Raw genomic sequence first — 226,502 nt, forward strand, 5'->3', positions numbered from 1 at the left:
TGGGGCTGCGTTGAGGGGGCGTGAATGAAGGGAATCGCGAGACCTTTGTGTCAAAGGTACGAGCGGCCGAAGGCGAAATCAGCATGCGGGCTCCTTCTGGCAAACCGGCCTGAGTGCGCGAGGTGCTTCGCGACATGTAATGAGCAGCAAAACTGCAAGTTCCCTCCAATGCATGCCGTTTCTACGGTCGGCATTTACTTTTCTTTCGGAAAATGTGCCGACAACCTTTCCTAACGCACAACAGCGGCCCGATATCCCATTGCGACGGTAGTTTGATTTCCGGGCGGTAGTTTTGGCCCTTTCCTTTTCCCCGACCTTCAAACTCTCGGGCGAGCAGATTTGCGCCATGGACCTTCGCCCCTGCAAGTTATGGTTGAAGCCAAAAAGTAGGTTGGAAATCAATTTAAGGTACTTGCATTGGGTTGTTATACAACTATTAACTATCAAAGGTTAGCGATGCATATCCCCAGTGTAGAATCAGAAATGCACATGCCGAGAATAGACGCTAAGATAGGTGAAGTAGTTGATCTATTTTGTGGAGTCGGGGCGTTAAGTCACGGCCTAAAGAAGGCCGGCTTCGATATTAAAGCGGGCTATGACACTGACCGCAGATGTAAATACGCATTTGAGAAAAATAATAACTCAAAGTTTTATGCGCGTGATGTTGCCAAGCTGACAGCTGACGAAATTAGGGGGCATTTTTCCGGCACAGCCCCGTCAGTCTTGGCAGGCTGTGCGCCATGTCAGCCGTTTTCAACTTATAAGCAACGTTATGACGAAGATCCAAGGTGGGACCTGGTAAATTCCTTCGCGCTCTTGGCGGCCGAAGTGCAATCGGATTTCGTCACGATGGAGAACGTACCGTCATTGCTTAAGTATAAAGACGGCGCGGTCTTTAATGGGTTCAAGAAGATTCTGATCGCAGCGGGATATAATATTAAGTGGACCGTCGCGAAATGCGAAGAGTTTGGGGTGCCGCAAAGAAGAAGAAGACTAGTAGTGCTGGCAGCGAAAAACAACATCCCGAACGACCTGGCTCCAACTCATGATCGACCTGTCTCAGTTTACGAGGCAATTAATAATCTTCCTGCGATTGCTGCGGGAGAATCCAGTCCAAATGATAGATTGCACACAGCCGCCTCTCTCTCCGACTTGAATATTGAGCGGATTAGAGCGTCCAAACCGGGCGGGACTTGGCGCGATTGGCCTTTTCACCTTCGCGCTAAATGCCATCAGAAGTCCACCGGTAAGACATATCCGGGCGTCTACGCCCGAATGTCTTGGAACGAGCCTTCACCGACTATGACAACGCAATGTTATGGTTACGGAAACGGTCGATTTGGTCATCCCGAACAGGATCGAGCTATTTCACTTCGCGAAGCAGCGCTTATCCAGACCTTCCCGGAAAACTATGAATTTCTCCCAGAAAATAGAGCGATTTCATTCAGCGAAGTTGGGCGCTGGATTGGGAATGCCGTACCGGTCGCGCTCGCTGAGGCGGTAGGACGATCAATCTCGGCATCCATCACGGAGGGGAACGATGCCAAGCAACGACGAACATAAGCCATTTCGGTTTGAGATTTCTCTTAGTGTTTTAAACCACCTGGGAAGAAATCTGTATCGAAACTTTATTACGGTGCTTGGCGAAGCGGTGTCCAACTCGTGGGATGCGGATGCGAAAAACGTTTGGATCAATATCGATCGTGCAAGAAGCACCTTTTCGATCAAAGACGATGGCGTTGGAATGGACTACGAGGATTTTCAGGAGAAGTTCCTTAAGATAGGATATTCCAAGCGGAAGGACGGGCTAAGGGCTACAGAACGAGATAGGCCGTTTATTGGAGCGAAGGGAATCGGTAAACTCGCATTGCTGTCTTGTGCTCAGCGAGTTTCAATCTATTCAAAGACGGAGGGGCAAGACTATGTCGGTGGTGTCATTGACAATAGTGGTCTTGACGCGGCTATCAAAAGTGACAATACAGCCGACCAATACTCTCTTGAAGAGCTTGATCTGGATAAAATTGCCAAGCTCGCGAAGGAGCATGAGCACGGGACAATAATCGTCTTCGATGGTCTAAAAGACAGTCTCAAAAGCTCGTCACAGCATCTGAGAAAAATGCTCGCGCTAAGTTTCAAGTTTGCGCTGATTGATGAGGAGTTCACGCTTTACGTGGATGGCGACCCGGTCACCGAAAAGGATTTGCAAGGGCTCGCCGACGCTACTGAATTCTTGTGGAGTATTAACGGCTACGAAGATCCTTTCACTACGTCACTGGTGAAATTGAAGGCTGAGAAGATAGAAGTTACTACGGCGCTAAGTGTGACCGGATTCATAGCTACCGTGGAAAAGCCCTCGAAGCTAAAAATAACGGGGACTGAAGAACGCGCGACCATAGACTTATTTGTTAATGGACGACTGCGGGAAAAGAACGTTATTAGACACATTCCGACCCAAAGAATTGTCGAAAATTACTTGTACGGCCAGATACACTTCGACATGCTTGACCGAGACGGAGTGGACCCTTTCACGAGTAGTCGCGAGGGTATCGTAGAAGATGATGCTCAATTTCGAGCGCTTATGGACTACTTAAAACGGGAGCTAATGCCTGCGGTAATAGATCAATGGGATTCACTTCGTCTTGACCGTGGCGACGAAGGCGACGATGAAAATCCCCGTAAATCGAGGAAAGAGCGAAAAGCTAGAGATCTTTACGCGCTTTCAAAGGAGGACTACCAGCCTGAATCCGGCAGAGAGAATAAGGATCAGGTAGAAGAATGGCTTCAAGATCTTCAGTCGGACGCGGCATTTAATATTCAAGCCTACGTCGATTGTTTTCTGTCGGAGAACTTGATTAGAAAGTATATAAATGATCGAGGTATTTTTTTACAGACAAGTGTTTCGAATTTAGCTGCGCAGTGGAAGCAACGGGAGGACGAGGCCAAGGGAAAGGCGAATATCAGCTTTTCTATTAGAAAAGCTGATAGCGAATTATTTTATTTGGATATGGATTCTCTTGCTGTTACTGCGGAAGGTTCGAAAACTACAAACGGCAATCCATCTCTTTGGACCGATGCCATAAGATATAAGCCGACCAGAAATGCCGTAGGCCATACAGGTTTGCTTTCTCAAACAGCGAAGAGTGATTTGAACATCACTCATGAGAATATCAAGGCGAGAATTCGCAAACTTCTTTCCGCAAAAAAGCCATGACGTGCGATGATGGTGCTAACGTTCTCGGGATTTTTGAATTGGTTGAAACAATCTGGAATCCGGTCTGCTAAACGTAAGTTTCCGAGATGAAGCATAGGGAATATCTGACAGCGTTAATATAGATGACAGATTTTAAGCGCTCAGTTCTTATGTCTAGAGTTCGCCAGAAAGACACAGGGCCTGAGCTAGTCTTGCGGAAGTATCTTCATGCAGCGGGCTTAAGGTATGTGCTGCATAATCGAAGTCTTCCAGGCACTCCCGATCTAATTTTCCCTAGATTTAAGGCCGTGATTTTCGTTCATGGATGCTTCTGGCATGCACATGGCTGCAGGCGTGCGACAATTCCTGCATCAAGGCAGGATTTTTGGACTTCCAAGTTTCTGAGGAACAAGTTCCGCGACGTTGAGGATATTAACAGCCTTCAGAATTTAGGTTGGAGAGTATGTATAGTTTGGGAGTGCGCATTAAAAGGAAAATCGAAGGTTAATCCTGATTTACTTGTATCGGATATTGTCGGTTGGCTAAAGCAAGACGTTAGGTTTTTACAGGTTGAAGGGCGCCGATCTCATTGATTATCGAAGGCGCGGATTAGGATTTCTCACTGAAATCCAGGAGTCGACCAGTAATATTTAACGCCCCGGCCGCCCGGTCTTACCCTTCGTCCGCCCCTTGCGCTTCTGCTCGCCCGGATCCTCGTAGCTCCCGACACCCGTCTTGCCGCGCACCAGCGGCCGCACATCGTCGCGCTCCCGCTGGCCTTCCAGCAGCGGCGAAAACCGGTTCGTACCCTTGGCGGCATCCGGCTTTTCCGGCACATGCCCGGTCACCGGCTTCTCCGTCCGCCCCACTGTCATCTCATCCAGCGTATTCCTGCGGAAGAGGCTCTTGCTGTCAGCGGGGGTGGTGGGGTCGTGGCCCATTTCGTCGAGGTGCGGTTTGGCGAAGTAGGAGGGTGTGGCCCCCTCGTCCGCCCTGGCGGGCACCTTCTCCCCGGCGGGGAGAAGGGACTCGCGGGTCGCTTTGGCGTTTCGTCTGATGCCTTCCATCGATTTGGCTTCCTCGCGCGCCAGCGGGTCGTCCATGGCGGCGAGTTCCACCGCCTTGAGGCGTTTGATTTCGTCGCGCAGGCGGGCGGCCTTTTCGAAGTCGAGGTCGGCGGCGGCGTCGCGCATGCTCTTTTCCAGCGCGTTGAGATGGGCCTGCAGGTTGTTGCCCACGAGGTTGCCGCCATCGGCAAAACCCTTGCCGGAGGCGCCGGAGATATCGGCGCGGACGTGGTCGCGCTCGTAGACCGAGTCGAGGATATCGGAGATTTTGGCCTTGACGCTTTCGGGCGTGATGCCGTGCTCCGTGTTATAGGCCATCTGCTTTTCGCGGCGGCGGGCCGTCTCGTCCATGGCGCGCTGCATGGAGCCGGTGATGTTGTCGGCGTAGAGGATGACCTTGCCGTCGACGTTTCGCGCCGCGCGGCCGATCGTCTGGATCAGCGAGGTTTCGGAGCGCAGGAAGCCTTCCTTGTCGGCATCGAGAATGGCGACGAAGCCGCATTCCGGGATATCCAGGCCCTCGCGCAGCAGGTTGATGCCGACGAGCACGTCGAAGGCACCGAGGCGAAGATCGCGGATGATCTCGATGCGCTCCAGCGTGTCGATATCGGAGTGCATGTAGCGCACGCGCACGCCCTGTTCATGCAGATATTCGGTGAGGTCCTCGGCCATGCGCTTGGTCAGCACGGTGCAGAGGGTGCGATAGCCCTTGGCGGCCGTCTCGCGGATTTCGCCGAGCACGTCGTCCACCTGGCTGCGGGCGGAGCGCACTTCGACGGGCGGATCGATGAGGCCGGTGGGGCGGATGACCTGTTCGGCGAAGACGCCGCCAGCCTGTTCCATTTCCCAGCCGCCGGGGGTCGCCGAGACGGCGATCGTATCCGGGCGCATGGCGTCCCATTCCTCGAAGCGCAGCGGGCGGTTATCCATGCAGGAGGGCAGGCGGAAGCCGTATTCGGCCAGCGTCGCCTTGCGCCGGAAGTCGCCCCGGTACATGCCGCCGATCTGCGGGATGGTGACATGGCTTTCGTCGATGAAGACGATGGCGTTATCAGGGACATATTCGAACAGCGTCGGCGGCGGGTCGCCGGGGTCGCGGCCGGTGAGATAGCGCGAATAGTTCTCGATGCCCTGGCAGGAGCCGGTGGCTTCCAGCATCTCGATATCGTAGCGGGTGCGCTGCTCCAGGCGCTGTGCCTCGAGCAGGCGGCCGGCCTTTTCCAGCTCCGCCAGCCGGCCCTTCAGCTCTTCCTTGATGGATTTGATCGCGGCGTTCAGCGTCGGGCGCGGCGTGACATAGTGCGAGTTGGCGTAGATTTTTACCGATTTCAGGTCGCCGGTCTTCTGGCCGGTCAGCGGGTCGAATTCGGTGATGGCGTCGATCTCGTCGCCGAACATGGAGATGCGCCAGGCGGCATCCTCAAGGTGGGCCGGGAAGATTTCGATCGTGTCGCCGCGCACGCGGAAGGAGCCGCGCGTGAAATCCATGTCGCGGCGCTTGTATTGCTGGGCCACGAGATCGGCCAGCAGCTGGCGCTGGTCCAGCCGGTCGCCGACATTCATCTGGAAGGTCATCGCCGTATAGGTTTCGACCGAGCCGATACCGTAGATGCAGGAGACGGAGGCGACGATGATGCAATCGTCGCGTTCGAGCAGCGAGCGCGTCGCCGAGTGGCGCATGCGGTCGATCTGCTCGTTGATGGAGCTTTCCTTCTCGATATAGGTGTCGGAGCGCGGCACATAGGCTTCCGGCTGGTAATAATCGTAGTAGGAAACGAAATATTCCACCGCATTGTCGGGGAAGAAATTCTTGAATTCGGAATAAAGCTGGGCGGCCAGCGTCTTGTTCGGCGCCAGGATGAGGGCCGGACGCTGCGTTTCCTCGATCACCTTGGCCATGGTGAAGGTCTTGCCCGAACCGGTGACGCCGAGCAGGACCTGGCTGCGCTCGCCGGTCTCCAGCCCGCCCACGAGATCGCGGATCGCCGTCGGCTGGTCGCCGGCCGGCTGGTATTCGGAGTTCATGCGGATGGTGATGCCGCCTTCGGATTTATCCGGCCGGGCAGGGCGGTGCGGCGTCCAGATCTTGCCGTTCTTGTGCAGCGGGTTGCCGCTCTCGATCAGCTTCGACAGCGCTTCGACCGTGGCGGTGACGCCGCCTTGCGCCAGATTACCGGCATCCTCGAGCGAGATATCGAGACCGGCGACCGGGTTCAGGCCGGCGGCCGCGCGCGTCTTCGGGTCGCTGGACCCGCCGATGGAGACGCCGCGCGCCGTCTTGCTCACCGTCGCCTTCTTGTTGACGCTCACAGCTTCGGTGTGCTTGCGCGCCTCGTTCTCCACCTTCTTGCGGTGCTTGCCCGCCTTGGAGGCGATTTCGCGCTGGCTTTCGATGCCGGCGGACTCCGCATCCGCCTCGAGCTGCTTCACCCAGTCTGCCACCGAGCCGGACAGGGGAGCGCCTTCGAAAGACGATTGGGGGGCTTCCTCGAAGCCGGTCGAGGCGGGAGATTTCTTCGGAGATTTTGCCATGGGCGGAATATGGCGGGAGTCACCGCGAATTGGAAGGGGTGGAGAGTACAAAAGGGAAACGAATGAATCGTTCGGATTTTTGGATAATTGGGGGCGTCTCCTAAGGGCGCCAAGCTTGCTTTGGACACTGGCGCCGACCCCAACCTCCCTCATTCCTGTGCTTGTCACAGCAATCCAGCAGCCGCGTGTCCACGCGGCGGAAGAATCTTATAATCCATGGCCTTTGAAGAAACGCTTTATGCTCGTTGGTTTTTAAGGAGTCCTCTCGGCTTGCGGACGCAAGCCGGCTGGATTCCTGTGACATGCACAGGAATGAGGGAGGTTGGGGTTGGCGCCGGTGCTCAAAGCGAAGTCGTCGCGCCTACAGCTTCACCGATGGTTCCCGCGCCCAGACGCGCAGCTTGCCGAGTTCGGCCGCGAAGGCCTTTGCATCATTGGCCGAGGCGAGTTCGATCGTGCCTTCATCGAGGTCTTCCACGCCGGCCTTCTTCATCAGGGCGAGGGCCGCAGCCGTGTATGCGATGAACTTGCAATGGGCGAAGGCATCGGCAAGGAAATCGCGGGCGGCGGCTTCCTTGATGAGGTCGGCTAGCGCCTCCTCACCGGGAAGAACGGCGACGGCATCGTAGAGCACGGAGGGGCCGCCATCGATCATCTGCTGCGCCTCGAGGAAGGAGCCGTCGGACAGCGTCACGCCGCCCACTTTCGGAGCGATGACCTCGACAAGGCCCAGTTCCCCGGTGATGGCGGTGCTGACAGCCTTCACCAGCGCCGCATCCGAACCATCGGTGACCAGCAGACCGAGCTTGCGGCCCTCGAAGCGCTTCGGCCCGCGCTCGATAATGCTGAGAGCCGGTGAGGGCGGCAGATCCTGCCGGGTCGGCATGGCGGCATCGGCCGGCCTGGGCATCTCTGCGATGCCGAGCGCAGCAGCCACCTTTTTCGCCAGCGTCTCGTCGATATTGATGAGATGGGAGATCATCCGCTCGCGGATGACGGGCGTTTCCACCTTGCTGAGTTCGAAGGTCAGGGCCATGGCGATGTGGCGCTGCTCCGGCGGCGTCTGGCTGATGAAGAACTGGCGGGCCTGGCTGTAGTGATCGGCGAAGCTTTCGGGGCGCAGGCGCACCTTCTGACCGTCCTCCTCCGAAGCGAAGCTGCGAAAGCCGGTGTCCGGCGCTTCGCGCGGCCCCAGTCCCCAGGAGTTCGGTTCGTAATTGGCGCGGCCGGCTGGATTGCGCATCGCCATATGCCCGTCCTGCTGAAAATGATGGAAGGGACACTTCGGCGCGTTGATCGGCAGATGCGTGAAGTTCGGGCTGCCGAGGCGCTTGAGCTGGGTGTCGAGGTAGGAGAAGTTGCGTCCCTGAAGCAGCGGATCGTTGGAAAAATCGATCCCGGGCGGCACGTTCTGCGTCATGAAGGCAACCTGCTCGGTCTCGGCGAAGAAGTTCTCCGGCATACGGTCCAGCACCAGGCGGCCGATGGGCTGCACGGGCAGGACTTCCTCGGGAATGATCTTTGTCGGGTCGAGCACGTCGAAATCGAACTCGTCTGCGAAATTCTGATCGAAGAGCTGAACGCAAAGCTCCCATTCCGGGAAGCTGCCGGACTGGATGGATTGCCAGAGATCGCGGCGGTGGAAATCCGGATCGGCGCCGTTGATCTTGACGGCTTCATTCCAGACGACGGACTGCAGCCCGAGCTTGGGCTTCCAGTGGAACTTGACGAAGGTGGACTGGCCGTCGGCATTGACGAAGCGGAAGGTATGGACCCCGAAGCCTTCCATGAAACGGAAGGAGCGCGGGATGGCGCGGTCGGACATGACCCACATGATCATGTGCATGCTTTCCGGCGTCAGCGAGATGAAATCCCAGAAATTGTCATGGGCCGACTGGGCCTGCGGAAAGGCGCGGTCGGGCTCCGGTTTGACGGAGTGGATGATGTCGGGAAACTTGATGGCATCCTGGATGAAGAAGACGGGGATGTTGTTGCCGACGAGATCCCAATTGCCTTCCTTCGTATAGATCTTCACAGCGAAGCCGCGCACGTCGCGCGCGAGGTCGAAGGAGCCCTTGCTGCCCGCCACGGTGGAGAAGCGCACGAAGGCAGGCGTCTTCTCGCCGGGCCGCTGGAAGAGATCGGCCCTCGTGTATTTCGACAGGGATTCGTAGGTCTCGAAGAAGCCATGCGCGCCGTAACCGCGGGCATGGACCACGCGTTCGGGAATGCGCTCATGGTCGAAGTGGAAGATCTTTTCACGGAAATGAAAATCCTCCACGAGGGCCGGCCCGCGGGCTCCGACCCTCAGCGTGTTCTGATCGTCGGAGACGGGGGCGCCCTGAGCCGTGGTCAGGATGTCGGCGCCATCTGCCGCGGTCTGGTGAAGTTCGCCGCCATTGCCCCTGTGAAGCTGCTGGTCGTGAATGGTTACGCCATCAGGCGCGGCCGTTTTGGCGGTCTTGCGTGCCATGAGTTCCTCCCGTTGCTGGACGGGACTCAATGCCCCCGGCTGCTGATGGTTCCCGTCCGCAAGGGCCTGAATGTCACGGTTGCGCAAGCATGGTCTCGGCGATCATGCCGAGCGCTGATCCGCCGGCCCTTCCGCGCGCGCCAGGTTCAACGCGCTGTTGATCAATCCGATATGGCTGAAGGCCTGGGGGAAATTGCCGAGCATGCGCTTTGCGGCGGGATCGTATTCTTCCGCCAGCAGCCCGACATCGTTGCAGATCGAAAGCAGCCGCTCGAAGAGGGTGAGCGCATCGTCGCGCCGTCCGATCATGTAGTAGGCATCGACGAGCCAGAAGCTGCAGGCGAGGAAAGCGCCTTCGCCCGGCGGCAGGCCGTCATCCACCTCCTGCGTCTCGTAGCGCAGCAGCAGGCCGTCGCGCATCAGCTTGCGTTCCACCATCTCGACGGTCGCCACATAGCGCGGATCGTCAGGCGCGATGAAGCCGACCATGCCGAGATGCAGCAGGCTGGCATCCATCGCGCGGGAGCCATAGGCCTGGGTAAAGCAGCCAAGCTCCGCGTTGAATGCCTTTTCGCAGACTTCGGCATGGATGCGATCGGCGAGTGCGCGCCAGCGGGCGGCGGCTTCGGGCTCGCCGTCGGCTTCGGCAATCTGGACGGCGCGGTCGAAGGCCACCCAGGCCATGACCTTGGAATAGGTGAAATGCTGGCGCTGGCCGCGCACCTCCCATATGCCCTCATCGGGCTCGACCCAGACCTTTTTCAGAAAGGGCAGGATGGCCCTTGCCAGTTCGCGTTCGCGCGGATGCGCCGGCAGCCCGCCTTTGCGGGCCTGCAGGATGGCGTCCGCCACCTCGCCATAGACATCGAGCTGAACCTGCTCGGCGGCGGCATTGCCGATGCGCACGGGTGCGGAGCCTTCATAGCCTTTCAGCCAGGGCACCTGCCATTCCAGCAGGTTGCGCTCGCCGGCCACGCCATACATGATCTGCATCTGTGCCGGTGCGCCAGCGACCGCGCGCAGCAGCCATCTGCGCCAGGCGGTGGCCTCCTCGTAATAGCCGAGCTTCATCAGGGCGAGCAGGGTCAGCGTGGCATCCCGCAGCCAGCAATAGCGGTAGTCCCAGTTGCGCGGCCCGCCGATCTTTTCCGGCAGGGAGGTCGTCGCGGCCGCGACGATGCCGCCGGTCGGCATGTAGGTCAGTGCCTTCAGCGTGATGAGCGAGCGTTTCACCTGCTCCGTCCACTTGCCCACCTTGGGGCATTTCGCGGCGAAGGATAACCAGAATTCCTCCGTATCCGGCAGCGCATATTCCACCTGCCGCGGCGCCGGCTGCGGCAGGTGCGAGGGCGACCAGGTGAGGGTGAAGATCTGCTGTTCGCCGGCTGCGACCGAGAATGCGCCGACCGTGCTCAGCCCGCGGCCTTCGAGCGGCACGGCGCAATTCAAGGTCAGCCTGTCGGGGCCGGCAATGGCGGTGATGCCGCCGTCGTCGCCATGCGTGACCCAGGGAACGGTACGGCCGTAATCGAAGCGAAGGTTGAGCTCCATATCGAAGCCGACGCTGCCGCTCTTGCCCTCGACGATGCGCATCAGGTCGCTGGCGCCGTCGCGCAGCGGCATGAAGTCGGTCAGGACGGCGGTGCCGGTCTCGGTCTGGAATTCGGTTTCGAGAATGAGCGTGTCGTCGCGGTAGCGGCGCGTGGCGCTGTATTTGCCGCCGGAGGGCGCGAGCGACCAGAAACCATTCTCCCTTGTGCCGAGCAGGGCGGCAAAGCAGGCGGGAGAATCGAAGCGCGGAAAACACAGCCAGTCGATCGAGCCGTTTCTGGACACGAGTGCCGCGGTTTCGCAATCTCCGATCAGCGCGTAATCCTCGATAGGTGCCGTCACCATAGCCTCCTTCGCATGTAGCCGGGCTTTAGGTAGGGCTCGTGCGTGGAGGTCAACCGCGACAGGTTTCCGGTCGGCCAGTCCTGCGACGAGTCACGACGTTTTGATGGGGTGGCGCGACACACCCAATCGCCCTCATTCCTGTGCTCGTCACAGGAATCCAGCAGCCGCGTGTCCACGCGGCGGAAGAGTCTGACGTAAGCGCGTCCCAATCGACGAATGGTTTCCGCAAGCACTCTCGTTCAAGAGTCCTCTCGGCTTGCAGACGCAAGCCGGCTGGATTCCTGTGACGAGCACAGGAATGAGGGAGGTGGGGTGGCCGCGCCGCCAAAGCCAATCAGCGCTACCGGAGCAATATGCCGGCCATCCTTACGCCTTCGGCTACTATAGCAAGAGAGCCCGCCCCGCCTACAGCAACAACCGCTCCAAACTCCCCTGATCCTTCACCCCATGCTGGTAGAAATGCAGGATCTGGATGGCCAGTTCCTCGCGTTCGCGGGCTGTGGAGATATGCCTTGCCACGCAGATATGGTCGTAGACGTTTTGGCAGATCGCTACGTCCTCTTCCTGCATCGGCGTCTGGCTCGCCGACATCTTTTCTCTGATCATCGAAATTCCCTCACGCGTCCCCGCGGGTGAGTTTCTAGGGCGCAGATCGCGTTCTTCAACAAAAAGGAGATCACGTCATCGTGCAGCCCCCGCTCCGCCCAGGGGATTTCTTCAATGCCTGTTCACGATGTTACGCACGTAATAGCAACAGATCGGCGCTTGCTATATGGAAGGAGAAGGGCAGCCCGCGATCTACAAGTTTGGGCAACCCTTCTCCACTGGGTTTGCAGCATCCAGCGTGGAGCATTGTAGGCCGGAATAATGGAACCGCAATTTCACTTTTTAAATCGCGGCGAAATTATTTCAGTATGTGCTTAATAAGTGCCCGGCGGTGCTTTCCGCCGGGCATTTGTATTGTTTTTGCACAGTAAAAACGGCGATTTTGCTGTATTCTCCTGGGGTTAATACAGAAGCGCCTCGTTCATCCGGCTCAGGAACCGCGCGTGATCCGGCCGCCGGCCTGCCTCCCGTGGCGGGCGGCAGCCTCTGCGACGGCGGCAGCGGCGCGGATTTTTGTCGGCCGATACCAAGATTGGGTGAGGGCGGATCCGCCGCCCGCTTCTTCCGCTTTTCCCGGCGCAAAGATATTATCGGCGCAGACGTCCCGATGCAGTTCGCAGCCGCAGGCCAGGCTCAAGCCGGCAGTGCCAGAAGGCAATGGAGTGGACAGATGATTTTCCGACAGCTTTTCGACAGTGTTTCCGGCACCTACACCTATCTCATCGCCTCCAGGCGCGGCGGCGAGGCGCTGATCATCGATCCCGTGCTGGAAAAGGTGGACCGCTACATGCAGCTCATTCGTGAGCTGGACCTGAAGCTGGTCAAGGCTGTCGATACCCATCTGCATGCCGACCACATTACCGGGCTCGGCGCGCTGCGCGACCAGACGCATTGCATCACCGTGATGGGCGAGCAGACGAAGGCGGACGTCGTCGCCATGCGCGTTGCCGAAGGCGACCGCGTCGGCATCGAGGGCCTCAGCCTCGACGTGCTCTATACGCCCGGCCATACGGACGATTCCTATTCCTACCTGATGGGCGACCGCATCTTCACCGGCGACACGCTGCTCATCCGCGGCACCGGCCGCACCGATTTCCAGAACGGCGACCCGCGCGCCCAATATGACTCGATCTTCAACAAGCTCCTGCGCCTACCTGAGGAAACGCTGCTCTTCCCCGCCCATGACTACAAGGGCGACACGGTCTCCACCATCGGCGAGGAAAAACGCTTCAACCCGCGCCTGCAGGTCAAATCGGTCGACGAATATGTCGACCTCATGAACAACCTGCACCTGCCCAACCCGAAAATGATGGACGTCGCCGTGCCCGCCAACATCCACATCGGGCTGCATCAGGAGGAGATTGCGCGGAAGGGCTGGGCGGTGAGCGCGAAGGAGGCGCTGGGGCTGCGGGGCCGGGCGGATGTGGTGATCGTGGATCTGCGCGAGAGAGCCGAGCGGGAGCGGCATGGGGTGATCCCCGGCGCGCTGCATGCGCCCTATGCGGATCTGCAGGAGAACCTGTCAGCGGGCGGGATGCTGCATGAACTGGCGGTGGCGACGGGGAAAAGGGTGGTGTTTTACTGTGCGTTCGGGGAGCGGTCGGCGATGGCTGTGCAGGCGGCGCAGGATGCGGGGGTGGGGAGCGCGTGTCATATTGAGGGTGGGATTGATGCTTGGAAGAAAGCTGGTGGGGTGGTGGGGGAGTGAGGGGTGCAATTTGGGCGGTTACGGTCCAAGCCCCCAAACCTGCATACTCAGCTATGCTTAAGGTCGGAAAGAGAGTCTGCCGCTAACGGTTTTTGAATCGCGAGAAAGATGCATTCCTCAACATCCTCCTTCTCGCGTCCCTTCGATCCGCCGAGCGTCGAATGTTTATGGGGAATAACCAAGGGGTCGAGGACTATCTTGAAGTGCTCTGCCATCATTTCAGGTATTTTCTGAAGAGAGTTGGGCAGCAGACCGTTACTAGGATAGCTAATCATCAAGCTAGCTCCCGACTTTCCAGCCGCCGAAATCATACGTTCAAAAGAGCTCTCGACTTGACGATTAAGCGAAAATGAAGATTGAAAACGTCCACCTCGGTAAAGCCCTTTTCCTTCAGCTAACGGGTAGTCGTAGAGTATTGCTGTCTCGAAAAGATGATAATACCTTGAGTATTGATCATTTGTGTAGGGCGGATCCGCGTAAATAACGGCGGGGGTACCTTTGCTCCAATCCATATTTTCTAATACTTCGATTGCGTCCCCGTGATAGACGCGATTTTTCGAGCGCCATTTTGTGTCACCTACCGCCCGCATTTCGTTCAATGCTTCAAGCCAGCATGCCCATGCGCAATGCTTGCGCTTCGCCAGTACGCGATTGATGTTCGATGGACTGGGCGTCAAATACTGCGCAAAATGTCCAGTAGAGTTACTGATCCCCGCAATTGATCTGCACATGGCGAGCAACGCCCACCTGTGCTCTTCGCTTGAGATTAGACCGGCTTTTAGTGCCATGTCGGCCCCGTAGCGAATTGAGTCTATTTGGATTGCTTGTACCAGACCCAAATAACTGCCAGCATAGCGTGTCGTAAAGAGGCAATGGCTGTAACCTAGCTCAAGCTCTGCCTTGCGTTGCTGCGTCTGGTCGCGCACGTAAGCTTGAAACTGAATTTGGTCATCGTGTGCGGTTCCCCATAAAAGGCGAAGCTCCTCATCGACTTGGTCTTGGTTCTCTCGAACGAGTGCGTTCAAATTCTTGTCGCCGAAGCGCTGAACTACTGCTGCGATAACCGTCGCTCTTGGACTATCTTCGTTGGAGAGAAATAGCGCTTCGGTTAGGGTACGCGAGAACACCTGTGCATCGTTGCACCAAATCTGACGCTTTGGTGCGACCGATGAACCGGCGGCTGATATTCCGGAAAAGAGATCTAGGAATGGACCTGGCTCGTGTGTTTCACAAAGCGCGCCAATGGTTCGCGCGAGGCTCTTTTTAGTTCCCATGTAAGTGAAGGCGGCCACGCTAATGCCCCCTCAATGGGACGAGAATACCGTCCTTCCTGATCGATTCAGCAAACATTGCGAGTGATTTAGAGTCAAATAATATCAATAGATTGTGTAGATCGAAACGCAGATATTTGGTCGAGACCATCCGCGGACGAGGCGGGGCCAACGTAGGTGGTTGGACAGCGTCGGGAGGCGTGTCAGAGACCATACTTTCCTCTAATATATTCATTTCAGCAAGCGAGCAAAGCGGTGGAAGGCTGAGTAGCGAAGACAAACCGTGGTTGCGCGACCGCCGCATTCAAAGTCACACCGACTTTGGCACTATCCATCAAACCGATGCCTCCAAACCTTCGTTTAGAATCGCAGGAGCTTGACTAACGATCATTACTCAATGTCGGCGACGATGGTTGAAATTATGTCATAGGGGGAGCGAACTCCCCCTCCATGTTATCGGAGGGCAGGGAATTGACGAGGTGTTCAACCACAAGGGATATTACCTGCAAGTCGTCATCCTTATACGACCGACCATTTGGATGAGCGGCGATGCGCCGAATGCGGTTAATCGAATCGAACCATCCACTGTAAAAGTGCTTGCCGCCGCCCTCATTCTGAAGCTGAATGCTGAGAACTTCTTTAACAGTATCGCGCACTTCCTTTTGTACAATTATCTTTTGGAGTTGAATCCAATCGAGATAAGTTTCCACTGGAAGCTTTTCGCCGTCCTCATCGTCAATCCTTTTTGCCTGACAGACCTTTTGGATTTCCTTTGGCACAGCTCGATCGAAATAGTCATCCCCAAATTGTATACGCAAATTTTGGAGAATGTAGGCAGGAACTACCTTTTGAATCCACTTTACCTGTCGATCTGCAAGATCGGTGACTTCATCGGATGATAGTCGCTTGAAATCTCGATATCCTTCGGGAGCGAAATCTGGAGCCGCGCCAACCACTAAGTCAACAAGACCGTAAAAATAATGATGAAAGCCGCTGCTTCCGAAAATTACCTTGAACTTATTCTCAAACTCGGCGCTCGAAGCTTGCTTGACGAAGGAGAGAACCGGAGCAAGTTCTGGCTTTATTAAATTATAAAGGTCGTGCGGATCTTGCTCATAGGCGCTTATCCCACCTTTGTTGGTTGCATAATTAATCAATTCACTCACCAGTCTAATGTGACTGCCGACCCCAAAATTTGTGCAGAGCAGGCCCGCTTTGCCCATCTCCCATCGCTCGGCGTTAGCTAACTGCACTTCTTCGAAGTGCAGTTCTAGCAAAGTCACTAAACGCTGTAACGAGCCCTCTGATGAATTACCCCAGCATGGACCAGGCAAGATTTCACCAGTTTTCGGATTAACTACGCCGACAAGCCCTGATTGATTGATCCTATCTTGAATGCTTCTGAGGTTCAGTGGTTGGCTGGTTCCCGCGGTAATTCCAGGAGATACTACCTTTCCTTCGAGCGGGCTGCCGCCCTTGGTGTTGAGCAAGTCTACAGCCCTAGAAGAAATCGCCGACAGGCGCTCCTTCGGCTCCGGCGAGTCCCATTTCACTTCGCCCTCGAGGGCAGATAACAGAGTCGGCGGTACGGTTGCCTGTTTCGAGTTGATCTCGACGAAGATGTTGGCTTCCTCGGAAGTCGATACCGAGTCAAACCCGATAAAGAACAAAGGCGAATCATACTCGGCCTTGGTGTATGTCGTGCCATAGAGCCTGTGCTGTCCGTCTATGATCCAGCAGCTTTTGTAGCGGTCCGGAAGAATGAGATTGCCAAACGCAACTGCCGACACGTCATCCTTCGCTTGCTGTTCAAAATTCGGTTTACGGTGGAAATTCAGGAGCACCGTGTTCGGAAAGAATTTTCCTTCATCTAGGAAGCGCCCGATTTCTTTAAGGCGGCTTGGCTTCATGATTCGCTGATAAGACGGTGCGCCGGATGGGTCCCGAAGATCGCGGTGATTGACGAACGCTATCCGCAAAACATCTTTGGCAAGAGCTGAAAACAGATACGCAGTCTTCCCCCCAAGCTTAGTTTTGATTGCGGGTACCTTCCTACCAGCCAACGCGGGAACTTTCTGAGCTTCGAGGTATTCAGCGTGGAATTGGTATCTCGCTGCCGGACCGAGTTTCTTAGAGAATTCCTCGAAGTAAATTAACTCAAGACCCTGAATTATATTGATATTGTATTCTTTGGCGCGCCGGACATCGTCATTTGACCATCTGATATTTTCCGTGACGAAGCACCAGATTATTTTGGGCTTAAATTCTGCCCCATAATGTTTCCTGATTGTATCGGCTAAGGGCTTCATTTGCCCGGCGAATTCGTTTAGCTCCTCCAGTAAGGAAACCTTTGTCGGGGATTTGCGCGACATACATTTCGCGATGACGATTGTCTCGTCATCTTTCGCAAATACATCGACCTGTTGCTCGATGTTATTCTCGCCTTTACCGATGGTTACATAAAATGGACGCCCCTTGTTGAGTTCCGAATAGCCAAAGCGGTAAAGTATGTTCCAGAAGCGATTTTCCAATATTTCGTCGAAATGTCTTGATCGACGCATACGAACGGAGCCTTTGTTCGTACGCTGAACCGCCCAACCATCGGCTTCCCTGGAAGCTTGGAGCGAGACGCTGACCGATTCTTCGTCGTAAAGCTTGCTTCGGCGAGTATGTTCTGCGCGCTTCGCTCCAAAGTCTTTTAACAGTTCCCCAAGCATGTTCTCTCCTTGACGTTGCAATAAATACAAACGAACACACAACTGTCAAACAGCAACTCAAGCGAGCAGGGTCGAAGCAAACGTGGTCCACAATCTAGTTACGTCATCGCGATTTGAAATGGTGGCAGCTGCGTTGCGCAGCCTTGGTGGGCAGGCACGGCCTGCGGAAATCGCGGAGGAAATTAAACATCTATTTCCGGGACCGCACCCTGACCGTTTGTTGCAGAGTGTAAGAGGCCGCATCCAAGAATGTTCATCTGATTCGAAATTTTGGCAGAAAAAACGCGATCTCTTCTACAGTGTTCACGGCATTGGTGGCGGTGTCTGGGGTTTACGGGAGATGGATTTGCTCAACCCGGTGACCGGTGATGGCTTTGCCGACGCAGTAGAGCCCTACATGGTGAATGAAGGGGCCGCTCAACTTCGAACCCATCTGAGGAGGGAGCGATCGAAATCACTTGTTAGTCGCTTTAAGTCCGAACTGACTTCATTTGCTTGTTCGGTATGCAATTTTGATTTCTCTGAGAAATATGGTCAACTTGGAAGCGGCTTTATCGAAGCTCATCACAAGATTCCGATCTCGCAACTTGAGCCCGGTGCTAGGACCAAACTAGAGGACCTTGCTCCGGTATGTTCCAACTGTCATCGCATGCTGCACCGCTGGGGCGGGATGTCGATCGATGATCTCAAGGCTCGCCTCGTCCTTGGCGCAATTTGATACCTTGCCTACAGCTGAAGATGCGCGGCGCCTGGCTGCCACTCACTATTCCGCATCGCTTGAAAAATAACCACTTCTAATGGCATTCATTGCGATTTCGAGAGGCATTGTAGGGGAAGCAATGAGGGACATTCGTTTGCCGCAGATCGACATCTCCTGCTGGCCTATCTGGTGGGCATGCTCGTCGGGCATATCCCGTTTCTCTTCAGTGGTTTCGCGGGGATATTGATGGTCTTGAAAGCCATCCTCTCGGTTCCCTTGTATCTCTTCATCTTCGCGATCTATGGGATGAACGCTTATCGCCTCCACAGGCGGCCGGTCTTCTGGTCGTGTGTCATGTTCTTCTCCGCTCTGCTTCTATCGACTGCTCTGTCCACGACATGGTTCTGGAATGTCGGCGATTATCAAGCGTTCATGACAACGGCGCCCGTGGCGGTGCTCATCCCGTCTCTGGCAATATCGTGCCTATGTTTCACCCTCCTGATCAGGCGGCGTTTTCGGAAACGGCCTGACGGGAGGACGCCCGACAGAAGACAGGCGCAGGCTCAAGCGGTACCTCTTACCGCCCATGCCACACTCTCAAACCCGCGCGGCCCATCCTCTGACCTGCCATCCAGATAGGCCGCCTTCAGCGCCTCCCGCAGACGCTCCCGTCTCGCCTCCGGCAACGCCTCGAAGAACGCAGAAAACCGTCCCTGGCCGTATACCTTCGGCAGGTAGAAGTCTTCGAAATTGGCGTAGTCCATTATCATCGTCAGCCTCGCCTCGGCGACATCGGCAAAGCCCGCGCTTTCAAACAGCGCCCGCAATTCACCCTCCGCCGTCATCGGCCGCGGGCCTGACGGGATGCCGTTGCCTTCGGCTTCGGGTTCGATGGCGCGGATCGTGTTCCAGAAGAGGCGCCAGCTCGGCATGCCGTCGTGGGACCAGACGGCGGCGGCTGCTGTGGCGCCGGGTTTGAGGACGCGGCGCATTTCGGTGATGGCCTCTTCGGCATTCGAGACGAAGTGCAGGACGAGCAGGGAATAGGCGGCGTCGAAGCTCTTGTCTTCATAGGGCAGGGCGCAGACGTCGCCCTGGCGGGCTGATATCCTTGTGTCATCAGTGCGGGCGCGGAGTGCGGCCACGAAATTTTCCTCGAAATCCAGGGCTTCGATGGCGGTGAGTTCGGGGTGGGTTGATAGCGCCAATGTCAGGCTGCCGGTGCCGCAGCCGGCGTCGAGCACGCGGCCGTGCGAGGGCACGCCGGCGAAGGCGAGGAAAGGGTCGGCGAGGCGGCGGCTCCAGCGGCCCATGCTGGCTTCATAGGCTTCGGCGCCCCTGGCGATGAAGGTGGATGGCATTGGGCTTCCCCAGCTGATGTGCTCGTGCCGGGCGGATATAGGGCGGATGGGGGTGGCGTCTATTGGGTGGGGGCGTTTGTTCGGCCTCGCGTCTGTGGCACCCCCCCCCTCAGTCCTGCCGGACATCTCCCCCACAAGGGGGGAGATCGACAAGTGGCGCGACCTTCGCAGATCTCTAACGTCGTGCAGTTTGCAACGCTGGTTGTTGGGGAAACCGGCGCCCCCAGCCAATCTCCCTCCTTGTGGGGGAGATGCCCGGCAGGGCAGAGGGGGGTGCCACACGCACAGCCTGCAATTCATAAACTCAAAAACAAAAACTCCCAGGCTCTGGGTTGGAGCCCGGGAGGCATTTGCGCACGGGTCAGGAGTGGATGGCCGGGGCGGTTGGCTGCGTTTCTGTGGCAGGCGTCGTTTGCTCCTCGACCACCGGCCGCCTCGTCCTCATCAGCTTCAGCACGAACACAAAAAACGCCGGGACGAAGAAGATCGCCAGCACCGTCGCTGATATCATGCCGCCCAGCACGCCGGTGCCGATGGCGTTCTGGCTGGCGGCGCTCGGGCCGGTGGCGATTGCCAGCGGCACGACGCCGAGGGTGAAGGCGAGTGAGGTCATGATGATCGGGCGGAAGCGGACGCGGGCGGCTTCTATCGCCGAATCCAGCAGGGATTTGCCTTCGGCGTAATAATCCTTGGCAAATTCGACGATCAGGATGGCGTTCTTGGCCGAGAGGCCGATGATGGCGATGAGGCCCACCTTGAAATAGATGTCGTTGGGCATGTCGCGCAGCATCACCGCCGCGACCGAGCCGATGACGCCCAAGGGCACTACGAGCATGACCGAGAGCGGGATCGACCAGCTTTCGTAAAGACCTGCCAGAAGCAGGAAGACGAAGAGGATCGACAGGCCGAAGAGGAAGGGCGCCTGGCTGCCTGACGTGATTTCTTCCGCCGACTGGCCGGACCATTCGAAGCCGAAACCGTCAGGCAGCTCAGAGGCCAGACGTTCCATTTCGGCGATTGCCGCGCCCGAGGACTGGCCGGGGGCCGGGGCGCCGGAGATACGTACGGTCGGATAGCCGTTATAACCGACGATCTGCGGCGCGCCCTTCTGCCATTGGGCAATGGCGAAGGAGGAGAGGGGCACCATGCCGCCGCTCGCATTGCGCACGTTGATCTTCATCACGTCGTCGATCTGCAGGCGCGCACGGTCATCCGCCTGGACGATGACGCGCTGCATGCGGCCGGTATTCGGATAGTCGTTGATATAGGACGAGCCGAGATTGGCGGTGATCGCGTTGTTGATGTCGGCAAAGGAGATGCCGAAGGTGTTGGCCTTTTCGCGGTCGATCACCATTAGCACCTGGGCGGCATCCGGCATGCCTTCGACGCGCATGCCCGTCAGAACCGGGCTCTTGCCCGCCATCTGCATCAGTTGGCCGGCGGCCTCGACAAGTGCCGTCTGGCCCTTGCCGCCGCGGTCCTGCAGGCGGAAGGAGAAGCCGCCTGTCGCGCCGAAGCCTTCGATCGGCGGCGGTGAGAGCGCGAAGGTGGTTGCGTCCTTCAGCGCGAAGAGCTGGCCGTTCACGCGGTTGGCGATTTCCTGCACGGTGTTGCCGGGGCCGCGGTCGGCCCAGTCCTTCAGCGTCACGAAGGCGAGTGCGGCATTGGCGCCGTTGCCCGAGAAGGAGAAGCCCTGGATCGCGACGATATTTTCGACGGCCGGTTCGGAGCGGAAGATCGCCTCCACCTGCTTGATCGATTCGATCGTGCGGTTGGCGCTCGCCTCCGGCGGTCCCTGGATATCGACGATCATGTAGCCCTGGTCTTCATCGGGCACGAAGGCCGTCGGCAGGTTGATGAAGAGATAGCCGAGGCCGATGACGAGGGCGAGATAGACGATCATCATGCGGCCGGCGCGGCGGGCCATGCCGGTTACGGTCTTCGAATAGCCGGACGTGATGCGCTCGAAATTGCGGTTGAACCAGCCGCCGATGCCGCGTTTGTGGTGGTGGCCCTGCTTGATGGGCTTGAGGAAGGTAGCGCAGAGCGCCGGCGTCAGCGACAGCGCCAGGAAGGCCGAAAACAGGATCGAGACGACCATGGTCAGCGAGAACTGGCGGTAGATGATACCGGTCGAGCCGGGGAAGAAGGCCATGGGAATGAAGACGCAGGAGAGAACCAGCGTGATGCCCATGATGGCGCCGGTGATCTGGCTCATCGCCTTCTGCGCCGCCTTTTTGGGCGATAGCCCTTCCTCGGCCATGATGCGCTCGACATTTTCGACGACGACGATCGCGTCATCCACGAGAATGCCGATCGCCAGCACCATGGCGAACATGGTCAAGACGTTGATGGAAAAGCCGGTCGCATACATGACCGCGCAGGTTCCGAGCAGCGCCACGGGTACCACGAGCGTCGGGATGACCGTGTAGCGGAAATTCTGCAGGAAGATGAACATGACCACGAAGACGAGGGCGACGGCCTCGACCAGCGTGTGGATGACCTTCTCGATCGAGGCCGAAACGAAGGGGCTGGTATCGTAGGGAACGGAATATTCGATGCCCGACGGGAAGAAGCGGGAGAGCTCCTTCATCTTCGCGTTGACGGCGTTGGAGACGGCAACGGCGTTGCCGGTGGACGAGAGCTGGATGGCGATCGCCGCACTCGGCTGGCCGTTCAGGCGGCTGGTGAAATTATAGGATTCCGCGCCCTGTTCGACGCGGGCGACATCCTTCAGGCGCACGGTGGAGCCATCGGCATTGGCGCGCAGGATGATCTCGCCGAATTGCTGCGGCGTGGAAAGCTGACCCTGCACGAGCACGGTTGCCGTCAGATCCTGGGTGATCGGGTTCGGCGCGGCGCCGATCTGGCCGGCGGCGACCTGGGCGTTCTGGGCGGTGATGGCGGCGTTGATATCGTCGGTCGTCAGGTTCAGGCCGACCATCTTGTCCGGGTCGATCCAGACGCGCAGCGCCCGCTGGGCGGCAAAGAGCTGAGCGCGGCCGACGCCATCGATGCGGCGCAACTCGCCGATGATGTTGCGGGTGATGTAGTCACCCAGCGCCACTTCATCGCGGTTGCCGTCGGTCGAGGTCAGCGCGATGAACATCAGGAAGCCGGAGCTTGCCTCTTCCACATTGATGCCCTGCGAACGCACGGTGGCGGGCAGGCGGGCCTCGACGCGGCGGATGGCGTTCTGCACATCGACCGAGGCCTGGTCGATATCGGTGCCGGCGCGGAAGGTGGCGTTGATGCTGACCGAGCCGGAATTGTCGGAGGTGGACTCGAAATACATCAGGCCTTCGACGCCGTTCAGCTCATCCTCGATCTGGCGGGTGACGCCCTGATAGATTTCCTGTGGGGAGGCGCCCGGATAGGAAGTGGAGATGGAGAGCTGCGGCGGGGCGACCTTCGGATATTGCGAGACCGGCAGGAAGGGGATCGCCAGGATACCGGCAATCGAAATGAACAGAGCGAAGACCCAGGCCAGGATCGGCCTGCGAATGAAGAATTGTGCCATGAGACCTTACTCCGCCTTCTTGGTGTCGGCGGCGGGAGCCTGCGCTCCCGCATCGGCCGTCGCGTCCGGCTTCCAGGGTTCCGGCGCCACCGTCGCACCCGGCTGCACCTTCTGCACGCCATCGGCAATCACGGTTTCGCCGGGCTTCAGGCCCGTCTCGACAACCCATTCGGAGCCGAGAACCTGGCCGAGCGTGACGGGGCGAAGCTCCGCCTTGTTGCCTTCGGCGAGCACATAGACCTGCGCCTGGCCGGCCTCGTTGCGGGTCACAGCCCGCTGCGGCACGGTCAGCGCATCCTGGCGCACGGCCTGTTCGATGCGCACGCGCACATACATGCCGGGCAGGAGATCGCCGTGCTTGTTGGGGAATTCGGCGCGCAGCGTCACCTGGCCGGTATTGGGATCGACATTGGCGCTGGCAAACAGCAGCCGGCCCGGCTCGGTATAGAGGCTGCCATCGTCGAAGACGAGCTCGACGCGGGCTTCGCCCGGTGCGGCACTCTCCAGCTTGCCCTCGGCCACTGCGCGTTTCAGGTTCAGGAGATCCTGGGCCGACTGGGTGAAGTCGGCATAGACGGGGTCGATCTGCTGGATCAGCGCCAGGTTGGATGTGCCGTCGGCGGTCACCAGCGCACCTTCGGTCACCAGCGCGCCGCCGATGATGCCGGTAATGGGCGCGCGGACTTCGGTATAGTCGAGGTTGATCTTGGCTTCGTCGAGGCCGGCTTCGGCGCTCGCCACATCGGCATCGGCCTGGGCGACGGCGACGGCCGCCGTATCGTAATCGATGCCGGTCGCGATATTGCGCTCCCTAAGGTTCTGCTGGCGCTCCAGCTGCAGACGGGCATTCTGCTGCGTGGCCTTGGCGCGCTGCAGCGTCGCTTCGGCAGAGGCGACACGGACGCGGAAGAGGCGCGGATCGATGCGGTAGAGAACATCGCCCTGCTTGACGAGCGTGCCCTGTTCGAAGACGCGCTCCTGCAGGATGCCGGAAACGCGGGCGCGCACTTCCGACACGCGAGTGGCGGCAATGCGGCCCGGCAATTCGTTGACCACGGGCACGGCATGGGCCTTCATCTCGACCACGCCGACGGCGGCCGGCGGCATCTGCATGCCCTCCTGGGCGAGCGTCTGCCCGGCGGTGAGTGCGAGAAGGGTGGTGGCTGCCATCATCGCCTTCAGGCGCGGCAGTCTGGTATTGCGCAACATCGATCCTATCCCTTTTTGGCCGCCCCGGCGGCTTGCTAGGTTATTGCTTTGGTTTCTTCATCTTCACGCAATTCCGGACGGAAAGCCGTTTCATGCTTTTCCTGGAACTGCTTAAGTTATTGTCGTTTAGAGCTTTTCAAGTCTTCGTTTGTGGAGGCTCGGTGAAGGTCGTGTAGACCTTGCGGATATCCTCGAGCAGTTCCTGCCGTTCCGGGCCGCTCCAGCGGTGGAAATCGAAGAGTTCGGTACAGTAGAAGCCGGTCAGCGCCAGATAGGCCATCAGCGCTGCCCGCGGTTTCGGCCCGGCGGCCATGGCCGCCAGATCGTCGAGCACCCATTTGCGGATGATCTGCTGCAGATTTTCCTCGCTCGACATGGAAGCGCTGATCGCCATCGCGACGGCGCGGTCGGTATCGTCGAGCGTCTTGTCGGCGGCGGCGATGCGGCCGTAAAGCTCCGGGTGAGGGGTGTCCGCACTCGCCTTCACGCACTCTTCCATATGGGCAATATCGGCCCCGACGCGGCGGTCCACCAGCGCTTCCAGAAGGGCGCTCTTGGTCTTGTGGTCATAGACGACGCGCGACTTGCTGACGCCCGCTTCCCTGGCGACGGCATCGATCGAAAGCCCCGTTGCACCTGATCGTACGACGACGCGCTCGGCAGCGTCGAGAATATCGTCAGTGGTGATCTTGCGCGTTCGTGTCACGAATGGGTTTCCAGTTTTCGTGCATAAAAATACGAACGTTCGGATTTAAATGCAAGCGCTTTTGTTTTTGAGGCTAGGACATCGTTCCGGAGGGCTGTGAGACAGCGTTCATGTCACTAAAAGGCTCGAGAATAAGGCGAGCGGGCTCACAGGACCCGCAAAATCCGCGCCTCCACCGGCTGCCCGATGCCCTTGAGCGAGAGCATCCGCGCTTCGCTCTCGGCCATCAGTTCCGGTGCCTGACGGGCGGAGTCGGCGGAGATCACGATCTCGCCCGGCCGGGCCTGCGATTCCAGTCTTGCGGCCTGGTTCACCACGCCGCCGATCGCGGTGAAATCGCTGTGGAAGCTGGAGAATTCGCCGATCTGCACGTCGCCGGTATGAATGCCGACACCGACGCCGAGCGGTTCGCCGACGTCGATTTCGCCCAGCGCTTCTGCGCAGGCGCGCTGGATTTCAAGTGCGGCCATGATGGCGGCTGCGGTATGGTCCTTGCGGCTAATCGGGAAGTTGAAGATCGCCATCAGCCCGTCGCCCATCTGCTTGTTGACGATGCCGTCATTGGCCCAGATTGCGCCTGCCGAACGGTCCTGGAACAGGCTGACGATATGGCTGAGTTCGACGGCGCCGATGCGTTCCGACAGGCCGGTATAGTTCCTGATATCGGCAAAGAGGATGGTGGCGCCTGACGTGATGTGGCGCTGCTTCTTCACATATTGGAAGGAACGCTCGCAGATCGTGCAGATGTCTGGGTTCATCTTGCTTCTGGTGATGCCGAAGGCGCGCAAAGGCAGCGAGAGCGGGCCGCCGATCGGGATCGGCATATGCATCTGGTCCCAGCAGCCGCGGCAGATGCCCGCGGTGCCTGGCCTTGCCTGATGCCTGATCGCTGTTGTCGCTGTCATGGTCGCAGTTCCCCTGGTGAAGGCAGCTTCCGCCAGTCCGGCAGGTTTGGCAACAGGCAATGCCGCCGGTCAGGCGTCGTCAGGCAGGACGTTGCGCGCATCGGCCTCGTGCAGCCGCTTTTCGGCAAGCGCGATGAAGGCGCGCACCAGCGGCGAGAGGTGTTTGCTGCTGGGATAGACGACATGCAGCCCGCCCGCAGGCGTCGTATAGTTTTCCAGCACGCGCTGCAGCCTGCCATCGGCGATCCCGGCGAAGGCGATACCATAGGGCAGTTGCGCAATGCCGTAGCCGGCAAGGGCGGCGGCCATGACAGCCTGCATTTCGTTGGCGGCAAAACGGCCGGAGACGGCGACGGATTCTTCGCCCCTTTCTCCCTGCAGCACCCAGACTGCATGGGCGGCGGAGGGGCCGGCGATCACGCATTGATGGCTGGCGAGATCGGTGGGGGTCGCCGGCGTGCCGGCACGGGCGAGATAGGCGGGGCTGGCGCAAAGCAGGCGATATGTCGGGCCGAGCCTGCGGGCAATCAGGGTGGAATCCTCCAGCGTTCCGGTGCGGAAGGCGAGATCGATGCCGTTGTCGATCAGGTTCAGTTTCTCGTCGGTCAGGCGCAGTTCGACCCTGGATTTCTCGTAGGTCGCCATGAATTCGAAGATCGTATCGGCCAGGAAATGGCTGACGAAGCCGAGGGGGGCGGAGATGCGGATCGTGCCCACGGGCTCGGCGCGGGCTTCGGCCAGCCGGATATTGGCCTCCTCGATGCGCCGCAGCGCCTGGCTCGCCTCCTCGTAATAGAGGCGCCCGGCATCGGTCATGCTGAGGCTGCGGGTGGTGCGCTGCAAAAGCCGCACGCCGAGTTCGCGCTCCAGAGCGGCGATACGGCGGCTGACCGTCGTCTTCGGCGTGCCGATCAGCCGCGCGGCGGCGGTGAAGCTGCCGGCTTCGATGACGCGGGCGAAGATCGCGATATCGTTGAGATCGATCATTGGTGCCTGAGATGGTACGATGTTTTGCATTTGTAGGTTATTATGGCCCAATGCGACAGTCCCTACTTTGGCTTATCAGCAACGATCCCGGGGGATTACATCCCCCCAACGAAAGGGAGTATTGAGATGAGCACTACCAGAACCGTTCTCGTAACAGGCGCAACCGGCCAGCAGGGCGGCGGCGTCGCCCGCGCTCTCGCCTCGCGCGGCCATCACGTCAAGGCGCTGACCCGCAGGCCCGACGGCGATGCCGCCAGGCGGCTTGCCGCCACCGGTGTCGAAGTCGTCGCCGGCGATCTCGATGACAAGGCCTCCATCGTTCAGGCGGCAAAGGGTGTCGAGACCATGTTTCTCATGGGCAACAGCTATGAGGCAGGCGTGGAGGCGGAGACGCGCCAGGGCATCGCGGCGGCCGATGCGGCAAAGGAGGCAGGGATCGGCCATCTGATCTATTCCTCGGTATCCGATGCCGACCGGAAGACCGGTATCGGGCATTTCGAGAGCAAATATCTGGTCGAACAGCATATTGCCGGGCTCGGCATTCCCTATACGATATCGGCCCCGGTCGCCTTCATGGAAAATACCGTTGCGCCTTGGACGATCGCTGGCCTGAAACAGGGCTTTTACGCCGCGGCTCTGCCGCCGGCCCGCGTGCTGCAGCAGATCGCCACCGACGATATCGGCCATTTCGTCGCAGCGCTTGCGGAGCGCCGCGAGCAGGTCTTCGGCAAGCGGTTCGACATTGCCGGCGACGAGCTTTCGGGCGAGGCGCAGGCGAAGATCCTCTCGGACGCCATCGGCCGGCCGATCCGTTTCCAAGAGCTGCCGATCTCCGTACTTCGCCAGCAGAACGAGGATCTGGCGCTGATGTATGAATGGTTCGACCGCACCGGCTACTCCGCCGATATCGCAGCGCTCCGCCGGGATTTCCCCGAGGTCGCCTGGCACAGCTATGCCGACTGGGCGAAGGGCTTTGACTGGAGTGTCCTCGACAAAGCGTGATGTCAGTCATCACCGGATGGTGACAGGAGTGCGGGCCGGACTTTGCGGCTGGTCCGCATGATCCAGCCACTCCCTTGACGGCGGGCCGCCGGGCACCACTTCACCCATCACTGAAGCGGAGGGTCCCGGTGCACCGGTTTGATCATTATCTGGTTTTCATGCTGTTGGCGCTCGGCGGCGGGCTTCTCATCGGCCTCATGACTCCGTCGGGCGAGTGGTATGCGTCACTTGCCAAACCCTGGTTCACGCCGCCGAGCTGGCTGTTCGGCCCTGCCTGGACGATTCTCTACTTCCTGATCGGCATCGCCGGCGCGCGGACCTTCGAGCACGGCAGGCATTCACCCGTCATGATCATCTGGATCGCCCAGCTCGTCTTGAACTTTGCCTGGTCGCCGGCCTTTTTCGGCCTGCAGCTTCCCGCACTCGGCCTTGTCATCATCATAGTCCTGCTGGTGTTGATAACAGTCTTCATCGGGTTGTCGTGGCGACGCGATCGGCTGGCATCGGTGCTGTTCGTTCCCTACGGCTTGTGGGTGGCATACGCCACTGTTCTCAATGCTGCGGTCGTCGCGTTGAATTAGGGTTCCTGCCGCTTGCCGCAGTGCCCGCGAGCCCTAAAAATAAAGGGTGGGCATTGTCCCGTTTATCTGTCGCTTTTGGGGGAGGCTGCGATGGCGTCGAGTTTCAATGTCGAAAGTGCCGATGGTTACGAACGGCTGATGGGGCGCTGGAGCAAGCGGCTCGCGCCCGGGTTCATCGATTTCGCCGCGCTTGCGGATGGGGAAAGCATTCTCGATGTCGGCTGCGGCACGGGAAGCCTCACTTTCGCGCTGGCGGAAAGGCCCGGTCTCAAATCGATCACGGCCATCGATTTTTCGCCCGTCTTCGTGGAAGCCGCCACCCAACGCAACACGGACCCGCGCATCACCATTCAACAGGCGGATGCCTGCGCGCTGCCCTTCGAGGATGACAGCTTCGACCGAGCGCTGTCGCTGCTTGTGCTGCATTTCGTGCCGGAGGCCGGCAAGGCGGTGGCCGAAATGCGCCGCGTCGTGCGGCCGGGCGGCGTGGTCGCCGCCGCCGTCTGGGATCATTATGGCGGCATGTCCGGCATGCGCATGGTGTGGGATACGGTCGCCATGATCGACGCCAATGCGCGGGCGATGCGGCATCGCTATTCTTTCCAGCCGATGATGCGGCCGGGGGAGATGAAGGCGAGCTTTGTCGATAACGGCCTCGTCGATGTCGAGGAGACGTCGCTGACCATCCGCATGGATTACAGTTCCTTCGATGATTTATGGGCGCCGATCGCCGCCGGCGAAGGCCCGCTCGGCAAATATGTGGCGGGGCTGGACGCCTATACGCGCACGAGGGTCGATATCGCTGTCAGGGATGCCTATGAGGCCGGGGAGCCGGACGGGCCGCGGTCGTTTGCGTCGGTTGCCTGGGCCTGCCGCGGCAGGGTGGCGGCGTGAGATTGATTCGGGAGCGACATCAATCCCCTGCCTCACCTCGGCCGGCGGATCGCCCGCACCTTGCCGCTGCCGCCGCCGCCGGCATAAAAGACATCGGCTCCATCGGATTCCAGCCCGGAAACGCCGGTGCCCTCGGGCATGTCAAGCCGCTCGAGAACATCCCCCGTCCTGGGGTCGATGCGCCTGATGTCGCTTTTGTCGTCCTGCCAGGTGGCGTGCCACAGTTCGCCATCCACCCAGGTCACACCCGTCACATGGCGCTTGGATTCGATCGTGCGCAGGATCTTGCCGGTCTCCGGGTCGATCTCGTGAATGCAATTGTCGCGGTACTGGCCGACCCAGAGGCTGCCCTCGCACCAGGCCATGCCGGAATCGGCCCCCTTACCGGGCGCGGGGATGGTGGCGACGACGGTGCCGGTCTCGGGATCGATCTTGCGGATCTTGTCTTCGGCGATCTGGAAGATGTAGCGCCCGTCAAAGGCAGTGCCGGCATGGGCGGCGACGTCGATGGTAGTGAGTTCGGCGCCGCTTTCGGGGTCCAGCGCCCGAAGGTTTTCGCCGGCGGCAAACCACACCCGGCTGCCGTCGAAGGTGACGCCGCCGATATTGCGAGTGCCCTCGAAGGGGCCGTATTCCCTGATGATCTCTGCCTGTGATGTCTTCATGGTGTCGCGTCCTCTCTCTGTTTTCACCACGAACATATGGTCTAGTCGCTCGGCAACGGCCCCGGGAGTAACAAAGTTGTCGGGAAGCCGACGACCGGCGGCATCATCCAGCGCCGCGCGCGGCCATTGCCGAAATACTGCACCTTGCCGGCCTCATCGAGCGCATCGAGCGCCCGCTGCACCGTGCGCGGGCTGAGGCTGAGCGCAATCGCCAGCGCCGTGCTGGACCAGGATTCTCCGTCGGCGAGCAGCGCCAGCAGGAAGGCATGCTCCTCCTCGACTGGCGGGGCGAGGACGACGACTTTTCTCCCACCGTGCGGCAGGAGCGTAAAACCGTGACTTGTCGCCTTGACCTCAGCAAGATCGGCAAGAGCGGCGCGCAGCCGGCCGATTTCGACGCGCAGCCGAGCCCGATGGGATTCATCGGCATGGCGGGCGCGGAAGGCGCGGGCAAGCAGAGCCGAGCGGGAGACATCCGAAGGTGCCGCTTCGGCAAGCGCGCGGGCGAGCGTGAAAAGCACCTGGCGGCTCGCCAGCGGCACGATCCGGGCACCTGCGCGCACGACATTGCGGCAGGCATCAATGACGAGTGTGTCCGATGCAAGCAGCGCCTCGACCTCTTCGAGCCTCAGCAGACGCTCCGCGCCGCCATCGATCAGCCGGGCGGCGGGCGCTTCCAGAACCTTTGCCGCATCCCGCACCTCGACGGCGAGCGCGGGGATATCGGCCTTCAATGCTGCCTGTGCTGCCCTTGCCAATGCAGCGCGCGCCAGTTCCGTGCGCAGCCGGCGGATCGCCACGCCGGCAACGGCGAGCTCATGGCCGGCGCGGGCGGCCGGCGGCAGCGGCGAGGGGTCGAGATCGGCCAGCAGCTTTTCGGCCGCATCCAGACGGCCGATCAGCAGCAGGCGGCGGATCTGCAGGTTGCGGGCGTGGGCGGCATTGACGCGGTCGCCGCGCTTTTCGAGCGTGGCGCGGGCAGCTTCCAGCGCCTTTTCCGGCCAGGTCAGATCGCGTGAGACCAGCGCGATCTCGGCTTCGGCGACGATGCAGCGGGCACGCGCCACCGCTTCCCGCGGACCGAAGGCACGGGCAGCGCTTTTCAGGAGTGTCTTGGCGCGGGTGAGATCGCCGAGCTGGGCCATGGCAATGCCGCGCAGGGCAAGCGCCGGCGCATCGTCGCGCAGCGCCACGCGCTTCATCGCGCCCAGCGCATCGCCCACGGCCAGCGCCTGTGCGGCAGCTGTTATCAGCGAGTCCATCGGAATCCCGTCACACTTGTAACTCCCACCCCTTGGGCATCCAGACCTAGTTTATTCCCCATCGGCAGGCAACGGCTCGCCGTCACGCACGTATCAACGCAAGTGAGGAGAAGAACCATGATGATGCACAAGACAGGAACACGGGCGGAATGGCTGCAGGCGCGGCTGGCGCTCCTGGAAGAAGAAAAGGCGCTGACGCGCCGCAGCGACGAGATCGCCGCCAAGCGCCAGGACCTGCCCTGGGTGAAGATCGAGAAGGAATACAGGCTGGAGACGGAAAAGGGCGTCAAGCCGCTTTCGGCACTCTTCAAGGGCCGTTCGCAGCTTCTCGTCTACCACTTCATGTTCGGCCCGGATTATACGGCGGGCTGCCCGTCCTGCTCGTCGATCGCCGATGGTTTCAACGGTGTGACCGTGCATCTGGAAAACCACGATGTCGCTTTCAGCGCCGTTTCCCGCGCGCCGCTGGAAAAGCTTCTGGCGTTCAAGCGCCGCATGGGCTGGACCTTTGACTGGGCCTCGTCATCGCCAAGTGATTTCAACCGTGACTTCAATGTCTGGTTCACGCCGGAGGAACAGCAGAGCGGCGGCATCGAATATAACTTCCGCCGAGAACCGCCTATCCCCGCAGTGCTGGAGAAGCAGGAACCGAGCGCCGAACAGAGCCCGGCCGATCTGATCGCCTCGATGACCGGCACCGATCTCAACACCTTCGCCCGCGAAAGACCAGGTCTCAGCGCCTTCGTCATGCAGGGCGGCGATATCTACCACACCTACTCCTCCTACGCCCGCGGGCTGGATGGCGTCTGGGGCATGTACCAGTGGCTCGACCGCGCGCCGTTCGGCCGCAACGAGGAGGGCGTCTGGTGGCGCCACCACGATCGCTACGAGGCAGCCTGATGCGCCCGTCAGCATCCACACCAGGGGCCGGCAGTTCTGCCGGCTCCCACCTGCCATCAGGTATTGCGCGGGGTCTGTCCCTTGCGGCGGCACCGACCTTTGCCATCATGGCGGCACTTTCGGCGAGCGAGCCGGCGGCCGACATGATCTGCTCGATGAGCGGCATGTCGATGCATGGGGCGTCGGTGTTCAGCGGCATGGTGCCGATGTATGTGCTGATGAGCCTGTTCCATGTCGGGCCGTGGTTGCGGCTGATGGGAGGCGAGGAACGCGTCCGTGGCTCGTGAGGCATGGATTTTGAAGCTCGTTACAGAGATGAAGATGTGAAGGTTTGTCGTGTGGCACCCCTCTCTGGCCTGCCGGCCAGAGAGGGGTGCCACACGCGACCGGGCAAAGATGTAAGCATCCCCAATCGCGCCGATGTGATGGAACCCAGTCAGCAACACTGACGTTTCCGCACCGCTGTCAACCGACAGCATGCCCACCCTGACACCCCTTCCGACGGCATCCGGAATTGCCCGCCTCGCCGCCGCTTTCGGACGGAGGAAATGCTTATGTCCGCATTGGCAAGCCTGCGCGCGCTCACGCCGCAGCAGCGTAACGCTGTCATCGCCAGCTATCTCGGCTGGACGCTCGACGCCTTCGATTTCTTCATTCTCGTCTTCGTTCTCAAATATATAGCCGAAGAGTTCCATACCGACGTTCCCGCGGTCTCGGTGGCGATCTTTCTCACCCTTGCCATGCGGGCGCTCGGCGCCCTGATCTTCGGCCTTGCGGCGGACCGTTACGGGCGACGTATCACGCTGATGGTGGATGTGCTGCTCTATTCGCTCTTCGATTTTCTGACCGGTTTTTCCACCGGGCTCACCATGTTCCTCGTGCTGCGCTCGCTCTATGGCATCGCCATGGGCGGGGAGTGGGGTGTCGGAGCCTCACTCGTCATGGAGACCGTGCCGGAGGAAAGCCGCGGCATCGTCTCGGGCATTCTGCAGGCGGGGTACCCCTCCGGTTATCTGCTTGCCTCGCTGCTGTTCTTCCTGCTCTTTCCTGTGATCGGTTGGCGCGGCATGTTCTTCGTCGGCGTGGCTCCGGCGCTGCTCGTGTTCTACATCCGCCGCAATGTTCAGGAGAGCCCGGTCTTCGTGAAACGCCAGCAGCAAGGGCGCCGGCCGTTCCTCGCTGTGCTGCGCGAAAACATTCCGCTCTTCATCTGGGCGGTGCTCTTGATGACCGCCTTCAATTTCTTCAGCCATGGCACGCAGGATATCTACCCGACCTTCCTCGAAACGCAGCGCAACTATTCGAGCTATACGGTCGGTGCGATTGCCATCGTCTACAATATCGGCGCGATAGCAGGCGGGCTGTTCTTCGGGGCGCTCTCGCAGCGCATCGGCCGCAAGCGGGCGATCGTCATCGCCGCACTGATCGCCGTACCCGTGGCACCGCTCTGGGCCTATGCGCCGGGGCCGGTGCTGCTTGCGATCGGCGCCTTCATGATGCAGTTTTTCGTGCAGGGCGCCTGGGGCATCGTGCCGGTTCATCTCAACGAACTTTCTCCCGACGAGGTGCGCGGCACATTTCCGGGCTTTGCCTACCAGATCGGCAATCTGCTGGCGTCCGGCAATGCGACGATGCAGGCAGGTCTCGCAGCCCATTGGAACGGTGACTACGCGGCCGCGTTGGTAATCGTAGCCGTCGTCGTCGCCATCGCGGTCGCGGTGCTGTCGGGCCTCGGGTACGAGAAGAAGGATGTGCTCTTCGGCACGGAGGAGGCTGAAGCGCCCAGTGGCGCGATGCATCGCGCCTGACTTCTTCTCGACGGAGGGCTCGCACTACAGCGCCGCGCGTCTTTCAAGACACGCAAAGGACGCTGTAGTGCGCGGCCTTCTCTATTTATAGTTCCTGCAATTATGACGGTTATTTCGCTTTTCTTTTTTGGGACTGCGGTTAAACTTTAACTTGCAAACCTGGGGAGGGAGAAATGGTTGCTTACTGGAAATTGCGTTACGCATTTCGACGTTATCCGGCAGACAAACAGAAGGCATTGCGAGATCAGACGATCGACGGATTGAAACGGCTCAAGACGCAGATCGCTGCCGCCATGCCGATCCGGACTGCCGGACAGACCTTGCTGCTGGGCACATGGAACATCCGCAATTTCGATGACAACCGCTTCGGCGACGGCCCGCGGCTCGATGAAAGTTTCTTCTATCTTGCAGAGGTGGTTTCGGCCTTCGATATCATCGCGGTGCAGGAGATTTGCGAAGATATGGCGCCCTTCGAGCGGCTGATGGAAACGGTCGGGCCGGAATATGATTACATCATGACCGATGTGACGCTGGGAGAATCCGGCAACAAGGAGCGACTGGGCTTCATCTACAACAAGAATAAGGTTCATTTCACCGGGGTTGCCGGTGAACTGGTGCTGCCTTTCGAGCAGCAGATTTCCGACGTGACCAAGGCCAGACAATTTGCCCGCACTCCTTTTTCCTGCAGTTTCCAGTCGGGCTGGTTCAAGTTCAATTTCGCGACCGTCCACATCTATTACGGCAAGGACAAGCTGACGGCGCCGGAATTCAAAAGGCGCGTGAATGAAATCGATGCGGTTGCAGAATTCGTCGCCGATCGTGCCAAGGAGGACAAGACGACCGCACATATCCTCGTCGGCGATTTCAATATTGACGCTTTCGATGCGCCGACCTTCGATGCACTGGATAGACACGGCTTCCAGGTCTTCAAGAATAATATAGGCAGCAACTCCACCCAGACGAAGTTCTATGACCAGATTTCCTTCATGCCGGAGGCGGGCGAGGTGAGCCTCGCCAATCCTGGCAGCGGCAAGGCGCATGGTGTGCTGAACGTGTTCGAGTCCGTTTTCCGGAAGGATGATTTGAAGCTTCACCGCGATGCCGTGATCGCCTCCATCGACAGCAAGATCGCAGCCGCCGACGAAGAGATCGCTCGTCAGCAGAGGGCCGCAGACAAACCGGGCGCCACGACTGAAAGAATAGCGACCGCGCAGAGGAAGATCACCAAGCAGAGGGCTTTCATCGCCGAGCAGACGGTCCTGAAGACCGACGAGCCGAAGCTGCAGGCATTCTACGAAGAATGGCGCACCTACCAGATCAGCGATCATTTCCCGCTTTTCGTGGAGTTGAATATCGATTTTGCCGCAGGTTATCTCGACAAGCTGAAGAACGACGAGACGATCATCACGTAAGGGGAAACACTATCGCTTCGGACGCTCGGGACGGCTGCATCGGGGCCGTCCCGTTCCGGCCCTGGCAGAGATTTCCGCATAGGGCTTTCTTAACCCGCTGGGTCTAACGTCCTCCATGCGCCGGTTCTGTATCGCGTCCCGCCGCGAGGGTTCATGGATAGTAATTTCGCCTTCCTGCTGCCGGTCATGATGCTGATTTTCGGCTGCACCTTCCTGATCGTGAGCCGTTTCGGGTCGCGGGAAGCGAAGTTGTGGGGGCCGGGTTATCTCTTTGCCGCGGCCGCTTTCTCCGTTCCGCTGATCGACAGCCTGGTTGCCGAGCGCACCGCATCGCTGATTGCCGATGCGCTGTTCCTGATCTCGTTCATTTTCTATTCGGGCGCGCTGCTCGCCCGTTTCGGGTTGCCTTCCTGGCTGGCGCAGCGTTTCGGCTTTTCAGGGGCGATCTATGCTGGGATCCTCTATGCCGTGCTGGTCCTGCAGAGCATTCCGGTGGAGTTTCTGCTGGATGATCTCGGCTGCGCGGCGCTGCTCGCCTTTGCGATCGCCACCAGCCTGCGGCGCGTGCGCCATGCGGCGGACAGAGTGCTGCTGGCGGTCTCCGGCCTTGTGGTTGCCGATACGGTTATCCGCAATATCGTTTTCGTCTTCATCATCCCGTCCTATGGCGGCCACGACGACTTCATCTCGTCGCAATATGCCTTCTATATGCAGGCCTCGGCATCCATCCTGGCGCTGATGTTTGCGCTCGCGGCACTTGCGGCAGCCACGTTCGATACCATCACCGCGCACCGCGATGCCGCCGAGCGCGATCCGCTGACCGGCATGTTCAACCGACGCGGTTTCGATCGTATGGTCGACGAGCGCGGCCGGGTGCAGGGCGCCGTCATCATCTGCGACATCGACAATTTCAAATGGGTGAACGATACGTTCGGTCATGGCGCCGGCGACGAGGTGATCCGCGCCTTTGCTAGGATATTGCAGGTGCGGCTGCCGGAAGGCGGTTTTGCGGCGCGTTTCGGCGGCGAGGAATTCGTGATCTTCCTGCCTGAAACGCCGCTGGTAGCGGGTGCCGATTTCGCCAACCGGGCACGGCTTGCCTTTGCGGCGATTGACCGCAAGGCGATCGGCTTCGACGGCAAGCCGATCGGGTCCGACGGCGGGATCACCGCAAGCTTCGGCGTTGCGGGCGCCAATCCCGCCGATCACTCCCTCTACGAGCAGATCGCCCGCGCCGACAAGGCGCTCTATGGAGCCAAGGAGGCCGGGCGCAACAAGGTGATGGTCGAGGGCGAACCGCCCAGCGACATGTCCGGGCCGCGGGTGGTCTCGGTGGCCTGAAAGGCATTGCGACGACGGCTGTGCCCCGGAAAGGCACAGTTCGTCCTTTCGTCAATTGATGGCGGGCAGCAAGAAGACCACGAACTTGGATTTCAGAGCGCCGTTGCCGTCCCGTTCTTCCAGCGGGAAGCTGGTTTCTTTGACAGTGTCCGACTGGTTGCCGCCGAGCAATGTCACGCTGCTGCCGGTCGAGGAGGTGACGAAGCCGACATGACCTGCGCCTGTGCTCCATTTATTATCGTTAAAGGGTGCGTAGCGGCGCACCGCGATGCAGCCAGGGAGCGGCGAAGGAATGACGGCAAACTGCCCGTCCTTATTCCAGAAAAAGGAGCGTGCACCGGGGTGATCGGTACCCATGTGGCCGCTGGTGACGAGGCAATAGTTGACGAAGGCCGCACACCAGTCGACTTCATCGCCGCCGACCGCCTCGAACCAGGGCGAGCAGACCTTGAAATAGTTGATGATGCGCGGGTTCTCTTCAGGATCGGCCCAGCTGCTGCGCTCGTGCGCCGGCAGAGCTGCTTCGCGTCTGGCGACGGTCATCCAGTCCGTCGTGGCCGATCCGGCTGCCGAGGCAACACCTGTAACGTTATCGACGAGCGGTGAAAGCGGCGCGCTGTCGCGGATCGTGCCTTTTTCCCAGCCCTCGACGACCCGAATGAATTTGGCGATCTTCTGAAAGTCTTGCGCTTTAAGCGTGTTGAGCGGCGTTGCGACCGCAATCCCGGTACTGGTGTGGATAAAATCCAGATAGGCAGCCGAGTTGTTCTCACTTGGCGGCGCATACCGAAAGATCGCATCCTTGAGCGAGAGGTTGATATAGGCCTGCGATTTGAACAGCGTGATGATCGCCTTCATACCGATATCTTCATCGGGGAAGATCGCGAAACTTCCATCGTCGCCGATCGCGCCGCAATTGATCGAGAAATCGCCCTTGCGAATATTGCCGGGGTTGCAGTTGCGCCAGGCGCGCGAGCCGCCTTCGCGGATCTGCTTGCGGCCCTCGGCGTCGGTGTAGACGATCGTCTTCGGCATCGTCATGCGCGCATGGACGAATTGCGTCGGGGGACCGGGCGGTGGTGCGTCCGGTTCGTCCATATTTTCGACCGGGGGCTTGTCCGGCATGACGTTGTCGATTGTCGTGTGGCTTGTACTGCTGGTACCGTTATTCGAGACAGCACTTTCGGCGGCCGGGCCGGCTATGATGGTCCAGGTGCCGTCGGGCGCCTTGAATTTTGTAATCAGCTTCAGTTTATCGAATTTCAGATCTTCGATGACCTGTTCGAGGTCGGCTTCAAGTATTCCGCTCAGCTGCTGCATGCCTCATCCCTCCCTTCAGATTATCTATTTCAACTCCTGTACAAACTCGTCGCGTAAGGTTGCGAATTGCCCGCCATTCAGGAACAGAAAGCTGCTCACATGCACATTCCTGGCCTTCAGCCATTGCTGCAGCCTGTTCTGTGCTGCCGCTCCGCCGTTCTCCAGATAGGCGCGGATGATCGCGGTGGATTGATTTGGGCCATAGACGGCAGAGGTGATCTCGGTGACCTTGGCCGCTTCGCTGGCCGCCAACGCTGCGGAGGCTTGTTCGTCGATCCCGATCAGTCCGGCTGTCAGGGTGCCGGCGGCGGCATAGTCCTCGACATCCATCATCGCGAGCTCAAGCGGATAGCGGTCGATGCCAAGGCCGAGCTTGACGATGATCGCGCTCTTGATCTGATTGCGGTTGGTGCGCATCTGCTTCTGCAGGAACTGCACCGTCTTTCGCGCAAGGATGTCGCTGTCATAGGCGGATTTGGCGCCCTTCAGCCCGGTATCGACGGCAGCCAGCGCGGTCTTCGCGGCGGTTGATCCCGTCAACGTCCCGGCGCCGCTCAGCGACAGGCTTACAACGTCTGCAACGAACGGCACCTGCTGGCCCTCGCGTGTCAGGTCCTGCTCATAAGCGGCATATTTGACATCGATGGAACCTATGGCGCTCAGTACTATTCCGTTACGCGCAGCCTTTTTACTTATTGTATCCGAGGCGCCGTAATAGCCTTTCACACGCGGCGCGCTGTAGCCGGCCCTGAAATAATCGCTCGAAAAGCTGCGATATTCCGTAAGATCCGGACCGCCGGCGATAGAAGGCGAGCAACCGGAAGACGATAACATCATCGCGGTGACGGAAATAAAACAAAGTACAGAATCTCCCCTTATCCGCATTGTCCCTCTCAAGCAGATTGGTGATTTCTTTATTTAGGCATGATATTACATGGAGTTTTTACATCTTAGGAGCGAGCGGCGGAAAAAGTCAACGGCATCTCCAGTTTTACTTTCACTTGCTCTAAATCTTCGCCGGCTGCTGAAAAACGCCTTCTGATGCGGCCATTGCGGGCCGGCAAACCGCATCGGCTCGACGGTCTATTCGACGGCGCAGCTGAAGACGATCCAGGAGGTGATCACGCTGATCGTCTTTGCCGGCTTCTCGATTTTCTGGCTCGGCGAGGACCTGACATGGAACCATGCGATCGGCTCAGCGATCACGCTCACCGTTTACCTCAAGGGGGCGGACGGATTGGATATCCGCAAAAGGAGACTTGCCGCCCGGAATGGTCCCAGTGCCAAGGACGAGGTCGCCCCGAGTGCAAAGGGTAACCTGGAAGAAAGGGCGCTCCCAAATGCTGACACGATCTCTTGGCGCGAATTTTGTACGTATGGCGGCGCGCTGGCCTTCATCAATTTGATCCCGGGAGCTATTGGTCTTTTGATGGTTTGTGTGGCACCATTCTTATGGTATTTCGACCCTGCTCCATGGTGGCAATTGACAAATCCGCCGGCTGCCAATGCGGTGTCAGCGACACGCTGAATCCAACGATTTCAATAGATTACAAATCGTCCATGTCGGAAAATTGCCGCAATTCCTACACCCTGCCGTCGCAATTGGCTGAGACCTTGTCACTATCCGGTGATGAGGAGGTGAACGGTCATGAGCCTGTCTTTTCCGACGATGGCGGCGATCCGTTTCGGCTACGGGCTGCGGCCGGGCGAGAGCCCGCCGCAGACGAAGGATGATCTGATCGGGCAGGTGACGCGCGGCGCCGATATCGTGCCGGGCTTTCCCGTCGGCGGCATCGAGGCGCGGCATACGCAGATCCTCGATCTGCAGGACAGGCTCAAGCAGATCCGGCAGGCCGATGACGACGATCTTGCCCGGCGGCAGCAGCGGCGGCTTCTCCAGCGCCGGGCGCAGGTGCTCTTCCAGATGGATGCCAATGCGCGGCTGATGCAAGCCGTGCTTTCGCCCGAAGGTTTCAACGAGCGGCTGGCGACGTTCTGGACCAATCATTTTTCCACGAGTGCCGCCAAGAGCCTGCCGATGCGGCTGATCGTGCCGCTCTATGAGGCCGAGGCGATCCGACCCTATATGGGCACCAAGTTTTCGACGCTGCTGCGCAGCGCCACCGAGCATCCCTCCATGCTGATCTATCTCGACCAGGCGCAGTCGCTGGGGCCGGATTCGAAGGGCGGCATGCGGCGCAACAAGGGGCTGAACGAAAATCTCGGCCGCGAGCTTCTGGAGCTGCACACGCTCGGCGCCGGCAGCGGCTATACGCAGGCCGATGTGCGCTCGGCGGCCATGGTGCTGACCGGGCTGACCGTCGACCCGCAGGAAATGGACACCGCCTTCCGGCCGCAGATCTCCGAACCCGGAAAACATGAGGTGCTTGGTGTGAGCTATGGCGGGGCGAAGCGCACGCGCAAGGATTACCTTGCCATGCTCGACGATCTCGCCGCCAATCCGAAGACGGCGGAGCATATCAGCCGCAAGCTCGCCGTGCACTTCATCTCCGACCAGCCGCCGCAGGAGATGATCGCGGCCATGAGCGAGGCGTGGAAGAAGACGGATGGCGAGTTGTCCGCCGTCTACCGCGCCATGCTCGATCATCCGGCCGCCTGGGCGAACGAAGGCGCCAAGGCGCGCCAACCTTTCGATTATATCGTTACCGGCTTGAGGGCGCTGAACAGCGGTTCTGGTACCGGCGATGTCGCAGCCTTCATGCAGGCCTATCAGGGGGACGATGCCGATAGCGACGAGATGATGGCAATGCAGCCGAAGAAGCAGGATGGCGCGCCTGACGGGCAGGCGATGATGCAGGCGCCGCCGAGCCCAGATGACGAGGCGCGCATCAAGCGCCGCAAGGCCTTCCAGATGGCACGCGCGCTCGGGCAGGGGGCTCTTCGCCGCATGGGTCAGCCCACATGGCTGCCGCCGAGCCCGGCCGGCTTCGAGGAGAGTTTTTCCGCCTGGATTACCGCAAGCCAGTTGTCCGAGCGGCTGTCATGGGCGCGCCGCGCCAGCGCCCAGTTCGGTAGGGATGTCGATCCACGCGAATTCCTGAAGGCAACGCTTGCAGATGCTGCCCGCGACGAGACGATCCGCGTCGTTTCGCAGGCGCCGAACAGGGTGAGCGGTTTGACGCTGGTTCTCGCTTCGCCTGAATTCAACCGTCGATAGACGCAAGACGCTCAAACGCTTTTGCTGGAATTGCTTTAGGAGCCCGTCATGACAGAGTTTACGCTTTCCCGCCGCGGTTTTCTCACCTCCGCCTGCTGCCTTGCCGCCGCACCTGTCTTCACGCCGGTGACCTTTGCGGCCATGCCCGGCGACAACCGTTTCGTGACGATCGTGCTGCGCGGGGCGATGGACGGGCTCGATCTGGTGCAGCCCTATGGCGATGCCGGTTTTGCGGGGCTCAGGCCCACGCTGGCGCTGACGCTGGACAAGGGGCTTATCGATCTCGATGGGCATTTCGGGCTAAACCCGGCGGCGGCCGATCTCATGCCGCTGTGGAAGGCTAGAGAGATTGCGTTCGTCCATGCCGTCTCCACGCCCTATCGCGACCAGCGCAGCCATTTCGACGGGCAGGACATGCTGGAATCCGGCGGCGAACATGTGGCCGAGGAAAAGACCGGCTGGCTCAACCGTGCGCTCGCCGTCATCCCGCGCTCGGATGCGCGCAAAGCGATCGACGTCAATACCTCGACCGAGCTGATCCTGACCGGGCCGAACAATGTCGATGTCTGGGCCTCGGATTCCAATCTCGGGCCGGCCAGGGACGAGATGCAGTTCCTGATGCGGCTCTATGCCGGCGACCCGGCGTTTGCCAAGGCGATGGATGAGGCGATGCGCGCCAACAGCGCCTCCATGATATCAGAACCATCCGGCCAGCGCGGCGAGAAGATCACCGATGTCGCAGCCCTTGCCGGCAATATGCTGAAGGGCGATTACCGCATCGCCAGCTTCTCGATCACCGGCTGGGATACGCATGTCGGCCAGCTCGGCCAGTTCAAGCGGCCGGTGCAGGATCTGGCGCAGGCGATCACCACGTTGAAGGCGACGATGGGTGCCGATCTCTGGGCGAAGACGGTGGTGCTCGCGATGACGGAATTCGGCCGCACGGTGCGTGAGAATGGTTCCGGCGGGACGGATCACGGCACGGGCGGTTGTGCGGTGTTGGCGGGTGGTGCTGTTGATGGCGGGAGAATTCTCGGCAAGTGGCCGGGGATTATGGATGGGGCGCTGCTCGATGATCGCGACCTGATGCCGACGGCCGATGTGCGCGAGCTGGCGGCGGCGATGCTCTACCAGCAGTTCGATGTGTCGGCAGAGGATCTGACGGGGAAGATTTTTCCGGGGTTGAGTTTCGATAGGGGGTCGCAGTTTTTGCGGGGTTGAGGCATTGTTTTGTTGCAATAAGTGGGATGCGTCAGCGCACTTGGCCCCCTCATCCGACCCTTCGGGCCACCTTCTCCCCGCGGGGGGAGAAGGGGATGCCGCATCGTCTCGGCATTCTCAAAGGCGTCGTATGCCACGTCCCCTCTACCCAGCGGGGAGAGGGTTAGGGTGAGGGGGCCACAGGTGCTAAGCTTGCATCCCGCTCATTTTGCCCCACACCTCAAATCAAATCGTAAAGCCTGAAAATCCAGGTGATCTGATACAGCAACCCCGCGCCGACGAACACCGCATGAAACCGCCTGTTCGCCGTCCAGGCCGCAACCACACACAACACGATATAAACGGCATTGCGCAGCGGGTATTCCCACCCGAGAGCCGCGAAATACACCTTGCCCTTCAGCAACGTATCGAGAAAATCCACCACATAGGTCACCGCCAGCATGCCGAAGAACCATCTCCGCCGCGAGATGAAATATTCCTCGTAGCCGCCGTAATCTTCCAGCGTCGTCGGGAAGATCAGCACGCAGAGGAAGAAGAACAGGCAGCAGAAGCTGATGAGGAACAGGTAGACGCCGAAGGAGATGACGGCGAGCGACTGAAGGCGATATTCCCACCACCAGAAATGGATGATGAAGAGGAACATCGAGGCGACCCAGCCGAGATGCACCCAGTAGACGCGGTGCTTGCCGGGCGTCTGGACGATGCCGCCGAGGCCGGTCAGCAGGCGGGCGAGGCTAAGGCCGATCACCATCGACATCACCGTGCGGATATAGACATAGACCTCCGGTGTCGCCGCCGCCTGCATCATGTTACTCCTGCGGGACCACCTTGGGTTTGCCGTCTTCGTCCAGCGCCACCATGATGAAGGTGCCGGCAGTGACCTTTTCCTGCTCATTATAGCGCGAGCGATGCGCCCAGGCTTCGACGCGCAAGGTGATCGAGGTGCGGCCGACACGCTCCACATGCGTATAGATCGACAGCGTATCGCCGATCTTGACCGGCAGTTCGAAGGCCATTTCCTTGACCGCTGCCGTCACGACACGGCCCCTGGCGCGCTCGGCGGCGCGGATGCCGCTTGCAAGGTCCATCTGCGCCATGACCCAGCCGCCGAAAATATCGCCGGCGGGATTGGCGTCTCCGGGCATGGCAAGCGTACGCAGCGTCAGTTCGCCTGTCGGCTTGGCGGCATCGGTCATCAAGGGCTCCTCATCTGGCCGGTGATTCATCTGGAATCACCGTAATGCAAAGGCCAAGCGGTGCGAAAGCCCGTAAAAGTGACATTTACAGCGGCATTGTCGCAAAACAGGTATGGACTGCGTAAAATTTCTATCGATTAAAATTTGGTTCAGATTCAATTACTTGATCTTAAGGTAGACGCTGCGTCCGATTGCCTCACGTTACGTTATTTCAAAATATTCTAATCAAGTTTTACCGTCCGGTAAGCGGCTCATATCAGTATCTGATGATTGTCACACATGAGAGCTGCCGGAACCCCATGCGCAACATCAGGATTTCAACCCGCCTCTACAGCCTCGTCGCTTTCGCGCTCGCCGTGCTTGCCGCGACGATGATCTTCTTCCTCAACTATTCCTATCGGGAGCTGGAAGCCGAGCGCAAAGCTGGCCTTGCGCAGATGGATGCGACGGCGCTTGCCATCTTCGACAAATATTACAAGCTGGAGCAGGCGGGTACGATGACCCGCGAGCAGGCGCAGTCTGCCGCCAAGGAAGTGATCGCCTCCATGCGCTATGGCGGCGGCACCGGCTATTTCTGGATCAACGACATGCATCCGACCATGGTGATGCATCCGGTCAAGCCGGAGTTGAACGGCACGGATCTGACGCAGAACAAGGACCCGAACGGCAAGTTCCTGTTCATCGAATTCGTCAATACGGTGAAGGCGAGCGGGCAGGGCTTTGTCGATTACTACTGGCCGAAGCCGGGCGCCGATCAGCCGGTTCTGAAATATTCGCATGTGGCAGGTTTTGCGCCCTGGGGCTGGATCGTCGGCACCGGCGTCTATGCAGACGATCTTGCGGCGCTCTATCGTCAGAATGCGATCTGGGCTGCGGCGCTCTGCCTGCTGGGCGCCATCGCCACGCTCGCCATCGCCTATGCCATCGTGCACAGCGTGACCTCGCCGATTGCCCGGCTGAAGGCGGCGATGAACGCGATTGCGGATGAGGATGCGAGCGTTCAGATATCCGATGCCGACCGGCGCGACGAGATCGGCCAGATGGCGAAATCGCTGATCGTACTGCGCGATTCCGTTGCCGAGCGCGCGGAACTGCGGGTGCGCGAGGACGAGCGCCAGCGCGAGATCGAAGGCGAGCGGCGCGGCAACGAAGCGAGCCTGCGCTCCGCCTCCGAACGCCAGACTGCGGCAATGATGGCGCTTGGCGCCGGACTGGAACGGCTTGCGGCCGGCGACCTGACGGTTGCGATCGACGATATCGGCCAGGATTATGCGAAGCTTCGCTCCGATTTCAACGCTGCCGTCGATGCGTTGAACAGCGTCATCCATGCGATCGCGGAATCGAGCCATATCGTCAACGACAGCGCCCGAGATATCAGCGAGGCGACCAACAATCTCTCCAAGCGCACCGAACAGCAGGCGGCTGCGCTCGAAGAGACGGCCGCCGCTCTCGACGAGATCACCGCAACGGTTCGCACCGCCTCCGAGCGCGCCAACGAGGCGCGTACCATGGTGGCGGAAACGAAGACCAGCGCCGGCAAATCCGGCGAGATCGTCCGCAACGCCGTCTCGGCCATGAGCCGCATCGAGGACAGTTCGAGCCGCATCAACCAGATCATCGGCGTGATCGACGAGATCGCCTTCCAGACGAACCTGCTGGCACTGAATGCCGGTGTGGAAGCGGCACGCGCCGGTGAAGCCGGTCGCGGTTTTGCCGTCGTGGCGCAGGAAGTGCGCGAGCTTGCGCAGCGTTCGGCGAATGCGGCGAAGGAGATCAAGACGCTGATTTCGAGCTCGGCATCCGAGGTCGAAGGCGGCGTGGCGCTGGTACGCTCCACCGGCGATGCGCTGGTCGAGATCGAGGCGCTGGTCAACCGGGTCAACGCCCATGTCGATTCCATCGCGACGGCTGCCCGCGAACAGGCGACGGGCCTTCACGAGATCAACACCTCGGTCAACCACATGGACCAGATGACCCAGCAAAACGCCGCCATGGTCGAGGAGACGACGGCTGCCAGCCAGACGCTCGCGGAAGAGAGCCAGCAGCTGCGGGCGCTGCTGTCTAAGTTCCGCCTGCGGGGCGAGACGGGGCAGGGTGCGCGGTACGGGCGGGCTGCGTGACAGGCTGCTACAGCATCGGCCGGAAAATCGGAATCGATTTTCGGAAAGCCTGATGCGTAGATTCAAAGAGTTAGAGCCTCCTTTGTGCGTCCGAATGGACGCACGGCGCTCTAATGAGACGACAAAGGGCCGCGGCATTGCCGTCGCGGTCCTTTGTTTTTCCTCAGAAGGCAGATCAGCCGGCAGCAAGTCAGCCGATACCGTGCTGCTTCAAAAGCGCCTGCTCGTCGCCTGAAACCCAGCCGAAGACCTTCGCACCTCCGTCCAGAACCTGCACAAGGTAATGGACCTCGAAGTCGATGTCGGTGTCCGGTTGGTCCTTGCGGGCATAAGCTGCCCTCCAGGCGACATGGGCCACACAGTGGCTCTCATCGATTGGCGAGAGGCGGACATGCCGAAGCAGCATCTCCTTCGTGCCGATGGAGCGATAGTGCTCATAACCCTGCGCCATCATCCGCTTGAGCTCATCGTCATTCTTGCCGGACATGACGCCGGCAGGCGAGGCGGCGATGACATCGGAAGCATAGAGGGATGCGATCTCATCCATATCGGCTTTGCCTGCGAGAGCCTGCCGGAAAAGGCGCTCATAGCGCTCGAACAATTTTTCTACTACGGCTTCCATCGGCTGCTTTCCTGAGTATGGACCGAGCTTATGGCGCGGTAGCTATGGCGCTGGCTGAGGATGCCAATAGGTCCCAAGGCAATGACCGGCATCTGCGGGGTCTCCAGAGCTCATCCGCCAGTTCCCAGGCGCATTGGATAGGCTTCAATTCCCGCGGTGTGGAGATACCTCTCTGACGAGTGCGAACGCTCCCGATTAGTGAATCTCCACACGTAAAGCTTTCATTCACCGTTTTTAATTAAATTTGAATCGAGGTTTTCCGATCACAGACCGCATGCGGAAGCGATAAGTATGGCGTTTCTTTCCCTTCTTCGGCGTTCCGTCCTGCCGGCCCTGCTTTCTACGGCACTGACGACCTGTTCGATCAGCGATGGGCTGGTGCCACCTGAGAATGTCGACAGCAGCACGCGCGTCAGCTCCATCTCGCCGATGCGCGGCGGGGCCGTGCGCATGGCGCCGGTCCAGAGCCAGCAACCCTATCCTGGCGCCAGCGCGCCTGTCGGCAATACGCAGGGGCAGATCGACTATCTCGATACGCCGAACCTTGCCGGAACGGGCCGGCAGATGCGCGCGCCGGCACGGCAATCGGCATCCATGGCCGTGCCGCAGCAGGGGCAGAGGCGCCTGCCGATGATCGACAGCGATGAAGCCCTGGCGCAACAGAGCCCGCAACCGGCATCCAACGGCAACTGGGGTGGCGTGCAGCCGCTCGCCATTCCCCATGATGGCGTCAACATGGACGAGGAGCTCGGTGCCGGGACTGGCAATCAGCCGGTCGTCGGCCTGGCGCAAGAGCAACAGCAGCAGATCGCCGAAGGCAACGCCACCGAACCTGTCGTCGATGGCATCGGCACGGAAAATCCCAGGCAGATCAATCAGCGGAACATGCCGCAACCGGTCGCGGCCGCGCAGATGAGCCGCGCGCCGGTGCGTGCCGCTCGGGGCAACGATGCCCAGACCTGGAGCGACGGCAGCCCGGTTCTAGCGCCGACGCGCGTGCCCGAGGAGGACGAGCCGGAAGAGGTTGCGATGCTGCGGCCTAACAATCCCATGATGAGCGAGCCGGCGGCCCCCGTCGATCCCGGTGTCATGCCGGCTTCCGAGCTTTCCTGCCGGCGCGAATTGAAGCGCATGGGCGTGATCTTCGAGGATCGCCCGCCGATCTCCAACGGGCCGGCCTGCCAGGTGCCTTATCCGGTGTCGCTGAAGGGCCTCTCCGGCAATATCGGCGTCAAGCCGGCGGTGGTCCTGAACTGCCAGGTGACGCTAGCCTTTGCCAAATGGGTGAAGAACGAGCTCGCGCCGTCGGCCCGCTTCCGTTACTGGACCGGCATTCAGACCATCGAGCCGCTTGGCGGCTATTCCTGCCGGCGCATGAACAACAGCCGCCAGAGATACAATCCGATTTCTGAACATGCGAAGGGCAATGCCATCGATGTCGGCAAGTTCGTGCTGAAGAACGGCCACAAGATCGACGTGCGCAAGAAAGGGCTGTTCTCCTTCCGCGAAGGGCGCCTCCTGAAGGCCGTGCGCAGCGACAGCTGCAATTATTTCACGACGGTGCTTGGCCCGGGCTACAATCCCGAGCACTGGAATCATTTCCACTTCGATCTCATGTCGCGCAGGAGCGGCAGAGCCGTCTGCAAATAGGCTGACATTGCGGGAATGTCTGCGTTATCTCGATGGTGTCGACGATAGCAGCGATAGCTTCCACACCCTCAACATCTAACAATATTTGTTAGACCTTGATATGCGCACTCTCACCATATCCCTCACGCCGCATCAGGCGGCCATGTTGGAGAACGCTGTCGAAAATGGCGGCTATGCCTCCAACAGCGAAATCGTGCGCGATGCGCTGCGCCTATGGGAGCAGCGCGAGGACGTCCGGCAGATGGAGCTGGCACGCCTCAAGAAAGCTTACGATGAAGGCATGGCGAGTGGTGAAGGTCGCAGCGTCACTGCAGACACGCTTCTCGCTGAACTGAAGGCAGAAGCGCGCAAGCGTGGCTAAGTACATTCTCAGCCCGCGCGCGGAAGAAGATTTGCGCGACATCTGGCGCGCCATTGCGCCAGACAATGAGCGTGCTGCGGATTCTAGACAAGGCCGAGTTGGCAGCCGAGCATCCGCATATGGGGCCGCTACGTCCCGATTTGAGCCCCACGGCACGGATTCTGATAGAGGGGCGTTACATCGTCATTTATGAGCCGATGTCTTACGGCATCTTCGTGGTGGCGGTGGTCTACGGCCCACGCGACGTCGAAAACTGGCTCGACTGATACAAACCCTCATCGTGACGATATGATGTATCGGCCAGTTGAAATCGAAGGCCGCTGCACAGCCTGTTGCGGCCAGCGCGGCAGGCGGTCAGATTGCCGGCATTCCGGTGTCGGCCATCTCGTTGGTGGTCGCCGAGCAGCCGCACGGGGCTGAAGCCGAAATGGGTTTCGCAGAATGCGTCCGCCTCCTCGACATTGTGCGCGTAAATCACCCATCGGTTCAATGGCGCGACAGCCTCCGGTGCGTCATGTTCGATGCGCCTGTATCGGCACGCGCGGCGGCGTTTGCCACGGGCAGTCCTGCCGGAACAGACCGCTTTTGTTCGCCTTGCCGCAGGCCGGCCGGATGTCCCGACTTTGCGCGGAAACCTTTACCGCTATGAGCGGTTAGGGACACTCTGCCTGATCTCGGGGGCCTGTTCTCGAGGCCTGATTCCGGGGATGAAGCGATTGCGGGGATGGATGGAGATCGACGATCTCAGGCTCCTGGCGGGTAAGCATCTGCTCATTGTCGAAAGCGGTGACTTGGTCGCCGACGCGGTGCGGCTTGCGCTGGAAAAGGCCGGGGTCGTCATCGTCGGACCTGCGTCATCAGCCGAGATCGGCCTGGCGCTGCTCGATATTGCCAGGATCGACGGCGCCATTCTGGATATACGCATCGAGGGCGACGTGGTGTTTCCGCTCGCCGAGCGGCTGCAGGATGCCCAGATACCCTTTGTTTTCGCGATGTCTGTTTTTGCGATGCCTCATGCCGATGCGGATATTGCCGCAAGATATGGCGGCTATCTGCTCAGTGAGAACCCCTCCGCACTTGCCGAGATCGCCAAGGCGCTCTTTGCGTCGCGCGAAAACGGCGGCTGAGTCCGGCCTTTCAGACGCCGGCAGCATACCTATTGTGCGTTATCGTACCAAGATGCCCATTTATGGAACGAACAGGAGGCTGCCCCTTTTCTCTGAGTAGCGGAGACGTCGATTTCCGAGGGATCCACATCAAGAGCCCTCCATATGAACGGCTACGGCATCGGCCCGAAATTCGGAATCGATTTTCAGAAAGCTTGATGCGTAGTTTCAAAGAGTTAGTGCGTCCAAGTGGACGCACGGCGCTCCAGGGAGCAGGGACATGAAACATTCCCGCGACGTTCTTCAAGAGGAAGTGGTCACGCTCATTCCGGCGCTCAGGGCATTCGCCCGCACCTTTTACCGGTCGTCCGTGGATGCGGACGATCTCGTGCAGGAAACGCTCGTCAGGGCACTCGGCAATATCGAGCAGTTCAAACAGGGCACGAGGATGAAATCCTGGCTGTTCACGATCATGCGCAATGCCTTCTGCACGCGCTTCCGCCTCAGGCAGCGCGAGACGCTCGGTTCGGAGGAATGTGTTTCGTCGCAGGGCAGCGTGCCGGCCGATCAGGAATGGCATCTGCGCGGCCATGAATTGGAGGCTGCCTGCGGACACCTGCCGGAGCCTTACCGCGCCGCCTTCGCCTTCATCTTCGTGGACGGGCGCTCCTATGAGGAAGCGGCAGACCATTTCCATTGCCCGATCGGCACCATCAAGAGCCGGGTGAACCGCGCCCGCCACCGCATTGCGCACGATATCGGCTATTATCATTAGAGCGCCGTGCGTCCATTCGGACGCACAAAGGACGCTCTAACTCTTTGAATCTACGCATCAGGCTTTCCGTCGATTACGATTTTCGGGCCGATGCTGTAGCCCGAATTGTCGCTAGACGGTGTCCGGCTCCTTGAGTTCGCCGATCAGCCGGCGATATTCCCGCTCGGCACGACCATAGGAATCGCCGGCGAATTCTTCGAGGCCCGCCCGGTTGCGGACGGTGACCATGCTGCGCTCCGACCAGATGAGCAGCCTGCCTTCCAGATCATGCAGCGCGTTGGTGATGCTGGCCCGCCTGACCGACAGCATGAGGGCCAGGAACTCGTGCGTCAGGCCGATCTGGTCGCCGTCGATGCGGTCATGGCACATCAGGATCCAGCGCGCCAGCCGCGGCTCGATGGAATGATTGGCATTGGCAAGCGAGGTGAAAGCCGCCTGGACGATGAACGTCTGGACATAGCGGTTCAGGAGCCGGCGCAGTGACGGTGCGGCCTTCAGCGCTTCCTGCAGCGGCTCCACGGCGATGCGCGAACCACGCCCTTCCACCTGCATGAAAATGTCGAAGGTCGCGTGCGTGCTGTCGAGAATCGGCGTCAGCGGCGCGATGCCTTCGCGCCCGACGATGCCGACCTCGCTCGATCGGTCGGCCGCCGATCTCGCGATGATCGAGGCGATGCCATCCTGGATGAAATAACAATGTTTCACCTGATGGCCTGATGTCGACAGCGCAAAGCCCCGCGGCAGGGCAAGCGGCTCCAGGTGAGGGGCCAGATGCGGTCTCGCCTCATCGTCCATCCTTGCGAGCAATATATTGTCGCCCGCCGCGTAAAGCGCCTTGTCCATGGCTTTCCTCTTCGTGAAACCATCAGACTCGAGACAACGGCCGAGGTTCCCGCTTGCGGTCGATTTGCCGGCAACTCCTGCGGCCCTTACATTGTCACCAAATGGTGATCTTATTTGGGATATTCAGAGCGCCCCCGTGGGAACTTTGTTCCGGCCGTCGCGTTTGAAGGGCCGAAACGATCAATCGGGGGCAGGCAGCGGCGCTATTCATCATGTCAGATTGGACCATACCCTTGCATATCCGGCTTCCAGGGCAGGAGAGCCTCATTACCGTGCGTGGAACAGGCCACGCGGCAGCACTTCTCGCCGAAAAGTGGCCTGTCACCTACGGTCTGGCCTTCGAGAATGCGCTGGCCTCCTTTGCGGCCGTCTCGGAAGGTGAGCTTCTGCCAGACGAGGCGCGGGAAGCCTTCATCGATGCGGCCGATGCCGCCGGCGTCCGCTGCATCGATGACGAAGCCTGATATCGCCGTCATGCGCCGGTGCGAGCTTCATGTAAAGACATAGAGCACCAGCCCCAGCAGGACGCAGCCGGCAAGGCCGGCGAAGAAGATCACGCGCCGTGTTCTTGTCCGCAGAATGATTTCGCCGCCGCGCGCGTCCTGCGCGGAAAAGACCCTCTCTTCGGTGTCGCCGCTATCGGCGGCTCCGGATTTTTCCTCTGTCATGGTCGTGCCTTTCCTTCCCCGCTCAGTGCCGAACCTCCGGGGTGGCGGCAGGTTCCCAGGCGCGGAGGGGGCTGGGTGAGAGCAGGTGTTTTGGCCGGCCATAAGATCAATGGGTAATTTAGCAGGGGATTGTTAACCTTGCGCCCGATAAGTTTTTCATCCTCGGGTGCATGAAGCATCGATTCTCCTGTCCAATGATCACTTTCTCGTTGAATAACAGAGCCTTTGATGTCGTCGATCATCACGAACAATTCCGCCATGGCCGCACTTCAGACACTTCGCAACGTGAACGGCAGCCTTCAGGATACGCAGCAGCGCGTCTCCTCGGGTTACCGGATCGACAAGGCAGCCGACAACGCCGCCTATTGGTCGATCGCCACGACCATGCGTTCGGACAACAAGGCGCTCTCGGCGGTTTCGGATGCGTTGGGCCTTGGTGCGGCAAAGGTGGACACGGCCTATACCGCGATGTCGAGCGCCATCGACGTGGTGAGCGAGATCAAGGCGAAGCTCGTCGCCGCTTCGGAGAAGGGCGTCGACAGGGCCAAGGTGCAGGAAGAGATTGATCAGCTGCAGGATCAGTTGCTGAGCATTGCCCGGTCGGCCTCATTCTCCGGCGAGAACTGGATGATCGCCATCGACCTGACGACCCGCTCGGTCGTGTCCTCCTTCGTGCGCGACGGCAGCGGCAATGTGAAGGTCACGATGACGGATTATGTCGCCAGGAGCAGCAATCCCCTTCATTTGAATACCCTGTTCGGTGCCTGGGCGACCGGCGGCAGCCTCGAAAATCTCGATGAGGGCATCCTCGGCACGAACGTGGGAAAGTTATCTGGTCAGTCGGTCTACGCACTCGACATCACGACGCTCACCACGTCGGGCGGCATCGGCAACGCGCTGCAGGATGTGGAGCAGGCGTTGGGCCTGATGGTCGCCACGGCTTCCGAGCTCGGCTCGCTGCAGAAGCGCATCGCCATGCAGGAGGATTTCGTCTCCACGCTCAGCGATTCCACCGACAGCGGCGTCGGGCGGCTGGTCGATGCCGATATGGAGGCGGAGTCCTCGCGATTATCGGCGCTGCAGACGCAGCAGCAACTGGCAGTGCAATCGCTCTCCATCGCCAACAGCGCGCCGCAGAACATTCTGTCGCTCTTCCGGAGCTGAAGGAGAGCGCCGTAGCGAGCGCCGTCTTCAGGATGTTTCCAAACAAAGGAGAAACGCAAAAGTTTCAAACGCGCATATTTTTCCCTTCAGCGCGGCTGCAGGGTCGCTTGCAGGCCTTGAAGCGGGGCATGCGGCGCGGCTCGATAGAAAATTTTTGCGTTCTGCATTTTGTATGGAACTCTCTGCTCCCTTATGCGTTTGGCAGCATCTTCAAGGAGCGATCGGGAGGAAATCATGCAACCGAATATCAGAACGGATGCGCCTGACCGCTGGATCGGTGCCGTGGAGCTTGCGATCGTGCAGAAGGCCTTCAACAGGCTTTGCGCAGAGCGGGGTCTGTCGCGCGACTGCAAGGAAGCGCGTGAACTCGCTCGTATGACAATCGACCTTTACCAGCAGGGCGCCGACAGCGAGTACAAGCTGCACACCATGCTGTCGGGTTCCGATTTCAAGACACCGGCCCTGTGAGGGGCGCATGGGCAACATCGTAACATTCCCGCGCCGAAATCTCCGGCCGCCGCGACCATCCTATGTCGGCTCGGCAAGGCAGGTGGAAGGAAGGATCGCCATTCTGGAGACGATCGCGAAGATCACCGTTCGCGACAGCGCGTTTACACCCTATGAACAGGCGGCGCTGCTGGCAAAGCTGAGGACCGCCATGCGGGCGGAATGCGTTGCACATAAGCTCGCGCCGGAAGAACAGCTCGAAACGATGCGCTATGCCGAGCGGCTTCTCCACGATATCCTCGACAGCCTCAACGGCTGACGCAGCTCCCTTCACATCTTCTTGCGTCTCAGCCCCTTCCGGCCGCCATGTCGCGGTTGCGGAGCGCCATCTGCTCGTGCGAACATGCGTCCATGCTGATCCGACCTGCCAGAGCGGAAGACCGCAGCGCCATCTGGACGATCCTGGAACCTGTCATCCGGGCGGGCGAGACCTATACGCTCGACGGCGACATGAGCGAAGCCGATGCGCTCGACTACTGGCTCGGCTCCGACAAGGAAACATTCGTCGCCGATGACGGCGGCAGCATCGTCGGCACCTATTATATCAAGGCCAATCAGGCTGGCGGCGGCAATCACGTCTGCAATTGCGGTTATATGACCGCGCCGCCGGCGGCGGGCCAGGGTGTGGCGCGCATCATGCACCAGCATTCGCTTGCCCATGCGCGCCAGCGCGGCTTCCGGGCCATGCAGTTCAATTTCGTCGTCAGTTCCAACGAGCGGGCAGTGCGGCTGTGGCAGTCGCTCGATTTTCAGGTGGTCGGCCGGCTTCCCGGGGCGTTCAATCATCCTGATCTCGGCTATGTCGATGCGCTCGTGATGTATCGGGATCTTTGATGTTGGAGGGCGTAGTTTACAAGGACCTCGCCTCAAACTGAGACCAACCTATTTTAACACACCAGAAAAAAGAAAGCCGGCCTAGGGCCGGCTTAGACGAACGCGGCTGAACAGGGGATACTGGCCGGTTCCTGGCATTTCGTGACTGACAATAATTTTCACTACAATGCCGAGGCCAGCAGAGAAGGCGTAACGAGATCGCCGAGAGGGCGGCTCCGCAAAGGGGTGGGCGGCGGGCGGGAGCCGGTGCTGTCCTCGCGTGTTCTTATGCGGGATGAACATCACCGATTGATGACATCGGGAGCCGGGAAATGATTTTCTTTTCATTGGCCGATTTTCGCTGTGGATGGGCATCCGATGCCTGACATTGTCGGCGGCTGGAATGATGGTGTGAATTCACTGTTCAGGCTCTTCGGGATGTCAAAGCTTCACAAAGGGGCTATATAGCGGGCGAATTCGACCTGATATCCGCAAAGAGCCCCATGGCACCGATCATTTCCGTCCAAGATCTCACCAAGACCTATGCAAATGGCTTCCAGGCGCTGAAGGGCATCAACCTCGAAATCGAGCGCGGTGAAATCCTGGCGCTGCTCGGGCCGAACGGGGCGGGCAAGACGACACTGATCTCGATCATCTGCGGCATCGCCAATCCGAGTGGCGGCGCGGTTGTGGTCGACGGGCATGACGTGGTGAAGGATTTCCGCGCCACGCGCACGCTGATCGGCCTGGTGCCGCAGGAACTGACCACCGACCAGTTCGAGACGGTGTGGAATACGGTGAGTTTTTCGCGCGGCCTGCACGGCAAGAAGGCCAATCCCGCCCATATCGAGAAGGTGCTGCGCGACCTGTCGCTGTGGGACAAGAAGGACAATATGCTGCGCCAGCTCTCCGGCGGCATGAAGCGGCGCGTGTTGATCGCCAAGGCGCTGTCGCACGAGCCCTCGATCCTCTTCCTCGACGAGCCGACGGCGGGCGTGGACGTGACGCTGCGCAAGGACATGTGGCACGTGGTCGAGCGGCTGCGCGCCGAAGGCGTCACCATCATCCTGACGACGCATTACATCGAAGAGGCCGAAGAGATTGCCGATCGCGTCGGCGTCATCAATGGCGGCGAGTTGCTGCTCGTCGAAGACAAGCAGGCGCTGATGGCCAAGCTCGGCCGCAAGCAGCTGATCCTCGAACTCAATGAACCGCTGGATAAGCTTCCGGATTGCTTTGCCGGCAACGGCCTGTCGATCGAGGCCGAGGGTAACAGGCTCGTCTATGAATTCGACACGCACAACGAGCACGAAAGCGTCGCATCGCTTTTGACCCGGCTTGGGGAAAACAACGTCAATTTCCGGGATCTCTCGACGCGCCAGAGCTCGCTCGAAGATATCTTCGTATCGCTGGTAGGAGCCGCAAAGTGAACTTCGAGGCGATCAAGTCGATCTATTATTTCGAGATGGCGCGCACGCGGCGCACGCTCTTGCAGAGCGTCATTTCGCCCGTCATTTCCACCTCGCTCTATTTCATCGTCTTCGGCGCTGCCATCGGCTCGCGCATCCAGGAAGTGGAGGGCGTGTCCTACGGCGCCTTCATCACGCCCGGCCTCATCATGCTGACGCTGCTCGGCCAGTGCATCGGCAACGGTTCCTTCGGCATCTATTTCCCGAAATTCACCGGCACGATCTACGAGATCCTGTCGGCCCCCGTCGCCATGACGGAAATCCTGATCGGCTATGTGGGAGCGGCGGCCACCAAGGGCCTGATCATCGGCGTCATCATTCTGCTGACGGCCAATCTCTTCGTCGATGTCCGCATCGAACATCCCTTCATGATGGTGTTGTTCTTCCTGCTGACTGCGATCAGCTTCAGCCTGTTCGGCTTCATGATCGGCATATGGGCCACGAATTTCGAGCAGCTCAACCTCATCCCCATGCTGGTCGTGCCACCGCTGACCTTCCTCGGCGGCAGCTTCTACTCGATCAACATGCTGCCGCCCTTCTGGCAGGCCGTCAGCCATTTCAACCCGGTGCTCTACCTCGTCAGCGGCTTCCGCTGGAGCTTCTTCGGGATTGCAGACGTCAACCCGCTGGTCAGCCTCGGGATGATCTCGCTGTTTCTGGTGATTTGCCTGAGCACGCTCGGCTGGATTTTCAAGACGGGGTATAGGCTGCGCAATTGAGCGGGCGGACCGCCGCCACGACCAAATCCGCTTAGGCGACATATATTCGTTCACATTTTGTTCGCAACTGCTAGTCTGGCCTTGCTGTCATTTACGAAGGAGAGAGTCGTGGAGGAGCAACAGACCAAATTCGAGCGGTTGAAGGCGCTGCATCAAAGGGATGAGGCATTCGTCATTCCTAATCCCTGGGATGCCGGTTCGGCCCGAATCCTGACGAGTCTCGGTTTCGAGGCCTTGGCGACGACCAGCGCCGGTTATGCCTTTTCCAAGGGCAAGCGGGATTCCTTTGCGAGCCTCCAGCGCGGCGAAATTCTCGACAATGCCGCCGAGATCGTCGGCGCCACCGATCTTCCCGTATCGGCCGATCTCGAAGATGGGTTCGGTGCCGCACCGGAGATCTGCGCCGAAACGATCCGGCTGGCCTGCGAGGTCGGGCTGGTCGGCGGATCGATCGAGGATGCCAGCGGCGAACCGGCCCGCCCGATCTATGATCTGTCGCATTCTGTCGAGCGTGTGCAGGCTGCAGCCGAGGCCGCGCGGACACTGCCTTTCCTGTTGACGGCAAGGGCGGAGAATTTTCTGTGGGAGCGGCCTGATCTCGATGACACGATCAGGCGGCTGCAGGCTTTTTCGGCGGCCGGCGCCGACGTGCTCTATGCGCCCGGCCTGCCTGACATCGACGCCATCCGGACGGTCTGCGCCGCCGTCGACAAGCCCGTCAATGTGGTGATGGGGCTGAAGGGGCCGCGCTACAGCGTTGCCGAACTCTCGGCTGCCGGCGTGCGCCGCGTGAGTGTCGGCGGCTCCTTTGCGCGTGCGGCACTCGGCGCGTTATTGCGGGCGGCCGAGGAAGTGAAATCATCGGGCACCTTTACCTATGCCGCCGATGCGATCCCGGCGGCCACGCTCAGCCAGCTCATGTCGCAGGAGAAGCGAGGCGACCGGGAGTAGGGCTCTATTGATGATCTCTCATTGCGGATTGGTGATGAGGTCGGGAAATTTGTAGTAGATGCAGTCGCTCATTACGAAGAACGACATGCCGGTATCGCCGATCTCGTAAGATGAAAGCTCCCACTCGAAGGTGTCATGACCATCATACCCAGCCAGTAATGCCATGAGGCTCAACTCCCGGTACGGTCCTGGCGGAAACATTGCGCCATAGACCGTCACCTCCTTTCCGGCGAATTCGCCCTTGATGACTCTCCTGATCTCCAGATCCGCCCGGATCATCCGGGTCGGGAATTCGTTCGTCACGATCAAACCGGATTCGCCGATGAAAAGCGATTTCACGCTGGCCTCGACCACCACCTTCGCCTTTGCCAGCAGCTCATTCTGCGGAGGACATCGCGGCATCCCGACTGCTGGTCGCAGGCAGAGAACCAACAGGATGAAAATCGCGTGAAAGCCTGTCTGCATGCGCGCGCTCGATGCTCCGGGCATCGGTGTTTCCCCATTCGGGCAGGCCAATTCCTGCCAGTTGCGCGAAGCTGAACTCGAATTGCGGCTTATCCGCCGCCTAATGATGGCGGCGCGGCGTCAAACAGGTGATGGTTGTAAGTGCGAAATGACGGGACGCGGATGTCTGCCAATCAGCTCTTCTTCTTACGCCGCCCCTTGCCATCCCGAGGGCGGAAATCGACGAGCAGGGATTTCAGTTCGAGTTCGCGCACGCGCCTTGCCGCTTCGTCCGGGCTGACCCAGTCCAGCACGCGCTGGCCGACTTCCCTGAATTCGTTTTGTGCGGCCTCCACTTCGATCTGGAAGATATCGACGATGCAGGGCACGACGTCGCCGTCGTCCAGTTCCTTCAGATAGGTATAGCGGCCAACGGGGTGCTTGCTGACCGTTCCGCGCACGCCGGCTTCCTCCCACGCCTCGATGGCGGCCGCTTCGTGCGGCTTCTTCTTTTTCATCGGCCAGCCCTTGGGAATGATCCAGCGGCCGCTGTCGCGCGTGGTGACGACGAGGATATCGATCTCGGGACCCTTGCTTGCGGGGGGCTTGCTATCGGGATCGGCACTGCGGCGACGGAAGCAGAGCGCGCCATATTGCTGGCGAAAGGCGCCGGAGAAAAGCTTCTCGGGCCTCGCGGCAAGCTGCTTCAACAGTGGCTGGGATGTGCCGGCACGGGATTTCGCGCCTTTTTTATTGGATTTCATGACATCCAGCATTGTCAAAATTTACTTTTTCGATCAATTGCCTGCGACGCTTTATGACAGATTTATGACAGTCTCCTACGACAGTCGTCCAAAAAGGGAAGGATCGCCCGAGATGATGAGCGTGTTTCGCAAGATGATGCCGCGGGAGGACCGCTTCTTCGAGATGTTCTGCAGGCATGCGAAAACCGTGGTGGCAGCAGCCGAGGCAATGGAGAAGCTGCTGAAGGGCGAAAATGTCGAGGAGAATTGCGACCGTATCGTCGCGCTGGAGGACGATGCCGACCAGATCACCCGCGAGGTGCTGCTCGCCATCCGCCGCAGCTTCATCACGCCTTTCGACCGCGGCGACATCAAGGACCTGATCCAGTCCATGGATGACGCGATCGACATGATGCACAAGACGGTGAAGATCATCCGCCTGTTCGAGCAATCGAGCTTCGATCCGCTGATGCAGGAAATGGGCGGCGAGATCGTCAAGGCGGCGGCCCTGATGCAGAAGGCGATCGGATTGCTCGACAAGATCGGCGCCAATGCCCATCAACTGTCGTCGATCGCCGAGGAGATCACGCGGGTGGAAGGCCGCTCCGACGAACTGCATGACGAGGGGCTGAAGGAGCTCTATCGCCGGCATGGCGCCAACGGCAATGCCATGGCCTACATGATCGGCAGCGAGATCTACTCCAACCTGGAAAAGATCGTCGACCGGTTCGAGGACGTGGCCAACGAAATCAGCGGCGTCGTCATCGAGAACGTCTGATGGAAGCCTCTCTCTCCCTTCCGCTGCTGGTCGGTCTGATCGGCGTGGCGCTGTTCTTCGATTTTCTGAACGGGCTGCATGATGCGGCAAACTCGATCGCGACGATCGTCTCCACCCGGGTGCTGAGGCCGCAATATGCCGTCGCCTGGGCCGCCTTCTTCAATTTCATCGCCTTCCTGTTCTTCGGCCTGCATGTCGCAGAGACGCTGGGTACCGGCATCATCGACCCGGCCATCGTTTCGCCGCAGGTGATCTTTGCGGCGCTGATGGGGGCGATCGTCTGGAACATCGTCACCTGGCTGTTCGGAATCCCGTCTTCGTCGTCGCATGCGCTCATCGGCGGGCTTGTCGGAGCGGGGCTTGCGAAGGTCGGCGTCAGCTCGATCGTCTGGAGCGGGTTGCTGAAGACTGTCGGCGCGATCGTCATGTCGCCGGCGATCGGTTTCCTGCTGGCGTTGTTCTTCGTGCTCATGGTCTCCTGGATGTTCGTGCGCCAGACGCCCTTTGCCGTCGACAACACCTTCCGTTTCATGCAGTTCATCTCCGCTTCGCTCTATTCGCTCGGCCACGGCGGCAACGACGCGCAGAAGACCATGGGCATCATCGCCGTGCTTCTCTTCAGCCAGGGCCATCTCGGCGGCAGCTTCCATGTGCCGCTCTGGGTGGTCATTTCCTGCCAGTCGGCGATGGCGCTCGGCACGCTTTTCGGCGGCTGGCGGATCGTTCATACGATGGGCTCGAAGATCACCCGGCTCAATCCGATGCAGGGCTTTTGCGCGGAAACCGGCGGGGCGCTGACGCTGTTCGGCGCGACGTGGCTTGGCATTCCCGTGTCGACGACGCATACGATCACCGGCGCGATCATCGGCGTCGGCGCCGCACGGCGTCTTTCGGCCGTGCGGTGGGGCATTGCCGGCAATATCGTGATTGCCTGGGTCATCACGATGCCTGCTGCCGCTGCCATTGCTGCCGCCTGCTATGGGATTGCGAGCCTGTTTGCCTGAGGGCAGGGGCCGTTCGACGCGCCGATACCTTATTTTAGGGAGTGCTATTTTCGATCATCTGTTGCGCTCTATTTCCCATGCAAGGAAAGGGCGACAACGAGCGGACAATGGATCCATTTGACGATCTGCCTGAATCGAATGCGAAAATGCCGGCAGGCCCACGCAGCCGCAAGGTCGACCAGAGCGGTGCCATCTGCTGTCGGCTCGAGAGGGGCGGAAGGGTGAGCGTTCTGCTCGTCACCAGCCGGGATACCGGACGATGGGTCATCCCGAAGGGCTATCTGCAGAGGAAGGAAAAACCCTATCGCTGCGCCCAGCGCGAAGCGCTCGAGGAAGCTGGTATCATCGGCAAAGTCAGGAAGAGGCCCCTCGGCTGCTACACCTATGTGAAGGATCGCGAGACACCGCTGACGGTTTCGGTCCATCTGTTGCGGTTCAAAGCGGAGGGCGATCAATTTCCGGAGCGCACTCAGAGGCAGAAGATGTGGATTGCGCCGGCAGAGGCGGCTGAGCTTGTCGAGGAGCCCGAGCTGCAGGCACTCTTCCGGTCTATCGACGCCGACAATCCCCTGACATCCCAGGATCGGCTGAAGCCGCGCAGGATCGAGGACCGGCAATCTGTGGCCGACGTGGTGGTGTCGCTCGCTACCTTGCAGACCTCGCGCTGAACGCGTTCAACTGATGCGGGATCGGACCGGAGTGACGAAGGCCCGGAATATGGGCCTTCGCGCTGAGTTACCGCGGACTGCCGGTCGCCAGAGGTCCCCAGGAGAGTTCGCGATCCGCTGTCGCCGCGAGGTCGATCATCACTTCGATACCGGTCTTGATCCGCCGCCGCAGGATGTCGGCGCGATCCGGATGCGTCCGGAGCAGACCCTTCTCGTGGAGCGCCTGGAGCCGCGTGCGCGAAAGCTCAAGCTCAGATGCCAGCAGACGGTCGAGGCGTGTGCCCGCGGGCAACGGCACCGCCAGTTCGATCTCCAGCCGCGTCCAGCCGGCAGCCTCGCACAACACCTCCCTGGCGATGTCGAATTCCGGGAATTCGTCGATGCGCTGCGACCTGCGTTTCAATGCGTCGAGGTTGAAACTCTCCGTCCGGATCCAATTGCGATCGTTCGACTGCAGCGCTTCCAGAACAGCCGGATCGATGTCGCGCACGTTCTGCCGCTCGAAGAGCGGTCGGTTCCAGGTCTTGTCGCAGGTGAGGCATTTATAGATCAGCCAGGCATCCAGCTTGCGGCCATTGGCATTCAGCCGGATCTTGCCGCTGGATTGAAAGGCTCTTAATCCGCCGCATCCGCCACAGGCGATCCAGGGCTGGGGAGCGGTTTTGGGTGTGATGGTCCATCGGACCCGTAAAGTATCGCACATAAGTCTTGGTCTTCCATTCGGAAGTTCACCAAGATGGCGCGAGAGAAATGCCTTGAGGGCGCGGTGTGGCGATGCTTTGGGGGGGCTGAAGAGCAGAGACAGCGGAGCTGCACTGGCGATCGGGACAATGCCAAACCGGTCTCTTGCCGCCACCCGATGAACATATTCATACGCCGATAGCCCGCGGCTATCCGGCAGTACGGGTGAAACTGGATTGAGACCGGTGATTACTTAGGCAAAGTCTACCTCGATGCGCCCATGCTCTTCGATAGCAGGGATAGCAAATGATCTGGCCGAACGGGAGTGGCATACCGCAGTCCCCGCGAGGGAACTGCGGTATGCGGCATTTATGCAACTTTGTGCTGAGGGCCTGATGATGCGAGCAGACTGAGATATGTAGGTGGTAATTGCAAACCACGCGGGAACGGACCGGGTAAGGGGCCAGCGGCGCAGTGCCGATCAGCTATCCTGATCGAATCGTCGTTTCGCGCGACCTTCACCGCCGCGACTGCGCAATCTGCCACCCCGGAAGGCGATGCCAGTAAGGCCCAAAACCGTCGCTTCTCTCAGGTAGCTGCTCGCGGAGCAGTCCAAAAAGAAATCATCTTATGCGAGAGTAATTGTATTGAAACCAATTTGTGGATTGGCGGGTGCGGCGGTCAGGCATGGCTCTTAAGGCAGTTTTAAATACCTGCAAACACAGCGCTATTTTATGTTGCTCCTCCATCACACCTGAAATCATTCGTGCTCATTGATAAATCGAGAATTGCATAAATTGACGAATACTAAGAATTTGGCGCCGACAGGCGTAAACGTTTCCAGGAGATGAAGGTGGTGCGAGCAATACCGGCTGCGGCGGGCAAGCGATTCATGACGAAGCGAATGTCAGTCCAGAGTTCGTCGGTCTCCATGATCGCTCTGGCTTTCGCGCTGCTGACAGGGTGCAGGATGCCGCTGACGCAGCCAACGAGTGTGGCGCACCGGTCGGTGGCGTGGTCATTTGCGCCGGTAGCAATTATCCCTCGCCGGGTATCCGTTATGCGGTTACAAGCAGCCTGACCCTGACACTCGACAACCCCGCTTTGGTCGCCGTGAAGGCGACGACTGGCCAGGGCGCCGTCTTCGTCAGCGGTTCCAGCATCAATGACATCGTCATCAACGCGCTCCTGTTTCAATCGGTTCAGACGAGCGGTACTTTGTCGAACGGCATTGGTGCGGTGAATTCGGGAACCGCCGGCAACACCATCATCCGGATGGACAACGGCACCGTTACAGCGAGCGGCAGCAGTCCCTTTCCTGGCGCACTTCTTTCGAGCATCACGAACGCCACCAACACTGGCAATGCCTTGATCACCCTCAATGGCGGGCAGGCCAGCAATACGGGGGGAGGCCAAGGCGTAAGCGCCCAGAACTCGGGTATGGGCAATGCCACCGTTGCGATGACCGGCGGCTCGGTCAGTTCCGCCACCGGCACTGCCATGCGCGCCATCGTCGACAATGCTGCCTCTTCCGGCACCGCCAGCGTCGCCATCAGCGGGGGAACGGTCAGGACGGCCTCGGGCACGGGCGTGTTGAGCCAGTCGGAACTCGGCAGCGCCGCATCACTATGACCGCCGGCGTGGTCACGGTCCAGAGCGGCGCCAACCCGGCTCTCAGCGCCGTCGTCAACAACGCTGCCGGCGCAGGCAGGGCCAGTATCGCCGTGAGCGGCGGCACCGTCACGAACAGCGGCAGCGGCGACGGCCTCTTCGCCGACAACAAGGGTACGGGAACATACGACATCAGCCTTACCGGCGGCACGGTGACCGGCGGTTCGGGCACCGGCGCCGCCGTCCATGCCGCCGCTGCCTCGGGAGGCACGATTACCATCGGCTCCGGTGCCGTCGTCAATGCCGGAGCCTCCGGCATCGCCCTCAGCCAGACCGGCGGCGCGGCCACGATCATCACGGCCGGCACCGTGACCGGAAACGTCAACCTCAGCGCAGCCAGCAATGTGCTCGATATCACCGGCGGCGCGATCAACGGCAATATCAGCGGTGGCGGCAATAGCGCTCTGGAGTTCGACCTGGGCTCGGACAGCTTCACTTACGGCTCGGCCTATGCGATCAGCGGCATCGGAAGCGTCGCCATGAATTCGGGAGTGGCCGAGATCGACGGTAGCCTTGCCACCAACACGCTTGCCGTCAACGGCGGCAGGCTGACGCTCAACGGTGCCGGCACGGCTTCGGGCGGGGCCACCGTTTCGGGCGGAACGTTCGTCGTCGGCGATGCCGCGCATGCCTCGGCTACGCTCACGGGGTCGCTCGACGTGCTTGCCGCCGGTCGATTGCAGGGCTTCGGCACGATCGTTGGCGATGTCGGCAACGCCGGCATCATCGCCCCCGGCAACTCGATCGGCACGCTGACTGTGAGCGGCAACTATACCGGCAATGGCGGCACGCTGGAGATCGAAACGGTGCTGGGCAACGATGCCTCGGCCACCGACCGGCTGGTCGTTACCGGCAATACTTCGGGCAGCACCAACCTCAAGGTCATCAATGTCGGCGGCGGCGGCGCGCAGACGGTCGAAGGCATCAAGATCGTCGACATCGGCGGAGCCTCCAACGGGAGTTTTTCGCTTTTGGGCGACTATGTCTTCCAGGGCGACCAGGCGGTAGTGGGCGGCGCCTATGCCTATCGGCTCTACAAGAACGGCGTCAGCACGCCCGGCGACGGCGACTGGTATCTTCGGTCAAATCTGATCAACGACTCGGGTACCGGCTCATCTCCGCTTTATGCGCCGGGCGTGCCACTCTACGAGGCTTATACGGGGGTTCTGCAAAGCTTCAACCAGCTCGGCACTCTCCAGCAGCGCACCGGCGGCCGCTCCTGGGTTGGCGGCGTTTCGGCCGATACCAACGACGAGGGTGCGAGGGCGCGCGGCATCTGGGGACGGATCGAGGCTGCGCACAACCATCTGGAGCCGGTGACATCGACGACCGGCACCGACTACGAGGCGAACGTCTGGAAGCTGCAGACGGGCGTGGACGGGGCGTTGACTGAAAGCGCGGCCGGTACGCTGATCGGTGGTGTCAGCCTGCAATATGGTACGGTTTCCGCAGATATATCCTCGCTGTTCGGCAGAGGGGACATCGACACGACAGGTTATGGTCTCGGCGGCACGCTGACCTGGTACGGCAATAGCGGCCTCTACATCGATGCCCAGGGGCAGCTGATCTGGTATGACAGCGATCTTCGTTCCGACACCCTGAACAGGACGCTGGCAAATGGCAACGGCGGCTTCGGTTACGCATTCAGCATTGAGGCAGGACAGAAGATCGGCCTCGGTCCGCGATGGTCGCTGACGCCGCAGGCCCAGCTCTCCTACTCCTCCGTGCGTTTCGACGACTTTACAGATCCCTACAGCGCCGCGGTGTCGCCGAGCGACGGCGATGCTCTGGTCGGCCGCCTCGGACTCTCAGCCGATTACGACGATGAATGGAAGGATGCCGCAGGCCGGACAAGCCGCTCAGGCGTTTATGGCATCGCCAATCTCCACTACGACTTCCTCGACGGATCGGATGTCGACGTCTCGGGAACGAGGCTCGTCAGCGAGAACCGGCCGCTATGGGGCGGATTGGGCCTGGGCGGCTCCTACAGCTGGTCGGACGAGCGCTATTCCATCAACGGCGAAGCATTCGCCCGCACCAGCCTTCAGAACTTTGGCGACAGCTACTCGATCGGCGGCAAGCTCAGCTTCAATATGAAGTGGTGATCGCGCAACGTCTCGTCGGATCGTACCGCAAAGTCGACGACCGAAGGCCATTCAACGCAGGCGGCTGGTCGCTCGTTTTATCGTGCATTCATTGTATTGTGGATGGCCGGCGCCCGACCGGCGCCGACCCCCGCCTTACGATTTAGGCGACGTGCTGAAGCTGGACTTCGCGATCGTGCAGGAAGCAGGCCTTGGTGAAGAGCCTGAGATCGAGCTGGTTCGGCAACCGGATATCGGTCAGATCCGGCAGGCCTTTGTTGTCGGCCTCGAAGGACCGGTCGATCTGCGAGATGAAGGCCAGCACGATGCCGGTTTCGCGGGCAAAGCTGCTGATGGCGGTCACCTGTTCCGAAAGGCTCGGCTTGATGCGCTGCTGGTCGAGGATCTGCAGATAGTCGATGACAGCGACCGTTCCCCGCGGGGCACCGGCGAGATGGCGCATGATGTAATCGGCGCTGATCTCGTCCGAGGTGACGATCTCCACCTTATCGCCAAGTGCTTCCCCTTCGGGCAGGGCATGGATGCGCTTCATGGTCTGCTCTTCGGTATATTCGAGCGTGAAGAAGGTCGCCCTTCGCTCCTTTGCGACGGCATCGAGGAGAAGCTGCAGGCCAAGCAGGGTTTTGCCGTGGCCTGGACGAGCGGCGATCAGCAACAGGTCGCCATCCGCAAGCTGTGACAGCATGGATGTTGTCGATCCCTCGGTTTCATAACGCGAGGCAAGCAGGCTCCAGGTCGGAAAACCTTCTTCCTCGGCGATACGGTCCAACGCCTGATGGAGCGGGATCGTATCGGTCCGCGCCAGCACTTTCGCCCGACGCTTCAATTGATAGATGGGTGCAGACAATTTCATTCAAACCTCCATTGCGAGCCGGAATCGCAACCCCTCCTTATGCGGTGCTCGAACAGATGGTTCTGTCGTGGATTACCCCGCATGGACGATGCTTCCCGGATGGAGGGAGGAGGCTTGGGTAGAGCCTTGCTCAAGAGGTAGCGGGATCAGCGATTCGCGACAAGCGGGAAACGATGGGCCAGTTGGGCTCAGAACCGGCATCAATCCGTTACACCTGCAATATCCTCCTGAATGAACTTGATCAGCATCAGGCTTGCGCATTGGCTGAGCAGGCGGTCCCGCTCATCGGCAAGATCGTCATCGAAGCGCCGGCAGAGCCGCTCATAGCTCTGCCGGAACGGCGAGCCGGGGAGGTATTTCGCCTCCATGCGCAGCCGCGTTTCGTGCAATTCCCTCAGATCCGGCAATGTATGCATGGTTTGCGCCTCCTAATAGGCTATATGCTGACATGGGAGGAATTTCCTTGAAATCGACCATGCCCGTCACCTGCGAGGTGCGCTACCGCCTCGACCCGAAGAAACGCACGGCATTCGAAGCCTATGCCGAGGTCTGGATCCAGCTGATCGAGCGGTATGGCGGAACCCATCACGGCTATTTCATGCCGCGCGAAAAGCCTGAGGGTGCCGGTTTGAGCTTTCCCGGTGCCGGGGCGGATGGGGAGGGCGATATTGCCGTCGCTCTCTTCACCTTCCCGGATGAGGAGACCTATCGCGGCTACCGCGCCAGCGTCGCCGCCGATCCGGACAGTATTGCGGCCAATGCGCGCTTCGGGGCCGATCCGCCGTTCAAGAGTTACGAGCGCCTGTTTCTGCGACCGCTGCCGCGCGGCTATTAGCATGTATGTCCGCCGACTACCGCTAATTCTAGGGGGCAAAACAAGAACTGTGCGTAATCGTAGGCTAAGGCCGAACGGATAGTGAACCTTCATCGCCGACGCGCATAATGGTCTGCCGACTGGTCACAAACTTATAAAAACGGGGGCGCTTATGTCAGCGCCCCCGAAGCCGTGTCGAGAGACGACCGCTTAGCCGATCATGGCATTGTCGTTGCGCTTGATCGCAATGATCGTCGAGCGCGGCAGTTTGCCTTCGCCGTCCGGGAAGGGCGCGTCAGGATGCTGGATGCCGACGAAGTGGGTTCGCTTGTCGGCGGACCAGGTCTGACCGGTGACTTCTGCGCCCTTCGGGCTGGTCAGGAAACGCTCGATGCGGCCGGTCGCCGGGTCGCCGGCGAGCATCTGGTTGTTGCCCTGGCCGAGAAAGTCGCCTTCGTTGGTGTCTTCGCCATCCGTCTGGATCCACAAGAGACCCGTCGAGTCGAACATCATACCGTCCGGCGAGTTGAACATATTGCCGGAGTTGATGTTGGACGAGCCGGCATAGGCGTCCTTGTGAACGTCGGGATTGCCGGCCATGACGAACAGGTCCCATTTGAACTTGCCGTCGGCGTGGTCGTCGTTTTCCGGATACCAGCGGACGATCTGGCCATAAGCGTTCTTCTCGCGCGGGTTCGCCCCGCCGACCGGCATGTCGTCGCCGCCGGCATTCTTCTTCACGCCACGATTGGTGTTGTTGGTGAGGGCACAATAGGCTTCGATCGCGACCGGGTTGATGGCGACCCACTCCGGACGGTCCATTGTCGTGGCGCCGACCTTGGAGGCGGCCTGGCGGGTGAAGACGCAAACCTCGTCCATCTTCATGCCGGTCGATTCCGGTGTCAGGGCCAGCCACTCGCCATTGCCGTCATCGACGAACTTGGCGACGTAGAGCGTGCCTTCATCCAGCAGTTTGGAGGTGTCGCCGCCCGGCACGTAGATGTCGTTCGAAACGTACTTGTAGAGGAACTCGCCGCGTTCGTCGTCACCCATGTAGACGACCACGCGACCATCGCGGGCAATCACGACGGCAGCGTTCTCGTGCTTGATGCGGCCGAGCGCGGTACGCTTGATCGGGGTCGAGGAGGCGTCCGAGGGGTCGATTTCCACAACATAACCTGCGCGGCGCGGCTCGTTCGGGTTTTTCGACACGTCGAAACGGGGATCGAAGGCTTCGTAGCCGTATCGGGTTTCGGCCGCGATGCCGTAACGCTTGAAGTCGCTGGGCATGGCAAAGTTCGGATCGGTCGAACCGAAGTAGCCGTTGAAGTTCTCCTCGCAGGTGAGATAGGTGCCCCACGGCGTCTTGCCGGCGCCGCAGTTGTTGAAGGTCCCGAGACAGTCGGTGCCGTTCGGATCGGCCTCGGTCTTGACGAGGTCGGAGCCCGCAGCCGGACCGGAGATCTTCATGGGCGTCAGATGGGTAATGCGGCGGTTGAACGGGCTGTCGAGCACGATTTCCCAGCCGGTTTCGCCCTCGGCGACTTCCATGACGGTAACACCCTGAAGGTTTTGCAGGATCTTCACGTCGTCGGCGGTCTTCGGCATGCCTTTTTCGTTGTGCGGAAGATTGGTTTCGTTGTTCACGTATTCATGGTTGACGGCGATGACCTGACGACCGCCGATCACGAACAACTCCATGCCGTCGGTGTTTTCGCCGAAGACCTTGTCGGAATGTTCGACGCTGACGCCGTTGACGGGATCGATATCCGGGACGTTGGAGAACAGCGGCTGCCCCCATTTGGCGAGTGGCTTCCATGCGTAGCCGTCAGGAACGTGCACGGTGTTGTCGGTGAAGACCGGGATCGGCTTGAAGGAGAAGCGCGACGAAGCTTCCTGCGCCTGAGCCGAGGTGGAATTCATCAGGTTGCCGAGCGTTCCCATGGCGGCGGCGGCTGAGCCGAAGGCCAGGATACCGCCAAGGAAGCTGCGGCGTGAGACGGCCGATTCGACGACGCGGTCGAAATCGGTTTCTGCCGGCGGCGGATTTTGCAGTTCGTCCCATTCGTCCCAGGACAATTTGTTGGTGTCGATATGAGCCATGCTGGTTCTCCGTTTTTGCTTGTAGAATCTGTCCAACAAAGGCCTTAGCTCTGCAGGATCACATCCAGATGACGAACAAGCACTCTTCGCATGACAGAGGGGCACCCGGACTGTTTAAATCCACGCATCAGGCTTTCCAAAAATCAGAATCGCGCCTCGTGCCGATGCTGTAAGCGGAAACTTGTCTGCGATCCCCGACAGCAAACGGACAGCTTCGCCGCGTTACCCCTCTGCCCGTCGCCCGCAAGGGGCAGCAGCAAAAGGGTCAAATCATGAAGCTGAAACTGATCGCCGCTCTTACCATCCTGTCGCTCTCGCCAGCCCTGGCGCTTGCAAGTCCAAGCTGCACGAAGGAGCCGAAATCGAAGTGGATGCCGGAGGCCGCCATGAAGGCGAAGATCGATGCGATGGGCTACCAGGTCAAGACTTTCGAAATCACCGGCAACTGCTACGAGATCTACGGCAAGGACAAGAACGGCGACCGCGCCGAGGTCTATTTCAATCCGGTCTCCGGCGAGATCGTTCAGAAGGGCGATTGAGCGATGACGGGTATCTCGTTGAAGAAGAAGGAGGAGGAGGGCCAGGAGCCCTCCGACACCGCCACGGAGACGATCAGGGTCTGGGACCCGCTCGTCAGGCTGTTTCACTGGACGATCGTAGCGGCCTGCACGCTCAACCTCTTCATTCTCGAGGAGGGCAAATACTGGCACCGCATCACGGGTTATGTCGTGGCTGCGGCAATCGTCATTCGCATCCTCTGGGGTTTCGTCGGTACAAAACACGCTCGCTTTTCCGATTTCCTGCCGACGCCAAGCAGGGTGATGGAGCAGATACTCGATATGATCGACGGCAGCGAGAAACGGCACCTGGGGCATAATCCGCTGGCATCGGTTATGATGCTTACTCTGATGGCATTGCTGGCGGCCACGGCGCTGACCGGCTGGATGACGACGCTCGACGCCTTCTGGGGCGAGAAGTGGCTGGAGAAGCTGCATGGCACCATCGCAAACGGCATCATGGTGCTTGCCTTCGTCCATGCGGGTGCGGCCATCGTCGAAAGCTGGAGGCACAGGGAAAATCTCGTCTGGTCGATGGTTACAGGTCGAAAGAAGGCATGAGGATACTGCTGATCGAGGATAGTTCCCGGCTTCGCGAGCTGCTTTGCGAGGCCATCCGCGATGCCGGCTGGAAGATCGATGCCTTCGCGCTGGCGCAGGAGGGGCGGCTTGCCCTTGAGGGAACGGACTACGACCTGCTGCTTCTCGACCTCGGCCTGCCGGATGAGGATGGGATCGCGTTTCTGCGGTCGCTCAGGGCCTCCAAGGTGCAGATGCCGGTTCTGGTGCTGACGGCACGCGGCGCGGTCGACGAACGTATTGCCGGGCTCGATGCCGGCGCCGACGACTATCTCGTCAAACCCTTTCACAATGGCGAGCTGATCGCCCGCATCCGCGCGCTGACGCGGCGTGCGCCGGTCACTGCCATGCCGGTTCTGGAATTTGCAGCCCTGCAATATGATGTCGCTTCGCGGCGGGTCACCTGCGGCGACGACGAGATCGCGCTCGCCCCCTCGGAGAAGGGCCTGCTCGAATTGCTGATGCGCAATGGCGGCCAGGTGGTGCCTAAGCCGAAGATCGAGCATGCCTTCTCGGAATTCGGCGACGAGCGCAGCAGCAATGCCGTGGAGCTCGCCGTTTCGAGACTGCGCAAGAAGCTCGACGGACATCCGACCAAGGCGCTGATCGAGACCGTGCGGGGCGTCGGCTACATGATGCGGGAGGCGCGCGGGTGAGCCTGAAATCGCCGACACTGGGCACCATCCTGACGCGGCGCATCGCCTTCTTTGCGGTGCTGGCCATGGTGGTGCAGCTCGCGGTGATCTTTTCGGACTATTACTGGAATGTCGGCGAGCTTTCGCGCCTCTTCGTGGAGCAGGAGACCGAGCGGCTCGCCTCCGGCATCACAGCGGAGGAGAATGACACCGTCCGCTACCGGCTTCCTGAAAGCGTCGAGGGGCGGTACGGGCAGGCGCAGACCGGCTATGTGGCGCGTATCCGCGGGGCCGATGGTGAGCTGGTCTTCCAGTCCTGCGATTCTGCCTGCGAAAGCCGCTTCCTGCCGCCCGATGTGAACCCGCCGGATTTCTGGCTGCGGTCGCTTTCACCGGGCAAGCCGCTGACGCTGGTTGGAGGGCGGGCCTTCACCGTCGGCGGGCAGCGTTTCGTCATCGATGTCGCGACAATGGGCGATCCCCAGGATGTCATATCGGATGTCCTCTGGAATGAGGTGATCGCCCATATGATCGTGCCGATGAGCATTCTCCTGGTGCTGGTGCTCGGCGCCACCTTGCTTTCCGTGCGCCAGGCGCTGAAGCCGGTGCGGATTGCGGCCGAGGCGGCTGAGCGGATCGACCCGATGGACTCGCGCTCGCATCTGCAATTCCAGGACATGCCGCGGGAAGTCGCCCATCTCGCCGAGGCCGTCAACCGGGCCTTCGAGCGTGTCGGCGAGCTGATGAAATCCCAGAAGATCCTGACATCGGGCATCGCGCATGAGGTGCGCACGCCGCTTGCGGCGATCAAGCTGGAGCTTGGCCATATCGACCATCCACGGGCGCGCAAGGCGGAGGCGGATCTCGACGACCTCGTGCGCTTCGTCAGCCAGATCACCGCGCTTGCCAGGCTGGATACGTTCGATCACGGCATGTTCGAGGAGGTCGACCTCGTCGAGCTTTCATCCAGCGTCGTGGAACAGCTTGCCCCCTGGGTCTACGAGAACGATCACTCGCTGGAACTTTCCGCGCAGGTCGATGCCGCCATCGTGCAGGGCGTGCCGGCCCTGCTGAGAGATGCCGTGCGCAACCTGATCGAAAATGCCGTTCGCCATACGCCTGCGCATACCAATATCGTCGTGCGCGTCAGCAGCAGGTTAATCCGCGTCGAGGACCGGCATCCGGCGGGTCTCCGGCAAGGGTCTGACGTCACCGATCATGCTAATGGACTTGGGATCGGCCTTAAGATCGTCGAGCGCATCGCCGCGATACATCGGGGTTCGCTTCGTCGTTCTGCCGGCAGACAGGGTCATGTCTTCGATCTCGAGATCGGCACATAGCCGCGTCTGCACCACTCTTTTTTCGCATCATCTTTCCTTCGGAGAGTTCCATGATCAGATCCGTCGTCATTTCCGGCTGCTCGGGTGGCGGGAAATCCACTCTGCTCGAAGAGCTTTGCCGGCGCGGTTATGCAACCGTCGAAGAGCCCGGACGGCGGATCGTGAAAGAAGAGCTGGCGGGACAGGGCGCAGCCTTACCCTGGGTCGATCCGGCTGCCTTTGCCCGGCGGGCAATCGCGATGGCGCTTGAGGATCAGAAGCTTGCAGAAGCGCAGGCGGGCTGGACGTTTTTCGATCGCGGCCTGATCGATGCCGCCTCGGCGCTGCAGGCCACGACCGGAGAAGCGGTTCTGGAGACCCTGCGGGACCAGCATCGTTATCACCAGACGGTGTTCCTCACTCCGCCCTGGCCGGAGATCTATATCAACGATCCCGAGCGGCGGCATGGTTTCGAGGAAGCGATTTCCGAATATGAGCGCCTGGTCTCAGCCTATCCTGAGATCGGCTATCAGGTCGTCACGCTGCCGAAAGTCGATGTCGCAGCACGGGCGGATTTTCTGCTGAGCCGGCTGCCGGGCTGAAGTTTCAACGCCCGTTGACTGTCAGCATAAAGACATGAACCTCCCGAAGCTTGACATAAAAAACGACGGCGCGCATAAAAACCATATGGGGTTGCGATCACCCCACGAGGCGACATGCCGAAGAATCGCGTCCATGAAACCGAACAACGGAGGGACGCGTCATGCCGTCATTTCTCGAAATATCTTCAGACAAACTTGCCCGTATCGTCGGCGTACCCAATGCGCCTGTGATCATTGATGTGCGCATCGACGAGGATTTCGCCCGCGATCCAAGGCTGCTGCCGGGCTCGATCCGCAAATCCCACACCGATGTCACCGAATGGGCGGGCAGCTTCACCGGCCCGGCGGTCGTCGTCTGCCAGGCAGGCGGCAAGCTCAGCCATGGGGTGGCCGCCCATATCCGGCATGCCGGCGGCAACGCGGAAGTGCTGGAAGGCGGATTTGAAGCCTGGATCGGCGCGGGCGGCGTGGCTGTGGCCGTCAACCGGCTGCCGCCGCGCGACCGGCAGGGACGGACCGTCTGGGTCACGCGTGCGCGCCCGAAGATCGACCGTATCGCCTGCCCATGGCTTATCCGGCGCTTCGTCGATCCCTCGGCCGTCTTTCTCTTCGTGCCGACATCCGATGTCTTGATGGTTGCCGACCGCTTCGGCGCCGTACCCTTTGATATCGAGGAGGTCTTCTGGAGCCATCGCGGCGAGCTCTGCACCTTCGATGTGATGATCGAGGAATTCGGCCTTGTTTCGGGGCCGATGTCGAGGCTTGCAACGATCGTTCGCGGCGCCGATACCGCCCGGCCGGATCTTGCCCCCGAAGCGGCCGGGCTGTTGGCCGCTTCGCTCGGCCTGTCGCGCATGTTCGTTGACGACCTCAAGCAGCTGGACGCCGGCATGCTGCTCTATGATGCCTTCTATCGCTGGTGCCGCGACGCCACGGACGAAACGCACAACTGGCCTTCCGCGAAAAAGGGAGGCTGACGTGAACAGTGCCGTTACCCATGCGACGCCCGATACCGGCGCGTCGCCAAACCCTCATGGCGTCACCTTCGGTGAAGCCTTTCGCGTCTGGCTGCGCGTCGCCGCGCTCAGCTTCGGAGGGCCGGCCGGGCAGATCGCCGTCATGCACCGCATCGTCGTCGACGAGAAGAGGTGGATCGGCGAGCAGCGCTTCCTGCATGCGCTGAACTATTGCATGCTGCTACCGGGACCGGAGGCACAGCAGCTTGCCATCTATATCGGCTGGCTGATGCACCGAACCGCCGGCGGTTTGGTCGCAGGCATCCTGTTCGTTCTTCCGGGCTTCCTGTCCATCCTGGCGCTCAGCTATCTCTACGTGACCCTCGGCAGCGTCGATGTCGTCGAGGGCCTGTTCTTCGGCCTGAAGGCCGCTGTGCTTGCCGTCGTCATTCAGGCGGTCGTCAGGGTCGGTGGCCGCGCGTTGAAGAACAAGGCGATGATCGGGATCGCGGCAGCCGCCTTCCTGGCGATCTTTCTCTTCCACGTGCCTTTTCCCGTCATCATCCTGGCAGCCGCCATGACAGGCTTTCTGGGATCGAAGTCGGGCTCCCGCCTGTTTCAGGGCGGTGGCGGGCACAAGGCAGCCGGCGGCGCGGTGCTGTCCGATGCCGACGCGCTGCTCGGGGAAGATATACCTGATCATGCGCGACCGAATCTTCGCTGGTCGCTGAGGATCTCGTCGGTGCTGCTGGTGCTCTGGCTGCTGCCGCTGCTGCTGCTCCATCTCTTCCTCGGACCCGGCGATATCTTCACGCAGATCGGCGTGTTCTTCAGCAAGATGGCGCTGGTGACTTTCGGCGGCGCTTACGCCGTGCTCGCCTATGTCGCGCAGGAAGCTGTCCAGCATTTCGGATGGCTGAAACCCACCGAAATGCTCGATGGTCTCGGCATGGCGGAGACGACGCCCGGCCCGCTGATCATGGTTCTCCAGTTCGTCGGCTTCATGGGCGCCTATCGCGATCCCGGCAGCCTCTCTCCGATCACTGCAGCCACGCTCGCCGCCATCCTGACGACATGGGTGACCTTCGTTCCCTGCTTTCTCTGGATCTTCCTCGGCGCACCCTTCATCGAGAAGCTGCGCGGCAATGCCGCCTTGGCTGGCGCGATGTCGGCCATCACGGCGGCCGTGGTCGGCGTCATCCTCAATCTCGCGATCTGGTTCGGCCTGCACTTCCTGTTCCGGAGCGCCGAAGTGCACAGCCTTGGACCCTTCTCGATCGAGCTGCCTGTCTGGACGTCGCTGTCGCTGCCATCGCTGCTCTTGAGCCTTGCGGCAGCCATCGCGATCTTCCGGTTCAAGCTGGCGGTCATTCCGGTCCTGCTGGGCTGCGCAGCCGCCGGGATGGTCTGGCCGGTCTGAGGCATCGCCGGCAGCCGTATCATCGGAAAAACCGATGGCATCATCGGTTTCTTCCGTTTTTCTTCCGGCCCGGCGCAAGGCATCTGCTCTCCCAACCAAGAAGGAGACGGCAGATGACCGAAATCAGGATCGAAGGCGCTGATATCATCATTGTCGGCGGCAGTTCCGGCATGGGGTTGGCGCTGGCGCAGCGGTTGCTGGCCGAAGGGGCGGATGTGACGATTGCGGGGCGCAATGCGGAGAGGCTTGCGGCGGCACGGCGGGAGCTCGGCGATCCCTCTGGTCTTAAGACCGCCGTCCTCGACCTTGCGCGGGAGGAGGAGGTTGCTGCCTTCTTCCGCGATTGCGGGCCGGTCGATCATATCGTCAGCACGGCGGCGGACATTGAGGGAGCTTACCAGCTTCTGCCGGATATCCAGCTTTCGGCGGCGCAGCGGGTTGTCGAGAGCAAGTTCTACGGGCCGCTGCTGCTTGCCAAATACGGCGCACCCCGCCTGCCGCCGTCGGGCTCGATCACCTATACGTCAGGGGTTGCTGCCTATCGGCCGGCCGCGCGCGGTTCGGTCGTTGCTGCCGTCAATGCAGCGCTGGAAGGGCTGGTGCGGGCGCTGGCGGTGGAGCTTGCGCCTCTTCGCATCAATGCGGTATCGCCGGGATGGGTGGACACGCCGATCTGGAGTTTCGTTGCCGGTGACGCCAAGCAGGCGACGCTGGAGGCGATGGCCAAACGCCTGCCGGTAGGCCGCGTCGGTAGGCCCGAGGATATTGCCGATGCAATCTGCTTCCTGATCGGTAACGGCTTTGCGACAGGCACTATCCTGCACGTCGAAGGCGGGCATCGGCTGGTCTGAATGGCCGGAAAGCCTCAGCGGCCGAGCCAAGCAGCAGCGAAAGCGCCGGCGGCTGTAGGCGCCGGCGGCGCCACAGCATGACCAGCGAAGCCGTTGGAGTATCGCCCGGCCAGGACAGCTCCACGACGTCGCCGCGCTCGGCAGCCGGGGCGGCGGCGAGACGCGGAACAAGACCGTAACCGGCGCCGGATGCAACGAGGCGGATGATCGTCTGGATGCTGTCGGCCTGGGTGACGATATCGGGTGCGGCAATGCCTGCTTCGGTGAAGGCCGCATCGAAGAGCCGGCGGTAGACGCAGCCGGTTTCCGTGGCGATGAAGGGCAGATGGCTCAGGTCCGCGAGGCTTTCGGGCGATGTGGCTCCGTTATTGCGGCTGGCGATGAGTACCAGCGGCTCCCGCGAGACGAGGCGGGTCATGAAACGCTCGTCCCGTTCTCCGCGATCAAAGGTGAAGGCGATATCGATCGAACCATCTTCCAGTCGTCGCTGCAATTCACCGCTGCCGCCGATCTTCAGCGTCAGGCCGATATCGGCATGCGTCTCGCGAAGGCGTGACAGGAAGGGTGCGAGTTTCTCCGCCGCAATGGTTTCGAGCGTGCCGATCGTAAGCGATTGGCCGCCAAGGCCGGCGGCTGCACGGATCGCTGCCTTCGCCTCGTCGTTCAGCGCCAGGATCTCCTCGGCATAGGCTTTCAACGTGTCACCGGCCGGTGTCAGGGTCACACGCTGTCGGGAGCGCTCGAAAAGCTGCACGCCCAATTCCTCTTCGAGCACCTGTATCTGGTCGCTGAGGCTCGACTGGGCGAGGTTCGCCTCGCTTGCCGCGCGGGTGAAGTTGCAGTGCCTTGCGACCGCAAGAAAGGTTTTCAAGTGTCGTGGGTTCATCCTGGGCTCCGTGCTCCATGGCAAGAATGGGCACTCCCTGCCTATATCAGGCGGCGGAGCGAAGAGGGAGTCTCTCCGCTTGGGCGTCACCGCCGCGCCGGGTCCAGTGATGTTGACGGCAGCCGTCGGTTTGGCCAAGCTGCGTTGGTATTTGCAAGCAAAAAGGAGCCTTGCCGATGCCGCCGTCAGAGACATCCGTGATCGATTGGCTGCTTGCCTCCGACCCGGCCATCCGCTGGCAGGTGCTGCGTGATCTCTTCGATGCGCCGGAGCCTGTCTGGTCCGCCGAGCGGCAGAAGGTAGAGCGGGAAGGGTGGGGTGCCGAGCTGCTGTCCTATCAGGATGCGGACGGGCAATGGGCGGACGGCTCCTTCGTGCCCAGCGATTTCACGCGCGAGGAATGGCAGGCGACCGGCCAGCCATGGACGGCGACGAATTTCTCGCTGACGCAGCTTCGCGAGTTCGGGCTCGATCCGGGCTCCGAGAGCGCAAGGAGAACGGTCGCGCTCATCGGCGCCAATTGCCGCTGGGACGAGGGCGGGCAGCCCTTCTGGGAGGGCGAGGTGGAGGAATGCATCAATGGCCGTACGGTCGGCGACGGCGCCTATTTCGGCGTCGATGTCTCGCCCATCGTCGAGAGGCTGCTCGGCGAGCGACAGGCCGATGGCGGCTGGAACTGCGAGCGGGCGAATGGCTCGGCGCGCTCGTCCTTCCACACGACGATCAATGTGCTGGAGGGACTGCTGGAATATGAGCGGGCGACCGGCGGCACGGTGCAATCGCGCGAGGCAAGACGGTCGGGCGAGGATTATCTGCTGGCGCGGCATCTCATGCGCCGGCTCAGCAATGGCGAGCCCGTCGATGATAAATTCATGCAGTTCCTGCATCCGAACCGCTGGCGCTTCGATGTGCTGCGGGCGCTCGATTACTTTCGTGCGTCAAGCCTGCTGACAGGGGCTGCACCTGATATGCGGCTGAAGGAGGCAATTGAATACCTCCGCTCGCGGCGCCTCGAAGATGGGAGCTGGCCGCTCGACTGGCGCTTGTCCGGCAGGGCCTGGTTCGTGATGGATGACGGCGAGGGAGAGCCTTCCCGCTGGGTGACGCTCAGGGCGCTGCGCGTCTTGAAATGGTGGGATGGCTGGATGGCTTCCCTTGCGTAATGCCACCAAGGAATTCCGCATTATCACATTAAAACCGTGGCTTAAGCCGGTGTGCTGAAAGCCTGGAGCCTGGTCTCCAACTCTTCCATCGTATCGAGAAACCAGCAATCCGTGCCGCGATTGGTCTCATGAACGAAGCTTCGCAGCGCCTGGCTGCCGGCAAGCTCGGCGTCGATATTGCCGATGACGGCGAGGCGCAGCCGGTAGTTCACGAATTTCTGAATCGTGGCGCCGGCAATGCCTGAGCGGAGGTTCAGAAAACCTTCGGGCAGGCATTCGACCGGCAACACCACCCAATCGACGGCTTCACCGAGGGCATGGCCGATCAGGTCGTCAAAGCCACTGTCGGCAGTCAGCCGCGCGCCATCCGGATTGCGGAGGAACAGGCGAAAGCCGTGGAGAAGCCTGATGTCGGGGTGCACGGAATATCCCTCTCGTTTCGACGGACGGCCTGTCGATCAGCACGAACGTCTGTCCGGTTGGGACATGGGTCTTCCGTTGATGTGCGTCAATGCCTGATGTGGGTCATGGAGACAGGCTTGCTTCGTCATCAACGGAATGGAGGCATCCATGGACGAGACGATCAGAAAGACGATTCAGGCGATATTGGACGGTCAGCGCATCATGAGCGTTGCGACGCTGCGGCCGGATGGCTGGCCGCAGGCGACGACGGTCGGTTACGTCAATGACGGGCTGACGCTCTATTTCCTCTGCGGCCCAGACAGCCAGAAGGCCGCCAACATCGCGCGCGACAACAGGGTGTCGCTGACAATCAATCCGGATGCCGGCCAGCTGATGGAAATCACCGGCCTGTCGATGGCGGCGCATGCGGAGAAGGTGAAAGACCCTGACGAGGCGGACAGGGTGTTGCGGCTCATGCCGGCGAAATATCCGGCTCAGGAAGGTCTGTCGATCTCAATGCCGACGCGGGATCAGATCTGCATCTTCCGTGTCGTGCCGAAGGTGATTTCCGTGCTCGATTATTCCAAGGGGTTCGGGCACGCCGATCTCGTCACGCTCTGATGCGGAATGCCGCGCAAAACCCGGCAGCCGCCGAGATGGTCGACCATAGCGAGACGATCCGCCAGCCGCTCGAGACATTCAAGCAGGTGGTCTTTGACACATTGCTGCACGGCAGGGCACAGCGAAGCCTATTTACCTCAGTTAAGGAGAAATTTCCGTTCGGGATCGAGCATTTACCATCTTTGCCGGCACCACAGATCGGCAACAGTTTCAGCTTAATTCCGACATGTTCTGCCTGAAATTTCCGGCATCTACACCGGGCGGGGAATCAGATGCCGGGCATTCTCATTGCCACCTTGTTGGCGACTGTTGCGGCCAAGGCGCCGATGGAATTTGCAAGCGGTGATCTTCTCTTTTCGGATTGCGGCGGCTCACGCCAGTTCGTGACCGGTTATGTCTCCGGCTGGCTCGACAAATGGAACCGGGATGAGTTTCTTGCGCGGCGCGCGCTTGCCGATGCAGTTCCCAGTTCGAGGGCGATGGTCGACTACGCCTATTTCGGCAAGTCGGTCGGTGTGAATATCTGCCTGCCGGCTGGCACGACGGCGATCGCCATCGGCGACATGCTCTGCCGCTTCCTGCAGGACAATCCCGATATCCGCGGATCTCAAGGCAACGACCTGCTGATGACCGTCATCGCCAGCCGCTACACCTGCCCGGTGGAATAAGCGTCAGGCATTGCTGACCAGGATGGCGCCGCCGATGATGAGCAGGGTGCCGGGGACAAGTTTCCAGAGATCGACCTGCGATGCCTCGCCGAGGAAGATCGCGCCGACGGCAAGCGTCACCAGCACGTTGCAGCTCCAGATCGGCGCGAGTTTCGAGACCGGAACGCCATAGGTGAAGAGCGCGTAGCTGATGAGACCGGTGCCGAGCGCAAAGCAGATGCCGGCAAGGGTGGCGAAGCCGATACCGGTCGGGGTCCAGGGCGCGGGGCGCCAAATGACGGCGGCAATTGCGCCCGTGATGGCCAGCGTCAGCCCGAACGTGATGAGATAGGCGGATGAGCCGGCGCCGGCTGTCGCACTCTGCTTCTGGAAGATGGCTGTGATGCCCCAGAAGACGGCGGGGGCCACGCCGCCGACGAACAAGGGCCAGAATGCACTCATCGCAAAACTCCTGTCGCACCTGATACGCTAGAGCGCCGTGCGTCCAATCGGACGCACAAAGGACGCTTTATCCCTTTGAATCTACGCATCAGGCTTTCCGAAAATCGATTCCGATTTTCGGGCCGATGCTGTAGGGCTTTCGGAAAAGCCGATCGGGATTGGGTGCCACCAGACTACAGCGCCGCGCGTCTTTTCAGACGCGCAAAGGACGCTGTAGCACTTTGAATTTCTGCATAATTTCATCCCTAAATCGATTCCGATTTCGGGAATTATGCAGTAGGAGTTTCTTCTTGTTCTTTGTGGTCTTGTTGTTGTGTCGAAGCTTGGCAGATTTGGCCGGTCTCGTCCAGCAGCCTCGTCGATGCGTCAGCCGGTCTTGCCGGCTTTGGCCGATGCCATGGCGATCTCACCGATTTCGGCGAGCGTCACCTTCCGGAATTCCCGTTCCAGCGTCTGTTCGGCGCTTTCGAAGGCGTGCTGCAGTTTGGCATTGGCGGCGCGTTCGACAGGGCAGGACGGGTGATCGTTGGAAAGTGGCGCGTCGAGGATGGTTTCGCCTTGCAGGGCGCGTTGCACATCGAGAACGGTGATGTCTTTGAGCGGCCTTGTCAGCGACCAGCCGCCGCCGCGGCCGCCTTCGGATTCGACAATGCCGTATTGGCGCAGCGATGCCATGGTGCGGCGAACGACGACAGGATTGGTGTTGAGCATCTGGGCGATGCGCTCGCTCGTTTCCCGGCCGCCCAGCAATCCCATATGGACGAGAACATGGATCATCCGCGCCAGTCTTCCGTCTTGTCGCATCTGTGCTTCTCCATAGCGTAACAAATAGTGTTACGGTCTATTGACTCCTGTTTTCTGTAACGTAAAAAGATACGGAATAGAAGGTTCAACACCGTCCGGATGCGATTTTTCCGGGGGCGGCAGCCCTGATATCGAGGAGGCAGAGATGCAGCAGCGCATGATTGAAACCGCAACCTTGAGGATGAACATCTGCGAGGCCGGCCAGGGGCCGCTGGTGCTGCTCTGCCATGGGTTTCCTGAGACCTCATATGCCTGGCGCCATCAGCTCAGCGCACTTGCCGAGGCGGGTTTCCATGCGGTGGCGCCCGATATGCGCGGTTATGGCCGGACGGAAAGCCCCGATACGATCGGCGCCTACACGGTCTTCGATCTCGTGGCCGACGTCGTGTCACTTGTCGATGCGCTTGGCGAGGAAAAGGCCGTTATTGTCGGCAATGACTGGGGTGCAACGGTTGCCTGGCAGGCGGCGCTGATGCGCCCGGACCGGTTTCGCGGCGTTGTCGCCATGAGCGTGCCTCTCATCGGCCAGCCGCCCGTGCCGCCGACGAGGATCTTTCCGGCGACGCCGGATCACCTGCTTTATGTGCTCTACTTTCAGGAACCGGGATTGGCGGAGGCCGAGTTCGAACGGGATGTGGAGTCTACACTGCGCAAGATCTACGCCGCCGCCAGCGGCGAGGCCGGTGCGCGGCTGCCGGGCGACGGAACGCCCAATCCCTTCGGCATGGTGTCTCGCGCCTCCGGCCTACTTGCCGATCTGCCGGAAAGCGAAACACTTCCCGGCTGGCTGCCGCAATCCGATCTCCAAATTTTTGTCGATGCATTCAAGGCATCGGGCTTTCGCGGCGGCCTGAACTATTACCGCAACCTCGACCGGAACTGGGAATTGCAGAAGGCTCTGACGGGGTTGAAGGTCGAGATCCCCTCGCTTTTCATGGCCGGCGAACGCGATACGGGCCTTGCAATCCCCGGCATGCGGGAGATTATCGCTACGATGCCGGCGCTCGCGCCTCGCCTGAGAACGACACAGTTCGTGCCCGGTGCGGGCCATTGGCTGCCGCAGGAGCAGCCGGACATCGTCAGCAGCGCAATGATCGATTTCGTGCGGGGTTTGTGACGGGCTCTCTTTTTTGAATCTACGCATCAGGCTTTCCGAAAATCGATTCGATTTTCGGGCAGATGCTTAGCGCCTGTCTTCCAGCATCGGGTCGAGAACGGCGATCAGTTCCTGGCTGCCGACTCGGCCGTCGGCGATTGTCTGGAAGATGCCGGGGCCGATGCCGCAAGGCAGATGCGGTTGTTAATCCCGCATCCGCAGCTCATCCGTCTGCATCTGCAGCGAACCCAGCGTTTCCAGAAAACTCATGCCGAGCAGGCTCTGGTCGAGCCTGCCATCTTCGGCAACCGTTGCTGCGACATTGCTGCGCACGATCGGGCCGATCGCCACCTGATCGAGGGTAACCGGGGCGGCGCGGGTGCGGCCGTTGGCGGTCATCACGGTCATGGAATAGGTGAGCTGTTTCGGATCTATGCCGATGCGCAGCGCATCCTCATGCGAGAGCGCCACCATGCTGGCGCCGGTATCGACCAGCATCGGCACGGACTGGCCGTTGACCGAGACCTCGGCTTCGAAATGGCCGTTCAGCATCTTGTGGACGATGACTTCCTGGCCGCCCTCGCTGGTCGTAACGACGACGGCGCGGCCTGGCACGAGGCCGGCTAGCAGACGGTTGCCGACACCAAGCGCATCCTGCCGGTAGAGATAGGCGGTGGCCAGCGCCAGGATGATGACGAGCCAGATCATGAATTGCCGCAGGGTCTGGCCTATGTTTCGACGGCTGCCCCAAATGCCGGCTGCCAGCATGAGGGCGATCGGCAACAGGTAGACGAAGCGGCCGAAATCGTCATTTGCCAGCCCGAAAATGCGGCTCTGGTCGCTGTTGAAGAGCAGGACGGCAAGGCCGATGCCGATGACGGCGAGCAGGAGGATGAGGCGCATCAGCCTGTCGTCTCCAGGATTTTCGTCGATTCGGAAGCAGGGGCGGCGAGGCGGGCGGGCAGATTTTCCATGATGGCTTCGCGCTCCTCGTCGGAAAAGCGCATCCAGCCGGCAATTTCATCCGTTGTGCGGCCGCATCCGGCGCAGAGACGAGTGAGAGGATCCAGAGAGCATACGCGGATGCAGGGTGTTCGCATGGGCGATATATCGGGATTTCAGAGGGCCATGGCAAGGGCGCAGAAGGCTGCGACCTCGCAAATCTGCTGGGTGGCGCCGAGCGTGTCGCCGGTGTGGCCGCCAAGCCTGCGGCGGATGAACCAGGTGAAGGCGAGAGCGGAAAGGCCTGCGCCTAGGAGGACTGAGACGAGCGGTTGAAGACCGAGCGCCGGCCAGATGAGGATTGCCGTCGCAAAACCTGCCGTGACGAGGGCGATCTGCATCGTCACCTCGGCGGGGCTTCCTGCGGAAGCCGCGAGCCCGTCCGGCTTCGCGGCGGGAAGGCGCTGCCAGTGCCAGGCGATCGCTCCACGGCTGAGGGCTGCAACGGCGGGAATGGCAAGCGCTGCGGCAAGGGGCGATGCTTCACGGGCAATCGCTGCAAGGGCCGACGCCCTGAGTGCGAAAGAGAGGATGAGGGCAATGGCTCCATAGCTGCCGATGCGGCTGTCCTTCATGATGATAAGGCTCTGCTCGCGCGATTTACCGCCGCCGATACCATCGGCCGTATCGGCAAGCCCGTCCTCATGCAGCGCGCCGGTCAGGATCGTCTGCACGGCGAGTGCCACGAAAGCCGCCATCAGCCGGTCGGTGCGAAACGCCAGCATCACGAGGAAAACGAGGGCGGGCAGGGCGCCGATGACGAGACCGGCAAGCGGGAAGACGCGGACCAGCCGGCCAAGCTTGCCGTCATAGCCGGCAAACAGCCATGGCGGTACGGGAATGCGGCTCAGGAAAGCCACGGCGCGCGCGGCATCGACCACGATGGCTTTTATCATTCCTGGGATCATTCTCCGCGGTCCCCCGTCTCTCCCCAGCGCCTATGTCTCCCTGCTGCTTTTGGCGTTGTTTGCTTTTTCACATTGTTCGCCTGAGCCGCTCGCTTTAAGAGAGTCGCCACGCTAACAACCCGATTTGCCGGGAAAAGACAAGAATACAAGGAAAGCCATTCAGATGAGCGTTTCAGGCCTGCCGTTCGACGATTTTCGCGCCCTTCTTCGCGACCTGCCGGGACCGGACGCCCGCGCATTGGTCGCCGCCCGCGAACGCGACGCGCAGCTGACGAAGCCGCCGGGTGCGCTTGGCCGACTGGAAGAGATCGCTTTCTGGCTCGCCGCCTGGACGGGCAAGCCGCCCGCCGTCAACCGACCGCTGGTCGCGATCTTCGCCGGCAATCATGGTGTCGTGCGGCAGGGCATCACGCCTTTCCCGCCGGAAGTCACGCAGCAGATGGTGGAGAATTTTGCGGCCGGCGGGGCGGCGATCAACCAGATCTGCGTCGCCTATGATCTCGGCCTGAAAGTCTTCGACCTGGCCCTCGATTACCCGACCGGCGACATCACCCAGGAAGCAGCACTGACCGAGCGCGACTGCGCCGCGACCATGGCCTTCGGCATGGAAGCGATTGCCGGCGGCACGGACCTGCTCTGCATCGGCGAAATGGGCATCGGCAACACGACGATTGCGGCTGCGATCAACTATGCGCTTTATGGCGGCACGGCGCGTGACTGGGTCGGTCCGGGCACTGGTTCGGAAGGCGAGATGCTGGAGCGCAAGATCGATGCCGTCGAGCGCGCCGTGGAGCTGCACAGCGATCACCTCGACGATCCCCTTGAGATCATGCGCCGGCTCGGCGGGCGCGAGATTGCTGCCATGGCGGGCGCTATTCTTGCGGCGCGCATGGAGCGTATTCCGGTGCTGATCGACGGTTATACGGCAACCGCTGCCGGCGCGATCCTGCGGGCGGCCAACCCGTCTGCGCTCGACCATTGCCTGATCGGCCATGTTTCTGCCGAACCCGGCCATCTGCGGGCCATCGAACAGCTCGGCAAGACGCCGCTCCTGGCGCTCGGCATGCGGCTTGGCGAAGGCACGGGTGCGGCGCTTGCCGCCGGTATCGTCAAGGCGGCTGCCGCCTGTCATTCCGGCATGGCAACTTTCAGCCAGGCCGGCGTTTCCGGCAAACACTAAGGCTTGAACTTCAGCTCACGGAAGCGGGGGCGAACTGTGGCAGGCCGGCTCCCGCCACCGGGGAAGGTGAAGTCCGCTTAGCGCACTGATCCATGGTCGACGCGGATCGGGATTGCGCCAACAACATATTCTGGGCCGGGTACGCGGGTGAAACGTCACCGTGCTCGACGCCCCGTGGCGCGTTTTCAGACGCCTTGACGTAAGATGCCCGGTATTGTCAGGATTTATTGACTTGGATCAAGGATCATCGGCGCGAAAAGCTCCAACATCCAACATATCGTCATAGCTTCATGGACAGTTCCATCGGAGGGCTATCATGGCAAATACGATCCTTCACCCCGGTCCCGAGGCATCGTCGTCGGCGCTCGTGCGCGTCTCTGTACCGGTGCTTGGCGCGACCCTTGCCGCTTTCGCAACCATCTCGTTCGTTCTATGCATGCTCCTCGGCTTCGTCGTTCCTGAATGGGGCCTGCACAGGCCGTGGCTGCAATTCTACCAGGGGCTGACCGGCTTCGATCTTCGCAGCCTGCTGCTGGGCATCCTTCAAAGCGTCATCTTCGGCGGCTATGCGGGTGCATTGATCGCCGCTATCTTCAATTTCGTCAGCCGTCGCTTCGGCTGATCACGGGAACGGAGCCGCACACATGGCCGCCGACCGCCGCAGGTTCGCTTTGATGAACGCAGCGCTGACCGTCCTGGTCGCGCTCGCGCTTCTGTTCGCGCCAACGGCAGGGGCGACGGCGATGCAGTGCCGCGAACGCCCTATTCACGTTCACTACGGCGTCGAGCAAAGCTTTGTGCAGAAAGACGTCAAAGCCTCGCTCCCGGGCAGTTTTCACACTCCCGATCATAAGAGCTGCTGCACCGTTTCGTGCGGCTTCTGCGTCGTCCTGATGACTATCGACAGAACGGAAGCCCCAGCAGCCAGGGGCTCCGTCCTCCATTTCGCATGGGGTGACCAAACCGGCAGCGGCCTGTCGCCCCCGCCCACGCTCGGTCCTCCTCGTCTTTCGGTCTGAGATGCCGAAGGCCGCTTTGTCGCGGCGCTCGGCCAGTTCCGCGGGCGCCGCAGGCAGCCCCAGACCAATGGTCGGCTTGCCGACCTGGAAGCTAGGATCAAATAGAATGAAACGCCGTGATTTTCTAAACGGCCTGACAGTCGGCGCAGCAGCGCTCGGCATGTCGGCTGCGCTCCGTCCTGTCAGCAGCTTTGCACTGGACGGCAAGTCTTCACCCGCACAGGAAGCGACACCCCGCATCCTCTCCATCGGCTACCGGACCATCGATGTCAAAGGCAGGTCCGCGCGCGTCTTCGGCCTCGTCCAGCCTGACGGCAGGCAGGGACTGGCGCTTGACGCCGGAACCGATTTCGACGTTGCCCTGTCGAGCGCCATCGACGAGCCGACCCTGATCCATTGGCACGGATTGACGCCGCCTTGGGACGCCGACGGCGTACCCGACAATCCGGCCGCACTCATCAAGCCGTCCGAAACCCGCCGCTACACATTCCCGGTCGGCACAGGCGGCACGCACTGGATGCATGCCCATACGCTGCAGGAGCAGAACCTGCTTGCCGCGCCGCTGATCGTGCGGACCGCCGAAGATTTGAAGCGTGATGAGCAGGAGGTCGTCGTCCTGCTCCACGACTTCTCCTTCCTGTCGGCGGAGGAACTGCTGACGAAGCTCAAGGGGAATGCCACACATGGCGCCATGGCCATGGGCCACGGCGCGATGCAGGGAATGGCCGGCATGCAGCACATGATGTCAGGCAATACCATGGCGGGCATGGCCATGCCGGGAATGGCGGCCATGGACATCAACGATATCGATTACGATGCCTATCTTGCGAACGACCGCACGCTCGACGATCCCGAGGTCGTCACCGTCGAGAAGAGCGGACGTGTTCGCCTGCGCATCATCAACGGTGCCACGGCGACAGCCTTTACCATCGATACCGGCGGCCTTGCCGGAGAGCTGGTCGCCGTCGACGGGCAGGGCGTGCAGCCGGTCGTCGGCACGGCTTTCCCGGTCTCTATGGGCCAGCGCCTCGATATCCGCCTTAGCCTTCCGAAGGACGGCGGGGCCTTTCCAATCCTTGCCCTGCGCGAGGGAGCCGCGGAACGGACGGGCGTCATCCTCGCCAGCGCGGGCGCTGATATCAGCAGGATTGCGGTCAAGGGCGAGGGGAAGGGGCCGCTTCTCGGACTGGATCTGGAACGGCGGCTGCGTCCCGTCGGCCCGCTGGTGATCCGCGCGGCAGACCGCCGCTTCGAACTCTCGCTGACGGGCGACATGGCGGCCTACACCTGGGGCATTGACGGGGCGGACGGTCTCGTCGTCAAGCGCGGCGAGCGGATCGAAGTCGGGATCACCAACATGTCGATGATGGCGCATCCGATGCACCTGCACGGCCACCATTTCCAGGTGATCGGTATCAACGGAACGCCAGTCGCCGGCGCGGTCAGGGATACGGTCCTGCTGCCGCCGATGACGAGCGTGGTCCTCGCCTTCGATGCCGACAATCCCGGTCGCTGGCCGCTCCATTGCCATCACCTCTATCACATGGCGACGGGCATGATGGCCTATGTCACCTATGACGGCGTCGGCTGACGCGGTCCCCCGGACCGCGAGGCCTTTCCCGAACTCCCTCGAACGAGGCATCCTCATGAACGACAACCATTCCTCACCGGCCTGGAGTACCTATAGCAGGACCGTTTTCATTGCCTTCGCTGTGATCGCCCTAGGACTCGTTGCCTATGAGCATCGCGTGCACCTCCTTGGCATCCTGCCCTGGCTCCTCATCCTGGCCTGTCCGCTGATGCATCTGTTCATGCATCACGGTCACGGTGGTCATTCCGGACACTCCGGTCACGGCCATGCCGGCCATGGGACCGGCACCGTACGGCAGAAGGGAAGGGAGGCAGGCGATGTCTGACACCTCAGCCTATGGACTCTGGAGTTTGGTGATCATCAATTCCGTGGTGTTCATCATCTTTGCCGCCAGCTTCACGAGGCTCGAAACCAAGCTGGACTGGCGTTCGCTCGGCGCCTTCTCCGCTTTCATCGTCGCGCTCTTCACGGAGATGTACGGCTTCCCGCTGACCATATACCTGCTGTCCGGCTGGCTCGGGCGGTATTTCCCCGGCGTCGACTTCTGGTCGCATGATGCCGGTCACCTGCTGGAGATGATGTTCGGCTGGCGGGTCAATCCGCATTTCGGGCCGTTCCATCTTGCGAGCAACATCCTGATCATCGCCGGCTTCTGGCTGCTCGCTTCGAGCTGGCATGTGCTCTACGCCGCACAGCAAGAGCATCGCCTGGCGACCACTGGACCATATGCCCGCGTCCGGCATCCGCAATATGACGCCTTCATCGTGATCATGACGGGATTTCTGCTGCAGTGGCCGACGCTTGTGACGCTCGCCATGTTCCCGGTTCTGGTCTGGGTCTATGTGCGGCTTGCGAAGCGGGAAGAGGAGGCCTCCAGGGCGGAGTTCGGAACGGCGTGGGATGTGTACGCCAGAACCGTTCCGCGCTTTATCCCAAGGCTTGGCCACGGCGCAGGCGCCGCCGGAAGCCATCGGGGAGGGGCGATTCATGACTGATCACCACGCTCATGAGGGTCATGCCCATGGTCATCACCATCACGATGAAGAGAAGCCCGCGGCAAAGGCGGGTGTCGGGGCGACGCCTGGGGAAGGTGTGATCTACACCTGTCCGATGCATCCGCAGATCAGGCAGATCGGCCCCGGCACCTGCCCGATCTGCGGCATGACGCTGGAGCCGGAGGTCGCTATGGCCGAGACGGGGCCAAGCGCCGAGCTCGTCGACATGACGCGCCGGTTCTGGATCGGCCTCGTCCTGACGCTGCCGGTCCTCGCACTGGAGATGGGCGGTCATCTCACGAACCTGCATATGCTGCTCGGCGCGCAGCTTTCGAACTGGATTCAGCTTGTCCTGGCAACACCGGTCGTGCTCTGGGCGGGATGGCCGTTCTTCGAACGAGCCTGGGCCTCACTCGTCAACCGTAGCCTCAACATGTTCACGCTGATCGCGATGGGAACGGGCGTGGCCTGGATCTACAGCGTCGTCGCAACGGCCGTGCCCGGCATCTTTCCGGACACTTTCCGCGCCGCCGATGGCTCCGTCGCGATCTACTTCGAGGCGGCCTCCGTCATCACTGTCCTCGTGCTGTTGGGGCAGGTGCTGGAACTCAGGGCGCGGGAGCAGACCGGCGGCGCCATCCGGGCGCTGCTCGATCTTGCGCCGAAGACCGCCCGCCGCATCAGGGACGACGGTTCGGATGAGGACGTCGGGCTCGACGTGGTTGTCGTCGGCGACCGCCTGCGGGTGCGGCCGGGCGAGAAAGTGCCGGTCGACGGTGAGCTCATCGAAGGCCGAAGTTCCGTTGACGAATCCATGATCACAGGCGAATCCATGCCGGTCACCAAGGAGGTCGGCGCCAAGCTGATCGGCGGCACGCTCAACCAGAGCGGTGGCTTCGTCATGAGGGCTGGCAAGGTCGGGCGCGATACCATGCTCTCCCAGATCGTGCGCATGGTTGCCGACGCCCAACGCTCCCGCGCACCGATCCAGCGCCTGGCCGACCAGGTCTCGGGCTGGTTCGTTCCGGTGGTGATCCTCATCGCCGTTGCCGCCTTTATCGCCTGGGGCATCTGGGGGCCGGAACCGCGCTTCGCCTATGGCCTCGTCGCGGCTGTCGCCGTGCTGATCATCGCCTGCCCCTGCGCCCTCGGCCTCGCCACGCCGATGTCGATCATGGTCGGCGTCGGGCGCGGCGCCAGCATGGGCGTCCTCATCAAGAACGCCGAGGCGCTGGAGCGCTTCGAGAAGATCGACACGCTGGTGGTGGACAAGACCGGCACGCTGACGGAGGGCAGACCGAAGGTCACGGCGCTGAAGACCGTCGGCGGCTTCGACGAGGTTGAATTTCTGAGGCTGGCCGCCAGCCTTGAGCGCGCCAGCGAACATCCTCTTGCCGCGGCCATTGTCGCCGCGGCCAAGGAAAGGAATCTTGCGCTGGGCGAGGCTCGCGAGTTCGACAGTCCCGTCGGCAAGGGGGTTACCGGCACGGTCGACGGCAAAAGGCTCGTCATCGGCAGCCACCGGATCATGAGGGAAGCGAGTGTCGACCTCTCGGCCCTCATGGCGGAGGCCGAGACGCTGCGCGGCGAGGGGGCGACGGTGATCTACGTCGCCATCGACGGCAAGGCAGGCGGCCTGATTGCGATCGCCGACCCTGTCAAGGCGACCACGCCCGAGGCGCTGCGCTCGCTGAAGGAGGAGAACATTCGCGTCGTCATGCTGACGGGAGATAACAAGACGACAGCGCAGGCGGTGGCGAGAAGGCTCGGCATCGAGGAGGTCGAGGCGGAGATCCTGCCGGAGGACAAGGGCAAGGTGGTCTCACGGCTTCGACGCGAAGGACGCGTCGTCGCCATGGCCGGCGATGGGGTCAACGACGCCCCCGCACTTGCCGCCGCTGACGTCGGCATCGCCATGGGGACAGGCACCGACGTTGCGATCGAGAGCGCCGGCGTCACCCTGCTGAAGGGCGACCTGCAGGGCATCGCCCGGGCGCGCAAGCTCAGCCACGCGACCATGAGCAACATTCGCCAGAACCTGTTCTTCGCCTTCATCTATAACGCCGCCGGCGTGCCCGTTGCCGCCGGCGTGCTTTATCCAGCCTTCGGGCTGCTGCTCTCGCCGATCATCGCGGCGGCCGCCATGGCGCTCTCTTCGGTCAGCGTCATTGGCAACTCGCTGCGACTTCGGCGCACGTCGATCGACTATAGCATCGGCCCGAAAATCGGAATCGATTTTCGGAAAGCCTGATGCGTCGATTCAAAGAGTTAGAGCGTCCTTAGTGCGTCCGAATGGACGCACGGCGCTCTAGGTGTCTGGCGGCGCGTCCGCCTGCCACTGCCACGACATTCGAATCCGTCCTGCTCCGCTTCAGGAAGCAGGCGTGGGTACTGACCAAGCCAAAGGAGAAACGACATGAGAATGACGAGCATTCCAAACGCGGTCCTGCTGGCCGCGCTGATCGCGATCGGCGGACCCGGTTCCGCCTTCGCGCAGACGAACGAGACGGATTCCCATCATCCCTTGAACGTATCACAGGCGGCCCCGCAATCGGGAATGGGGGGCATGATGGGACAAGGCCAGGGAGGAATGTCGGAAGGACAGGGCATGATGCCTGGCGCAATGATGGGCGGGAACATGATGCAACGCGGCATGATGGGCGGCGGGATGCCGATGATGCGCGGGTTCATGATGAAGGTCATGTTCGCGATTGCCGATACCGATGATGACGGCTCGCTGTCCTTCGAGGAAGTGACGGCCATCCATAAGCGGATATTCGACGCCGTGGACGCGAACAATGACGGCAAGGTCACGCCGGAAGAGATACGGGCGTTCTGGCTGCCATAGGCTCCGGTTTGGATTATCCGATGCTTGAACAGGAAGAGCGGCGGAGGCTACCTGCCGCTCTCGGGCGGACACCTATGTCCGGCCGGTGCATTGCTTGCGCTTGGACCGGGGACACGATATCTGCGTATGCGCTCATGAATGAAAGCGCCGGCGCAAGGATCGGCGCGGAAGAATCGAGGCGCCGTTGACGCAACCTGGGACGAAACCTGCCGTGACCAAGGAGACGGGCTTTCGCCATTTCATGGCTGCGGCCGGCTATTCCTGGGCCGGATTCCTGCGGGTATTCCGGGAAGCGGCCTTCCGGCAGGAGCTCGGCTTCTTTGTCGCGGCGCTGATCATGCTTCTCCTCGTCGGCGCCGATGCCACGGAATTCGTCGTCACGACCCTGCTCTTCCTCGGGCTTTTTTCCATCGAGGCGATGAATACGGCCGTCGAGGAAGTGATCGACCGGATTTCACCGGAGATTTCCATCGTCGGCAAACATGCAAAGGATCTCGGCTCCTTCGCCGTGACCTGCATGATCGCCGCCTGCTGCCTTTACCTCGGCTTCGTCATCTGCAGGCACTTATTCTTCTAAAAGCATTAGATCGCGAAAGATGCTGCATCGAGCACCGCACTTTCGATTGTCCAGGGCATGGCCTTCAACAAGGCAGATATCCGCGCCGGAGATATCTACCGAGATGCCTCCAGGCGGCGGTCGTCAAGCAAAATGCTCAGCCATGCCTGGGACGCTTTGTCTGCTCCTGAGCCGCCGATATGGCAGTCGTCATAACGGTCATCTTCGGTAAGGAGGGAGTCGGTATTGACACCCTCGCGAAGACCATTGCCGCTCTTGGACAGAGCCCGTTGCGCATGGACAATTGGGTTTTCCGGTATGTGGACCTTAAACCCGCCGTTGCTCGGCTCCAGGCATTTCGAGGCGATGGTGATGTAAACGGGCGCATTGACGTCCTGTCCGCGAAGGGTATCGACCATTGAAAGAAATCTATCCTCATAATCCGGCGCGCTTGTACCCATGACCAAATCGGCTTCCCCCTGCACCCAGATGACATCAGTGGGGCGATATCCCACTCGTTTTAGTCGTTTTAAGGTATCGACCAGCTCGCCATTGAGGTCACCCCCTTTTGCCCATCGCGCGACCTCGGATCCAGAATAGGCCAGCGGTGCGATGACGACTTTGTCGTATCGACCAGACGCAATCAAAGAGTTGCCAAGCGATGTCCAGTATTCACCTTTTGTATCGGTCGCTCCAAGTAACGGTGATGCTGCAATGAAGCAGCGGCTGTCAAAGGCGTTGATAACTCTGTCACCGTAAGCCGATCTATGCCGTTGGCCGCCGTCATTTGCAGCGTTGGATTGTCCGAGAACCAGCAAAACTGCAGTGCGATCGGTCTGTATCGGACATGGTACGGCAGTCTTTGTCTCATCAGCGATGAGGCGATGATTGTCGTCGAACCCGTAGCGACTTGGTGATGGGGGTTCGGTTCCAACGACCTGTTGCTTCACCGCCGAGAGTTGCGGCCATGGAAAGATGTCGTGCCTCGCACTCATGCCGCCAAGGACGTACAAGGCAAGCAGAGCCATCAAGCCCAAAACTACTCGCTTAACCATAGCGCTACCCTTTACTCAATGACAACAAACATTCGTGGCCCAGGGGCGTACTGGCGACCGTGCCTTTCCTCGACTTGAAATAGATTTGGCGCTCAAGTGGTAGTCACAGTGACCGCACAAACCAAAGCCTTCGCGCGCGCCAGAATCGAAAGCGCGCTATTCGCCGTTCCTTGCAAATGCTGAAGCGCACGATGTCGCCGCTCTGGATAGGTTTTCAAAAAACAAATCCAGCCAATTCATGTCGTGCGTGGGTCTTGCCAGACTATAGACGCGACTGAGGATTACAATTACGCCGATAGTATTAGTAGTCACACTTATGGATGACAGGGAGTGTGAATACATAAAATGGCGCGGGCAGGTGTGATCGAGGTTTTCTCACGTGATAGACGAAGAGGATGTCGTGACTACGATGGCTTGTCGACAATGAACCTGTATCTCAATTCATGGTCACCGCATGCCGTGCTAATGTCTGGCGCTCTGTGAGCGCCGCCGCATCGTCTTTCGAAGAAAAACGGAAATGCTCCAGAGAAGGAAGAGCATCAGGCGAAGCTCTTGCGCTTCTTGGCGACCGGCTGGGCTTCTTCCACGGCCGGGATGCTCTGCAATACGCGTTTGGCCGGCAGGATGGCGATGACTTCGGTGCCTTCGCGCAGCTTGGATTTCAGGATGAACTGGCCGTCATGCTTGGCAAGGATCGCCTGGACGATCGGCAGGCCGAGGCCGGTGCCCTGTTCGGCGCTCTTGATGGCGATCGAGCCCTGACCGAAAGCCGACAGCACGACCGGAATTTCGTCTTCGGGAATGCCGGGGCCGTTGTCCCTGATCGAGATGTACTGGCCGCCGCCGGCCGTCCAGCCGACCTTGACGTTGATTTCTCCACCCTGGGGCGTGAATTTAACGGCGTTGGAAAGAAGATTGAGCACGACCTGGCGCATGGATTTCTCATCGGCCCAGATCGCCGGAAGCTGGCGCTCGACCTGATCGTGGATGGTGATGTTCTTGGCGCGTGCCCGAAGTTGCACCATGCCGATGCAGTCTTCGGTGATATCGAGCAGCGAGATCGCCTCTTCACTCAACTCGTACTTGCCGGCTTCGATGCGCGAGAGATCGAGGATTTCGTTGATGAGATCGAGCAGATGCTGGCCGGAGCGATGGATATCGCCGGCATATTCCTTATAGGTCGGATTTGCGAGCGGCCCCATGACCTCCGCCGACATGACTTCGGAGAAGCCGAGGATGGCATTCAGCGGCGTGCGCAGCTCATGCGACATGGAGGCGAGGAAGCGCGACTTGGCGAGGTTTGCTTCCTCGGCGCGGCGGCGGGCCTCGTCGGACATGGATTTCGCCACTTCCAGCTCAGCGATCAGATCATCCTTTTCCGACTGGAAGGAGAGGATCCTCAGGCTGAACTGGAAGAGCCGGTCGCTGATGTAATTGAAGAAGACCACCGTCGTGGTGAAAACCGCGGCTAGGCAGAGTTCCAGGATATCGCCTGACAGGCCGCTTTTTGCGGCAAGCGCCACGACGGCAGGCGCGAAGCCGACGAGTACGGCGGGCGTCAGCATGAAATTCGACATGGTCGTGACCGACAGTGCGATCAACAGGCTAGCGCCCTTGTAGAGCGTGAAGCTCGAAGGTTCGCAGGCCGAACAGCTCTGCAGGGCAAAGATCGCCCAGCAGCAGCCGATCAGGAACTGGCCGCCCAGCAACAGGTTGCGCCAGCGGCGCACAGTCTCTGCGGTAATTTCCCGCTTCCGGGCGCGGCGGGCCAGAAGAATATTGACGGCGTGACAGGTCAGCGTCAGCAACGCCCAGAAGAACAGGCTCGCATCCTCTATGAAATAGGTGCCGAGTGCTGCGACGATGATGATGAAGAGCGGCATGATCGCCGCGCCCTGCAGCACTGCAGTAATATACATCTGCAGCACGTCACGATCGAAAGCGGAGCTGGAGGCATGGCCGGACTGCAGGCGTTCGCGCGTCTGCCGCACGGCCCTGGAAACCGCCTTGTTGCGGTGGCCGCGCGATTTGTCGACAATGATCTTGTCGGTCGATGTGCTGACGCCGGTACTCATGTGTACGTTGAAATTTGTCCCGCAGATGAATAAGAGCTTAACCGGAAAGTCTTAAGAAGATGTTTGCCATCTTTGCCAAGGGTTTGTTTTGCAAGGAGGCAAAAGCGTGGCACGGCTTCTTGTGTTGACCCGAGACGGTGCAACCGCGCTGGCTTTTCTTGCTCTCGTTGCATTAATTGCGGCCAAGCTTAATGACAGGCCCGACATCCGGCACCGGGGCGCTTTTCACGCCGCCGATGGCGACAGCCTCGTTCTTAATGGCGAGCGCATGCGGCTTGATGGCATCGATGCGCCGGAACTGTCGCAGACTTGTGAGCGGGCCGGGCAGGACTGGGCGTGCGGCAGGCAGGCCCAATACACGCTGCAGCAGCTGGTTTCTGACAACAGTACTCAATGCGGCGGAAACGAGCGCGATCGCTACGACCGGCTGCTGGTCACGTGCCGGAATGATGCCGGCAATATCAATGCGCGCATGGTGGCCTCCGGGATGGCGGTTTCCTATGGCAGCTACCGGCAGGAGGAAGGGCAGGCGAGGGCGCAAAAGCTGGGGCTCTGGGCCGGCCGTTTCGACATGCCGCGCGATGTCAGGGATCAGGCTCGGCATGAAAGCTCGGGTTTGCAACGGCTGATCGGCGAATGGACGGGATGGTAGTGAACAGTGCATTGAACGAGGAGCGGCTGGACGGGCTGCGGGCCGAGATTGCTGCCTGCCGGATCTGTCGCGATGCGCCGCTGCGCGGGATCGACGACCGGTTGCCGCACGAGCCGCGGCCGGTTGCCGTGCTCTCGTCGCGCGCCCGTGTGCTGATCGCAGGTCAGGCGCCGGGGTTGCGCGTGCATGAAAGTGGGCTGCCGTTCGATGATGCTTCCGGCGACCGGCTGCGGCAGTGGCTGCAGGTGGACCGGCCGACCTTTTACGACCGGGATCGATTCGCGATCGTGCCGATGGGCTTCTGTTTCCCAGGTTATGATGCCAAGGGCAGCGACCTGCCGCCGCGGCGTGAATGCGCGCCAATCTGGCGGGAGCGCGTGCTTTCGGCCATGCCGCAGATCGAGCTGGTGCTTGCCGTCGGTGGTTATGCCCAGGCTTGGCACATGGGCGCAGCGAGGCGCGAAAACATGACCGAGACGGTACAGGCTTGGCGCAGCACTCTCACCGTACCGGGCAAGCCTGCAATTCTTCCGCTGCCACATCCGAGCTGGCGCAATACGGGCTGGCTGAAGCGGCATCCTTGGTTCGAAGAAGAGCTGTTGCCGGAACTGCGCCGGCGAATCAAAATGCTTGTCTTCTGAAACAAAATTCTTTTCGTCAGCCGGAATCGCGCTATACAGAGAAAATAAATTCGAAAGGGACTTCGTTTCGCATGGACCGCCTCGACCGGAAGATACTGCGCCTGCTCCAGGAAGATTCGACGCTCGCCGTTGCCGACCTTGCCAAGAAGGTCGGGCTTTCGACGACGCCATGTTGGCGGCGTATCCAGAAGATGGAGGAAGACGGTGTCATCCAGCGCCGCGTGGCGATCCTCGATCCGGAAAAGGTCAACACCAAGGTCACGGTCTTCGTGTCGATCCGCACCGCGACCCATTCGATCGAGTGGCTGCGCCGCTTCTCAGAGGTCGTGGCGGAATTCCCGGAAGTGGTCGAATTCTACCGCATGAGCGGCGACGTGGATTATCTGCTGCGCGTCGTCGTGCCCGATATCGCTGCCTATGACGCCTTCTACAAGCGGATGATCGCCAAGATCGAGATTCGCGATGTCTCGTCTGCCTTCGCGATGGAGCAGATCAAGTATTCGACGCAGCTGCCGCTCGACTACATGCTTCTCGAAAACGCCAAGTCCAACGAGGACTGAGCAGGGCAGGCGCCCTAATACAACGCATATGATTTCGGACAGGCGCGAGCGAATCGCGCCGCTCCGGTGAGAGAGCCGAATCTCCCGGGAGACAAGCTGCGCGGGCGGGCCGCGCAGGGAGACTCAGGAATTCATCCGCGAGTTCCAAGAGTGCTCGTGAAGCACAAGCCACTCGGCTGCGGTGCGAAACCTTTCCAAATTGTAATCTTCCTGTCATGGAACTATGCGAATTCCACGCGTGTCATGAACTGGCCTTGGTGTTGGGAGGCACGGGCGCTGGTTCAAGAGGGTGGTCCGGGGGTTATCTGGGACACTTTTATAATGTCGGTGCAGCGCAATATCTCGCGGTACACGATTTTTCTGTGCCCGTGGCGAAACGTTTAAGCGACGCCAAAACGCGTGCCTGTGGTTGTTTATACAACACAAAGTAGGCCCCAAATCGATTGATGGTCGCTATCTGCACCATTAGGTTCGATTTCAGGACACCATGTCCTAATCTCCGATCTTTATATGGTCCTTAGCCGGCGCTATAGCTCGGTTGCTTCGCGAAATTGTTCGAGCTTTGCTCCATTTTGCGGTGCTTTGGGAGGATCAGTTCGGCCGCTTGCGAGAACCACCGGTTATCGCGGCGGCATTCGTGTGTTAACTATCCAGCTCCTTGAAATTGTTGTATAAAAACCACGCTTGGCGCAGAAAGCATGCTCCGGCTGTGGGTTGGTACGGTTCACGAATTGCTACAGTCAGATGTCTGTGGGATGAACGTTCGGCGGTTCGATCGATCCGCACGCCGTGAGGCTGTTCAAACGGGTCGGCTTTGGATCTTCGGAGACAGAGTGAAAGTCCCGATCGACAAAGGAGTGGAATTCTACAATGAACATCAAGATGGTATTGCTTGCGTCGGCAGCAGCATTTGCTGCATCGACCCCGGTACTCGCAGCAGACGCAATCGTTGCTGCCGAGCCGGAGCCGGTTGAGTACGTTCGCGTCTGCGACGCTTACGGCACCGGCTACTTCTACATCCCGGGCACGGAAACCTGCCTGAAGATCGAAGGCTACATCCGTTTCCAGGTTAACGTCGGCCCGAACGCCGGCGGCGACAAGACGACCAACGACTCCAGCTGGGATGCTGTAACCCGCGGTCAGGTTCAGTTCACGGCCAAGAGCGACACCGAATACGGCCCGCTCACCGGCGTGATCGTTCTCCAGGCCAATGCGGACAACGCGTCGTCGCAGTCGACGATCCTTGACTCCGCTTACCTCGACGTCGCGGGCTTCCGCGCTGGTCTCTTCTACTCCTGGTGGGACGATGGTCTCTCCGGCGAAACGGACGACATCGGCTCCAACGTAACGCTGCATAACTCGATCCGTTATCAGTACGAAACCGGTTCCTTCTACGCTGGCCTCAGCGTCGACGAACTGGAAGACGGCGTCTACCAGGGCACCTTTGCTACCGCCGCCGATGGCACCACCGTCTTCACTGCGGACGATGGTCCGAACAATGTCGGCGTTGCCTTCGGCATCGGCGGCACGGCTGGCGTCTTCAGCTACCAGGTCACCGGCGGCTGGGACTTCGACAACGAAGACGGCGCAATCCGCGCTATGGGTACGGCTGAACTCGGCCCGGGCACGCTCGGCCTCGCTGTTGTCTACTCCAGCGGCCCGAACTCCTACTACTCGGCGGCTGAATGGGCAGTTGCTGGCGAATACGCCATCAAGGCAACGGACAAGCTGAAGATCACCCCCGGCGTTCAGTACTACGGCAACTACTTCGGCGGCAGCTCGAATGTTCCGGAGAACTTCGACGGTCTCGGCGATGCCTGGAAGGCTGGTCTGACGGTTGATTACCAGATCGTCGAAAACTTCTACGCCAAGGCTTCGGTCCAGTACCTGGATCCGGAAGATGGCGACGACGTAACCACCGGTTACTTCCGTCTGCAGCGTGCGTTCTAATCTGAGCGACGGATCCCCCGGCTTCATGCCGGGGGTCTCCCAAACCATGAGTTTCTGATCAGAATGACCTCCGATCAGCAACGAGGGACTGGTCCGGTTTTCCCTGCTGGGCCAGTCCTTTGCAGTTGAAAACTGCTGAGAAGCCAGGAGCGCCGCCACGCTGGCCGGTTTTATTCTGTCAGCAGGTTTTCCTCCGGAATTTTCCCTGATATCGAGCACATTTAAAAGCTATCAGCGTATTCGTTCCCTCCGACTAATTGCGCCAATTTTATTGCGCGATACCCACGCTGTCGTTGCGCAGTCATCATCCTGAAAAGCGCACCTCTGGATCGGTTTCATTTTCCCGGAATCAGTGCCGATAATGTGACTGTAACGTGACAGATGACACGATATAAGCCTTTGGAGAGCTTGGCATTCATTACTACTCTCGGGTAGGTTTCGATTATGGACGATCTTAATGATTACTTCTATTTTGCAGCCGTCGTCTCTAGTGGTGGGTTTGCCGCCGCAAGTAGAACCCTGAAGATACCCCGTTCCAAACTCAGCAGGCGCGTCGGCCGGCTGGAGGATAGCCTTGGCACAAGGCTGATCGAACGATCCACGCGTCACTTCCGGGTGACGGAGATCGGCCAGGCCTTCTACGAGCAGTGCCAGACGATTCTGAGGGAAGCCGATCGCGCCAAATCGATCGTGACGGAAGCCCAGTCCGATCCGCAGGGGATCGTGCGCATGGGTTGCCCGCTTGGTCTCGTCGATATTTCGCTCGGCGCCGTCCTGCCCGAGTTTCTGGAGCGTTACCCCAAGATCAAGCTGCAGATCATCGGCTCCGACCGGCGTACCGACCTTATCAACGAGCGTATCGATGTCGAAGTGCGGGCGGCCAACGAGCCGGAAACGCAGACGAGCCTGACGATGCGCAAGCTCGACCGGGCGCGGCGCATTCTTGTCGCCAGTCCCTCGCTTGTCGAGCGCATGGGCGAACTCGGCTGCGTTGACGATCTCGGCGATGCGCCGACACTCGCCATGACCACCTGGATGTCCTTCCATACCTGGGAACTGGTCGGTCCAGGCGGCGAGAAGAAGGTGGTGCGCCACCAGCCGCGGCTCACCTGCCGCAGCATGACGGCGATCCTCGATGCCGCACGCGCCGGTGTGGGCTACGGGCTCATTCTCGAACATGCCTGCGCGGCGGATATCCAGTCCGGCCGGCTGGTTCGCGTGCTGCCGGAGTGGCAGACGGTGGAGAGCCAGTTCTATCTCGTCTTCACCACGACCAAGGGCATGCCGCCGGCGGTGCGGGCGCTGATCGATTTTCTGGTCGAGAAATCCAAGCTGCATCAGATCGTCACGACAAATGCGGCGATTGCAGCGCAGTAGGTTTAAAGCGCAGCGCGCAAAAGTGTGCGCGGTTTTGCGATAACGACACGCGTAAAAACAAGGACCAAAGCACGGCGAGCGAATCTTGGAGATCGCGACGTGCTTTAGAGGCGGGCGAGCAACTTTTCGCCCGTCAATTCCCTGACAGCATCCTTGCCGATCCAGTGGGCAGTCTTGTCAGTACTTGCGGCAAGGCGTTCGGCAAGGGCCAGCGCCGGAGCGTGGCAGGCACGGTTGCGCTTGCCGATATTGCGGAGCGCCCAGTTGACCGCCTTGCGGACGAAGTTGCGCGGGTCTGTCGCCTGGGCTTCGATCAGCGGCAGGTAGGCAAGCAGGCTTTCGTCTGAGTCCGTCTTTCGGTGCACGGCGGTACCGGCGATCATGGCGAAGGCGGTTCGCCTGACGAATTCCCGCTTGTCGGCGGCAAAGTCCGGGATGAGTGAGTGAAGCTTCGCCTCGACGAAGAGGTCGGCGGCGCAATCGACGATTTCCCAGGAATTGAAGTCGGCGGCGAGGGCGCTGGCTTCGGTGGCCGTCAGCCTCTTCGGCTCAAACGTATAGAGTGCCAGCATGCGCGCTTCGCGGATGCCGCTTACCCAGAGCTCTTTTGCCCTGATGTGATCCTTCTTTGCCAACCGGGCGATCTTCTGCAGATCGGGATTGGAGATGCCGATGGCGGTGTCAGTGACGATGCCGAAACGCGCCATGCCGGCGATATTGTTCTCAGAGCGCAGCGTCTGCAGATGCGCGATCAGTTCCGCTGCACTCGAAGAAGAACCAATCATCTTTTGGAGCCGGTCATTTTTCGAGGCGGGCCAGCAACGAGGACGTATCCCACCTGTTGCCGCCAAGCGCCTGGACATCGCCGTAGAACTGGTCGACGAGGGCCGTCAGCGGCAGCCTGGCGCCGTTGCTGCGGGCTTCCGCCAGCACGATGCCGAGATCCTTGCGCATCCAGTCGACGGCGAAGCCGAAATCATATTTGCCCTGGTTCATGGTCTTGTGGCGGTTTTCCATCTGCCAGGAGCCAGCCGCGCCCTTGGAGATGACGTCGACCACCTTTTCGATGTCGAGGCCGGCGCGCTTGCCGAAATGCACGGCTTCGGCGAGACCCTGGACGATGCCGGCAATGCAGATCTGGTTCATCATCTTGGTGAGCTGGCCGGACCCTGCCGGCCCCATGAGGCCGACCATGCGGGCATAGGCGTCGATGACGGGTCTTGCCTTTTCGAACGCGGCTTCATCGCCGCCGCACATGACGGTCAGCACGCCGTTTTCAGCGCCCGCCTGGCCGCCGGAGACGGGAGCGTCGACGAAATCGACACCCTTTGCCTTGGCAGCCTCATGGAGTTCGCGGGCGACTTCGGCGCTTGCCGTGGTGTTGTCGATCAGCACGGAACCGGGCTTCATCGTCTTCAGCACGCCGTTTTCGCCCGTCGTTACCGAACGTAGATCGTCGTCATTACCGACGCAGACGAAGACGAAATCGCAGCCGGCGGCGGCTTCAGCCGGAGTGGGGGCGGACTTGCCGGAGAATTTTTCGGCCCAGGCGGCGGCTTTTTCGGCCGTGCGGTTATAGACGGTGACGTCGTGGCCGCCCTTTGTCTTCAGATGGCCTGCCATCGGGAAACCCATGACGCCGAGACCGATAAAAGCGACTTTCGCCATATGCTGTTCTCCATGACCGCTTGCAAACAGGCTCCGAGGATTAGCGGAAACGGCTGATGACGGAAAGCCACCGACCAAGGAGAAGCGACCTGTCTTGGAACAAAATTTCTCCGAGCCTGACAAAACGGGTCGGGAAAGTTTCGGATATCGCGAATATGACAATTTTAGTTGTCGATCTAATTTATAGACTAAATCATCATCACTCCATCGAAACAGGCGGGCCAGCGCAGCAGGAGCGCGAATTCGCCAGAAAAGGGGATAGAGATGATCACACGTCGACAAACGTTGGGGCTTTTTGCGGCGGCAGGCGCCACCGCCATTCTGCCGTCTGTTCGGCCGGCGCATGCCGCGGCAACGGAGTTCCGCATCGGCTGGCAGAAGAATGGCGTGCTGGCGCTCGCCAAGCGTCGCGGCGCCTTGGAAAAGCGGCTTGCCGATCAGGGGATTACGGTGAGCTGGTCGGAATTCACGTCAGGCCCACCGCTGCTCGAAGCGCTCGGCGCCGGTGCGCTCGATTTCGGGGCGACGGGCGACGTGCCCCCGCTCTTTGCACAGGCGGCGGGTGGGGCGCTCTATTATGTCGGCATCTACCGGGGCAGTCCGGCGGGCTCCGCCATTCTCGTGCGCAAGGATTCGCCGATCAAGACGCTGGAGGATCTGAGGGGCAAGAAAGTCGCCTTCAAGCGAGGCTCCAGCGCCCATAACGTAACGGTCAAGGTCTTCCGTAAGGCGGGGCTGAAACCCGAGGATGTGCAGCAGGTCGATCTTGCACCGCCGGATGCCGCGGCTGCCTTCAAGAACGGCAGCATCGATGCCTGGTCGATCTGGGATCCCTATCTCGCCATCGCCGAGGCGGATCCGGATACACGCATCCTGACGACGGCGGAAGGCATCGTCGATTCCTACAGCTTCTTCCTCGCCAACAAGGATTTCACCGACCAGAACGGCACCGTCATCGTCAACGTGCTCGACGAGCTCGCCAAAGTCGGCCACTCGGCGCAGGACAATCTCGATGCGACGGTCAAGGAGCTCTCGGAGATCACAGGCGTGCCTGCCGAGATCACCAGGGTGGTGCTGCAGCGCCGCGGCGCCGATCTCGGCAGCGTGACGACCGTGACCGAAGCGGCGGCCGCCTATCAGCAGGCGCTTGCCGACGAGTTCTACAATCTCGGCATCGTGCCGAAGAAGCTCACGACCGGCGATATCGTCTGGCGCCCGAAGGCGAGCTGACTCTCCTAAAGCTTGGGGCGGGGGTCCCTGCCGGCCGCGGTATGGGAGCGTACCCATGCCGCGGAACGGGGCAAAATTATTCCCCAGACCAAGTCAGAATAGAAAATTGATATTGTCGATATAATTTGTTGTCTATGTCACGATATCCGCTGACATCAAATGCTGCTGATTTCAGATATCCATAACAAGGAACGCGCTCATGACCACTTCATCCGATCCGATCAATTTCCTCTGGTTCATCCCGACATCCGGTGACGGCACCTATCTCGGCTCCACCGATCTCAACCGCGCCCCTGAAATCGGCTATCTGACGCAGATCGCCCAGGCAGTCGACCGTCTCGGCTATTCCGGCGTCCTGCTGCCGACCGGTGTCGCCTGCGAGGAATCCTTCGTGATGGCATCAGCGCTGGCCGCCAAGACCGAGAGGCTGCAGTTCCTCGTGGCGATCCGTCCGGGCACGGCGTCGCCCGCCTATTATGCGCGCCTCGCCACCACGCTCGACCGCATCTCCAACGGCCGCCTGCTGCTCAACATCGTCGTCGGCGGCAGCCCGGCCGAGCTTGCCGGCGACGGCATCCATCTGCAGCATGACGAGCGTTACGCCCATGCCGACGAGTTCTTCCACGTCTTCGAAGAGCTGCTGGAAAAGGGTGTCGCGAGCTACGATGGCAAGTATATCAAGGCGACCGAAGCCCGGCTCGGCTTCCCCTCGGTGCAGTCGCCGCGCCCGCCGCTCTATTTCGGCGGCTCCTCGGATGCCGGCATCGATTTCGCCGTCGGCCGCGTCGACAAGTACCTGACCTGGGGCGAGCCGCCGGCACAGGTTGCCGAGAAGGTGCAGAAGGTGCGCGCCGCAGCAGCCGGCAAGGGTCGCGACGTCTCCTTCGGCATTCGCCTGCATTTCATCGTGCGCGAGACGGACGAGGAGGCTTGGGAAGCCGCTGATCGCCTAATCCGTCACCTCGATGACGAGACGATCGCCGAAGCGCAGGAACGTTTCGTCAAGGAGTCCGACTCCGTCGGCCAAAAGCGCATGGCGGCCCTTCATGGCGGCCGTCGCGACAAGCTTGAAGTCTCTCCGAACCTCTGGGCCGGCATCGGCCTGGTGCGCGCCGGTGCCGGCACTGCACTGGTCGGCTCGCCGAAAACGGTGGCCGCACGCCTGAGGGAATATCAGGAAGTCGGCATCGATACGGTCATCGGCTCCGGTTATCCGCACCTCGAGGAAGCCTATCGCGTCGCCGAACTGCTCTTCCCGGAACTCGGCATCGAGAGGAGCGAACAACGGCTCAGCTTCAACAACGAGTTCGGCCGCAAGAAGGTCTTCGCCGGCGGCAGCCATGGGGGCAACCTGAAGGTCGTTTCCGGCTCCTGATCGAGCCGGATTTTTGAACCGAAGCGCGAGGATATCATCCATGTCGACTTTCGATACGCCGTTTGCGCGGGCTGGCGCTGAAGCCGGCAAGGGCAGGGCAGGTGGGGCCAGATCAGGTGGGACGAGGGCGGGCTTTCGCCTGCCGCTGCCCGGCCGCGACAGGCTGCTGCCTTATCTGGTGCCGGTTGCAATCTTGGCACTCTGGCAGCTCGGCTGTTCCGTCGGCTGGATTTCCTCGCGCATCATGCCGTCGCCGGCCGATGTCGCGAGCGCCTTCTGGACCACGACGATCTCGGGGCAATTGCCTGAAGATGTGCTTGTCAGTGCCGGGCGCGCTTTCGCCGGCCTTGTCGTCGGCGGCTCCATAGGCTTCCTGCTCGGCATCGCCAATGGCGTGTCGAAGCTTTCGGAACAGTTGACGGATACGACGCTGCAGATGCTGCGCACCATTCCGCATCTGGCGATGATCCCGCTCGTCATCCTCTGGTTCGGGATCGGCGAGGAATCGAAGCTGTTTCTCACTTCGCTCGGCGTGCTCTTCCCCGTCTATCTCAACACCTATCATGGCGTGCGCAATGTCGACCGCGACCTGATCGAGATGGGCAAGGTCTATGGCATGAGCGGCTGGACCTTGTTCCGCAAGGTAATCTTCCCCGGCGCGCTGCCCTCGATCTTCGTCGGGTTGCGTTATGCGCTCGGCATCATGTGGCTGACGCTGATCGTTTCGGAATCGATCGCCGCTTCCTCGGGCATCGGCCATATGGCCAACAATGCCCGCGAATTCATGATGACCGATGTCGTGGTGCTGGCGCTCGTCATCTATGCCGTGCTCGGCAAGCTCGCCGATGTCGTCGCCCGCGCGCTGGAGCGTCGGACGCTCAAGTGGAACCCGGCTTACGCGAAATAGAGCAATTCCCGCAAAAGTGTGCAGCGGTTCTGCGTTCGGAATTGCGCGAAAATAGAGAGACAAATCATGACCGTCATTGCGCATGAGCGTTTCCATCCTTCCGAAGCGGTGGAATTCAGTGAGCCCGCTGTTGTTGCGGGCGCAGGTGCCGCCGCAATTACCCTTTCCGGCCTCGAAAAGAGCTTTGGCGCCAACCGGGTGCTGCGCGGTATCAATCTGCATATTCCGGCCGGCCAGTTCGTTGCCGTCATCGGTAAGAGCGGCTGCGGCAAGAGCACGCTGCTGCGCATCCTGATGGGCCTCGACGAGCCGACATCAGGCGAACTGCATTTCGAAGGCGCCGACGGCGCCGAGATACAGCCGAATGCCCGCATCGTCTTCCAGGAGCCGCGGCTGCTGCCTTGGGTCAGCGTCGTCGACAACGTCGTCGTCGGTCTCGGCGAAGGTGTCGAGAAGAAGCGGGCGCGCGAGGAAGCGAAAGCCGTTCTCTATGAAGTGCAGCTTGCCGAAAAGGCCGGCGATTGGCCGGCGCGTCTTTCCGGCGGCCAGCGCCAGCGCGTGGCGCTTGCCCGCGCGCTCGTCAGCAAGCCAGGCATTCTGGCACTCGATGAACCGCTCGGCGCGCTGGATGCTCTGACGCGCATCAGCATGCAGCAATTGCTGAACCGCGTCTGGCGCGAACTCGGCTGCACCACTGTTCTTGTCACCCATGATGTCAGCGAGGCCGTGCATCTCGCCGACCGGGTGATCGTGCTGGAGGAGGGACGCATCGCGCTCGATCTCGCCATTCCCTATCCGCACCCACGCCGCCACGGCAATCCGGCGCTGGCGGAACTGGAAGGCAGGTTGCTGTCGGCCATCCTCGGCAGCGATGGTGGGCATTGAGCCGCCGTTTGTTCCTCCTCAACAAATCACTTGATTTCCGTAGGTCGATTGTCCTAGAAATGTTTTAGGACAATTGCCCTAGAAATGAGACTGTTGATGACCGCCGAGGGTACACGCAGGCAGATCGTGCAGGCTGCTGATCAGCTCTTTTACGAGCGCGGATTCGAGGCGACGTCATTTGCCCATATTGCCGGGGCCGTCGGCCTGTCGCGGGGTAATTTCTACTATCATTTCAAAACCAAGGACGAGATTCTTGATGCGGTGATCGCGCTCAGGATGGCGAATACGCGGGCCATGCTTGACGCGTGGGAAGCCGAAGACGATGCGCCTGTCGACCGTATCCGCAGCTTCTTCAATATCCTCATCGTTAACCGCACCAAGATCATGGCCTATGGCTGCCCCGTGGGCACGCTTTGCAATGAGCTTGCGAAGCTCGATCACGTGGCCAAGGCCGATGCCGCCGAGCTTTTTACACTGTTTCGCGATTGGCTGAGGCGCCAGTTTGCAGCGCTCGGCAGGGGTGCAGATGCCGATGCGCTTTCCATGCATGTGCTGATGCGGAGCCAGGGTGTCGCTTCGCTTGCCACAGCCTTCCGCGATGAGGGTTTTATCCGCCGTGAGGTGGAAGACATGAGCGCCTGGCTGGACGCGGAAATTGCCGGTGGCACACGCGCCGCCTGATCTTTTCATCATCAAGTGAACTGAGGGATATCGAATGTTTATCGTCACACTGAAATTCGCCGACAAGAGCAAGGCGCCGCAGCATATGGAAGGGCACAATGCCTGGATCAAGCGCGGTTTCGATGATGGCGTTTTCCAGCTGGTCGGCAGTCTTCAGCCCAATGCCGGTGGCGCCATTCTCGTTCACGGTATTGCGCGTGAGGATCTGGAAATACGGGTGAAGGACGATCCGTTCGTTGCTGAAGGCGTCGTCAGCGCCGACATCCTGGAGATTGCCCCTGGCCGCGTCGACGAGCGGCTGTCCTTTCTGAAGGCTTAGCGCGCAGGAGATTTCGTCGCGCACTGGAAAGCCTGCAAAGTGACATTGCGTCGCTGCAATGGCGCGAAGCGAGACGCGATGGCAGATCATCTGCTAGACAGGGCAGGTTCGCGTCGTCGCGAGACTTGGCATTCAATGGAAAGCGGATCACTCCCATGACCATTCAACTCTACGGCTTCTGGCGCTCCAACGCGGCGTTTCGCGTCCGCGTCGCGCTTGCCTTGAAAAAATTGCCTTTCGAGGAAATCGAGATCGACATTCTCTCCGGGCATCAGTTCGATGCTGCCTATGCGGAAGTAAATGCCGAGCGTGTCGTGCCAACGCTGGTTCAAGACGATCACCGGGTCTTCCAATCGCTGGCGATCATGGAATATCTGGACGACATCCATCCCGAGCCAAGGCTGATGCCCGTTGAAGCAAGAGAGAAAGCCTATGCCCGGTCGCTGGCGCTGGTTGCCGTCGCCGATGCCCATCCGCTGATCGTGCCGCGTGTGCGCAAACATCTCGGCCAGGCCTTCGGCGCCGATGCATCCGCGATAGAGGCATGGTGCCGGCATTGGACGACGGAGGGACTTGCGACCTACGAGCGCCTGCTCACCCGGCGCCCGCCCACACCCTTTGCGCTGGGCGAGACCCCCGGCATTGCCGATATCTGCATCGCCGGCCAGATCGTCCTGGCCGAGTTCAACAAGATTGACCTCTCGGCCTTTCCGGCCGTGGCCGCGCTTGGGAAGCGCTGCTTCGACATGCGCGAGTTTGCGCAGGCGCATCCGTCCAGGCAGCCCGGCTACTCGACTGCTCACTAGCAAGGCGGGCGCCCGCTATTCCTGGGGCCGAAACTCATCCGGCAGATCTTCCTTGTAGGGATAGAATTTGAAATAAGGCAGCGCCTCTTTCAGTACGCGGGCGAAGGAGGGGCGTTCCAGCAGACGGCGGTAATAGGCTTCCAGCCCCGGTCGTTTCTCTGTGAGGGGCACGAGCGTGCGCGCATAGAAGAGGGCGGGAGCGGCGGCGCAATCGGCCATGGTGAAGGCGTCGCCGGTGATCCAGGCTTTGCCGTCGATCTGCTTTTCCACCATGTCATAGGCAAGCGACAGCATTCCGCGCGCTTCGTTGACACCATGCGGATCGGCGGAGCCTTCCGGGCGCAGCCGGTCTATGACGATCTTCTGCATCGGCACCTGCACATAGAGATCGAAGAAACGATCCCAGAGGCGCACCTGCAGGCCGGCATTGGTTTCCTCCGGCACGAGGGACACAGGGCCGGGATAATGCCGGTCCAGATATTCGATGATGACGCTGGTTTCGGGAACCGTGCTGTCGCGCGTCTCGTCGCGCAGGATCGGGATCTTGCCGACGGGCCAGAAGCGCAGGAGATCGGCGCTTGACTGTTCGTCGGCGAGATCGACGAAGCGGTTTTCGAAGGGCGTCGCGTTTTCGTAAAGCGCGATCAGCACCTTGTGGCAGAAGGAGGCAAGCGGATGCTGGTAGAGAACGAGCGCCATGCGTTGACCTTTCCTGAAGAGATCAGGTCAGGAAATTAGCAAGGCGCCCGCAAAATGCCAGATGGCGCGTTCAGCCCGTATAGCGCGCCGTCACCAGATGGCCGGGGCTCGGCTGTCCCTCCTGCATGCGCACGTTGATCTCCATGATCTCGAGGAGCTCGAAGCCTGTGGCGGCCAATCGCTCGCGGATATAGGTCTCGGTGTGGATGAAGCGCTGGTGCGGGCCAACCATATAGGGGCGGCCGTCCGCCAGCCTTTCGGGCAGGGTTTCCGAGGAGAAGATGAAGATGCCGCCGCTGTTCATATTCTCGGCAGCGCCGAAGAAGAGCGGTTCGAGCGCGCCGAGATAGGGCAGCACGTCGGTGGCGGTGATGAGGTCGAAGGGGTCCTCGTCATTGTCGTCGAGGAAATCCTCGACCTCGGCGACGAAGAGCGTCTCATAGACTTCCTTTTCGTCGGCGATGATGACCATGTTTTCGGAGATATCGATGCCGATCATCTCCTCGCAGAGATCGTTCAGCGCAGTGCCGGTGAGGCCCGTGCCGCAGCCGAGATCGAGCATGCGCTTGAAAGGGCCGAGTTTCAAATCCTGCAGGCGCTGGCGCACGAGCATCGGCACGTGATAGCCGAGCTGTTCCACCAGCACGTCCTCGAAGACTTCGGCATGCTGGTCGAAGAGGGTTTCGACATAGGCATCCGGTGCGCGAACCGGCGTCTCACCGCGGCCCATCGAGGCAATACGGACGGCCGCGCCGCCATGATCGTCGGGATCGATGGCCAGGACCTCCTGATAGGCGTCCACGGCAGCATCGATATCACCGGCCTTTTCAAGCGCAAGAGCGCGGTTATAGGCTTCCGCGAGAGCCTCTTCGTCGATCTTCTTTTTGTTCATGCGGGCGTTTTAGAGCCCGCAGCTTACCATCGCAACTGCAATTTCAGTGCAATATGAATTCGCCCTTAAGAGAGCGCCACTCCGTTGCCGAAATGAGCCTGCGGTGGATATAGCGCACCGAATGCAACGGCCCGTCCAACTTCTCCTGCCAAAACTTCAAAAACCCGCGCATCTCCGGAAAGTCCGGAGCGAGGTCGTAGTCCTGCCAGATATAGGTCTGGAGAAAGGCCGGGTGATCCGGCATGCGATAGAGGATCTGGGCCGTCGTCAGTCCATAGCCCTCAAGCTGTTTTTCCATGTCCTTGTGCATTTTGTCTCGCTTCTTCTTGTTCCCACTCAGCGCTTATTAGCGCCACATGAAATGAAATCATGCGGTGGTTAACCGAAGCTTGACAGATACAGGGCGAGAGAGCTATTTATTTTTGATTTCAATGACTTGGCAGCAGTAACGGGAGAGTGCTGCCAAATTTCTTCAGCGCCTCAGGTGGCGCGTCAGGCGGCGCTCGATCCAGTTCCAGAGATGGCGCAGTGCCTCCACGATGGCGAGATAGAAGATCGCCGCCCACAGATAGGTCTGGTAATCGAACGTGCGTGAGAAGGCGTAGCGCGTCTCGCCCATCAGGTCGAGCACGGTGATGATGGCGACGACCGCCGAACCCTTGATCAGCAGGATGATCTCGTTGCCATAGGGGCGCAGTGCCACAATGAGGGCCTGCGGCAGGATGATCTTGCGGAAGGCGATGGCCTTGTGGATGCCGAGGGCGGCGGCCGCCTCTCGCTGGCCATGCGGCACGCTCTCGATTGCGCCACGCAGGATTTCCGCCTGATAGGCTGCGGTATTGATGGTCATGGCGAAGACGCCGCAAAACCAGGCATCGCGGAAGAACCACCAGACACCGATCGTTTCCAGCTGCGGCCGGAACGCGCCGAGGCCGTAATAGACGAGGAAGAGCTGGGCGAGCAGCGGCGTGCCGCGGAAGAAATAGATGTAGCAATAGGCCAGCCAGTTCAGTACCCGGTTGTTCGACAGGCGGGCCATGGCGAGCGGCAGCGACAGAACGGCGCCGAAGAAGACGGAGAGGGCGACGATGCTCAGCGTCACCCAAAGGCCGTGCAGATAACGCGGCCCGTAGCGGGTGAACTTCTCCGGATCCCAGCCATTGATGACGGTGAAGATCAGCAGCGCCGCGAGCAGCGCCCAGAACGCGACAAGGATATAGCCGCCGAGACGGGTGGCCGTCATCGGCTTTGCCACCGCGCGAGGTGCCGGCTGCGGCGGAATCAATGTTTCAGCGTAGCTCATCGGCGGACCTCCGAGCGCTTGGCCCAGCGGTCGATATAGACGAGCAGGAAGGAGGAGAGGATGGCGAGTACCAGATAGAGACAGCAGGCGATGCCATAGAAGAAGAAGGGTTCCTTGGTCACGCGCACGGCGACACTCGTCTGGCGGAGAATATCGGCAAGGCTGATGATCGAGACGTAGGACGTGTCCTTCAGCAGCACCATCCAGAGGTTCGTGAGGCCCGGTAGGGCAATGCGCACGAGCTGGGGCAGAACGATGAGGCGCAGCGTGCGGCCGCGATGCAGGCCGAGCGCATCTCCTGCCTCGTATTGACCCTTGGGAATGGCGCGGAAGGCCGACAGCAGCACTTCCGAGCAATAGGCGGAAAAGACGACCGACAGCGCGATCACGCCGGCGAAGAAGGCGTTGATTTCGACCGGCGGCCCCTCATAGCCGGCGAGATCCAGCAGATACTGGATGAGGATCTGCATGCCGTAATAGATGATGAAGAGCGTCAGAAGTTCGGGCAGACCGCGGAAGATCGTCGTGTAGACGCCGGCCGCAAGCCGAAGCGACTTTTCTTCCGATTGCTGGCCGAGCGCCACGAGGAAGCCGATGATCAGGCCGATCGGCAGGGTGACGACAGCCACGGAAACGGTGACCTGCAGGCCGAGCGCGATCTCATCGCCCCAGCCGGTATCGCCACAGGCAAGGATCGTCGATGGCGCCAGCCAGGTGAAGATGCCGACGGGTCCGCACAGCGGATCGAAAATATGCACAAGCAAGCTCCAGAAGGAGCCGAGCGCGGAAAACAATCCGCCCATGCCAGAAGTCCCCTCACGGCTTTTGCCGTTTTGATCTTGCCACCTTTGTCAAACAAAAATGGCGGAAGAGCAAGCCTTCCGCCATTTCCTTCATCGGGCAGATAGCGAATTTATCATTCGCCGTAAACGTCGAAATCGAAGTACTTTTCCTGGATCTTCTTGTACTCGCCGCTGGCGCGGATTGCAGCGATCGCAGTGTTGAGCTTTTCCTTCAGCGGATCGCCCTTGCGGATGGCGATACCAGCGCCTTCGCCGTTGATTTCCTTGTCGACCGGCAGGGTCGTCAGGATCTTGCAGCAGGTGCCGGCGTCGGACTTGACCCATTCGGAGAGAACGACGACATCGTCGATGACGGCATCGACACGGCCGGCGGCAACGTCGAGCTTGTATTCGTCAGCCGTCGGGTAGAGCTTCAGCTCGGTGTCGGCGAGGTGCTTCTCGGCATAGTTGGCGTGCGTCGTGGAGGTCTGCGCGCCGATCACCTTGCCCTTGAGGCCGGCGACGTCAGTGATCGTCGAATCCTTCGGCACGGCGATTGCCGGCGGGGTGTTGTAATACTTGTTGGAGAAGTCGACGAGCTTGAGGCGCTCGGGGGTGATCGACATGGACGAGACGATCATATCGAACTTCTTGGCGTTGAGAGCCGGGATGATGCCGTCCCAATCGGTCGAGACGAAGGAGCATTCGGCCTTCATTTCGGCGCAGAGTGCCTTGGCGATATCGATGTCGAAGCCCTGAATGGTGCCACTGGCGTCGACGAATTCGAATGGCGGGTAGGTCGAGTCCGTGCCGATCACGTATTTTTCACCGTCGGCGAGAGCCGCGCCGGCGAAGAGAGACATTGCTGCGAGCGATGCTGCAGCAAGGAGCTTGGTGGAAATGCGCATGAGGATCCTCTCTGTTGGTGGCGCCGGGTCTTTTTGTTGTTCGCCGGCGGCCGCACACTCCGACGGTGCCACCACCGTCTTGCGGCGATAATCAAACCTTTTTTCACAAAATTGCAACAGGAATCCCGCCGCAATTGTGCGGTGCAACCGATGGCCGGGCTGAGAGCCGATATGAATGCCACCCGACTGTGATGTTCAGGGAAGGTTAATCGCGCTCTTCCTAGCCTTCGGAACAAATCGGCATTTTAGCAAGTTGGGCTTTGCCCGGTGCACAAAAAGCCGTGATTGCCGGGCAGTCAGCCCCGGTCGAAATCAAAACAAGGACGAGGAAATCCCTGATGGGCATGAAATCCAGACTGTTTGCCAGCGCAGCCTTTCCGCTGCTTTCCCTTGCCTTTGCGGTGCCGCCGGTGGGCGCTTACGCCGCAGTGAGCGGTGGGGCGCAAGGCGCAGTTCACCCCGTTGTCGAAGGAAGCTACGAGATGGCGCAGGATGCGCCTTCGGAAGAGGAGCTTCTCAAAAAGAAGAAGAAGCTGGAAGAGGAGCAGCAACGACAGCAGGAACCGGCCGAAAAGCCCAGGCAGAGCGAAGCACCGGCCGAGCGCGCTCCGGAACCGGAACAAAAGCCGAAGCGTCAGCGCGAGCCCGAACCTCAGGCCGCGCCGGAAGCCCAGGCGCCGGCCGCTGAAGAACCCGCCCGTCCGCGCCGCCAGCGCGAGGCCCAGCCTGAACAGGCAGCTCCCGAACAGCAGGCGCCAGCCGCCGAGGAACCGCAGCGTCCACGCCGCCAGCGACAGGCACAGCCGGAACAGCCGGCCGAGCAGCCCAAGCGCCAGCGCGACCGCAACAAGCCGAGCAGCGAGCAGGCCGCACCGGATGTCCAGCAGCCAGCCGAACAGGCCCCGGCGGCCGGCGAGGCTCAGCAGCCTGCCGAAAAGCCGCGCCAGCGCCCGAAACCCAAAGCCGCCGAACAGCCGGCAGAGCAGACTACGGAACGGCCTGCAGAGCCGCAGCAGGGTGACAAGAAGCCTGCTGCGGCCGAGCAGGCGGCACCATCAGGCGAGGCACCTGCGCCGATCAAGAAACCCGCAGCGGCTGAACAGCCCGCGCCGGTGGAGAAGCCTGCGACAGCCGAAAAACCCGCAGCAACGGAAACGCCGGCGACCGCCGAAAAACCTGCCGCGGGCGAGCAGCCAGCCAATAGCCAGACCGCCCAGCCCGTACCCGGCCAGCAGCCTGAACAGCCTGCCGCCATCGCGCCGCAGCCCGGCGAACAGCCGGCGGCCGGGGCACCGCAACAGACCGAACAGGCGATCCCCGCACCTGAAAAGGTCACGCCGCAGGAGCTGGAGCGCCGCAAGGAAATCGCCCAGGATCCGGCCAAGAGCACCGAAACCATCGTCCTGCCGGTCGAGAACGGTGCCGCCGTTCTCGATAGCGACAAGGATGCCGATCGCAGCCAGGGCCGCCAGGGTCGTCGCGATCGCGACCGCCAGCGCGCCGACAGCCAGGATTTCAAGCTGCCGACCTCGGATGCCGAGGCCCAGTCGCTCAGCGCTACGCGACAGAGTGCGCCGGTGCAGATGGAAGCCATCACCCGGGAACAAGGCCGCCGCATGGACCGCCGCCCGCAGTTCGACCGGCCGGAGGGTGCAAACTACGGCGAGCGCACGGATGACAGCCGCATCATCATCCAGTTCGGCGACCGCACCGTCGTTCGCAGCGACGACGACCGCCGCTTCCTGCGTGACGGCGAACGGCCGAGCTATGAGGAGCTTTCCGGCGACCGCTACCGCGAAACGATCATGCGGCCCGAAGGCTATCGCATCGTGACGATCCGCAACCGCTATGGCGACATCATCCAGCGCTCGCGTGTCGATGCCCGCGGCCGGGAGGACGTGCTCTATTATTCACCGGAACTCTATGAGGATCCGGATCGCGACTACTTCGAGGATCCGGGCGCCGACCTGCCGCCGATGCGCCTGCGCGTGCCGCTGGACGACTATATCATCGACACCAGCACCGATCCGGACCGAGACTATTACGAGTTCCTGAGCGAGCCGCCGGTCGAACCCGTCGAGCGCGTCTATTCGCTGAACGAGGTGAAATATTCCGCCCGTATCCGCGACAAGGTACGCCGCATCGACCTCGACACGGTAACCTTCGCAACGGGCAGCGCGGAAATCCCGATGAGCCAGGCCCGCACGCTGCGCAAGGTTGCCGATGCGATCAACGAAGTGCTCGACAAGAACAAGAGCGAGACCTTCCTGATCGAAGGCCATACCGATGCGGTGGGTTCGGACCAGAGCAACCTGATCCTGTCCGACCAGCGCGCGGAGTCGGTCGCCAATGTGCTGACGGATGTCTACGGCATTCCGCCGGAGAACCTTGCGACGCAGGGCTATGGCGAGCGGTATCTGAAGGTGAATACCTTGGGACCGAATCAGGAAAACCGGCGTGTGACTATCAGGCGTGTGACACCGCTGGTGCGGCCGGTGGCGCAGAGGTAGTTTTTTGCCGGTATGATTGAGGAGGGCGGGGTCGCGAGGCCTCGCCCTTTATATTCTGTGACGAGCCTTCTGCCGAATTATCCCTTCGGCTAAGCAGGTTTCCTATTGTTCAGGATGCGATCGAGCGCGATTGTCCGGGATCTGGGTAGACCCGCCTGCTCGGCAAATTGTGGCCAATGGCTGATCGACATTCGAACCTGTTCGATCACATTCTTCGCCTCCAGATCGGGAATCGAGGCTTCTCTGGAGACGGTCAGCAGGTGCTGCATAGCCGGCTCTCTTCCTTCTCCCGCAATATCGGCGCTGTGCTCCCCTCCCGGGCCGGAAGAGAAAGTGAGGTCATAAGCCGGGGAGAGGGTCCATCGACCGTTTCCGCCCATGAGGAATGCGTGGTTCTTCGCGTGATCGTCCCGATTGCGGGCATAGACGTTGAAGACCATGCGCCGAAACATTCTGAGAACTTCGGAACTGTCGCGCGTCATCATCAGCGTCAACCTGTGGAGCTGCCCGTAATTCAGGGACGCCTCGCGATGACTGGCATTCAGGACGCCGCTCGCAGTATGCATGTGCAGTCGGCCGGCGGGCGTCCGGTCGAAGCGCTTCGTGGCGAAGAGACGGCTGCCCTTCTTCGTGTCGAATATTCGCGTCTCGGCCATCTCCAGCCCTGCCGAACCGGCCATTAAAGCATACGCCTTCTCTTCGGCGCCAATGTCGGCCGGGTCGCCGGCACCGCGTGCCTTCACCATCCATCGGTCGAAGCCGGACTTCATGTCCTGCCCGTAGTCCAGGATGAAGCTATTCTTGGCCTCGTTGAAGCCGATCATGATTTTTGGACGCGCGCCCGCGGAGCCGCCCTGTGCGCCTTGCAGCGTGTCGATGTCGGCAATATCCATCTCGGCCTGGACGAGCTCGATCTGCTCGACAAACCAATCCAGATCGATGTTATCGGTGAGTTTCCTGTTATCGTCAGGCAGTTCGGGAATATAGGCCAGTGCACCCATTCCCGTCTTCCCGATTGCCGAGAGGCGATCCAGCGGGGTGAGGAGGCGATAGTCGATGCCAGCCCTCTGAAGCCGGCGATCGAGCAGCAGCTTGCCCCATCCGTCCGGCAGGCTGTCGTTGAACAAACCGTGGAGGCCATCGAACGGATCGCGCGGCGCGGCGTTCAGGCCCGGATTTGTCTTCAGATTGAAGGGGGATACCGGCAAAGGTGCTGCGAGAAAGTCGGCCGCGTATTCAAAATAGGCTCTGCGCTCGCTGCCGCTCCATGCAAGGGTTCCCAGATTTCTGGAGCTTCCCTCGATATCGAGGATAACGCTCATTTTCTGCACCGGCTGGAACTTCATTTCCGGCGCACCCTCTGCCGCGCAGGGCGGTCAATGACGTCTTCGATCGTTTTCGGCGGGCGCGGCGGAAACAACTGCTCGAACTCCGCTTCCGCTTCCAGGACAAAGGCAATTTTCGCCAGCGCCTCCAGCGAGATCTTTCCCGTCTCCTCGAACAGTCTCAGGGATCCGTAGGACACACCCGCCCTTGCGGCAAGTTCCCTCTGGGTGATGCCGGCGTCGATACGTCGACGCTTCGCTCTTTGCGACAGGTCTTTGATGACATCGGCAGGAGATGTCATGCTAAATGCCATCATAATAGCACTTATCTCCATAATGGCAGGTAATTGCTATTATAATCGCATTCAGTTAGATTTCAATCAGCCTGCGCCGGAGCATCAAGCCCAACCGTCCGCACGATGAAATCCGCCAACCCCACGGTATCATCGAGATCGAACACCGCGAGCCCGGCGGCATCCTCCACCGCATGATCCGCCGCAATCGCCACGATATGCGGATCCTCCGGCGCCAGCGGATCGCGCCTGGCCGCCTCCAGACGCCGTGCCTCGATCTTCGGGATCGGCTCGCGCTTGTAGCCCTCGATCAGCACGAGATCGCAAGGCGCCAGCCGCGCCAATATTTCCTCGAAGCTCGGTTCCGGCTCCCCGCGCAGCTCGTGCATAATGGCGTAGCGGGTGCCGGAGACAATCGTCACCTCGTGGGCGCCGGCCTGGCGGTGGCGGTAGCTGTCTGCGCCGACCTTGTCGATATCGAAATCGTGGTGGGCGTGCTTGACGGTGGAAATGCGGTAACCACGCCGCGTGAATTCCTCGACGAGGCGGACCGCAAGTCCGGTCTTGCCGGAATTCTTCCAGCCGGCGATGCCGAAGATTTTCTGTGTCATCCCACCATCTTCCTTCATGCCCTAAGGGCCTCCAGCCAGCGTTCGGCCTCCATTAGATCATCTGATGTGTTGATGTTAAAGAAAGGATCGAGAACGCTGGCGCGGGTGGGATGCAGCGGGAAGGGCACTTCCCTAACGTCATGACGCAGGAGGAAGTCACGGACGCGGCGCTTCTCGTCGGTCTTCACCCACATTTCGAGATCGGCCGCCAATGCGGTCGGCCAGAGCCCGAAGACCGGATGGCTGCGGCCTTGCGAGGCGGCGATGGCGATGCGATCCGGATGGTCGATCGCGTTCGCAAGCCGGCTGACGAGATCGGCCGGGAAAAAGGGGCAATCGACCGAGACGGTGACGACATGGGTGGCGGGCAGGCCGGCGCCATAGACCATCGCCGCATGGATGCCGGCCATCGGTCCCGCCTTGCCGGCTATACGGTCGGAGACGACCGGCAGGGCGTGGCCGGCAGCGTCATCGGCATTGATGGCGATCTGCGTGACCTGCGGCGAAAGGCGAGACAGCATGTGGTCGAGCAGGCTGCGGCCGCCCAGCGTCACGCCCGCCTTGTCGCGGCCCATGCGCGAGGAGCGCCCGCCGGCCAGCACGACGCCCGGAATGGTCGATTGGTCGAGCACGAAATCAGTCATGGCGATACCTCAGACACTGTCTCAGCCGGGCGAGCCCTTACACGGGTGAACGGGGCGCCGATTCCTGGGCGACCGGCGGCACGTGGCGCTTGGCTTCACGATAGAACGTATAGAGGCCCGACGCGATGACGATGGCGGCACCCACCAGCGTCCAGAAATCGGGCACTTCGGCGAAGAAGAAGAAGCCGAGCAGGGAGGAGAAGATCAGGCTCGTATAGCGAAAGGGCGCCACGAAGGAGATTTCGCCTGTGCGCATGGCGACGATAACCGATTGGTAACCGACGAGCACGAGCACGGAGGCGAGCAGCAGATGCGAGAGCGAGGTGACACCGACCGGCTCCCATCCGCCGAGGAAGGGGATCATCAGCGCGCCGAAGATCGCAACCGAGATCGCCGTCACCGTCGTGATCATCAGCGAGGGGATATCCTTGCTGATGCTGCGGGTGGCAAGATCGCGGCCGGCCGTGACGGCGACGCTGGCGACGCAGAGCAGCGCGGCGGCGGTAAAACCTTCCGGGCCGGGGCGGATGATGATCATGACGCCGACGAGGCCGACGAGGATCGCCATCCAGCGCCGCCAGCCGACCGGCTCATGGAAGAACAGCGCCGCGCCAAAGGTGACGACCAGCGGCAGCGACTGCAGGATCGCCGAGGCATTGGCGATCGGCATCATGCCGAGCGCGGTGATGTAAGTGACGGCAGCGATGATCTCGCAGGTGATGCGCAGCGCGATGACGGGTTTGAGCATGACGCGCCAAGGCCGCAGCGCACCGAACTTCCAGGCGATCAGATAGACCAGGATGCTGGTGAAGAGGCCCCGCAGGAACATGATCTCGCCGGCATTCATATAGGCTATGACGGATTTGGAGAGTGCGTCGCTTGCGGAAAAGCCCGCCATCGCCATACTCATATAGATGGCGCCTTCGGTATTGCGTGATCGCGGCATGCTGGAGATTCCCTTACCTTGCAGGCTCTTTTAGAAGGGAAAGGCCGGCATGGGAATCGAAGGAATGTCACACCCCAGATAATTCGATGCTGCGATGCGGTACAACTTGCTGTTAAGGAAGCAAATCCTTGTGCAGGTGCGGCAAATATTAGAAATATAAGGATAATTCCCAAATCTTTCGGTTGCGGATTAAGGTTGTATCAACCGATTCAGCGAAAGATGCGGCCACTCTCCATGATGGAGGATGCCGCCGAACCATCCGGAATGATTGCGGAGTGGACGGTACCATTAGTTTCAAGGCGCCGCTCCCCATGCACTTCATCGACCGACTTCTGCAAAGCCGTCGTATCGTCACCAAGGTCCTGCTGTTCGTCATCCCGCTCGTGGTGCTAATCGCCGGTGTCGGCATCCTCGGCTACCACACGGCCAATATCCTGAACGGCCATATGACGGTGACGCGTGCGACGATCGAAAACATTTCCGATTTCGAGAACCTCCAGGCGGCGCTGCAGGAATTCGTCTCCGACCCCACGGATGCGAGCAAGGTCGATCTCGGCAAGGCGATCGATGCGCAGGAAAGCGGTGTCGTGCGGCTGAACGGTTTGTTGAAGACCGACGACCAGCACAGCCAGCTCATCGAAGTCAGCGGCCTTGCCGCCGCCATGCGCAAGCAGCAGCAGACACTGTGGGGACTGCGTCAGACCGAGGATGCAAGCGTTGCCGCCATCAACAAGACAGTGCAGGCGATCTCGGCTGCGGCTGACGAAGCCGGCGGCCAGACCGATCTCGTGCGCAAGGATTTCACCGACAAGGAAGTCTTCGCCAAGGCACTGCTTTACAATTCTGCCGCCTTCAAGTCGCTGACCGATATCATGGGCGCGATGCGCGTCGACATCCAGATGGGTTTTACGCCTGAGGAACAGATCGAGGCCGCCCAGCAGCATATAGCCCAGATCTTGAAACAGCTCGACGTCGCCAAGGCGATGGTCTCCAAGGACGGCCAGCCGCTGATCGGGCAGGTCGCAGAGACAGCCGGCAAGCTGGATGCGCTCCTGAAGGGCAGCGGCACGCCGGATGAGAAAGCCTCCGGCATGGCGCCGCTCTTGACCGGCTTCGTCAATACCGAGGGCCAGATGACGCTGCAGTCGGCCAAGAACAGCGACACGGCATCCGCCCGTTTCGTCAGCCTCGACAAGAGCATTGCCGAACAGCGCGAGCTTTTGACCTCGGTCGACCAGGTGCGCGACGGCGCCGACCGGTTGCAGGTGCATGTGAGCCAGATGTTGAGCGCCCGTGATGCAGCTTCACGTGACGTGGTTCTCGCCGACCTCAAGGCGCTGACCGAAACCGCGAAAAAGATCTCCGCGCTCGGCGCCAACGATGCCGTGATGAAAGCTTTTTCGGACAAGGTCGCCCCGGCTGCCGCATCGCTGACGTCAGGATCTGCCGACATGCTGAAGGCGGCTGCGGACTGGAAGGCTGCCCGCCAGCAGTCTTCGGAAATCCTTTCCGGCGCCATGGCCTCGCTCCGCCAGTTCGTCAGCCAGGCGCAGGAGCTCGGCAAGGAGGACAGCGAGCGTTCGGCGAATGTCTCCGTCTTCGCGATGATCCTCGGCACGCTGCTGGCGATCATCGGCGGGTTGATGCTGGTCGAGACGCTGCGCGGCCCGCTGAAGCGCGTTTCCGATATCATGACCCGGCTTGCCGATGGCGATCTCGAAGTGGCGATCGAAGGTCGCAACCGCGGCGATGAAATCGGCGATATGGTGCGCTCGGTCGCGGTCTTCCGTGATGCGGCCGTTGAGAATGTCCGCCTGGAAAAGGAAGCCGAAAGCGCACGCGCACTCTCTGCCGAGGAAGCCGGCCGCCGCGCCAGCGAACGCGCTCGCATCGAAGCCGAACAGAAGCAGGCGCTGAACGCGCTATCCGACGTGCTGCGGCAGCTCGCGGAAGGCAATCTGGAAGTCGGCATGCGCCGCGATCTCGCGACTGATTTCATCGACATGGCCGATACCTACAACCACGCCGTCGAGGCACTGCGCCAGACGCTGGCCGATGTGCGCGGCGCCACTGTCGAGATCAAGGGCGGCACGGGCAATCTTGCATCGTCTGCCGACGATCTCGCCCGCCGTACTGAACAGCAGGCGGCGGCGCTTGAAGAAAGCTCGCGGGCGCTGCGGCACCTGAGCGACGTCGTGCGCTCTACCGCCGACCGCGCCAAGCAGACGGCGCAATCCGTAGACCAGACGCAGGTTTTCGCCAGCCGCTCCGGCGAGGTCGTGGCCAAGGCAGTCGATGCGATGGGCGAAATCAACCGCTCATCCGAGAAGATCGCGACGATCATCGGCGTGATCGACGAGATCGCCTTCCAAACGAACCTGCTGGCATTGAATGCCGGCGTGGAAGCAGCACGCGCCGGCGAGGCGGGCCGCGGCTTCGCGGTCGTGGCGCAGGAAGTGCGCGAACTGGCACAGCGTTGCGCCAAGGCTGCCCGCGAAATCAAGGAGTTGATCTCGGCAAGCGCCGGCCAGGTACAGAGCGGCGTGCAACTCGTCGAGGAAACCGGTCAGGCGCTCGCCGAAATCATCGCCCATGTCGGCGGCGTGCAGCGTCTCGTCGCCGAGATTTCGGCGGCCACCGGCGAACAGTCGACCGGCCTTCACGAGGTCAGCAAGGCGGTCCATGACGTCGAACTCATCACCCAGCAGAATGCGGCAATGGTGGAAGAGAACAATGCCGAAATCCAGGGCCTGCGCCAGCGCGTCGACATGCTCTCGGAAAAGGTCAACCGCTTCCGCACCGGCGACGAGGGCGAGGCGCATGACTATGGGCGTGCTGAGGGCCGCTGGGCAGGCCAGGCTGCGTAAGCCGGCTTATAAAGGATGACATTGAGAGAGCCCGTGGTGTTCGCTGAACTGACCCCCGAAAGTTGTTGTCCAACTTTCGGGGATCAGTTCATTCGCATCGCGGGCTTTTCTTTTGAACCATTAGGCAGTCCGGTCGTTTCCCGATCATGTCCAACGAAGGAGATGACCGTGATGGATTGGAACCGTGTTGAAGGTAATTGGAAGCAGATGAAGGGCAAGGTCAGGGAACAGTGGGGCAGGCTCACCGACGACGACCTCGACCAGATCAACGGCCGCCGCGAACAGCTCGAAGGCAAGCTGCAAGAGCGCTACGGTTACGAAAAGGACCGCATCCGCAGAGATGTCGATACCTGGTACGACAGCCAGACCTGGCACTGAGCCATCCGACATTTGATTCCACATCGGAAAGATTTGGCCCCGCTTCTGCGGGGCTTTTTTTGGTGGAGTGCGGAACCGGCGCAATGAACAGAACGAGCGAGGTGGTGCGCTGCGGCTCCCTCGCTCGTTTCTGACTGAGTGGGGAGATTAGGGAACGCCTTGCCAAGAGCCACGAAAGTCGCGTCGCATCTCTGCCGGCCCTTCGCATGGCTTCGGGTGCTTCGCGGGGATCCTCACTCACCCACCCGTGACACTCATATGCCGGGCCACGGCGGGCCTGTTGTGCGTGCGGTCGATGATGAAATCGTGGCCCTTGGGCTTGCGGGTGATCGCCTCGTCGATGGCCGCATGGAGCAGGCCGTCGTCTTCGGTGGCGCGCAATGCGGCGCGCAGGTCGGCGGCGTCGTTCTGGCCGAGGCACATATAGAGCGTGCCAGTGCAGGTCAGGCGCACGCGGTTGCAGCTCTCGCAGAAATTATGGGTGAGCGGCGTAATGAAGCCTAGGCGGCCGCCCGTCTCCTCGACTGTCACATAGCGGGCAGGGCCGCCGGTCTGATAGTCGATATCGGTGAGGGTGAACTGCTGCTCCAGATCGGCACGCAGCTTGGAGAGCGGCAGGTACTGGTCGGTGCGGTCTTCTTCGATCTCGCCCATCGGCATGGTTTCGATGACGGTCAAGTCCATGCCGCGGCCATGCGCGAAACGCAGCATGGCGGGCATTTCCGCCTCGTTGAAATCCTTCAGTGCCACGGCATTGAGCTTGATCTTCAGGCCGGCCTTCTGGGCGGCATCGATGCCTTCCATCACCTTGGCGAAATCGCCCCAGCGGGTGATCCTGCGGAATTTTTCCGGATCGAGCGTGTCGAGCGAGACGTTGATGCGCCGCACGCCGCAATCGTAGAGCTCCTGCGCATGGCGGGCGAGTTGAGAGCCGTTGGTGGTGATCGTCAGTTCGTCGAGGCCGGAGCCGATCTGACGGCCGAGCTGGCGCACCAGGTACATGATGTTCTTGCGCACCAGCGGCTCGCCGCCGGTCAGCCGGATCTTGCGCACGCCCTTGGCGATGAAGGCGGAACAGAGCCGGTCGAGCTCTTCCAGCGTCAACAGGTCCTTCTTCGGCAGGAAGGTCATGTTTTCCGCCATGCAATAGGTGCAACGGAAATCGCAGCGGTCGGTGACGGAGACACGCAGATAAGTGACCGCACGCCCGAAGGGGTCGATCATCGGGCCTGCATCAGCAACAAGCGGCGCGGCATTGCCTATCGTTCCGACTCTGGTGTTCACGTCAATCTCCATACTCTCGTCAATGTGGGCATATGCTATTGTGGCGTCAAGGGAAACAGGCCACGGCGCCAAGCGAATTTGAGCTTGCGCTGAAAAAGATCCGCGCCTACTCCTCGCATCAGAAAAGGACATCATGATGAGCGATATCTGGCCGACCGAACTCAAGGTCTCGAAAGACCGCCAAAGGCTGGTGGTAAGCTTCAATGACGGGCAAAGCTTCCATCTCTCGGCCGAGCTCTTGCGCGTGCTGTCGCCTTCGGCCGAGGTGCAGGGGCATGGGCCGGGGCAGAAGGTCACGGTGCCGGGCAAGCGCAATGTCACCATCATCTCCGTCATACCGACCGGCAATTATGCTGTGCGCATCGGTTTCGACGATATGCACGATACCGGCATCTATACATGGACTTATCTGCGCGAACTCGGCGAACGAGGCTTCGAGCTCTTCTCGGCCTATGAGGAAGAGCTTGCGGCCAAGGGAATGAGCCGGGACGTAGCGGAAAAGCCGCGCTGATCGCAATAAAACTTAGGGGCAGACGAGGGGGCACATGACGGAAACACATAAAAAGAGCTGGCTGCGAGCCCACGGGCATACCGGCAGCAGGGTCACATTCCTGGAGCTCTTCTTCGATCTCGTTTTCGTCTTTTCCATCTCGCAATTGTCGCACGCGCTCTTTGCCCATTACACCCCGCTTGGGGCTGCCGAAGCAGCGCTGATGATGTTTGCCGTCTGGTGGGTGTGGATCTTCACCGCCTGGGTAACGAACTGGCTCGATCCGGAGCGCATGCCGGTGCGATCAATGCTGATCGTGCTGATGCTGCTCGGCCTCGTGCTCTCGGCCTCCATTCCCGAAGCCTTCGGCGAGAAGGGCCTGCTCTTCGCCTCAGCCTATGTGCTGATGCAGGTCGGCCGCTCGCTCTTCACCACCTATGCGATGCGGGCTGCGGGCCGCTCGGCCACCATCAACTTTGTGCGTATCACCACCTACCTTGCCGTTGCCGGCGTGTTCTGGATATCAGGCGGGTTTCTGGAGCATGAGGCGCGGCTGATCTGCTGGGTGATCGCGCTCTTGATCGAATATTCCGGGCCGGCACTCGGCTTTGCGGTGCCCGGTCTCGGCAAATCCAGGACGGAGGAATGGGACGTTTCCGGCGCGCATATGGCGGAGCGCTGCGCGCTCTTCATCATCATCTGCCTCGGCGAAGCGATCCTGGTGTCCGGCCGCACCTTCTCCGAAATGGAATTCTCGGTCATGACCGGGGTGGTCTTCCTGATCGGCTTCATCGGCACGGTCGCCATGTGGTGGCTCTATTTCCGCTTCGGCCATGAGCGGGCGGCGCATCGCATCGAGCATGAGGATACGCCAGGGAGCTTAGCGCGGCAGGCCTTCACCTATGCGCATATCCCGATCCTGGCAGGCATCATCGTGCATGCGGTGGCGGTGGAATTCATGTTCGAGCATCCGCATGAGACGGGCAATCTCGCCATCGCTGCCTCCGTGCTCGGCGGCTCCGGCCTCTTCCTGATCGGTAATCTCTGGTTCAAGGGCGCCACCAGCGGACGCCTGCCGCTCTCCCATCTCGCCGGCATCGTGATCCTGATCCTCTGTGCTTTCTTCGCGCCCTTCATGCAAGTCTATGTGATGGGCATTCTGGCAGCGCTGGTGCTGATCATCGTTGCGGCCTGGGAGTTTAGATCGCTGACGCGCGGGTCGGCTGGGCCAGTGCTGCATTGAAGCCGCCTGAGTGGTGAATCAGACCGCCGGGAGAAATTCCTGTGGCGTGACGAGGCCGCCTTCCAGCCAACGCTTGCCGCGCTCATAGAGCACCTCCACCTCGCGACCCTTAAGGCACGGCATGTCCCGCTTTACACGATAACCGATCTGCTCCTGGGTATAGGCGAGGTGTCGATATCCCTCCGGAAATCCCTGCAACACGTCCTGGTCGATTTCTGGCACTTCAGCAGGCGAAACAGGATCGATCCTGTCTTTCTCGTAGATCGGCTGCCGGATCACGATCGCCCAACGGTTGTCTCTCATTTCGAGAAAATCATAAAACCGGCCAGTGCAAACCACGTCGCAAAGGCAACCGTGAACCGACGCCCTCTGGGAAATGGTCATCTTCGTCTGCGCAACTGCCCGATGCGTTCTGATGTCGATCGAGCTGCCTCCGAGAAAATGGAGGATGCTCACCCCTTTGTCCCACCCCTCCTTACTGACGCGGATAAACTCCGTAGCTGGCCCCTGGAACCAGGTCGCCATCATCCAGCCGTCGTCATGCCATACGGTCTTGAACCGCTCCCAGTGGCCGGCGTCCCGCCAGATCGCCCAGTTTTGAAGAAGCTCGCCGATCGCAAGCTTGTCATCCCATTCCGCCATCGCCTTTTACCTCAGTTGCGTGCCGTAACCGCGAAGATCGTACCACGGCATCGGCGAGCAATTCAAAAGCCGAGCCAGCAGACGCGTCTCAGTCCTCTTCCCTCAAATCCTGTAGCAACACGCCGATGATGCGCTCCATCGAATCGGCTGTTGCCATGCATTGTTCGATTGGCTCCGCAGAGAGGGTGCGCTCGATAAGGGCCGTCTGGACGGCCATGGCCTCCTCGGTCAGCTTGCGACCCTCCGGCGTAAGGTGCAGGCGTAGTACCCGTTTGTCGCGTTCGTCGTCGCGGCGGATGATCAGGCCGCGCTTTTCCATCTGCGGCAGGAGCATGCTCATGTTCGAGCGGCCGACCAATAGTTTCCTTGCCAGTTCCTGCTGCGAAATGCCTTCGAAGCGGTAGAGATTGATGAGGATATCGAGATGCGGCGGCTTGATATCCAGATCGGATAACGCGCGCGCCAAGGATTGCTGCATGAGCTGGCAGGCGCGAGCCACCGCGATCCAGCTTCTAAAACGCGGATGATCCCAGGGGAGGGATTGATTTTTGTTCATCGTTGTACTTTATTGTTCAGTGTTGAACATTATCGGATTCCCATCATGGCAAACTTTGCGCTTGAGGTCACCCGCCTCGGATTTTCGCTCATGCAATCCGTTTCACCGCGCCTTGCCGGCGAGGCGGCCTTCCGGCTGTTCTGCCGCACCCCATCCGCCAGGCCCAGGGGCGAGAAGGCGAGGGCCGCGCATGCGGCAGGTATCGCCAAGCTTGCCGATGCGGAACGGTTCCTGCTGCGCGTCGAGGGCAGGCGGGCGCATGTCTACCGGCTGAATGGCGGAGCGCTCGGCCGGCGCAAGCGTTATCTCGTCACCCATGGCTGGGGCTCCGGCATGGCCTACATGGCCGATCTCGTGACGATGCTGGCGGCTACGGGTGCGGAAGTGATTGCGCTCGATTTTCCGGGCCACGGGCGATCGGGTGGGCGCTTCCTGCATATGGCGCTGGCCGTGAAGGCGATTGCCGCAGCCGAGGCGCGCTTCGGCCGTTTCGATGCGGTCATCGGCCATTCCTTCGGTGGCGCGGCGCTGATGGTTTCGGCCCTGGCCATGCTGCCGGATGTGAAGCCCGTCTCGGCTGAACGTTTGGTACTGATCGGCTCGCCCAGTGAAATGCAGTGGCTGTTTACCGATTTCGGCCGGATGCTGCGGCTGAAACCGGCGGCACAGGCCGCACTTGAGGACGTCGTGCATCGCATCACCGGTCGGAGACTCGAGGATTTTGACGCGGGCAAACGAGCCAATCACGTCGGCAAGCCGGTGCTCGTCATCCATGCCGAGGACGACAAGGAAGTGAGTGCTACCCATGCGCGTCGTTATGCGGCTTCGGGCGGGCATGTGCGGCTCTCCTGGGCCAACGGTTTCGGCCACCGGCGCATCATGTCGGCCGGTCCGGTGCTGAGCGAAGTCGCGGCTTTCCTCGCGGAAGAAGACATCAAAAAAGATGCTGAGATCATTCCGATTTTTGAGCTTCCGGCGCGTCGCGCATCGGTGTAGCGTCCGCCCGGCCGCAGGTCAGACGGCCGGCACTATGGCGGGATATCCATGAAAATCATCGGCAGTATCGAGGAGCTCAACGAAATCTATGGCGCGGGGCTGTCGCAGGCCTCCGTCGACAAGGTGACGAAGGAACTGACGCCGCTCTACCGGGGCATGATCGAGATGTCGCCCTTCGTGGCGCTTGCGACCGTCGGCCCGGAAGGGCTCGACTGCTCGCCGCGTGGCGATCTCGGCGGCGTGGTGCGCATTATCGACGACAGGACGCTGCATCTGCCCGACTGGCGCGGCAACAACCGCGTCGATTCGCTTTCCAACATCGTGCGCGATCCGCGCCTGTCGCTGATGTTTCTCATTCCGGGCTCCAACACGGTCATGCGCATCAACGGCCGCGGCGTCGTCTCCAATGACGAGGCGCTGCTTGCGAGTTTCGAGATGGACGGCAAACACCCGCGCACGGTCACCGTCATCAGTATCGTCGAGGTCTATTTCCAGTGCGCCCGCGCTGTCATGCGCGCCGAGCTGTGGAATGCCGACCACTTCGTCGATCCGGCCAGCCTACCGACGCCCGGCCAGATGCTGAAGGATGCGGTCGGCGATTTCGACCACGAGACCTACGACCGCGAATGGCCGGCGCGCGCTGCCAAGACGATGTGGTGAGGTGAGGGTGCGCATCATCCGGTGGTGACATAGATTAAAAGACCCCTCCCCACAAAGGGGAGGGGCTTAACCTGCCGCGCCTGACTACTTCCGGATCTTTAAGGTCCCGGGTGGGGCGAAGCGGTGCCCCAGGTTAGTCCCTTCCCTTGTGGGGAGGGGTTTTGACAACGTCCAAACCGGCTACATACTTGACACTATAGACCGGGGACGTGCCGGACAGCCACTCATCTCCATGTCCTCGGACAGGCCCGACGTGTCCAAGAGATGCAGGAGACGATGTCAGGCCACCACCCTCCTCGGAAACAGCACAGCATTCGACGCCGTCCTGAGGCCATCGACGACAAGCGGCGCCTCATAAACTCGAGGCACCTCGATCCCCAGCCTTCCGTGCAGCGCCGCAGCCGAGCGGGGCAGGAAGGGCAGGAGGCAGCGAGCGACGACCGCCAGCCCATAGACCTGCTCGGCAAGGCAAGCGCCGAGACGTTCGGCGGTTGCCTGTCGCTCCGCGGGCGTGAGATCGCCCAGCAGCGCCTTCGCATCCGCCCATGGTGCGCGTTTGGCAAAGCGCCTGTTTGCCTCGCCGATAAAGGCGAAGATATCGGCAAGGCCGACATGCAGCTCATAGGCATCGAAAGCTTCAGCGATCTTCCCGGGAAGACGAGCTGCCTCCTGCACGAAATCGCTGTCCTGCAGTGGCGGAACGATCCCGCCAAAGGAACTCGCGAGAAGCGCCAGTACCCGGTTGGCGAGATTGCCGAGCTGGCCGCCGAGTTCGCCCGACCATGCGGCTTCGAGACGCCCGCCGGAGAAGTCGCCATCATCGCCCGAGCGGATATGCCGGAGCAGATAGTAGCGCAGCGCATCCGGCGTGCCGTAGGCATCGATGATGCTATCCGGATCGATACCGTTGCCTGCCGATTTGCCGATCTTCCTGCCATCGACCGTGACATAACCATGCACCGATATCGATGACGGCGGCGGCAAGCCGGCCGAGAGCAGGATCGCCGGCCAATAGATGGCATGGAATTTCGAGATGCCCTTGCCGACGACGTGGATGCGTTCGCCGCCGCCGGTCCAGTAGCGCTTGAAGAGCGTCTGATCGGTGCCGTAGCCGAGCCCCGTCAGATAGTTCGCGAGCGCGTCGAACCAGACATAGACCACCTCATCTCCATCAGAGACGGGAACGCCCCAGCCGCGCGCCCGCTCGGCGCTGCGTGAGACGCTGATATCCTCAAGGCCCCGCCGCAGAAGGGCCAGCACCTCGTTGCGCCGGTGCGCAGGAACGATCGTGAGTTCGCCGCTGTCGATGAGCTGCAGGATCCGGTCACCATGGGGGGACAGGCGGAAGAACCAGTTCTCCTCTTTGACAGGTTCGAGGGGGACGCCATGTTCCGGGCATCGGCCGTCAACGAGTTCTGCGGCCTCGTAGAATTGCTCACAGCCGACGCAATAGAGGCCTTCATAGGCCTTGCGATAGAGGTCTCCATTGTCGGCGCAGGCGTTCCACAAGGCGTGTACGCAAGCGAGATGGCGCGGGTCGCGGGAGGTGCGCACGAATTCGTCGTTGGAAATGTCGAGCCGCGTGCCGAGGCGCTCGAACCTATCGGCATTGGCGCTGACGAAATCCGCCACGGGCAGGCCTGCGGCTTCCGCCGATCGGACATTCTTCAGGCTGTTGTCATCGGTTCCGCACTGGAAGCGGACATTGCGGCCAAGCAGGCGGAAATGGCGCGCATAAGCGTCGGCCTGCACGAGTTCCAGCGCAAAGCCCACATGCGGGGCGGCGTTCACATAGGGGATAGAGGCGGTGATATAGGTGTCCGGCTTGTTCATCGGTTGATCCTTTCGAGGCTGTTTGCCCGCGAGACGGATCGACCCATGAAAAGACCGCCTCGGGGGCGGTCGCTGGTGCATTATGGACGCACGAAACCCGCCACGCTATGAGCGCGGCATCATCATCACTGACGTGTTGATCACGGTTCTGTCCATGCGGAATTGGTAACACCTGGAGCCGCATCCGACAAGCGGGCTGCTTTCAGCGCAATATCGGCTATTCTCGGCGGCCTGATGCGATTGCGCGGAGGAAGCGATGGCGATTGAAAGCGTGAGGACGGGCGGCTGTGCGTGTGGCGCAGTCCGGTATGAAGTCGAAGGCGAGCCGTACCAATCCGGGCTCTGCCACTGCACCAAGTGCCGGAAACTGACCGGCTCGATCTTTTCGGCGACGGCGAACTGGCGCCGCTCGAAGTTCCAGATGGACGGCGAGATCAGCATCTACGACAAGCGATCCTTTTGCCCGATCTGCGGTTCGCGGCTGTTCTTCATGTTCGAGGATGCGGTGGAAGTCTTCCTCGGAACGCTGGATCCGGCGCCTGTTAATATCAGGCCGATGGTCGAAGTCTGGACTGTCAGGCGCGAGTCCTGGCTGCCGCCGATCCCGAACGTCCGGCTTTACGACGAAAACGAACACGCGCCGTAAATTCGGAACGCGCCCATAGTCGTCAATAAAACGTCGATTTGAAGGGAACGATCGCCGAGCCCATGGCGGCGGCGTCGCCTGATATCTCTGACACGATGAGCTTGGGGTGCGGGCGAGGTACGCCGTAGCGCGGGCGGCCGAAAAGTTCGGTGCGTTCGCTCAGCATCTGTGCCAGTCCCGGCGGCACCTGGCCGCCGAAAACGATTGCCTGTGGGTCGTAGATCGCCCAGATGGCGTTGACGAGACGGTTGTAGGCGGGCGTGACCTCCTCGACCCATTCCGCTACACCCGGCCATTTCGGATCGAAATGTTTGCGCAGATAAGGGATCGACGGCACGTCGACATTGTGGCGCTTGAGCTTCTCCAGGAGCAACTGCAGGGCCGGGCGGCGCAGCGTCTCCTCGTCGTCATACATGCCGGAGAATTCGCCGGCATTTCCATTGCCGCCGGCTAGAAGTTCGCCGTCGTTGATCAGGCCGCCACCAAAGCCGTAGTTGAAGCTGAGATAGGCGAAGTGCTTGACGAAGCGGCCGCAGCCGAACATCGCCTCGGCGACCGCGCCGGCGCTGCCGCCATTCAGCAGCCAGACGGGCTTTTTGAAGAGATCGCTCAGCAGCGGCCCGAGCTCGATCAGCGACCATTCATGCAGCGGCATCGAGGCATTGTATTTTGTCCCCGATATCAGAGCGCCGGCAATGCCGAAGCCGATACCGAAGAAGGTCTCGTCATCGAGGCCGTTCAACTGCTGCAGTTCGGCAATGCGTTCGCGCACGCGATCCAGCGCCTGGTTCATGCCCAGCTCCCTCAGCGAGATGTCGCTTTCGCCGAGCACATTGCCTGACAGGTCCACCAGGCAGATGTCGACCACGTCGGAATTGACGGAAATGCCGACCGAATAGGCGTGGCGGCCGTTAAGGCTGAGCATGGGGCTCGGCTGGCCGCGGCCGAGGCCGGGCTTGGGAGACCCCAGCGAAACGATGCCGCGCTCGACGAGCTGGTCGATGATGCGATGGACCGACTGCTGTGTGAGATCCGTATGGCCGGTGATCTCGGATCGTGACAGGCCGGGATTGCGCCAGATGAGTTTCAGCAGGCTGCGCTCATTCGAGGAGACGACGATTTCTTCGCCCGGACGCCGGAAGCGGGAGGCGATCAACGGTTCTGGAGAATAAGCCACGACCCACCTCGAATATACTACAAAAGTGTAACACTGAAACCGACGGCAACCGCTGGTGACTGCATACCGGGCTTCTCTAGTCCAATCAAGCCAGATCTCGTCATCCATTTGTTACACATAAAGTGTATTAACCCGGCCGTTCACGATCCGGACACCGATCCGGCGGGTCTCACATTTCAGGCGAGGGCAAAATGAAGATTTCCATTCTGGTGGCTGCGGCCGCCCTGCTGACGGCTGCGTGTTCTTCTGCTCAGGCAGCCAATTTCGAATTCTGGTATGGCAATACGGGAAGCGTCGAAAAGGCGATCCTGGCGCAATGCGACGCCTTCAATGCGTCGCAATCGGCCAATCACGTCACCTGCGTCGGGCAGGGCAGCTATGAAGTGTCCATGCAGAAGGCAATTGCCGCCTACCGCTCCAACAAGCATCCGGTGCTGATCCAGTTCTTCGATGCCGGCACGCTCGACCTCTTGCTGTCGGACGCCGTCGTTCCGGTTCAGGACGTGCTGCCGGATGTCGACTGGAACAATTACATCAAGGGCGCGCGCTCCTATTACGAAACCTCCGGCGGCAAGCTCTATTCGCAGCCCTATAATGCCTCGACGCTGCTTTTCTACGTCAACAAGACGGAGCTTGAAAAAGCCGGCTTTACCGAGATGCCGAAGGCCTGGGAAGACATCATCGAGGCCGCCCGCAAGCTGAAGGCTGCCGGCCATGAATGCCCCTATGTCACCAATGGCGAGCCCTGGTCGATGTTCGAGCAGTTCTCCGCCCGTCATGGCCTGCCGATCGCTTCCGAACATAACGGCTATGATGGCCTGAACGCCGAATATGTCTTCAACTCCACCTTCGTTGCCAAACATCTGCAAAACCTGGTCGACTGGCGCAAGGAAGGCCTGGTGAAGATCGCCAGCGACACCAAGGCCGGCAACTACACCGCCGCCTTCAATTCCGGCGAATGCGCCATGATGGAAAACTCCTCCGGCTCCTATACGGACTCGGCAAAGGCCTTCGAGGGCAAGTACGAACTCTCGGTCGGCCTGACGCCGATGTACAAGAGTTATGAGCGCCACAACACTTTCGTCGGCGGCGCTTCCATCTACATCATGAAGGGCCATGAGCAGGCCGAGATTGACGGCGCCAAGGCCTTTCTCGATTTCCTGCGCAAGCCCGAACAGCAGATGTTCATGACGGCATCCACCGGCTACGTGCCCGTCACCACCGACGTACTCGATGCAATCGCCAAGAGCGGTGACGCCGGTTCGCGCAAATACGCGACGGCCGCCGTCGGTATCGAATCCATGAACGAGCCGGGCACAGCAGATACGCGCGGCATCCGCCTCGGCTTCTATGTGCAGTTCCGCTCGGTGCTGATGGAAGAGACCCAGAAGGCATTCGCAGGAACTGAGACCATGCAGGTGGCGCTCGATAACGCCAAGAAGCGTGGCGACGAGCTGCTGCGCCGCTTCGAGCAGACCTACAAGACGGCAAAGTTGCCCTGATCCATGTCAGGTGCGGCGCTCTGCCTGCGCCGCACCTGCCTTTCTCGAAATGGACATGCGTGATGTCGTCGGAATCCTCGCTTTTCAGCCATCGCTGGCTGCCGCTTTTGCTGGCCGCCCCCTTGCTGCTCTTGATCCTCATCTTCTTCTATGCGCCGATCATTCAGGCCTTCTACTGGTCCTTTTTCCTGGAAAGGCCCTTCGGTGGCGGGTCGGAATTCGTCGGCTGGGATAATTTCCGCCGCGTGCTGTCGGATCCGGAATTCTGGAATGCCGGCTGGCGCACCGTCATCTTCATGGTGGTCGCCTCGTCGCTCGCGGTCGCTCTGCCGCTGATCCTGGCGGTGGCCGCCGACCGGAAGATCCGCCTGTCGCTGACGGCGCGCAACGTGCTGGTCTGGCCGAAGGGTGTGGCAGGCGCCTCGATCGGCGTCGTCTTCGCCTTCGTCTTCAATCCCTTCGTCGGTGTTCTGGCGCCGATCAACCATGTCTTTCCAGGCGCCTGGGCGCCGGGCCTCGATGGAACGGATGCCTTCATCACACTCATCGTCGCGCATGTCTGGGGCGGCATTCCCTTCAATTTCGTCATCCTGCTCGCCGGCCTGCAGTCTATTCCGCGCACCATGTTCCAGGCGGCGGCGATGGATGGTGCTGGACCTTGGCGGCGGATCTTCGATGTGCAGCTGCCGCTGATCATGCCGCAGCTTTTCCTGACGCTGGTGCTGGAATTTACCGAAAGCGTCACATCCGCCTTCGCGCTGATCGATACGATCACCAAGGGCGGGCCGGGCGGCTCCACAAACCTGCTGGTCTACAAGATCTATACCGATGGCTTCAGCGGATACGACCTGTCAGGCGCCTCCACCCAGACGGCCATCCTGATGGTCTTCGTCGTCCTTCTCACCGCTGCGCAATTCCTGCTTCTCGGCCGCAGCGTCAACTACGAACGGTAGGAGAGAGCCATGATCGAAAACGCTCGCTCGCTCAATTTCGCCGCCAGCGCCATTCTGGCTGTCGGCATCGTCTTCATTCTCGGGCCGCTCTACCTGACGCTCGCCAATGCATCGCAACCCCACGAATTGCTGCTGCGCAACGGGCTTGCCTGGTATCCGGGCGACCAGTTCATCGCCAATGTTATGCGCGTCTTTACCGAGACCCGTATCCCGATCCAGATGCTGAACAGCATGCTGGTCGCTCTCTACGATGCGTTCTTCACCTGCGCGCTGTCGTTCCTGACAGCCTATGCGCTCGTCTATTTCCGCATCCGCTGGGCAGGAATCGCTTTCGCCGTGATCCTGGCGACGATCATGCTGCCGATCGATATCCGCGTCATCACCACCTATCAGGTGGCGGCGAACATCTTTTCACCGCTGAATACGCTGCTTGATCTGACCGGCGCCAATGCGTTGATCGAAAGCCTGTTCGGTGCGCCGGTTCATCTCGAACTCAGCGTGCTCGACACGCATTTCGGCCTCGTGGCGCCACTGGTTGCGCATGGCACCGGCACCTTCCTGTTCCGGCAGTTCTTCCGCACGCTGCCATCGGATCTCTTCAAGGCGGCGCGCATGGATGGGGCAGGGCCGATCCGCTTCCTCTTCCATATCCTGTTGCCGATCTCGCGCAGCAGTTTTGCAGCCCTCTTCGTGCTGACCTTCCTCAGCGGTTGGACGCAGTATCTCTGGCCACTGGTTGCCGCCTCCAAGCCCGAGATGACGACGGCGGTCGTCGGCCTCGCACGGCTTGTGCCCGACATGGAAGGCGAAGTTCCGGACTTCCCGATGCTCATGGCCGGTGTCGTGGTCGTCTCGCTCATTCCCCTTGTCATGATTGCGCTTTTGCAGCGCTACCTCGTGCAGGGCCTTGTTCTTTCGGAGAAATGACGTGAACGCCATCGATACCGCCATCCGCACCGCTGCCACCAACATCACGCTTGCAGGCGTCACCAAGGCGTATGACACGAGATCGACCGTCATCCCGCCGCTCGATGTCGAGCTTCGCGCCGGCGAATTCACCGTCGTGCTCGGCCCATCCGGTTGCGGGAAATCCACGCTGCTGCAGATGATCGCTGGGCTCGAGGCCGTCAGCGGCGGCAAGATCCTGTTCGGCAATCGCGAGGTGCAGGGCCTGGAGCCGAAGCAGCGCGGCTGCGCCATGGTCTTCCAGAATTACGCGCTCTATCCGCATATGACCGTATTCCAGAACATGGCCTACAGCCTGCGGGTCGCCGGTCTGCCCAAGGCCGAGCGCCAGCAGCGGGTCGGCGCGGTCGCCGACATGCTCGGGCTTGCCGCCTATCTCGACCGCAAGCCGGGACAGCTCTCGGGCGGCCAGCGCCAGCGCGTGGCGATCGGCCGGGCGATCGTGCGCGAGCCCGGCGTGCTGCTCTTCGATGAGCCGCTTTCCAATCTCGATGCGCAGCTTCGCCACGACATGCGCGTCGAGCTCGCCGATCTGCACCGGCGCATCGGGGCGACGACCGTTTTCGTGACCCATGACCAGGTCGAGGCGATGACGCTCGCCGACCGGATCCTCATCCTCAACAGGGGCAGCATCGAGCAGTTCGATACGCCGAAGGCGATCTATCATCGCCCGGCTTCGGTCTTCGTCGCGAAATTCATCGGCGCGCCGCCGATGAATATCCTGCCGGTGACATCAGACGGTTCGGCGCTGCGTCTGGCAGACGGGCAGGCGGTTTCTGAATACCACAAAGCTGGCAATTTCCAGCTCGGCATTCGCCCCGAGGATATCGCAATCGAAGCGGGTGGCGCGATCAAAGGCCGGCTGCGGCATCTCGAGGATCTCGGCTCGCATGCGGTACTGGCTGCCGATCTCGCCGGCACCTCCATCCGCATCGCCACACCCTTCGGCGCCGATACCCATCCCGCCACCGAGCTTTCTTTCACCTTCCCACGATCCCGGTTGCACCTGTTTGACGGCGAAACGGGGCGCGCCATTCCGGATGCATTCGCCGAGCATTGAAAGATCCCTCCATGAACTACACTGACTATGTGCGCGCGCCCCAAAGGGACTGTGCGGTCGTGGCGCATCGCGGCATCTGGCGCGATGCGCCCGAAAACAGCCTTGCTGCCATCGAAGCGGCGATCCGCGCGGGCTGCGATGTCGTCGAGATCGACGTGCGCCGCAGCGCCGATGGCGGGCTGTTCCTGCTGCATGACAAGACGCTTCAGCGCATGGCCGGCATCGACGCGGTGCCGGAGGCGCTGAGTTCCGAGCGCCTCGCGAGCCTCACGCTGAAAAACCGCGATGGCGGCGAAGGCAATGAGATGACCGGCGAGAAACTGGCGAGCCTGCGAGAGCTTTTCGATCTCACCCGCAACCGCATCTTCCTGCATCTCGATGTCAAGGATCGGGCCGTCATCCCCGAGGTCATCGCCTGTGCCCGCGACCTTGATGTCGAGGCGCAGGTGGATATCTGGGGCAGTCTTCGCACTGCAGAGGATCTTGCCTGGGTGCGCGAGACAGTCATGCCTCACGGCATGTTGTTCATGGCGAAGTCACGGATCGGCGCTACGCATGCGGCAGCCGAGCTGGATCTCCTGTTCCGACTCGCGCCGCCCGTTTGCGAAGTCTGCTTCGACCATATCGACGATATCTCGGCTCTCCATACCCGTATCGGCGAGACGGGCATGAAGCTATGGGCCAATACGCTCGATTCCGTCGCCTTTGCCGGCTTCACCGATGCGGCCGCCATTGCGGATCCTGACGCCATCTGGGGCCGGCTTATCGAGGCCGGCATCTCGCTTATCCAGACCGATGAACCGGTCGCACTGAAATCATACCTCGCCGGCCGTCGCGGCTGACACATAAGGAAAGACCATGAGCTACAAAGACTTCATCGCCGACCCGAACCGCTCCTGCGCCATCGTCGCCCATCGCGGCGCCTGGCACGGCGCGCCGGAAAACAGCCTGGCCTCCATCGAGAACGCCATTGCCGCCGGCGCCGATATCGTCGAAATCGACGTGCGCAAGAGCGCCGATGGCGAGCTTTTCCTGATGCATGACGATACGCTCTCGCGCATGGCCGGCATCGACCGCGATGCGGAGACTTTCACCATGGCCGAACTGCAGGCGATCACGCTGCGCGAAGGCAATGGCGGCGAAAATCGCGCCGTCACCGACCAGCGCATTCCAACGCTGAAGCAGGCTTTCGAAGCCATTCGCGGCCGTATCTTTGCCGATCTGGATCTGAAGGATCGCGGGTTGTTTTCGGAGGTAGCAGCCTGCGCCCGCGAGATGGGCGTCGCATCTTCCGTCGACCTCAAGACCGTCGTGATGAACCGCGCAGACATCGACTGGGTGCGCGCCCAGACTATCGAAGGCGTGCCCTTCATGGCGATGGCGCAGTTTTCGGCTGGCGATGTCGGCGACAGGCTGGCGCTGCTCTCGGAGCTCAAGCCCTTCATGTGCGAGTTGCGCTTCGACGATCTCAAGACCATCGCAAACAATCAGCAGCTCTTCAGGGATGCCAATATGGCGATCTGGTTCAATACACTTGACATGGCTGCCAGCGGCGAATGGACCGATCCCAGGGCGCTCGCCGATCCCGACGCCATCTGGGGCCGCCTCATGGATGCCGGTATCAGCACCATCCAGACCGATGAGCCGGCTGCCCTGCGGCACTATATCGAGGCCCGGAAATCGTCACGAAATCCAGCTAAAGGCCGCGTCGCGGGTTGATCCTCTGCCGACACGCGGGCCATCCGCCGCAAGACGAGGTGGCCCGCGTTGGGCTATTTCACCGGCACGACGAGCGGTGACCCCTTGGTGACGATATAGGTCGCCAGTTCCGAGGCCTTGCTAATGCCGACATTCCTTGCCGAGTGGGCAACGCCCGAGGGAATGAAGAGCGACTGGCCGGCCTTGAGTGTCACCGGTTTCCGGCCATCGAGCTCATACTCCAACGAACCTTCGATGACATAGGCGATCTCTTCGCCCGGATGCTGGTGCTTCGGCGCAAGGGCGCCGGGGGCGAAATCGACGCGGACCTGGACGGCCTGGTGGCCGGGCACGTCGATATCATCATGGACGAGATCGGTGCGCTTAATCGGTTGGTCGGCATAGGCGGGTGCCAGCTGCATTGCGCCGACAGCGAGCAGGGCAGTCATTGCCACGATCTTGATCGCATTCATTTCCATATCCTTCCGTCAGTTGCTTGAGCCCCTTGATCGGGCGACGAGGGCATTTGAGCAGAGGAATGAATTGGAAATGTTTCCGCCATCGGGGCTTTTTGTATCGCCATGTATCTGCGCGGCAGGCGGGAGATCGAGGCCGGAAGCATCCGATCGACCGATGCTTGCGTAGCGCGACAACAGCCAGAGACGGTGGTAAAATTGGCCATCGGTTGCTCCTCTTAAGGGGGAAGGGGATGGGCAAGCCTGCAGAAGGGCCTTCTATTACGCCGTCATCATCAGTGGGAAGGGCCATTATGGACGAGGTCCGTCAATCGCCCCTTCTTGCGCTCATCGTTTTCGTGCCTGTCGTCATTGTGCTGGAGCGGTTCACACCCGACGCGCACACGCTGTTGTTCCTGCTGTCGGTCGTGGCGATCGTGCCGCTGGCCGCTCTCTTGAGCCGGGCGACCGAGGCGGTTGCGGCAAGGACGGGAGATGCAGTCGGCGGACTGCTCAATGCCACGCTCGGAAACCTGACCGAACTCGTCATTTCGCTGGCGGCCCTGCAGGCGGGGCAATATCTGCTGGTCAAGGCGTCGCTGGCGGGCGCGATCGTCACCAATACGCTGTTCATGCTCGGCGGTTCTTTCCTGCTCGGCGGGCTCAAGCATCACATTCAGGAATTCAATAGGGTCAATGCGCGCTTTCAGGCTAGCTTGCTGTTCCTGGCAACGATCGCGGTTCTTGTGCCGTCGCTGCTCAGCGAAGCGGATCAGCCGCCGGCACCCGAAGTGTCGCAGACGCTGAGCCTCGGGCTTTCGATCCTGCTCATCGTCGTCTACGCACTCGGCATGTTCTTTTCGCTGCGCACCCACAAGGAGCTTTTCGCCAGCGTCAGCCATGGCGGCGAAGAGGAGAAACCGTGGCCAATGACGCTGGCTCTCGTCCTGCTGGTTGTCGTGACGCTGCTGGTGGCGCTGGTCAGCGAGATCTTCGTCGGATCGGTGCAGGTTGCCGCCGAACATCTCGGCATGACGCCGGCCTTTGTCGGTTTCATCGTCGTGGCGCTGGTGGGCGCGGCCGCGGAAATGACGACGGCCTTTTCGGCGGCGCGTGCCGATCGGCTGGATCTCAGCGTCGGCATCGCGCTCGGCAGTGCGGCCCAGATCGCGCTCTTCGTCGCGCCTCTCCTGGTGGTGGTCAGCTATTTCATCGGCCCGGAACCCATGACGCTGCAATTCTGGCGCGGCGCGGTGACAATGATGATCGTTGCCACGCTCGCCGCCACGCTCTTGTCCAATGGCGGACGCGGCGCCTGGTATGCGGGGGTCATGGCTCTGGCGCTTTACGGGATTTTCGCTTTCACCCTGTTCGTCCTACCGCCGGCAAGTCCGTCCTGATCATTCGCCCTGCCGAATGGCGGCTGGGGACGCATGCCCGATGGATTGGCCCGATGGATTGCAGGAGGGGAATGGCAGGGACATGACGACAAAGATCGGTACGACATTTCAATCGAGTACACGGATGAGACGCCTGTTCTTCGCGGCGCTTTTCAACCAGATCCGCATCCTCTGGCCGATTTTTTCCGGCGTGCTGATCGTCATGGTCGGGGCTGGCGCCGTTGTCGGCTGGATCGAGGGCTGGGGCATTGGTGAGAGCCTGTATTTCACCTTCGTCACCGGTCTGACGATCGGCTACGGCGATCTTGCGCCGAAGAGTACCATAGCACGCATCCTGTTCGTGCCGATCGGCCTTTGCGGCATCATACTGACCGGCCTTGTTGCCGCCGTCAGTGTGCAGGCGCTCGATGCGGCGGGCCGCGCCCGAACCGAACAGGATGATCTCAACGATACCAGATCGTAAGGCGTCACGCTGATTGCATCATCCGGTTTCCATGCGTAATCAAATACAATAGTGTTGACTAATTGATCAGCATCCACTATTGGATTTTCCATGATCGAAGCTGAAACCATAACCGCCGTCATGCGCGCCCTTGCCGATCCCACGCGGCGGGCCGTGTTCGAGCGCATCGTCAATTCCGAAGAGATCACCGTGGTCGAACTGACCCGCGGCAGCAAGGTCACGCAAGGCGCCATCTCCCAGCATCTCAAATCCTTGAAACAGGCCGGTCTCGTCAGCGAGCGCCCGGAGGGCCGCAACGTCTATTACCGCGCCGAGCCCGGCGGTCTGGCGCCGCTGGCCGACTGGATGAGCCATTACGGCATCTTCTGGCGCGAACGCTTCACCGATCTCAGAAAGCTCTTGAAGGAAATCGACCCATGAACCAAGTCATTCACCCCGAGAGGCACGCCTCCGACACGCAGGCCATCGTGGTCGACGAAGTCTTCCCGCATGCGCCTGACATCATCTGGAAGGCACTGACCAGCGGAGACCTGATCGGCCGCTGGTTGATGCCACCTGATGGATTTGCGCCTGTGGCCGGCAACCGCTTCACCTTTCAGACCAAACCGGCAGGCGAATGGGATGGCACCATCCATTGCGAGGTGCTTGAAGTCGTACCGAACCAGCGGCTGTCCTATGCGTGGAAGGGGGGCCATGAGAGCAATGCCGACGGCTACGGCTCGAAACTGGAGACGGTCGTCACCTTCACTCTTGCCAGGACCGACACAGGCACACGCCTGCGCCTCGTTCATTCCGGCTTCGTGCTTCCCAGGAACGACACCGCCTATCGCAACATGAGCGAGGGCTGGAAGAAGGTTGTCGAGCGGCTAGACACCGTCGTCGCCGAAGAGGCGTCTTCGCGGATACGGCATTGATTCAAGAGGAGAACGACATGACCAAGTCCCATACCGGTGGCTGCGCCTGTGGCGCGATCCGCTACGAGATATCAGGCGAGCCGGCCGTCATGGTCGATTGCCAGTGCCGGCAGTGTCAGCGCTCCAGCGGCACCGGGCATCAATCGCATCTGACCTTTATCGCTGCGGAGGTGAAGGTCGAGGGAGAGGCATCCTCGTGGCAGACGGTCGGCGAGGGCGGAACCGTTAAGCAGCGCGGCTTCTGCCCGACATGCGGTTCGGCCGTCTACATGACGTTTCCCGACATGCCCGAGGTCTTCATCGTCACGCCGGCAAGCCTCGACGACCCGAGCCGCTATCAGCCGCAACTGGTGTCCTGGACCGCGGCCGGATATGCTTGGGACCACCTCGATCCGGCCGTGCCGAAATTCGAGAAAATGCCGCCGGCGTGATGGCTAGACCTCTATGAGGGCTCAGGGATAGAGCTGACGCATCCTTGCGTCGATCTGAGCCCAGCTAAATTGCCCGAGTGGGCTGCTTGGCCCTTTTGCCTGATCGTGGGGCCAGTCTTTAGACGAGGACCAGCGACCAGCGGAACTCTACAGTCTCCATCCGAATTTCGGCTCAGCGAAGAAACAGATTCCGTGCAGACCAGATGCAAAAAGCCGCGGCGATCAGCCAGATGACGATGATCGCGATAAGCCCCGAACGGCTGACCGGGCGCTGTGCCCGCTGGGTGGCCATGTCCCGGAATTCCGCCATCAGCGGCTCCGGAATGAGGCGGATGGCGATGAGGATGCCGAACGGAACGATGATGAGATCATCGAGATAGCCGAGCACGGGCACGAAATCCGGGATGAGATCGACGGGCGAAAGCGCGTAGGCAGCAACCGCGCCGGCGACGATTTTGGCCACAACAGGCGTTCGGCTGTCACGCGCGGCAATCCAGAGTGCGACCACGTCGCGTTTCACGGATCGCGCCCATTGTTTTGTCGCTGTCAGCCATTCGCTCATTCTTGCGCGGCTTAGAACTTCACCTTGAGCCCAAGCATGGGTCCCTGTTGGACCACATCGAAGACGAATCCGTCGTTGCTGTAATCGACCCCGAGTGCGCGGTAGCCGGCAAGCGCCGAGACGGTGTTGTTGAAGTTGTAGCCGATCGCCGCGGCGACGTCCCAATCAAGGTCGGCACCGCCGGCACCGATAAGTCCCCAACCGGTCAGGTAGATTTCCGGGGTGATGGAATAGGTTCCCTTGAAACCGGCCATGCCATCGACCCAGGTTGCCTCATCGGTGGCAGAACGTCCGTCGAGAAAGCCGCCGCTGAAGGACAGTTCGCTTTTGACGGACCACACGCGCCCGCCGCCGACAATGTCGAGCCGCGCTGCATTGTCCTCGTAGACCGAGTAACCGGCACCAAGCAAGCCTGCGAAGGTTTCGGACGAGAGTTCGACGTCAGTCGCCAAAATCCCCCTCGGCGTGCCCGACTGACCTGATATCTTCGAATAGATTACATCGCCGAAGATGCTGTAAGGTCCGTAACGGGCTTCCCCCATCGCCATCGCGGCGAAATCGAGGTGATCGAGGATGTCGCTGAAGCTGGCATCGACCTGAACTTCCGGCAGTCCGAACTGGGCAACGTCGCCCGACAGCCCTGCCGCCCAGAAATAGGGCACGAATGTAAACGTCCAGCCACTTTCGGTCTTTATCGGCTGCAGCTGCGGCGTCATCGGGGATTGGATGTCCGCGGCCAAGGCACCGCCGGTGATGAAACAGATTCCGATGCAGGCCAGAGTTCGAGTGACAGAAGATTTCATTATTTCCCCCGCAAATGCTCAGCGCGCGATGAAAGCCGAATCCCGCCCCAACAGCCTCGATCATGATCGAGGCCTCAGATTTTTCCAAATATTTTCGACTGCTAATATTTTTGGTTGCCGGCGGCATTTTGTAACCGTGGCTTGATTGCCACAGTCGGCGCCTGTTCTGTTCGCATTTGCCTAGCCGACATGTGCCCCCTGGTTTGCCGCTCCCAGAAACCAGTCACGCGCCTGCTCGCCGTCGGCAGATACGCCTTCACCATTCTTGTAAAGCGTTCCTAAGGCATGCTGCGCGTGAGCGTGGCGGGTTCGAGGCAATTGCCCTATCAATGCAGCATCAAGCCGGCTCAATAACAGGTCGTCACCGCTCGGCCGTAGGCATCGTAGACGGTCCGGCAGCCGGTCGACGCCGCCGCGCCCACGGCGACGGCTCGGCGTGTCGTCCGCCTTGCCACGCCGGCATAGCTCATCGGCGTCGCCGGCCGACCGATACGCGCCTCGGCCTTGCCGACCCAGGTCTCGGGATTCGACAATGAGCCATTGTCGGCCATGACCAGAGCGCTGAGGCCAACCATGCCGGCGATCATCGTTTTCGTGATGTTCATTGTTGCGCTCCTTCTGTCGCGGCAGGCGGCACCTCGTCGAGAGCCGAAAGATCCTTGATCTCCACCTTCGAGCCCGCGCCATCGACCTTGAATTCAAACGCCGCATTCCCGATTGCCGCACCTGGCTTCCAATCCCGGACCTCGACCGTGTATTGCGGCGAGCCGGTCACCGTCTTGCTGGTGATCACCATCTTGCAGGGGATCGGTTCCGGACCTGTTCTGACCCAGAGCTGCCAATCGGTCTCGTTGTTCCTGAAGGCGAGGTGTTCGCACTCGACACCATCGATGACGCCCTGGCCGATGTATTTTGCGGCCAGCACGTCTGCGCTCAAGGCGGCATAGACATCGCTCAAGAGCAGATCAACGCCCGGCGCACCAATGCCGAACTCATGGCGCATCCGATCGACCAGGGCATCAATCGTCCCGCCGGCGCTCGCCTGCGCATACTTCTTGTTGTCGATGTCATGGATCGTCAGCGTGGTCCCGTCGAAGATCATCTCCACAGCTGCATAACCGCCAACACGCTCCACTCTCAGTTTGTCGGGACGCTTCAACTGCAGGGTCGTCGAACTGTCGAACTGGATTTTCTCGAGTTCCGGCGTGATCACCTCGATGCTCGAGTTGAACTTCGCCGAGATCGTCGACTGCCTTGCCAGATAGTCCGACATCGACTTGAGAACGGCTTTGGGATCGACTTGGGGATCGACTTTGCCGCCGTTCGCAAACGACGGCACGACTACTGCGCTTGCCAAGGCCAAGGCTATGATTGCCCTGCGAGTCGTCCGCAACCCCAGAAACTCTGTGAGAAAAGGCCTATCTGCGATGCCATTGCAATACCGCATCGTCCCCCCTTTAAAGGAATAGCCCAATTACACCTTCACACTAGGCGTGAGTACCTACGCCGCGAAGCTGGGCCGCTCCTCAGCAAAGAATAGCGCAGTAAACCGGAATTAAAATAAGTATTTTCTAATGTATGTATTTGCCCGATATCATCGTCATTGACGCAGATCAAAGTCGTCAGCACTTTGCGCCTATTCTGCGATATCCCGGGCCGAGTGCCGGGAGCAGAAGAAACTCGGCCTCGCGCCATGCTGGAATATGTTGCCGGGACAGCCCCGGATGTTTTCCGTTTGTTCTTTTTCGCCGTTACGTTACATTGCTCTCGTGCGCGACGCCGATTTTCGCGAAAAAGGAGTTTGCATGAAGGCGATTTTGTTTGGGATTTTCTTGTTCGCCGCCGGAAACGCGTCTGCTTCCTGCGATCTGGTTTCGGCTCCGTGTTCTACCGACAGTTCAGGCAATACCTATATCAGAGAGCAGAATCTCGGTGGCGGCTACAATACGTATCGGAACGGAGATCTCTATTCGCAGACGCATCAGCAGCTCAATGGCACCTATCGAGAGATCTATTCGAGCGGCGGCTACCGGACTTATTACAGCGACCCCAATCGCCGCGACCCTTATCGGGACGATCCGAAGGGCACGGTCGGCCGCTGAGGTGAAGCCGATCTGCAGCCCACCCTGAGCGGTTTTGACAACGGCGCCATTGCTGCTGAAGCGGGCCGGACACCTGCTCCACACTTTGCTGCTGGAATTGCTCTAGTGATGCTTGAAATACTGTACCTCGCGCTCATGTTTTTCGGCGGCTTCCCGGGTCTTGAAGGTGCCAAGGTTCTTGCGTTTGTGCGTCTTCGCATCGGGTTTGCGGGAATAGAGACGATATTCGCCTGACTTCAGCTTGCGGATCATCTGAACCTCCTGTGCTGAGGGGTAAATCCCCGCAGCCTCATCCGGTTCCGGCTTGCAAGGACGATCTTTCTCAAAGTCACCGTGTGGCGATAACAGGCCGAAGCACGTCGATCAGCTCGGTGGAGCCTCTGCGGACATCGGGCGCATTCGGCTCGACGTCGATGAGGCCGCCTCGGCTGTGAACCTCGTAAAGCTTGGTCAGGAGATCGGCGGCGCTGGCGCTCATCACCCGTCCTAGGCTTTCCCGCCACAGCGAGCGGGGCAGGGCTTCAACGCGTTCGTCGTCGCTATCAGATGATCGCTTCGATCAGAAACGGCCCGCGGCGCCTGAGCGCGGTATCGAAGAGGTCGGCAAATTGCTCGCAGCTGTGCGCGCCCGCGGCATCGACGCCCATGCCCTTGGCGATCAATACCCAGTCCCAGGCTGGGTGGTCGAGGTCCATCATCCGGCGGGCGTTTTCGCCGATTCCGTTGACGCCGACATTGCGCATTTCGGCATGAAGCACGGCATAGGCGCGGTTGGCGAAGATGATCGTCACCACGTCGAGATTTTCACGCGCCTGCGTCCACAGGCCCTGCACCGTGTACATGGCGCTGCCATCGGCCTGCAGATTGATGACCTTGCGGTCGGGACAGGCGATCGCCGCACCCGTCGCAAGCGGTATGCCGCAGCCGATCGAGCCGCCCGTGTTCATCAGGTAATCGTGCGGTGCCGAGCCGGCCGAAAGTTCGAAGAAGCGGCGGGCCGAGGTGACCCCCTCGTCGCAGACGATGGCATTGTCGGGAAGTCTTTCCGCCACCATCACGGCGATCGCATCTTCGGTCAGATGCCCGAAGGGAGTGATATGGTCGGAAGCGGTACTTGCCCTTGGCAGAGGCTGCGATGGCCTGACGCCGAGTTCGTCCTTGAGTGCTTCCAGCGCGCCTTTCAGATCTTCGCCATGCCTTGCCAGGGTCAGAACCTTGCAGCCTTTGCGCACCAGCCTTCCGGGCTTGCCCGGATAGGCAAAGAAGGCGACAGGCTCGGGCGCGCCAACCAATACCAGCACATCGATATCGGCCAGTAGATCCAGGGCGGCGTCGATCGGGTAGGGGATGCGGGTCACGGCGACACGGCCGCGGCCGCGCTCGACCCTCGGCAGTTGCATCTCGCTGAAGAGACGCACATCCCTGGCAGCCGCAATTGCACCCGCAATCTCCAGGCAGTCGGCGCGGGCAGCCGCACCGCTGACCAGAATTCCAGCCTCTCCGGGCGTGTCTCTGATGGCGGCGGCAACCTCGCGCACGACGTCCATGTTCACGGCCGATGGCACTGGCCGAGACAGCCTCACCGGCTGCTCCGCTTCGACATCACCCCAGGCAGCATCTGCCGGCAGGATGAGCGTTGCCACACCGGGCGGTGACATTGAGGCACGGTAGGCGGCCTCCGTCGCGCCGGCAATTTCTTCCGGGCTGCGGATACGGTGCACCCAGTTGGACATCGCGCCTGCCAGGCTCTCGATGTCAGATGTCAGCGGCGCGTCGAGGGGAAGATGATAGGAGGCATGATCGCCGACGATGTTGATGACCGGTACTCTGGCGCGGCGGGCATTGTGGAGATTGGCAAGGCCATTGGCGAGCCCCGGCCCGGTGTGCAGCAATGTCGCCGCCGGGTGATCGGTCATGCGCGCATAACCATCGGCCGCGCCCGTTACTACGCCCTCGGAGAGGCCAAGAACGCAGCGCATTTCCGGCTTGCGGTCGAGGGCGGCCACGAAATGCATTTCCGACGTCCCGGGATTGGCAAAACAAACCCTGACATCGTTTGCCAGGAGCGTATCACACAGGCTGTCCGCACCATTCATGGCAGTTTCCTCCCGCTTGCTTCAGCCTTGCACGAGAAAAATATAAGCACAACCTTGAATAACGCGTCCGTCCGGGCGTTTCCTAGGCCGACATCAGATGATCCAGAAGGCTGCGGGCATGGATCGATAATTCCGCTCGTTCTGCCGTGCAGACCACCAGCTGCCGTGTCGCCCAGTCATCCGAGAGGCGGAGAACGACAATCCCGGATGATCGCCCGGCGCGGCGGGCGGCCGTTTCAGGCACGATGCCGATACCGATATCGGCACCCGCCAGCCGGCAGATGGCCCCGAAATCGCGCAGCCGCATGCGGGTCTTCAGCCTGATGCCGATGCGGCCCGCCTGCACATCGATATGATCCTGCAGGGCGCCGCCGGCGAGGCCGATGAAATGCTCATCGACGAGATCGGCGAAGCGGACACGGCTCTCTCGGGCCAGGGGATGGCCCTTGCTGACAACGACGACGAGCCGATCCATGGCGAAAGGTCTTACCGCCAGCCCAGCCATATCCGCCGCGGCCGAGAGGATGCCGATCTCGGCGTGGCCAGCCGCCACGCTTCTAGCAATCTCGAGGCTCTGCCGTTCCTTCAACTGCAGATCCACCTGCGGGTTGGCGGCCATCCAGGATGCGAGCCGTTCAGGCAGATGTTCCGATATGGCAGCGGTGTTGGCGAGAATGCTGATCGTCGAGCGCAGCCCCCGCGCATATTCGCCGAGCTCGCCATGCATCTGCCTGATCTGGCCGAGAATCACGCGGGCATGGTGGGCGAGCGCTTCCCCGGCTTCTGTTGGCGAGATGCCGCGCCGGCCGCGTTCCAGCAGGATGACTTCGCCGAGCGCCTCCATGTCGCGCAGGCGTTCGCTCGCAGCGGCAAGCGAGAGCCCTGCATCTGCCGCCCCATGGGTGATGCTGCCGGCATCGACGACGGCGAGAAACAGGCGAAGGTCGGTCAGATCGAAACGCATTTTGCCACGATAGGATATTTTGTGCCTTCGGACCAGCCGAAGGCAGGCTCGGGAACTTCCGCATTGTCCGTGGCCTAGGAGCTGCTACCGATGCGGCATGTCCGAGCTTTCCATCGCCTTCCTGTCAGCAATCACCGCCACCTTCTTTGCCGCCGGCCTCGTGAAGGGTGTCACCGGCATGGGACTTCCAACGGTCGCCATGAGCATATTGGGCGTTTTGACCTCGCCGCTGACGGCGGCAAGCCTGCTGATCGCACCATCGTCAGTCACCAATCTCTGGCAGTTATTTGCAGGCCCGAGCTTCGCTCCGCTTCTGCGGCGGTTCTGGCCGATGATGACAGCCGTCGTTGCGGGAACGATGATTGGGTCGGCATGGCTTGCGAGCGGCGATACCAGCCTTACGACCAAGGGGCTTGGCGCAACGCTGGTGCTCTATGCTGCCTATGCGCTGTTTGGCCGTCCGCTCCGCGTGCCGGCGGCGATGGAGCCATGGCTTACGCCCGTCATCGGTGCGGCGACGGGCCTCGTTACGGGCAGCACAGGCGTTTTCGTCGTCCCGGCCGTGCCTTATCTGCAGGCGCTCGGGCTTGCGAAGGATGATCTGGTGCAGGCGCTCGGCCTGTCCTTCACCGTCTCTACGGTTGCGCTTGCAGCCTCGCTCGGCCTGCGCAACGCCTTCGAAGGGGACAATCTTGCGCTTTCGGTCTTGGCGATCCTGCCGGCACTGGCGGGCATGTGGGCCGGGCAGGGGCTGCGCGATCGGATTGCGCCGGCAACCTTCCGCCGCTGGTTTCTCGTCTGCCTTCTGCTGCTCGGCGCCGAGATGTGTCTGTGGCCGCGCTGAGGCCCGTCGACTTTACGGTGCCACGCCGGTCACCTTGCACTCGGCATCGGTCGTGAAGGTGCCCTTGTTCTGGTCAAGCACGGTCAGCACGTTGCCGAAGGGATCGCGCACGACGGGCGCCGGTGAAGTGCGCAGAGCGTCTGCATTCTCCCTTCTTGGGCAAAAGGGAGAACGCTTGTGAACAGGCTTGTCTGTTACCGCTGAAAATCGTCATGCAGGCCGTTCGGAAACGCTCGTTCGCCACTTGATGAGGTGCTTTTCGGCGATGTCCAGGATGCTGTCGATAATCAGGACGAAGACGGCCAGGATCAGGATGCCTGCGAAAACGCCGACCGCATCGAAATTGCCTTCTGCCTGGGCGATGAGGTAGCCAAGACCAGCGGAAGAGCCAAGATATTCGCCGATGATCGCTCCAACGACGGCAAAGCCGACCGATGTGCGCAGGGAGGAGAGGATCCAGCTCGCGGCTGCCGGGAAATAGACGTGGCGGAGCAGATCCGACCGCCTGGCCCCTAAAATGCGGGCGTTCGACAGCACCACCGGGTTCACTTCCCGGACGCCTTGCAAGGCGTTGAAGAACGTGACGAAGAACACCAGCGTCACGGCGAGCGCCACCTTGGACCAGAGGCCGAGGCCGAGCCAGAGGACGAAGATCGGCGCAAGTACGACTCGAGGAATCGCGTTCAAGCCCTTGATGAAGGGGTCCAGAATACGCGCGGTCGAACGGCTGAGACCGAGCCAGACGCCTGCTGCTACACCAAGTGCCGTGCCGACCAGATAGCCGAGCACGGTTTCCGTCAGGGTGATGGCCACGTGGCTGTAGAAGCTGGTGTCCACCACCCAGGATGCGACCTGATTGAAGATGTCGACCGGAGCAGGAAAAAAGAAAACGTCGATGAAGCCGACCGCGACGCCGAGCTGCCAGCCGCCGACAATTGCTACCAAGAGCACGATTTGGATAAGGCGTTCAGTCATGGCGTTCATAGCTTTTCTCCACTTCGCCGCGCAGCGACGCCCAGATGTTGCGATAAAGATCCATGAAGCGCGGATCGAGCTTGATTTCCGCGACATCGCGAGGGCGTTCGAGATCGACGGGGAAGCTGTCGATCACGCGCGAACGCGGTCCGGCAGCAAGCACCACGACCCGATCACCGAGAGCAATTGCCTCCTCGAGGTCGTGCGTGATCATCACGACCGCGCGTCTTTCTTCCTGCCAAAGCCGCAACAGTTCGTTCTGCATCAGATGGCGGGTATGGATATCGAGCGCGGAGAAGGGTTCGTCCATCAGGATGACCTTGGGACCGGTGATCAGCGCCTGGGCCATCTGGACGCGCTTGCGCTGTCCGCCTGAAAGCTGGTGGGGATAGCGATGCTCGAACCCTTTCAGCCCGACTTTCGCCAGCCATCTCATCGACTGCTCGCGACGTTCGGCAGCACCGACACCCTTGAACATGGGTCCGAGCTCCACGTTCTCGATCGCGGTCTTCCACGGAAGCAATGCATCCTGCTGAAAGAGATAACCGATGTCGTTCTGAACCCCGCGTACCGGCTGACCGTCGATCGATACGGTGCCATCAGCAGGTTTCAGCAGGCCGGCGATTGCATTGAGTATTGTGCTCTTGCCGCAGCCGGTTGGACCAACGATGGCGAGGAACTCACCATCGGAGACTTTCAAGTTCACATCCTGCACGGCCACATAGGCGCCGAAGGCCATGGTGACCGAGTCGATGGAAACCATCGGCTTTGCCTGATGCGGACTGTCCGTCGGGGGTGCGGTTTTTTTCACTACGGTCAATGCCATGACCTCCTCCTGTCAGTTGGCTGCGACGTTCGGGACCTTGCCGACGAACTCGTTCGTGTAGGTTTTCGTAAGATCGATTTCAGCCGCGGCGACTTTTTCGTTGAAGCTCTTCAGGACGGCGAGGGGAATCTTGATATCTTCCTCGTTGATGCGCCCATCCTTCGAGAAGATCGCTTTCGCGTTCTCGACCGCCTTGACGTAGGTGTCCCGATCGCCGGAAATGAACTCCTTCGGCAGCTTGTCGACGATCTCCTCCGTCGAGTGGCTATTCATCCACTCGAGCGCTTTGACCGTCGCATTCGTGACCTTCTGGATGGTCTCCGGATTTTCCTCGATATAGCTCTGCGTGGCATAGAGGACGGAGGTCGGGTAAATCCCGCCATAGATCGCCTTCGCACCATCGTCGCTGCGCCCGTCGATCAGGATCTTGCCGACGCCCTTGGCCTCAATGAAGGTCGCTGCCGGGTCGTAGTTGACGAGGAGGTTGACCTTGCCCTGCTCAAGGGCCGCGACGGCGGCAGATCCGGAGCCAACGCCGATCAGCGAGACGTCGGCGGCGGACAAGCCGTTGCGCTGCAGGTAATAGCGGACGAAGAAGTCGGAAGACGAGCCCGGCGAGGTGATGCCGATTTTTGCGCCTTTGATCGTTTCCGGTTTTGCCGGATCGAAAGTGCTGTTCTTGCCGCCGGCCAGCACGAGCCCTGAATTGCGGGCAAGCTGCACGAACGCCACGACAGCCTTCTTCTGCGATTGCATCTGGATCGTATGGTCGTAGAAGCCGACGGCAATATCCGTCGAGCCGGCAACAAGCGCCTGAAGCGTCTTCGACCCGCCCGATGCGAAGTTTTCGACGGTCACCTCCAGGCCTTCCTTTTCATAAAGGCCGAGCCCCTGGGCGACCGGAAAGGGAAGATTGTTGAGGTTGTAAGAGCCAACGCTGATGCGGACCGGATCCGCAAATGCGGAACCGGCAAACACGACGGTTGCCGCGAGGGCGAGCATGAGCTTGCGCATGATATTCTCCTCCTGTTGGTGGCGCCCTCCCGGCGGCCACGGTTATTATGCCGCGTAACCCAGTCGCGCGACAGGTTTTGCGAATACGTGTCCTTCAAACAGCCGGCGGGCAGTGCGAAGAATTCCGGCGACGACCTGGCCGTCCCGCTCATACAGTTTGACGTCCAGGTGGCCGCTTGGGTGTTCTATGGAAAGAACGACTGGAGGGGTACGCCTGCCGATCAGAAGCGAAGCGACTGTATCCTGGCTGATACAGGCTGTGGCGATTCCCACGGCGCCCGTGGTTGCGAGCGACGGATGACATTGATGCGGCATGAAATACCGTACGCTGATGTCACCTCCCGACTTCGGCCGGGAAATGAGTACCGGCTTCGGCGTTACCTGATTGCGCACGTCGCCGAGGCCCATCCGTTCGCCAGCAGCGATACGCAGCTTTTCCAGCCGCGTCAGCAATTCCTCATCAGCATTGAGTTCAGCCGCCGATTCCGGGCCGGTTGCGCCGATCGCGGCGGCCTCGATCAACATCATCGGCATTGCGCAGTCGATGCAGGTGACAGCAACGCCATCGATCAAGTCGACCGGTTTGCCAGTGGGAAAGAGCTGCCCGGTACGAGCCCCGGCTGCGTCCATGAAGGTCAGTGCGATCGGCGCTGCACGTCCGGGCACGCCATCGATTGCAGCATCACCGAGATAGGAAACGCTGCCGTTTGGAGTGGGAACTTCGGCCTCGATCAGCTTGCCGGTGTTGACGTTATGGATCCGGACGAGCGTCGTTTCTCCGCGAACCGGGACGATTCCCGCTTCGATGGCAAACGGGCCGACCGCAGCCAGCATGTTGCCGCAGTTCGGGGAAGTGTCGACAATCTGTTGGTCGATCCGCACCTGCGCAAAGAGATAATCCACGTCGGCGCCGAAAATGCTCGCAGGCCCGACGATCGCCACCTTGCTCGTGACCGGATTGCCGCCGCCGATGCCGTCGATCTGCAACGGATGGCCCGAGCCCATGATGGACAGCAGGATCTCGTCGCGCTGACCGGCAGTCGCGGGAAGATCGCTTGCCAAGAAAAACGGACCCTTCGAGGTGCCGCCTCTCATCAATACGCAAGGGATCGCCAAAAGGTCGTTCATCGCTTGTGCTTCCATCAGAATTATGTCATCGCCGTATCAATCGGCGCCGTTTGATCCAATTATCGAAATAGGCGTTTATTTGTGAAATGCTAAGAATCGGAGGATTGATGCGTCATGAGCATTAATTGCGAGATCCTTGACCTTCGCGCATTCCTGAGCGTCGTAGAGTTGGAGAGCTTTCATCGCGCCGCCGAAGCCCTGCACCTGTCACAGCCCGCGTTGAGCCGCCGCATTCAAAAACTGGAGCAGGTTGTCGGAGCGCCGCTCCTAGAGCGGACAACCAGGCATGTCAGCGCCACGGCTCTCGGTACGGAGTTCGTGCCGCTCGTCCGACGCATGCTGGAGGAGTTCGATGGCTCTCTGTTTGCTGTCCGTGACGTTGGACCCAATCGGGGCGGATTGGTAACGATCGCATGCCTCCCCACCGCGGCATTCTACTTCCTGCCGACAGTCATCAGACAGTTCAACGAGGAGTATCCGAACATCCGCTTTCGCATCCTCGACTTGCCGGCGACCGACGGTCTTCAAGCCGTGGCTCGCGGGGAGGTTGAGTTCGGCATTAACATCATGGGCACGTCGGATCCGGACCTGACCTTCGAGCGGCTCGCGGAGGACCCATTCGTGCTTGCAGCGCGCAAGGATCACCCTCTTGCAGCAAAACCATGGGTCGGGTGGGCGGAACTGGAGCCCTATCCTCTGATCACGGTTCACCGATCGAGCGGCAACAGGACGCTGCTCGATGCAGCATTGGCAAAATCGAACATCAAGCTTCGCTGGTTCTACGAGGTAACCCATCTGTCCACCTCCCTCGGGTTGGTGGAGGCGGGCCTCGGGATTTCTGTATTGCCAAGAATGGCTACCCCAAGAGAGGACCATCCGTTTCTGATCACCCGCCCGATCCGCAATCCCGAGATATCACGCACGATCGGCGTGGTTCGCCGTCGCGGCGGCACCCTGTCACCGGCAGCGGAGCGTTTTCTCAAGATGCTGATTGGCGTGTGGGGAAATGATTGAAAGACGCTGAGAAATCGGCAGCAGCAAAACCGGAAGTCTCAGTTCCGCCGACTTCGCGCCGGCAAGTCCCGCACGGGAACGATTCCTTTCCGTTCAACAAGGGTTTGAGAATGATCGAGACAATGACGATTGCGGCCGCCACACTGCTGTTGACGGCTCACTATGCCGGCGCCTCCAGCGATGCCGCATGGAATGCGCTCTTTGCCAAGGTGAACGGCACGTGCATCGGTCAGTCGGGCATGGATACGCCCGAGGCGACCGCTCCGATCGTGTTCGATGACGCCACAGGCAAGGTAGCCGTTCTGTTGCGCGGCTCGATGGGCAAGGGCAAGAGCCGGGTCAAGAACGTCAACCTGATCTGCCTTTACGACAAGAAGACCGGCAAGGCTTCGATCGAGGAATATCGCTGGCTCGGCCGGTGACGCCTTGCGGCCATCATGCATGCGTCTGCTGGCCGACACCTGCTCTGAAAGCATCCGGCCGAGCAGCAAGATGCTCGGCCGCGAAATCCACGAAGGCCCGAACCTTCGGGGACAATTGGCGATTTGACGGCCAGACGAGCGACAACGACCCAAACGCGACCATGTATGACGTCAGGACGGGAACGAGCGATCCCGTGCGGATATGGGCCGCCGCTACATAAACCGGCAGGTGCGCGATACCCAAACCATCCAGCGCGGCCCGCAGGCCGGCATCCGTATTGTTGAACGTCAGGCTGCTCGGCAAGATCAGTTTTTCGTTCGGAGGAGCAAAGGCCCAGAGCGCAAGGCGGCCGCTGGTCGGATATTTGAAATGAATGCAGGCATGTTCCGCAAGGTCAGCCGGCACCGTTGGCAGCGTATGGCGATCGAAATAGCCGGGGCTTGCGCAGACGACAAAATGCTGCTCGCCGAGACGGCGGGCGATTAGACTTGTATCGGCGAGTTCCCCGCTGCGAATGGCGACATCCAGCCCTTCTGCGACGAGATCGGCGACGCGATCTTCAAAATCGATATCCAGTTCGATCTCGGGATATCGCTCAACGAAGGCCGGCAGGATGGGCATCAACAGATGATGGCCGACGATATGGGCGACACTGATGCGCAGGCGCCCCCTCGGACGCTTCCGGCTTTCTATTAGACTTGCCTCGGCATCTTCGAGGTCATCGATGATGCGCTTGCAGCGTTCGTAGAAGGCCGCACCTTCCTCCGTGAGGCTGATGTTACGCGTCGTCCTGTTGAACAACCGAACACCAAGCCGTGCTTCGAGGCGAGCGATCGCCTTGCCGATGGCCGAAGGAGACACGCCGGCGACGCGGGCCGCCGCCACATAGCTGCGTCGTTCGGCGGCGTGAACGAAGGCAGAAAGGCTGCTGAAACTATCCATGACTGCATTATTAAGGACATTCTGTCATTAATGTAAGTCCATCCCGCGTAATTGTCCAATATTCAAGACAGGATATCGTTTTCGTCGCAGGTCCAATCCAGTTCCTGCTTTCCTTCAACCGGAGACGAAAATGACATTGATACAGGGGGAACGCCGGCGCGCAGGAGCAATTTCCTCGCTCGCGGTGCTATTGGCAGGAAACTTCGTCACGATCCTCGATCTTTTCATAGTCAACGTTGCGCTCCCCGACATTCAACGGGACCTGCACGCCTCGAATGCCGAATTGCAGATGATCATGGTGGCTTACAGCGTCTCCTATGGCGCAATGCTGCTCAATGGGGCGCGGCTGGGCGACTTTTACGGCCGGCGGCGCATGTTTCTCTCCGGCATGGCAATCTTTGCACTGGCGTCCTTGCTGTGCGGCATGGCCTTGTCGCCCTGGAGTCTCATCGTCTCACGGGCACTGCAGGGCATCGGGGCAGCCCTGCTGATGCCGCAGGTCTACGCGTCGCTGCGACTGTTGTTCAATGGCGACGAGCGTCGGCAGGCTTTTGCGGTGATGGGCGCGGTGCAAGGTATCGCAGGCGCAGCCTCGCAACTGCTCGGCGGCGGCCTGATGGCACTCGATGTCGGCAGCCTCGGCTGGCGCCTGATCTTCTTTATTAACCTGCCCATCGCCGCCTATGCCCTCATTGCCGGGAGGTTCATCATTGAAACCAGAGAAGCGACATCGGCAGGGCTCGACCTCACGGGAGCATTGCTCGGCGCCTTGGCCCTCACGGCAGCCCTATTGCCGGCGATGGTGGGGCAAGAACAACATTGGCCATGGTGGGCGATCCTCGGCTTGTTGTCGTCGGTGCCTTTGTTCGCAGCCTTCATCGCCTATGAAAACCGCTTGATGCGGCGCGGCGGCGCTCCCATCATCGATCCCTCGCTGTTCAGGAACGGCGGCGTGGCCCTCAGCATATTGGCGTCGTTTCTGTTTTTCTCGGCGATCAGCTCGTTCTCGCTGTCGCTGACGATTTTCTTGCAGGTCGGCCTTGGCCGGACCCCTTTGCAGGCGGCCATGCTGTTCCTGCCATCCACAATCGCGTTCTTCGCCGGCTCCCTGGTCTCGGCCCCGCTTGCGAAACGGTTGCGGCATCACGCGCCAACGCTAGGTATGGGCATCTTCGGCTTAGGCTTGCTGCTGGCAGTCATTGGCGGCCTTGTCGGCGGAGAGACATCAGCGTTGACTATCTCCGTGATTCTCCAAGGGTTTGGCCAGGGAATTGTCATCCCGCTTCTGCTCAACATGGTTCTAAGTACCGTTACAAATGCCGAAGCCGGGATGGCGTCAGGCGTCTTCAGCACAATACAGACCACAGGTTCGGCTTTCGGCGTGACGATCGTCGGTATGATCCTGTTCGGCATGACCGACGGGAGCGGTTCAGAACCTGGTTCCGCTGTTCGAACTGCCGGCGTCGATGGGTCAGCGTTCGCAGGTGCAACGCTCTATAATTTGGTCGCTGTTACTCTGGGCTTCGTTCTCTTCCGCGCCTTACAAATGGGCAACAATGGACCACGCACATAGGGCGGTCCTGCATCTTGCAGTGAACGGGCTCTCCGCCGTCACGGGCTGACGGCGGCTTTCACCGATATAGCAGGTGCTTGAGCTTCATCTGCGCCCTTCATTTGTCCGGCGCGGTCCGAAATAGGGCCGGCGCTCCGTCTCGGTGGCCCTTAGCTGATAGCGAAGCCGCAGCAGGTCCTTGCGGGCGACGAGGCCGCGCAATTGCCCGTTTTCAGGGTCGACGATCGGAATGCGGCCGGCATCGGTTGCGAGCATCAGATCGGCGACGTAGCCGACCGTATCGTCGGGATGGGCTAACGGCAGCGACGCATCGGAGATGAAATCGCCGAGCATCTGGTCGGTGAGGGTGCCATCCTGCTGCCAGCGCAGCGCATCGCCGCGTGACACCAGTCCCTTCACGATACCCTTGCTATCAACGACGGGATAAACCCGGTGGGTCTTCGGTATGGTGACGAAGAAACTGGTGGCTTCGCCAACCGTCATATCGGCCGGGAACGTATCGACTTGCCTGATCATGATATCGCGGGCGCGGGAGAATTCGAAGGGGTCGATGCCATATTCACGGGTGATGTGCTGGCCGCGGCGGGCGATCTTTTCCGTCAGGATCGAGCGGCGCAGAAGGAGAACCGTGACCGCATAGGCGGAGACGGTTGCCGCCAGCAGCGGCAGCAGCGAAGAGACATCGCCCGTCAGCTCCACGGCGAAAAAGGTGCCGGTCAGCGGCGCGCGCATGGTGCCGCCCATCATGGCGGCCATGCCGAGCAGCGCCCAGAAGCCGGGATCGCCGGGAAGGAAAAGGCCGACCAGCCAGCCGAGCGCGCCGCCGAAGATCAACAGCGGCGCCAGCACGCCACCCGATGTGCCCGATGACAGGGCGACCAGCCAGATCGCTGCCTTGACCAGCAGGATCGTCAGCACGGCGGCCGGCAATATGGAGCTGTTCAGCAAGCCGTCGATGATATCGTAACCGACGCCGAGCGCGCGCGGCTCGATCAGGCCGCCGAGGCCGATGAAGAGGCCCCCGAGCGCCGGGCACCACATCCAGTGGATCGGCAGGGCCTCGAAGAGATCTTCGATCTTGTAGAGCAGCGTCGTCAGGATGCCGGATTGCAGCCCGGCGATGATACCCATGGCAGCGCAGAGCAGGATGCCCCACCAGGGCAGGTCCATATGGAACTGCTTGGGAAAGAGCGGGCCGGCCTGAAACAGGAAGGGACGCCAGCAGATCGATACACAGGCGGCGACCGCGACCGGAATGAAGCTGCGCGGCTTCCATTCAAACAGCAACAGTTCGACGGCGAGCATGATGGCGGCGATCGGCGAGCCGAAGATCGCCGTCATGCCGGCCGCGGCACCCGCGACCAGCAGCGTCTTGCGCTCGGCCGAGCTCAGGTGAAAGCACTGGGCAAAGAGCGAGCCGATCGCGCCGCCCGTCATGATGATCGGGCCTTCCGCGCCGAAGGGGCCGCCGGTGCCGATCGAGATCGCCGATGAGAGTGGCTTCAGGATCGCCACTTTCGGCGACATGCGGCTGCCGCCGATCAGGATCGCTTCGATTGCCTCGGGAATGCCGTGGCCGCGGATCTTTTCGGAACCGAAGCGAGCCATCAACCCGATGACGAGGCCGCCGATGACGGGAATGAGAACTATCCAGACCGAACGCGGCGCCTGCGCCATCGAGACGGCCGCGATGCTGAAGCGGTGAAACCAGACGAGGTTCGTCACCAGCGAGATGAGACTGACCAGTACCCAGGCGGCAAAGGCGCCGCCGGTGCCGACGATCAGCGCCATACCGATGAGAGCAAGAACGCGTTTATCCGTGGTGAAATCGCCGGCCTCGCGGCGGGAGAGGCCACCCATGAAATCATGGGAGCGATGTGGGATTTTCTGGGGAGGCATTGCAGGTCCTGTTGACGGCTTCGTTCCTGCCGCAAATATATCGTAGTACGATACAAATCAACAGACAAAAACAGGAGCTGTAATCATGTCGAACAAAGACCGCGCTCTATCTGAAATCGAATTTGAAGCGCTTGCCAACCTGAGATACAGGATTCGCAAGTTTCGCCAATTCAGCGCAAAGGCCGCCGATAAGCTCGGCCTGACGGGGCAGCAGCATCAGGCGCTTCTGGCGATCAAGGGGCTGGGCATCGGGGACCGGATGAGCCTGTCCGATCTTGCGGACAAGCTTTTTCTGACGCCGGATGAAGCCGCGGAACTGGCGGCGTCGCTGCAGGAGGCCGGCCATGTCACGATCGAAACGAAGCACAAACGCCGGCCGGCCGTGATGTTGACAGCGCAGGCAGAAGAGCTATTGCACCGTCTGACATCAGCCCATCTCTATGAGATCCGCGAGATGGCGCCGGAACTGATGCAGGCACTGCGCATGCTTGGGGATCACCGGCAGATGGAAGTGGCCGCATGGATGCAGTGATCGCAGAGGACGCATGGTGAAGAAGCCGAAAGACGATCTGACGGATGCCGATTACGAGGCGCTGTCGAACCTGCGTTATACGCTGCGTCGGTTCATGGATTTCAGCGCCTCGGCCGCGCAGGAGGAGGGGCTGCCGGCGCAGCAGCATCAAGCGCTGCTTGCGATCCGCGGCTATCGCGGGGAAGACGCCATGACGATCGGCATCCTTGCCGAGCGCCTGCTGATCGCCCCGCATTCGGCGACCGAACTCGTCGGCCGCCTGGTCGCCGCAGGCTATGTCTTGCGCCAGACGGACCCGGCCGACAAGCGGCGGCAGACGCTGGAGCTGACCAAAAAGGCCGACGACATCCTGGAGCGGCTGACGGCCATTCATCTGACCGAAATCCGGGACATGGCGCCGCGGCTCATCGATATCCTGCGGGGTCTGCAGGCCGGCGGCGAACTCGATATCAACCCCTGGTCACGCTGACGGTCAGGCCCGTGTGTATTCGCCTGTTTCAGGTGATGGCGGATGCCAGGTCAGCCGGACGCGCGGCGGATATTTGCCTCATGGTTTCCGCGTGAAGACACCGAGATTGTAGAGCTGGACGCGCCTGTTATTGGCGGCCTCCGATTTCGAGCCCTCGATCGGGAAATATTCGCCGACACCGACCGCATAGAGACGGCTGGCATCGACGGCAAATGTCGTCGAAAGAATCTCCTTGATCGCTTCAGCTCGCTGCTGGCTGAGGTCGAGATTGTGCTGGTCGGTGCCGGTCGAACTCGTATGGCCGACGACGAGGAACTTGTAGGCCCAGAGGTTCGGGTGATGCAGCGCATCGGCGATCATGCCGAGCGTGCGGTAGGATTCCGGCTCGATGGCGACGGAATCGTTCGCGAAGTCGATCTCTACTACCATCTGCGGCAGGCGCGCGACCTTGCTCCAGTTCGGCAGGCCGGACATCTGTTTTCCGGACCCGTTCATGGCCTCTTGTCTCAGCAGTTCGACGTCGACGATGGGCGCTGCCCCCTGAAGCTTTCCGAGGCCGTTGATGATCCGCTCCTGGGAGACCTGCTGCGCAAGCGCAAGTGCGGGCAAGAGGAGGGCGGCAGCAAAGCCGGCGAGGGCGATTTTTCTTGACATCATGACCTTACCTCCAGCCTGCATCTGATATTGCCTGATTGCACTGGGCACTGATCGTTTTCTGCTTTTTGGCCAGGCATGCGAGAATATAGCCGTCGCCGACGACGCCATTGCAGCGCCGCGCCATGTCGGTGGCGCAGACCTTGCTGTAGGCCGTCTGCGCCTGCTCCCGCTTCTGGATCGATGCAGCGACACTCGCAAGCGTGGATGTGCAAGTTGGCGAGACCTTGCCCGCATTCTGGGCGAGGCAATCGGCGATCCTGTTATTGCCGAGGTTCAGCCCCTTGCAGAGCTTCTTGATATCGGCGCCGCAATCTTTCGCGAGCACGGTGATCGCATCGGCATAGCTGATCGTGTCTGCCTTCGCCGCACCCGTCGAGGCGATGACGACGATCGCCGCCGCGCCAATCAGTCTCCATATTCCAGGCATGCGTAGCCCTCCTGCTGCGGCGCCGGGATGGCGCCCCCTCGGGGCTATTGAATGCAGATCGGGAGAGTTCGGATAAGTACGTTACCGTAAACTCGCTGTAAATCAGCAGGCGAGGGTACTGTTACGTGCTCGCCCGCCGATAGAGTGCCAAGGAGCCGGCAAGCGTCAGCAAGGCGCCGCCGCAGATCCGGTCGAGCCAGAGCGCGCCCGATTTCCTGAGCAGCCGGACGGCCTGCGAGCCGAGCAACGCGTAGCCGAACATGACCATGAAATCGATGGCGGCGAAGACGAGGGCGAGCATGGCATATTGCTCGACCTGCGGACCCGAGGGATCGATGAATTGCGGCAGGAAGGCCGAGAAGAACAGGTAGCCCTTGGGGTTGGTGACGGCGACGAGAAAACTCTTCAGAAAGATCGTCACCACCGAGCCGGATGCGTTCCCGCTTTCGGAGCGCAGCGAGACATCCAGCGTTCCCTTCGAACGCAACAGCATGACACCCAGGAAGGCGAGGTAGCAGACACCGACCCATTTGACGACGGTGAACCAGAATTCCGAGGCGGCGAGCAGGGCACCAAGACCCAACGCGACTGCACCGATCAGCACGAAGTCGGACATGACGGCACCGATCATGCCCGATATCGCCCGGCGCACCCCGAATTTCGATCCGTTCGTCAGCGCGAGAAGCACGGTCGGGCCGGGCGTGGCGATGCCGATGAATGCCACGAGCGCAAATGCAAGAACCGTCATTTCAGTCATATCGTCCTCCTCCGTGTCGGGAATCGAGTTATGGCATTCACCTGACATTTGCGGAAGGGTCTTCAAGGAAAGCCAATAGCCTGCACCGGATCGAAGCACAGAGTTCTGTCTCCCGGCCATTTACGGCGCCGTTTACTGTAACGTACTTCCGGTTATACGGCCCTTATGTTTCGCTCGGGTCGCTCAGCAGGTCCCATCAGCTTGGCGATCCTGGTTTCGCCAAGGATGCGCCAGTCTCAATCGAGGTCCTGCCGGGTTCTTCATTTTGTTCCGGGGGAAACGCACATGACAGTTCAATTTGGTATCAGACGCTTGTTGCGAACGCCTCTGTCGTTCGTCTTCCTGTCAATTGCTTCGATGGCCATTCCGGCCGTACCTGACGCCAAGGCCACTTCGCTGACGGAACAGGAAGCGCGTGAGATCGGCATCGAAGCCTATGTCTATTTTTATCCGATGATAACGATGGACATCACGCGCAAGCAATTGACCAACATGGAACCGAAGGAGGGGGGCATCGGCGGGCCGGCCAACCGGTTCGCCAATGTCCGCGCCTTTCCGACTGCAGACATGAAAGCCGTGGTCCGGCCGAATTTCGACACGCTCTATTCAAGCGGCTGGCTCGATCTGACGAAGGAACCGGTGGTCGTTACCGCGCCGGATACCGCAGGCCGCTATTACCTCTTGCCGATGCTGGACATGTGGACGGATGTGTTTGCCGCGCCGGGCTGGCGAACGACCGGAACATCGGCCGGAAATTTCCTGATCGCGTCGCCCGGCTGGAGGCCCGACCTTCGCGACAGGTTCGACGAATTCAAGCTGCCTGACGGGACCGAACGGATCGATGCTCCAACACCCTATGTCTGGATTATCGGCCGCACCAAGACCGATGGCCCTGATGACTACGATGCTGTTCACAAGATCCAGGACGGTTACAAGATCACCCCGCTGTCGCAGTGGGGCAAAGACGCCAAGCCGGCCAAGGTCAAGATAGACCCTTCCGTCGACATGAAGACCCCGCCGAAGACGCAGGCCGATACGGCTTCGGCGGAAGACTATTTCGCTTACGCAGCCGAACTCCTGAAACTTCACCCGCCGCACAGCACCGATCAGCCGATCATTGCCCGGTGAAGCGGATCGGCATCGAGCCTGGCAAGAGCTTCGATCTCTCCAAGGCCGATCCTGTCGTCCAGAAAGCGTTGAAGACGGCGCCGCAGGATGGCCAGGCGCTCATGGGCTGGAAGATGAAAACATTGGCACGCGTGGTCAATGGCTGGTCGATGAATACCGACACGATGGGCGTCTATGGCAATTACTACCTGAAACGCGCGATCGTGGCGCAACAGGGACTTGGCGCCAATCTGCCTGAAGACGCCATCTATCCACTGAACCTTGCGGATGAAACCGGCAACCCGCTGGATGGACGAAGCAGTTACACGATCCATTTCGAAAAGGAGGCCATACCGCCGGTCAACGCTTTCTGGTCGGTCACCCTCTATGACAGTGACGGCTTCCAGGTCGCCAATCCGCTTAACCGTTTCGCCGTCAGCAGCTGGATGCCGTTCCAGTTCAACGCCGACGGCTCGCTCGACCTCTATTTCCAGACGGAAAGCCCCGGCAAGGACAAGGAATGGAACTGGCTGCCGGCGCCGAACGGCCCGTACAATCTGACGATGAGGCTCTATGCGCCGAAGGGCAGCACGTTGATCGGCAAGTGGAACCCGCCGCCGGTGACGCGTGCGGCTGCAGCGGCTCCGCTCGCTGCCCAGTGACAAGGCGAAGTGCATCGGAGGCTTTGCGGGCACGCGATGACCCAAGCGCGTCCCGCAAGTCTTTCTTTTCCAACGACAGTTCGGCCTGCATCGAAGCACTCGTCGCGATCGGTGTCGTCTTCCTCGGCGAAACGCTGTCATCTACGGCAGGCCTTGGTCTTGCCTGCGTCATGGCCGGTGTCATCGCAATGACGCTGCCGGCCCGAACGCGCGTCCGTCAAGCTGCGTGATCCGTGCCGGCAAGACTACAAAATCTGCAATGGTTTATTCGACTGACAGCGAAAATCACCTGTTGTCATCGTGCCGTCATTAATGATGAGGATATGGGTCGGCACAATGGGGATATCGGCGTGGATGCAACGGAAATGACTGGGAAGAAGACGGCCGTTCCATCGGCGGGAACGCCTGCGGAAGTCTTCGGTGCCTTCCTGAAGCTTGGCCTCACCTCGTTCGGCGGACCGATCGCGCATCTCGGCTATTTCCGCGACGAGCTCGTGACGCGGCGCAAATGGATCGACGAGAAGGGCTATGCCGATCTCGTCGCCCTCTGTCAGTTTCTTCCCGGTCCCGCATCGAGCCAGGTCGGCTTTGCGATGGGCCTCTTGCGCGGCGGACCGCTGGGGGCGCTTGCGGCGTGGAGCGCATTCACGCTTCCGTCCGCCCTGATCCTCTTCATCTTCGCGACTGCCGCCACCGCGCTCGACAATCCCGCCGGGCAGGGCCTGCTGCATGGATTGAAGCTCGTCGCCGTGGCGGTCGTGGCACAAGCCGTCTGGGGCATGGCACGATCGCTGACACCCGACAGGCCGCGCGGCGACATCGCGCTGGCCGCGATTTTCATGGTGATAGCAGGAGGGACGTTCGGCCAGCTCGCAGCCATCGTGCTGGGTGCCGTTTCAGGGCTCGTCCTTTGCCGCGGGGCCGCGGTCGAACAGCGGACAAGTTTCTCGTTCGGAATATCGCGCTCTGCAGGCGTCATCTGCCTGCTGGCGTTCCTGCTCCTGCTGTTCGGATTGCCGCTCATCGCGTCCATCATGGATTCGCAGGGGTTGCGCCTTTTCGATGCCTTCTATCGCTCGGGTGCGCTGGTGTTCGGTGGCGGACATGTCGTCCTGCCGCTGCTCGAGACAGAGGTCGTGCGGTCGGGCTGGGTTTCGGAAAACGCGTTTCTCGCCGGTTACGGCGTTGCACAGGCGGTCCCCGGTCCGCTCTTTACGTTTTCGGCCTATCTCGGAGCCGTGATGGGGCCGTCTCCCAACGGTGTCGCGGGCGCAGCCATCTCTCTGATCGCTATCTTTCTGCCCGGCTTTCTGCTGCTGCTCGGCACCTTGCCTTTCTGGGACAGGCTCAGCACCTATCCGCTGGCGCAGGCGGCCATGCGTGGAGCAAACGCAGCCGTGGTCGGCGTGCTGGGTGCGGCCCTCTACAATCCGGTATGGACAAGCGCGGTCCTCACATCGACCGATTTTGCCCTTGCCCTGTCCGGCTTCCTTCTGCTGGTCGTCTGGAAGGCGCCGCCATGGATCGTCGTGCTGCTGATGGCAGCAAGTGCGATCCTGCTGCAGCTTTCCGCTTGACGGCTGGAACGAGGCGTGGTTTCGCCGGGGAGCAGCACGCGATGGCCTGCCTCGTGGTCAACGACCAGTGACACCGGCCAGCCGCTGTCTTATCGGATGGGCAGAGCCGAAGCTGGTTTGGAGTTCGACCAGGTCGGTGATCAGCTTCCGGCCCAATGTGGCCGTCAGGCTTGCCCGTTCGGGTGCCGCTCACAGCCGCAGGCTTTCATCCAGCCAGATCCGGAAACCGCCGCGGAAGGCGTTGTCGTTGTTGCCGCGCCGACAATTCGGCGGCAATTCCTTGAGGCGTTCGACATTGCCGCCGCCGATAACGATGTAATCGGGCAGCAGGGCGGCACTCAGGCGATCGGCGACGTCGAAGACGGACTTTCGCCATCTGCCTTTGCCGCGGCCTTCCAGGCCGCGTTCGCCGACATAATCTTCGAATGTCGCCTTCTTGTAGGGCATGTGCGCCAGTTCGAGCGGCATGCAGACGTTTTCGGCGATCATGGCCGAGCCGAGACCGGTGCCGAGGCCGAGGAAGAGCATGCGGCCGGCCTCATAGCTGCCGATCGCCTGCATCAGCGCGTCGTTGACCATGCGCACGGGCTTGCCGAGGGCTGTCTCGAAATCGAAACCCTTCCATCCCGGCCCGAGGTTGAACGGATCGGCCGCCGGGCGATGAGCGGCGACAGGGCCGGGATAACCCATGGCGACGAGGTCATAGTGCCAGTCGGCGGTGAGATCGCCGAGTGCGTCCACCATCCTGGCCGCCGTCATCTTGGACCCTGAAACGACCGAGCGTCGCTCGCTGCCGCTGCTGAGTTCCGCTTTCACATGCGAGCCGCCGATATCGACGGCGAGCACGATGCGGCTGGCAGATACCGCCGCTTTCGGCTTGCTGCGCTCGCTTGTCTGTTTTGCTTCAGATGCTTCCGTCATGTCAGCCATGCCTGACGCTCCTCCCGGGCAACGCCCGCTTCAGCTCCCCGCGCGATCCTATCCGGCGCAAGATCAGCGGCAACTGTCAAGGGCGGTATATTGCGGATCACTGAATTTCGTCACAGGATGTCGCGCTCGATGAGGAGCACAGCCTGAGCGGAGGAACTGCACTTGGCCTTTCCGACATCGCCACCCGGTTCCGTCGTGCCGCCTGGGGCGCCGGGCATCGAACCCCGCTGGACCTCGAGCGACAAGAGCGCGGTCGGTACATCAGTCAATTCGGCGAGCTGCGTCTGGTTCACGGCCAGCCACGGCATCCTCAACGAGATCTACGCGCCACGACTCGATATGGCCTGCGTGCGCGATTTCGGCTTCATCGTCACGGCGGAGAATTATTTCTCCGAGGAAAAGCGGGATGCCGATCACAGCGTACAGGCGATCGAAGACGGCGTTCCGGCCTTCCGCCTCGTCAATACCGCCCGCGACAGGCGCTATCGCATCACCAAGACCATCTTTTCGGACCCGGAACGCGAGGTCGTGCTGCAGGACATCCGCTTCGAGGCATTGACGGGCAATCTCTCCGACTACCGGCTGCACGCGCTGATCGCCCCGCATCTCGTCAATGGCGGCGGCGACAACACCGGCTGGTATGCCGATTTCAAGCGCAGGCCGATGCTGTTTGCCGAAGGCTCCGGGCGGGCGCTTGCGGTTGCTGCGTCGGTGCCCTGGCTCGCCCGCTCGGTGGGCTATGTCGGCTTTTCCGACGGCTGGCAGACATTGTCGCGCGGCCAGGGGCTGAGGCAGGAATATTGCCGTGCCACCTCAGGCAATGTCGCGCTGTCAGGCACGCTCGACATCCAGGCAGGCGAGGCCCAAGCTCAGCAGGGAAGGGCGCTGATCGCCATCGGCTTCGGCACGCAGCCGGAGGAGGCAGCCTTGCGCACCCTTCTCAGCTTGGAGCAGGGCGCCGAGCCGGCGCTGAAGCACTATCGCAGCGGCTGGCGGGAGTGGCAGGCCGGCCTGCTTGGGTTGGACGAGCCGCATGATCCTGATAAACTGAACCGCTACCGCGTCAGTACCGGCGTGCTCGCCACCCATCGCGACGATGCCTCGGGTGCCATCATCGCCAGCCTTTCCATCCCCTGGGGTTTCAGCAAGAGCGACGACGACCTTGGGGGTTATCACCTGGTCTGGACGCGCGACCTGGTGGAGACGGCGGGCGGCCTGCTTGCCGCAGGCGCTACAGCTGACGCGCGCTCCGTGCTCGACTATCTCGCTGTCATCCAGGAGGCGGACGGCCATTGGGTGCAGAATGCATGGCTCGATGGAAGGCCCTACTGGTACGGCATCCAGATGGACGAGACGGCCTTTCCGATCCTGCTCTACGACATGCTGCTGCGATCGGGCGCGGTCAGCGCCTCGGAGGCCAGCCGCTATCTGCCCATGATCGAGGCGGCAGCGGGCTACATCGTTCGGAATGGTCCTGCTACGCAGGAGGACCGCTGGGAGGAAGATGCCGGCTACTCGCCCTTCACGCTCGCCGTCGAAATTGCCGGTCTGCTTGCAGCTGCCGATGCGGTGGAAGCCGCCGGGCGGCTGGATGCGGCGCGCTATCTGCGCGAGGTGGCCGATGGCTGGAACGAGCGCATCGAGGAATGGACCTACGCCAGCGATACGGACCTGTCGCGCAGCCTCGGTATCGAGGGCTATTACGTGCGCATCGCCTCGGCCACGGATGGCAGCCTGTCACTGAGGCGCGACTTCATTCCGATCCGCAATCGCGACGATGGCGAGGAGGTGCTGGAAGCGGACCTGCTGATCAGCCCGGATGCGCTGGCGCTGGTGCGCTTTGGCCTGAGGGCCGCCGACGATCCGCGCATCATCGGCACGGTCGCGGCGATCGATGCGCAATTGCGCCGCGACCTTCCGGCCGGTCCCTACTGGTATCGCTACAATGACGACGGCTATGGCGAGCGCATTGGCGGCGCGCCCTTTGCCGGCAGCGGTGTCGGCAGGCTCTGGCCGCTGCTGACAGGCGAGCGCGCTCATTACGAACTGGCCGCCGGACGTGCGGACGAAGCGCGGCGCATGCTCGCCGCGCTCGAAGCCTCGGCGAGCCAGGGCGGGCTCTTGCCCGAGCAGATCTGGGACAGCGAGGACGTGCCGGAACGTGAGCTTTTCCTCGGCCGCCCCTCCGGCAGCGCCATGCCGCTGGTCTGGGCGCATGCCGAACATATCAAGCTGCTGCGGTCGCTGCGCGACGGCGTGATCTTCGACAGGCCGTCACAGACTTTTGCCCGCTATGTCGCAGCCAAGCCGGCGCCGGCGCCGTTTTCCTGGCGGCTGACGGCCCGACGCGACCAGATTCCGGCGGGCCGTGAGCTGCGCATCGAACTGCCGTCACCCGCGCGCGTACGCTGGTCCACCGACGGCTGGACAAGCGCCACCGACAGCCCGTGCCGCGACACCGGTTTCGGCATGCATGTCTTCGACCTGCCGACGCGGACGCTCGGCCCCGCCAGTGTCGACTTCACGATCTTCTGGACGGATATACAGCGCTGGGAAGGCACGGATTTCCGGATCGAGGTGGTGTGAGGGGGCGGACCGGCCCTCGATATCAGGATTTATAGATCAGCCAGCTCTTGGTGAATTCCTTCTGCATGCCCTCCTCATAGACGACGGTGCAGTTGCGGCCGGCGTTCTTGGCGCTGTAGAGGGCGATATCGCTCTTGGAATAGAGCTCACCGGCATCGCCGGCGTGCGAGGCCATGCAGATGCCGATGGAGACGGTGACCGGGCCATAATTGACGCGGGTGCGGGAATTCTTGAAGGGAGTGGACTCCAGCGTTCGGCGAATGCGCTCGGCGATGGCAGTCACTTCGTCCACCGTGTTGCCGTCGATGATGAGGGCGAATTCCTCGCCGCCGGTGCGGGCGACGAAGACGTCGCGGCGTACATTGGTGCGGATGACGGACGCGACCGTCGCCAGAACCTTGTCACCGACCGGGTGACCATAGGTGTCATTGATCTTCTTGAAATTGTCGATGTCGGCAAGCAGCAACGCCGTGACCGGGCGCAGCGCCGGATTATTGAAGACGGCGGCCAGCCGGTCGTCGAAGGCGCGGCGGTTGGACAGGCGCGTCAGCGAGTCCGTATTGGCGATGCGCTTGTATTCATCAAGTTCCTTGCGGACCTCATCCATCTCCTGCGAGCGCTGAACCATGTCTTCGACGGTCTTTTCGCCGTGGGAGATCGTATCGCCGGTCGCCTGGGTCAGAAGTTCGATAGCGTTTTCGATGAGGTCGGCGCTGCTCGTGCTCTTGGAATTGATGCGCTTGCAGGTCTCGTTGAGCAGCCGGTTATAGCTTTCAAGCGATGTCTGCTCCTGGCGCAGCACCCTCAGCAGGCCCTCCAGTTCGCCGGCGATGCGGCTATGCGCATCATCGAAGATCCTGGCTGGCGCCGTGTGGGCGCAGTGCTGGGCGCCGAGCGCATCGATCTCGGCCTGCGTTGCCTGGCTGCCGAGGGCGGCAAGGTCGCGGGTGAGCGCCGGATTGGAGCCGATATAGGCCTCATAGAAGAGTTCGTAGTTGCGGGGAATTGGCGCAACGCCCATGGAGCGCATGGCATAGGTGATCTGACCTGCCACATCGGGAACCTGCACCTTGGGCGCAACGGCCGTATTCATCCGGCAACTCCTCATCCAATTCTTAAGCAATCTTCTACTTGTTAGCTTAGATTTCTTGGGAAAAGATTAAAGCCACATATACCAAAGATTACATACGATAAGTTTGATGGGCATCAATACTACGATCACCCCTATGATTTTTCTCAGGATTTTGTAAGTTCGACTGCAAAAGAGACACCTCTTATGCGCGAGGCGTCCCAAAAAAGTTCAGTCGTTTTCTCTTTTCAGGGATTGTTTTTGTTTTGTTGACGGTCGGTGTCTGTTCTCTAATCTACTGGCGGGCAGGGCGAAATGACAGATTCTATCTCAAGAAACCTGATTTACGGGGCCGGATCGCGGTCCATCGTTGAAGGCATGGGATCATGCAATCGTCTCGTCATACTTCGCCCACCATCCTCGCACTCGCCATTCTCGCCGGCGGCGCTTTCCTCCTGCAGCAGAGCGGCTTCTTCAACGGCATCTTCAGCACCGATATCCTCGCCAGCGTGAAGGCGGGGGATATTCTCAACGCATCCGATATCGCCGCCATGGAGAAACCGGCAGCGGCCAATATCGATACGTCTGAGACAGCTTCGGTGCGGTAGAGCGTTCGCTTTTGAGGGCTTGCCGTGCGCCCCCTCATTCAGCCCACGCCGGCATTCGTCACCCCAGGTTCAGTTCCTGGAAGAAGTCGTTGCCCTTGTCGTCGATGACGATGAAGGCCGGGAAGTCTTCCACTTCGATCTTCCAGACGGCTTCCATGCCGAGTTCCGGATATTCCAGTACATCGACCTTGCGGATGCAGTCCTGCGCCAGGCGGGCGGCCGGGCCGCCGATCGAGCCGAGATAGAAGCCCTGATGCTTCTTGCAGGCTTCGCGCACGGCGCGCGAACGGTTGCCCTTGGCGAGCATCACCATCGAGCCGCCGAAGGACTGGAACTGGTCGACATAGGAATCCATGCGGCCTGCCGTCGTCGGGCCGAACGAGCCGGAGGCGTAACCGGCAGGGGTCTTGGCCGGGCCGGCATAATAGACCGGGTGGTTCTTCATATAGTCGGGCATGCCTTCGCCCTTTTCCAACCGCTCGCGGATCTTGGCATGTGCAAGGTCGCGGGCAACGATGATCGTGCCCGAGAGAGACAGGCGCGTCTTGACCGGATGCTTCGAAAGCTCGGCGAGAATATCGGCCATCGGCTTGTTCAGATCGATGCGCACAACGGATTCGGAAAGCTTGGCCTCGTCGATATCAGGCATGTACTTGGACGGATCGGTCTCCAGCTGCTCGATGAAGATGCCGTCGCGGGTGATCTTACCCTTGGCCTGGCGGTCGGCGGAACAGGAGACGCCGAGGCCGATCGGCAGCGAGGCGCCGTGGCGGGGCAGGCGGATGACACGCACGTCATGACAGAAATACTTGCCGCCGAACTGGGCGCCGACGCCGAGGCTCTGGGTCAGTTTGTGGATTTCCTTCTCCATCTCGAGATCGCGGAAGGCGTGGCCGTTTTCGGAGCCTTCGGTCGGCAACTCGTCGAGATAGCGGGTAGAGGCGAGCTTGACGGTCTTCAGGTTCATTTCCGCCGAGGTACCGCCGATGACGATCGCCAGATGGTAGGGGGGACAGGCTGCCGTACCCAGCGTCAGGATCTTCTCCTTGAGGAAGTCTAGCATGCGGTCATGCGACAGGAGCGAGGGCGTGCCCTGGAAGAGGAAGGTCTTGTTGGCCGAGCCGCCGCCCTTGGCGACGAAGAGGAAGTCGTAAGAGTCTGTGCCTTCCTCATAGATATCGATCTGCGCCGGCAGATTGTTCTTGGTGTTCTTTTCCTCGAACATCTTGATGGGCGCGAGCTGCGAGTAGCGCAGGTTCTTCTTTTCGTAGGCGTCGAGCACACCCTTCGAAAGGGCAGCCGTATCGCCGCCCTCTGTCCAGACGCGACGGCCCTTCTTGCCCATGATGATCGCCGTGCCGGTATCCTGGCACATCGGCAGCACGCCGCCTGCGGCGATATTGGCGTTCTTCAGCAGGTCATAGGCGACGAAGCGGTCGTTGTCGGTCGCTTCCGGGTCGTCGAGGATCGCGGCGAGCTGCTTCAGATGGCCGGGGCGCAGCAGATGATTGATGTCAGCAAAGGCGGTTTCTGCGAGAAGGCGGATGCCCTCGGGATCGACGGTCAGAATCTCCTGGCCCTTGAAAGTATCGACAGAGACGTAATCGCTGCTGATCTTGCGGTAAGGGGTGGTGTCGGCGCCGAGAGGGAAGAGATCGTCAGCCAATGAAGTGACCTTTCTGGTGGGATAGATTGGAACCGGTCTAAATCTGGCTGGGGGCAAAATCAATTGGGAAGGATGGGGGATTGGCGGCGAAAGTGCCGCGGCGCTTCCGCTCCTGATCAAGAAAGGTGAGGCGCCAAACCTCTGCGGCCGCATCCGTCGTAAAAAGCAAAAAGGCCGGCACACGGCCAGCCTTCGACAGTCACGCCTTATCAGCTCACTTCGGGCTGATCATTGTCTCCGGACGAACGATCGCGTCATATTCCTCAGACGTCACCAGCCCGCTCGCCAAGGCTTCTTCCTTCAGCGTCGTGCCGTTCTTATGCGCCGTCTTGGCGATCTTGGCGGCGGCGTCGTAGCCGATCTTCGGCGCAAGGGCGGTTACGAGCATCAGCGAGCGTTCGAGGCCGGCCTTGATATTGTCCTCGCGGGCTTCGATGCCGACGACGCAATTGTCGGTGAAGGAGACGGCAGCGTCGCCGAGCAGTTGGACCGACTGCAGGAAGTTATAGGCCATCATCGGATTGTAGACGTTGAGCTCGAAATGGCCCTGGCTGTCGGCGAAGGTCAGCGCGGCATGGTTGCCGAAGACGTGGATGCAAACCTGCGTCAGGGCTTCGCATTGGGTGGGGTTCACCTTGCCGGGCATGATCGACGAGCCAGGCTCGTTTTCCGGCAGCGCCAGTTCGCCGAGGCCGGCGCGCGGGCCGGAGCCGAGCAGGCGGATGTCGTTGGCGATCTTGAAGAGGGCGGCGGCTGCCGCATTGATCGCGCCGTGGGCGAAGACCATGGAATCATGCGAGGCGAGCGCCTCGAACTTGTTCGGCGCGGTCACGAAGGGCATGCCGGTGATGGCGGCGATCTCTTCGGCTACCTTTTCGGCAAAACCGATGGGCGCATTGAGGCCGGTGCCGACGGCGGTGCCACCCTGGGCGAGTTCGCAGAGGCCGGGCAGGGTCATCTCGATGCGCTTGATGGCCGAGCCCACCTGTGCGGCATAGCCCGAGAATTCCTGGCCCAACGTGAGTGGCGTCGCATCCTGCGTATGCGTGCGGCCGATCTTGATGATGTGGCTGAACTCGGTGACCTTCATGTCGAGGGCGGCATGTAGGTGCTTCAGCGACGGCAGCAGGTGATGGGCGATCTGTTCGGCGCAGGCGATATGCATGGCCGTCGGGTAGGTGTCGTTCGACGACTGGCTCATGTTGACGTGGTCGTTCGGGTGTACCGGCTTCTTGGAACCCATGACGCCAGCGAGCATTTCTATCGCACGATTGGAGATCACTTCATTGGCGTTCATGTTGGACTGCGTGCCGGAACCGGTCTGCCAGACGACCAGCGGAAAATGGTCGTTCAGCTTCCCGTCGATCACTTCCTGGGCGGCATCCACGATAGGTTTGCCAATGTTGGAATCGAGCTGGCCGAGCGCCATGTTGGCCCGCGCTGCCGCCTGCTTGACGATGCCGAGCGCACGCACGATCGAGAGCGGCTGCTTTTCCCAGCCGATCTTGAAGTTGCCGAGAGAACGCTGCGCCTGCGCGCCCCAATAGCGGTCGCTGGCGACTTCGATCGGGCCAAATGTATCGGTTTCGGTGCGGGTGGAACTCATGGCTTCGTGCCTTCCTGTCACATGCTGTTGAGGGCAGTCTTTGAAGATGAGGGACTTATAGGGTGGAACGCTTGCCAAGAAAACCGGACGCAATGCGAAATATTGAAGACGGTTCTCATGTTTTGCCTCGCCAGTCAGCGTGTTTTTTCGGCCACGCCGGGAAATTAATGCGAAAAGCGACAGAAAGCGCCCTTTCTCGGACAGGAAAATTCGGTAAAAAATTAACTAATAATTTCATAATTTTGTGTGAACTACTGCGCGGCGCTGCGTTCGACCCCGTCACACAAAGTTGAGCCTGAAAGCGCTGGCGGCGCAGGCCGGTTTCTGATGAATGGGCCGCGGCTGCCGGGAATTCTGGAAGAATTGATCTGAGCCTTTTTGCTCGACAACAGCATGGTACTGGGACTGGAAAAAAGATGAAGTTCGTTTTGAAAAGCGCGGTTTCCGCATTGGCACTTTCCTGCGTGATGGGCGCGGTTCCTGCGCATGCCTATACGCTGATGGACATGCTGCGCGGCGACCGGGCAAGAAGCGGCCAGAGCACCATCTTCATGGACCCCTCGGCGCCTATCCGTGGCGGTCGCAATGGTGGTCTTGGCGGCGATGTCGATCCGGAAGCCGCACTGCCGAAGGTTTCCAGCCCGCGCTATTACATCTACAAGACCGAAGCCTTGCTGCTCGTCGATACGACGAAGTTTGCCGATCCTGTCGTGACCGGTGCGGTCGCCGACGTCTCCGGTGCTGCCACGACTGACGGCGCTCCGCAGCGCCACTTCCTGACGGAAGCCAAGGTCCGCGCCAATGCCGATGTCGCCAAGGCCCTGCAGGCCTATTACGGCGACGGCAAGAATCCGCTGGTCTGGGTGTCCGGCGAGGGCGTCAACGAGCGCGGCAAGGCAGCCCTCAGCGTGCTTGCCGATGCGGCAAGCGTCGGCCTCGACCCGGCCGATTATGCCGTCTCCGAGCCGACGCTCGATCCGGCCAATCCGGACCCGGATGCTCGCGACCGGGCGCTGACGCAGTTCGAACTGGCGCTTTCCTCCAAGGTTCTGGCCTATGTGCAGGACACGACGCGCGGCCGCGTCGATCCCAACAAGCTCTCCGGCTACCATGATTTCCAGCGCAAGGTCGTGAAGCTCGATCCCGTGCTGAAGCTTTCCCGCATGAGCCCTGACGTTGCTGCCTATCTTTCCAGCCGCAACCCCGACGGAACGCAGTTCCTGGCGCTGAAAGCCGAGCTTGCCAAGCTGCGCGCAGCCGACGGCGGCAATGAAGAGCGGATCACCATTTCGCTCACGTCCCTGCTGCGTCCAGGCGACAGCTCGCCGGAAGTCGCCAACATCGTCAAGGCGATCCAGAAGAATGGTTCGGAAGAGCTGAAGACCGCGCATGCGGCAACATTTGCGGCCTACACGGGCGGCAGCGACTATTCGCCCGAGATCGTGTCACTGGTCGAGGACTTTCAGAAAGAACATGGCCTGAAGCCTGATGGCGTGATCGGCCAGGCGACCGTGCGCACCATGACCGGCGGCGATAGCAACGGCTCCAAGATCGACAAGCTCGTTGTTGCCATGGAGCAGGCGCGCTGGCTGCCTGATGATCTCGGCCCGCGCTATGTGATGATCAACCAGCCGGCCTTCATGGCTTATTACTATAACGACTCCAAGCAGCAGCTTGCGATGCGTACCGTCGTCGGCGGCAAGAACAACCAGACCTATTTCTTCGACGACGAGATCGAAACGGTCGAGTTCAACCCGTTCTGGGGCGTGCCGCAGTCGATCATCATCAACGAGATGCTGCCGAAGCTGCGCTCCGATCCGAACTATCTGGACCAGATGGGCTATCAGGTCGAAGTCGGCGGCCGTGCCGTTCCGTCCTCCAGCGTCGACTGGTACGGCTCGACGCAGAACATCTCGGTGCGCCAGCCGCCGAGCGGCGACAATGCTCTGGGTGAACTGAAGATCCTGTTCCCGAATAGCCACGCCATCTACATGCACGACACGCCCTCCAAGAGCTTCTTCAAGCGCGACATGCGTGCGCTGAGTCACGGCTGCGTGCGCCTTTCCGATCCGCGCGCCATGGCGGCCGCCGTTCTCGGGACAACGGTCGACGATGTCGCCAAGCAGATCGCCACCGGTCAGAACCATGCCGTGAAGGTGCCGCAGAAGATCCCGGTCTATGTGTCCTATTTCACCGCTTGGCCGAACAAGGACGGCGTGATCGAATATTTCGACGACGTTTATGGCCGCGATACCTATGTGGACAAGGCGTTTGACGCAACGACGAAGTCGCGCGGGGCGCAGATCTGACGCTTGGCGTAAGTAAGGATTTAACGGGCGGTCTTCGGGCCGCCCGTTTTCATTTTACGAGAGATAAGAGGAGAGGTCAGCGCGTGTGGCCCCCTCATCGGGCCCTTCGGGCCACCTTCTCCCCGCTGGGTAGAAGGGGAGCCAGTCGCGCGGCTCGCTTCCACGAGAACGCTTAGAGATAGGCGAGGCATCACGGCGAAATCCCTTCTACCCAGCGGGGAGAAGGTGCCTGCAGGCGGATGAGGGGGCCACGCCCACAAACGCCTCGGCCAGATTATCAGCCCTCAGACCGCAACTTTCGCCGCGGAACCCTGCAGCAAGCTGTCCACCAACTCAACCGTCAGCTCATCATAGTGCGTAATGATCACATCCGGATCGAGGCTCGACACCGGCACATCCGAATAGCCGAAGGGCACTGCGATGGAGGGCACGGCGGCATTCTTTGCCACCGCGATGTCATTGATGCTATCCCCAATCATAACCGAGCGGGCAACATCGCCGCCGGCGCGCTCGATGGTGCCGGTCAGGTGCCGCGCATCGGGCTTGCGGCGTTCGAACGTATCTCCGCCGGTGATCGCCTCGAAATAGTGTGTCAGGCCGAGCTTCTCCAGCAGGCTGACGGCAAGGCCTTCCAGCTTGTTGGTGCAGACGGCGAGCAAGTAGCCTGATGCCTTCAGCCGGTCCATGGCGGCGATGAGGCCGGGATAGGGCTCGGTATGGCCGGGCATGTTCGCATTATAATGCGCGACGAAACGCTCGACGAGATCAGGAACCTCCTCTGATGTCAGCGGGTGGCCCTGAAGTCTGCAGGCGCGTTCGATCATCACACGAGCACCCTGGCCGACGAGATGGGTGAGGTCGTCATAGGTGACAGGCTCGAGGTTCAGCGCTGATATCGTATAGTTCAGGCTTTCGACCAGATCGACATGGGTGTCGAGCAGCGTGCCGTCGAGATCGAAGACGACGAGTGCCTTATTCTCGGAAGGAGCTTGGCCGGCATTTTCGGGAGCAGGGGTCACGGTAGTGCCTCTTTGCGGGGTAAGATCTTCAGGGAGTAGGCGATGAACTGACGAAAAGCAACGCCGGGACATCAGACAGAAAAGTCGCAGCCGAAACGCGTGGCTTTCAATCGCAGGACGATGATTTTGGCTTTCGTTTGCAATACGAGCCGTGTAAACAGCACATCCAACGCAACATCAGGAGCTGGCGGCGCATGGATGCCCGCGAAATGAAGATCAAGGCCGCCGAGGCAGCACTCGTCCACGTCGAATACGGCATGCGCCTCGGAATCGGGACGGGAAGTACGGCGGAGGAATTCGTCCGCGTGCTCGCCGAAAAGGTGGCAGCCGGTTTCAAGGTCGAGGGCGTTCCGACGTCCGAGCGCACGGCGCGGCTCTGCGTCGAACTCGGCGTTCCCCTGAAATCGCTGGACGAACTGCCGCAGCTCGATCTCACCATCGACGGCGCCGACGAGGTTGATCCGGGCCTCAGGCTCATCAAGGGCGGCGGGGGTGCGCTGCTGCGCGAAAAGATCGTCGCTGCGGCCTCGACGCGGATGATCGTCATTGCCGACGAGAGCAAGCTGGTTCAGACCCTCGGCGCCTTCGCGCTGCCGATCGAAGTCAATCCCTTCGGCCTCGTTTCGACGCGCATCGCGATCGAAAGGACGGCCTCGCGCCTTGGTCTTTCGGGTGAATTGACGCTGCGTCAGTCCGGTGACGGAGAGTTTACCACCGACGGCGGACACTACATCATCGATGCATCTTTTGGCCGCATTCCTGATGCAGAGGCGCTTTCGAGGGAACTGAATTCCATACCCGGTGTCGTGGAACACGGGCTTTTCATCAACATGGCGGCGCTTGCGATCATTGCCGGTCCTGCAGGCGCCCGCACGCTGCAGGCAAACAGATAACAGGAGCATAGAAACTCATGATGAACATTGCAGGTCTTGGCCGTCTTGCCGCTGCGACCATCGTTCTTTCCGGGCTTGCCTTCGGCTCTGCCGCAAGAGCGCAGGAAGCTTCCGAGGAGCAGCTCAAGGCTGCCCGCGCAGCCATGGACGCGATCGGCGCGACCACCCAGTACGACAATATCCTGCCGGGCCTGGCCGAACGTCTGAAGGCAGGCCTCATCCAGGATTCCCCGAACTATCAGGATGTCATCACTGCAACCGTCGACAAGCAGGCGCTGGCCCTGGCTCCTCGCCGCGCCGACCTCGAAAAGGAAGCGGCTCTGACCTATGCCAAGGCCTTCACGGTCGACGAGCTGAAGGCGATCGCCGATTTCTACAACTCCGATATCGGCAAGAAGCTGCTGCGCGACGGCCCGGTCGCCTCGCGCGAAACCGCCAAGGCTGCCGATATCTGGGCGCAGGGCATTTCCCGCGACCTCGAAAAGCAGAGCAATGCCGAGCTTTCCAAGATCATCAAGGCTCCACCACCGGCAACCGAAAGCCCGGTTGCACCGGCTCCGGCAGCAGCGCCGGCTGCCCCCGCCGCTCCGGCACCTGCCAAGAAGTAAGACCATCCTTCATTTCGACAAAAGCCCGGCTTCGTCCGGGCTTTTGTTTTTGTAGCGCTGCCCCTATCTCTTTGTTCTCACGCAATTCCGGACGCAGAACCGCTGCACACTTCTGCTGGAATTGCTCTATATGTTGAACGACCCATCCAGCGATTCCCTCCGGAGATCATCATGCCTTCCTACGACTACGACCTCTTCGTCATCGGTGGCGGTTCGGGGGGCGTGCGCGGCGCGCGCGTTGCGGCCTCGCTCGGCAAGAAGGTGGCAATCGCCGAGGAATATCGTTACGGCGGCACCTGCGTGATCCGCGGCTGCGTGCCGAAGAAGCTCTTCGTCTATGCCTCGCAGTTCCACGAACATTTCGAGGATGCAGCGGGCTTCGGCTGGACGGTCGGCGAAAGCTCGTTCGACTGGAAGAAGCTGGTGGCCGCCAAGGACAATGAGATCGCGCGGCTCGAAGGGCTCTACAAGAAGGGGCTTGCCGGCGCCAATGCCGAGATCCTGGAAACCCGCGCCGAACTTGTCGATGCCCATACGATCAAGCTTCTGAGGACCGGCGAGACGGTGACGGCCAAAACCATCGTGATTGCGACCGGCGGCAGGCCGAACCCGCATCAGGCACTGCCCGGCCACGAACTCTGCATCTCCTCCAATGAGGCCTTCCATCTGGAAGAGCTGCCGAAATCCATCCTGATCGCTGGTGGCGGCTATATCGCCGTCGAATTCGCCAATATCTTTCACGGGCTCGGTGTCGAGACGACGCTGATTTACCGCGGCACCGAAATACTTTCGCGCTTCGACGAAGACCTGCGTCGCGGCCTGCACGAAGCCATGGTTGCCAAGGGCATCCGCATCCTCTGCCAGGATGTAATGGAGAAGGTGACAAACGGCGAAAATGGCCTCGTCATCGAGACGATGAAAGGCGAGACGCTCAATGCCGGTGTCGTTATGCTGGCGCTCGGCCGCGATCCGAATACGAAAGGGCTGGGGCTGGAAAAGGCAGGTGTTGCGGTGAACGAGCGCGGCGCCGTTATCGTCGACGATTACTCGCGCACAAATGTCGAGAACATCTATGCACTCGGAGATGTCACCGACCGGGTACAGCTGACGCCGGTCGCGATCCACGAGGCTATGTGTTTCATCGAGACCGAGTACAAGAACAATCCGACCAAACCGGATTACGACCTGATTCCGACCGCCGTCTTCTCACAGCCGGAGATCGGCACGGTCGGCCTTTCCGAGGAAGAGGCGGGCAAGCGTTACCAGGAGCTGGAAGTCTATCGTGCCCAGTTCCGGCCGCTGAAGGCCACATTGTCCGGCCGGGCGGAAAAGATGATGATGAAACTGATCGTCGATGCAGCAAGCCGCAAGGTCGTCGGCGCCCATATTCTCGGCCACGATGCCGGCGAGATGGCACAGATCCTCGGCATCACGCTGAAGGCCGGCTGCACCAAGGACGATTTCGACCGCACCATGGCGCTGCATCCGACGGCCGCCGAAGAGCTGGTGACCATGTATGCGCCGAGCTACAGGATCAAGGACGGCGCGCGAGTATAAAGCCCGCGCCGCCGGTAGTCGGTCAGGTCAGCCGGTCAGGCGCGGCGCGCGGACGACCTTGAGGAAAAGGGCGTTCATCGCGTCAGTGATGCCGTCGGTCGGACTTACCTCGAAATAGAATCCGGGAGAGGCGCAGGCCGACATGCGGGTCGGGATCTTGGCCTGGAACGGCTTGATCCACCTATTATACCAGTCATTGCTCGGCAGCGGCAGGTAGGTGGTGTAAAGCACGGCGATCTTGATTCCCCGGTCCTTGAGCTTCTGGCAGAAGGTGACGTCGATCGGTTCCTGGCAGCGCTGGCCGGTAACTGGTTCGGTACAGGTCGTCGCCTTGTAGCTGTCGCCGACACCGTCGGAGACGAAGAAGACGATTTTCTGCGCGTCGGCGGAACTCGTTCCCGAGCCGACGGAGGTGATCTTGTTGTTGAGCAGGGTCAGTGCATTGTCGAAGCTCGTCTGGGTGTCGTCGTTATAGCCCTGCTTGGGGATGGTCATCAGGTCCAGGACATATTCGCTGTCGCCGGGCTGCGGGTTCAACGTCTTTTGGGAAACCTTGTTGCCCACCTTGTCGAGATCGCTCGTCAACGACACAACCTCGGTCAGTCCCGCCGTTTCCGCCGCCACGCCGAAAGTATAGACGGCCATGCGGAACTGGTTGTCCGTATCGGCCTTGGCGGTCTGGGTCAGCGCCTGCGTCGCCTGTCGCACCACGTCGATGCGCATGGTGACGTTGTTCTTCTTGGCAAGCGTATAATAGTCCTTGCCCTTGTTGGCGCCGCTTTCGTGGCAGGCGAAGGCGCATGAGGGGTTCGATTTGTTGTTCGCGGTGAGATTGACCATCTTGGTGACATCGGCGGGCGTGGCGCCGACGCCCATCGAAGGCGTGTTGTCGAGCAGGATGTAGAAGTCCATGAAGGAGGCGGTCTGGTATTCCGCCGTCGCGGTGCCGCTGATATCGACGCTGTCCTTGCCGAAGATACGCATGAACGAGGTCGGCATCGTTGCCTTGAAGGTAACCTGCGAATGCAGTTTGTTGGCGGTCTTGGTGACGTCTATGCTGGTGTCGACGTTGAGTTCGGCAAGTTCCGGGGACATCTGTCCGAAGAAGATGTCGTGCGCCTCGGTCTGGCCGACGGCGACGGTGCCGTCCTGCAGCATGCTTGTCGCGGCCGCGGCGGCGCTCGATTTCTGGGAGACGGCGCCGACCGCCGCGGCGTCGGCCGCCGCGTAAAGCTCACTGCGGAGACTCAAGGCATGGGAAAAATCGATCGCAAGGCCCGCCGCTCCGACCAGCGGCACGACCATAAGTGCCGTCATGATGCCAAAATTGCCAGATCGGTCCGACAGGAAAGCGGACGGAAGGATACCCATGCTGAACCCCTACATTATTAGGGTATGCTTTACATGGGAAATCTAAAGCAGATGGAAAATAGCATGGTATATATCGCCTTAATGCCAGTTTTGAGGCGCTACTAGGCAAGGGGAGCCGAAAGGTTTATAAGCCGCCGCATTCTTTAACGGGCAGGCATCCGGGGTAAACCGGATGGGGAAGCAGATGACTGACATGGCACAGAATTGGACCCCGAGCAGTTGGCGGAACAAGCCAATCCAGCAGGTTCCGGAATATCCGGACGCGGCCGCGCTGGCGGCAACGGAAGCCACGCTCGCCACCTATCCGCCGCTCGTTTTTGCCGGTGAAGCCCGCCGCCTGAAGAGCGCGCTTGCCAATGTCGCCGAAGGCAACGCCTTCCTGCTGCAGGGCGGCGACTGCGCCGAGAGCTTCCTTGAGCACGGCGCCGACAATATCAGAGACTTCTTCCGCGCCTTCCTGCAGATGGCTGTCGTGCTGACCTTCGGCGCCCAGCTTCCAGTCGTCAAGGTCGGCCGCATTGCCGGTCAGTTCGCCAAGCCGCGCTCGGCGCCGATGGAAACGCAGAACGGAGTGTCGCTGCCGAGCTATCGCGGCGATATCGTCAACGGTATCGAATTTACGCCGGAAGCCCGCATTCCGAACCCGGAGCGCCAGCTCGACGCATACCGGCAGTCGGCCGCGACGCTGAACCTTTTGCGCGCCTTCGCGATGGGCGGCTATGCCAACCTCGACAACGTGCACAAGTGGATGCTCGGCTTCGTCAAGGACAGCCCGCAAGGCGAGCGCTACCGCAAGCTTGCCGACCGTATCAGCGAAACCATGGATTTCATGAAGGCGATCGGCATCACCTCGGACAACAATCCGAGCCTGCGCGAGACCGATTTCTTCACCAGCCACGAAGCGCTGCTGCTCGGCTACGAAGAGGCGATGACGCGCGTCGACTCCATATCCGGCGACTGGTACGCAACCTCGGGCCACATGCTGTGGATCGGCGACCGCACGCGCCAGCTCGACCACGCGCATGTGGAATATTTCCGCGGCATCAAGAACCCGATTGGGCTGAAGTGCGGCCCGTCGCTGCAGCCCGACAACCTGATCGAGCTGATCGACGTGCTGAACCCGGCCAACGAAGCCGGCCGCCTGACGCTGATCTGCCGTTTCGGCCATGACAAGGTGGCCGACAGCCTGCCGAAGCTCATCCGCGCCGTCGAGCGCGAGGGCAAGAAGGTCGTCTGGTCCTGCGATCCGATGCACGGCAACACGATCACGCTCAACAGCTACAAGACGCGCCCCTTCGAGCGGATCCTCTCGGAAGTCGAAAGCTTCTTCCAGATCCACCGCGCCGAAGGCACGCATCCGGGCGGCATCCATATCGAGATGACCGGCAAGGACGTCACCGAATGCACCGGCGGCGCCCGCGCAGTGACGGCCGAGGACCTGCAGGACCGCTACCACACCCATTGCGACCCGCGCCTCAACGCCGACCAGGCGCTGGAGCTGGCCTTCCTGCTCGCCGAGCGCATGAAGGGCGGCCGGGATGAGAAGCGGATGGCTGCGCACGCTTGAGGCGGGTGAGTAGCGAATAGTGAGTAGTGAGTAGAGTTGAAAGCCCGGCCGCGCCGGGCTTTCTTGTGTGTAAAGGCGCTTGCTCCCTCATCTCTGTGCTTGTCACAGAGATCCAGCCTGCCCAAATCCTTGGGCAGAAAAGACTCTATTCATTGGCGCGAATAATTCATTCACTTTGCAGACGTGAGGTAAGTAAATCGGTTCGCGGACGACACGCTTGTCCGAGGCACAAGAGGAAGAATTTCATGCGAACACGTCCGGCCGCACGGCTGCTTCTGCTTGATCAGTTCGGCTGCGTCCTGCTTTTCAAATTCGTCTTCAAATCCGGCGCTCTGGCGGGGCGCCAATATTGGGCGACGCCGGGTGGCGGACTTGAAGCGGGTGAGTCGTTCGAGGCGGCCGCCTTGCGTGAACTCAGGGAGGAGACGGGCCTGCATGCGGATCGGGTGGGATCATCGATCGGCAGCCGGTCTTTCGAGTTTCAGCTGTACAATGGCGAGATGGTGCGCGCCGACGAACAGTTCTTCCTGCTGCGCACCGAGCGCGGCGCGATCTCCAACAGCGGCTGGACGGATCTTGAACGGGAGGTCATGGCGGATCATCATTGGTGGTCCGCCGAAGAACTGCTTGCCAGTGCCGACATCATCTTTCCGGATGGTATCGTCGATCTGATGGAGACGGCAGCCTCGCAGCCCGCATTGCCGATCGCCACGCGCCGTTGACAGAAGGCCCTTGTGGCCGCACCGCCCGGCATGTATGCAAGACACATGACCCGTGTACCGACCATTTCTGGCCTGTATTACGCGCTGCTCCCATAGAGCGGCGACGGTCATCTATTTGAAACCCGAAACGCCGCATGGTCGGCGGCGGCGTGTTTCAGCAAAAGGTCTCCGGCCTGATCGGCCCCCATGGAGACCTTTATGAGCATCAATTTTCAATCATCCACCCGGCCTCGATCGGACTTCCTGCGCGTTCTCTCGGAGCGTGGCTTCATCCAGCAATGCACTGATATCGAAGCGCTCGATAGCTGGCTCAGCGCCGGGATCGGCACCGCCTATAACGGCTTCGACCTGACGGCCGACAGCCTGCATGTCGGGCATCTCACCCCCATCATGATGCTGCGCTGGTTCCAGAAGACCGGCAACAGGCCGATCGCGCTGATGGGCGGGGCCACGACGCGGCTCGGCGATCCGAGCTTTCGCGATACGTTGCGTCCCTTGCTCAGCGAAGGGCAGATCGCCGGCAATCTCGCCGGCATCCGGCGCATTTTCGAACGGTTCCTGAGCTTCGGTGACGGGCCGACCGATGCGCTCATGGTCAACAATGCCGATTGGCTTGATAGACTCAAATACCTGGATTTCCTGCGCGATGTCGGCCCACATTTCTCCGTCAACCGCATGCTGACATCCGAAAGCGTGCGCCAGCGGCTGGAGCGGGAGCAGTCGCTCTCGCTGCTCGAATTCAACTACATGGTCATGCAGGGCTATGACTTTCACGTGCTTGCCGAAACGCATGGCTGCCTGCTGCAGCTCGGCGGTTCGGACCAATGGGGCAATATCCTCAGCGGCGTGGAGTTCGGGCGGCGTGCCGGCGGGCGAACGTTGTTCGGATTGACGGCGCCGTTGCTCACGACCGCCTCGGGCGCGAAGATGGGCAAGAGTGCGGCGGGCGCCGTGTGGCTGAATGCCGACCGGTTGTCGCCCTATGAATTCTGGCAGTTCTGGCGCAATAGCTGGGATGCCGATGTCGGTCGCTTCATGCGGCTCTTCACCGAGTTGCCGCTCGACGAGATCGCGCGTCTGGACGCGTTGCGCGGCTCCGAGATCAATGTCGCGAAGAAAGTGCTTGCGGATGAGGTGACGCGGCTCTGCCATGGCGAGGAAGCGGCAAAGGATGCCTCCGAGACCTCGCGCCGCATGTTCGAAGAGGGCGAGGCGGCGGCCGGTCTGCCGACCGTCGCGGTGAGCAGCGCGCTCTTGCGCGGCGGACTTCCGCTACCGGATGCACTTGTGATGGCCGGACTCGCCAAATCAAAGAGCGAAGCACGCCGGCTGATCCTCGGCGGCGGCGTGCGGATCAACAGCCGCGCCGTCCCCGACGAGACCACGCAGCTCGGTCGTGCGGATGTGGAGAACGGCGTCATCCGCCTGTCGGTCGGCAGGAAGAAGCATGTCCTGTTGCAGCCGGAACTGTGATGCCGTCAGGGGCGGGCTCCATCCGTCATCGCCGATGGTGTGAGGAACAGAGCCCGCTCACCGATGCTACAGGGAGTGACGCTGACGGAAATGGTGCTGCAGGAAGGATTGGGCCTTGAGGAAGCTCCATGTGCGCGGGGCACCGGGCAGAAAATCGTCGTCGTTCAGGATGTCGCTCAGCGGTGACGCGAAGAGTTCGGCGGCCTCGTTGCGATCTGGCGCGTGATGGGCGCCGTCGAGGATCTGGGCGGCGCTGGAGCGGCTTTCTGTCAGCAGGAAGAGTTCCGGATGGCAGAAGACCGGATCATAGGCGAGGCCAATTGCGAAGGACTCCGACCGGTCGAGATCAGTGACGGCGATCTCCTCGGCGAGTTCACGGGCGGCTTCTTCGAAGAGATCGGTCTCTTCGCCGGCCGTGGGCTCGGCATAACCGCCGACGAGATAGAGAGCGCCGGGGTTCTGCTCCGCGGTGAGGCTTCGTTTGGTGACGATCACCTGCTGGTCCGCAGTGATCAGAACGACAGTGAGCCCAAGCGGGTCGGCGCGCTCGGCCTGCGGGTGCTCCTCGGCAAAGCCGGCATGGCGGGTGACCACGTAAGCGGAAAAGCATGTGCTGTTGGCGGTGATGGTCAGCCGGCCATTCTCGATGCCATAGGCAGCCATGCGCAGGAGCCGGCCGTCAAAGGCGGCGGGATGTCTGGCAAGGAAGCGATCCCAGCCGGATTTCCGTTCTGCCTCGACTATTTCGGAAAGCTCGAATTCTCCCGCAAGGCGGCAATGAATTTGGTCGACGGGGATGCTGAATGCTTCGTCTGCCGGCATCAACAGTGCATTGCCTTTCTCAGCAATTCGATGGTCTCGGTCACGGATGGTCCCTGGATCGGCGGCGGCTCGGCCCGCTCGCAGAATTCCCGCCAGATGAAGAAGGTCATTTCCGCGCCATCGGTCGGGGTTTCGCCGGGGCCTTCGGCAAAGGTCTGGAGCAGACGGTAGCGCTCGTCCTGCCAGAACTGCGCTTCCACCCAGTCATAGACTGGGATGATGTGGAAATGGATCGGGTAACCCGGCATGTGACCGTATCGGCCGATATAGGCGCGTGTTGCGCCAAGTACCGCGCCAAGGGCTTTCTGCGCTTTCGCCAGCAACGGGCCGAGTTCGCCGAGCGCTTCGGGTGATAATTCGGAGAGGTCATTGGTGAAGCTTCGGGAACTGATCATGAGATAGCCGGGCAGGGCGGAATTGATGCGATGGTTCACGAGCCAGCCGGTCGTCTCGCATACATGGAATTGCTCGGGAATTTCCAAGGACAGGTTCTCCATCGCACGCGGGGCAGCCGCGCGGATTCGCACAGTGGCTGAAGATGACGTGCTTCGGCAAGGGCAAGGGGAGGTGACATTCACCTGTTGTCGAGGCAGATTGCGGGCGTATCGAAGGGAAATGTTTTTGACTGATATTGCATGCGCCATCTTCTGGCGGGAGGGCCGCGTTCTGCTGGTCAGGCGGGCGGGCCACAAAGAGCGCTTTCCCGATTGCTGGGATCTCGTCGGCGGCCATGTCGAGCCCGGAGAAAGCGCCGAGGCAGCCATGCTGCGCGAGGCAAAAGAGGAGATCGGGCTGACGCCGTTGCGATTTCGCAAAGTCGCTGAACACCCGGAGCAGGACACCGTCTTTCATCTCTTTCTGGTGAGCGAATGGCAGGGTGGAGAGCCCGTTCTGCTTGGCGACGAACATACGGCGATGCGGTGGGTTACGCCTGATGAGGCCGCGTCACTGGACGATATGGGGCACCCGCAGTGGTGTGCGATATTCAGCGAGCTTCAGGAATAATCTCTGCTTGGTGATACGCATCGACACCCAGCCATCGACCGGACACAATACATATTAATGTAACTATGTTTTAAACGCGAACCGGATACGCCCATGAACCCGGTCCGCATTTCCTTACATGCTCGTTGCGAGGTTCCAGTTATAGACGCAGCGATCGAGGCCGATGGCGATCTCCAGCACGAGGACGTCTTGTTCCACCGCCGGTCCTTTTCTCGACTGCGTCCTGTAGCGCTCGGGAAAATCCGTACGGCGCGAGATCGAGCAGACTTCCATCCACTTGTCGCCGTTATCCAACTCCACATCGACCGTCGTCTCGGAATAGGCCGGCAGCCGGTCAGAAGGTGCATCGTTGCCGGCTCTGCCGGACGCTACTGCACCAGTACCGACTGCTGGCAGCGCACATCCGTAACCCGCACATCGGCTTCGCCGATCTTGATGCCGAGCAGGGTCAGGATGTTGAAGAGCAGTTCGTCAAGCGGCTTGGTGAGACCGGTCAGCGTATCGGCGACGGCGCCCTGGATGATCGATTTCGGCAGGCCGATGCCGAGGCCGAGGATGGTGACCTGGACATCGGTATTGCCGAGCAGGGTGGCGACGGTCGAGGTCAGCGTGTCCCTGGTCGAGACGTTCTTGATGGTCTTGGCAGCGATATCCTGCGGCTGGAAGGTCAACCGGGTCTTGGTCTGATTGGTGACGTTGACCTCGGCGAGCGCGGAGACGCTGAGCAGCGGCGCATCGATGATCTTGGCACGGGAAACACGCGGCTTGCTGCCGAAATTGGCAAAGGCGTTGGTATCGACATCGCCGAGATCGAGTTCGGCGACACCGGGCACGACATCGATGCCGACATTGGCGTTTTGGGCGTTAGCACCAAGGCAGGAAACACTCGCGAGCCTGGCTTCCGCATAGGCGACTTCGACATAGAGCGGCACGCGCAGCTTGATGCCTGCAATCGAGCTGATGCCGAGAACGTTCACTTCGATTGCGAGCCGCACCTGGGCGGTGCGCACGACGGCGCCCGTGGTGCCGACCATGTTGGAGGCCATTTCCTTCGGCGGCTCGCCGATCGCAAGCGTCAGTTTCGTGGCGGCAAGGCCGGGCACCGCGGCATTCAGATTGACGGCAACCTGCTTCTGCTGGTTGGCGGCGATTGCGGCAGCCGAGAGGACATCCATCACGCTGGCATCGACGGAAAGATGCGAGCCGCTGCCGACGAGCCTTTCGCCCGTCGGGCCGAGGTTCAAAAGGTCTTCCAGCTTCAGCTTGACCTGCTTGGTGCCGAGTGCCTTCTCGATCGTGTCGAGCGACTTCGTCACCGTTGATGTCAGGCCGCTGGTCTTCTTCAGCGTGGTGAGGAGGCGGGGATAGGAGATCTCCGTCGCCAACACGTCGTCATAGCTGCCGGCGGTGAGTTTGAGATCGGTCGCCAGAGTATCCAGGAAGGAGAGCAGCTCGACGTTGGCAGCCGCAAGTGCGGTATAATCGCCGACCTTGAGGGAAAGCGTGGTGCCGAGCAGGCTTCCGAGCAATGCGTTCAGCACGCCGTCATTGAGGCTTGCAAGGCGCGAGCCGACAGAGAAGGCGACAAGCTTCGAGGCAGAGGCCGTGCCTGTTGCATTCAGGGTCGGCGCGGCAGCGAAGACAGCGGCAAACGTCAGCTCGGCCTTCTGGCTGAGCTCCACTTTCGCCGCATCGTAAGGTTGAGTTCCAGGGGAGAAACGGCTGCCAAGCGCCGTGGCTGTATCGGCGAGATAGGTGCCGGGCACGAGGTTTGCGACCGCATCGAATGTCTTGAGATCGGCTTCCGAAAGCTGGCTCGTTCCCTGTTTCGTTTCATAGCCGTTTGCGGTTCTGACGGCGACGTTCAAGCCGTTTTGGCTGAAGTTGGTCACGAGGTTCTCAGCCGCATGATTGATATCGGAGGCGGCGACGATGGCGCCGAGATCGCTCAATTCCTGCAGGCGGCGCTGCTGCAGCGTCATCATGCCGTAGTCGATGCCAAGACCGAGCGTATAGAGAATGAGCGGCGCGCAGAGGGCTACGGTGATGGCAATATTGCCTCGCGCGTCGACCGCGAAGCGGGCCAGCGTGACACGAAATTTCCGCATGTCAGATGCCTCCCATCCGGATCGTGGCGAAACGACGGATCATGTGGTCGGGCAAGGGAAATGTGTAGAGATTCCAGATGGGAAGATTGGAGGCGTCATAGGCAGCGGAGACAGTGAACTGATTGGCATTGGCCGGATCGGTGGTGACGTTGACCTGCAGCTTCGAAAGGTCGAGCAGCGGGTGGTCGATCGTCGATCGGGAGATGAAGTCGTTGACGAGCTGCGTGCGTTCCTGGCTGGTAAGGCCTGCGACAGCCGTACGCGCGGCATCCGCGGTCAGCTGCTGGACGGAATGCGCTGCGCTGAGGTAGATGCCATAGGCGATCATCGTCAGCACGATCAGGAGGAAGAGCGGCGCGACGATCGCAAATTCGATGGCGGCGGCGCCCGTGATATTGGCGTAGAAACGACGATACGGCTGCATTTTTTACCTCGCTTGCTGCCGATCCCTGTTCTCGGACAGTCGCTGAGATCGTAAATCAGTATTCATTAATTTTGATTTAGCTAATAAACGTACTGGCTGTATTTGTGAGAAATGATGCCGCACTCAACGTGTTGATATGAGTCGGGAAAGGCATTCTTGATCTGGCCTCCGACTGATGGTGCTATGCCTCTTCCAAGCATCAGTTTTCCTGAAGCCTGTGATCAGCGCTTTGGATTTGACTGGCGGGTGTACCGGCGTCACTCTCCCGGCTGCTTCAAGGGGTGAGGAAATGCGCGAAGATCATGTGGGCGGATGCCTGTGCGGCGCGGTGCGGTTTACGGCAAGCGAGAAGCCCGATGTCGTGGTCGGCTGCCATTGTTCGCAGTGCCGGCGGCAGACGGGGCTCTATTATGCTGCGGCCGACGTGCCGGTTTCGGCTGTCTCCATCACCGGTGAGGAAAACCTGCGCTGGTTTCAGTCGAGCGACGAGGCGAGGCGGGGTTTCTGCTCGCAATGCGGCTCGGCGCTGTTCTGGCAGCGGCTCGGCGGCCCCGCCATTTCCATCATGGCCGGGGCCTTCGACGAGCCGAGCGGCTTGAGCTTCGGCTATCATATCTTCTGCGCCGACAAGGGCGATTTCTATGAGATCACGGACGGCCTGCCGCAATATGCGGGACGCGCTTAAGCCTTTACGAAGCGGTAGGCGCTGTCCTTGCGTTCGGCATAACCAACGCCTGGATAGGACCAGTGATAACCGAGCAGCTTGATCTTCTCCGACGCCGCGCGGTCGAGCAGCATGCGGCGGTTTTTCAGCGCCGTCTCTGGGTCGGTGTCGAACCCGAAATGCCAGCCCGGGTATTCGAAGAAGATCACGTCATTGGTGCAGGCGTCGCCAGTGATAAGAAGATCGCCGTCGCCGGCGAGCTCGAAAGAGATGTGCCCAGGTGTATGGCCCGCAGTTTCGACGACGAGCATTCCAGGCAGGATTTCCTGGCCCGACTTGACGAGGGTGAGCCGGTCTTTCACCGCGAAGAGATCGCGCTGCGCGCCGCGGGCGAAATCGTGCAGGGCGGCGGGCATATGGGCCTCATAATCCTTGTCGGTCCAGAAGTTCCATTCGGTCTCGCTGACGAAATACTCGGCATTCGGATAGAGCAGCTTGCCGTCATCAGTGGTCGTCGCGCCCGAATGATCGGGATGGGCATGGGTGAAGATGACTTTGGTGATTGCTTCGGGTTCGATGCCTGACGCCTTCAGGTTGGCGGCGAGCTTGCCGGCACTTGCCTGGAAATTCGTGCCCGAGCCGTTATCGATGAGGATCAGATCGCTGCCGTGGCGAATGAGCGGGATATTGGCCTGCACTGGCGCGCCGGCCGCATCGCCGCCGAGCCGCGCCAGGATCGGCTGGCGCTCTCTTGGGGTGGCGTCGGGCAGCAGGATTTCGGCGGGCAGGGTGATGAAACCGTCGCTGACAACCGTGATGTCGAAGGCGCCATGCGTGAAGCGATGGAAATCCGCCGCATAGGCGCCCCGAAGCAGGGCAAGGGCGGCCGCACCCGAGAGGGCGCCGGCCAGCAGTTCGCGGCGCGTGGCCGACAGGCTGAGATTATCCCGGTTGGTCATCTGCGCTTCTCCTCTCGGACATCACCACGAAGAGACAATAGCAGTACAGCGACAGGGTTTCGCCAATAGAATTCAATATTATCAATTGTTTACATTGATTTTCAGATATTTACGGCTGTTATCAGCGGCCAATGCCCGACAGCCATTCCCTGACGACGGCGCGACCGGCCTCCTTCAGCGCTGGGCCGAACCTTGCGGCATCCTCACGCAGCCTAATGATATCGATCTTGGCGACCGCCAGTTCCGCGGCATGGCCGACCAGCCAGCGTTCGAAGCGCTCGTCGCATTCGGCTTCCGGGTGGAACTGGAAAGCGAGGACATGATTGCCGATCGTATAGGCCTGCTGCTCGACGATATCAGTCGTTGCAAGATTGGTGGCTCCATCAGGCAGGTCGTAAGTATCACCGTGCCAGTGGAGCACGGTGACGCCGCCGAGATGACGAAGCGGGCTCTCCATGCCGGCTGAAGTGAGCGTGATCTGCTTGAAACCGATCTCCTTCACGCCCGAGGGGAAGACGTGGCCGCCGGAGACGGCGGCAATGAGCTGCGCGCCGAGGCAGATACCGAGAACAGGCTTTTGCGCTTCGAGCCGCTCGGCAATGAAGGCCTTTTCGGCAGTGAGGAAGGGGTAGGTCTCGTCCTCGTAGACGCCGATCGGGCCGCCGAGGACGACGAGCAGATCGGGCTCCAGCGGATCGGCGGAGAGGAAATCGCTGTCGCCGACAGTGGAATAGGTAATCGTATAGCCGGCTTGCTCAAGCACCTCGCCGAAGGTTCCGAGATCCTCGAAATGCACATGTCTGAGAACGAGGGCCTTGGCGGACATGATACGCTTTTCTCCCGTGATTGCATGGCGGCGATCTTATCCGGGCCGTCACCTCTGACACCGCATATCGGAATGAAAAAGGCGCGCCGCAAGGGCGCGCCTTCCATCGTCTTCGACAGGAGACTCAGCCCTTGATGAAGGCCAGCAGATCCGGGTTGATAACGTCCGGATGCGTCGTGCACATGCCGTGCGGCAGGCCGGCATAGGTCTTCAGCGTGCCGTTCTTCAGCAGCTTGGCGGAGAGCGGCGCGGAGTCTGCATAGGGGACGATCTGGTCGTCGTCGCCATGCATGACGAGAACGGGTACGGTGATCGTCTTGAGGTCTTCGGTGAAGTCGGTTTCCGAGAAGGCCTTGATGCAATCGTAATGGGCCTTGGCGCCGCCCATCATGCCCTGACGCCACCAGTTTTCGATGACACCCTGGCTGACCTTGGCGCCCGGACGGTTGAAGCCGTAGAAGGGGCCGGTCGGGATATCCAGGAAGAATTGGGCGCGGTTGGCGACGAGCGCTGCACGGAAACCATCGAAGACTTCGAGCGGCAGGCCGCCGGGATTCTTCTCCGACTTGACCATGACAGGCGGCACGGCGCCGATGATCACGGCCTTGGCGACGCGGCCTTCCTTGGCGCGAGCGACATAGTGGACGACTTCGCCGCCGCCGGTCGAGTGGCCGATATGGACGGCATTCTTGAGATCGAGCGCGTCCGTCAGTGTGGCAACGTCGGCCGCATAAGTGTCCATCTCGTTGCCATCGAAGGTCTGGCTGGAGCGGCCGTGGCCACGGCGGTCATGGGCGATGACGCGGAACCCCTTGTCCAGGAAGAACATCATCTGATTGTCCCAGTCGTCCGCGCTGAGCGGCCAGCCATGATGGAAGACGATCGGCTGGGCATCCTTCGGACCCCAATCCTTGTAGAAGATTTCAGTTCCGTCCGTGGTCTTGATGAAAGGCATGGTCTGGCTCCGATTTTCTGATGATACTGGATTGGTTGCAGCGAGCGCGGCTTTCGGCACGGCCAGCGCCGCGATAACGGCGCCGCCTGCCAGAAGAACGTCCCGCCGTGTGGCGTCCACCGTCAGTGCAATGCTGCGTTCGGTCATATTGCCTCCCTGCGGGCTTCTCCGCGCCTCTTCGACGAGGACAAGCTGACTCAGTTCCGGCAGTGACGCGAGTTAACCGTCGTAAATTGATGCAAAGCAAGAATGACGGCAATGCGCCATAAGACGTACGAACCTCATGACGAGAATATGTTATCCGCAAGTTTTTTCTTTTCGAAGCCGCGGAAGCTGCCATGCGCCAACGGAGCGAGCGTCACCGCCAGATAGGCGAGGCCGGTCAGCAGCAGTGCGGCGGAAAGGCTCCAGGCATCGATCAACGCGCCGCCGGCAAGTCCACCGAAGGGGATGAGCACCCAGCAGAGGGCGGCATTGAGCGATGTGACGCGGCCCATCAATGGCTTTGGTATGCGCTCGAAGAGCACGGCCGAGAGGATGGGATTGAGGAAGCCGGAGGCGAAACCGCCGATGGCGAGCGTTGCGAAGATGAGGGCCAGCGGCGATTCCACTGCAAAGACCAGAAAGCGCGGAAAGCCCGTCAGCAGGAAGGCGACCGTATAGACGAGAAGGCGCGGCATCCGCTCGCCGATCATGGCGGCAATTGCAGCGCCGAGTATCGAGGCGCCGGAGAAGACGGCGAACAGGGTTCCGAGCAGTGCGGGACCGTGACCTGAATCCTGAGTCCAGACAGGAATCAGGACCGAGAAGAAGGCCTGATCGAGCAGATTGGTGGTCGCCACCATCAGCACGATCGCGACCAGCACCGCATCGCGGCGCAGAAAGCGCCAGCCTTCCGACAGCTCCCGGCCATAGGCGGCTATGCCGGCCGCTTCGGCTTTCGGAGCGCGCCGCAATACGGGGATGCCGGCTGCGACGATCAGGGCGGCGCCGGCGAAGGTGAGGGCGTTGACGGCAAGCGCCTGGCTCGGCCCGACAAGGGCAATGAGAGCCCCGGCGCCTGCCGCCCCCGCGGTCGATGCCAGGCGTTCGATGGCGCCGACGACGCCAGTCACACGCTCCAGCGGCACGGAGGCCAGTTCGGCGATGTCGGGGACCATGGATTGCTTGGCGGCATCCGATGGGCCGCGCAGCACGCCCATGGCGAAGACGATCGGCAGCAGGATCGGAATGGTAAGCAGGTCGAGGAGATGCAGGACCGGCACGAGGCCGACTGTTATCACCGAGACGCTGTCGCAGATGACGGCGATGCGTTTGGGGCCGAGGCGGTCGATCAGGGGGCCGCCGAGCGCCTTGGCGACGACATAGGGCAGCATCTCCACCATGGCGACGAGGCCGGTCAGCACCGGGCTGCCGGTCGTGCTCAGCACCAGCCAGGGAATGGCGACGCCCGACAGCCGCGTGCCTGAGATGGAGAGCGTTTCGGCAATAGCGAGCGCGATGAAGGGGCTGCGGCTCACGGCTCGCTCTCTTCGTCACCCTGCGGTACGCGGCCCGGATAGGGGAAGGCGTGCAGCATGACCATGAAGGGCACGACATCAGGCGGCAGGGGCTCGCCAAGAGGCGGGGCCTCGCTCATCGCCTCCATGACGATATCGTTCAGGCGTTTCGTCAGTGCTTCGGCCTGTCCCGATGTCAGCGGAATGATGATGTCGCTCGCGGTGCTGGCCTTGCGCCATTCGAGCGGCAGCTCGGCATATTCCTCGACCGCCTTCTGCATCTGGTCGACCTGCAAGGAAAGGATCGCTTGCGTGAAGGCGACATCCATGTCGAAAGCCGCGCCATCGCTCTCGGCCGCCGACACCGAGGTGACCTCGTGGCTCGCGCGCCACCAGCGATCGCGGCGGGATGGTCCCGGCGCATCCTCGACGAAGCCGTACTGAGCGAGCTGGCGGAGATGATAGCTCGTCGCGCCGCTGTTGAGGCCGAGGCGTGTCGCAAGCTGCGTCGCCGTGGCCGGGCCGTCGATCCGGAGCATGCCGAGCATGCGCAGGCGCACCGGATGGGCGAGCGCCTTGAGGGCAGTGACATCGGGGACGACGCGGCTGACGTTGCGGGATGTCGCTGACGTTGATGTAGGGATGGGCGTTTTCATAAAAGCAGTTTACGACTGCAAATGATTCTTTGCAAATATTCCTTTGCAATTTACCGCTATATCTCCAACATGATCTTCAGTCTGTCGGCGTCAGGGCCTTGCGGCGTTCCAGCACGACTTCGAGCAGCGCATGAGCAGCGAGAAGCGGCGAAGCTTCGTTGTCGCCGAGGATCAGCGGGCCGGCGGCAGCGCCTTCGGGGGCTATGTCCAGATACCGGCCGGGGATCACGGCGACGGGTTTACCCGATCTCAGGAAGGCGCTGAGGGTGTGGCCAACGCCGTTGTCGGCCCTCCAGAGCGCACCGGAAAAGCCGATGCAGAAGGCGGCGTCGAAATCCTCTGTTACGATCTGGTCGAGGCGAAGTGTATCGGCGAGATCGTCGCGCGCCGCCCGATCGGCGAGGAAGCGGCGGGTGGACGGTTCCGGATGCGTGGTCTGACGCAGCTCATTCGTCAGGTCGGGGAAGCCGCCTAATGGTGAAGCGAGCACCACCTCCGCCGGCGCATCCTTGAAGAGGTAATAGGCCGGCGCGATGCTGATGATCCTGACCTCGCCGTCAGCCCCATTCGTGGCAAGAACGATCAGAAAACGGATGGGCAGTTGACCGTCCATTGGCATCCTCCTCTTGCTTGCGATCATGCATGGAGGCAGGGAAGCGGACGAGTTGAGAGTTGTAAATCAGTGTAAAGGGCGGCTCAGCCGGCAGCACCCGAGAGGTGGGCCGGCGGATGGCCTACAGCATCGGCCCGAAAATCGGAATCGATTTTCGGGCCGATGCGTCGATTCAAAGAGCTAGGGCTTCGAGATCGACGCGGATGCGCCGCTCCCAGCCGCCAGCGCCATCCTGCCTTGCGGCTTCGAGCGCTGCCTCAAGGATGGCTGAAGCCGCGTCCAGTGCTTCCGGGCCTTGTCTCCTTGTGGTGATATGCGCCTTGACCCGCAGCAGCTCGGGAAGGCACCAGCGTTCGCCTGACGCGTCGCAGTGAGCAAGCGCTGCATCGATGACACCATCGGCTTCCGCATGTTGGCCGAGGCCGGAAAGCGCCTGCGCCTCCACCGACTGGAAGAAGGTGCGGAAGAGGTTGAAGCCGGCATGCTGCAAAATGTCCATGGCCGGGCGCAGCTTTGCGAGGCAGGGCCTGTATTCGCCGGCCCGCAGATGCAGCTCAGCCTCGAATCCATCGGCATAAGTGTGCCAGACGTCGAGCGACAGCGCCTTGGTATGGTCGCGCAGCAGGCGGATAGCGGCGGCCGCTTCGGCGTCGTTGCCCGATAGAAGTGCGAGCGGGCAGACGGCTTCGGCCATCAGATTGCTGATCGAGTGATTGTGGCCGATGTCGCGGGCGTAACGCATGGTCTCCTCGACCTCGCGGAGGGCGGCGCCCTCGTCGCCCAGCACCCAGAGGCAGCGAGCGACGATGATGCGCGCCGTCACGCGCTGGTCGAACTGGAACCGCACGGAATGACGCGCCTGCGGCACATGCTCGTATTCCGAAAGCATCACCCAAAGCTGGTCTCGGGCCTCGGCATGGCGGCCGAGCCAGTGCAGGGTGGCGGCCTTCATGCGCTTGCCGATGATGCCATCGGTCGGATCGGAGGAGGAGGGTGCGAGCGCCGCAAAGCGCTCCGCCAGTTCCATTCCCTGGCGCGGTTCGGCCCGGTTCACCAGATCGACCCAGAGCGCCCAGATGGCGCGAAGCTGATAGTCGACATCGCCGAGCTCTTCGGCGATCCGCCAGGCGGTCGTCCAGGCGGCCACGCCTTGTTCGGATGCATGGGTGGCGCGAAGCTGCGGCCAGCCGAGCGCGGCGTAGAGCTTCATGCGGCTTTTCTCGTCCAGGCCAGGACGGGCGTCGAGAAAGGCGATGGCATGGGTGAGTGCGGCCAGGCATTCGTCGAGCAGCGACAGGTGGAAGAAGAGCGGCAAAGCGGCGACCGTCAGCCGCACGCCGAGCAGGGCATCGCCTGAAGCCCCGAAGGCCCAGTCGAGCGCGACGCGCAGACCCGGCACCTGCTGAGCGAAATCCTCGGGCCATTCCTCCGGCGGGGCGGAGTAGAGATCCTGTTCGGCACTTTCCAGCGCGGCGCAGAGATAGGCGGAGAAGCGCGCCATGACGTCGGGCAGCTCATCCGAAGCAACCAGTTTCTCACTGGCATAGAGGCGCGTGGTGTCCAGCAAGCGATAGAGCGTTTCGTCTGAAGCCATCTCGACCACGACCAGCGACTTGGCGATGAGCGCGGCCAGCAGGTCCCCGGGCTCCGTGCCGGAGAGAACCGCGGCTGCGGCCTCGCCGCTGAAGCGGCCGCGGAAGACGGAGAGTTCGCGCAGCGCCTGCCGCTCCTCCGGCGGCAGGATGAGGTAGCTCCAGTCGAGCGTGGCGCGCAGCGTCTGATGTCGGGGCAAGGCCGTGCGCCGACCGCGGGTCAGCACGCGGAAGCAATCCGACAGCGAGCGGGAGAGGGCGGCCACTCCCATCGCCTCCAGGCGGCCGGCGGCAAGCTCTATCGCCAGCGCAATGCCGTCGAGCCTCGTGCAGATGTCGACGACATCTGCGGCATCCTCGTCCGTCAGTTCGTAACCGCCGAGGCAGGCGTCGGCGCGCTCGACGAAAAGCTGCACGGCGGGTGAAGTCAGCGCCGCCTCTGCGGTCATGGCACCATCAGGCAGATCGAGCGGCAGAAGGCGGTGCACGCGCTCGCCCTCGGCGCGCAGCGGCTCGCGGCTGGTGGCAAGGATATGCAGATCGGGCGCTTCCGCCAGCACGTCCTCGGCAAGCTTGGCGATATCGGCTACCACGTGTTCGCAGCTGTCGAGCACGAGCAGCAGATTGCGCGGCTGCAGATGGATGGCGATTTCGCGTGATATATCGTCGCTTCGCGAGAGGATGCCGAGCGCGGACGCCACGACCGTCGGCACGAGATTTCCGGTCGCGACTTCCGAAAGGTCGATCCAGACGATCTCACTGTCGAATTCGGTTTGCGCGATCACGGCGCGGGCGACGGTGGATTTGCCGATGCCGCCGGGGCCGGCAATGGTTACGAGGCGCCCCTTGGCAAGCTGGCTTGTTACTGCCGCTATCGTCTGCTCGCGGCCGAAGATGCGGGCAGGCAGGCGCTCGGGGCGGAATCTCCGGAGTGTCGGTTGAGCGGCGGGTACCACACCATTGCTGCGGCGATTGACAGGGGCGATGAACGTATAGCCGCGGCCCGGCACATTGGCGATGAATTGCGGCTCGCGCTTGACATCGCCGAGCGCCTTGCGCAGCGCCGAGACATGGACGCGCAGATTGGCCTCGTCCACGAACGTGTCCGGCCAGACCTGCTTGATAATCTCGGCATTGGTCTTCAACTCGGCGGGATGGTTCAGCAGAAACAGCAGGATATCGATGGCGCGGCTACCGAGCGGGACAGTGGCACCCTCCCGCATCAGGCTGCGCCTGGCGGGCACGATCGAAAAGGTGCCGAACTGAAGCTCTTCTTCCAAGCATGCTCCCCTGCGCGATGTCGGCAGGTTGAGCCAATTGCCGGCGCGCTGTCAAATGAAACGGTATGACGGACACGGAATTGCGACAGGATTTCAGTCGTTTAAGGCTTCGCTATTTTAGCGGCATCAAGCTTGTCCGCGCTCTGCAAGGATGGCGTTCAGCCGGGAGACATCCTCACGCAACGCTGTCAGTTCCGTCAGCACCCGCATATCGATCTTCTGATGCAGCGACAGAACCTCCAACTCGGCCTTCAGATTCACCTCATAATCCTTGGCGGCTTCGAAACGGTCGCGCTCGGCCTGGCGGTTCTGCGACATCATGATGATCGGCGCCTGGATGGCGGCAAGCATGGAGAGGATCAGGTTCAGGAAGACGAAGGGGTAGGGATCGAAGGCCCTGCTCAGCAGAATGACCGTGTTGATCAGGGTCCAGATGACGAGAAAACCCAGAAAGGCCAGGATGAAGGACCAGGAGCCGCCGACGCGCGCGATACTGTCAGCCAGCCGCTCGCCGAAGGAGGCTTCGGCGGAAAAAGCGGCATTGACGTCGGTGGAGATGATCTTGCGCTCATGGGTCCTGGCGAGTACGCGCTTTTCGATGTCACCCAGCTCGTCGGCCGGCTTGCCGAAATGCAGGTGGGCGAAATTTGGAAAATTAGTCATGGCATTGTCCCGGGAATGGATCGAATTGGGGCGCAGTATTCCGTCGTTGCCGCAAATTGCAATGCGTATCGGCGTCGCGCAAGCCAAACTGAATGAGGGGCAGAGGGATAGGCTGCCCTTCATCAAATTTTCGCCGCAGATGGCTACGGCTTTTGAAGCGGCTTATTGCGGTGCACGCAGGGGCGGATTAAATGAATGACATGACACAGGAAAACGCTCTCTCCCATACGTTCAACATCGCCATCGCCCAGCTGAACCCCACGGTGGGCGATGTCGCCGGAAACCTTGCCAAGGTGCGCGAGGCGCGTGCCGATGCGGCGCGACAGGGCGCGCATATCCTCATGATGACCGAGCTTTTCATCTCCGGTTACCCACCGGAAGACCTGGTGCTGAAGCCGGCCTTCATCCAGGCTTGCTGGAGGGCGGTGGAAAGCCTTGCAGCCGATACCGCCGATGGAGGGCCGGGCATCGTCATCGGTTTTCCGCGTCAGGACGAGACGGGGCGCTACAATTCCATCGCCGTGCTCGACGGCGGCAAGGTCATTGCCATCAGAGACAAGATCGACCTGCCGAACTATGGCGAGTTCGACGAGAAGCGCGTCTTCGACCAGGGCGCCATGCCCGGACCCGTGAATTTCCGCGGCGTGCGCATCGGCATTCCGATCTGCGAAGATATCTGGGGCGATCTCGGCGTCTGCGAGACGCTCGCTGAAAGCGGGGCGGAAATCCTGCTCGTGCCGAACGGCTCGCCCTACTATCGCGGCAAGGTCGATATCCGCCATCAGGTGGTGCTGAAGCAGGTCATCGAAACCGGCCTTCCCATGGTCTATGCCGCCCAACTCGGCGGCCAGGACGAGCTCGTCTTCGACGGCGCAAGCTTTGCCTTCAATGCCGACAAGTCGCTCGCCTTCCAGCTCAGCCAGTTCGAAGCCGCGCTTGCCGTCACGACCTGGAAACGCACCGAAAATGGCTGGCGCTGCGCCGAAGGGCCGATGGCGCGCATTCCGGAGAGCGAAGAAGCCGATTACCGCGCCTGCTTGCTTGGCTTCCGCGACTATGTGAACAAGAACGGCTTCAAGAATGTCGTGCTCGGCCTATCGGGCGGCATCGATTCGGCGATCTGCGCGGCGATCGCGGTCGATGCGCTCGGCGAAGAGCGGGTGCGCACGGTCATGCTGCCGTACCACTATACCTCTGAGGACTCGCTGAAGGATGCGGCCGATTGCGCCAAGGCGCTCGGCTGCCGCTACGACATCGTGCCGATCGAGGCACCGGTGACGGGCTTTTCCTCGGCGCTCTCGAACCTCTTCGAAGGCACGAACAGCGGTATCACCGAGGAGAATCTGCAGAGCCGCGCGCGCGGCACGATCCTGATGGCGATCTCCAACAAGTTCGGCTCGATGGTCGTCACGACCGGCAACAAGTCGGAAATGTCGGTTGGTTACGCCACGCTCTATGGCGACATGAATGGCGGCTTCAACCCGATCAAGGACCTCTACAAGATGCAGGTCTATGCGCTGGCCCGCTGGCGCAACGGGAATGTGCCGCCGGATGCGCTCGGCCCCTCGGGCGTGGTCATTCCGCAGAACATCATCGACAAGGCGCCCTCGGCCGAGCTTCGCCCTGACCAGAAGGATCAGGATTCGCTGCCGCCTTATCCTGTCCTCGATGATATTCTCGAATGCCTCGTCGAGCGGGAAATGGGTGTCGAGGAGATCGTGGCCCGCGGCCATGATGTCGAGACGGTCCACCGTATCGAGCATCTGCTCTATCTCGCCGAATACAAGCGCCGCCAGTCGGCGCCGGGCGTGAAGATCACGAAGAAGAATTTCGGCCGCGACCGGCGCTATCCGATCACCAACCGATTCCGGGATCGCTGAGACGCCTCAAAAGTCTGGGAGGGATGAATGCGCAGCTCAGTTGAAATCTACAATGTGCGGCGGGGCGAAAGCCGTGTCATCTGGCAGACGGAAGCGCTGGTGGAGGCGCCGAATTTCTCGCGCGACGGCGCCTATCTGCTGATCAATGGCGACGGGCTGCTCTACCGGCTGCGGCTCGACGGCAGCGATCTCGTCGAGAAGGTCGATACCGGCTTTGCGGTTCACTGCAACAATGACCACGGCATTTCGCCTGATGGCGAGGAGATCGTCATTTCCGACAAGACCGAGTTCGGCAAATCGGCGATCTATATCCTGCCGATCGAGGGCGGCAAGCCGCGGCTGATCACCAAGAACCTGCCGTCCTACTGGCATGGCTGGTCGCCCGACGGGCGCGAGCTTGCCTATTGCGGCATCCGCAACGATGTTTTCGATATCTACACGATCTCGGTCGATGGCGGCGAGGAGAAGCGGCTGACGCATGGCGAAGGCCGCAATGACGGGCCGGACTGGTCGGCGGACGGGCAGTGGATCTATTTCAATTCCAGCCGCACCGGGCTGATGCAGATCTGGCGCATCCACCCCGACGGCACTGACCTCCAGCAGGTGACATCCGACAATTATGGCAACTGGTTCGCCCATCCATCACCCAACAATGACAAGGTGCTGATCCTTTCCTACGACCCCGACGTTTTCGACCATCCGCGCGATCTGAATGTTCGGCTCAGAATGATGGACATGGATGGCAGCAACCTGACGACGCTGTTCGAGCTCTTCGGCGGGCAGGGCACGATCAACGTGCCGAACTGGTCGCCCGAAGGCGATGAATTTGCCTATGTGCGGTATTTCCCGGTAAGATCTTGAGAGCGCCGCACAGCCGATTGATCATGGGGCGGTGGGGTCGTTGGTTATGACGGTGCGCACCTCTACCCTCAATGGACTAGATCGCTCCCCTCTGTCAGAGTGGCTTGACCGAGGAGTTTTTTATGCTTGCACCATTTAAAGGTTCCAACAACAAATTGCTACGCGCACGAAAGCATCTGCGCGATTTGGACAATATCCTACTTGAGTATCAGAGAACTCTAACCTTCAGATTTGAGCCGATTGCAGGTGACGTTGAATTCGAGACGATCACATTTGAACCCGCGCCGCCGAACGAGTATGTGGCCCTCGTGGCTGGAGATTGCGTGCACAACGCTCGGTCATCTCTTGATTTGATGGTCTGCGATATAGCCCGTATCCGCGGGAAGAGCACCGCCAAGCTGAAATTTCCCTTTGCGGCAACTAAGTCCGATTACGAAGATCTGGTCCTAAACGGGGAGCTTCGTCGGTTGGGGGAAGATGTTCAGCAAGAATTTCTGTTTCTTTCGCCTTATCGTGGTGGAGACGACTTACTTCGCGGTCTCCATGACCTCGATATAGCTGACAAGCATTTGCTGCTTCTTCCCGTTGTCGAGTGCACTTTTATGCAATTCGACCTCGGTGCGCACCTAAGCGAAGTTATGGGTCAAAATATCGCTTTTTTCAGCGGCACAGGTGGGGCTTCGCAGCGCTTGCTTGAAAGAAGTGGCGGCCGGGTACCAGTTGATCCGGAGTACCGCCGACATCTGCAGAAGGGAGACGTCACCACTGTGTTCGGGGATAACCTTCCTTTTGCTGGCAATGACGTGCAGGCGACCCTAGACAAGATGATTTGCCTCGCCGGAGATATCGTGGAACGTATGTCCGGCAAGTTCTCTTGATATGTTGACGCCGCCCCAAAGGAAGGGGTACGAGCTGCAAGGCCTGTCAGCGCTTGAACCGGATTGACCTCTATTCCAGCCTGAAAATCGATCGGGATGGCGAATTTAGTATCGGCAATTCGTGTCGGCATCGACAGCGCCGCAGGTGAATAGACCGGGTAAACCAGCGAAATTTCAGCGAATTTATAGGGCAGCTTTGTGATCTGCCTTAGACGCTGCGACTTGTTGGTGGATGCCATGCCCGCCGTGCCGAAGCTCGAATAACATCCATTACCAAAGCCATGAAATACCAGCGGGACACCCCCACCGCCCTGTGAATAAGCGGCGGGGTACCTGCGGCAACCGATACGGCGACTCAGGCGGCGACGGCTGCCTTGCGGCGATCGCGCACAGCCTTTGCCAGATCCTCGAGTACATCGACCGACATATCCCAGCCGATGCAGCCATCGGTGATCGACTGGCCATAGACGAGCGGTTTGCCGGGAACGAGATCCTGGCGGCCGGCGACGAGATTGCTCTCGATCATCATGCCCTTGATATGGTCGTTGCCGGCGACGATCTGGCCGGCAACGTCGCGGACGACCTTCGGCTGGTTCATCGGGTCCTTGCTGCTGTTGGCGTGGCTGGCATCGATGAGGATGCGCGGATCGACGCCGAGCTTGACGGCCTCAGCGATCACAGCCTGCACATCCGCCGCCTCGTAATTCGGGCGCTTGCCGCCGCGCAGGATGATGTGGCAGTCCTCGTTGCCGCGGGTGGAGGCAATCGCCGCCTGTCCGTCCTTGGTCACAGCCGGGAAGTGGTGGGGCTGGGAGGCTGCTACTATGGCATCGAGCGCGATGCGCGCGCCGCCATCCGTGCCGTTCTTGAAGCCGATCGGGCAGGAGAGACCCGAGGCGAGCTGGCGGTGGATCTGGCTTTCGGTCGTGCGCGCGCCGATGGCGCCGTAGCTGACGAGATCGGCTATGTATTGCGGCGTGATCGTATCGAGGAATTCGCAGCCGGCCGGGAGGCCCATGGCGTTGATGTCGAGTAGCAGGCGGCGGGCGAGACGCAGGCCTTCCTCGATGCGGTAGGTGCCGTCGAGATGCGGGTCGTTCATCAGGCCTTTCCAGCCGACGGTCGTGCGAGGCTTTTCGAAATAGACGCGCATGACGATTTCGAGCTCGCCGGACAGGCGTCGTCGCTGCTCGACGAGCCGTGACGCATATTCACGGGCGGCTGCCGGATCATGGATCGAGCAGGGGCCGATGACGACCAGCTGGCGGTCGTCCTGACCGGTCAGGATATTGTGGATCGTGTCGCGCGTGCTGGTCACGGTCCTGGTAATCGCGCGGTCACGCGGGATTTCCTTGATAATATCGGCAGGTTTGGTCAGCGGGGTGATCTCGACGATGCGCAGATCATCAATAGTGTCAGTCACGGCATGCTCTCCTGTTTGGTCATACCGTGCGGAACAAAAAAGCCGCCAGGTAGACTAGCGGCTGTTCGGGTTGTCGTCGCGTTAGTTTTGGTTACGCACAGACCCGCATCCGCTGGAAGCAGCGGTACGAATAAAATCGCGATGCGTAGACGGACGAGATCGACATGCAGGCTATGTAGCGATGCGGAAACTAATTGTCACGCAGAATTTTACAGGTGAGAGCCCCTTAGCGGGCAGCGGCGGAGATGCAGTTCCGTTCCAGGCCTATTCGCTGAATTGACTTGCTGCCATGCCGTTTCCACGCCATAGATCGCCCGTCAGGTGCCCGCCGTCACAAGCGGGAGAATCGGGAATCCGGTGCAAGACCGGAACGTGCCCAACGCTGTAAGGCCGACGCTTGCCGCTCACCACGCCACTGGCCGCAAGGCCGGGAAGGCTGCGGCCAAGTGGATGACGCCAAGTCAGAAGACCGGCCTGGCAAGATAGACCCAACCCGCGCGGACGGCGGGCGGTTGCGTTGTTGGGGATTTGACGATGCGACCCATTGATGATGCCGTTTGCCCGGCATCCAGCTTTTCTGCGGCCGAACGCGAGGCCGTCTATCATGCCATCACGACGCGGCGCGACGTGCGCAGCCAGTTCCTGCCCGACTCCCTGCCTGATGATCTCGTCACGCGATTGCTGACGGCGGCGCATCACGCGCCTTCGGTCGGTTTCATGCAGCCGTGGAATTTCATTCTGGTGAAGAGTGCCGAGGTGAGGGCGCAGGTGCGCGATGCCTTTGCGAGGGCGAATGAGGAGGCGGCCCTGATGTTTACTGGCGAGCGGCGGCAGGCCTATCGCTCGCTGAAGCTCGAGGGCATCGTGGAGGCGGCGCTCGGCATCTGCGTGACCTGCGACCCCACCCGCAGCGGCAGCGTGGTGCTCGGGCGCACGCACAATCCGCGCATGGATAGCTATTCCACCGTCTGTGCCATCCAGAACCTGTGGCTCGCAGCGCGAGCAGAAGGCGTCGGCATCGGCTGGGTCAGCATTTTTCGTGAGGGCGACCTGAAGGAAATCCTCGGCATTCCCGATCATATCGAAGTCGTGGCCTGGCTCTGCGCCGGCTTCGTCGACCGGCTCTATGACCAGCCGGAACTGGCGGTCAAAGGCTGGCGGCAACGCATGCCGCTGGAAGATCTCGTCTTCCATGACGGCTGGGGACGATCAGACCGTGAGCCGGTAACTACTGCTGTTGAGGTTGGGGGCCGGATGTCGCCGGATTAGCGAGATCGATCTTGCCCTCATCGCCGGCAAGGAATTGCGGCCCGACCTGCCGGACCTTGCTGGCAGAGGGATCATAGGGGCGATCCGCCACCTGCGGCGGGGGGGCAGGCGGGGTGCTAGCCGCCTTCGGCGCTTCCGTCTGGATCGCGGTGATCGAGCCCTTCGGCTCGGGCGTCGGCGCATAGGCGGCCTGGCTCTTTCGCATCTGCTCGTAATAGGCAGACAGATTGCAGGAGCAGGCGGATTTTTCGCCAGGTGCACGGGTCTTGTAGGCGAAGGCGTTCTTCATCGCGCTGTAGGGCGTTCCCGTTGCCGTCGAAATCATGTTCGAGGTCTCGGTACTGGAAACGTCGCGATAGAAGAGTTCCGTTTCGACGCCGGGGCACATCTTCGCGCAGGTCGCGGCATCACGGTCGAAATCGACCGAGGTGGCATTGTTGCTGATCGGGAAGAAGCCACCATCGCAGGTGCGCACGCAGATGGTACTGACGGGCGAGAGCATTTCGGCGCGCGGCAGGCCGTAGCGCTCGCCGCCGCCGAGCGGGATGAACGTGTCGCTGCGCATGGCCTGCTCTTCGATGCTCGGAGCCGGCGCGTAAGCGTTGCCTTCGGCAGGTCCGCTGAAGCTGTCGCTGTTGCAGTCATTATCTTCGAGCGCGGCCATTAGCTCCTCGCGGGCCGCATCGGGGCCGGACTGGCGCAACTCGTTGCGGCGTTCCTGAAGGAAGCCGATGTTGTCGACCATCTTGGCTTCAGCATGCTCAAGTTCGGAGCAGAAGCCGGCGTTGTCGCCGCCAACGACGACCATGCTGCCGGAGGTGCAGCCATACCGGCGCAGATCGCTGCGCACCTTACGCAATTCGAGATTCTGTTCGGCAAGCGCGCCGGCATATTGGCGCATCTCGCTGCTGCTGTTGCCGAAGGTTTGCGGCAGGTCGGCAAGGCGCCCGCGCAGATCCTCACAGATCGCATTGGTCTGCGCCGCCGCAGGAGCCGCGAATGCCAGACAGAAAACGAGATACAGGTTTCGGCGCTTCACGACGTCGTTCCGGAAAGAGAAAAGCATCTATCAGTGCGTTGCGGCTTCAATCCACCGCGCTTTGTCTTAACGTGTTTCCCTTAATAAGCTCGCAGTAATTCCTAGCGTATTTTTGCGATCTTATCCAGCAAGCCGGATGCTTCCACTTTCCTGTCTCCTGCAATCACGCGGGAGACCGTTAATATCTAGACAGTTGATATGACAGATATTTCCGACGAATCCTGCACATGCGAAACGTCCGCAGAAATACCGGATACCCAGCAGGGCCTTCACGTTTTCGTGGACGGTTGTTTTGACCCCGGCGCAGGGCACGGGGGATGGGCCTTCGTCGCCTATCGCGATGGCGTCGAGATCGCCTCCGGCTTTGGCGGTGCAAGGGATTCCTCCAATAATGCGATGGAAGTGACGGCCGTGCTTGAAGCGGCAATCTGGATCAACGGCACAGCAACAGGCGTAGCGGCAGTCATCTGGTCCGATTCCGCCTACGCCGTCGAAGGCTGCAACAGCAGGCGTGCGATCTGGAGGAACAATGGCTGGAAGAAAAGCAACCCGACCGGCAAGGCCAGAAACCGAGCGATATCAGATGCGAAAATCTGGAAAGCCGTCGATATCCAGCTATCCGAGAATTCCCTTATAAGCATCGTCTGGTGCAAGGGCCATTCCGGCACCGATGGCAACGAACGGGCCGATGCGCTGGCAGATCAGGGACGCCGATCGATACGGCGTGCCTGATTTTCCAGATGCCGACGCGCAACCGGCTTAGGCCGGCTGCGATGCCTCTACGACAGCGAGCGCCGCCATATTGACCACGCCGCGCGAGGTGACCGACGGCGCCAGGATATGCGCCGGCATCGCCGTGCCGAGCAGGATCGGGCCGACATGCAGGCCGTCGGTCATCGACTTGACGACGCCGAGCGTGATGTTGGCCGCATCGAGGTTCGGGAAGACCAGCAGGTTGGCTTCATCGTTCAGCGTGGTGTGCGGCATGACGCGGCGGCGCAGTTCCTCGGAGATGGCGCTTTCGCCATGCATTTCGCCGTCGACTTCGAGATCGGGAGCCGCTTCCCGCACGAGCTGCAGTGCGTTGCGCATCTTGGTGGCGCTTTCGGATTCGCGCGAGCCGAAATTCGAATGCGAGACGAGGGCGGCGCGCGGGGTGATGCCGAAGCGCTTGATCTCTTCGGCAGCGAGAACCGTTGCCTCGGCGATGTCTTCTGCCGTCGGATTTAAGGTCACATAGGTGTCGGCGAAGAACGTCGCGCCGCGCTGCGAGATCATCAGGCTGAGAGCCGAGAAATCGCGCACGTTCGGGCGCTTGCCGATGATCTGGCGCACATCGCGCAGGTGCTTCTCGTAACGGCCTTCGAGGCCGCAGATCAGCGCGTCGGCTTCGCCGCGCTTCAGCGCCAGCGCGCCGATGACGGTCGTGTTGGTGCGCACGATGGTGCGCGCCGCTTCCGGGATGACGCCGCGGCGTCCCACCAGCTGCAGATAGAGATCGACATATTCGCGAAAGCGCGGATCGTCCTCGGGGTTGATGACGTCGAAATCCTGCAACGGCCGGATGCGCAGGCCGTAACGCTTCAGGCGCGTTTCGATGACCTGCGGACGGCCGATAATGATCGGTTCGGCAATGCCTTCTTCGAGCAGCACCTGGGCGGCGCGCAGCACGCGTTCGTCTTCGCCTTCGGAGAAGATGACGCGCTTGCGCTCTGCTACCTTGGCGGCCGTGAAGATCGGCTTCATGATGAAGCCGGAGCGGAAGACGAAGCGGTTCAGCTGGTCGAGATAGGCGTCGAAATCGGCGATCGGACGACGCGCGACACCGCTTTCGGCAGCAGCCTTGGCGACTTCAGGGGCGATGCGCAGGATGAGGCGCGGATCGAAGGGCGAGGGGATGAGGTAGTCGGGACCGAAAACCGGGGTTTCGCCGGAATAGGCACGCGCGGCAACGTCCGAAGGCTCTTCACGGGCGAGGGCTGCGATGGCGCGCACGGCGGCCATCTTCATTTCCTCATTGATCGTCTCGGCACCACAGTCCAGCGCACCCCTAAAAATATAGGGGAAGCAGAGAACGTTGTTGACCTGGTTCGGGAAGTCGGAGCGACCGGTGCAGATCATCGCGTCGGGGCGGGCGGCGCGGGCGAGATCCGGCATGACCTCGGGCGTCGGGTTGGCAAGCGCCATGATCAGCGGCTTGTCGGCCATTTGCGCCAGCAGTTCGGGCTTCAGCACGCCGGCTGCCGAAAGGCCGAGGAAGACATCGGCGCCGCCGATATTCTCGGCGAGGGTGCGCGTGTCGCTCTTCTGGGCGTAGACGGCTTTCCACTCGTCCATCAGCTCGACGCGGCCTTCATAGACGAGGCCTTCGAGATCGTGGACCCAGATGTTTTCGCGCTTGGCGCCGAGCGTCACGAGCAGGTTGAGACAGGCAAGGGCGGCGGCACCGGCGCCTGACGCGACGATCTTGACTTCATCGATCTTCTTGCCCGCCAGTTCCAGCCCGTTGAGGATGGCGGCGGCGACGATGATCGCTGTGCCGTGCTGGTCGTCGTGGAAGACCGGGATCTTCATCTTCTCGCGCAGCTGCTTCTCGATCCGGAAACATTCCGGCGCCTTGATGTCTTCGAGGTTGATGCCGCCGAAGGTCGGTTCCAGCGAGGCGACGGTCGAAACCATCTGGTCGACGTCCGTTGCATCCACTTCGATATCGAAAACATCGATGTTGGCGAATTTCTTGAAGAGAACGGCCTTGCCTTCCATGACCGGCTTGGAAGCGAGCGGGCCGATATTACCGAGGCCGAGCACGGCGGTACCGTTGGAGATCACGGCAACGAGGTTGGCGCGCGACGTATAGTCGGCCGCAGTTTCAGGATTGTCACGGATGGCGAGGCAGGGGGCGGCGACGCCGGGAGAATAAGCGAGCGCCAGGTCGCGCTGGTTGCCGAGCGGCTTGGTCGCCTGGATTTCCAGCTTGCCGGGGCGCGGATAGCGGTGGAAGAAAAGCGCCTGGTCGTCGAGGCTTCCGCCCGTCAGATTCTTTTCCGTTTTGGATTTTTCCTGGTGATCCATCGCCGCCTCCGGTGTGTCGTTCGAAGTCTTTTGAAGACTTCTCCATACATCAATCGGATACGGGCGACAGTATGGAAATGCGGCGTGGGGAAAGTTTTCGTGCGGGGCGGGGCGGCCCTTGGTGCCGAGCGGTTGCCACCAGCTAATCCTTTTGGGGAAACTTGTCTGGCGAGGGCGGCAAGCGCAGAATGCCGTGCGCGACGGTGCGGGGCGCCGGTCGCATGGAGGAAATCATGGACAACTTGAACCTCACGACCTTGCAAAGGGGTCAGACGATGGTCAATGACGTGGCCATCGATGCATTTGCCGCCGGATTTCGCGGCAGTCTCCTGACCAGCAAGGATATGAATTACAACGAGGCGCGGGCGATCTGGAATGCGATGATCGACCGGCGGCCCGGCCTCATCGCGCGCTGCGCGGGCGCTGCCGATGTCGTTCGGGCGGTGCGGTTCGCGCGCGACAACAATCTTCTCGTTTCGGTGCGCGGCGGCGGGCACGGCATTGCCGGCAACGCCGTCTGCGACGGCGGCGTCGTCATCGACCTGTCGGCGATGAAATCGGTGCGGGTCGATCCGCAGACGCGGCGTGCCAGGATCGAGCCGGGCGCAACGCTTGCCGATGTCGACAAGGAAACGCTGGCCTTCGGGCTGGTGCTGCCGACCGGCATCAATTCCACGACAGGCATCGCCGGCCTGACGCTTGGCGGCGGCTTCGGCTGGCTGACCCGCAAATTCGGACTGACCCTCGACAATCTGCTCTCGGTCGACGTGGTGACGGCGGATGGCGAACTGGTCAAGGCGAGCGAGACGGATAAGCCCGATCTCTTCTGGGCGCTGCGCGGCGGCGGCGGGAATTTCGGCGTCGTGACCTCCTTCGAGTTCAAGCTCAACCCGCTCGACACCGAGGTTCTCGCCGGGCTCGTCGTGCATCCCTTCGCCGATGCGGAAAAGGTGCTGAAGGAATACCGGCAGGCGCTGGAGGCGGCGCCCGACGAACTGACCTGCTGGGTGGTGATGCGCCAGGCGCCGCCGCTGCCCTTCCTGCCGGCCGAATGGCATGGCAAGGAGATCGTGGTGCTGGCGATGTGCTATTGCGGAGATGTCGCGGCGGGTGAAAAGGCTGCGGCCAGGTTGCGCGCTATCGGAAAGCCGATTGCCGATATCGTCGGCCCGATGCCGTTCACCGGCTGGCAGCAGGCCTTCGATCCGCTGCTCACACCAGGTGCGCGCAATTACTGGAAAAGCCAGGATTTCGCTTCCCTTTCCGATGCGGCGATCGACGTGCTGCTCAAGGCGGTGCGCAGGCTGCCCGGCCCGGAATGCGAGATCTTCATCGGTCATGTCGGGGGTGCTGCCGGCCGCGTGGCCAACGAGGCCACCGCGTTTCCGCAGCGCAGCTCGCATTTCGTCATGAACGTGCATGCCCGCTGGCGGGAAACAGAGATGGATGGAAGCTGCGTCGGCTGGGCGCGCGAGCTTTTCGAGGCCACCAAGCCGCATGCCGTGGGAACCGCCTATATCAACTTCATGCCTGACGACGAAACCGACCGGGTCGAAGCCGCCTATGGCGCCAACTACGCCCGCCTTGCTGAGATCAAGCGGCGTTACGATCCGAACAATCTGTTCCGGATGAACCAGAACGTGAAGCCGATGGCGACGGTGCGGACTGCCTGAGGATTGATGTTTTAGGAAAGGAATTTCGCGCCAGCGCCGGAATGTGGAGGTGTTGGCGTGAAGTCGGCCACCCAGCGCTCCACATCTAGCCTGTATGAACAGGTTGCACCGCTTTCCCACAGCCTTGTCATCTTCCTGAAACACGAGTCTGATTTTGGAAGACCAGACGAAGAACGATGGGACACGAGCGGAAAGGCTTGTGACAGACATGATGGAACCTCGGCGCTTCCGCACCCTCTTCATTTCCGATGTGCATCTCGGCTCGAAGGCCGCCAAGGCGGATTTCCTGCTGGATTTCCTTAGATATCACGAGGCAGACACGATCTACCTCGTCGGCGATATCGTCGATGGCTGGCGCCTGAAGCGCAGCTGGTATTGGCCGCAGGTCTGCAACGACGTGGTCCAGAAGCTCTTGCGCAAGGCGCGCAAGGGTACGCGTGTCGTCTATATCCCCGGCAATCACGACGAATTCCTGCGCGCCTTTCCGGGCATGCATTTCGGCGGCATCGAGGTCGTTGAGCGCATCATCCATGACGGCGCCGACGGCAAGAAGTACCTGATCCTGCATGGCGACGAATTCGACGTCGTCGTGCGCAACGCCCGCCTGCTCGCATATCTCGGCGACTGGGCCTACGACACGGCGATCCGCATCAACATCGTGCTCGCAGCGGTCCGCCGCCGCCTTGGCATGCCCTACTGGTCCTTCTCGGCCTGGGCGAAGCTGCAGGTCAAACATGCCGTCAATTTCATCGGTGAGTTCCAGCGCGTGGTTGCCGAGGAAGCCCGCAAGAACGGCGCCGACGGCGTCATCTGCGGCCATATCCATCACGCCGTGATCGAGGATATGGACGGCATCCGCTACATCAATACCGGCGACTGGGTCGAAAGCTGCACGGCGATCGTCGAGCATGAGGACGGCACGTTCGAACTCATCACGTGGCGCGCATTGGCCAGCAACGTGCCGGCGCTGACCTCAATCGAATTGCTTGAAGAGGGCGATTTCGCCCCGCAGGCTGCCTGAATATTGTGGGCGTACCGCACCGGCCTAGCCGGTGCACCAGGAATTTAGCCGTTGCCGCCTGGCGACAGGCCCTATTTATTTTTTAAATCGTTTCGACTTATCTCCGAAACGTTACAGCAGGGCTATTTCTCGCCATAGTCGTGTCGGATTGGATGTGTTAGGCAACGCAGAGTTTCCTTCAGGTCCACCATGATTCCCGCACAAAATCCCTTAACAGGTGAGGGAGCGCCGCCGCGCTTCCGGCTGTTCAGCGCGCTTTGCTACAGCGCGCCGCTGCTGGTCAACGGTATCGTCCTGCCCTTCTTCCCCGTCTGGCTTTCGACTCACCAGTTCAATGATCATCAGATCGGCACCATCCTCGCCGTGCCGATGGTGGTGCGCGTTCTCGTCGCGCCGATCGTGGCGGTCTTTGCCGACCGCATGCAGGAGCGGGCGCATGTGCTTTTATGGTCGGGCATCCTGTCGCTCCTGACGGCGATCGCGCTCTACTGGACGGCGGATTTCTGGCCGGTGCTGATCGTCTTTGCGCTGCAGGGCGCGACGTTTGCGCCCTATGTGCCGGTCGTCGAATCGATCGTGATTTCGGGTGTGCGCCGCTGGGGGCTCGATTACGGCTCCATGCGCGTCTGGGGCTCTATCGCTTTCATCATTTCAACGCTCGTCGGCGGTGAGCTGGTCGGGCGCTGGGGCGGCGAAATGGTGCTGCCCGTGATGATCTTCGGCTTCGTCTTGACCATCACGATGGCGATATTCTGTCCGCGCATCGGGCCGACGCGGCGGCGCGGTCAGCCGATCAATCTTCCGGCGACGACGGGCAGCGGGCTTCGCGAGCCGCATCTGCTCCTGTTGCTGCTCGGCGTTTCAATCCAGCAGGCGAGCCATGCGCTGCTCAACGCCTTTTCCTCGATCTACTGGCACCAGCTCGGCTTTTCCGGCACGGAGGTCGGAATCCTCTGGAGCGCAGGGGTTGCCTCCGAAGTAACGGTGTTCTTCCTGTCACGGCGCCTCAACCGCCGCTTCAATGCCTGGACGCTGATTCGTTTCGGCTGTGCCGTCAGCGTGTGCCGCTGGGTGTTCTTCCCGACGGAGACGAGTTTCATCGGCTTCTTCGCGCTGCAATGCCTGCATGGCTTTACCTATGCCTTCGTGCATACGGGCGTGCAGCGGCGCATCGTTGCCACCGTGCAGGAAACACAGGAAGCCTCGGCTCAGGGCGCCTATTTCTTCTATATCGGCATGGCTTCAGGCCTGATGACCATCGCGTCAGGCTATATCTATTCGGCGCTCGGGCTGAACAGCTATTACGTCATGGCCTGTGTTGCCGCCTTCGGGCTCGCCATCGTCATCATCGCCTATTACCTTCAGCCCCAGAGGCTGGCTTCGGGCGGGAATACGAGGGAGCCGGCATAGTTTAGGCCGGGTTCTCGGTCGCGGGCAAGCAGCAGCGGGCCGTCGAGATCGACAAAATCGGCGTCCTGCGCCAGCAATACGGCCGGCGCCATGGCAAGCGAGGTGCCGACCATGCAGCCGATCATAATCGAAAAGCCTAACCGCTGCCCCTCGGCCTTCATTTCCAGCGCCTCCGTCAGGCCGCCCGTCTTGTCGAGCTTGATGTTAACAGCGTCATAGCGGTCAGCAAGGCTTGCGAGATCGCCGGTGTGATGGACGCTCTCATCGGCACAAACGAGAACATGGCGGGCGATCTCCGCCAGCATGTCGTCGCGGCCGGCCGGCAGAGGCTGTTCCACGAGGGCAATATTGGCTTCGGCAGCGATGCGCAGGTGGTGTTCCAACCTGTCTTCCGGCCAGCCTTCATTGGCGTCGAGAATGATGGCGGCATCGGGGGCCGCCGCACGCACGGCACGGATGCGGCTTTCGTCATCGCCGGTGCCGACCTTGACCTTGAGGAGGGGACGTTGCGCATGTTCGCGCGCCTGCGCTGCCATCACATCGGGCTCGCCGAGCGAGATCGTATAGGCCGTGGTCAGCGGTTTCAGCTTGCGCAGATCAAGGCGGGAGGCGACGCTCTTGCCCGAGAGTTTGGCTTCCAGATCCCAGAGCGCGCAATCGACGGCGTTGCGGGCAGCGCCCAGCGGCATGGCGTGCAGCAGTTCTTCGCGCGAAATACCTCCCTCGATCAACGGTCGAGCCGATTCGATCTGCGCCAGAACGCTTTCCATCGTCTCGCCATAGCGGCGATAGGGCACACATTCGCCGAGCCCCTTGGCTCCCGATTCCGTCAACGTGCAGGTGATCACGTCCGCAGAGGTTTTTGTCCCTCTGGAAATGGTGAAAGAGCCCGCAATCGGGAATGAATTCATCTGGATATCAAGATGGCGCGGCATATTTGCTCTCCTGCGAGCATGGAAATTGTGCGTTGCTTCTGTATATTAACGCGCCGGGCGGCGAATACCATGTTCGCGAGTCGGGACTGTCGCTGCAAGCATTGAAAGACACAAGTATTTTGAAGTCCGAGAAACGCAACGCCGCCTCGCTGCATGTGGACGACCGAGCCGGGGGCTCGGGTCAGCATGTGCATCTTGAAGGCAACTGGCGCAGCGCCAACATCCATCTCGTCCTGCAGGATTTCGAGAAGCTGTCACGCAACAACAGCGGTGACCTGACACTCGATCTTGCCAATGTCACCGATATCGACACCGCCGGCATCTGGCTTCTTTGCCGGCTAAAGAAAAAGCAGGAAGAGGCGGGGCGAACGGTTCACTTCGAGGGCACGAGCCAGCATATCGACGAGTTGATCGCCACCTTCTCCAAGGAGCCTGAAAAGCAGGAGCCCGAGCAGAAGGAGAAGCTGTCGATCGCCGAGCGCATCCTCGCACCGATCGGGCGGATGACCCTCGATGTCTGGGACAATGTCGCCGCCTCCATGTATATCCTCGGCTCGGCGGTGCGCGGCGCGCAGATGAAATTCGGCCGCGGCAGCGGCGTTTCGCCGGCCTCGATCGTCAACCAGATCGATCATATGGGCGTGCGCGCCGTTCCAATCATCCTGCTGATGTCCTTCCTGATCGGTGCGATCATCGCGCAGCAGGGAGCCTTCCAGCTTCGCTATTTCGGTGCCGAGATCTTCGTCGTCGATCTCGTCGGCATCCTGCAGCTGCGTGAGATCGGCGTGCTTCTGACCGCGATCATGATTGCCGGCCGTTCGGGCAGCGCGATCACCGCCGAAATCGGCTCCATGAAGATGCGCGAGGAAGTCGACGCGCTGAAGGTGATGGGCCTCAACCCGATCGGCGTGCTGATCTTCCCGCGGCTGGTGGCATTAACGGTTGCGCTGCCGCTCCTGACCATCATTGCCAACTTCGCCTCGTTGGCGGGTGCGGCTGCAGTCGCCTATCTGTATTCGGGCATTACCTTTGCCACCTTCCTGTCGCGCCTGCATGAGGCCGTGACGCTTTCGACCGTATTGGCCGGCATGATCAAGGCGCCCTTCATGGCGCTCGTCATCGGCATCGTTGCAGCCGTCGAGGGGCTGAAAGTCGGCGGCAGCGCCGAATCGCTCGGCCAGCATGTGACGGCTTCCGTCGTGAAGGCGATTTTCGTCGTCATCCTGATGGACGGGCTTTTTGCGATGTTCTATGCAGCGATCGATTTCTGACATGGCGGGCGGCGTGGATCAGCAACCGATCGAGACGACCAAGAACGGGAACCGGGATGTCGTGCTGTCGGCGCGCGACGTCACGGTCGGTTTCGGACCCAAAGTGGTTCTCGACAAGCTCAACCTCGATATCTACCGCGGTGAAATCCTCGGCTTCGTCGGCGCTTCGGGCACCGGCAAATCGGTGCTGATGCGCACGGTGCTTCGCCTGCTGCCGCGCCGCTCCGGCACCATCAAGATTCTCGGCCAGGATTTCGACGAGCTGGACGAGCCGGAACGCAATGCGCTCGACATGCGTCTCGGCGTCCTCTTCCAGCAGGGCGCACTCTTCTCCTCGCTGACGGTGAAGGAGAATATCCAGGTGCCGATGCGCGAATATCTCGACCTGCCCGTTACACTGATGGATGAGCTCGCGCATTTGAAGATCCGCATGGTGGGCCTCGCCGCTGACGCTGCCGACAAATATCCTTCCGAGCTTTCGGGCGGTATGATCAAGCGCGCAGCGCTTGCCCGCGCGCTGGCGCTCGATCCCGAGCTCGTCTTCCTCGACGAGCCGACATCGGGCCTTGATCCCATTGGCGCGGCGGAATTCGACGAGCTGATCGCCAATCTGCGCGATAGCCTGGGGTTAACCGTTTATATGGTGACCCACGACCTCGACAGCCTGTTTTCGGTCTGCGACCGTATTGCCGTGCTTGGAAAGAAGCGGGTAATGGTGGAAGGAACGATCGACGACATGCTGGCCTACGACGATCCGTGGGTTCAGGCCTACTTCAAGGGCAAGCGCGCGCGTTCGATCGTGCCGCAGGACGATGCGCCGGCGGCCCGGGCGCGGCATGACAGCGGGAAGTGACCGGAGACGATGGAAACCAAAGCCAATTACACGATCGTCGGTTTTTTCACCGTTCTGGTGATCGCTGCCGCATTCGGCTTCGTCTACTGGATGGCGGAATATGGCCGTAGCGGGCCGATGGCCGAGCTGATCGTACGCATTCCGGGCTCCGCCAACGGGTTGAGCGTCGGCTCGCCGGTGCGTTTCAACGGCATCCAGGTCGGTTCGGTGCTGACGCTCTCCATCGATGCCGACGACCCGCAATATTCGCTGGCCTTTACCGAAGTACGCTCGGATGCGCCGATCTATCCATCCACCAAGGCGGCCCTTGAAATCCAGGGCCTGACGGGTGCGGCCTATATCGAGCTTTCGGGCGGCCGCAAGGAAGACAAGAATATTCTTCAGCAGGCGCTGGAAAGCGGCAAGCGCGCCGTAATCGTCGCAGACCAGTCGAGCGTCACCAATCTGCTTGCGACCGCCGACAAGATCCTCGACCGCGCCAATGATGCCGTTGGCGAAGTGCAGGGCTTCGTGCGCGATGCACGCGGGCCGTTGACCAAGACATTGCAGAATGCCGAGACCTTCTCGGATGCGATCGCCAAGAATTCGGGCAATATCGACAGCTTCCTGCAGAGCGTGGGCGATCTCTCCAATACGGTGCGCAATGTCTCTGGCCGTGTCGATTCGACACTTGCGGCCGTTGAGGATCTGGTGAAGGCGGTCGACGCGAAGAAGATCAACACGATCCTGAGCAATGCCGAGAAGGTGAGCCGTGACATAGCCGACGCCTCCGGCGATCTGAAGGGGCTCGTCGACAAGGTCGACCAGACGGTGACGACCTACAACGAATTCGGCAAGAAGGCACAGGTGACACTCGATCGCGTCGATACACTGGTCGCCGCCATCGACACCAACAAGGTGAAGGGTTCGGTGGACGATATCGCCCAGGCGACCAAGGATGCGCGCACCGCTGTCGCCTCGATCCGCGATGTCACCGATACGGTCAGAGACCGCAAGAAAGACATCGATCAGACGATCCAGGACGTCCAGCAGATGGCGAACAAGCTGAACTCGGCTTCGACGCGCGTCGACGGCATCCTCATCAAGGTCGATGCGCTGCTTGGCTCAGACAATACGAATTCGCTCTTCACCGAGGCGCGCGCGACACTCGCATCCTTCAAGAAGGTCGCCGACAGCGTCAATGCGCGCATCGGGCCGATCGCCGACAATCTGCAGCGCTTCTCGGGCAGCGGGCTCAGTGACGTCCAGACGCTGGTCAACGAGCTGCGCGGCACGGCGAACAATCTCAACAATGCCATCAGCAATTTCGACCAGAACCCGCAGCGGATCATTTTCGGCGGGCCGACGGTCAAGCAATATGACGGGCGCACGCGGCGTTGAAGCAGTTCCAGCAAAAGTGCGTAGCGGTTTTGCGTCCGGAATTGCGGAGAAACAGACAGCAGTTTCAGTCAGGAATTGCGGGAAATAAGAACAGAGGTCAGGGGTAGCGTAATATGGGTCTATCGCATGTGATGTCGCGCCGTTCCTGGATCCGTGGAACGGCGATTATTTTGCCGCTGACGGCAGCACTTCTCGCAGGTTGCGGAACGGCGGCGAAGAACGACACCTACGATCTCTCTGCAGCCACGGTCGATGGCACCGGTCCGTCGGCCAAGAACAAGCAGATCCTGATTGCCGATCCGACGGCGCTGAAGGCGCTGAACAGCGACCAGATCGTCATCCGCGTTTCGCCCTCGGAAATTCAGTATCTGTCGCGCTCGCAGTGGAGCGATACGCTGCCGCGCATGGTGCAGTCGAAGCTCGTCCAGGCCTTCGAGAATTCCGGAAAGCTCGGCGGCGTCGGAAAGCCGGGGCAGGGACTGGCGATCGACTATCAGGTCGTGACCGACATCCGCTCCTTCGAGATCGACGCAGCGTCCGGCAACAAGGCTGTGGTGGAGATTTCCGCCAAGATCCTCAACGATCGAAACGGCACCGTGCGTGCCCAGCAGGTCTTCCGGGCCACCGCTCCGGCCGGCGGCGACAACGTGAGTTTCGTCAAGGGGTTAGGCCGTGCCTTTACATCGGTCACCGACCAGATTGTTGGCTGGACGCTGACGTCGATCTAAGCCCCTTCTCTTTACAAAAATAAGGCCCGAAACCGTCAGACGGTTTCGGGCCTTATTCGTTCCTGACTTGTCTGTACAGTTTACTTGGTCGGCTGGGCGTCCGTCATCGTCGGGTTGCCGCCTGTCGCCGATGCGGTCGCGGTCGAAGCCGACGGCAGATAGCTGTCGAGCAGGCCGGCCATCTTGTCGTCACGCAGGTTTGCGGTCTTTTCGCCCATGACGACGCCGACGACGCGGCGGCCGTCCTTGGCGGCCGAGGTCACGACGTTATAGCCCGACGCGTCGGTGAAGCCGGTCTTGATGCCGTCGACGCCGTTATAGCGATACATGAGATTGTTGTGGCCGCGCAGCTTCATGCCGCGGAACTGGAAGCCGCGCATGGAGAAGAGCTTGAACTCCTCCGGGAAGTCGCGCATCAGCGAAACGCCAAGTGTGGCCATATCGCGCGCGGTGGTGACCTGTTCCGGGTCCGGCAGGCCCGACGGGTTCTTGAAGACGGTGTCCTTCATGCCGAGTTCACGGGCCTTTTCCGTCATCAGCGTGCCAAAGGCCTGTTCGGAACCGCCGAGCTGTTCGGCGAGCGCTACAGCGGAATCATTGGCCGAGAGCACCACGATGCTTTCGACAGCCTCCTTGACCGTGACCTTGCGGCCGGCACCGACAGCGAGCTTGAAGGGCTCCTTGCTCTCGGCATTTTCCGACATGCTGATCTTCTGGTCCCAGGTCAGGCGTTTGTCATGCAGCGCCTGGAAGGTGAGGTAGAGCGTCATCATCTTCGTCAGTGATGCGGGATAATTCAGATCGTCCTGGTTGGAGGCTTCGAGAACCTGGCCGGTCTGCACGTCCACCAGAAAACTTGCCTGGCCGGCTTCTGCCTGAATGAACGCGCCCAGAAGAAATGCGGACGAGAAGGCGGCGGCTATCAGCCGGGAGGTCGTCTTGGTCATCAATATCTACGGTCTCTGTCGTGGCAAGCGGGTGGCTTGGTGATTGGTCTGGCCGGGGTCACCCCGTTCGACCCATGCGGATCAGGGATGTTTGTGACGGAATGAGGGAGCCGCGGCAATAAAAAAGGGCCATCCACAGATGACCCCTTTGTCTCACCATGTCAGGTTTTGCCCGATAACTCAGTTCAACCGGCCCGCCGCATGGGCCAGCATCGTATAGACCTTGCCGGTGTCGGAGGTCAGGTAGGACTGCGTCACCGTACGGTTCGGATCGGTGCGGGCGACATCGGCGAGCAGCTTTTCGAAATCGCCGATGTAGCGGTCGACGGCGGTACGGAATTCGGGCTCGCGATCATACTTGCGCTTGATCTCGTCGAAGGTCTGCTGGCCCTTCAGCGTGTAGAGGCGACGGGTGAAGACGTCGCGCTCGCCGCGCTGGTAGCGGCGCCACAGGTCGACCGAGGCGTCATGATCGATGGCGCGGGCGATATCGACCGAGAGCGAATTCAGCGATTCAACGACATGGCGCGGGTTGCGGCTGTCATTGGCGCGCTGGGCGGGAGCAGGGGCCGGAGCGGCCGCTTCGGCAGCGGGGCGGGCCGGAGCACGCGAAGCCTCTTCGGCCTCTTCACGCGAGGCGCCGCGCAGGAGATCGCTGATCCAGCCGCCGCCAGCGCCTTCCGTGCGCGAGGCTTCCTGGCGAACTGGAGCAGGGGCCGGCTGCGGAGCCTGGGCGACCGGGCGCTGCTGCTGAGCGGGTGCAGGAGCCGGAGCGGGCGCTGCGGCCGGGGCTGGCGAAATAGTGCCGCGCAGGCCCATGGATTCGATCGACTGGCGCGCAGTCGGTGCCGGCTGCGGGGCAGGCGCCGTCGGGATCACCGGCTGGGTAACGCGCGGAGCAGGCTCGGCCTGGGCAAGCGTGCGGGCGACCGGCTCGGAGAGTTCGAGCCGCTGGCTGGAGCGGCCGACGATCTGCGAAATATCCTGCAGGGCCTTGATCTGCTCGGCGACGGCCCGGCGCATGGCAGACGCGCTTTCCTTGGCTTCTTCCGGCAGGTCGAAGGCGCCGCGCTTCAGTTCGGCGCGGGTGGTGTCGAGTTCGCTGCGGATATCGGCTGCGGAGCGGCGGATTTCCTCAGTTGCGCCCGAGAAGCGGCTGACGGCTTCATCGATTGCATCGCGGAGCGACTCACGCAGGTTCTGCGCCGCACTGTCTGAGGCGCGGCCTGCTTCGCCGAGCATGCGCTCGACTTCCGAGAGCGAGGCCGTCAACCCGCCGCGCAGGCGGTTGGAAAGATCGCCGGAGCGGCGCTCGACATTGGCAAAGCTGCTGTCGATCGTCGCATTGGCTTCCTCGCCGGCACGGCTGATCGCCTCGCGCATGGCGGAGGCGGCATCTTCGGCGCGCTTTTCGGTATCGGCGAGCACACGGCCGATGTCGGCGAAGGAGGCCTGGACGCTCTGGCGCAGCGTGCCGGTGACCTGGTTGGAACGCTGTTCGGCGCGCTCGAAGACCGTCTCGATCATGCCGCCGAGGCCGCGCATGGTCTTTTCGATCTCGCCCGAGCGCTGGACGAGGCCGGCCGCCAGCGTCTGCAGGGCGTCTTCGCGCTCTTCCAGCGTAGAGACGAGGCCCGACTGGGCGGCGGCAAGGAGATGCGAGGCCTGGCCCAGAACCTTCGAGTGATCGTCGAAGCGACCGATGATGCTGCCAACCTGGGCGAGCGTCTGGCCTGATATATCCGACAGGCGGTCGACCTTGCCTTCGAGAAGGCGGGTGGAGGCAGACACCATTTCGGCGGCCTTGGCGGCGGAGTCCGTGAAGCGCGAGGTCGTGTCACTGAGACGTCCGTCGACGCCGGTCAGCTGGTCGGCGGCACGCGTCATCATCATGGCCATGGCGGCACTGCTTTCCGACAGTCGCTGGACGAGGCCATTGACGTTGTTCGTCAGGCTGTTCTCAATGGCGGCGACGGCATTGGCGACGTTTTCGGCACGCGCTGCGACGGCCTGGGTGACTGCGTCACTTTCCGCGCGCAGGCGCTCGGCGCTGAGGCTTGCGGCCGCGGTGATGCGGGCAGCGGCTTCCTGGCCGGCATCGGTGTAGCGGTCGATGATCGGGCGCGCGGTCTCGTCGAGGATGCGCGTCAGTTCGGTGGAGCGGCCGGCCAGCATGGAATTCAATTCGCGTGTGCGCTCGTCGAGCGTTGCGCGGATCGAGCTGCCGCGGGCTTCCAGCGCCTTGTCGATATCGGTGAGTGTCGTATCGATCTCGCGGGCACGCTGCTCCAGGCTGGAGCGGATGATGCTGGTGCGGGCTTCGAGCGCGCGGTCGACATCAGCCATGCTCGATGTGATCTGACTGCCGGCATCCGTCAGGGTCGAGCGGATCGAATTACCGTGCGCTTCCAGCGTCTGGCCGGCATCGGCAAGCGCGTGATTGATGGCGCTGACCTGGCTGCTGACGATACTTTCTGCTTCCGCCACCTTGCTGACGATCACGTTGCCGGCCTCGGAGAAGGTCTGGGCAACGGCAGCAGCCTGGCCGGCGAGGCGGCTCTGTGCCTCAGCGACGCGGTTGACGATCTGCGAGGAGCGCTCTTCCATGGCTTCGGCGAACTGCTGGCCGGTCCGGCTGAGCAGTTCCGAGGACTTCGTGGCTTCGCCATCCATGCCTTCGGCAGCTTCGGCAACGGCGCTGCGCAGGCTTGCGGCGAGACCCGCGGCCTTGCCTTCGATCGTGCGGTTGACGGCATCCAGACCGACGGTCAGAGCGCGGTCCATGGTGGAGAGACGTTCTTCGATGCGCGCGTTGCCGCGATCCATCATGTCGCTCAGTGCCGCGGTGCGGCCATCGATCGATTGCGCCATGGTCGCGCTGCTGCTGTCGAGCGTTTCAGCAAGATGTGCCCGGCGGCTGTCCAGAGCCTGCGTGAGGTTTGCACTGCTGTTGTCGAGGGCCTGGGTGAGGTTGGCAATGCCGGCATGCAATGCTTCCGTCAGGCTGGCAGCGCGGCTATCGAGGGCCTCGGTCAGGCTGGTGCTGCGGCTGTCGAGCGCATGCGTCAGATTTGCGGCGCTGTTGCCGAGCGTTGTGGCGATGCGCTGGGCTGTGTCGTCGCCGATCGCGCCGAGGCGGGAGATACCGTCGCTCAGCACGCCGGAGAGATGATTGCCTGCCGCATCGACCTTATCGGCCACGCCGCCGACGCCATCGGCGATGCGAGCCTCGATGGCGGCAAGTCCGGCTTCGACGCGAGCGCCGGTTTCAGTGAACCGACCGGTGAGATTGTCGACGGAATGGTCGAGATGGCCGGAGAAATCGGCGGCGGAACGCGAGATCGTGTTGGCGGCTTCCTGGAAGCGGCCAGCGATTTGGCCCGCGCTTTCGCGCATGCGGTTCTCGAGCGTCTGGGCGCTGTTGTCGATCGCCTGGCGGATCGCGGCCTCGCGATCTTCCAGCGACATTTCGAGCATGCCGATGCTCGTCGCAACCGACGTACCGATCGAGGTCGCCTGTTCGGAGAGCGTGTCGTTGATGAGGTTATGGGCCTCGGTCAGCGACAGGGTGATGGCATTGGTGCGATCGTCGAGCGTGGCGCGGATGCGGTCATGCGCGGCTTCGAGACCACCTTCGATGTTGTTTGCGGCATCGTTCGCAACGCTGCCCAGACGCTGCTGCGCATCGGTGAGGCTATCCTCGATGCGGCCCGTCATGCTGCCGATGATGCCTTCCATGCGAGCGCCACCGGCATCCAGAGCTTCCGAAAGCGTAGCGCTGTGCTCGGCGAGCGCGGTTTCGAGACGCGCCTGATTGTCCGTATAGGCGGCGCGGATCGCTTCCGTGCGGTCGGCAAAGGCGCCGGCAACACGCTCTTCGGCACTGGCAACAGTGTCCATGATGGCGTTGCTGCGGTTTTCGAGCGCGGATTCGAAGCGGCTCTGGCCGTCGTCGAGCGAAATGGCGAGCGCCATGGTCTTTTCGTCGAGCGTATCGGACAGGCGGTCGGCGCTGTTGGTGACGGCATGGACGATGGATTCGGCGCGACTGGCGAGCGCTTCCTCGATGCGGAGCTGGCTTTCGCCGAGCGATGCGGCGATCCGGTCATGGGTGCCAGCGGCCGCATTGACGAGAGCGTCAGCACCCGCCGTCAGCGTGTCTTCCAGGCGGTTCTGGCTCTCGTTCAGCGAGATGGCAAGCGCCATTGCCTTTTCGTCGAGCGTTTCGGCGAGGCGGTCATGTGTGCCCGATACGGCATTGATGAGCGCTTCCGAATGCGTCGACAGCGTGTCTTCGATGCGCGCCTGCGTTTCGTTCAGCGAAATGCCGAGCGCCATTGCCTTTTCGTCAAGGGTTTCGGCGAGGCGGTCATGTGTGCCCGATACGGCATTGATGAGCGCTTCCGAATGCGTCGACAGCGTGTCTTCGATGCGCGCCTGCGTTTCGTTCAGCGAAATGCCGAGCGCCATTGCCCGTTCATCCAGTGTCTCGGCGAGACGGTCATGCGTGCTGGAAACGGCGCCGAGCAGCGCCTCAGAACGGGTCGCCAGCGTGTCGTCGATGCGCGCCTGACCTTCGTTCAGCGAAATCGCAAGCGCCATCGCCTTTTCATCGAGCGTGTCGGAGAGGCGGTCATGCGTGCCGGAAACCGCATCGACGATGGCCTTCGAGTGGCTCGCAAGCGTATCGTCGATACGGGCCTGGCCCTCGTTCAGCGAGATGGCAAGCGCCATCGCCTTTTCATCGAGCGTGTCGGAGAGGCGGTCATGTGTGCCGGAAACGGCTGATATGAGCGATTCCGAATGGGTCGACAGCGTGTCTTCGATGCGCGACTGCGTCTCGTTCAGCGAAATCGCCAGCGCCATGGCCTTCTCGTCGAGGGTTTCGGCGAGACGGTCATGCGTGCCCGAGACGGTATTGATGATGGCTTCGGAACGGCTCGTGAGCGCTTCGTCGAAGCGGGCGTGGTGGTCCGCGAGTGCGCCGATCAAGGCGCCGCCGCGTTCGGCCATCACGCTGTCGAGGCCGGTATGGGCAGTCTTCAGCGCATCGGTGATTTCAGCGGCGCGGGCGGCGAGAACGCTGCTCAGCTCTTCGGCGCGACCGCCGAATGCGCCCGTGACCTTTTCGGTGCCGCTGTCGATGGCAGCGGCGAGTTCGGTCGTGGTCGACTGCAGCGTTTCGCGGAATTCGCTCGCCCGGGCGGCAAGGTTGTTCTGCAGATCGGAGGTACCGGCGGCGAGCGCCAGCGAGATTTCCGACGTAGCGTTGCCGAGGGTGGAGCTGAGCTCGCCGGTGCGGGTCGTCAGCGCCGAGGTAATCTCTTCCGCACGGCTGGCAAGCGTGCCTTCCAGCACTTCCTGGCCGGTTGCAAAGGCGGTCGCCAGCGCCAGCGACTGCTCGGTCATGGACGTGCCGAGGCGATCGATATTGGAATTGAGGATGTTATCGATGGAATCGGCGTTGCCCGACAGCGTCTCGTTGATACGAGTAAGGCTCTCGATGAGCTTGGTGTCGAGCGAACCGGCGCGCTTGTCGAAGGCGTCGGTAAATTCGGCGACGCGTTCGTCGAAGGCAGTCGAAAGATGGGCGACGGTCGTCTGCAGGCGCTCCTCGAAGAAGCCGGAGCGCACGTCGAGATCCATGACGGCATCGTCGGCCGTCGATTGCAGGCTCTGGCGGAAGCTCGAACCCTTTTCGTCGAGTGCGGCGTTCAGGCGGAAAAGCACGTCATCAAGCGTGCCGCCGATCGTGCGTTCGCCCGTCGTAAGGCTCTCATTGATCTCGCGGGTGCGCGAAATCAGGATCTCGTTGAGCTGCTGGGTGCGCTCTTGCAGCGCCGCATTCAGGCGCTCGGTGCTGGCGTCCATCGTCGAGGCGCGCGTCTCGAACTGGGTGAGCAGGCGCTCGCCATGTTCGTTGATCGTGTTGGTCAGCGCGTCCAGGCGGTTGTCGAATTCATTGCCGATCGCAAGACCCGAAGCGGTCAGCGTATGGAGCAGCGTATCGGTCTTGGCGGCCAGCAGCGTACCAAGCGACTGCATGGCGCTGTCCGACTTCTCCATGATCGCGGCAGCGCGCGTATCAATCAGCGAGGCGAAGGCTTCGCCCGAGGTCGCAAGACGGATGGCGATCTCTTCGGTGGCGAGCGACAGTTCTTCCTTGAGCTGGTCGTGGACGCCGGCGATGGAAGAGCGGATGCGATCGGCATGGTTGACGATCGCCTCGCGCTCGGAGCCGAGCTCGTGGACAAGGCCGCGAACGCGCAGTTCGTTATCTGCGTAGGAGCGCTCCAGCGCATTCACTTCGGAATGCACGAGCGTTTCGAGTTCGGAAGCACGCGCAATGGTGCGCTCGATGCCTTCGTTCATGGCCGAGACTTCGCGGCGCA

216 protein-coding genes, 4 pseudogenes and 1 riboswitch (1 of these 221 cut by a window edge) are annotated in these 226,502 nt (G+C 61.0%); of the genes and pseudogenes, 123 read left to right on the plus strand and 97 right to left on the minus strand.

From position 1 onward, the window contains the following. The first annotated feature begins 489 nt into the window (after window positions 1–489). From FHT82_RS21460 to FHT82_RS21470, 3 genes are all read left to right on the plus strand, one after another. Window positions 490–1,563 (plus strand): DNA cytosine methyltransferase, encoded by a 1,074-nt coding sequence (locus FHT82_RS21460; protein ID WP_183734710.1) that lies wholly within the window; start codon window positions 490–492, stop codon window positions 1,561–1,563. Continuing rightward, entirely contained in the window at window positions 1,541–3,211 is a 1,671-nt protein-coding gene (locus FHT82_RS21465) for an ATP-binding protein (RefSeq protein ID WP_183734711.1), read from the plus strand. Before FHT82_RS21460 ends, FHT82_RS21465 begins: the two co-directional genes overlap by 23 nt. 122 nt (window positions 3,212–3,333) lie before the next feature. After that, entirely contained in the window at window positions 3,334–3,783 is a 450-nt protein-coding gene (locus FHT82_RS21470) for a very short patch repair endonuclease (RefSeq protein ID WP_183734712.1), read from the plus strand. 57 nt (window positions 3,784–3,840) lie between these two features. On the opposite strand, the gene uvrB is transcribed toward FHT82_RS21470, so the two are convergent. The 4 genes from uvrB to FHT82_RS21490 all read right to left on the minus strand — a co-directional run bounded on the left by uvrB (window position 3,841) and on the right by FHT82_RS21490 (window position 11,764). Next, a complete protein-coding gene (gene uvrB / locus FHT82_RS21475; RefSeq protein ID WP_183734713.1) occupies window positions 3,841–6,789 on the minus strand; it encodes an excinuclease ABC subunit UvrB in 2,949 nt (982 codons plus the stop codon). A gap of 361 nt (window positions 6,790–7,150) precedes the next feature. Beyond that, on the minus strand, window positions 7,151–9,262 hold the full coding sequence (locus FHT82_RS21480) for a catalase (RefSeq protein ID WP_183734714.1): 2,112 nt from the start codon (window positions 9,260–9,262) through the stop codon (window positions 7,151–7,153). 102 nt (window positions 9,263–9,364) lie between these two features. Next, complete coding sequence (locus tag FHT82_RS21485) at window positions 9,365–11,155, minus strand: glycoside hydrolase family 15 protein (protein ID WP_183735079.1); 1,791 nt, start codon at window positions 11,153–11,155, stop codon at window positions 9,365–9,367. A 408-nt stretch (window positions 11,156–11,563) separates the two neighbouring features. Further along, complete coding sequence (locus tag FHT82_RS21490) at window positions 11,564–11,764, minus strand: hypothetical protein (RefSeq protein WP_183734715.1); 201 nt, start codon at window positions 11,762–11,764, stop codon at window positions 11,564–11,566. A 670-nt stretch (window positions 11,765–12,434) separates the two neighbouring features. Between FHT82_RS21490 and FHT82_RS21495 the strand changes: the two genes are divergently transcribed. After that, entirely contained in the window at window positions 12,435–13,472 is a 1,038-nt protein-coding gene (locus FHT82_RS21495; RefSeq protein ID WP_183735080.1) for an MBL fold metallo-hydrolase, read from the plus strand. 47 nt (window positions 13,473–13,519) lie between these two features. Here FHT82_RS21495 and FHT82_RS30700 read toward each other — a convergent pair whose 3' ends face one another. Both FHT82_RS30700 and FHT82_RS21505 read right to left on the minus strand, forming a co-directional pair. Beyond that, the gene (locus FHT82_RS30700; protein WP_183734716.1) at window positions 13,520–14,764 is read right to left on the minus strand and encodes a DNA adenine methylase; all 1,245 of its coding nucleotides are present in this window, start codon (window positions 14,762–14,764) and stop codon (window positions 13,520–13,522) included. A 398-nt stretch (window positions 14,765–15,162) separates the two neighbouring features. Then, complete coding sequence (locus FHT82_RS21505) at window positions 15,163–17,460, minus strand: DGQHR domain-containing protein (RefSeq protein WP_183734717.1); 2,298 nt, start codon at window positions 17,458–17,460, stop codon at window positions 15,163–15,165. A gap of 118 nt (window positions 17,461–17,578) precedes the next feature. Here FHT82_RS21505 and FHT82_RS21510 point away from each other — a divergent pair, with 118 nt between their 5' ends. Beyond that, a complete protein-coding gene (locus FHT82_RS21510) occupies window positions 17,579–18,178 on the plus strand; it encodes an HNH endonuclease (RefSeq protein WP_183734718.1) in 600 nt (199 codons plus the stop codon). Between the two features lie 545 nt (window positions 18,179–18,723). Here the strand turns inward: FHT82_RS21510 and FHT82_RS21515 are convergent. The 6 genes from FHT82_RS21515 to FHT82_RS21540 form a co-directional block, all read right to left on the minus strand. Then, complete coding sequence (locus tag FHT82_RS21515) at window positions 18,724–19,521, minus strand: class I SAM-dependent methyltransferase (protein ID WP_183734719.1); 798 nt, start codon at window positions 19,519–19,521, stop codon at window positions 18,724–18,726. A gap of 361 nt (window positions 19,522–19,882) precedes the next feature. After that, entirely contained in the window at window positions 19,883–23,041 is a 3,159-nt protein-coding gene (locus tag FHT82_RS21520; protein WP_183734720.1) for an efflux RND transporter permease subunit, read from the minus strand. A gap of 6 nt (window positions 23,042–23,047) precedes the next feature. After that, window positions 23,048–24,214, minus strand: coding sequence for an efflux RND transporter periplasmic adaptor subunit (locus tag FHT82_RS21525; RefSeq protein WP_246698210.1), 1,167 nt, complete (start codon window positions 24,212–24,214; stop codon window positions 23,048–23,050). Between the two features lie 172 nt (window positions 24,215–24,386). Continuing rightward, window positions 24,387–24,956: a TetR/AcrR family transcriptional regulator gene (locus FHT82_RS30705; protein WP_183734722.1), complete on the minus strand. Its 570-nt coding sequence runs from the start codon at window positions 24,954–24,956 to the stop codon at window positions 24,387–24,389. A 146-nt stretch (window positions 24,957–25,102) separates the two neighbouring features. Continuing rightward, window positions 25,103–25,861 (minus strand): adenylate/guanylate cyclase domain-containing protein, encoded by a 759-nt coding sequence (locus FHT82_RS21535; protein ID WP_183734723.1) that lies wholly within the window; start codon window positions 25,859–25,861, stop codon window positions 25,103–25,105. A gap of 69 nt (window positions 25,862–25,930) precedes the next feature. Then, a complete protein-coding gene (locus FHT82_RS21540; protein WP_183734724.1) occupies window positions 25,931–26,848 on the minus strand; it encodes a LysR family transcriptional regulator in 918 nt (305 codons plus the stop codon). A gap of 126 nt (window positions 26,849–26,974) precedes the next feature. Between FHT82_RS21540 and FHT82_RS21545 the strand changes: the two genes are divergently transcribed. The 3 genes from FHT82_RS21545 (at window position 26,975) to FHT82_RS21555 (ending at window position 29,325) form a co-directional block, all read left to right on the plus strand. Further along, window positions 26,975–27,850, plus strand: coding sequence for an NmrA/HSCARG family protein (locus FHT82_RS21545; RefSeq protein WP_183734725.1), 876 nt, complete (start codon window positions 26,975–26,977; stop codon window positions 27,848–27,850). Between the two features lie 128 nt (window positions 27,851–27,978). Continuing rightward, window positions 27,979–28,431, plus strand: a complete 453-nt coding sequence (locus FHT82_RS21550; RefSeq protein ID WP_348647645.1) for a TspO/MBR family protein — start codon at window positions 27,979–27,981, stop codon at window positions 28,429–28,431. A gap of 90 nt (window positions 28,432–28,521) precedes the next feature. Continuing rightward, entirely contained in the window at window positions 28,522–29,325 is an 804-nt protein-coding gene (locus FHT82_RS21555; RefSeq protein WP_183734726.1) for a class I SAM-dependent methyltransferase, read from the plus strand. A 32-nt stretch (window positions 29,326–29,357) separates the two neighbouring features. Here the strand turns inward: FHT82_RS21555 and FHT82_RS21560 are convergent, their stop codons facing one another. Together FHT82_RS21560 and FHT82_RS21565 are read right to left on the minus strand one after the other, a co-directional pair. Then, a complete protein-coding gene (locus FHT82_RS21560; protein WP_183734727.1) occupies window positions 29,358–29,990 on the minus strand; it encodes a PQQ-binding-like beta-propeller repeat protein in 633 nt (210 codons plus the stop codon). Between the two features lie 41 nt (window positions 29,991–30,031). Next, window positions 30,032–31,252, minus strand: a complete 1,221-nt coding sequence (locus FHT82_RS21565) for a helix-turn-helix domain-containing protein (protein WP_183734728.1) — start codon at window positions 31,250–31,252, stop codon at window positions 30,032–30,034. 117 nt (window positions 31,253–31,369) lie between these two features. Here FHT82_RS21565 and FHT82_RS21570 point away from each other — a divergent pair, with 117 nt between their 5' ends. The 5 genes from FHT82_RS21570 to FHT82_RS21590 all read left to right on the plus strand — a co-directional run bounded on the left by FHT82_RS21570 (window position 31,370) and on the right by FHT82_RS21590 (window position 36,713). After that, window positions 31,370–32,152 carry a thioredoxin family protein gene (locus tag FHT82_RS21570; protein ID WP_183734729.1) on the plus strand — a complete coding sequence of 261 codons (783 nt, stop codon included), beginning with the start codon at window positions 31,370–31,372 and terminating at the stop codon, window positions 32,150–32,152. Further along, the gene (locus tag FHT82_RS21575; RefSeq protein WP_183734730.1) at window positions 32,152–32,439 is read left to right on the plus strand and encodes a hypothetical protein; all 288 of its coding nucleotides are present in this window, start codon (window positions 32,152–32,154) and stop codon (window positions 32,437–32,439) included. The genes FHT82_RS21570 and FHT82_RS21575 overlap by 1 nt, the downstream gene beginning before the upstream one ends. A gap of 267 nt (window positions 32,440–32,706) precedes the next feature. After that, window positions 32,707–33,960, plus strand: a complete 1,254-nt coding sequence (locus FHT82_RS21580; protein WP_183734731.1) for an MFS transporter — start codon at window positions 32,707–32,709, stop codon at window positions 33,958–33,960. Window positions 33,961–34,133: 173 nt separating this feature from the next. Next, window positions 34,134–35,372, plus strand: coding sequence for an endonuclease/exonuclease/phosphatase family protein (locus tag FHT82_RS21585; protein ID WP_183734732.1), 1,239 nt, complete (start codon window positions 34,134–34,136; stop codon window positions 35,370–35,372). 153 nt (window positions 35,373–35,525) lie between these two features. Continuing rightward, complete coding sequence (locus tag FHT82_RS21590; protein WP_183734733.1) at window positions 35,526–36,713, plus strand: GGDEF domain-containing protein; 1,188 nt, start codon at window positions 35,526–35,528, stop codon at window positions 36,711–36,713. Window positions 36,714–36,764: 51 nt separating this feature from the next. Here the strand turns inward: FHT82_RS21590 and FHT82_RS21595 are convergent, their stop codons facing one another. Further along, window positions 36,765–38,033, minus strand: coding sequence for a CHAP domain-containing protein (locus tag FHT82_RS21595; protein WP_246698193.1), 1,269 nt, complete (start codon window positions 38,031–38,033; stop codon window positions 36,765–36,767). 24 nt (window positions 38,034–38,057) lie between these two features. Continuing rightward, window positions 38,058–38,870, minus strand: a complete 813-nt coding sequence (locus FHT82_RS21600) for a hypothetical protein (RefSeq protein ID WP_183734734.1) — start codon at window positions 38,868–38,870, stop codon at window positions 38,058–38,060. Window positions 38,871–39,090: 220 nt separating this feature from the next. Between FHT82_RS21600 and FHT82_RS21605 the strand changes: the two are divergent. From FHT82_RS21605 to FHT82_RS21615, 3 genes and pseudogenes are all read left to right on the plus strand, one after another. Next, a pseudogene (locus FHT82_RS21605) lies at window positions 39,091–39,237 on the plus strand (DMT family protein); the annotation flags it as partial. A 444-nt stretch (window positions 39,238–39,681) separates the two neighbouring features. After that, window positions 39,682–41,211 carry a DUF1800 domain-containing protein gene (locus tag FHT82_RS21610; RefSeq protein WP_183734735.1) on the plus strand — a complete coding sequence of 510 codons (1,530 nt, stop codon included), beginning with the start codon at window positions 39,682–39,684 and terminating at the stop codon, window positions 41,209–41,211. A gap of 48 nt (window positions 41,212–41,259) precedes the next feature. Further along, window positions 41,260–42,432, plus strand: a complete 1,173-nt coding sequence (locus FHT82_RS21615; RefSeq protein WP_183734736.1) for a DUF1501 domain-containing protein — start codon at window positions 41,260–41,262, stop codon at window positions 42,430–42,432. Between the two features lie 220 nt (window positions 42,433–42,652). Here FHT82_RS21615 and FHT82_RS21620 read toward each other — a convergent pair whose 3' ends face one another. Together FHT82_RS21620 and FHT82_RS21625 are read right to left on the minus strand one after the other, a co-directional pair. Next, the gene (locus FHT82_RS21620; protein WP_183735083.1) at window positions 42,653–43,237 is read right to left on the minus strand and encodes a hypothetical protein; all 585 of its coding nucleotides are present in this window, start codon (window positions 43,235–43,237) and stop codon (window positions 42,653–42,655) included. A 4-nt stretch (window positions 43,238–43,241) separates the two neighbouring features. Then, entirely contained in the window at window positions 43,242–43,628 is a 387-nt protein-coding gene (locus tag FHT82_RS21625; protein WP_113430227.1) for an acyl-CoA thioesterase, read from the minus strand. Between the two features lie 299 nt (window positions 43,629–43,927). Between FHT82_RS21625 and FHT82_RS21630 the strand changes: the two genes are divergently transcribed. After that, window positions 43,928–45,748: a methyl-accepting chemotaxis protein gene (locus FHT82_RS21630; RefSeq protein ID WP_183734737.1), complete on the plus strand. Its 1,821-nt coding sequence runs from the start codon at window positions 43,928–43,930 to the stop codon at window positions 45,746–45,748. A gap of 190 nt (window positions 45,749–45,938) precedes the next feature. Here FHT82_RS21630 and FHT82_RS21635 read toward each other — a convergent pair whose 3' ends face one another. Further along, window positions 45,939–46,370 (minus strand): nuclear transport factor 2 family protein, encoded by a 432-nt coding sequence (locus FHT82_RS21635; RefSeq protein WP_183734738.1) that lies wholly within the window; start codon window positions 46,368–46,370, stop codon window positions 45,939–45,941. A 291-nt stretch (window positions 46,371–46,661) separates the two neighbouring features. Here FHT82_RS21635 and FHT82_RS21640 point away from each other — a divergent pair, with 291 nt between their 5' ends. From FHT82_RS21640 to FHT82_RS21660, 5 genes are all read left to right on the plus strand, one after another. Then, window positions 46,662–48,020 carry an extensin family protein gene (locus FHT82_RS21640; protein WP_183734739.1) on the plus strand — a complete coding sequence of 453 codons (1,359 nt, stop codon included), beginning with the start codon at window positions 46,662–46,664 and terminating at the stop codon, window positions 48,018–48,020. A gap of 100 nt (window positions 48,021–48,120) precedes the next feature. Next, complete coding sequence (locus FHT82_RS21645) at window positions 48,121–48,381, plus strand: type II toxin-antitoxin system ParD family antitoxin (protein ID WP_183734740.1); 261 nt, start codon at window positions 48,121–48,123, stop codon at window positions 48,379–48,381. Window positions 48,382–48,452: 71 nt separating this feature from the next. After that, on the plus strand, window positions 48,453–48,647 hold the full coding sequence (locus tag FHT82_RS21650) for a type II toxin-antitoxin system RelE/ParE family toxin (RefSeq protein WP_348647646.1): 195 nt from the start codon (window positions 48,453–48,455) through the stop codon (window positions 48,645–48,647). A 441-nt stretch (window positions 48,648–49,088) separates the two neighbouring features. Further along, the gene (locus FHT82_RS21655) at window positions 49,089–49,508 is read left to right on the plus strand and encodes a response regulator (RefSeq protein ID WP_246698194.1); all 420 of its coding nucleotides are present in this window, start codon (window positions 49,089–49,091) and stop codon (window positions 49,506–49,508) included. A 259-nt stretch (window positions 49,509–49,767) separates the two neighbouring features. Continuing rightward, entirely contained in the window at window positions 49,768–50,262 is a 495-nt protein-coding gene (locus FHT82_RS21660; RefSeq protein ID WP_183734741.1) for a sigma-70 family RNA polymerase sigma factor, read from the plus strand. Between the two features lie 111 nt (window positions 50,263–50,373). Here FHT82_RS21660 and FHT82_RS21665 read toward each other — a convergent pair whose 3' ends face one another. After that, the gene (locus FHT82_RS21665) at window positions 50,374–51,105 is read right to left on the minus strand and encodes a Crp/Fnr family transcriptional regulator (RefSeq protein ID WP_183734742.1); all 732 of its coding nucleotides are present in this window, start codon (window positions 51,103–51,105) and stop codon (window positions 50,374–50,376) included. A gap of 212 nt (window positions 51,106–51,317) precedes the next feature. On the opposite strand from FHT82_RS21665, the gene FHT82_RS21670 reads away from it, so the two are divergent. After that, a complete protein-coding gene (locus FHT82_RS21670; protein WP_183734743.1) occupies window positions 51,318–51,569 on the plus strand; it encodes a DUF982 domain-containing protein in 252 nt (83 codons plus the stop codon). Window positions 51,570–51,596: 27 nt separating this feature from the next. Here the strand turns inward: FHT82_RS21670 and FHT82_RS21675 are convergent, their stop codons facing one another. Further along, entirely contained in the window at window positions 51,597–51,773 is a 177-nt protein-coding gene (locus FHT82_RS21675) for a peptide ABC transporter permease (protein WP_183734744.1), read from the minus strand. Between the two features lie 228 nt (window positions 51,774–52,001). Here FHT82_RS21675 and FHT82_RS21680 point away from each other — a divergent pair, with 228 nt between their 5' ends. The 7 genes from FHT82_RS21680 to FHT82_RS21710 all read left to right on the plus strand — a co-directional run bounded on the left by FHT82_RS21680 (window position 52,002) and on the right by FHT82_RS21710 (window position 57,396). Then, complete coding sequence (locus tag FHT82_RS21680; RefSeq protein WP_183734745.1) at window positions 52,002–52,937, plus strand: flagellin; 936 nt, start codon at window positions 52,002–52,004, stop codon at window positions 52,935–52,937. A 234-nt stretch (window positions 52,938–53,171) separates the two neighbouring features. Continuing rightward, a complete protein-coding gene (locus FHT82_RS21685; protein WP_183734746.1) occupies window positions 53,172–53,405 on the plus strand; it encodes a hypothetical protein in 234 nt (77 codons plus the stop codon). A 7-nt stretch (window positions 53,406–53,412) separates the two neighbouring features. Further along, complete coding sequence (locus tag FHT82_RS21690; RefSeq protein WP_183734747.1) at window positions 53,413–53,703, plus strand: hypothetical protein; 291 nt, start codon at window positions 53,413–53,415, stop codon at window positions 53,701–53,703. Window positions 53,704–53,795: 92 nt separating this feature from the next. Next, window positions 53,796–54,278, plus strand: coding sequence for an N-acetyltransferase (locus FHT82_RS21695; protein WP_183734748.1), 483 nt, complete (start codon window positions 53,796–53,798; stop codon window positions 54,276–54,278). 482 nt (window positions 54,279–54,760) lie between these two features. Beyond that, window positions 54,761–55,687 carry an ABC transporter ATP-binding protein gene (locus FHT82_RS21700; RefSeq protein WP_183734749.1) on the plus strand — a complete coding sequence of 309 codons (927 nt, stop codon included), beginning with the start codon at window positions 54,761–54,763 and terminating at the stop codon, window positions 55,685–55,687. Next, on the plus strand, window positions 55,684–56,445 hold the full coding sequence (locus FHT82_RS21705) for an ABC transporter permease (RefSeq protein ID WP_183734750.1): 762 nt from the start codon (window positions 55,684–55,686) through the stop codon (window positions 56,443–56,445). The genes FHT82_RS21700 and FHT82_RS21705 overlap by 4 nt, the downstream gene beginning before the upstream one ends. Before the next feature lie 108 nt (window positions 56,446–56,553). Beyond that, window positions 56,554–57,396, plus strand: a complete 843-nt coding sequence (locus FHT82_RS21710; protein WP_183734751.1) for an isocitrate lyase/phosphoenolpyruvate mutase family protein — start codon at window positions 56,554–56,556, stop codon at window positions 57,394–57,396. A gap of 18 nt (window positions 57,397–57,414) precedes the next feature. On the opposite strand, the gene FHT82_RS21715 is transcribed toward FHT82_RS21710, so the two are convergent. Both FHT82_RS21715 and FHT82_RS21720 read right to left on the minus strand, forming a co-directional pair. After that, a complete protein-coding gene (locus FHT82_RS21715; protein ID WP_246698195.1) occupies window positions 57,415–57,885 on the minus strand; it encodes a hypothetical protein in 471 nt (156 codons plus the stop codon). A gap of 149 nt (window positions 57,886–58,034) precedes the next feature. Beyond that, window positions 58,035–58,604, minus strand: coding sequence for an NUDIX hydrolase (locus FHT82_RS21720; RefSeq protein ID WP_183734752.1), 570 nt, complete (start codon window positions 58,602–58,604; stop codon window positions 58,035–58,037). Window positions 58,605–58,716: 112 nt separating this feature from the next. Between FHT82_RS21720 and FHT82_RS21725 the strand changes: the two genes are divergently transcribed. The 3 genes from FHT82_RS21725 (at window position 58,717) to FHT82_RS21735 (ending at window position 61,033) form a co-directional block, all read left to right on the plus strand. Beyond that, a complete protein-coding gene (locus tag FHT82_RS21725; RefSeq protein ID WP_183734753.1) occupies window positions 58,717–59,361 on the plus strand; it encodes a DUF47 domain-containing protein in 645 nt (214 codons plus the stop codon). Further along, window positions 59,361–60,365: an inorganic phosphate transporter gene (locus FHT82_RS21730; protein ID WP_183734754.1), complete on the plus strand. Its 1,005-nt coding sequence runs from the start codon at window positions 59,361–59,363 to the stop codon at window positions 60,363–60,365. The genes FHT82_RS21725 and FHT82_RS21730 overlap by 1 nt, the downstream gene beginning before the upstream one ends. A 107-nt stretch (window positions 60,366–60,472) precedes the next feature. Then, entirely contained in the window at window positions 60,473–61,033 is a 561-nt protein-coding gene (locus FHT82_RS21735; protein WP_183734755.1) for an NUDIX hydrolase, read from the plus strand. Between the two features lie 67 nt (window positions 61,034–61,100). On the opposite strand, the gene FHT82_RS21740 is transcribed toward FHT82_RS21735, so the two are convergent. Beyond that, a complete protein-coding gene (locus FHT82_RS21740) occupies window positions 61,101–61,736 on the minus strand; it encodes a DUF1062 domain-containing protein (RefSeq protein WP_183734756.1) in 636 nt (211 codons plus the stop codon). Between the two features lie 941 nt (window positions 61,737–62,677). Here FHT82_RS21740 and FHT82_RS21745 point away from each other — a divergent pair. After that, window positions 62,678–63,346, plus strand: a complete 669-nt coding sequence (locus tag FHT82_RS21745; protein ID WP_183734757.1) for a hypothetical protein — start codon at window positions 62,678–62,680, stop codon at window positions 63,344–63,346. Continuing rightward, on the plus strand, window positions 63,343–65,490 hold the full coding sequence (locus FHT82_RS21750; protein WP_183734758.1) for an autotransporter outer membrane beta-barrel domain-containing protein: 2,148 nt from the start codon (window positions 63,343–63,345) through the stop codon (window positions 65,488–65,490). Before FHT82_RS21745 ends, FHT82_RS21750 begins: the two co-directional genes overlap by 4 nt. A gap of 142 nt (window positions 65,491–65,632) precedes the next feature. Here the strand turns inward: FHT82_RS21750 and FHT82_RS21755 are convergent, their stop codons facing one another. Both FHT82_RS21755 and FHT82_RS21760 read right to left on the minus strand, forming a co-directional pair. Continuing rightward, window positions 65,633–66,343: a DNA helicase gene (locus FHT82_RS21755; RefSeq protein ID WP_183734759.1), complete on the minus strand. Its 711-nt coding sequence runs from the start codon at window positions 66,341–66,343 to the stop codon at window positions 65,633–65,635. Between the two features lie 200 nt (window positions 66,344–66,543). After that, window positions 66,544–66,759, minus strand: coding sequence for a hypothetical protein (locus tag FHT82_RS21760; protein WP_183734760.1), 216 nt, complete (start codon window positions 66,757–66,759; stop codon window positions 66,544–66,546). Window positions 66,760–66,806: 47 nt separating this feature from the next. Between FHT82_RS21760 and FHT82_RS21765 the strand changes: the two genes are divergently transcribed. Then, a complete protein-coding gene (locus FHT82_RS21765) occupies window positions 66,807–67,178 on the plus strand; it encodes an NIPSNAP family protein (protein ID WP_210276860.1) in 372 nt (123 codons plus the stop codon). 189 nt (window positions 67,179–67,367) lie between these two features. Here FHT82_RS21765 and FHT82_RS21770 read toward each other — a convergent pair whose 3' ends face one another. After that, window positions 67,368–69,260: a PhoX family phosphatase gene (locus FHT82_RS21770; RefSeq protein ID WP_183734761.1), complete on the minus strand. Its 1,893-nt coding sequence runs from the start codon at window positions 69,258–69,260 to the stop codon at window positions 67,368–67,370. A 272-nt stretch (window positions 69,261–69,532) separates the two neighbouring features. Here FHT82_RS21770 and FHT82_RS21775 point away from each other — a divergent pair, with 272 nt between their 5' ends. From FHT82_RS21775 to FHT82_RS21810, 8 genes are all read left to right on the plus strand, one after another. Beyond that, complete coding sequence (locus tag FHT82_RS21775; protein WP_183734762.1) at window positions 69,533–69,799, plus strand: PepSY domain-containing protein; 267 nt, start codon at window positions 69,533–69,535, stop codon at window positions 69,797–69,799. A gap of 3 nt (window positions 69,800–69,802) precedes the next feature. Continuing rightward, entirely contained in the window at window positions 69,803–70,378 is a 576-nt protein-coding gene (locus FHT82_RS21780) for a cytochrome b/b6 domain-containing protein (RefSeq protein ID WP_183734763.1), read from the plus strand. Next, window positions 70,375–71,052: a response regulator transcription factor gene (locus tag FHT82_RS21785; RefSeq protein ID WP_183734764.1), complete on the plus strand. Its 678-nt coding sequence runs from the start codon at window positions 70,375–70,377 to the stop codon at window positions 71,050–71,052. The genes FHT82_RS21780 and FHT82_RS21785 overlap by 4 nt, the downstream gene beginning before the upstream one ends. Then, a complete protein-coding gene (locus FHT82_RS21790; protein ID WP_183734765.1) occupies window positions 71,049–72,371 on the plus strand; it encodes an ATP-binding protein in 1,323 nt (440 codons plus the stop codon). Before FHT82_RS21785 ends, FHT82_RS21790 begins: the two co-directional genes overlap by 4 nt. A gap of 50 nt (window positions 72,372–72,421) precedes the next feature. Continuing rightward, window positions 72,422–72,952 carry an AAA family ATPase gene (locus FHT82_RS21795; RefSeq protein ID WP_183734766.1) on the plus strand — a complete coding sequence of 177 codons (531 nt, stop codon included), beginning with the start codon at window positions 72,422–72,424 and terminating at the stop codon, window positions 72,950–72,952. A gap of 161 nt (window positions 72,953–73,113) precedes the next feature. Then, window positions 73,114–73,929, plus strand: coding sequence for a sulfurtransferase/chromate resistance protein (locus tag FHT82_RS21800; RefSeq protein WP_183734767.1), 816 nt, complete (start codon window positions 73,114–73,116; stop codon window positions 73,927–73,929). 1 nt (window position 73,930) lies between these two features. Beyond that, window positions 73,931–75,328: a chromate efflux transporter gene (gene chrA / locus FHT82_RS21805; RefSeq protein ID WP_183734768.1), complete on the plus strand. Its 1,398-nt coding sequence runs from the start codon at window positions 73,931–73,933 to the stop codon at window positions 75,326–75,328. A gap of 113 nt (window positions 75,329–75,441) precedes the next feature. Then, complete coding sequence (locus FHT82_RS21810) at window positions 75,442–76,179, plus strand: SDR family oxidoreductase (RefSeq protein WP_183734769.1); 738 nt, start codon at window positions 75,442–75,444, stop codon at window positions 76,177–76,179. Here FHT82_RS21810 and FHT82_RS21815 read toward each other — a convergent pair. Beyond that, window positions 76,142–77,065, minus strand: a complete 924-nt coding sequence (locus FHT82_RS21815; protein WP_183734770.1) for a LysR family transcriptional regulator — start codon at window positions 77,063–77,065, stop codon at window positions 76,142–76,144. The two genes, FHT82_RS21810 and FHT82_RS21815, sit on opposite strands and share 38 nt — an antisense overlap. Before the next feature lie 176 nt (window positions 77,066–77,241). Between FHT82_RS21815 and FHT82_RS21820 the strand changes: the two genes are divergently transcribed. Next, the gene (locus FHT82_RS21820; RefSeq protein WP_183734771.1) at window positions 77,242–78,228 is read left to right on the plus strand and encodes a squalene cyclase; all 987 of its coding nucleotides are present in this window, start codon (window positions 77,242–77,244) and stop codon (window positions 78,226–78,228) included. 41 nt (window positions 78,229–78,269) lie between these two features. Here FHT82_RS21820 and FHT82_RS21825 read toward each other — a convergent pair whose 3' ends face one another. Beyond that, window positions 78,270–78,650 carry a DUF4180 domain-containing protein gene (locus FHT82_RS21825; protein ID WP_210276861.1) on the minus strand — a complete coding sequence of 127 codons (381 nt, stop codon included), beginning with the start codon at window positions 78,648–78,650 and terminating at the stop codon, window positions 78,270–78,272. Window positions 78,651–78,798: 148 nt separating this feature from the next. Between FHT82_RS21825 and FHT82_RS21830 the strand changes: the two genes are divergently transcribed. Next, window positions 78,799–79,251: a pyridoxamine 5'-phosphate oxidase family protein gene (locus FHT82_RS21830; protein ID WP_183734772.1), complete on the plus strand. Its 453-nt coding sequence runs from the start codon at window positions 78,799–78,801 to the stop codon at window positions 79,249–79,251. 272 nt (window positions 79,252–79,523) lie between these two features. Next, window positions 79,524–79,919: a Rap1a/Tai family immunity protein gene (locus FHT82_RS21835; RefSeq protein ID WP_183734773.1), complete on the plus strand. Its 396-nt coding sequence runs from the start codon at window positions 79,524–79,526 to the stop codon at window positions 79,917–79,919. Between the two features lie 3 nt (window positions 79,920–79,922). Here the strand turns inward: FHT82_RS21835 and FHT82_RS21840 are convergent, their stop codons facing one another. Continuing rightward, window positions 79,923–80,360: an EamA family transporter gene (locus tag FHT82_RS21840; protein ID WP_183734774.1), complete on the minus strand. Its 438-nt coding sequence runs from the start codon at window positions 80,358–80,360 to the stop codon at window positions 79,923–79,925. Between the two features lie 366 nt (window positions 80,361–80,726). After that, on the minus strand, window positions 80,727–81,164 hold the full coding sequence (locus tag FHT82_RS21845; RefSeq protein WP_183734775.1) for an Rrf2 family transcriptional regulator: 438 nt from the start codon (window positions 81,162–81,164) through the stop codon (window positions 80,727–80,729). A 145-nt stretch (window positions 81,165–81,309) separates the two neighbouring features. Between FHT82_RS21845 and FHT82_RS21850 the strand changes: the two genes are divergently transcribed. Further along, entirely contained in the window at window positions 81,310–82,281 is a 972-nt protein-coding gene (locus tag FHT82_RS21850) for an alpha/beta hydrolase (RefSeq protein WP_183734776.1), read from the plus strand. Window positions 82,282–82,464: 183 nt separating this feature from the next. On the opposite strand, the gene FHT82_RS21855 is transcribed toward FHT82_RS21850, so the two are convergent. The 3 genes from FHT82_RS21855 to FHT82_RS21865 are packed head-to-tail and all read right to left on the minus strand — an operon-like array spanning window position 82,465 to window position 84,158. Continuing rightward, window positions 82,465–83,166: a TIGR02281 family clan AA aspartic protease gene (locus FHT82_RS21855; protein ID WP_183735089.1), complete on the minus strand. Its 702-nt coding sequence runs from the start codon at window positions 83,164–83,166 to the stop codon at window positions 82,465–82,467. Next, window positions 83,163–83,360: a DUF1289 domain-containing protein gene (locus tag FHT82_RS21860; RefSeq protein ID WP_183734777.1), complete on the minus strand. Its 198-nt coding sequence runs from the start codon at window positions 83,358–83,360 to the stop codon at window positions 83,163–83,165. The genes FHT82_RS21855 and FHT82_RS21860 overlap by 4 nt, the downstream gene beginning before the upstream one ends. An 18-nt stretch (window positions 83,361–83,378) precedes the next feature. After that, complete coding sequence (locus FHT82_RS21865; protein WP_183734778.1) at window positions 83,379–84,158, minus strand: adenosylcobinamide-GDP ribazoletransferase; 780 nt, start codon at window positions 84,156–84,158, stop codon at window positions 83,379–83,381. A gap of 175 nt (window positions 84,159–84,333) precedes the next feature. Between FHT82_RS21865 and cobT the strand changes: the two genes are divergently transcribed. The 9 genes from cobT to FHT82_RS21910 all read left to right on the plus strand — a co-directional run bounded on the left by cobT (window position 84,334) and on the right by FHT82_RS21910 (window position 92,380). Then, window positions 84,334–85,350: a nicotinate-nucleotide--dimethylbenzimidazole phosphoribosyltransferase gene (gene cobT, locus FHT82_RS21870; RefSeq protein ID WP_183734779.1), complete on the plus strand. Its 1,017-nt coding sequence runs from the start codon at window positions 84,334–84,336 to the stop codon at window positions 85,348–85,350. 316 nt (window positions 85,351–85,666) lie between these two features. Next, window positions 85,667–85,972 (plus strand): hypothetical protein, encoded by a 306-nt coding sequence (locus FHT82_RS21875; protein ID WP_183734780.1) that lies wholly within the window; start codon window positions 85,667–85,669, stop codon window positions 85,970–85,972. A 22-nt stretch (window positions 85,973–85,994) separates the two neighbouring features. Next, entirely contained in the window at window positions 85,995–86,369 is a 375-nt protein-coding gene (locus tag FHT82_RS21880) for a hypothetical protein (RefSeq protein WP_183734781.1), read from the plus strand. Between the two features lie 106 nt (window positions 86,370–86,475). Next, entirely contained in the window at window positions 86,476–87,960 is a 1,485-nt protein-coding gene (locus tag FHT82_RS21885; protein ID WP_183734782.1) for a multicopper oxidase family protein, read from the plus strand. Between the two features lie 55 nt (window positions 87,961–88,015). After that, window positions 88,016–88,285 carry a DUF2933 domain-containing protein gene (locus FHT82_RS21890; protein ID WP_183734783.1) on the plus strand — a complete coding sequence of 90 codons (270 nt, stop codon included), beginning with the start codon at window positions 88,016–88,018 and terminating at the stop codon, window positions 88,283–88,285. Then, window positions 88,278–88,955, plus strand: a complete 678-nt coding sequence (locus FHT82_RS21895; RefSeq protein WP_183734784.1) for an isoprenylcysteine carboxylmethyltransferase family protein — start codon at window positions 88,278–88,280, stop codon at window positions 88,953–88,955. The genes FHT82_RS21890 and FHT82_RS21895 overlap by 8 nt, the downstream gene beginning before the upstream one ends. Continuing rightward, entirely contained in the window at window positions 88,948–91,206 is a 2,259-nt protein-coding gene (locus FHT82_RS21900; protein WP_183734785.1) for a copper-translocating P-type ATPase, read from the plus strand. Before FHT82_RS21895 ends, FHT82_RS21900 begins: the two co-directional genes overlap by 8 nt. A 165-nt stretch (window positions 91,207–91,371) precedes the next feature. Continuing rightward, the gene (locus tag FHT82_RS21905; RefSeq protein ID WP_183734786.1) at window positions 91,372–91,803 is read left to right on the plus strand and encodes an EF-hand domain-containing protein; all 432 of its coding nucleotides are present in this window, start codon (window positions 91,372–91,374) and stop codon (window positions 91,801–91,803) included. 241 nt (window positions 91,804–92,044) lie between these two features. Next, a complete protein-coding gene (locus FHT82_RS21910) occupies window positions 92,045–92,380 on the plus strand; it encodes a diacylglycerol kinase (protein ID WP_183735090.1) in 336 nt (111 codons plus the stop codon). Window positions 92,381–92,475: 95 nt separating this feature from the next. On the opposite strand, the gene FHT82_RS21915 is transcribed toward FHT82_RS21910, so the two are convergent. Both FHT82_RS21915 and FHT82_RS21920 read right to left on the minus strand, forming a co-directional pair. Then, entirely contained in the window at window positions 92,476–93,414 is a 939-nt protein-coding gene (locus tag FHT82_RS21915; RefSeq protein ID WP_183734787.1) for a sialate O-acetylesterase, read from the minus strand. Between the two features lie 539 nt (window positions 93,415–93,953). Further along, entirely contained in the window at window positions 93,954–95,489 is a 1,536-nt protein-coding gene (locus FHT82_RS21920; RefSeq protein ID WP_183734788.1) for a HAMP domain-containing sensor histidine kinase, read from the minus strand. Between the two features lie 106 nt (window positions 95,490–95,595). Between FHT82_RS21920 and FHT82_RS21925 the strand changes: the two genes are divergently transcribed. From FHT82_RS21925 to FHT82_RS21945, 5 genes are all read left to right on the plus strand, one after another. Continuing rightward, window positions 95,596–96,141, plus strand: a complete 546-nt coding sequence (locus FHT82_RS21925) for a thermonuclease family protein (RefSeq protein ID WP_183734789.1) — start codon at window positions 95,596–95,598, stop codon at window positions 96,139–96,141. After that, entirely contained in the window at window positions 96,135–96,782 is a 648-nt protein-coding gene (locus FHT82_RS21930; protein ID WP_183734790.1) for a uracil-DNA glycosylase family protein, read from the plus strand. Before FHT82_RS21925 ends, FHT82_RS21930 begins: the two co-directional genes overlap by 7 nt. Window positions 96,783–96,853: 71 nt before the next feature. Then, the gene (locus FHT82_RS21935) at window positions 96,854–97,342 is read left to right on the plus strand and encodes an Lrp/AsnC family transcriptional regulator (RefSeq protein ID WP_183734791.1); all 489 of its coding nucleotides are present in this window, start codon (window positions 96,854–96,856) and stop codon (window positions 97,340–97,342) included. Window positions 97,343–98,212: 870 nt separating this feature from the next. Next, window positions 98,213–99,292, plus strand: coding sequence for a porin (locus FHT82_RS21940; protein WP_183734792.1), 1,080 nt, complete (start codon window positions 98,213–98,215; stop codon window positions 99,290–99,292). A 444-nt stretch (window positions 99,293–99,736) separates the two neighbouring features. After that, window positions 99,737–100,669 carry a LysR substrate-binding domain-containing protein gene (locus FHT82_RS21945; RefSeq protein ID WP_183734793.1) on the plus strand — a complete coding sequence of 311 codons (933 nt, stop codon included), beginning with the start codon at window positions 99,737–99,739 and terminating at the stop codon, window positions 100,667–100,669. Between the two features lie 104 nt (window positions 100,670–100,773). Here FHT82_RS21945 and FHT82_RS21950 read toward each other — a convergent pair whose 3' ends face one another. Beyond that, entirely contained in the window at window positions 100,774–101,454 is a 681-nt protein-coding gene (locus FHT82_RS21950; RefSeq protein WP_183734794.1) for a DNA alkylation repair protein, read from the minus strand. Between the two features lie 13 nt (window positions 101,455–101,467). After that, window positions 101,468–102,337: an NAD(P)-dependent oxidoreductase gene (locus tag FHT82_RS21955; RefSeq protein WP_183734795.1), complete on the minus strand. Its 870-nt coding sequence runs from the start codon at window positions 102,335–102,337 to the stop codon at window positions 101,468–101,470. 264 nt (window positions 102,338–102,601) lie between these two features. Between FHT82_RS21955 and FHT82_RS21960 the strand changes: the two genes are divergently transcribed. The 7 genes from FHT82_RS21960 (at window position 102,602) to maiA (ending at window position 108,540) form a co-directional block, all read left to right on the plus strand. Further along, on the plus strand, window positions 102,602–103,567 hold the full coding sequence (locus FHT82_RS21960) for an aliphatic sulfonate ABC transporter substrate-binding protein (protein WP_183734796.1): 966 nt from the start codon (window positions 102,602–102,604) through the stop codon (window positions 103,565–103,567). Window positions 103,568–103,766: 199 nt separating this feature from the next. Next, window positions 103,767–104,942, plus strand: coding sequence for an FMNH2-dependent alkanesulfonate monooxygenase (gene ssuD / locus FHT82_RS21965; RefSeq protein ID WP_183734797.1), 1,176 nt, complete (start codon window positions 103,767–103,769; stop codon window positions 104,940–104,942). Window positions 104,943–104,982: 40 nt separating this feature from the next. Beyond that, on the plus strand, window positions 104,983–105,849 hold the full coding sequence (gene ssuC, locus FHT82_RS21970) for an aliphatic sulfonate ABC transporter permease SsuC (protein WP_183734798.1): 867 nt from the start codon (window positions 104,983–104,985) through the stop codon (window positions 105,847–105,849). A 66-nt stretch (window positions 105,850–105,915) separates the two neighbouring features. Next, the gene (locus FHT82_RS21975; RefSeq protein WP_183734799.1) at window positions 105,916–106,734 is read left to right on the plus strand and encodes an ATP-binding cassette domain-containing protein; all 819 of its coding nucleotides are present in this window, start codon (window positions 105,916–105,918) and stop codon (window positions 106,732–106,734) included. 96 nt (window positions 106,735–106,830) lie between these two features. Next, window positions 106,831–107,415 (plus strand): TetR/AcrR family transcriptional regulator, encoded by a 585-nt coding sequence (locus FHT82_RS21980; RefSeq protein ID WP_183734800.1) that lies wholly within the window; start codon window positions 106,831–106,833, stop codon window positions 107,413–107,415. Between the two features lie 34 nt (window positions 107,416–107,449). Further along, a complete protein-coding gene (locus FHT82_RS21985) occupies window positions 107,450–107,734 on the plus strand; it encodes a hypothetical protein (protein ID WP_183734801.1) in 285 nt (94 codons plus the stop codon). Between the two features lie 155 nt (window positions 107,735–107,889). Next, window positions 107,890–108,540, plus strand: coding sequence for a maleylacetoacetate isomerase (gene maiA / locus FHT82_RS21990; protein ID WP_183734802.1), 651 nt, complete (start codon window positions 107,890–107,892; stop codon window positions 108,538–108,540). Window positions 108,541–108,555: 15 nt separating this feature from the next. Here the strand turns inward: maiA and FHT82_RS21995 are convergent, their stop codons facing one another. From FHT82_RS21995 to FHT82_RS22020, 6 genes are all read right to left on the minus strand, one after another. Next, window positions 108,556–109,239: a glutathione S-transferase family protein gene (locus FHT82_RS21995; protein ID WP_183734803.1), complete on the minus strand. Its 684-nt coding sequence runs from the start codon at window positions 109,237–109,239 to the stop codon at window positions 108,556–108,558. A gap of 70 nt (window positions 109,240–109,309) precedes the next feature. Beyond that, window positions 109,310–110,131 carry a class I SAM-dependent methyltransferase gene (locus tag FHT82_RS22000; RefSeq protein ID WP_183734804.1) on the minus strand — a complete coding sequence of 274 codons (822 nt, stop codon included), beginning with the start codon at window positions 110,129–110,131 and terminating at the stop codon, window positions 109,310–109,312. A gap of 43 nt (window positions 110,132–110,174) precedes the next feature. Next, entirely contained in the window at window positions 110,175–110,441 is a 267-nt protein-coding gene (locus tag FHT82_RS22005) for an usg protein (RefSeq protein ID WP_183734805.1), read from the minus strand. Window positions 110,442–110,603: 162 nt separating this feature from the next. Next, complete coding sequence (locus FHT82_RS22010) at window positions 110,604–111,434, minus strand: ABC transporter permease (protein WP_183734806.1); 831 nt, start codon at window positions 111,432–111,434, stop codon at window positions 110,604–110,606. Continuing rightward, window positions 111,431–112,237: an ABC transporter permease gene (locus FHT82_RS22015; protein WP_183734807.1), complete on the minus strand. Its 807-nt coding sequence runs from the start codon at window positions 112,235–112,237 to the stop codon at window positions 111,431–111,433. The genes FHT82_RS22010 and FHT82_RS22015 overlap by 4 nt, the downstream gene beginning before the upstream one ends. A 113-nt stretch (window positions 112,238–112,350) precedes the next feature. Then, window positions 112,351–113,124, minus strand: coding sequence for a transporter substrate-binding domain-containing protein (locus FHT82_RS22020; protein ID WP_183734808.1), 774 nt, complete (start codon window positions 113,122–113,124; stop codon window positions 112,351–112,353). Window positions 113,125–113,462: 338 nt separating this feature from the next. Here FHT82_RS22020 and FHT82_RS22025 point away from each other — a divergent pair, with 338 nt between their 5' ends. Continuing rightward, the gene (locus FHT82_RS22025; protein ID WP_183734809.1) at window positions 113,463–115,634 is read left to right on the plus strand and encodes an OmpA family protein; all 2,172 of its coding nucleotides are present in this window, start codon (window positions 113,463–113,465) and stop codon (window positions 115,632–115,634) included. An 89-nt stretch (window positions 115,635–115,723) separates the two neighbouring features. On the opposite strand, the gene FHT82_RS22030 is transcribed toward FHT82_RS22025, so the two are convergent. From FHT82_RS22030 to FHT82_RS22050, 5 genes are read right to left on the minus strand one after another with little or no spacing between them, the layout of a single operon-like run. Next, window positions 115,724–116,980, minus strand: a complete 1,257-nt coding sequence (locus FHT82_RS22030; protein WP_183734810.1) for a type II toxin-antitoxin system HipA family toxin — start codon at window positions 116,978–116,980, stop codon at window positions 115,724–115,726. Further along, window positions 116,977–117,276, minus strand: coding sequence for a helix-turn-helix transcriptional regulator (locus tag FHT82_RS22035; RefSeq protein WP_183734811.1), 300 nt, complete (start codon window positions 117,274–117,276; stop codon window positions 116,977–116,979). Before FHT82_RS22035 ends, FHT82_RS22030 begins: the two co-directional genes overlap by 4 nt. 59 nt (window positions 117,277–117,335) lie before the next feature. Beyond that, window positions 117,336–117,863: a molybdopterin-guanine dinucleotide biosynthesis protein B gene (gene mobB, locus FHT82_RS22040; RefSeq protein ID WP_183734812.1), complete on the minus strand. Its 528-nt coding sequence runs from the start codon at window positions 117,861–117,863 to the stop codon at window positions 117,336–117,338. A 14-nt stretch (window positions 117,864–117,877) separates the two neighbouring features. Continuing rightward, complete coding sequence (mobA, locus tag FHT82_RS22045; RefSeq protein WP_183734813.1) at window positions 117,878–118,507, minus strand: molybdenum cofactor guanylyltransferase MobA; 630 nt, start codon at window positions 118,505–118,507, stop codon at window positions 117,878–117,880. A 37-nt stretch (window positions 118,508–118,544) separates the two neighbouring features. Next, entirely contained in the window at window positions 118,545–119,453 is a 909-nt protein-coding gene (locus FHT82_RS22050; RefSeq protein WP_183734814.1) for a DMT family transporter, read from the minus strand. A gap of 311 nt (window positions 119,454–119,764) precedes the next feature. Here FHT82_RS22050 and FHT82_RS22055 point away from each other — a divergent pair, with 311 nt between their 5' ends. Together FHT82_RS22055 and FHT82_RS22060 are read left to right on the plus strand one after the other, a co-directional pair. After that, window positions 119,765–122,320 carry a methyl-accepting chemotaxis protein gene (locus tag FHT82_RS22055; protein WP_183735091.1) on the plus strand — a complete coding sequence of 852 codons (2,556 nt, stop codon included), beginning with the start codon at window positions 119,765–119,767 and terminating at the stop codon, window positions 122,318–122,320. Window positions 122,321–122,491: 171 nt separating this feature from the next. Further along, a complete protein-coding gene (locus tag FHT82_RS22060; protein ID WP_183734815.1) occupies window positions 122,492–122,698 on the plus strand; it encodes a CsbD family protein in 207 nt (68 codons plus the stop codon). A 237-nt stretch (window positions 122,699–122,935) separates the two neighbouring features. Here FHT82_RS22060 and moaA read toward each other — a convergent pair whose 3' ends face one another. Beyond that, a complete protein-coding gene (gene moaA, locus FHT82_RS22065) occupies window positions 122,936–123,982 on the minus strand; it encodes a GTP 3',8-cyclase MoaA (RefSeq protein ID WP_183734816.1) in 1,047 nt (348 codons plus the stop codon). A 136-nt stretch (window positions 123,983–124,118) separates the two neighbouring features. On the opposite strand from moaA, the gene FHT82_RS22070 reads away from it, so the two are divergent. Together FHT82_RS22070 and FHT82_RS22075 are read left to right on the plus strand one after the other, a co-directional pair. Next, complete coding sequence (locus tag FHT82_RS22070; protein WP_183735092.1) at window positions 124,119–124,493, plus strand: DUF971 domain-containing protein; 375 nt, start codon at window positions 124,119–124,121, stop codon at window positions 124,491–124,493. A 34-nt stretch (window positions 124,494–124,527) separates the two neighbouring features. Next, on the plus strand, window positions 124,528–125,715 hold the full coding sequence (locus FHT82_RS22075) for a low temperature requirement protein A (protein ID WP_183734817.1): 1,188 nt from the start codon (window positions 124,528–124,530) through the stop codon (window positions 125,713–125,715). 18 nt (window positions 125,716–125,733) lie between these two features. On the opposite strand, the gene FHT82_RS22080 is transcribed toward FHT82_RS22075, so the two are convergent. Together FHT82_RS22080 and FHT82_RS22085 are read right to left on the minus strand one after the other, a co-directional pair. Continuing rightward, window positions 125,734–126,357, minus strand: coding sequence for a nuclear transport factor 2 family protein (locus FHT82_RS22080; protein WP_183734818.1), 624 nt, complete (start codon window positions 126,355–126,357; stop codon window positions 125,734–125,736). 88 nt (window positions 126,358–126,445) lie between these two features. Continuing rightward, on the minus strand, window positions 126,446–126,913 hold the full coding sequence (locus tag FHT82_RS22085; RefSeq protein WP_183734819.1) for a MarR family transcriptional regulator: 468 nt from the start codon (window positions 126,911–126,913) through the stop codon (window positions 126,446–126,448). A gap of 45 nt (window positions 126,914–126,958) precedes the next feature. Between FHT82_RS22085 and FHT82_RS22090 the strand changes: the two genes are divergently transcribed. After that, window positions 126,959–127,909 (plus strand): alpha/beta fold hydrolase, encoded by a 951-nt coding sequence (locus FHT82_RS22090; RefSeq protein ID WP_183734820.1) that lies wholly within the window; start codon window positions 126,959–126,961, stop codon window positions 127,907–127,909. Window positions 127,910–127,957: 48 nt separating this feature from the next. Then, complete coding sequence (locus tag FHT82_RS22095) at window positions 127,958–128,569, plus strand: pyridoxamine 5'-phosphate oxidase family protein (protein ID WP_183734821.1); 612 nt, start codon at window positions 127,958–127,960, stop codon at window positions 128,567–128,569. Between the two features lie 279 nt (window positions 128,570–128,848). Here FHT82_RS22095 and FHT82_RS22100 read toward each other — a convergent pair whose 3' ends face one another. After that, the gene (locus FHT82_RS22100) at window positions 128,849–130,402 is read right to left on the minus strand and encodes a methionine--tRNA ligase (protein WP_183734822.1); all 1,554 of its coding nucleotides are present in this window, start codon (window positions 130,400–130,402) and stop codon (window positions 128,849–128,851) included. 256 nt (window positions 130,403–130,658) lie between these two features. Between FHT82_RS22100 and FHT82_RS22105 the strand changes: the two genes are divergently transcribed. Beyond that, window positions 130,659–131,048 carry a GFA family protein gene (locus tag FHT82_RS22105; protein ID WP_183734823.1) on the plus strand — a complete coding sequence of 130 codons (390 nt, stop codon included), beginning with the start codon at window positions 130,659–130,661 and terminating at the stop codon, window positions 131,046–131,048. Between the two features lie 22 nt (window positions 131,049–131,070). Here FHT82_RS22105 and FHT82_RS22110 read toward each other — a convergent pair whose 3' ends face one another. Beyond that, entirely contained in the window at window positions 131,071–132,225 is a 1,155-nt protein-coding gene (locus FHT82_RS22110) for an ROK family transcriptional regulator (RefSeq protein ID WP_183734824.1), read from the minus strand. Window positions 132,226–132,416: 191 nt separating this feature from the next. Between FHT82_RS22110 and FHT82_RS22115 the strand changes: the two genes are divergently transcribed. The 6 genes from FHT82_RS22115 (at window position 132,417) to FHT82_RS22140 (ending at window position 138,425) form a co-directional block, all read left to right on the plus strand. Then, a complete protein-coding gene (locus FHT82_RS22115; RefSeq protein WP_183734825.1) occupies window positions 132,417–133,727 on the plus strand; it encodes an extracellular solute-binding protein in 1,311 nt (436 codons plus the stop codon). A 62-nt stretch (window positions 133,728–133,789) separates the two neighbouring features. Further along, window positions 133,790–134,680 carry a sugar ABC transporter permease gene (locus FHT82_RS22120; protein ID WP_183734826.1) on the plus strand — a complete coding sequence of 297 codons (891 nt, stop codon included), beginning with the start codon at window positions 133,790–133,792 and terminating at the stop codon, window positions 134,678–134,680. A gap of 9 nt (window positions 134,681–134,689) precedes the next feature. Continuing rightward, complete coding sequence (locus FHT82_RS22125) at window positions 134,690–135,607, plus strand: ABC transporter permease subunit (protein ID WP_183734827.1); 918 nt, start codon at window positions 134,690–134,692, stop codon at window positions 135,605–135,607. A gap of 1 nt (window position 135,608) precedes the next feature. Next, a complete protein-coding gene (gene ugpC / locus FHT82_RS22130) occupies window positions 135,609–136,706 on the plus strand; it encodes a sn-glycerol-3-phosphate ABC transporter ATP-binding protein UgpC (RefSeq protein WP_183734828.1) in 1,098 nt (365 codons plus the stop codon). 11 nt (window positions 136,707–136,717) lie between these two features. Then, window positions 136,718–137,548, plus strand: a complete 831-nt coding sequence (locus FHT82_RS22135) for a glycerophosphodiester phosphodiesterase family protein (protein ID WP_183734829.1) — start codon at window positions 136,718–136,720, stop codon at window positions 137,546–137,548. A gap of 16 nt (window positions 137,549–137,564) precedes the next feature. After that, the gene (locus tag FHT82_RS22140) at window positions 137,565–138,425 is read left to right on the plus strand and encodes a glycerophosphodiester phosphodiesterase family protein (RefSeq protein ID WP_183734830.1); all 861 of its coding nucleotides are present in this window, start codon (window positions 137,565–137,567) and stop codon (window positions 138,423–138,425) included. Between the two features lie 53 nt (window positions 138,426–138,478). Here FHT82_RS22140 and FHT82_RS22145 read toward each other — a convergent pair whose 3' ends face one another. Continuing rightward, window positions 138,479–138,877: a cupin domain-containing protein gene (locus FHT82_RS22145; RefSeq protein WP_183734831.1), complete on the minus strand. Its 399-nt coding sequence runs from the start codon at window positions 138,875–138,877 to the stop codon at window positions 138,479–138,481. Window positions 138,878–139,113: 236 nt separating this feature from the next. Between FHT82_RS22145 and cax the strand changes: the two genes are divergently transcribed. The 5 genes from cax (at window position 139,114) to FHT82_RS22170 (ending at window position 142,067) form a co-directional block, all read left to right on the plus strand. Further along, entirely contained in the window at window positions 139,114–140,259 is a 1,146-nt protein-coding gene (gene cax / locus FHT82_RS22150; protein WP_183734832.1) for a calcium/proton exchanger, read from the plus strand. Window positions 140,260–140,383: 124 nt separating this feature from the next. After that, window positions 140,384–140,722, plus strand: coding sequence for a potassium channel family protein (locus tag FHT82_RS22155; protein WP_183735093.1), 339 nt, complete (start codon window positions 140,384–140,386; stop codon window positions 140,720–140,722). Window positions 140,723–140,812: 90 nt separating this feature from the next. Further along, a complete protein-coding gene (locus FHT82_RS22160) occupies window positions 140,813–141,142 on the plus strand; it encodes a metalloregulator ArsR/SmtB family transcription factor (RefSeq protein ID WP_183734833.1) in 330 nt (109 codons plus the stop codon). After that, window positions 141,139–141,636 carry an SRPBCC domain-containing protein gene (locus FHT82_RS22165; RefSeq protein ID WP_183734834.1) on the plus strand — a complete coding sequence of 166 codons (498 nt, stop codon included), beginning with the start codon at window positions 141,139–141,141 and terminating at the stop codon, window positions 141,634–141,636. The genes FHT82_RS22160 and FHT82_RS22165 overlap by 4 nt, the downstream gene beginning before the upstream one ends. A gap of 17 nt (window positions 141,637–141,653) precedes the next feature. After that, the gene (locus tag FHT82_RS22170) at window positions 141,654–142,067 is read left to right on the plus strand and encodes a GFA family protein (protein ID WP_183734835.1); all 414 of its coding nucleotides are present in this window, start codon (window positions 141,654–141,656) and stop codon (window positions 142,065–142,067) included. A gap of 172 nt (window positions 142,068–142,239) precedes the next feature. Here the strand turns inward: FHT82_RS22170 and FHT82_RS22175 are convergent, their stop codons facing one another. Together FHT82_RS22175 and FHT82_RS22180 are read right to left on the minus strand one after the other, a co-directional pair. Further along, on the minus strand, window positions 142,240–142,629 hold the full coding sequence (locus tag FHT82_RS22175; RefSeq protein WP_183734836.1) for a YkvA family protein: 390 nt from the start codon (window positions 142,627–142,629) through the stop codon (window positions 142,240–142,242). Window positions 142,630–142,640: 11 nt separating this feature from the next. Beyond that, a complete protein-coding gene (locus FHT82_RS22180; protein ID WP_183734837.1) occupies window positions 142,641–143,432 on the minus strand; it encodes a hypothetical protein in 792 nt (263 codons plus the stop codon). On the opposite strand from FHT82_RS22180, the gene FHT82_RS22185 reads away from it, so the two are divergent. Then, window positions 143,356–143,577: a hypothetical protein gene (locus tag FHT82_RS22185; protein ID WP_183735111.1), complete on the plus strand. Its 222-nt coding sequence runs from the start codon at window positions 143,356–143,358 to the stop codon at window positions 143,575–143,577. The genes FHT82_RS22180 and FHT82_RS22185 overlap by 77 nt on opposite strands. 202 nt (window positions 143,578–143,779) lie before the next feature. Here FHT82_RS22185 and FHT82_RS22190 read toward each other — a convergent pair whose 3' ends face one another. Both FHT82_RS22190 and FHT82_RS22195 read right to left on the minus strand, forming a co-directional pair. Beyond that, window positions 143,780–143,983, minus strand: a complete 204-nt coding sequence (locus FHT82_RS22190) for a hypothetical protein (protein ID WP_246698214.1) — start codon at window positions 143,981–143,983, stop codon at window positions 143,780–143,782. A gap of 50 nt (window positions 143,984–144,033) precedes the next feature. Next, the gene (locus tag FHT82_RS22195; protein WP_246698197.1) at window positions 144,034–144,906 is read right to left on the minus strand and encodes a DUF2092 domain-containing protein; all 873 of its coding nucleotides are present in this window, start codon (window positions 144,904–144,906) and stop codon (window positions 144,034–144,036) included. A 250-nt stretch (window positions 144,907–145,156) separates the two neighbouring features. On the opposite strand from FHT82_RS22195, the gene FHT82_RS22200 reads away from it, so the two are divergent. After that, entirely contained in the window at window positions 145,157–145,534 is a 378-nt protein-coding gene (locus FHT82_RS22200; protein WP_183734839.1) for a hypothetical protein, read from the plus strand. Window positions 145,535–145,636: 102 nt separating this feature from the next. Here FHT82_RS22200 and FHT82_RS22205 read toward each other — a convergent pair whose 3' ends face one another. The 4 genes from FHT82_RS22205 to FHT82_RS22220 all read right to left on the minus strand — a co-directional run bounded on the left by FHT82_RS22205 (window position 145,637) and on the right by FHT82_RS22220 (window position 148,594). After that, on the minus strand, window positions 145,637–145,786 hold the full coding sequence (locus FHT82_RS22205) for a hypothetical protein (protein ID WP_113308362.1): 150 nt from the start codon (window positions 145,784–145,786) through the stop codon (window positions 145,637–145,639). Between the two features lie 76 nt (window positions 145,787–145,862). Further along, on the minus strand, window positions 145,863–146,012 hold the full coding sequence (locus tag FHT82_RS22210; RefSeq protein WP_183734840.1) for a hypothetical protein: 150 nt from the start codon (window positions 146,010–146,012) through the stop codon (window positions 145,863–145,865). Window positions 146,013–146,076: 64 nt separating this feature from the next. Continuing rightward, window positions 146,077–147,630 carry an acetolactate synthase large subunit gene (locus FHT82_RS22215; RefSeq protein WP_183734841.1) on the minus strand — a complete coding sequence of 518 codons (1,554 nt, stop codon included), beginning with the start codon at window positions 147,628–147,630 and terminating at the stop codon, window positions 146,077–146,079. Between the two features lie 82 nt (window positions 147,631–147,712). Next, the gene (locus FHT82_RS22220; protein WP_183734842.1) at window positions 147,713–148,594 is read right to left on the minus strand and encodes a LysR family transcriptional regulator; all 882 of its coding nucleotides are present in this window, start codon (window positions 148,592–148,594) and stop codon (window positions 147,713–147,715) included. A 97-nt stretch (window positions 148,595–148,691) separates the two neighbouring features. Here FHT82_RS22220 and FHT82_RS22225 point away from each other — a divergent pair, with 97 nt between their 5' ends. Next, window positions 148,692–149,438, plus strand: a complete 747-nt coding sequence (locus FHT82_RS22225) for a sulfite exporter TauE/SafE family protein (protein ID WP_183734843.1) — start codon at window positions 148,692–148,694, stop codon at window positions 149,436–149,438. A 210-nt stretch (window positions 149,439–149,648) separates the two neighbouring features. On the opposite strand, the gene FHT82_RS22230 is transcribed toward FHT82_RS22225, so the two are convergent. Genes FHT82_RS22230 through FHT82_RS22245 form a run of 4 tightly spaced genes read right to left on the minus strand, consistent with a single transcriptional unit; the run spans window position 149,649 to window position 153,381 of the window. Then, window positions 149,649–150,422, minus strand: coding sequence for an ABC transporter permease (locus FHT82_RS22230; RefSeq protein ID WP_183734844.1), 774 nt, complete (start codon window positions 150,420–150,422; stop codon window positions 149,649–149,651). Beyond that, a complete protein-coding gene (locus FHT82_RS22235; RefSeq protein WP_183734845.1) occupies window positions 150,406–151,239 on the minus strand; it encodes an ABC transporter ATP-binding protein in 834 nt (277 codons plus the stop codon). Before FHT82_RS22235 ends, FHT82_RS22230 begins: the two co-directional genes overlap by 17 nt. A 12-nt stretch (window positions 151,240–151,251) precedes the next feature. Continuing rightward, window positions 151,252–152,253, minus strand: a complete 1,002-nt coding sequence (locus FHT82_RS22240; RefSeq protein WP_183734846.1) for an ABC transporter substrate-binding protein — start codon at window positions 152,251–152,253, stop codon at window positions 151,252–151,254. A gap of 45 nt (window positions 152,254–152,298) precedes the next feature. Then, the gene (locus FHT82_RS22245) at window positions 152,299–153,381 is read right to left on the minus strand and encodes a 4-oxalomesaconate tautomerase (RefSeq protein ID WP_183734847.1); all 1,083 of its coding nucleotides are present in this window, start codon (window positions 153,379–153,381) and stop codon (window positions 152,299–152,301) included. Window positions 153,382–153,495: 114 nt separating this feature from the next. Here FHT82_RS22245 and FHT82_RS22250 point away from each other — a divergent pair, with 114 nt between their 5' ends. Next, window positions 153,496–154,395: a LysR family transcriptional regulator gene (locus FHT82_RS22250; RefSeq protein ID WP_183734848.1), complete on the plus strand. Its 900-nt coding sequence runs from the start codon at window positions 153,496–153,498 to the stop codon at window positions 154,393–154,395. Window positions 154,396–154,505: 110 nt separating this feature from the next. Beyond that, window positions 154,506–154,817, plus strand: a complete 312-nt coding sequence (locus FHT82_RS22255; protein WP_183734849.1) for a hypothetical protein — start codon at window positions 154,506–154,508, stop codon at window positions 154,815–154,817. Window positions 154,818–154,830: 13 nt separating this feature from the next. Here FHT82_RS22255 and FHT82_RS22260 read toward each other — a convergent pair whose 3' ends face one another. Beyond that, entirely contained in the window at window positions 154,831–155,760 is a 930-nt protein-coding gene (locus tag FHT82_RS22260; RefSeq protein WP_183734850.1) for a LysR family transcriptional regulator, read from the minus strand. A 130-nt stretch (window positions 155,761–155,890) separates the two neighbouring features. Between FHT82_RS22260 and FHT82_RS22265 the strand changes: the two genes are divergently transcribed. Further along, the gene (locus FHT82_RS22265) at window positions 155,891–157,333 is read left to right on the plus strand and encodes an MFS transporter (RefSeq protein ID WP_183734851.1); all 1,443 of its coding nucleotides are present in this window, start codon (window positions 155,891–155,893) and stop codon (window positions 157,331–157,333) included. Between the two features lie 84 nt (window positions 157,334–157,417). On the opposite strand, the gene FHT82_RS22270 is transcribed toward FHT82_RS22265, so the two are convergent. Continuing rightward, entirely contained in the window at window positions 157,418–159,232 is a 1,815-nt protein-coding gene (locus FHT82_RS22270) for a chloride channel protein (RefSeq protein WP_183734852.1), read from the minus strand. 85 nt (window positions 159,233–159,317) lie between these two features. On the opposite strand from FHT82_RS22270, the gene FHT82_RS22275 reads away from it, so the two are divergent. Together FHT82_RS22275 and FHT82_RS22280 are read left to right on the plus strand one after the other, a co-directional pair. Beyond that, window positions 159,318–159,764: a helix-turn-helix domain-containing protein gene (locus FHT82_RS22275; protein ID WP_183734853.1), complete on the plus strand. Its 447-nt coding sequence runs from the start codon at window positions 159,318–159,320 to the stop codon at window positions 159,762–159,764. Window positions 159,765–159,777: 13 nt separating this feature from the next. Beyond that, window positions 159,778–160,233: a helix-turn-helix domain-containing protein gene (locus tag FHT82_RS22280; RefSeq protein WP_183734854.1), complete on the plus strand. Its 456-nt coding sequence runs from the start codon at window positions 159,778–159,780 to the stop codon at window positions 160,231–160,233. Between the two features lie 78 nt (window positions 160,234–160,311). Here the strand turns inward: FHT82_RS22280 and FHT82_RS22285 are convergent, their stop codons facing one another. The 3 genes from FHT82_RS22285 to FHT82_RS22295 all read right to left on the minus strand — a co-directional run bounded on the left by FHT82_RS22285 (window position 160,312) and on the right by FHT82_RS22295 (window position 162,074). Further along, window positions 160,312–160,890, minus strand: a complete 579-nt coding sequence (locus FHT82_RS22285; RefSeq protein ID WP_183734855.1) for an OmpA family protein — start codon at window positions 160,888–160,890, stop codon at window positions 160,312–160,314. A gap of 4 nt (window positions 160,891–160,894) precedes the next feature. Further along, entirely contained in the window at window positions 160,895–161,317 is a 423-nt protein-coding gene (locus FHT82_RS22290; RefSeq protein ID WP_183734856.1) for a hypothetical protein, read from the minus strand. A gap of 121 nt (window positions 161,318–161,438) precedes the next feature. Continuing rightward, entirely contained in the window at window positions 161,439–162,074 is a 636-nt protein-coding gene (locus FHT82_RS22295) for a LysE family translocator (protein ID WP_183734857.1), read from the minus strand. A 357-nt stretch (window positions 162,075–162,431) separates the two neighbouring features. Here FHT82_RS22295 and FHT82_RS22300 point away from each other — a divergent pair. The 3 genes and pseudogenes from FHT82_RS22300 to chrA (FHT82_RS22310) all read left to right on the plus strand — a co-directional run bounded on the left by FHT82_RS22300 (window position 162,432) and on the right by chrA (FHT82_RS22310) (window position 165,420). Then, window positions 162,432–163,843: pseudogene (locus FHT82_RS22300) on the plus strand (DUF1254 domain-containing protein). A 101-nt stretch (window positions 163,844–163,944) separates the two neighbouring features. Continuing rightward, window positions 163,945–164,073: pseudogene (locus FHT82_RS22305) on the plus strand (EamA/RhaT family transporter); the annotation flags it as partial. Window positions 164,074–164,208: 135 nt separating this feature from the next. Further along, the gene (chrA, locus tag FHT82_RS22310) at window positions 164,209–165,420 is read left to right on the plus strand and encodes a chromate efflux transporter (protein ID WP_183734858.1); all 1,212 of its coding nucleotides are present in this window, start codon (window positions 164,209–164,211) and stop codon (window positions 165,418–165,420) included. Between the two features lie 189 nt (window positions 165,421–165,609). Here the strand turns inward: chrA (FHT82_RS22310) and FHT82_RS22315 are convergent, their stop codons facing one another. Then, window positions 165,610–166,350, minus strand: coding sequence for an ROK family protein (locus tag FHT82_RS22315; protein ID WP_246698198.1), 741 nt, complete (start codon window positions 166,348–166,350; stop codon window positions 165,610–165,612). A 162-nt stretch (window positions 166,351–166,512) separates the two neighbouring features. Here FHT82_RS22315 and FHT82_RS22320 point away from each other — a divergent pair, with 162 nt between their 5' ends. After that, complete coding sequence (locus FHT82_RS22320; protein ID WP_183734859.1) at window positions 166,513–168,936, plus strand: glucan 1,4-alpha-glucosidase; 2,424 nt, start codon at window positions 166,513–166,515, stop codon at window positions 168,934–168,936. 22 nt (window positions 168,937–168,958) lie between these two features. Here FHT82_RS22320 and FHT82_RS22325 read toward each other — a convergent pair whose 3' ends face one another. Further along, the gene (locus tag FHT82_RS22325) at window positions 168,959–170,029 is read right to left on the minus strand and encodes a GGDEF domain-containing protein (protein WP_183734860.1); all 1,071 of its coding nucleotides are present in this window, start codon (window positions 170,027–170,029) and stop codon (window positions 168,959–168,961) included. 362 nt (window positions 170,030–170,391) lie between these two features. Here FHT82_RS22325 and FHT82_RS22330 point away from each other — a divergent pair, with 362 nt between their 5' ends. Further along, complete coding sequence (locus tag FHT82_RS22330) at window positions 170,392–170,613, plus strand: hypothetical protein (protein WP_183734861.1); 222 nt, start codon at window positions 170,392–170,394, stop codon at window positions 170,611–170,613. Window positions 170,614–170,671: 58 nt separating this feature from the next. Here the strand turns inward: FHT82_RS22330 and FHT82_RS22335 are convergent, their stop codons facing one another. Continuing rightward, window positions 170,672–172,306: a fumarate hydratase gene (locus FHT82_RS22335; protein ID WP_348647653.1), complete on the minus strand. Its 1,635-nt coding sequence runs from the start codon at window positions 172,304–172,306 to the stop codon at window positions 170,672–170,674. Window positions 172,307–172,493: 187 nt separating this feature from the next. Then, entirely contained in the window at window positions 172,494–173,885 is a 1,392-nt protein-coding gene (gene fumC, locus FHT82_RS22340) for a class II fumarate hydratase (protein WP_183734863.1), read from the minus strand. Window positions 173,886–174,301: 416 nt separating this feature from the next. On the opposite strand from fumC, the gene FHT82_RS22345 reads away from it, so the two are divergent. Further along, entirely contained in the window at window positions 174,302–176,194 is a 1,893-nt protein-coding gene (locus FHT82_RS22345; protein ID WP_183734864.1) for a murein L,D-transpeptidase, read from the plus strand. A 284-nt stretch (window positions 176,195–176,478) separates the two neighbouring features. Here FHT82_RS22345 and FHT82_RS22350 read toward each other — a convergent pair whose 3' ends face one another. Continuing rightward, window positions 176,479–177,213: an HAD family hydrolase gene (locus FHT82_RS22350; RefSeq protein WP_348647649.1), complete on the minus strand. Its 735-nt coding sequence runs from the start codon at window positions 177,211–177,213 to the stop codon at window positions 176,479–176,481. Window positions 177,214–177,407: 194 nt separating this feature from the next. Here FHT82_RS22350 and rpiA point away from each other — a divergent pair, with 194 nt between their 5' ends. From rpiA to gor, 3 genes are all read left to right on the plus strand, one after another. After that, the gene (gene rpiA / locus FHT82_RS22355; RefSeq protein WP_183734866.1) at window positions 177,408–178,106 is read left to right on the plus strand and encodes a ribose-5-phosphate isomerase RpiA; all 699 of its coding nucleotides are present in this window, start codon (window positions 177,408–177,410) and stop codon (window positions 178,104–178,106) included. A gap of 17 nt (window positions 178,107–178,123) precedes the next feature. Continuing rightward, window positions 178,124–178,714, plus strand: coding sequence for a DUF2059 domain-containing protein (locus tag FHT82_RS22360; RefSeq protein ID WP_183734867.1), 591 nt, complete (start codon window positions 178,124–178,126; stop codon window positions 178,712–178,714). A gap of 171 nt (window positions 178,715–178,885) precedes the next feature. Then, window positions 178,886–180,271 (plus strand): glutathione-disulfide reductase, encoded by a 1,386-nt coding sequence (gene gor / locus FHT82_RS22365; RefSeq protein WP_183734868.1) that lies wholly within the window; start codon window positions 178,886–178,888, stop codon window positions 180,269–180,271. Between the two features lie 27 nt (window positions 180,272–180,298). Here gor and FHT82_RS22370 read toward each other — a convergent pair whose 3' ends face one another. Further along, window positions 180,299–181,642 carry a pilus assembly protein TadG-related protein gene (locus tag FHT82_RS22370; RefSeq protein WP_183734869.1) on the minus strand — a complete coding sequence of 448 codons (1,344 nt, stop codon included), beginning with the start codon at window positions 181,640–181,642 and terminating at the stop codon, window positions 180,299–180,301. Between the two features lie 193 nt (window positions 181,643–181,835). Between FHT82_RS22370 and FHT82_RS22375 the strand changes: the two genes are divergently transcribed. The 3 genes from FHT82_RS22375 (at window position 181,836) to tyrS (ending at window position 185,404) form a co-directional block, all read left to right on the plus strand. Then, window positions 181,836–183,209, plus strand: coding sequence for a 3-deoxy-7-phosphoheptulonate synthase class II (locus FHT82_RS22375; protein WP_183735096.1), 1,374 nt, complete (start codon window positions 181,836–181,838; stop codon window positions 183,207–183,209). Window positions 183,210–183,454: 245 nt separating this feature from the next. After that, window positions 183,455–183,931: an NUDIX domain-containing protein gene (locus FHT82_RS22380; protein ID WP_183734870.1), complete on the plus strand. Its 477-nt coding sequence runs from the start codon at window positions 183,455–183,457 to the stop codon at window positions 183,929–183,931. A 198-nt stretch (window positions 183,932–184,129) separates the two neighbouring features. Beyond that, window positions 184,130–185,404, plus strand: coding sequence for a tyrosine--tRNA ligase (gene tyrS, locus FHT82_RS22385; protein ID WP_183734871.1), 1,275 nt, complete (start codon window positions 184,130–184,132; stop codon window positions 185,402–185,404). A 66-nt stretch (window positions 185,405–185,470) separates the two neighbouring features. On the opposite strand, the gene FHT82_RS22390 is transcribed toward tyrS, so the two are convergent. Continuing rightward, a complete protein-coding gene (locus FHT82_RS22390; protein WP_183734872.1) occupies window positions 185,471–186,226 on the minus strand; it encodes an NUDIX domain-containing protein in 756 nt (251 codons plus the stop codon). Beyond that, entirely contained in the window at window positions 186,226–186,708 is a 483-nt protein-coding gene (locus FHT82_RS22395; protein WP_183734873.1) for an HIT family protein, read from the minus strand. Before FHT82_RS22395 ends, FHT82_RS22390 begins: the two co-directional genes overlap by 1 nt. 139 nt (window positions 186,709–186,847) lie before the next feature. Here FHT82_RS22395 and FHT82_RS22400 point away from each other — a divergent pair, with 139 nt between their 5' ends. Next, window positions 186,848–187,231, plus strand: a complete 384-nt coding sequence (locus FHT82_RS22400) for an NUDIX domain-containing protein (RefSeq protein WP_183734874.1) — start codon at window positions 186,848–186,850, stop codon at window positions 187,229–187,231. Window positions 187,232–187,345: 114 nt separating this feature from the next. On the opposite strand, the pseudogene FHT82_RS22405 reads toward FHT82_RS22400, so the two are convergent. From FHT82_RS22405 to FHT82_RS22415, 3 genes and pseudogenes are all read right to left on the minus strand, one after another. After that, window positions 187,346–187,573: pseudogene (locus FHT82_RS22405) on the minus strand (hypothetical protein); the annotation flags it as partial. Between the two features lie 26 nt (window positions 187,574–187,599). Then, a complete protein-coding gene (locus FHT82_RS22410; protein ID WP_183734875.1) occupies window positions 187,600–189,339 on the minus strand; it encodes a pilus assembly protein TadG-related protein in 1,740 nt (579 codons plus the stop codon). 1 nt (window position 189,340) lies between these two features. Further along, window positions 189,341–189,763, minus strand: a complete 423-nt coding sequence (locus FHT82_RS22415; protein ID WP_183734876.1) for a TadE/TadG family type IV pilus assembly protein — start codon at window positions 189,761–189,763, stop codon at window positions 189,341–189,343. 289 nt (window positions 189,764–190,052) lie between these two features. Here FHT82_RS22415 and FHT82_RS22420 point away from each other — a divergent pair, with 289 nt between their 5' ends. Further along, complete coding sequence (locus FHT82_RS22420; protein WP_183734877.1) at window positions 190,053–190,448, plus strand: GFA family protein; 396 nt, start codon at window positions 190,053–190,055, stop codon at window positions 190,446–190,448. Here FHT82_RS22420 and FHT82_RS22425 read toward each other — a convergent pair. The 8 genes from FHT82_RS22425 to FHT82_RS22460 all read right to left on the minus strand — a co-directional run bounded on the left by FHT82_RS22425 (window position 190,445) and on the right by FHT82_RS22460 (window position 199,470). Continuing rightward, window positions 190,445–191,386 (minus strand): MBL fold metallo-hydrolase, encoded by a 942-nt coding sequence (locus FHT82_RS22425; RefSeq protein WP_183734878.1) that lies wholly within the window; start codon window positions 191,384–191,386, stop codon window positions 190,445–190,447. The genes FHT82_RS22420 and FHT82_RS22425 overlap by 4 nt on opposite strands. A 121-nt stretch (window positions 191,387–191,507) precedes the next feature. Then, the gene (locus FHT82_RS22430) at window positions 191,508–192,212 is read right to left on the minus strand and encodes a glutamine amidotransferase (RefSeq protein WP_183734879.1); all 705 of its coding nucleotides are present in this window, start codon (window positions 192,210–192,212) and stop codon (window positions 191,508–191,510) included. Between the two features lie 124 nt (window positions 192,213–192,336). After that, window positions 192,337–193,314 carry an alpha/beta hydrolase gene (locus FHT82_RS22435; RefSeq protein WP_246698199.1) on the minus strand — a complete coding sequence of 326 codons (978 nt, stop codon included), beginning with the start codon at window positions 193,312–193,314 and terminating at the stop codon, window positions 192,337–192,339. 134 nt (window positions 193,315–193,448) lie between these two features. Continuing rightward, the gene (locus tag FHT82_RS22440; protein ID WP_183734880.1) at window positions 193,449–194,687 is read right to left on the minus strand and encodes an MFS transporter; all 1,239 of its coding nucleotides are present in this window, start codon (window positions 194,685–194,687) and stop codon (window positions 193,449–193,451) included. Next, window positions 194,684–195,322, minus strand: a complete 639-nt coding sequence (locus FHT82_RS22445; RefSeq protein ID WP_183734881.1) for a helix-turn-helix domain-containing protein — start codon at window positions 195,320–195,322, stop codon at window positions 194,684–194,686. The genes FHT82_RS22440 and FHT82_RS22445 overlap by 4 nt, the downstream gene beginning before the upstream one ends. A 76-nt stretch (window positions 195,323–195,398) precedes the next feature. Continuing rightward, a complete protein-coding gene (locus FHT82_RS22450) occupies window positions 195,399–195,935 on the minus strand; it encodes a transporter (protein ID WP_183734882.1) in 537 nt (178 codons plus the stop codon). A gap of 172 nt (window positions 195,936–196,107) precedes the next feature. Beyond that, the gene (locus FHT82_RS22455; RefSeq protein ID WP_183734883.1) at window positions 196,108–198,807 is read right to left on the minus strand and encodes a winged helix-turn-helix domain-containing protein; all 2,700 of its coding nucleotides are present in this window, start codon (window positions 198,805–198,807) and stop codon (window positions 196,108–196,110) included. Window positions 198,808–198,933: 126 nt separating this feature from the next. After that, a complete protein-coding gene (locus FHT82_RS22460; RefSeq protein ID WP_183734884.1) occupies window positions 198,934–199,470 on the minus strand; it encodes a DUF1003 domain-containing protein in 537 nt (178 codons plus the stop codon). Here FHT82_RS22460 and FHT82_RS22465 point away from each other — a divergent pair. From FHT82_RS22465 to FHT82_RS22480, 4 genes are all read left to right on the plus strand, one after another. Further along, complete coding sequence (locus FHT82_RS22465) at window positions 199,469–199,669, plus strand: hypothetical protein (RefSeq protein ID WP_183734885.1); 201 nt, start codon at window positions 199,469–199,471, stop codon at window positions 199,667–199,669. The two genes, FHT82_RS22460 and FHT82_RS22465, sit on opposite strands and share 2 nt — an antisense overlap. Window position 199,670: 1 nt before the next feature. Then, window positions 199,671–201,350 (plus strand): NAD+ synthase, encoded by a 1,680-nt coding sequence (locus FHT82_RS22470; RefSeq protein WP_183735098.1) that lies wholly within the window; start codon window positions 199,671–199,673, stop codon window positions 201,348–201,350. A gap of 27 nt (window positions 201,351–201,377) precedes the next feature. Then, window positions 201,378–202,211, plus strand: a complete 834-nt coding sequence (locus FHT82_RS22475; RefSeq protein WP_183734886.1) for a PD40 domain-containing protein — start codon at window positions 201,378–201,380, stop codon at window positions 202,209–202,211. A 122-nt stretch (window positions 202,212–202,333) separates the two neighbouring features. Then, window positions 202,334–203,089 carry a hypothetical protein gene (locus tag FHT82_RS22480; protein WP_183734887.1) on the plus strand — a complete coding sequence of 252 codons (756 nt, stop codon included), beginning with the start codon at window positions 202,334–202,336 and terminating at the stop codon, window positions 203,087–203,089. Window positions 203,090–203,444: 355 nt separating this feature from the next. On the opposite strand, the gene FHT82_RS22485 is transcribed toward FHT82_RS22480, so the two are convergent. Further along, a complete protein-coding gene (locus tag FHT82_RS22485; protein ID WP_183734888.1) occupies window positions 203,445–204,512 on the minus strand; it encodes a 3-deoxy-7-phosphoheptulonate synthase in 1,068 nt (355 codons plus the stop codon). 302 nt (window positions 204,513–204,814) lie between these two features. Further along, a riboswitch (cobalamin riboswitch) is annotated at window positions 204,815–205,005 on the plus strand. Window positions 205,006–205,046: 41 nt separating this feature from the next. Here FHT82_RS22485 and bluB point away from each other — a divergent pair. Then, complete coding sequence (gene bluB / locus FHT82_RS22490; protein ID WP_183734889.1) at window positions 205,047–205,781, plus strand: 5,6-dimethylbenzimidazole synthase; 735 nt, start codon at window positions 205,047–205,049, stop codon at window positions 205,779–205,781. Here the strand turns inward: bluB and FHT82_RS22495 are convergent. After that, on the minus strand, window positions 205,741–206,820 hold the full coding sequence (locus tag FHT82_RS22495) for a DUF2865 domain-containing protein (protein ID WP_183734890.1): 1,080 nt from the start codon (window positions 206,818–206,820) through the stop codon (window positions 205,741–205,743). The genes bluB and FHT82_RS22495 overlap by 41 nt on opposite strands. A 198-nt stretch (window positions 206,821–207,018) precedes the next feature. Between FHT82_RS22495 and FHT82_RS22500 the strand changes: the two genes are divergently transcribed. Next, on the plus strand, window positions 207,019–207,552 hold the full coding sequence (locus tag FHT82_RS22500) for a ribonuclease H (protein WP_183734891.1): 534 nt from the start codon (window positions 207,019–207,021) through the stop codon (window positions 207,550–207,552). A gap of 27 nt (window positions 207,553–207,579) precedes the next feature. On the opposite strand, the gene FHT82_RS22505 is transcribed toward FHT82_RS22500, so the two are convergent. Next, a complete protein-coding gene (locus FHT82_RS22505) occupies window positions 207,580–209,892 on the minus strand; it encodes an NADP-dependent malic enzyme (RefSeq protein WP_183734892.1) in 2,313 nt (770 codons plus the stop codon). 233 nt (window positions 209,893–210,125) lie between these two features. Here FHT82_RS22505 and FHT82_RS22510 point away from each other — a divergent pair, with 233 nt between their 5' ends. The 3 genes from FHT82_RS22510 to FHT82_RS22520 all read left to right on the plus strand — a co-directional run bounded on the left by FHT82_RS22510 (window position 210,126) and on the right by FHT82_RS22520 (window position 213,996). Then, a complete protein-coding gene (locus tag FHT82_RS22510) occupies window positions 210,126–211,565 on the plus strand; it encodes an FAD-binding oxidoreductase (RefSeq protein WP_183734893.1) in 1,440 nt (479 codons plus the stop codon). A gap of 208 nt (window positions 211,566–211,773) precedes the next feature. Beyond that, complete coding sequence (locus FHT82_RS22515) at window positions 211,774–212,586, plus strand: UDP-2,3-diacylglucosamine diphosphatase (RefSeq protein ID WP_183735099.1); 813 nt, start codon at window positions 211,774–211,776, stop codon at window positions 212,584–212,586. Window positions 212,587–212,775: 189 nt separating this feature from the next. After that, window positions 212,776–213,996, plus strand: coding sequence for an MFS transporter (locus tag FHT82_RS22520; RefSeq protein WP_183734894.1), 1,221 nt, complete (start codon window positions 212,776–212,778; stop codon window positions 213,994–213,996). On the opposite strand, the gene dgcA is transcribed toward FHT82_RS22520, so the two are convergent. Continuing rightward, complete coding sequence (gene dgcA / locus FHT82_RS22525; protein WP_183734895.1) at window positions 213,948–214,931, minus strand: N-acetyl-D-Glu racemase DgcA; 984 nt, start codon at window positions 214,929–214,931, stop codon at window positions 213,948–213,950. The genes FHT82_RS22520 and dgcA overlap by 49 nt on opposite strands. Window positions 214,932–215,032: 101 nt before the next feature. Between dgcA and FHT82_RS22530 the strand changes: the two genes are divergently transcribed. The 4 genes from FHT82_RS22530 to FHT82_RS22545 all read left to right on the plus strand — a co-directional run bounded on the left by FHT82_RS22530 (window position 215,033) and on the right by FHT82_RS22545 (window position 219,163). Further along, entirely contained in the window at window positions 215,033–216,202 is a 1,170-nt protein-coding gene (locus FHT82_RS22530) for an MlaE family lipid ABC transporter permease subunit (protein WP_183735100.1), read from the plus strand. Window position 216,203: 1 nt separating this feature from the next. Then, the gene (locus FHT82_RS22535; RefSeq protein WP_183734896.1) at window positions 216,204–217,055 is read left to right on the plus strand and encodes an ABC transporter ATP-binding protein; all 852 of its coding nucleotides are present in this window, start codon (window positions 216,204–216,206) and stop codon (window positions 217,053–217,055) included. Window positions 217,056–217,064: 9 nt separating this feature from the next. Continuing rightward, on the plus strand, window positions 217,065–218,435 hold the full coding sequence (locus tag FHT82_RS22540; RefSeq protein ID WP_183734897.1) for an MlaD family protein: 1,371 nt from the start codon (window positions 217,065–217,067) through the stop codon (window positions 218,433–218,435). A gap of 113 nt (window positions 218,436–218,548) precedes the next feature. Continuing rightward, window positions 218,549–219,163: an ABC-type transport auxiliary lipoprotein family protein gene (locus FHT82_RS22545; protein WP_183734898.1), complete on the plus strand. Its 615-nt coding sequence runs from the start codon at window positions 218,549–218,551 to the stop codon at window positions 219,161–219,163. An 80-nt stretch (window positions 219,164–219,243) separates the two neighbouring features. On the opposite strand, the gene FHT82_RS22550 is transcribed toward FHT82_RS22545, so the two are convergent. Together FHT82_RS22550 and FHT82_RS22555 are read right to left on the minus strand one after the other, a co-directional pair. Further along, window positions 219,244–220,110, minus strand: coding sequence for a D-alanyl-D-alanine carboxypeptidase family protein (locus FHT82_RS22550; protein WP_183734899.1), 867 nt, complete (start codon window positions 220,108–220,110; stop codon window positions 219,244–219,246). Window positions 220,111–220,290: 180 nt separating this feature from the next. Continuing rightward, a protein-coding gene (locus FHT82_RS22555; protein ID WP_183734900.1) for a hypothetical protein crosses the window boundary here: on the minus strand, window positions 220,291–226,502 show its 3' portion. 622 nt of this gene lie beyond the right edge of the window; only the last 6,212 of its 6,834 coding nucleotides appear in the window; its start codon lies beyond the right edge, outside the window; the stop codon is at window positions 220,291–220,293.

This window comes from Rhizobium sp. BK275 (assembly GCF_014193555.1).
Taxonomy (GTDB): domain Bacteria; phylum Pseudomonadota; class Alphaproteobacteria; order Rhizobiales; family Rhizobiaceae; genus Rhizobium.

Coding starts and splice junctions, on each gene's coding strand:
- FHT82_RS21955 (WP_183734795.1), bottom strand. CDS start 102,337: ATGGCGAAAGTCGCTTTTATCGGTCTCGGCGTCATGGGTTTCCCGATG.
- FHT82_RS22515 (WP_183735099.1), top strand. CDS start 211,774: ATGATGGAACCTCGGCGCTTCCGCACCCTCTTCATTTCCGATGTGCAT.
- tyrS (WP_183734871.1), top strand. CDS start 184,130: ATGAGCATCAATTTTCAATCATCCACCCGGCCTCGATCGGACTTCCTG.
- mobB (WP_183734812.1), bottom strand. CDS start 117,863: ATGACACAGAAAATCTTCGGCATCGCCGGCTGGAAGAATTCCGGCAAG.
- FHT82_RS22290 (WP_183734856.1), bottom strand. CDS start 161,317: ATGCCTGGAATATGGAGACTGATTGGCGCGGCGGCGATCGTCGTCATC.
- FHT82_RS21945 (WP_183734793.1), top strand. CDS start 99,737: ATGGACGATCTTAATGATTACTTCTATTTTGCAGCCGTCGTCTCTAGT.
- FHT82_RS22470 (WP_183735098.1), top strand. CDS start 199,671: ATGACACAGGAAAACGCTCTCTCCCATACGTTCAACATCGCCATCGCC.
- maiA (WP_183734802.1), top strand. CDS start 107,890: ATGACCATTCAACTCTACGGCTTCTGGCGCTCCAACGCGGCGTTTCGC.
- FHT82_RS22145 (WP_183734831.1), bottom strand. CDS start 138,877: ATGAATGCGATCAAGATCGTGGCAATGACTGCCCTGCTCGCTGTCGGC.
- FHT82_RS21770 (WP_183734761.1), bottom strand. CDS start 69,260: ATGGCTCATATCGACACCAACAAATTGTCCTGGGACGAATGGGACGAA.
- FHT82_RS22220 (WP_183734842.1), bottom strand. CDS start 148,594: ATGCGTTTCGATCTGACCGACCTTCGCCTGTTTCTCGCCGTCGTCGAT.
- FHT82_RS21895 (WP_183734784.1), top strand. CDS start 88,278: ATGTCTGACACCTCAGCCTATGGACTCTGGAGTTTGGTGATCATCAAT.
- uvrB (WP_183734713.1), bottom strand. CDS start 6,789: ATGGCAAAATCTCCGAAGAAATCTCCCGCCTCGACCGGCTTCGAGGAA.
- FHT82_RS21880 (WP_183734781.1), top strand. CDS start 85,995: ATGGCCGCCGACCGCCGCAGGTTCGCTTTGATGAACGCAGCGCTGACC.
- FHT82_RS22055 (WP_183735091.1), top strand. CDS start 119,765: ATGCACTTCATCGACCGACTTCTGCAAAGCCGTCGTATCGTCACCAAG.
- bluB (WP_183734889.1), top strand. CDS start 205,047: ATGCGACCCATTGATGATGCCGTTTGCCCGGCATCCAGCTTTTCTGCG.
- FHT82_RS21630 (WP_183734737.1), top strand. CDS start 43,928: ATGCGCAACATCAGGATTTCAACCCGCCTCTACAGCCTCGTCGCTTTC.
- rpiA (WP_183734866.1), top strand. CDS start 177,408: ATGGATGCCCGCGAAATGAAGATCAAGGCCGCCGAGGCAGCACTCGTC.
- FHT82_RS22165 (WP_183734834.1), top strand. CDS start 141,139: ATGAACCAAGTCATTCACCCCGAGAGGCACGCCTCCGACACGCAGGCC.
- FHT82_RS22030 (WP_183734810.1), bottom strand. CDS start 116,980: ATGAAGTTCCAGCCGGTGCAGAAAATGAGCGTTATCCTCGATATCGAG.
- FHT82_RS22235 (WP_183734845.1), bottom strand. CDS start 151,239: ATGGCATTGACCGTAGTGAAAAAAACCGCACCCCCGACGGACAGTCCG.
- FHT82_RS22415 (WP_183734876.1), bottom strand. CDS start 189,763: ATGCAGCCGTATCGTCGTTTCTACGCCAATATCACGGGCGCCGCCGCC.
- FHT82_RS21675 (WP_183734744.1), bottom strand. CDS start 51,773: ATGACAGAGGAAAAATCCGGAGCCGCCGATAGCGGCGACACCGAAGAG.
- FHT82_RS22460 (WP_183734884.1), bottom strand. CDS start 199,470: ATGACTAATTTTCCAAATTTCGCCCACCTGCATTTCGGCAAGCCGGCC.
- FHT82_RS22270 (WP_183734852.1), bottom strand. CDS start 159,232: ATGCCTCCCCAGAAAATCCCACATCGCTCCCATGATTTCATGGGTGGC.
- FHT82_RS22135 (WP_183734829.1), top strand. CDS start 136,718: ATGAACTACACTGACTATGTGCGCGCGCCCCAAAGGGACTGTGCGGTC.
- FHT82_RS21865 (WP_183734778.1), bottom strand. CDS start 84,158: ATGATAAAAGCCATCGTGGTCGATGCCGCGCGCGCCGTGGCTTTCCTG.
- FHT82_RS22285 (WP_183734855.1), bottom strand. CDS start 160,890: ATGATGTCAAGAAAAATCGCCCTCGCCGGCTTTGCTGCCGCCCTCCTC.
- FHT82_RS21875 (WP_183734780.1), top strand. CDS start 85,667: ATGGCAAATACGATCCTTCACCCCGGTCCCGAGGCATCGTCGTCGGCG.
- FHT82_RS21595 (WP_246698193.1), bottom strand. CDS start 38,033: ATGCAGCAGCTGAGCGGAATACTTGAAGCCGACCTCGAACAGGTCATC.
- FHT82_RS21575 (WP_183734730.1), top strand. CDS start 32,152: ATGCGCCCGTCAGCATCCACACCAGGGGCCGGCAGTTCTGCCGGCTCC.
- FHT82_RS21555 (WP_183734726.1), top strand. CDS start 28,522: ATGGCGTCGAGTTTCAATGTCGAAAGTGCCGATGGTTACGAACGGCTG.
- FHT82_RS22000 (WP_183734804.1), bottom strand. CDS start 110,131: ATGAACAAAAAGAAGATCGACGAAGAGGCTCTCGCGGAAGCCTATAAC.
- FHT82_RS21645 (WP_183734740.1), top strand. CDS start 48,121: ATGCGCACTCTCACCATATCCCTCACGCCGCATCAGGCGGCCATGTTG.
- FHT82_RS21570 (WP_183734729.1), top strand. CDS start 31,370: ATGATGATGCACAAGACAGGAACACGGGCGGAATGGCTGCAGGCGCGG.
- FHT82_RS22170 (WP_183734835.1), top strand. CDS start 141,654: ATGACCAAGTCCCATACCGGTGGCTGCGCCTGTGGCGCGATCCGCTAC.
- FHT82_RS21640 (WP_183734739.1), top strand. CDS start 46,662: ATGGCGTTTCTTTCCCTTCTTCGGCGTTCCGTCCTGCCGGCCCTGCTT.
- FHT82_RS21810 (WP_183734769.1), top strand. CDS start 75,442: ATGACCGAAATCAGGATCGAAGGCGCTGATATCATCATTGTCGGCGGC.
- FHT82_RS21480 (WP_183734714.1), bottom strand. CDS start 9,262: ATGGCACGCAAGACCGCCAAAACGGCCGCGCCTGATGGCGTAACCATT.
- FHT82_RS21835 (WP_183734773.1), top strand. CDS start 79,524: ATGCCGGGCATTCTCATTGCCACCTTGTTGGCGACTGTTGCGGCCAAG.
- FHT82_RS22265 (WP_183734851.1), top strand. CDS start 155,891: ATGACATTGATACAGGGGGAACGCCGGCGCGCAGGAGCAATTTCCTCG.
- FHT82_RS21985 (WP_183734801.1), top strand. CDS start 107,450: ATGTTTATCGTCACACTGAAATTCGCCGACAAGAGCAAGGCGCCGCAG.
- FHT82_RS21860 (WP_183734777.1), bottom strand. CDS start 83,360: ATGCGAACACCCTGCATCCGCGTATGCTCTCTGGATCCTCTCACTCGT.
- FHT82_RS21700 (WP_183734749.1), top strand. CDS start 54,761: ATGGCACCGATCATTTCCGTCCAAGATCTCACCAAGACCTATGCAAAT.
- FHT82_RS22035 (WP_183734811.1), bottom strand. CDS start 117,276: ATGATGGCATTTAGCATGACATCTCCTGCCGATGTCATCAAAGACCTG.
- FHT82_RS21620 (WP_183735083.1), bottom strand. CDS start 43,237: ATGCAGGCGGCGGCGACACCGGAGGTCTATGTCTATATCCGCACGGTG.
- FHT82_RS21820 (WP_183734771.1), top strand. CDS start 77,242: ATGCCGCCGTCAGAGACATCCGTGATCGATTGGCTGCTTGCCTCCGAC.
- FHT82_RS21725 (WP_183734753.1), top strand. CDS start 58,717: ATGATGAGCGTGTTTCGCAAGATGATGCCGCGGGAGGACCGCTTCTTC.
- FHT82_RS22085 (WP_183734819.1), bottom strand. CDS start 126,913: ATGAACAAAAATCAATCCCTCCCCTGGGATCATCCGCGTTTTAGAAGC.
- FHT82_RS22345 (WP_183734864.1), top strand. CDS start 174,302: ATGAAGTTCGTTTTGAAAAGCGCGGTTTCCGCATTGGCACTTTCCTGC.
- FHT82_RS21915 (WP_183734787.1), bottom strand. CDS start 93,414: ATGGTTAAGCGAGTAGTTTTGGGCTTGATGGCTCTGCTTGCCTTGTAC.
- FHT82_RS22245 (WP_183734847.1), bottom strand. CDS start 153,381: ATGAACGACCTTTTGGCGATCCCTTGCGTATTGATGAGAGGCGGCACC.
- FHT82_RS21685 (WP_183734746.1), top strand. CDS start 53,172: ATGCAACCGAATATCAGAACGGATGCGCCTGACCGCTGGATCGGTGCC.
- FHT82_RS21975 (WP_183734799.1), top strand. CDS start 105,916: ATGACCGTCATTGCGCATGAGCGTTTCCATCCTTCCGAAGCGGTGGAA.
- FHT82_RS21755 (WP_183734759.1), bottom strand. CDS start 66,343: ATGAAATTGTCTGCACCCATCTATCAATTGAAGCGTCGGGCGAAAGTG.
- FHT82_RS21615 (WP_183734736.1), top strand. CDS start 41,260: ATGACAGAGTTTACGCTTTCCCGCCGCGGTTTTCTCACCTCCGCCTGC.
- FHT82_RS21940 (WP_183734792.1), top strand. CDS start 98,213: ATGAACATCAAGATGGTATTGCTTGCGTCGGCAGCAGCATTTGCTGCA.
- FHT82_RS22095 (WP_183734821.1), top strand. CDS start 127,958: ATGAAAATCATCGGCAGTATCGAGGAGCTCAACGAAATCTATGGCGCG.
- dgcA (WP_183734895.1), bottom strand. CDS start 214,931: ATGCCGCGCCATCTTGATATCCAGATGAATTCATTCCCGATTGCGGGC.
- FHT82_RS21520 (WP_183734720.1), bottom strand. CDS start 23,041: ATGGCACAATTCTTCATTCGCAGGCCGATCCTGGCCTGGGTCTTCGCT.
- FHT82_RS22475 (WP_183734886.1), top strand. CDS start 201,378: ATGCGCAGCTCAGTTGAAATCTACAATGTGCGGCGGGGCGAAAGCCGT.
- FHT82_RS22205 (WP_113308362.1), bottom strand. CDS start 145,786: ATGATCCGCAAGCTGAAGTCAGGCGAATATCGTCTCTATTCCCGCAAA.
- FHT82_RS21505 (WP_183734717.1), bottom strand. CDS start 17,460: ATGCTTGGGGAACTGTTAAAAGACTTTGGAGCGAAGCGCGCAGAACAT.
- FHT82_RS22240 (WP_183734846.1), bottom strand. CDS start 152,253: ATGCGCAAGCTCATGCTCGCCCTCGCGGCAACCGTCGTGTTTGCCGGT.
- FHT82_RS22280 (WP_183734854.1), top strand. CDS start 159,778: ATGGTGAAGAAGCCGAAAGACGATCTGACGGATGCCGATTACGAGGCG.
- chrA (WP_183734858.1), top strand. CDS start 164,209: ATGACTGGGAAGAAGACGGCCGTTCCATCGGCGGGAACGCCTGCGGAA.
- FHT82_RS22190 (WP_246698214.1), bottom strand. CDS start 143,983: ATGGCCGACAATGGCTCATTGTCGAATCCCGAGACCTGGGTCGGCAAG.
- FHT82_RS21730 (WP_183734754.1), top strand. CDS start 59,361: ATGGAAGCCTCTCTCTCCCTTCCGCTGCTGGTCGGTCTGATCGGCGTG.
- FHT82_RS22020 (WP_183734808.1), bottom strand. CDS start 113,124: ATGCGCATTTCCACCAAGCTCCTTGCTGCAGCATCGCTCGCAGCAATG.
- FHT82_RS22120 (WP_183734826.1), top strand. CDS start 133,790: ATGTCGTCGGAATCCTCGCTTTTCAGCCATCGCTGGCTGCCGCTTTTG.
- FHT82_RS21545 (WP_183734725.1), top strand. CDS start 26,975: ATGAGCACTACCAGAACCGTTCTCGTAACAGGCGCAACCGGCCAGCAG.
- FHT82_RS22445 (WP_183734881.1), bottom strand. CDS start 195,322: ATGAAAACGCCCATCCCTACATCAACGTCAGCGACATCCCGCAACGTC.
- FHT82_RS22250 (WP_183734848.1), top strand. CDS start 153,496: ATGAGCATTAATTGCGAGATCCTTGACCTTCGCGCATTCCTGAGCGTC.
- gor (WP_183734868.1), top strand. CDS start 178,886: ATGCCTTCCTACGACTACGACCTCTTCGTCATCGGTGGCGGTTCGGGG.
- FHT82_RS21885 (WP_183734782.1), top strand. CDS start 86,476: ATGAAACGCCGTGATTTTCTAAACGGCCTGACAGTCGGCGCAGCAGCG.
- FHT82_RS22210 (WP_183734840.1), bottom strand. CDS start 146,012: ATGAGCGCCAGCGCCGCCGATCTCCTGACCAAGCTTTACGAGGTTCAC.
- FHT82_RS21515 (WP_183734719.1), bottom strand. CDS start 19,521: ATGCCATCCACCTTCATCGCCAGGGGCGCCGAAGCCTATGAAGCCAGC.
- FHT82_RS21840 (WP_183734774.1), bottom strand. CDS start 80,360: ATGAGTGCATTCTGGCCCTTGTTCGTCGGCGGCGTGGCCCCCGCCGTC.
- FHT82_RS21535 (WP_183734723.1), bottom strand. CDS start 25,861: ATGACAGCGACAACAGCGATCAGGCATCAGGCAAGGCCAGGCACCGCG.
- FHT82_RS22425 (WP_183734878.1), bottom strand. CDS start 191,386: ATGACCAACCGGGATAATCTCAGCCTGTCGGCCACGCGCCGCGAACTG.
- FHT82_RS21740 (WP_183734756.1), bottom strand. CDS start 61,736: ATGTGCGATACTTTACGGGTCCGATGGACCATCACACCCAAAACCGCT.
- mobA (WP_183734813.1), bottom strand. CDS start 118,507: ATGACTGATTTCGTGCTCGACCAATCGACCATTCCGGGCGTCGTGCTG.
- FHT82_RS22010 (WP_183734806.1), bottom strand. CDS start 111,434: ATGAGCTACGCTGAAACATTGATTCCGCCGCAGCCGGCACCTCGCGCG.
- FHT82_RS22060 (WP_183734815.1), top strand. CDS start 122,492: ATGGATTGGAACCGTGTTGAAGGTAATTGGAAGCAGATGAAGGGCAAG.
- FHT82_RS21465 (WP_183734711.1), top strand. CDS start 1,541: ATGCCAAGCAACGACGAACATAAGCCATTTCGGTTTGAGATTTCTCTT.
- FHT82_RS22370 (WP_183734869.1), bottom strand. CDS start 181,642: ATGGGTATCCTTCCGTCCGCTTTCCTGTCGGACCGATCTGGCAATTTT.
- FHT82_RS22550 (WP_183734899.1), bottom strand. CDS start 220,110: ATGACCAAGACGACCTCCCGGCTGATAGCCGCCGCCTTCTCGTCCGCA.
- FHT82_RS21815 (WP_183734770.1), bottom strand. CDS start 77,065: ATGAACCCACGACACTTGAAAACCTTTCTTGCGGTCGCAAGGCACTGC.
- ssuC (WP_183734798.1), top strand. CDS start 104,983: ATGTCGACTTTCGATACGCCGTTTGCGCGGGCTGGCGCTGAAGCCGGC.
- FHT82_RS21635 (WP_183734738.1), bottom strand. CDS start 46,370: ATGGAAGCCGTAGTAGAAAAATTGTTCGAGCGCTATGAGCGCCTTTTC.
- FHT82_RS21750 (WP_183734758.1), top strand. CDS start 63,343: ATGACCGCCGGCGTGGTCACGGTCCAGAGCGGCGCCAACCCGGCTCTC.
- FHT82_RS22260 (WP_183734850.1), bottom strand. CDS start 155,760: ATGGATAGTTTCAGCAGCCTTTCTGCCTTCGTTCACGCCGCCGAACGA.
- FHT82_RS22090 (WP_183734820.1), top strand. CDS start 126,959: ATGGCAAACTTTGCGCTTGAGGTCACCCGCCTCGGATTTTCGCTCATG.
- FHT82_RS22375 (WP_183735096.1), top strand. CDS start 181,836: ATGGCACAGAATTGGACCCCGAGCAGTTGGCGGAACAAGCCAATCCAG.
- FHT82_RS22185 (WP_183735111.1), top strand. CDS start 143,356: ATGTCCGCGGCCAAGGCACCGCCGGTGATGAAACAGATTCCGATGCAG.
- FHT82_RS22380 (WP_183734870.1), top strand. CDS start 183,455: ATGCGAACACGTCCGGCCGCACGGCTGCTTCTGCTTGATCAGTTCGGC.
- FHT82_RS21680 (WP_183734745.1), top strand. CDS start 52,002: ATGTCGTCGATCATCACGAACAATTCCGCCATGGCCGCACTTCAGACA.
- FHT82_RS22435 (WP_246698199.1), bottom strand. CDS start 193,314: ATGACCGAACGCAGCATTGCACTGACGGTGGACGCCACACGGCGGGAC.
- FHT82_RS21900 (WP_183734785.1), top strand. CDS start 88,948: ATGACTGATCACCACGCTCATGAGGGTCATGCCCATGGTCATCACCAT.
- FHT82_RS22295 (WP_183734857.1), bottom strand. CDS start 162,074: ATGACTGAAATGACGGTTCTTGCATTTGCGCTCGTGGCATTCATCGGC.
- FHT82_RS22125 (WP_183734827.1), top strand. CDS start 134,690: ATGATCGAAAACGCTCGCTCGCTCAATTTCGCCGCCAGCGCCATTCTG.
- FHT82_RS21950 (WP_183734794.1), bottom strand. CDS start 101,454: ATGATTGGTTCTTCTTCGAGTGCAGCGGAACTGATCGCGCATCTGCAG.
- FHT82_RS21735 (WP_183734755.1), top strand. CDS start 60,473: ATGGATCCATTTGACGATCTGCCTGAATCGAATGCGAAAATGCCGGCA.
- FHT82_RS22275 (WP_183734853.1), top strand. CDS start 159,318: ATGTCGAACAAAGACCGCGCTCTATCTGAAATCGAATTTGAAGCGCTT.
- FHT82_RS21845 (WP_183734775.1), bottom strand. CDS start 81,164: ATGCGACAAGACGGAAGACTGGCGCGGATGATCCATGTTCTCGTCCAT.
- FHT82_RS21690 (WP_183734747.1), top strand. CDS start 53,413: ATGGGCAACATCGTAACATTCCCGCGCCGAAATCTCCGGCCGCCGCGA.
- FHT82_RS21910 (WP_183735090.1), top strand. CDS start 92,045: ATGGCTGCGGCCGGCTATTCCTGGGCCGGATTCCTGCGGGTATTCCGG.
- FHT82_RS22105 (WP_183734823.1), top strand. CDS start 130,659: ATGGCGATTGAAAGCGTGAGGACGGGCGGCTGTGCGTGTGGCGCAGTC.
- FHT82_RS21560 (WP_183734727.1), bottom strand. CDS start 29,990: ATGAAGACATCACAGGCAGAGATCATCAGGGAATACGGCCCCTTCGAG.
- FHT82_RS22430 (WP_183734879.1), bottom strand. CDS start 192,212: ATGTCCGCCAAGGCCCTCGTTCTCAGACATGTGCATTTCGAGGATCTC.
- FHT82_RS22535 (WP_183734896.1), top strand. CDS start 216,204: ATGGCGGGCGGCGTGGATCAGCAACCGATCGAGACGACCAAGAACGGG.
- FHT82_RS21525 (WP_246698210.1), bottom strand. CDS start 24,214: ATGATGGCAGCCACCACCCTTCTCGCACTCACCGCCGGGCAGACGCTC.
- FHT82_RS22100 (WP_183734822.1), bottom strand. CDS start 130,402: ATGAACAAGCCGGACACCTATATCACCGCCTCTATCCCCTATGTGAAC.
- fumC (WP_183734863.1), bottom strand. CDS start 173,885: ATGAGTTCCACCCGCACCGAAACCGATACATTTGGCCCGATCGAAGTC.
- FHT82_RS21590 (WP_183734733.1), top strand. CDS start 35,526: ATGGATAGTAATTTCGCCTTCCTGCTGCCGGTCATGATGCTGATTTTC.
- FHT82_RS21565 (WP_183734728.1), bottom strand. CDS start 31,252: ATGGACTCGCTGATAACAGCTGCCGCACAGGCGCTGGCCGTGGGCGAT.
- FHT82_RS21935 (WP_183734791.1), top strand. CDS start 96,854: ATGGACCGCCTCGACCGGAAGATACTGCGCCTGCTCCAGGAAGATTCG.
- cobT (WP_183734779.1), top strand. CDS start 84,334: ATGAGCGTTTCAGGCCTGCCGTTCGACGATTTTCGCGCCCTTCTTCGC.
- FHT82_RS21800 (WP_183734767.1), top strand. CDS start 73,114: ATGCCGTCATTTCTCGAAATATCTTCAGACAAACTTGCCCGTATCGTC.
- FHT82_RS21830 (WP_183734772.1), top strand. CDS start 78,799: ATGGACGAGACGATCAGAAAGACGATTCAGGCGATATTGGACGGTCAG.
- FHT82_RS21760 (WP_183734760.1), bottom strand. CDS start 66,759: ATGCATACATTGCCGGATCTGAGGGAATTGCACGAAACGCGGCTGCGC.
- FHT82_RS21695 (WP_183734748.1), top strand. CDS start 53,796: ATGCTGATCCGACCTGCCAGAGCGGAAGACCGCAGCGCCATCTGGACG.
- FHT82_RS21610 (WP_183734735.1), top strand. CDS start 39,682: ATGAGCCTGTCTTTTCCGACGATGGCGGCGATCCGTTTCGGCTACGGG.
- FHT82_RS21585 (WP_183734732.1), top strand. CDS start 34,134: ATGGTTGCTTACTGGAAATTGCGTTACGCATTTCGACGTTATCCGGCA.
- FHT82_RS21905 (WP_183734786.1), top strand. CDS start 91,372: ATGAGAATGACGAGCATTCCAAACGCGGTCCTGCTGGCCGCGCTGATC.
- FHT82_RS21580 (WP_183734731.1), top strand. CDS start 32,707: ATGTCCGCATTGGCAAGCCTGCGCGCGCTCACGCCGCAGCAGCGTAAC.
- FHT82_RS21460 (WP_183734710.1), top strand. CDS start 490: ATGCCGAGAATAGACGCTAAGATAGGTGAAGTAGTTGATCTATTTTGT.
- FHT82_RS22465 (WP_183734885.1), top strand. CDS start 199,469: ATGGCATTGTCCCGGGAATGGATCGAATTGGGGCGCAGTATTCCGTCG.
- FHT82_RS21715 (WP_246698195.1), bottom strand. CDS start 57,885: ATGCCCGGAGCATCGAGCGCGCGCATGCAGACAGGCTTTCACGCGATT.
- FHT82_RS22255 (WP_183734849.1), top strand. CDS start 154,506: ATGATCGAGACAATGACGATTGCGGCCGCCACACTGCTGTTGACGGCT.
- FHT82_RS21890 (WP_183734783.1), top strand. CDS start 88,016: ATGAACGACAACCATTCCTCACCGGCCTGGAGTACCTATAGCAGGACC.
- FHT82_RS21920 (WP_183734788.1), bottom strand. CDS start 95,489: ATGAGTACCGGCGTCAGCACATCGACCGACAAGATCATTGTCGACAAA.
- FHT82_RS22070 (WP_183735092.1), top strand. CDS start 124,119: ATGAGCGATATCTGGCCGACCGAACTCAAGGTCTCGAAAGACCGCCAA.
- FHT82_RS22180 (WP_183734837.1), bottom strand. CDS start 143,432: ATGAAATCTTCTGTCACTCGAACTCTGGCCTGCATCGGAATCTGTTTC.
- FHT82_RS21490 (WP_183734715.1), bottom strand. CDS start 11,764: ATGATCAGAGAAAAGATGTCGGCGAGCCAGACGCCGATGCAGGAAGAG.
- FHT82_RS21995 (WP_183734803.1), bottom strand. CDS start 109,239: ATGGCGCTCGTTCTCTACCAGCATCCGCTTGCCTCCTTCTGCCACAAG.
- FHT82_RS22215 (WP_183734841.1), bottom strand. CDS start 147,630: ATGAATGGTGCGGACAGCCTGTGTGATACGCTCCTGGCAAACGATGTC.
- FHT82_RS21540 (WP_183734724.1), bottom strand. CDS start 26,848: ATGATCGATCTCAACGATATCGCGATCTTCGCCCGCGTCATCGAAGCC.
- cax (WP_183734832.1), top strand. CDS start 139,114: ATGGGCAAGCCTGCAGAAGGGCCTTCTATTACGCCGTCATCATCAGTG.
- FHT82_RS22115 (WP_183734825.1), top strand. CDS start 132,417: ATGAAGATTTCCATTCTGGTGGCTGCGGCCGCCCTGCTGACGGCTGCG.
- FHT82_RS22410 (WP_183734875.1), bottom strand. CDS start 189,339: ATGCGGAAATTTCGTGTCACGCTGGCCCGCTTCGCGGTCGACGCGCGA.
- FHT82_RS22200 (WP_183734839.1), top strand. CDS start 145,157: ATGTTTTCCGTTTGTTCTTTTTCGCCGTTACGTTACATTGCTCTCGTG.
- FHT82_RS22510 (WP_183734893.1), top strand. CDS start 210,126: ATGGACAACTTGAACCTCACGACCTTGCAAAGGGGTCAGACGATGGTC.
- FHT82_RS22155 (WP_183735093.1), top strand. CDS start 140,384: ATGAGACGCCTGTTCTTCGCGGCGCTTTTCAACCAGATCCGCATCCTC.
- FHT82_RS21930 (WP_183734790.1), top strand. CDS start 96,135: ATGGTAGTGAACAGTGCATTGAACGAGGAGCGGCTGGACGGGCTGCGG.
- FHT82_RS21960 (WP_183734796.1), top strand. CDS start 102,602: ATGATCACACGTCGACAAACGTTGGGGCTTTTTGCGGCGGCAGGCGCC.
- FHT82_RS21495 (WP_183735080.1), top strand. CDS start 12,435: ATGATTTTCCGACAGCTTTTCGACAGTGTTTCCGGCACCTACACCTAT.
- FHT82_RS22330 (WP_183734861.1), top strand. CDS start 170,392: ATGCAATCGTCTCGTCATACTTCGCCCACCATCCTCGCACTCGCCATT.
- FHT82_RS21795 (WP_183734766.1), top strand. CDS start 72,422: ATGATCAGATCCGTCGTCATTTCCGGCTGCTCGGGTGGCGGGAAATCC.
- FHT82_RS22520 (WP_183734894.1), top strand. CDS start 212,776: ATGATTCCCGCACAAAATCCCTTAACAGGTGAGGGAGCGCCGCCGCGC.
- FHT82_RS22080 (WP_183734818.1), bottom strand. CDS start 126,357: ATGGCGGAATGGGATGACAAGCTTGCGATCGGCGAGCTTCTTCAAAAC.
- FHT82_RS22230 (WP_183734844.1), bottom strand. CDS start 150,422: ATGAACGCCATGACTGAACGCCTTATCCAAATCGTGCTCTTGGTAGCA.
- FHT82_RS22160 (WP_183734833.1), top strand. CDS start 140,813: ATGATCGAAGCTGAAACCATAACCGCCGTCATGCGCGCCCTTGCCGAT.
- ssuD (WP_183734797.1), top strand. CDS start 103,767: ATGACCACTTCATCCGATCCGATCAATTTCCTCTGGTTCATCCCGACA.
- FHT82_RS22015 (WP_183734807.1), bottom strand. CDS start 112,237: ATGGGCGGATTGTTTTCCGCGCTCGGCTCCTTCTGGAGCTTGCTTGTG.
- FHT82_RS22390 (WP_183734872.1), bottom strand. CDS start 186,226: ATGCCGGCAGACGAAGCATTCAGCATCCCCGTCGACCAAATTCATTGC.
- FHT82_RS22005 (WP_183734805.1), bottom strand. CDS start 110,441: ATGCACAAGGACATGGAAAAACAGCTTGAGGGCTATGGACTGACGACG.
- FHT82_RS21785 (WP_183734764.1), top strand. CDS start 70,375: ATGAGGATACTGCTGATCGAGGATAGTTCCCGGCTTCGCGAGCTGCTT.
- FHT82_RS22075 (WP_183734817.1), top strand. CDS start 124,528: ATGACGGAAACACATAAAAAGAGCTGGCTGCGAGCCCACGGGCATACC.
- FHT82_RS22500 (WP_183734891.1), top strand. CDS start 207,019: ATGACAGATATTTCCGACGAATCCTGCACATGCGAAACGTCCGCAGAA.
- FHT82_RS22480 (WP_183734887.1), top strand. CDS start 202,334: ATGCTTGCACCATTTAAAGGTTCCAACAACAAATTGCTACGCGCACGA.
- FHT82_RS22175 (WP_183734836.1), bottom strand. CDS start 142,629: ATGAGCGAATGGCTGACAGCGACAAAACAATGGGCGCGATCCGTGAAA.
- FHT82_RS21510 (WP_183734718.1), top strand. CDS start 17,579: ATGGTGGCAGCTGCGTTGCGCAGCCTTGGTGGGCAGGCACGGCCTGCG.
- FHT82_RS22025 (WP_183734809.1), top strand. CDS start 113,463: ATGGGCATGAAATCCAGACTGTTTGCCAGCGCAGCCTTTCCGCTGCTT.
- FHT82_RS21625 (WP_113430227.1), bottom strand. CDS start 43,628: ATGACCGATGCCGCCAAGCCGACAGGCGAACTGACGCTGCGTACGCTT.
- FHT82_RS22360 (WP_183734867.1), top strand. CDS start 178,124: ATGATGAACATTGCAGGTCTTGGCCGTCTTGCCGCTGCGACCATCGTT.
- FHT82_RS21660 (WP_183734741.1), top strand. CDS start 49,768: ATGAAACATTCCCGCGACGTTCTTCAAGAGGAAGTGGTCACGCTCATT.
- FHT82_RS22225 (WP_183734843.1), top strand. CDS start 148,692: ATGTCCGAGCTTTCCATCGCCTTCCTGTCAGCAATCACCGCCACCTTC.
- FHT82_RS22140 (WP_183734830.1), top strand. CDS start 137,565: ATGAGCTACAAAGACTTCATCGCCGACCCGAACCGCTCCTGCGCCATC.
- FHT82_RS22450 (WP_183734882.1), bottom strand. CDS start 195,935: ATGGACGGTCAACTGCCCATCCGTTTTCTGATCGTTCTTGCCACGAAT.
- FHT82_RS22505 (WP_183734892.1), bottom strand. CDS start 209,892: ATGGATCACCAGGAAAAATCCAAAACGGAAAAGAATCTGACGGGCGGA.
- FHT82_RS21600 (WP_183734734.1), bottom strand. CDS start 38,870: ATGATGTTATCGTCTTCCGGTTGCTCGCCTTCTATCGCCGGCGGTCCG.
- FHT82_RS21720 (WP_183734752.1), bottom strand. CDS start 58,604: ATGAAATCCAATAAAAAAGGCGCGAAATCCCGTGCCGGCACATCCCAG.
- FHT82_RS21670 (WP_183734743.1), top strand. CDS start 51,318: ATGTCAGATTGGACCATACCCTTGCATATCCGGCTTCCAGGGCAGGAG.
- FHT82_RS21470 (WP_183734712.1), top strand. CDS start 3,334: ATGACAGATTTTAAGCGCTCAGTTCTTATGTCTAGAGTTCGCCAGAAA.
- FHT82_RS22545 (WP_183734898.1), top strand. CDS start 218,549: ATGGGTCTATCGCATGTGATGTCGCGCCGTTCCTGGATCCGTGGAACG.
- FHT82_RS21775 (WP_183734762.1), top strand. CDS start 69,533: ATGAAGCTGAAACTGATCGCCGCTCTTACCATCCTGTCGCTCTCGCCA.
- FHT82_RS22315 (WP_246698198.1), bottom strand. CDS start 166,350: ATGGCTGACATGACGGAAGCATCTGAAGCAAAACAGACAAGCGAGCGC.
- FHT82_RS21655 (WP_246698194.1), top strand. CDS start 49,089: ATGAAGCGATTGCGGGGATGGATGGAGATCGACGATCTCAGGCTCCTG.
- FHT82_RS21980 (WP_183734800.1), top strand. CDS start 106,831: ATGACCGCCGAGGGTACACGCAGGCAGATCGTGCAGGCTGCTGATCAG.
- FHT82_RS21780 (WP_183734763.1), top strand. CDS start 69,803: ATGACGGGTATCTCGTTGAAGAAGAAGGAGGAGGAGGGCCAGGAGCCC.
- FHT82_RS22325 (WP_183734860.1), bottom strand. CDS start 170,029: ATGAATACGGCCGTTGCGCCCAAGGTGCAGGTTCCCGATGTGGCAGGT.
- FHT82_RS22420 (WP_183734877.1), top strand. CDS start 190,053: ATGCGCGAAGATCATGTGGGCGGATGCCTGTGCGGCGCGGTGCGGTTT.
- FHT82_RS21850 (WP_183734776.1), top strand. CDS start 81,310: ATGCAGCAGCGCATGATTGAAACCGCAACCTTGAGGATGAACATCTGC.
- FHT82_RS22050 (WP_183734814.1), bottom strand. CDS start 119,453: ATGCCGCGATCACGCAATACCGAAGGCGCCATCTATATGAGTATGGCG.
- FHT82_RS21665 (WP_183734742.1), bottom strand. CDS start 51,105: ATGGACAAGGCGCTTTACGCGGCGGGCGACAATATATTGCTCGCAAGG.
- FHT82_RS22540 (WP_183734897.1), top strand. CDS start 217,065: ATGGAAACCAAAGCCAATTACACGATCGTCGGTTTTTTCACCGTTCTG.